Genomic DNA, 228908 nt, shown 5'->3' with positions numbered 1-228908 from the left:
GAGACCAATTCAATCACGCGAACCCGGGGGGCCCTGTCATGCTCGACACCGTCACAAATCTGAAATCCCTGCTCAACGATCCCAGCCTGCTCTGTGAAAAGGCCTATGTCGCGGGGGAGTGGGTGACAGGCGACAACGGCACGTTCGAGGTCACCAATCCGGCCCGCGGCGACGTCATCGCCAACGTGGCCGACCTTTCCCGCGCCCAGGTGGCGGTGGCCATCGACAAGGCCCATGCCGCCCAGAAGGACTGGGCAAAGTGGACCGGCAAGGAGCGCGCCGCGGTGCTGCGGCGCTGGTTCGACCTGATGATGGAAAACCAGGAAGACCTCGCCCGGATCCTGACCGCCGAGATGGGCAAACCCCTGGCCGAGAGCCGCGGCGAGATTGCCTATGGCGCCTCGTTTGTCGAATTCTTCGCTGAAGAGGCCAAGCGGATCTATGGCGACATGATCCCGGGCCACCAGCGCGACAAGCGGATCATGGTGCTGAAACAGCCGATCGGCGTCGCCGCCTCGATCACGCCGTGGAACTTTCCCAACGCGATGATCACCCGCAAGGCCGGCCCGGCGCTGGCCGCCGGCTGCGCCATGGTGGCGCGGCCCGCCAAGGAAACCCCGCTGTCGGCGCTGGTGCTGGGCGAGCTTGCCAAGCGCGCCGGCATCCCCGACGGGGTCTTCTCGGTCGTGACCTCGTCGCGCGCCTCGGACATCGGCAAGGAGTTCTGCGAGAACCCGAAGATCCGCAAGCTGACCTTCACCGGCAGCACAGATGTCGGCCGCATCCTGCTCAAACAGGCAGCCGACCAGGTTCTGAAATGCTCGATGGAGCTGGGCGGCAACGCGCCCTTCATCGTGTTCGACGATGCCGATCTCGATGCCGCCGTCGATGGCGCGATCATGTGCAAGTTCCGCAACAACGGCCAAACCTGCGTCTGCGCCAACCGGATCTATGTGCAGGCCGGCGTGTACGATGAGTTCGCCGCGAAACTGGCGGCAAAACTGGCCGAGATGAAAGTGGGCGACGGTCTTGAAGAGGACACCGCCTTTGGCCCGCTGATCAACGACGGCGCGGTTGAGAAGGTCCGGGAACATATCGACGATGCGGTCTCGAAGGGTGGCGAGGTCGTGTTCGGCGGCTCGCAGCACAATCTCGGCGGCACCTTCTTCCAACCCACCATCGTCAAGAACGTGACCCAACAGATGGCCGTGGCACAGGAAGAGACCTTCGGCCCGATGGCGCCGCTCTTCAAATTCGAGGACGAGGACGAGGTCATCGCCATGGCCAATGACACCATCTTTGGCCTGGCGTCCTATTTCTATGCCAAGGATCTCAGCCGGGTCTACAAGGTGGCCGAGGCGCTGGAATATGGCATCGTCGGCGTCAATACCGGCATCATCTCGACCGAGGTCGCACCGTTTGGCGGGGTCAAGCAATCGGGTCTGGGCCGCGAGGGCAGCCATTACGGCATCGACGAATTCTGCGAGCTGAAATACGTCTGCCTGTCGGTCTGAGCACTGGTTCAGACAGTTGCACGGCAGGGAAATTTCACCTGCCGTGCCTGCGACAGAGTAAAACATTCGCACATTAATATCTGTCTGCTAGTTAAATGTGCATGAATGATACATCTAAACCACGCCACGGACCCGTCGCGCCGCCTTCGCCGCACAAGATCCTGCGCAGCGCGATCGGCGCGTTCATTGGTCTCTCACTGGTCGGTTACATCGCCCAACTCATGCTGAATGACGAAAGCCTGACCTTCGAGATCGGCGCCTTCGGCGCCACCGCGGTCCTGCTCTATGCTGCGCCACTCAGTCCCTATGCCCAGCCCTGGAACGTGTTGGTTGGCCATGTCACCTCGGCCCTGGTCGGGGTGGCTGTGTTCCGGCTTTTCGGCGCCAACTGGTTCTCTGCTGCGCTTGCCGTCACCCTTGCCATTGCAGCGATGCAATTGACCAGTTCCATCCATCCTCCCGGCGGCGCCAGCGCCCTGATCGCCGTTCTCGGCGCGCCCGACCTGCATCAGCTCGGGTTCAGCTATGCATTCTTCCCGGTCGGTCTGGGCGCGCTGGTGATGATCGCCGTCGCCTTGGTGAGCAACAATATCGCCAATCCCCGGCGCTGGCCTGAATACTGGCTGGCCACCACCCCCATTGCCCGGTTGCATCCACAGCGCATACCGACAACCCCGCCGAATCGAGATCCCCTGCCCTGAGCACGGCGGCCCCTGCGACGAAGCTGTCCCTTTTCCCCGACCCGCGCCTTGCGCTTAGTTAAATTCCATGATCCGCATATTGACCTCACTGCTGTTCCTGCTCTCTGCCCTTCCGTCGCATGCGACCGGCCCCAGCTTTCCGCTGCATGGCAACTGGTGCGGGATCGGTCACAGCGGCGGGCCCTATTCGGCGGCTCCCATCGACCCGCTCGATGCCGCCTGCATGCGCCACGACATCTGTGCGGCGCAGCGCGGCGAGTTGAATTGCGGCTGCGACATCAGCTTCATGCGCGAGTTGCGCTATCAACGCTGGCCCAACCCGGTGATCGCCGACAAGGCCCGCGCGATCCACGATGCGATTGCCATGATGCCTTGCGCGAACCCCATGGGCATGGCCTACAAAGCCGCTCGTCTGGCTTCGGACATGACATCCGATACGGTCATCGGCCGGGAATTGCCGACAGATATCCTGCGGCGATGGGCCAAAGTGGTCTCTAGCGGCTTGTCCCGCTCCTACTGGTCACGCTGACAGCCAGATCCGCGCCGCCCGAAATTTTCTGTCGCAAGGGCGATCGCCCGAAAGTCTTTCAGGGATGGAGTTGGGGAAATCATATCTTTTATTGGCTCGGAGTGGACATGCACGCCCCCGCACGAAGGGCGGCGAAGCCGCCGCGCATCACCTCGATCTTGCTCGGATCTGGCGAGATGAAGTGCTCTGCAAATCCGGTAGATTTCCGGGCTGCGACCGGGTGATGCGTGGCTCAGTGCTCGATATCGCCTCCAGGCCAAATGCCGCCATTTTGTCCAGGCAACCTTGGAATGCCCTAGCCCTCTGTACCACCGTCCGCGTTTTTTGCGTCGGAGCCAGCACTGAGACAGGGTTGTCGCCCGGCCGCGGCCGCTGTCAAACGGCCGATGCTTTCTGTCAAAAGAACTTTTTCGAAGTCTCCGATCTGGTCGCCAAGAACATCGACAAAGGCCTGCCGCAGCAACACTCCGGACCTGATGAAAAGCTCGGGTTCGATATCCAGCCCCTCGTGCTGCTCTCGGATCTGGTTGCCCATCTCGGCCGCGCCCTGCCCGGTCGCCGTAGCGCGGGCCAGCATGGCGATCATCATCGAGAACATCTCTTTCTGCTTGTGAAAATCGCCCGTGAACATGTCTTTCACATCGGGGCGTTCCTCAAACAAGAGTTCATAGAACCGATCCACGATCTCGTGCCGACAGGCATAAACCTTGCCCAGGCAATTGTTCAGCCGCCCGTTGAAATGCATACTCACGTCGAAACCCCTTAAGCCTGCTCCACCACCCGGCGAGGCTAGGGCGCGCAACTTAAGATCGGGTAAAGAATTCTGCGCCGGCCAAGGATTGACGCTCGGGGGGCGTCATACAATCGTGATGCGCATGGACACGAGCAGCGAAAACCTGGCCCTTGCGGCCTCGGACGGCGATGCTGCCGCCTTCTCGGCCCTGCTCGAACGCCATTACGACGCGCTGTTCCGATTCTGTTTCCGCCTCACCGGTGCGCGCGACCAGGCCGAGGACCTGACCCAGGACATTTGCGCGGCCTTGCCGGCCAAGCTCGCAAGCTTCCGCGGTGAGGCGCGCTTCACGACATGGCTCTGGCGGGTGGCAGTCAACGCCGCCCACGACCGCCGCCGCCGCGCCACCACACGCGTCCGGCATGCTGACGGCTGGGGCGATTGGGAGAAAAACCGCCGCGCGGTCATTAGCGAAACAGCCGAGGCCATCGACTGGCTGACCCAGGCGATGCGCGCTTTGCCGGAAGACCTGCGCGACACGCTGGCGCTGGTGCTCGATGACACCACCCACGCCGAGGCCGCGCAAATCCTGAACATCTCCGAGGGTACCGTCAGCTGGCGCATCTCGGAGGCAAAGAAACACCTGCGCGCCTTGCGCGCCTCAGAGGACTGGCCATGAGCGACGAACTCGACGATCTCAAGCGCCTGATGGAACAGGCCACGCCCGCCCCGGACCCGGACGTCAAGGCCGCGCATCTGGCATTGGCGCAAGAAAACTACAATGCGCTCCAAGAAAACCGCGCCGGAACGCGTCCAACCTCTGACCGCCCCGCATCGGGGCTTTTCAGAGGAGTGAAAACCATGGTCTCGCATCTCACCAGCCGCGGCGCACTTGCCGCCACCACCGCAATCGTCGCGGTGGGTATCGTCATTGCCTTGCCGCAACTGACCGAAAACTCCCTGTCGGACCTGCTGGACAAACCTCAGACCCGCACGCCAATGCCGGGCGACGAAACCCAGCCCGTTCCACCTGTTGCCGAAACAGTTGAGCAGGTCGCAACTGGAGCGGACGAGACAGCCGTCGCCGAGAAACCGCGGCAAATGGATGAATCCGCCGAGGTGGGCGTCCTGTCCCGACTTAACGCCGATGCAGAACCGGGCGTCGGTCAGCCGACAACGAGCGACACCGGTTCCGAAACCATTCCTCCGGCTGCGCCACAAGGGCTCGATCAGGCCGCAACCGGAAGACATACGGGCCAGCTCATGCCCGCTGCGCCCCCGGAGGAGGAAAAACAAGCCACAACCCAAACACCCAAACCCAAAGCTTCCCCCGCGCGCGATCGCCGCGCGTTTTCAGATGGGGTAATCAGCGGCTTCAACGGCGGGCTCACGCGACAGTCCGCACCGGAAGCGACGATCATGCCATCACCCGACTACGACGTTTCACCACTGCCCAAACCTAATACCGAGGCCTTCCCCGAGTCCGAGCAGAACCCGCTCAAGATCACCGCTGAAGAGCCGGTCTCGACCTTTTCGATCGATGTCGATACCGCCTCCTATGCCGTGGTCCGGTCCTCGATCACGCGCGGTCAGTTGCCCCCGCAAGAGGCCGTCCGCATCGAGGAAATGATCAACTATTTCCCCTATAACTATCCTGCGCCCGAGGCCGGCGAAGCCCCGTTCAAACCCACCGTCACGGTCACGCCGACACCGTGGAACGACGGCACCGAGCTCGTGCATATCGCCATCCAGGGCCGCGCACCGGTCACCGAGGATCGCCCGCCGCTTAACCTCGTTTTCTTGATCGACACTTCCGGCTCGATGAACCAGCCCGACAAATTGCCACTTCTGAAGCAAAGCCTGATGCTGATGCTGCCCAAGCTCAGCGAAGAGGACCAGATCGCCATCGTTACCTATGCCGGCAGCGCGGGACAGGTTCTGGCTCCGACCCCCGCCACTAATCGGCTGACCATCCTCGGCGCATTGAACAACCTGCGCGCCGGCGGCTCAACCGCCGGGCAGGCCGGGTTGCAACAAGCCTATGCCGTGGCCGAGGGCATGGCTTCAGAGGGCGAAGTGACCCGCGTGATCCTCGCTACCGATGGCGATTTCAACGTCGGGCTGTCCAATCCCGAGGCGCTTAAGGATTTCATCGCCGACAAGCGCGAGAGCGGCACCTATCTGTCGGTCATGGGCTTCGGCCGCGGCAATCTCGACGACGCGACGATGCAGGCGCTGGCCCAGAATGGTAACGGCCAGGCCAGCTATATCGACACGCTCTCCGAGGCGCAGAAAGTGCTGGTTGACCAGTTCTCGGGCGCACTGTTCCCGATTGCCAACGACATCAAGATCCAGGTCGAGTTCAACCCCGCCACCGTCGCCGAATACCGCCTGATCGGCTATGAAACCCGCGCCCTGAAACGCGAGGACTTCAACAACGACAAGGTCGATGCCGGCGATATCGGCGCCGGCCATTCGGTGACCGCGATCTACGAGATTACCCCTGCCGGCTCACCCGCCCGCCTGTCCGATCCGCTGCGCTATGGCACGACGGAACCCGCCGCCGACATCACCGCCGAACTGGGCTACCTCAAGCTGCGCTACAAGGAACCGGGCCAGGCACAAAGCCGGCTGATCGAGGTTGTGATCCTGCCCGAGATGGGCGAGGCCAACGGCGACACCCGCTTCGCCACCGCGATCGCGGGTTTCGGCGAACTGCTGACACGTTCGCAATTCACCAGCGACTGGCAGTTCTCCGACGCTATCGCGCTGGCCAGTGAATCGCAGGGCGACGACCCCTTCGGCTATCGCGCCGAGGCGGTCCGCCTGATGCGCCTGGCCGAGAGCCTGTCGCGGTAGGGTGGGCTTTCACCCCACCTGCTCGTCACGAAAAAAAGGCCCGGGAGAAACCTCCCGGGCCTTTTGCATGGCTGCCGCCGAAGGATCAGTTGACGGTTTCGGCATCCACAATGTCCTTTTCGACCGCTTCGCCCTTGGCGATCTCGATCCGGCGCGGTTTCAGCGCTTCGGGGATCTCTTTCACCAGGTCGATATGCAGCATGCCGTCGGTATGGGTCGCGCCCGTGACGCGCACGTGATCAGCCAGCTGGAAGCGGCGCTCAAACGCGCGGGTAGCAATGCCGCGATGCAGGAACACACGATCGCCATCCTCGTCAGCCTTGCGGGCGGCGACGATCAGCGCGCCTTCCTTGACCTCGACGCTCAGGTCGCTGTCGGAAAAACCGGCAACGGCGATCGAGATGCGATAGGCGCCGTCGGCAGTTTTCTCGATGTTGTAGGGCGGGTAGGTTGGATGCGCCACGTCGCCGGACAGAACCCGGTCGAACATGTCGGCAATCTGATCGAAGCCGACGGTGGCACGGTAAAGCGGTGCAAGATCAAAGTTTCGCATAGGTCATCCTCCATTGAGCGATAACTGGAATTTGCCTTCCGTTTTCGGACAGGCACGACAGTTCCGAGGCCCAAATTGGCACCCCGACAACAGAAACTTGGTAATGCGATTTCCGGATTTCAAGACATCGGTATTATCGTCACCTGCCGAAAAACACGCGGGCTGGAAACCGAACGAGCAACGCCGGCAAGACCTCAGTTCTTGATGAACTTCGCACCGCTCGAAGAATTGCGCGTGCCGACGGTGATACGGTTTTCCCTCGGTGCCGGCGCGGCGCTGAACGCGCCCTGTCCCTGCGCCAAAGCGGCTTTCAAAACAGCCAGAGGCCCTTCGAGCTGTGTGCCCAGCGACACCTTGTGCCCCGCCACCTCGGCCTTGGCCGAAACCACCGAGACAATCCGCGGCACGCCGTCCTGGAAGCTGAAGACCGGTGCGCCGGACGAACCGAAATCAGCCTCGCAGCTCATTATAAGCATCCCCGACTGCCGTGCCATCACCCGGCAGGCCTCCTGCATCGATGGCGCCTCCGAACGCTCTCGCGCATAGGAGACCACCCCGATGCGGTCACCCTTTTTCGGGCGTTGGTCGGTCGCGAACGGGACCACGGTGGTATTCCGAATCGGGTGGTGTAGTTCAAGCAGCGCCACGTCGTTGCGCACCCGGTCGGCCGACACCTTGCCGTTATAGACATATTCGGGATGCACCACGGCTCGCCTGACCCAGCGATAGGCCGACGCCCGGCCATTCCGCCAACCCGCCAGGAATTCGATTTCCTCATGGTTGATCTGCGCACCGCTGAGGCTGTCATACAGGCAATGCGCCGCCGTCAGCACGAGATCCGGCGCAATCAATGCACCGGTGCAGAACCCTTTGCCGCCGATGTCGAGCCGTCCCACGGCCTCCCAGCCGCGGCTGTCGTCGCCGGTATCGAGCCGTTTCAGCCGCGTATCCTCTGCCGTCGCCACCCCGGCGACACAGGCAAAGAAAATCATAACAACCGTGCGAAACATGACTGCTCCCGAAACCTTCCCCTCCCCGCGCCTAGCGCAGAGTTTTGGCAACATTAGGGCAAGCCGTTATGCAAAACCATTAAGTTTTCGCGGTTTCGGGCCGCCCGTGGCCCAGTCGAGCAGTTCCACCGTGTGCACCACCGGCACGTCTGTACCTGAGCCGATCTGCACCATGCAGCCGATATTGCCCGCCGCAATTACGTCCGGCGCCTTGGCCTCCAGTGTTTTCACCTTGCGCGCTTTCAGTTCGGTCGAAATCTCGGGTTGCATCAGGTTGTAGGTCCCGGCCGAACCACAACAGAGATGGCTGTCGGCAGGTTCAACCACCTCGAAACCTGCGCGTTTCAGCAGGGTCTTGGGATGGGTCTTGATCTGCTGGCCATGCTGCAGTGAACAGGCCGCGTGGTAGGCCACGCGCATCCGCTTCACCGCCCCCTCGGGCAGATCAAGCTGCATTAGAAGCTCGCTGACATCCATCGCGATCTCGGCCACCTGTGCCGCCTTCGCTGCCAGCGGTTCGTTGCGGAACATATGGCCATAGTCCTTCACCGTGGTGCCGCAGCCAGAGGTATTGATCACGACGGCGTCGAGGCCCGGGCCCGCCATTTCTGCCGCCCACGCCTCAATGTTTTTCGCCGCTGTCTTATGCGACTCGCGCTCCTTGCCCATGTGATGGGTCAGGGCCCCGCAGCAACCCGCACCCTTTGCAATCACCACCTCGCAGCCCAACCGCGTCAGAAGCCGAATCGTGGCATCGTTGATATCGGTATCGAGCGCCTTCTGAGCACAACCCGTCATCAGCGCCACCCGTTTCTTCCGCTCGCCCGCCGCGCAGAATGTCTGCGGATCGTCGTTGCGGCTGACCGGCGGAATGCTTTTCGGCGCCATGTCCAGCATGGCGCGCAATCGCTTGTCCGGCATCGCCCAGGCAAAAGGCCGACCGATCTTGGCCCCCAGAAGCGCCAACCTGAACCGGGTCGGATAAGGAAGGATGCGGGCCAGAACCCAGCGCAACGTGCGGTCCATGAAGGGCCGGTGATAGCGTTTCTCGATATAGGCCCGAGCGTGATCGACCAGATGCATGTAATGCACGCCCGAGGGGCAGGTCGTCATGCAGGCCAGACAGCTCAGGCAGCGGTCGACATGTTTCACCGTCTTGGGGTCCGGCACCCTCTCGTTTTCCAGCATGTCCTTGATCTGGTAGATCCGGCCCCGCGGACTATCGAGCTCGTCACCCAGCACCTGGTAGGTGGGGCAAGTCGCCGTGCAGAACCCGCAATGCACGCAGGACCGCAAGATGTCATTGGCCCGCTGGATGCCGGGATCCTTGAGCTGCTCTTCTGTGAAATTCGTCTGCATTTAACCTGCCGTCATCGTCAGCGACAATCCGAACCACGGCAATGTCACCGCCGCCGCGCCCATCGCCGCGCTCCACTTCCTCTGCCGCCCGAACCCGCGCACCAGCGCCCAGGCCTGCACTGCCGTCGCGATAGTAGTGATCCAGCCCAGCCACAAGCAGGCCAACCAGACCACTGCCACCGCCGCGCCGTCCGGGCCCCAAACCCGCATCGCGTACGCCGCCACCAGCAGCCCCGTCGCCGAGGCGACACCCATCGCGAAACGGCTCCGCGTCGGCGCGGGCCGGATCAGCCCCAGAAAAATCACCGGCCCGACCAGAATGAAAACGATATACGCGATCAAGAGTTCCATTGGTTTGTCATCCCATCAAGCCGGGGTTCAGAATACCCTTGGGATCGAACCTATCGCGCAAACCTTGCGAAATCTTTTGGATCGCCAGCGGCTCCGGGTGGAAAACCGGCAACCTTGCCCGCGTCTCTTCGCTCGCGCGCACCAGCGTGGCGTGGCCCCGCAATCCCGCCGGCCGCATGTCCGCTCCCTGTGGCGTCAACGCCCAGACCAGCCCGCCACCCCAGTCATAAAGCACCGCGACCGCGCCCATCTCTCTCAAGGCCTCGCCCAGCGCCGGCCCGTCCGACGGTTTCACCGAATAGCGCCAGACGTCGCCTGCCCTTTCATGAAAGGCCTCCACATCCCGAACCCAGCGCCAGCCCGCCGCGGTGCGCTCCGGGTCGGTTTCGACCGTAATCGCACCGAATTCCGACAACAGGTCCCTCAGACGGCCAACGCGATACTCCACACTGTCGGTGAACCCCTCGATCCGGATCATGGTCACCGGATCGCCGTCCATGCCAACTGGCATATGCGCCGCACCCGTCACCTCGAAAGGAGAACCCAGCGCCCGGGTCATCGCCGCGACGGCCCGAGTGTCGTCCAACCCTTCGATCAGCAGCACTGCCCGGCTGGGCGGCGTTGGCAACACCTTGAAACTGACCTCGGTCAGAACCCCCAGCGTGCCGCGGCTGCCCGCCATCAGCTTCACCAGGTCATAGCCGGTGACGTTCTTCATCACCCTGCCGCCATTCTTCAACACCCGGCCCATCCCATCGACGAACCGCACCCCAAGCAGGAAGTCGCGGCACGCCCCCGCCTGAACCCGGCGCGGCCCGCTGACATTGGCAGCCACCACCCCGCCGATGGTCGGCTCGCCCGACGTCCCCAACAGCCCGCGATGGTCCATCGGCTCGAACGGCAGCCGCTGCCCCTCGGCTGCCAGCCGGCGCTTGATCTCAGAAACCGGCGTGCCGGCCTGCGCTACCAGTGTCAGCGCGCCCGGCTCATAATCGACCACGCCCGACATCTGCGCCGTACTCAATACGTCGCCATCGACGACCCGACCCACAGGTCGCGTGTCCCCTCCGACAACCCTGAACGGCCCCTCGGCCGCTACAATCATCTCGCTCAGTTCGCTTTCAGAAACCGGTTTCATTCTTCATCTTGCCAAAAATATTCCGGGGGTCCGGGGGCAGCGCCCCCGGGGTTCTCTCATGCAGCCCGCCGTTCGGCAGAAGCCTCCAACGGAAACACCTTGGCGGGGTTCAACAGCCAGGCCGGGTCGAACACGTCCTTCACCGCCATCTGGATCTCCAGATCATCCGGAGCGAACTGATCCACCATCAGATCGCGCTTCTCGATGCCGACGCCATGTTCGCCGGTCAGGCAACCGCCCACCTCGACGCAGAGCCGCAGAATGTCGGCACCGAACGCCTCACACAGCTCCAGGTCTCCCGGCTTGTTGGCATCGAACAGAATGAGCGGGTGCATGTTGCCGTCGCCGGCATGGAACACGTTGCCGACGTCCAACCCGTATTCCTTGCTCATCTCGCCGATCCGCCGCAGCACGTAAGGCAGCTGGCTGACCGGGATCGTGCCGTCGAGACACATGTAATCGTTGATCTGCCCCATCGCCCCGAAGGCGGATTTCCGGCCCAGCCAGATTTTCGCACTTTCCTCGGCACTGCCGCTTTCGCGCAGTTCCACCGGGTTGTGCTTGCGCGCGATCTGCAGGATCACGCCCAACTGTTCATCGATCTCGGCGTCCGAGCCCTCAACCTCGACGATCAGCAACGCCTCGCAGTCCGGGTACCCGGCCCCGGCAAAAGCCTCGGTTGCTCGGATGCAGGGACGGTCCATGAACTCGATCGCCACCGGCAGCACACCGGCCTTGATGATATCGCTAACGACCTGACCCGCGACCTCATTGCTGTCATAACCCATCAACACCGGCCGTGCGCCCTCGGGTTTTCTGAGAATGCGCAGGGTCGCCTCTGTCACCACGCCCAGCTGGCCCTCGGAGCCGCAGATCAGCCCGAGCAGGTCATAGCCCGCTGCGTCGAGATGCGCGCCGCCGATCTCGATCACGTCGCCCTGCATTGTGACCATGGTGACCCCCAGCAAGTTGTTGGTGGTTACTCCGTATTTCAGGCAGTGCGCACCGCCGGAATTCATCGCGATATTGCCGGCAATCGCACAGGCCAACTGCGAGGACGGGTCGGGAGCATAGAAGAACTCCTCTTCCTCGACCGCGCCGGAAACGCTCAGGTTGGTCCGCCCGGTCTGCACACGAATGGAGCGGTTATCGTAGTCGACGTCCAGCACTTCGTTCATCCGCGCCACGCCCAGGATCAGGCTGTCGGCGGTCGGCAGCGAGCCCCCGGCCAGCGAGGTGCCGGCGCCGCGCGGCACCACTGGCACGCCCATCTCGTGGCAGATTCGCAGCACCGCGGCGACTTCCTCGGTGTTCGACGGCAGCACCGCCGCCAGCGGTGGACAGCGATAGGCGGTCAGCGCATCGCATTCATAGGCCCGTGTCTCGGCCTCTTCGAAGATCACCGCATCGTCCGGTAAAACCTCGCGCAGTCGTGTCACAAGTTCCGGCTTCCTCGCCATCAACTGTGCATCGGGCTCGGGCATCTGCATCGATCATTCCTCCGCGGTGCGTAAAATTGGTAAAAAAATATAACCAATTCTATGGAAACGCAAGCCGTGATCTCGGCTGATGCGAATATACCTCACCTCACGGCCGGGCACGAAGAGTTGAGTCCTCATTTCGCGGTGTACGCTGTTATATCCGACACATGATCCGCAGCTTTTCGATATCCGCCCTCCTGATGGCCGCGCTCGCCCTGCCTGCCCAGGCGGAAAGCCCGGAAATCGTGGCCGCAACGGCACAACGAGTCGGCATGGGCTGGCGCATTGACGTGACCCTCAGACATGGTGATACCGGTTGGGAGCACTACGCCGACGGCTGGGAAGTTCTCGACGCCGGCGGCAACCGGCTGGGCTATCGCGAACTGATGCACCCGCATGTTGACGAACAGCCCTTTACCCGCGGACTCGTCAACGTGATGCTGCCGGACGGTATTCGCGAAATCCATATTCGCGCCCGGTGTTCGGAAAACGGCTGGGCCAGAAAAACCGTCCCAGTCGCGTTGAGACACTGACCCGACGCGAAAAGCCCGGCACGCAACGAACCCGAACGCGCATTTGCCCCAGCGGAGGCGGGCACCTGCCTGCGATCGCGTCTGACCTCTTTTCCAGACGCCGGTTTTGCGCCATACGATCTCCTATGAGCAGCAAAGACACCCAGCCTCGCGGCCTGAAGGACCGTGTGCAATTCGTCCTGATCCGCGGTGCGCTATGGCTGATGCATCGCCTTCCCTACCGATGGCGCGTGCCTTTTGCCGGCTGGATCCTGTCCCGGATTGTCGCCCCGCTGGTGGGCTGGCGCAAGCGCATCGAGTCAAACCTGCGACTCGTCATCCCCGAGATCACGCAAGCCGAGATCACTCGCATCCAGCGCGCCGTGCCTGACAACTTTGGCCGCACCTTGGCCGAGCTGTTTTCAGCCGATGAGTTTCTGCCGATCGCCCGGGCCACTCCGCTCGAGGGCCCTGGCATCGCAGCGCTGGATCAGGCCCGCGCCGAAGGCCGCCCGTCGATCCTGGTCTCGGGCCATTTCGGCAATTATGACGTGGTCCGCGCTGGGGTGATTGCCCGCGGGTTCGAGGTGGGCGGCATCTATCGCCCGATGAACATCCCCCAGTTCAACGACATCTACGTCACCAATATTTCAAAGATTGGCCAGCCATTGTTTTCCCGCGGACGCCGCGGCATGGCCCAGATGATGCGCTTTCTCAAAGGCGGCGGCACGTTGGCCGTGCTGATCGACCAGCGGCTGAACAATGGCGTGGCGCTGAAATTCTTCGGTCACAAAGCCTATACAGCGCTGTCTTTTGCCGAGCTCGCTTTGAAATACAATGCTACGCTGGTGCCGTGTTACGGCATTCGCCAGCCAGACGGCCTTTCCTTCCGGGCCGTTCTTGAGGCCCCGATCCCCCATAGCACGCCGGAAGAGATGACCCAGGCTTTGAACGACAGCCTCGAGGCCATGGTTCGTCGTCACACCGGCCAATGGTTTTGGATTCACAACCGCTGGAAGGAAATTCCCACCGCTCAGACCGCACAGGAGACCGCGTCATGAAGATCGCCCACCGCGAGATCGGCCCAACCCACCCGCCCCTGGTGATCGCCGAGATCGGCATTAATCACGGTGGCGATCTCGCCGTCGCCAAGGAGATGGTCCGGCTGGCTGCCGGCGCCGGTTGCGAGATGATCAAGCACCAGACGCATATCGTCGAAGACGAGATGACCGACGAGGCAAAGCAGATTTTCCCGCCCAATGCCGATGTCTCGATCTGGGACGTGATGGCGCAATGCGCACTCTCTCGCGACGACGAGGTCGAGCTCAAGCGCTATACCGAAGAGCTGGGGATGATCTGGATCTCCACGCCCTTTTCCCGCGCCGCCGCCGACTTCCTCGAAGAACTCGAAGTGCCCGCCTACAAGATTGGAAGCGGCGAAGCCGACAACCTACCGCTGATCCGACACATTGCCCGCAAGGGTAAACCGGTTATCCTGTCCACCGGGATGCAGACCATCGAGACGATGCGCGCTTCGGTGCAGGTCTTGGAAGACGCCGGCGTCGACTACGCCCTGCTCGAATGTACCAACCTCTACCCGTCGCCCGCAGAAATCGTGTCGCTCAAGGGCGTGACAGAACTCAAGAGGGCCTTCCCCAATGCCGTTGTCGGCTTCTCGGACCATTCCATCGGCCCGGAAATGGCGCTGGCAAGCGTGGCGCTCGGAGCCTGCATTCTCGAACGCCACTACACAGACACACGTTATCGCAAGGGGCCCGACATTTCGTGCTCGATGGACCCGGCCGAACTGCGCTTCCTGATCGACCGGAGCCGTGAAATCTGGATCGCCGCCAACAACGACAAGAAACGCACCGGCCCGGAGGAAGACGTCTATCGCTTCGCCCGCGCTTCGGTCGTCGCCGATGCCGACCTGCCGTCCGGCCACGTGATCCGCGAACAGGACATCTGGGCCCGCCGCCCCGGATCAGGTGAAATCCCGGGCTACGAGTTCGACAAGGTTGTAGGCCGAACGCTGAAGGTGGCCGTCAAGCACAACCAGCAGCTCAAGTGGAGCAACCTCTCCGATGCGTAAACTCGACGGCGCCCGACGTCACGACATCCTCCGGCTTCTCGGAGACCGTACCGGTCTTGTCGGTGTCGAGCTTGGCGTCGCCGGTGGCGGGTTTTCCAAGCGCATGGTCGACTCGGGGAAGTTCGAGACCTTCTTCGGCGTCGACATGTATGCCGACACCCATGACGTGGACCAGTACAAGGACGCGCTGCGCCATGTCGGCCTGTTTGCGCCTTACAAGCTTTTGCGGATGAGCTTCGCAGAGGCCTACGACTTGTTTGACGACGAAAGTCTCGACTTCATCTATATCGACGGCTACGCTCATACCGGACAGGAAGGCGGCGAGACCATCTGGCACTGGGCGCGCAAGGTGAAACCGGGCGGGCTGATCGCCGGCGACGACTATCACGAGGACTGGCCGCTGGTGAAGGAAGCGGTCGACCTGTTTGCCGAAGTCACCAGGTTCGAACTCTGGGTGACGACCGAGGTCGAACCCGACGTCAACTATGCCGCCCACCCCACCTGGGGCATGATCAAGACCGGTCCCGTTTCGGGCGACCCACCGAGCGAACTGGTCTCGCGCGGCAAGGCGGCGTCGACCCGAGTCGCGCGCAAACGCGCTGCCGCGAAACGGTTTGACGGCTGGTTGCAACGAATTGTCGGTGAAAAGCGCTATCAAGAACTGCGACAGTGGAACCGCGCCCGCAAGGCCCGGCGCAAATCACGCAAGACAGGCCGCTAGGCGTCACGGCCGGCTGGTTTCTGCGGAAGCCGGCGGTTCAACGCTGCACAACACCATCAGGTAGTTGCGCGGCTCCAACCGTTCGATTTCTGCCAACCGGCCCGCCTTATCGATCCGTCGCAGTGTCAAAAGCGCAGCAAGGCCGCGGGCCAGTCTGCGCAGGCTTTTCGGCAACCGCCCGATGAAACCAGCCTCGACCGGTTCATGGAAATGGCGATACCCAAGCGCCCGCAGCGCCTCGAGAGACGCCGCGGTCCCTCCGGAAATCTCGTCCTTCAGCACTTCCAGCATGACAACGGGGTGATGCCGGACGATCGTCTCGCGCGCACCTTCGATCGCCTCGGCCTCGTGGCCCTCGATGTCGAGCTTAATGAACGACACCGCCTCGCAAGCTTGAACTTCGGGCACATTGTCGATCCGCACCAGGTCAAACGGTACGCGATTGCCATCGCGGCCTTCCGAGCGCTCGATGGACGAGGCCGCGAGGTTAGTGCGATCCTCGACGATCTCGATCGTCCCGGCCTTTGACGACGCCCCTAGATTGAGTGGCACAATTCTGTCCGACAATCCCGCATTCACCTGGAGCAGCGCGAAATTTCGGGGGTGGGGCTCGAAGGAAATCACCTTGGAAAAATGCTGGGCGAAAAACACGCTGTGGTTTCCGATATTTGCCCCGACATCAAGGCACGCCGACCCATCGGAAAGGCCTGGAAACACGTCCCGTGCCAGCAGTACAAGCTGGTCGCGCTCGTATTGGCCCTCGAGATGGATGAAAGTGGTGATCAGGTCAAAGGAATAGCAGGCCAGCTGTGGATAGCGCGCCAGATGCTCGCGGTTCGCCTTGTTGAGGAACCGGCGGACGAAAAAGTAGGAAATCGCGTTCATGCCGTTTCGTCCTTCCAGTCGGGCAGATCGACCACCCGCCATAGGCCCAGCATCTTGTTCGGCATTTGCCCCTTCACATGCTCCTGCCCCTCTTCCAGAAGCCTGACTGGCGCCGGCAGGTCAAACGGCGGGGCCTGAAGGTCGATCGAGCGCCATTGGCCCGTGGAAATCTCATCATTGGACCCGGTTCCAGGATAGGTCGTGGTCAACAGCCACTCGGACCCGGACACCTTTATGTTTCGAAGCGCCGCCTTCACGTGGACGCTGGACAGGTGCACGAGGCAGTCGCGCACCAAAACAAGGTCGTGTCTCGGCACGGGCCCCTTGATCAGGTCGATCACCTCGAAAACCACGCCGTCGCAGGCATATGCCGCGCGGTTTGCCTCGATCAATTCTGGCACGATGTCACCGCCGGTATAGCGGGCTACGCCCAGATCGATTTTAGCCATCCAAAAATAATCACCGCAAGGCAGATCGAGAAAACTCTCGACCTTCAATTCATTCACCAGCGCCGGTAGCTTTTCGCGAAGCTCCTTGGTGGCCTCAAGGTTCGACCCCTTGCCCGAGCGCGACTCTGCATCGCCCCATTTGTTGTGCCGGTAGTAGGCCGAAAACACTTCGGCTGGCGACTTGCGGGCCAGTTTCCATTTCCGGATGGCTTCCTTGATACGCCCCATGTGCCCTGTCCGTTGCTCGATTAGCGGGAACCGCCCGCCGTTCTTTACCCGTTCATCCGGTTCCCGGACCATACATCTATGGCCGAATGTGAAACTTGTTCCGACGCTCTGCCTTTCGCGGCAACGCCCTACTAGGTCACGCGCCGCCGTAACACAGAATGACCCGGCGCCTATGTTTCCGGTTGTTCGACGCAACCCATCACAGAACTAGCTTCGGACGATGGTCAGCCGGCCCTCAGCCTCCCATTTCTGGATGAGCCGACCCTCCGCAGCGAAATCGTGCGGGGTTTGGTATCCCGCAGGATTGTAATACGTCTCGGTGGCGCCGAAATCGAACCCGTAAAGAGTGATGCGCCCTTCGAAGCCCAGCCGCAACAGCCAGCTGATCATCATGAAGCCCGACGAGGGCCGCCGACCGATCAGGCGACGGTCCCGTGTCCAGGCGCTGAAGGGATAGAACAGAACCCGGCGCAGCTGATCGCGGCGGGTCAGGTGCAGGTGCCGCAGCTTGGGCGTCAGCAGGCAGATCAGGTCTGGGGCGAACTGGCTGTCGATCTCCTCTGCCGTCACTTCGGGTGAAAGCGACACGATATCGGTGCGCCTGCCCTGCGCCGCCGGCGCCCGGACGAAACCCTTGTTGAGCCGCACCACCACGCCCTCGGCATCGATCCGCGCTCCGAATTCGGTATCGAGCAGGCTACGCGCGTTGCCCACCACGGCGACTGACCGCTCGCCGATATACCTCGCCAGGCGGCGGTCGGAATTGCGCGCGAGCTTCAGGAACAGAGCGCGCGGCGCCTGATAGAGATACTTCCGCGGCCATGCCTTGACGCGGTCCCGGTCCATCAGTCCCGCTCCGGATCACCGCCACAGGCACGCCAATATTCGACAGCCCAGGGCACCCGGCCCCGGCCCCAGTGGGGCCCGATCCCCCAGAGTCCGGGGCGAACCAGGTCGATCGGCCGCGGATCACCATGAAAGGCGACCACGCGTGTATCGGGCGGCGGCAGCTTCGGCCGCTGGAGAAGCCCCAGCAGTGCAGGACGGCGCAGGTGATACTTGAAGCTCAGCACCCATTCCGCCGGCCAGAACGTTATGGCACCCTCGGGCAATTCGCCCTGCAAAAAAATCTGTTCAATCCGGTATTTCGAAACCGCCGCGTCATGGTCGACCATGAAACGGTCGCAGATCTCGGGAAATTGCCCGGCGGTGAAGGCGAATACCCCCGTCCCGGCCATCGGAGCAGCGTCGCCGCCCAGACGGCTCCAGTTCGAGCTGGTATCGATGCAAACGACGTCACCGGGATAAGCAAAGAGGTCATCCAGCGGTCCCGTGATCACGCTGTCGAGATCCAGAAAAAGGCACCGTCCCTGGATGTCATAGAGTTTCTCCATGAACACCGACAGCTTGGGCCAGCCACCCTTTTTCCAGTTTAGATCTGACAGGCCCATATCGGGGATCGGGTAAGCTTCAATCTCCGGCAACAGACCTTCGGCAACGTCGGTCAGACAGACGAAACGGAAGTCACCGCTCAGATGCCGCCGTACCGCGCGATAGAGCACGTTGACATAAGCCGCTGAATAGAGCGTGCCCCATTTCATGCAGATGACGGTCTTGTCGCTATCCATGATCGGCCTGTTACAGAACGGTTTTCCGTTTCCCGCCCGTCATACGCAGCACGGTCTTTGACCGCCACCTTTTTCTACCGGGCATCCGCGCCAGGATCATAGCTGTCCCGGACCCAGTCGAGAAAACCGATCCCGGCCTCATGGGCGGGTTGGTAGAGTGCGAAGAACTCGGACAAGACCGCTTTCTTCGAAAATTTGTTGTGAGCGTGTCGCCATGTCAGTTGCCTGGCGGCGTCTTTCGGCGACGTTCCCTTGAAGTGCATGAGATAGATCCCGGCGACGAAGCCGGTTCTGTCGGCCCCGGACTTGCAATGGATCATCAGAGGGCGCGGAGCCCGTTCCAGAACCTCGACCAAATCAAGCACGATTTTCTTGCTCGGCAGAGCCGAGGACGCCATCGGAAAACTGATAACTTCCAGACCCAGCTTTTCGCACGTCTCAATCTCCAGCACATTCTGAGCCATTTGCATCGCCCCCCGCAGGCTCAGAACCGCGGCGCCCCCGGATTTCTTGAATTTCTCCAGCCTTCTCCGGGTCGGGTGGTTGGACCGGATCACGCCGTTGTCGATTTCCTTTTCGTTCGTCCAAAGGTGGCGCAGCAAGCCATGGTCGACCAGTTCGGTATACAGGACGGAGGCCAGCCTGGCCCGGGGCGTGTCGGCCCGATGCGAGATCATGTCGCGAAATTTACGCATTCGAAAACATCCCTGCTCGCATGCTGGCGCCTCAGTTTCGAGCCAAAACGCCGGCAACCATATCCTGATCCGGTACAGCAACAGGGAACGGTGTACGAATTGCCATGTCGCTATTTTTATGTGACACCGTCGAAAGCTTTCAAACGCTCTCGGCTCATATCTAGACGAAAGTAAAAATGGTGCAATCCCTCCTCTTCGTCACTGGCACCCGTGCCGATTTCGGCAAGATCGAACCACTGGCGCTGGCCGCTCGCGATGCGGGTCACAAGGTGAGCTTCTTCGTCACCGGCATGCATATGCTCGATCGCTACGGGCTGACCAAGATCGAGGTCCACCGCGTCCAAGGCGTCACCGTGTACGAATTCCTCAACCAACGGATCGGCGACCCGCAGGATCTGGTTCTCGCCAAGACCGTACTGGGCTTTTCCGATTTCGTCGCCGAACACCGTCCCGATCTGGTGGTTGTGCACGGCGATCGGGTCGAGGCGCTGGCCTGCGCTCTGGTCTGCGCGACCAATTACGTGCGCTGCGCCCATATCGAAGGCGGAGAGGTATCGGGCACGATCGACGAGCTCTTCCGCCACTGCAACACCAAGCTCGCCTACTGCCATTTCGTCAGTTCCGAGGCGGCGGCCCGCCGCGTCATGGCGCTGGGCGAGCCCAGTGAGTCGGTTCATACCATTGGCTCGCCGGAACTCGATTTTCATTCGCGGGACTCCGGCGTCAGCATCGCGGACGTGCGGGCGCACTACGACATCCCGTTCGAAGAGTTCGGCATCTGCACCTTTCACCCAGTGACCTCCGAAGCCGAAACTATGGGCAGCCAGGCGGCGGCATTTTTCGCCGCGTTAGAGACGTCTGGTCGCAGTTTCGTGGTCATCCTGCCCAACAATGACCCGGGCTCGGAAGACATCCTCGCCGCGATCGACCGGTTGCCGAAATCACGCTTCCGCGCCATCCCTTCAATGCGATTTGCGCATTTCTCCGAGGCGATGAAACACGCCACCTGCATCGTCGGAAACTCCTCGGCCGGGGTCCGCGAGGCACCGTTCCTCGGCATTCCTTCGCTCGATATCGGCACCCGTCAGAACAATCGTTCAGACGGCGCTTCGATTACGTCCTGCGAAGCCCACGATGCCGACACGATTGCGGCATTCCTGCGCGACGAGTGGGGCAAACGCCACCCCCGCGATGCTGCCTTCGGCGAGGGCAATGCCGCCGAGCGGTTTGTCGAGGTTCTGGCTGATTCGACTTTCTGGTCGCGATCATTGCAAAAGGAATTTCACGACCATGCCTGAAGCGCCGCACCCGGCGTTGAGCCGTCGGTGCGCTGGCGCGCACAGACCCGATTGCGTTCGGGCCACGCAGGCCTTGGGGGCTCTGCCCCCAAACCCCCGGGATATTTCGGGTCAGATGAAGGGCGAAAGAGTCTGCGATGGCTGGTAACCGGCGCCGCCCCAGCCTCGCCTTGCGCCTCTGGCTCGCGCTGGGCAGGGCAATACAGCCGCTTTTGCCTTGGCACCTGAAACGCCGAATTTCGCGAGGCAAGGAGGACCCCGAGCGCTGGCGGGAGAAGCTGGGCTACGCCTCGGCCACACGCCCGGCCGGTCGGTTGATCTGGCTGCACGCCGTGGGTCTGGGCGAGGTACTGGCCCTGCGTGGATTGATCGCACGTTTGGCAATGTTAGAGCCTGAAACGAGCTTTCTCGTCACCTCGGGGACCCGCGCCTCGGCCGAGGTCTTCGCCCGCAACCTGCCGCCCCGCACACTGCATCAGTTTGCGCCGCTTGACGCGCCCGGCCCGACCCGACGGTTCCTTGCGCATTGGCGGCCGGACCTGTCGATCTGGGCCGAGCAGGAGATCTGGCCTGGCCTTGTGTTTCACGCTGATCGGGCCGGCATCCCGCTGGCCCTCGTCAATGCTCGCATGAACGTGGCTGCCTTCCGGCGGCGCCAGCGTGGAGCGGCACTTTATCGTGATATCCTGCCGCGTTTCGCCGTGATCTCGGCTCAGGACAACAAGACAGCAGAACACCTCGCTGCGCTCGGAGCGCCGCTGGTCTCAACCGATGGGTCCCTGAAACGGATCGCACCGCCGCTGACAGACGCGCCGGGCAAGCGCGCGGACATGGCGCGCCAGATCGGCACCCGCCCGTTCTGGCTGGCGGCATCGACCCACGCCTCGGATGAAGCAATGGCGCTGGAAGCCCATGCGCAGTTGCTCGCGATGCAACCCGACGCGCTGCTGGTGATCGTCCCCCGCTTTCCGGAGCGGGCACCTGAAATCCATGCCGCGATCCGCTCCCTTGGTTTTTCCTGCACCTGGCGCAGCCGATCAGAGCCTGTCAATGCCGAAACCCAGGTTTATCTCGCCGACACGTTTGGCGAATTGGGCCTGTTCTATCGTCTGGCCCCCGCCGCTTTCATCGGCGGCACCACAAGCGAAATTGAAGGGCACAATCCCTGGGAAGCAGCGCAACTGGGCTGCGCGATCCTGCATGGGCCACGCACCGCCAACTTCGCCGACGATTATGCTGCCCTGATCGCGGCCGGGGCCGCGCGTCAGGTGGATCGTCCCGAGGACCTGGCCGACGCGCTCTCCGACCCCGCCCTGCCGGAGATGACCGATCGCGCCATGAGCGCGGCCCGAGACAATATGGACCGGCTCAACCATTTGTGCCAAAAGCTCATCGATCTTCTCTGAGCAGGCGACCCCTTGGCCGATATCCCTCCCTGGCACCCTCCTTTCAGGCTGCGCGTCTTTCTCGGCGTCTGGCGGCTGGCGTGGAGTCTGTTGATGCCGGTGATGCTGGTCTATCTCTGGCACCGTGGCCGCCGCGATCCGCTGTACCGCCGGCGCCTCGGCGAGCGTTTCGGCATTGGTCCCCGGCGCGACACATCGCATGTCTGGGTGCATGCGGTCTCGATCGGCGAGTTGCGCTCGGCCGTGCCGCTCATCCGCGCCTTTCTCGCCCGCGGCGAACCGGTGGTGACCACCCATTTCACCCCCGCCGGCCTGCGTGAGGCGGAAAAGACCTTCGCCGCCGAAATTGCGGCCGGCACCCTGTCGGCGGTTTTCGTTCCCTTCGATTACGGCTTGGCGTTCCGGCGCTTCTTCCGCGCCTTCCGGCCGCGTTTCGGGCTGGTGATGGAGGTTGAGTTCTGGCCCGGCATGATCACCGCGGCCCGCCGCGCCGGTGTTCCGCTCTTCCTTTGCAACGGCCAGTATCCGGTGAAAAGCTTCGACCGCGACACCGCCCGCGCCCTTTCCCCCGCGCTACTGGTTCCGGGCTTTGCCGGCGTAATGGTGAAATCCGAACGCCAGGCCGAGCGGTTTCGTGCGCTTGGACAGACCCGTATTGCTGTCACCGGCGAGTTGCGCTTCGAACAGCCGATCGCCGAACCCCAGCTTGCAGCCGCCGGAAAGGCCCGCACTGTTCTCGCCGGCGACCGCTCGGTGATAACTTTCGCTTCTGTGGTGGAATGGGAAGAGGATCTGTTCGTCAGAGTCATTGCCGAAGTGCTGAAAACAGTCTCTGACAAACCGTTTTTTGTCTTCGTGCCCCGGGCCCCGGAACGGTTCGACAACGTTTCGAAAAAGCTCCTCGACGCAGGCCTGGAAGTCGCACACCGGTCGGATATCCTCGATGACGCCCTGACCCTGTCGACCGATCCCAGCATCGATGTATTGCTGGGCGATTCTTTGGGAGAAATGCATTTCTACCTCTCGCTCTGCGATGTCGCGGTGGCAGGCGGCGGGTTCAACCCGCGCGGCAGCCACAACATCATCGAACCGCTTGCCCTGGGCAAACCGGTGATCGTCGGCCCCGAAATCTGGACCATCGAATACCCCGCCGCCGAGGCCATCGCCGCAGGTGTGGCGCGTCAGGTGACGGCAGAAGACCTGCCGGACGCGCTGCTTTGGCAGGATCGACCGACACAGGAACAAATCGACGCCTTCCTCGCCGATCATGCCGGCGCGGTGCGCAAAACTCTCATGGTACTCGACCAATGGCTTTAGGGCGCGGGCGCGTCCTCGCCTTTCTCACCAAGCCGAAAAGCCGCCGTCGACATTGACCAACTGCCCGGTCATGTAACCTGACTGCGGGCTCGCCAGGAACAGCATCACGTCGGCGATCTCGTCGGGCTGCGCCATGCGGCCGGCCATGATCAACTCGCCCACCCGGCGCTGGAACTCTTCCGAGTGATTGTTGAACACCGCACCCGGGGCGATCGTGTTCACGGTAGCCTGCCGCGGTGCCCAGTATCCCGCGAGCCACACGGTCAGCCCGTGTATGCCGGCTTTGGTCACCCCGTAGGCGGAAAAATTCTTGAACGGCATGCCATCATATATCGGGTGATGCGCCCCGTTCAGTGCATACATCGAGGCCACGTTGACCAGAGTCGCGGGGTAGTTTCCAACGATGTCGCGGTCCATTTGCCGGGCCACCATGAAAGCACCGGTCAGGTTGGTGTGCAGAGTTTTCTCGAAGTCCTCAACCGTAGTGTCGGCGAAATCGGGAAACCCCTTGCCTTTGCCCATCAACAGCTCACCCGTGATCGCGGCGTTGTTCAGCACCACGTTCGGCTCCCAGCCATCCCCCAGGACGCGCTTGAAAATACCCTCGACCTGGGCCTCGTCACCAACGTCGAGCTCGTAGAAGCGGAAGCGCTTGTGCTTGCCAAAGGCGTCCTGCAAAGCATCGGCCCGATGGCCAGGCAGATCGGTCGCCACCACCCGGGCCCCCTCTGCCAACATGCGGCGGACATAGGTCGAGCCCAGTACACCTCCCGAGCCGGTGATGAACACCGTCCGGCCTTTCAGTTGGTCAGCCATTCTCGCGCTCCTCCATCAGGCATTCGACGATCTTGAAATCCAGCTCCGAGTCGATGTCGAGGCATCGTTCGGGCGGCATCAGATAAGGCAGAACACGGCCCTCGAACAGCCCCTTCGACCGCTTCAGGTAAGACGGATCGACAACATAGGTCGAGGCCGCATGTTCCCACACGGTCGGCGCCTGCTGGCGGGCCACCACCCCGCCAGGCAGCGGTTTCGATATCCGCAGGGCGCCCGCTTCGTCGGGTTCGACCAGATTGAAATAGGGGTTCTTGCGCGCCTCGGTGCAAGACATGATCATGTCCGGCTTCGCATCGAAAAAGGCATCCAGCGCCCTGTCGATATCCTCCATGTCCCGCAGGGGCGAGGTGCAATCGAGGTCGAGAAACGCCGTCACCTCGCCGACCAGGTCCTCGGCACGGCTCAGGCTGTGCTGCCACACGCCCCATTTGCCCGCCATGTCAGTGGCCAGTTCGGCAGGTCGCAGCCCCATCTCCAGACATCCCTTGGTGAGACTGTGTTCATAGATCCGTTCGTCATCGGTGCTGACCATCACCACATCCACGCGCGGATGCGCCAATAGCTGCTCCAGCGACCAATCAATCAGCGGTTTGCCCATCAGGTCACGGAAATTTTTGCCCGGCACGCCCTTCGAGCCTTTGCGTACCCCGATATGGCCGACGATCATGCGAACCCTCCTGTCAACGCCCCGTGAAATACGCGTCTTTCCCACGCCTGCGCAATCAAAGCGCAGCTGTCCTGAACCAGGTCGAACCGCGGCATCAGCGGGTTGCCGGACGGTGCCCGCCCTTCGACCAGAGCCATGAAATCGTCCATGATTCCAAGGAACATGTCGTTTCGTTCAAAAGTCCACTCGCGCACATGCGCTGCGCTCCCGTCGCCGCGCTCCCAACGCGGTGCCAGAAGATCGAGTTCCAGCACCTCGTCCCGACCTCGAAAACTCATCCGCCGCAAGCTTTTCGGCGAGAGATAGTCCATCGCCACCGTCCCCACCGGCCCACCGTTCTCGGCCAGTGTCGCCCGCGTGGCGAAATCGACGCCCGGGAAATCGGCATGTCCAATGCAATCGACGGCCTGCAGTTTTGCTCCGGGAAATAGGACGTGCGCCATGTCGAGCTCGTGACAGAGATCGAGCAGCACGCCACCGCCCTCGGCCCGCGCCGCGTAGCTGTCGCCGAACTGCCAATTCTGGCGCCACTGCCGTACATCGTGGCCAATTTCGATATGGAACCCGTAGGCCGATATCGGCTCGTTGACCAGCGCCCGAACGGCAGGGTGATAGCGCATCATGAACCCGACCATCGAGCGGTTCGCCACCGGCGCGGCCGCGGTCTGGATCCGCGCCAGCGTGTCCATCCGGAAGGCCAGCGGCTTTTCGACGTAAAACGGCACGCCCAGCCGGCCGCAGAGCTCGATCAGCTCCAGCCGCACCTGCGTGGCCGTGGCGATTACCACCGCGGCGCTTGCGGCACCGCCGACCATGGCCTCCAGCGTGGCCAGGTCCAGCCCGCGCCAGCCGAAAAGGTGCACCTCCGCGCCGAGGCCCTTCAGATTGTCATGATGCCGCCGTCCGATCGACCCCGATCCCATGACGAAATACTGCACGCCCATACTTCTGCTTCTCTCCTGATACTTGCGGCTACCACCCAAGCGAGGCCGCCCGCAAGGCAATGTTCTGTCGAGCGATTGCTTTTTGCTCTCTGCCGAAAAGGAGCGGACGATTGGCGCCTACGGCGCTCCGGGCGCGGTTTCGGCCATGAACGGGCACCCGGCCCGGCGTCCGGCCCAATCCATCAGCCCTGGCGCGATCTCGCTCCAGCCCTCTGCCATGCCCCGGCTGCGGCCGATGTCGACGGCGCAGGCCAGGGCCAGCGCGGTGAAATCCCAGCGCCCTTCGCCGCGGAACCGTGGCTCCAACCAGCCCAACACGTTGCGCGTCCGGTGCTCTTCGTATGCCATCACCGGCCCGGATTTCTGCCCCTTGGGCCGGACGTTTTCCCGCAACCAGACCGCCACTCCGTCGAGAAACCCGAACGCGATATTGCGCAGCAGCCGCGCCGCGTCATCCTCGGGCGGCAGCCACCGCGCCCGGCCTTCCAACGCATCGAAATGGGCGCAGATATCGCGGGTGTCGGCAATGACTGCACCGCCGTCTTCCACAACCGGCACCCGCGCCAGCGGCGTCACCGCGAAATAGTTGCTCTCCGGGTCGCGGGTCGAAACCTCGATCTCCTCTATCCGCGGACGCAGCCCGCTTTCCCGCGCGGCCACCCGGACCATGCGGGCATAGGGCGAGTTCGGCGTGTAATAGAGCCTCATTTCCCCGCAGCGCGCTTGAAGGCATCACGGCCGCGCATCGCCTTGGCATAGGCCAGCAGGTTCTCCTGCTCATACGTGAATTTCGCAGAATAGGCCCAGTTCAGGCAATGGGTCAGGATGATGTCCGGCACGGTCATCGTCTCGCCCATCAGAAATGGTCCCTCCAGCCGGTCGGCAATCCGCGCCACATGTTGGTCAAACTCCCAGCGCAGTGAGTCCTTGACCTCCGGAACGCGCTTTTCCTCGGGCAGGATGAAACTGTGCCGCGCCGCCACCCAAAGGACCGAGTCGATCTCATCCAGGATCTGGTGGGTCAGCCCGTCCTGCCGCGCCCGCTCGATCGTGCCGCAGGCATGGGTCAGTTGCCCATGCTTGTCGGCCAGATAGGTTATGATCGCGGTCGAGTCAGTCAGCACCGCGTCGCCATCCTTGAAGACCGGGACCTTGCCCGAGGGGTTCAGCGACGACACAAGTTCCGAGCGCGGCTTTTCCGGCGTGTGCTTGTACTCCTGCCCCAGCTCTTCCAGCATCCACAGCACCCGGAATGCCCGGCTCTGTGCGCTTCCGATCACTTCATACATCGGTGGCCCTTCCTATTTTGTCCGATAGCGCACGCCGGCCAGCGCTGGCATGTCTTTGGCACGAGGTTTGCCCATGTGCCCAAGGAATGCCAGTACGATCTCGATAACGTTGCGTTGCAGACGTGGCCGTCCGCGCCCGCCTATGTCCATATGCGTACCGCCGTCCAGAACCGCCAGCCACTTGTCGCCCGGCGGCAGCCCGTCGAAGGCGCCCAACCGGTGCCGCCAATCGCCTTCGAGCCCCGCATCCCGCGTGCCCGTCACCATCAGAACCGGCCTGCCGATGCCCGCCCAGGCGCCGCGCGGAAAACGCCGGCCAACGCCCTGCGGCGACAGCGCGACATAGGCGTCAAACCGATCCTTGCCGCGCACACCGATGGCGTTTTCTGCCCCGGCTTCGATCATCGTCAATTGTGCGCCCATCGAATGCCCGGCCAGAGCGGCGAAACCAGGTCGGCAATCCCGTGTAGCGTGGGACCAGACCGCATCCAGATCGCGCAGCCGTGCCGCATTTGCGGCCCGGTCTTCAACCGCCGCGGCCAGCGCCGCCCGCCGGTCCGCACTGCGCAGCACCGTGCGCAATTGCGACCTGCCGCTTTCGCGATGCCCCATCGTGATGGTGTGAAACCCGGCATTCACCGCCGCATGGGCCAGCCAGGTCAATCCCTGTTCCGATCCGCCGAACCCATGCGACAATACCAGAAGCGGCGGACAATCGGTGGCGTCCGGGATGAACTCCATGATCGGCACACGCACCCCGTCAGCACGTGTCAAGCTCAACCTCTCCCGTGCGTCACCGACCGTTCCAGCAATAACAAGCGCCAGAGCGGTCAGCCGGACCCTCACCGCGCCCGCTCCAGCATCGCCAGCCGCACCAGGGTTCGCTCGACCAACGCCATGGCGGGTGCCCTTTGCCCAGCCGACCGCAACTGCAGATCGGTGTCGGTCAGCATTTCAAGGGCCTTTTCCAGTTTGCGGGCGCCCCAGCCCTGCGCCTGCCGCAGCATCCGGTCGCGACGGGGGCCGAAGATCGGCGGACGCATTCGTGCGATCCCCTGCGCCGCGCCGCCTGGGTCGCTGGCCGCGGTGTATAGCGCCCGGAAATGCCGCATCGCGCCGATGCACAGGCTGACCGGCTGCACGCCCTGCGATTCCAGCCGTCGCATCACCGGCCGGATCTCACCCGATCTACCCTCGGCCACGATATTCAGCACATCGTCCAGCGCCGCCTCGGTCGAGGTCGGCGCCACCGCAACGACATCTTCGGAACTCACCGGGTTTGCATCCCCCAGCTTGTACAGCCCCAGCTTCTCGATCACCTGCCGCAGATCGCCTGGCCCAAGCTCGCGGCTGAGGCCAACCAGATCAGTCATGGCTTCGGATGAAACAGTCTCTAATCCAGCCTTTTTCAGCTCATCCTCGATCTCGGCGCGGGTCGGCGGGTCGTCATAGATCCCCACAGCATAGGCGTTCCGATGCCCCTCGAACAATTTGCGCAGCTTCGAACCGGCCTTGAGCTGGCCGGCCGTCACGATCACCTGCGCATCGCCTGGCGCCCAGTCCTCAAGCGCTGCGGTGATCGTGCCGGCCAGCGCGTCGCTCGCATCTTCGACAAAAGCCACCCGGGGCCCCGGGAAAAAGCTCTGCGCCTTGACCGCATCCAAGAGCATTGCCGGATCCTTGCGCAACTCGCCCGCCGGGATCCGCGCCAAACGCATTTCTTCATCGCCCTTTGGGCCGATCAAGGCCGCGATGACCTCCTGACGCCTTAGCGCCACCCGCATCGTGTCCGAACCATAGATCAGAAGTCCTGAACGCTCGGGATCGGGCTTTCTGAAATAGCCCGCGGCATCACGGGTCGATAGTTTCATGACGGCAGCGCATCGGCCTGCGCCGTCAGCCGCGAGACAATCTGGTCGGCCAGAATCGTCATCAGCCGGGCATAGGCATCGCGTTCGGCTGCCTGGGTTGCCACGGTCGAGCCGGTGGCAGAATAGCCGGTGAAACTGTCGGCTGTGCCGCTCATCAGCACCTTGCCGTCCTCCAGATCGCGCAGGGCGTAGGTCGCCCGGCCGATCACGTTGAACCGGGTGGTGATGTTGTCGGCGGAGATCGCCATGCGCTCCTCTTTGACGTCGATCGCCAGGGACAGGCCATAGGCCGGCGCGTCGCTCCGGCCCAGTCTCTCTTCCATACGTCGCACCAGCAGGTAGCCGTTACGGTCCACCGGCGCATCGACGACAATCCGCCCCTGCAGGCGGCTGGCCGCTTCCCCCGGCGCATGGAGCGGCGTGAAGCCACAGCCCACCAGCCCGAAGACAGCCATCAGACCGCCCAGGAAAGCCCGTCTGTCAGACAACCACATTCACGATCCGCCCCGGCACAACGATCACTTTCTTCGGGGTACCGCCATTCAGTGCCCTCTGAACAGCATCCGTCGCCAGCGCGGCTTTTTCAACCTCGGCCTTGTCCATGTCCTTGGGCACGCTGATTTCCGCCTTGCGCTTGCCGTTGATCTGAATCGGCAGAGTCACGGTGTCATCGACTAGCATGGAGGCGTCCGCTTTGGGCCACGGCGCCGTGGCAACAAGGCCGTCGCCGCCCAGCATCTCCCAGACGGCTTCCGAAAGGTGCGGCGTCATCGGGCTCATCAGCTGGGCCAGCGCCTTGACCGACCGCCGCTTGGCCTCCGCCCCGGCCTCAGCCTTCTGTACGGTATTGGTAAAGGCATAAAGCTTGGCGATGGCAGCGTTGAAACCGAAAGATTCGACCCCCATGGTGACGTCATGGATGCATTTGTGCATCTCGCGCAGCAACGCCTCGTCGCCTGGCTGAACTGGCGTCTCGGAATCAGCCAGCTCGGCCGCGATCCGGTACACCCGGCTCAGGTGTTTATACGCGGCTTCAGCCCCGGCGGCGGTCCACTCCACGTCGCGCTCGGGCGGTGAGTCGCTCAGCACGAACCAGCGGGCAGTATCGGCGCCGAAACTCGAGATGATGTTGAGTGGGTCAACCACGTTGTTCTTCGATTTCGACATCTTGGCCGACGGCACGATCTCGACCTCGGTGCCGTCCTTCAAAAAGCCCCTACCATCCCGCAGGTCCACCTCTTCGGGGTAGTGATAGACAGGCCGGCCGTCGGCGCCGGACGTTTTGTAGATCGCATGCGTCACCATCCCTTGGGTGAACAGCGCATCGAAGGGTTCCTTCGATTTCTCCGGCAGGTGGCCGCAGATATGCATCGCTCGCGCGAAAAACCGCGAATAGAGCAAGTGAAGGATCGCGTGTTCGATACCGCCGATATACTGATCGACGTTCATCCAGTAGGCGGCGTCCTCCAAATTGGTCGGTGTCTCCGCCCGGGGTGCGGTGAACCGCGCGAAATACCACGACGAATCGACAAAGGTGTCCATCGTGTCCGTTTCACGCCGGGCCGGCTTGCCGCATGACGGGCAGTCACAAGCCCGCCAGGTGGGATGGCGGTCCAGCGGGTTGCCCGGGACATCGAAACTGACGTCGTCGGGCAACTGAACCGGCAGGTTTTCTTTTTTCTCCGGCACCACACCACAGGCGTCGCAATGTACCACCGGGATCGGACACCCCCAGTAGCGCTGGCGTGACAGGCCCCAGTCGCGCAGGCGATACTTGGTCACGCCGGAGCCCCAGCCATGTTTCTCGGCATAGTCGATAGTGGCGTCGATCGCCTCTTGCCCCGTGGCCACGTCGATCCCGGCAAAATGATCGACCCATTTCACCTTTTCCGTCTTCGATGGCACAAAGGCCTCGTTCTCCACCGCCTTCGGATCGTCGAGGGCAAAGAACGTGTCGATTACCGGCAGGTCGTACTTGCGACAGAAATCCAGGTCACGCTGGTCGTGAGCCGGGCAGCCGAAGATTGCTCCGGTGCCATAATCCATGAGGATGAAGTTAGCGATCCAGACCGGCAACTCCCAAGTCGGATCCAGCGGATGCTTTACAGTGAGCCCAGTGTCGTAGCCCAGCTTCTCGGCCTTTTCGATGGCCTCTTCCGTGGTGCCGCCCCTGCGCATGTCGGCGACAGCATTTGCTACGCCGGCGTCTTTCGCCTCCAGCTCTTTCGCCAGCGGGTGATCCGGCGAAATACCGATGAACGAGGCGCCCAAAAGCGTGTCGGGCCGGGTCGTATATACCTCGATTTCGCCACCGTCCGTGCGGTCAAAGGAAAACTGCAGACCACGGCTCTTGCCGATCCAGTTCTCCTGCATCAGCCGCACCTTGGCCGGCCAGTTCTCCAGCGTGTCCAGCGCGTCCAGCAGTTCCTCGCTGAAATCGCTGATCTTGAAGAACCACTGTGTCAACTCGCGCCGTTGGACCTCGGCACCAGAGCGCCAGCCCTTGCCGTCGATCACCTGTTCGTTGGCCAGCACGGTCATGTCGACCGGATCCCAGTTGACCACCGCGTTCTTGCGATAGACCAGGCCCTTTTCGAGGAAATCCAGGAACAACGCCTGCTGCTGGCCGTAGTATTCCGGGTCGCAGGTGGCGAACTCGCGGCTCCAGTCGATGCTGAGGCCCAGCGGCTTCATCTGGCCGCGCATGTCGGCGATGTTGCCATAGGTCCAGTCCTTGGGGTGGCCGCCGCTCGCCATCGCCGCGTTCTCTGCCGGCATCCCGAAAGCATCCCAGCCCATCGGATGCAGAACGTTGTAGCCGTTGGCGAGCTTGTAGCGCGCAATCACGTCGCCCATCGTGTAGTTGCGCACGTGCCCCATGTGGATGCGCCCCGATGGATAGGGAAACATTTCGAGTACATAGTATTTCGGCTTGTCGCCCTCGCGGGTTGCGCGGAAAATCCCGGCCTTGTCCCAGGCTTCCTGCCATTTGGCTTCGATCTCGGCAGCGGAATAGCGGCTCATCTTTTCAACCTGTCTCGCAAATCGGATGTTGCAGGGGGTGATAGGCCGCGCACGGCCGATGGTCCAGTGCTCAATGCGGCGACTGGGCCCTGTGCAAGCGCAAATCTCGCGTTATAACGGGCACGGGGGCGATTTCAGGCACGAGTGATATATGAAGATCTTGTTCATCCATCAGAATTTCCCCGGCCAGTTCAAACATCTCGCGCCCGCGCTCGCCGCCCAGGGCCACCAGGCCGTGGCACTGACCTTGCGGGTCGAAAAACCGGTGACTTGGAACGGCGTGCGCGTCGTACCCTACAAGATCGCGCGCTCGTCCGGTCAGGCGGTGCATCCCTGGCTGGTCGATCTCGACACCAAGGTCACCCGTGCCGAATCCTGCTTCCACGCCGCCTGCCAGTTGCGCGAGTCAGGCTTCACCCCGGACGTAATTCTCGCCCATCCCGGTTGGGGCGAGTCACTCTTTCTCAAGGACGTCTGGCCCGAGGCCCGGATCGGGCTCTATTGCGAACTCTACCATCAGACGGGGTTCCCCCATACCGGCTTCGATCCCGAGTTCCAGCCCGATATCGCCGAGACCGAACCGCTGCGGCTCAGGATGAAGAACATCAACAACCATCTCAGCTTCGCCATGGGCGACGCCGGCATATCGCCGACCCGGTTCCAGGCCGACACCTTCCCCGACAGCTTCCGCGACCGCATCACCGTCTGTTTCGACGGCATCAACACCGATCACCTGGTGGCGAAGCCGGATGTCAGTTTCGCCCTCGAAAACGGCCCCGTGCTCAGCCGCGACGACGAAATCATCACCTTCGTCAATCGCAACCTCGAGCCCTATCGCGGTTACCACATCTTCATGCGGGCGTTGCCACGGCTCTTGAAAGAACGGCCCAAGACCCGGGTGCTGATCGTCGGCGGCGACGAGACATCATACGGCGCCCGCGCGCCGAAGGGGCGGACCTGGAAGCAGATTTTCATCGACGAGGTCCGCGGCCAGATCCCGACGCCGAACTGGGAGCGCGTGCATTTCCTCGGTCGCATCCCTTATGAGCGTTTCGTATCCCTGCTGCAGGTCAGCCGGGTGCATGTCTACCTGACCTATCCGTTCGTGCTCAGCTGGTCGCTGTTCGAAACGATGAGCGTCGAAGGCGCGATCGTCGCCTCGGACACCGCGCCCGTCAAAGAACTCATCACCCATGGCGAAACCGGCCGCCTGGTGGATTTCTTCGACCGCGAGGCTCTGGTCGACGAGGTCTGCTTGCTGCTCGACGATGCCGAAGCACGCAACCGGCTCGGCCGCAATGCCCGCGCCCATGTGGTAAGTCTTTACGATCTCGCGAACATTTGTTTGCCGCGTCAGCTGAAATGGGTCAGCGACCTGGCGGCCATGCCGCCCCGTGAGATGGGTTCGCCCTGCATTTGACAGGCGTTTCAGGAACCGCCTGCAATTCGCCGCGGATCGGAACGTAGGCCAGGCGTCCGCCCGGCATACGCCACGTCAGTATTTCTTGTCCTGGATGCGCAGCTCGCGCGCCCGGGCCAGGATCGCATCCTCTACCGCGCGCTGGGTGCCAGCCGCCACCGGACCGCCGCGCGTGGCCAGCGCCACGTTAAGCGACCGGGCATCCAGCGCCGGATCCTTGATATAGACCGTGGCGCGATACGCCCGACCGCCGCCCGGCGGCGTGCCATAGCCCATCACGATCACGCCGGTGAACGGGTCGACCGACTGGATCGGCAGAAAGTTCAGCACGTCAAGCGAGGCATTCCACAGATAGCGGTTCACCTTGACGGTGGTGCCGGTGTCCTTGCGCTTGAAAAGATCCCAGATCGAGGTCTGACCGATCTGGCTCATGCCGTCGCGACCTTCGATTATCGGTTCGACCTCTTCGTCTTCCGAATCCACCGCATCGCGTGCGCCGCCGAAACCGACATTACCCAACGATCCGGTCCCGCCGCATGCGGCGAGGGAAAACGCAACCAGCATGGCCGCCAAAAGTTTAAACACGTTCATGGCTCGCATGTGACCCACCCGATCCTGCTCTTTCCCTACCCTCCTAACCAAGGCCCGCCCGCTGGGCAAGGTTTTCTCTCGCAAACGATTCCCGAGACCTCACGTTCCCGGCATTTACAGCGAGAAAAACGGCCCAATGACCGCTCTGATTTGGCAACTTAACGCGTACCCCTGTGGCGCCCCGGCGAAACTGTGACATTGCTGCACCAATCCCGGGCGCCAATAACCACGGCCGGGCACCTGCGCTTGCAATGCAACCCCGTTTGGAGCGAGAGAGTGCCATATACCCATGGCGGATTCCCTGCCTTGGGCGCATGACTGGAAAACCGAGGGAAACAAAATGAAAAAGATTCTCTTCGCAACGACCGCTCTCGTCGCCTCAGCAGGCGTCGCAGCAGCAGACGTGTCGTTCAGCGGCTACGGCCGTTTTGGTGCGATCGACATCGACGCGGGCCTGAACCCGGCCTTTGACGCATCCGGCATCTACACCCGGATTCGTCTGCAAATCGACATGACCATGGAAGCCGACAACGGCCTCGAGTTTGGTGCGCGCCTGCGTCACCAGGCCACGTCGGTGAACGGCGCTGGCTACGGCGGCGGCTTCAACGGCGCCCGCTTCTTCGCTCGTGCCGGTGGCTTCGAGCTGGGTGTCGGCAACATCATCGGCGCCATCGAAAACATGCCGGGCCTCTACATGGGCACCCAATCGGCCGGCATCGGCCTGTCGGGCCACACCTTCTCCAACCTGGTGACCAACACCACCTCGAAAGGCAACTTCAACTGGGATGCCTACTCGTCCGGTGGCGCTGGTGCTGACGGCGTCGAAGTGATGTACTCGGCTGGTGACTTCTCGGCACACATCTCGTACTCGGATTCGCCGAGTGGCCTCGTTCCGGCACCGTTCAACGTGCAGCAGCGTGTCGCGGCCCACGTCGCGTACACCTTCAACGACTGGACCGTTGCCCTGGGCTACCAGGACTCGGACGCTCTCGTTTGTGCGCTGAACAACACGTACACTGGCGCTTTCGCCCCGCTCACCGGCCCGGGCTGTGAAGACAAAGCCCTCATCACCGTTGGCGGCACAGTCGGCCCGGCAGATCTGAGCCTGGCCTATGCTGACAACGACGGCATCGGCAAATGGGGTCTCTACGCCAACGTCGAAGTCGGCGCCGCAACCCGCGTCGACGCCTTCGTGACGTCGGAAGAAGGCGTCTTCGGCGGTGAAACCTACGGCATCGGCGTGTCGCACAACCTCGGCGGCGGTGCATCGCTCGAAGCCGGTTTCGCAAAAGACGATACCGTCCTCGACATCACCACGATGGACCTCGGCATCCGCTTCAACTTCTGATCTCAGAAGTCGAACGATCCAAAGGAAGGGCAGGTCTTCGGACCTGCCCTTTTCTTTTTGCCCGACATGATGTTCTCTCTGGCCCCGAACACCATGCGCGAGAGGTTCCATGTCGCTCTCTGAAATCAAAGACCGCATTGCCAAGGCCGAAGCCGCCGCTGGCCGCACCCCCGGCTCGGTTCAACTGATCGCCGTCTCCAAGGTGCAGCCCGACGACCGGGTGCGCGCCGTGCTTGACCAGGGCCACCGCCTGTTCGGTGAAAACCGGGTGCAGGAAGCCGCCGGCAAATGGCCTTCTTTCCGCGAACAGTATCCGGACGTTCAGGTCCACCTCATCGGTCCGCTGCAGACCAACAAGACCCGCCAGGCCTTCGGTCTGTTCGAGGCGATCCACTCGGTCGACCGTCCCAAGCTGGCCAAAACGATTGCCCGCATCGCCCAGGAAGAGGGCCGCTGCCCGGACCTGTTCATCCAGGTCAACACCGGCGAAGAGCCGCAGAAGGCCGGCATTCTGCCAGCCGAGGCCGACGCCTTCATCGCCGACTGCAACGCGATGGATCTGCGCCTCGAGGGACTGATGTGCATTCCTCCGGTCGAGGAAGAACCCAGCCTGCATTTCGCCCTTCTGGCCAAGATCGCGGAGCGCAACGGGCTCTCCGGCCTGTCGATGGGCATGAGCAGCGATTTCGAACGCGCCATCGCGTTGGGTGCGACCCATGTGCGGGTCGGATCGGCGATTTTCGGCGAACGGGTCAGTTCGGGCGGATAAGCCGCAGCCGCCACCCCTTGCCTGACGTTAAAAACACCCCAACATTTGACTTACATGCATTCAAAAAGGGGGAGATTTCCGATGAAAACGTTTGCCATTGGCCTCGCAGCCGCAGCGATGGCCGCCACCTCGGCGGCGGCCGAGATGACGCTCAGCTTCAAGTGGGGCAACATTCCGCTCTGTACGTCCGGCCGTCCGAACACCGTTGCGAATCCGGAATTCGTGCTACGCGGGGTGCCGGCGGGAACCAACCGCATCACCTTCAAGCTCAAGGATCTCAACGTGCCGACCTACAACCACGGCGGCGGCACGGTGAAGGTGCAGATGTCCGGCTCCGGCAAGATTCCGGCAGGCGTCTTCAAATACAAAAGCCCCTGCCCGCCGTCGGGCGTACACACCTATGAATGGACGGCAACCGCAAAAGCCGGCAGCAAGACGCTGGCCACTGCCAGGGCCCGTCGGAACTACCCTGAATAAGTCGTATGGCGGGGCTCACCCCGCCATGCTTTCCGGCACGATCAACCGCGCGCCGGGCTGCAGCCGTTCGGCGATCCATCGCAGATCATCGCGGGAAAACGCCACGCAACCCTGGGTCGGAAAACCGGGCCGTCGCCATTGATGCAGGAAAATGGCCGAGCCCTTCCCCGGTGTCGCCACCGGCCAGTTCCAGTCGGTCACCAGCACGATGTCGTAAAGCGGATCGGGCCGACGCATTTTTTCGTGGCTATGCGGATATGGCACCCGCACGAGATGGTTATAACCAGCCCGCCCGCTCGCATCCGACCACAAATCACCAGGCCGGATCGGCCTCGCCCAGACAGTCGGCGGTGGAAGCCTCTCGGGACGGTAAAGCATTGCGACGATTCGATGCACGCCCACCGGCGTCGCTCCGTCACCTTCCTGCTTGTCCCGTCGAACGCCGCCCCTGCCCACGGTGCAGGCGAACCAGCGCCCTGCAAACCGCACGCCACGGCGGCTCAGCACCAGGTCCTTCGGCGTGGCTGGCACCGTGTCAGACACCTTCGACGATGATCAGGTCGGTCGACGAGCAGGTGTCGCGCAACCTGCGCGCCTCGGTGTATTCCGGCGACTCGTAAAATGCCCGCGCGGTCTCGACGTCATCGAACTCGACCACGACCGCCACGCCACGGGATTCGCCTTCGCGCTGTTCCGACACCGGGTTACGCACCAGAACGCGGCCGTTGTATTTCTCAATCGCCTTGGCGGACAGCGGCCCGAACCCCTTGAACGTCTCCGCGTCGGTCACGCGAATATTGGCAACGATATATCCTTTGGGCATTCGATCCCTCCCTGTTTGGTGCTTCCAGCCTAACTTGGATCACCGTCACAATAAATGCCCCGATTTTTCGGCCTTAGTCGCCAGATAACCGCGATTGTGCTCGGTCTCGCCCACCTTCAGAGGCACCCGCTCGACCACCTTTACCCCGTGCTCTTCCATCATCGCGATCTTGCGCGGATTGTTGGTTAAAAGCCGCACTTCCGAGAACCCCATGCTTTTCAGGATCTGCGCCCCGATGCGGAAATCCCGCTCGTCATCCTCGAAACCCAACCGATGGTTGGCCTCGACCGTGTCAAACCCCTGATCCTGCAGAGAATAGGCCCGCATCTTGTTGGCCAACCCGATGCCGCGTCCCTCCTGGTTGAGATAGAGCAGCACCCCAGCGCCCGCCTCGCCCATCTGAGCCAGCGCTCCGTGCAGCTGTGGGCCGCAATCACATTTCAGCGAGCCCAGCACATCACCAGTAAAACAGGCCGAATGCAACCGCGCCAGCACCGGCTTGTCCCGCGACGGCCGGCCGATCTCGATGGCATAGTGTTCCTCGCCGCCATCCTCGGGCCGGAAGATATGCAGTCGCCCGGCTTCGGCCGCCTCCATTGGCAAACGCGCAGCCACCACCGGGTGAAGATTGCTCGTTGCCTCCAGCACCGGTCCGGCCAGCGCGGCGGGGACCAGCGTCAGGTTGTGCGCGGCGGCAAAGTCCTTGCCCCCGGCCATCTCCAGCACCAGCGCTGCCGGTAACAGCCGCGCCGTCTTGGCCAACCGGATCGCCAACCGGTGCAGTCCCGCATCCCCGGTCCGCGCGGTAGCCAGCGGCCCCTTCATCGGTGTCTTCAGGTCATCGGCCGGGTCGGCAATCCCTAACACCCAGGCAAGTGTCGCATCCCCCGGCAGGGCCACCCGCGCCAGATCATCGTCATAGGCCCGCGCCTTCAGCGTCTCGGCCCGCCGTGCGGTAATCGCCAGCACCGGTGCCCCACCCAAGGCTCGCAGGTCGGCCAGTCGCTGTGCATCACAGGTCTCGGCCGCCAGCATCAGCACCGCATGGTCTCCCTCTCCCGCCAGCACGACGGGCACACCCATGCGAAGATCGGCGCGGGCTCGGGCAAGCACTTCCGTTATGTCCGGGGTGAAACTCATGGACCTCATCTAGGCAAAAGCGCACCAAGTTGAAACAATTCCCTCTCCCTTTACACGACGGCGTGAGACAATTGCAGCAAATCTTGCCGGAACGCGTGATCGCGCTCATCTCAAGTCAAACGCAACGAGGAGGGCCCGATGATGCCGCAACTCAAGAAAATTCTTCTGGTCGATGACGACGAAGACCTGCGCGAAGCGCTTTCAGAACAGCTGATTATGACCGAGGATTTTGACGTGTTCGAAGCCGGTAACGGTGCCGAGGCGATGAGCCGGGCCAAGGAAGCGATCTACGATCTTGTTATCCTTGACGTGGGACTGCCCGATACCGACGGGCGCGAGCTTTGCCGGATCATGCGCAAGCAAGGCGTCAAGTCGCCGATCCTCATGCTCACCGGCCACGACAGTGATGCCGACACCATCCTCGGGCTGGATGCCGGGGCCAATGACTATGTCACCAAGCCGTTCAAGTTCCCCGTGCTGCTGGCCCGCATCCGGGCTCAACTCCGTCAGCACGAACAATCCGAAGACGCCGTGTTCCAGCTTGGACCGTACACATTCAAGCCTGCAATGAAGATGCTAATCACCGAAGACGACAGAAAGATCCGGCTGACGGAAAAGGAAACCAACATCCTGAAGTTTCTTTACCGCTCGTCAGAAGGCGTGGTGCCGCGGGACGTGCTGTTGCACGAAGTTTGGGGCTACAACGCCGGCGTTACCACTCACACACTCGAAACCCACATCTACCGCCTGCGCCAGAAGATCGAACCCGAGCCGTCGAATGCCCGCCTTCTGGTAACCGAATCCGGCGGCTACCGGTTGATGGCTTGAACAACGCTTCTGCGGCTTCAAACCGGTTTGGGCTCATCCCCGGGTGTTCGCTTGTACCGCGTGGCGTCTTGCGCTGCAAAACATCCGAGACAGTCAACGAACCCTTACGTTCACCTGACCCTGACGAAAGAGGCACCACCGGCAAGAGCCATTCAGCATTTGGCTTCGTGACAACCGGGAACCCACGGCATGGCTTATTTGCCACAGTTGCATAGGCAGTAAGGAATACCTGCCTTATTTGCGCCAGATCAAAGTTGTATCCTTAACTTGTGAATACGGTTTGACCATCCCGTTGCATGTGCGGGTTATCGCATGCACCTCCCTGTTGGACTTGGCCTGGGCTTATCGCCCAGGTCTTTTTTTGCCGACGTGGTCGTTCAGCCAATCTCCCACTGCACCACGCCGATTGCGCGCCACGGGGATCTCCGTGCCATCGCGCAAAACCAGGAACTGGCCGCCCTCCGCCCGGTTGAGGCCGACAATGGCGTCACGCTGCACCCAATAGGAACGGTGGGACCGGATTCCTGCACCCGGCGGGCAACCATTGGCCAACTCACGCAGGCTGGCCCGGATCATTTCGGTGCCTTCTTGCGAAACCAATTCGACGTAATGCTCCACAGAGCGCATGTAGAGCAGTCTTCGAAGATCGATCACGCGCCCATTGTGAGAAATTTCCCTTCCGGCCGAGCCACCGCCGGCCTCACCGGTTTCCGACCGTGATTGGCCGGCCATCGCCGTGTCACCTATGGGTCCAGACGCGTCGGTGTCATCACTTTCCGCCCGCCCAAGAACCCGCGGCACGAGAAACGTCGCCGACATGGTCTCAAACACCAGGGCAATCAGAGTATAGCGCAGGATTTCCCAGACAATCGGCCGCCCAAGAAGGTCAATCCGATTGAACAGAAAAATGCCACCTGCATAATTGATAAACATCAGCACCGTCACGGTGGCCAGGATCAAAATGGCCGATGGCACCACCACATCGCGTTTCAGCCAGCACCCGAAGCGAAGCGTCAACGCGAAAAAACTCAGCCAGATCGCAGCCGCCAGCAGCGCGTTGGAATTCCAATACGCCAGCCGCCAAGGCAAAGCGACCTTTTGATCGAATAGGAACTGGTCATTCAGCGCAATCAGACTGGCGAAAAGAAAAAGCGAGGCGATGAAAGCACGCGATCCATAGAGTTGTGTAATATCCGCAACCTTAAGGCGAAAAACCCGTCCGTTCGTGCCAAGCACGTTCAATTCATGGCATTCCAGGTTGTAATCCGCCTTGTCCATTCGGGAAAATCGGCCCGCCGAGCAGTGTAATGAGTTTGAGTTTAGTGAGTTGAGTGACGCTATACAACGTCTGCTCATCGTTTCTACGTTTGTGGATTTTCAAACGTTTTCGGCGAGGCCTGGGGCTCAATAACGGGGCCCCAGGCCGACTTTGTGTCTGGCATCCACCAGGCACCCGCGATAAAGCGGACCGCGAAACATCCAGACACGTCGACCGGCAAGCGTAATGCCTTCCACACGCCAGGTCGGCGGCCGCCCGCCAAACCTGTCCCGGACCCCGAGACCCCGTCCGCACCTGCGGCGTGCCACAGCAGGAGAGACCCATGGCTTTCACCCTCGCCACATGGAACATCAACTCGGTCCGACTTCGCGAGCCCATCGTTTGCAAGCTCCTCGAAGAAGAAGGCCCCGACATCCTGTGCCTTCAGGAATGCAAGAGCCCGGTCGAGAAGATACCGGTGGAGCAGTTCCGTGCGCTCGGGTATGGCCACATGGTCGCCCGGGGGCAAAAAGGTTATAACGGCGTCGCGATCCTTTCGCGCCTGCCGATCGAAGATGTCGGAGACATGGACTTCGCCGGGCTTGGCCATGCCCGCCATGTTGCCGGGCGGCTGGAAAACGGCGTGGTGATTCACAATTTCTATGTCCCCGCCGGCGGCGACAAACCCGACCGTGAAGTGAACGAAAAATTCGGCCAGAAGCTGGATTACCTGACCGAGATGCGCGACTGGTTCCATGCCGAGCGGCCGGAAAAGTCTATCCTGGTGGGCGATCTCAACATCGCCCCGCGCGAGGATGACGTGTGGAGCCACAAGCAGCTTTTGAAAGTGGTATCGCACACACCGACCGAGGTGGAGCACCTGGGCGAAACCCAGGATGCGGGCAAATGGGTCGATATCACGCGCCAGGATATTCCCGAGGGCCAGCTTTATTCCTGGTGGTCCTACCGCGCCCGCGACTGGGACGCTGCCGATAAGGGCCGCCGGCTGGATCACATCTGGGCCACGCCCGACATTTCAAATGCAGGGCACGGTTCACGCATTCTGCGCGGCGCGCGCGGCTGGGAAAAGCCCTCCGACCACGCACCTGTGTTTGCGACGTTTGATCTTTGACTGCATGGCGGCCCATGTCAGAGTGAAGTCCTGCGCACAGGAAAACCAGGCATGACACAGGCGAACGTTTCCGAAACCACACCCGAAGACATCCTGTCTTTCTGGTTCCCCGACAGCCTGATCCGGCTCGATGGCGACGATCACGTCGCCTTCTGGACCAGCCGCATGCAGGGCGGTATGGACGCGGCGATCCTCGATCTCCATGCCGATCTGACACGCGCCGGGGCACAGGGGTTGCTTGACGCATGGGCCGAAACGCCGCGCGGCCGGCTGGCGCTTATCCTGGTGCTTGACCAGTTTCCACGCTCGCTCTGGCGCGACACGCCGGGCGCCTTTGCCCAGGATATCAAGGCCACCCGGCTGGCGCTCGAAGGGTTGGAGAACGGACACTACGATGCGCTCGATCACCCATGGGAGAAGAACTTCTACCTCATCGCGATGAGCCATTGCGAAGGCCCCGAGCATCTCGAGCGAATGGACCGCGTCGTGGCCCTGGCCGAGCGCGAAGTCGCATCTATGACCGGGCCGGTGGCCGAGCGCTATGACGAGATGGGTAACCAACCCCGGCGGGTGCGCGAGATCATCCGCCGCTTTGGACGGCACCCGCACCGCAACGCTATCTACGGTCGCGTCTCCACGCCCGACGAAGAGGTCTATATCGCCGAAGGCGTCTTTCCCCACGAACGCAAGATTGGTGCGCAGGACTAGCACGCCGGGCCATGGCGCATCGGGCAGGTTGTCGCGCGTTGATGACCTTTTATTTCCGCGCCTATGACATCATATAGGGGCAAACCGATTCAAAGGACGCTTGCTATGCTCGAACTCGGACAAAACGCTAACGCCGCCCCTGCGGGCGATCTGATCAAGGACGTCTCCGAGGCCGATTTCATGGCCGAGGTGATCGACGCTTCGCAAGAGGTGCCCGTTATCGTCGACTTCTGGGCCCCTTGGTGCGGGCCGTGCAAAACCCTTGGCCCAGCGCTTGAAGCCGCCGTCGAGAAAGCCGGCGGCAAGGTCCGCATGGCCAAAGTCAATGTCGATGAAAACCAGATGATCGCCGGCCAGATGCGGGTCCAATCGATCCCCACGGTTTATGCCTTCCACCAGGGCCAGCCGGTCGATGGTTTCCAGGGCGCTCTGCCGGCCTCGGAAGTCAATCGTTTCGTTGAGAAAATTGCCGCGCTGGCCGGGGATGGCGGGCTTGGCGAAGCCGTCGCTGCCGCCGAAGAAATGCTCGAACAGGGCGCCGCAGCAGACGCCGCCCAGACCTTCGCTGCGATCCTTCAGGAAGACCCGGAAAACGCCGCCGCCTATGGCGGGCTGGCCCGTGCGCACATGGCGCTGGGCGAGTTGGACCAGGCCGAGGCGATCCTCAACGGCGCGCCTGCCGCCATCGCCTCCAAACCCGAGATCGAGGCCGCCCACGCCCAGCTCGACCTCGCCCGCGCCGCCGCTAATGCCGGCCCCGTGGACGAGTTGGCGGCCCAGGTCGAGGCGAACCCGGACAACCACCAGGCCCGCTTCGACCTCGCCCAGGCGCTGCATGCCAATGGTGATGTCCAGGGTGCAGTCGATCAGCTGCTTGACCTGTTCCGGCGCGATCGCGAGTGGAACGACGGCGCGGCCAAGGCTCAGCTGCTGACGATTTTCGAGGCACTGCCACCGCAGGATCCCGTAGCGTTGGCTGGCCGCCGCAAGCTCGCCTCGATGATCTTGGTGTAGACGCGTCTTTCACGCTATCATCATACCATGACCATGACCCAGGACCTCCCCGAGGTCATCCCGGTGTTTCCCCTGACAGGCGCGCTGCTGCTGCCGCGCTCGCGTTTGCCGCTACACATCTTCGAGCCGCGCTATCTCTCCATGCTCGACGATGCGCTGAAAACGCCAGAGCGTCTGATTGGAATGGTCCAGCCCTACGACCGCCCCAGCGGCGATGGCGATGGGTTGATGACGATTGGCTGCGCCGGCCGCATTACCCAGTTTTCCGAGACCGAGGACGGCCGTTACATGATAACCTTGACCGGTATCTCGCGTTTTCGGGTACTCGACGAGGTCGACGGCTTCACCCCCTATCGCCGGGCCCGGGTCAGCTGGGACGGGTTCGAGCGGGACCGCGGCCCGGTCGATCACGATCCTAGCTTCGACCGCAGCCGCTTCATGGCGCTGCTGTCGCGCTTCTTCTCGGCCAAGGGCCTCAACACCGATTGGGACACGCTGAAAGAGGCCGAGGACGAGCTTTTAATCAACTCGCTTTCGATACTGCTGGAGTTCGAACCCGAGGACAAACAGGCGCTTCTCGAGGCGCCGTCGCTCAGCACCCGCCGCGAAACTCTGGTGACACTCATCGAATTCACCTTGCACGGCGGCGATGGAGAGGACCTGATCCAATGACCGACAAACCGACCTTCGACCGCCACATGCTCGAAGCCTTGATTTGCCCGCAGTCACACGGGGCACTGGAATACGACGCCGACCGGCAGGAACTGATCAGCAAGTCTGCCGGTCTCGCCTATCCGATCCGCGATGGTATCCCGGTGATGCTGGTGGATGAGGCGCGCCGCCTGGATCCCTAGAGTGCGCGCTCCGCCTATCGTGTCTAGCGCATAAGTTCCGGCAATTCACCCGTCAGTCCTGCCGCCTCGCGGATGAAGCCGCGGCGCAGACCCGGCACGGCATTCACGACCCCCATACCGAAATCCCGCGCCAACCGCAGCAGGGGATTATCGTTTGAAAACATCTTATTGGTCAGGTCCGTCGCCATCGCCAGCGTCTGCGTGTCGAACCGGCGCCATTCCTGGTAGCGCGCCAAAACCGAGGCGCTGGCAAAATCCTCTCCCCGCCTCACGGCGTGGTCCAGAACATCCACCAGCGCGCCGACATCGCGCAGCCCGGCATTCAGCCCCTGGCCGGCGATGGGATGCATCCCGTGGGCGGCATCGCCAATCAGCGCCAGACGATCGGCCACGAACGCATGCGCGATGGTCAGGTTCAGCGGATAGGTAAACCGCTTGCCCTTCAGACGGATCTCGCCCAGAAAATCGCCGAAGCGCGGCCGCAGCACTTCGAGGTAGTCGGCATCGCTGAGCGCGTTGATCTCGGCCGCGACGTCATGTGTCTCCGACCAGACGATCGAGCTGACGTTCCCCGGCAAGGGCAGAATCGCCAGCGGCCCGTGCGGCATGAAGAATTGATGCGCAATGCCGTGATGCGGCCGCTCGTGTTCAATGGCGCAGACCAGCGCGGTCTGACCGTAATCCCAGCCTGTCCGCTTGATCCCGGCCCGTGATGCGGTGCCGGACTGCCGCCCGTCGCACCCCACAAGAAGCCGCCCGCGCAGGGTTTTCCCCGACGCCAGCGTCAGCGTCACCCCGCTCGCATCCACCTCCTGCGCCTCGACCCGGTCCTCCACCTGGGCAATCCGGGGCTCGCCCGCCATCGCCTCCAGGAAGGCCCGCCGCAGGAACCTGTCCTCGAGCATGAAGCCCATCGGCCCTTCCTCGATCTCGGCGGCATCGAAATGGAGAAAGAACGGCGCCGGCCCTTGGCCCGCGCGCCCGTCGCTGGCCTTGATCTCCAGCATCGGCTGGCTGTGCTCTGCAACCCGCGCCCAGATGCCGATCCGCTCGAGCAGGCGTTTCGAGGCCAGCGCCAACGCATAAGCCCGGCCGTCGAAAGCCGCGTTCTTCCGTACCGTCTCGGACAGCGCGTCGATTACCGTGACACTGAACCCCTTCTGCGCCAGCGGCAGAGCCAGCGCCGGGCCATTCAGCCCCCCGCCGACGATCAGGATATCGCTGTCGAATGTCATGAGCCTCATAAAGGCGATCGTGACGGGATTGTCCATGCCGCACATCGCCGCTAGCGTGGGCGCAAGCGGCCGGGGTGGGAGCCTCCGGCGGGAGTATTTGCGGCAAGATGAAAGGGCGGGCGCCATGAAGGACTGGCTGTGGATGAACATGGGCGATCTGGGCCGCGGTATCGGCGCGGGAGAGATCGACCCGCTCGAGCTGACCGAAACCTATCTCGACGCCATCAATGCGCATGCGCTCAAGGACCGAATCTATGTCCGCCTGACCGAGGACCGCGCGCTGACCGAAGCCGAAGCCGCCTCGAAACGGGCCCGTTCCGGCTACAGGCGCGGGCTTCTCGACGGCGTGCCGGTCAGCTGGAAAGACCTGTTCGACACCGCCGGCATCGCCACCGAAGCGGGCTCGGCCCTGCTCGAAGGCCGAGTCCCGGAGGACGACGCGCCGGTGCTGAAGAACGCCACCCTTGCCGGTACCGTCTGCCTCGGCAAGACCCATATGTCGGAACTGGCGTTTTCCGGGCTGGGCTACAACCCGGTGACCGAAACACCACCCTGCGTCAACGATGCGGACGCCGTGCCTGGCGGGTCGTCCTCCGGCGCCGCGGCCTCGGTCGCCTTCGGGCTCGCGCCCTGCGGCATCGGTTCGGATACCGGTGGCTCGGTACGCATTCCCAGCGCTTGGAACGATCTCGTCGGCCTCAAGACCACCACCGGCCGGCTTTCGCTCAAGGGCGTTGTGCCACTCTGTGCCCGGTTCGACACGGTGGGCCCACTCTGCCGCACGGTCGAGGATGCGGCACTGATGCTCGCCGCGCTGGAGGGTTCGCGTGCCGTCGATCTCAATGGCGTGCAGGCCAAGGGCCTGCGCATCGGCGTTTTGCAAACGGTCGCGCCCGGCGACCTGCGCGATGCCCCCGAAGCCGCCTATAGGGACGCCCTCGCGCGCCTCGCCGACGTAGGCGTCACGCTGGAACCCTTCGACGCCCCCGAGGTCGCCACGGCGCTGGCGCAATCCCCGGTGGCCTTCACGTCCGAGGCCTACGGTACCTGGCAAGAGGTGATCGAGGCCGCCCCCGACAAGATGTTCCACGAAATCCTCGAACGGTTCCGCGCCGGGGCCCAGCATTCCGGCCCGGATTTCGTGCGCGCCTGGCACCGGCTCGATGCCTGCCGCGAGAGCTGGACCGCCCGCGTCGCCGGTTACGATGCCGTCGTCATCCCCTCGGCCCCGAACCTGCCGCCCAGGCTCGACCGACTGATCAGCGACCACGACTATTATGTCTCGGAAAACCTGCTTACCCTGCGCAACACCCGCATCGGTAACGTGCTGGGCCTTTCAGCCATCACCTTGCCGGTTGCGGGGCATCCCTCCTGCGGCGTCATCCTGATGGGAAAACCCTTCGGTGAAGAGGCGCTCCTGCGCGTCGCCGCGGCCTGCGAGCCGGCACTCGCAACCACCTGACACCCGCGCGTCCAAATTGCCACAACCCTCGCGAATCGCGTCTCTTTTTCTGGACGAAGCACTGGGGCTTGGGTAGTTTTGCCTCAAACGGGGCGTCAACGACCCCGATCTTGAGGCAGTATGAGCATGTTCCCCGAGCGGTTTTCGAACCTACCGGAATACGCATTCCCGCGCCTGCGCGCGCTTCTCGACCATCACCAGCCGGGCGGCGAGGTGGTGCATATGACCATTGGCGAGCCCAAACACGCCTTCCCGGCCTGGGTGACGCAAGTGATCTCCGAAAACGCCGCCGGATTCGGCAAATACCCTCCAAACGAAGGATCCGAAGGCCTGCGCACGGCGATTGCCGACTGGGTGCAGATGCGGTTTGGCGTACCGCTCGACCCGGACAGGCAGGTCATGGCCCTCAACGGGACACGCGAGGGGCTTTACAACGCCTGCATGGCGCTGGTGCCGGAGACGGTTTGCGGCGAGCAGCCGCTGGTGCTGATCCCGAACCCGTTCTACCAGGTCTACATGGTCGGCGCGATCTCGGTCGGCGCCCGGCCGGTGATGGTGCCCGCCACCCGCGCCACCGGTTACCTGCCGGATTATTCCGGCCTTCCCACCGACCTGCTGAACCGCACTGCGGCGGCCTATGTCTGTTCACCGTCGAACCCGCAGGGCGCCGTCGCCTCGCGCGATTATCTGCGCGACCTGATCGGCCTGGCCGAACAGTTCGACTTCAAGATCTTCTCGGACGAATGTTATTCGGAGATCTACCGCAACGACCCGCCCGCTGGTGCGCTGGATGTCGCCCGCGAAATGGGTGCCGACCCAGAACGTGTCGTGGTCTTCCATTCGCTGTCGAAACGCTCGAATCTCCCCGGCCTGCGCTCGGGCTTCGTGGCCGGCGGTCCCGACAGCATTGCTCGCATCAAGCAGCTGCGCACCTATGCCGGTGCACCGCTGCCGCTGCCCTTGCAGGTGGCGGCGGAAAAGGTGTGGCGCGACGAAGATCATGTCATCGAAAACCGCCGCCTCTATCAGGAGAAATATGCCGCAGCCGATGCGGTATTCGGCTCTGTTCAGGCCTATCAGGGCCCCGAAGCCGGCTTCTTTCTCTGGCTTCCGGTCGAGGACGGAGAGACGGCGGCGCTGAAGTCCTGGAAGGATACTGGGGTCCGGGTCCTGCCAGGCGCCTACCTCGCCCGCGAGGTGAACGGGCAGAACCCCGGGCAAGGATATATCAGGGTGGCAATGGTCGCCCCCAAAGAAGAAATGCAGCAAGGGCTGATCCGGCTCCGCGACTGCATCTATGCGTAAGGACGAGGGAAAAATGGCATATCAGGCACGCGGCCGCGATCCGCTTTTTGACAGTAACATGGCGGAAGCCATCGAGAAACGCGGCAAGGAACTGATCGGCATCGCGCTCATTCTCACCGGGCTCGCCGCGGCCGTAATGATCTGGTCCTATTCGCCCGCCGATCCCTGGTGGATGTCAGCGACCGACGCGCCGGTGCAGAACTGGCTGGGCCGGTTCGGTGCCTCGATCGCCGCGCCGCTGTTCATGATCGTCGGCTGGGGCAGCTGGGGCATTGCCATCGTTGCCCTTGGCTGGGGCCTGCGTTTTGCCCTTCACCGCGGCAATGACCGTGCCGTGTCCCGCCTGATCTTCGCCCCGATCTGGCTTGCACTTCTGTCGACCTATGCCGCCACCCTCTTGCCCGGCCCGGAATGGACTCATTCCTTCGGTCTTGGCGGGCTGTTCGGTAAGACCGCGCTCGGCTCGATACTGAACATCCTGCCGATCACCGCCACGACTGGCCTCAAGATCCTGTCGATCCTCCTTGGCCTCGGTGTGGTCGCCTTCGGCGCCTTCGTTCTTGGCTTCACCTGGCGCGAACTCAAGCAGTTCGTCCGCTTCCTCACTGTCGGCGTGATCCTTCTTTATGCCACGCTGATGCAGCTGCTCGGGCGCACCGCCAAGGGGGCCATCGCCACGGCCCAGAAACTTCAGGTAAAGAACGCCGAACGGCGCGAACGGCGCGCGCAAGAGGTCGCCGAAGCGGCCGAATGGGCCGCCATGCAGGAGGCCCATTCGGCCGCTGAACTCCCGGCTGCGCCGGTGAATGACAATGATACCGCCCCGGATATGGCCGATACGCCCGCCCGGTCCGGCCTTCTATCCCGAGCGACCAGCCTGATCCGCCGTTCCGAGACGCCAATGGTCGCGCCCGAGCCCGAACTGATCGAAACGGCCCCGTATTACGACACCGAGCCCGAAGCGCCGACCGATGAGCGTATCCGTGCCCGCATCGCCGACGTGATCAAGTCGCGGGTACGGCAAAACCCCGCCGTGCAGGTCGAATCCGTGGCGCCGCTGACCAAGGGTCGCGGCCGCGGTCCGGATCCCCTGATCCTCAATCCTCACGCCGGCTATGATCTGCCGCCCGAACCGCCGCTTACCGCCGGCGCGCAGCCGCAGGCATTTATGCCGCAGCCTCAGACCCCGGAGACCGCCGCCCCCGAGACGGCTCCGCTGCCGCTCGAACCTGCGGCGAATCAGGTACAAGCAGCGATCCCCACGGCCCAGCCAAAAAAGGTGGTGCAGCCGCAGGCGCGCAAACCGATCCAGCCGTCGACCCGCGCACGGGCCGAAGCACAACCGTCGCTGCAATTCGACGACACCAGACCGGCCTATGAACTGCCGCGGTTGTCGCTCCTGACCAATCCAGTCAATATCGAGCGCCACCACCTCTCTGACGAGGCGCTGGAAGAAAACGCCCGGATGCTGGAAGCCGTGCTTGACGACTACGGCGTCAAGGGCGAGATCGTCTCGGTCCGCCCCGGCCCCGTCGTCACCATGTACGAGCTCGAACCCGCGCCCGGCCTCAAGGCATCCCGTGTGATTGGCCTGGCCGACGATATCGCACGGTCCATGTCGGCCCTCTCGGCCCGTGTCTCGACCGTGCCGGGGCGCAGCGTGATCGGGATCGAACTCCCCAACGACAACCGCGAGATGGTGAGCTTCCGCGAAATCCTGGGCTCGCGTGACTACGGCGACGGTAACCACAAGCTGCCGCTGGCGCTGGGCAAAGACATAGGCGGTGACCCGATCGTCGCCAACCTTGCCAAGATGCCCCACCTGCTCATCGCCGGGACTACCGGCTCGGGCAAATCGGTGGCAATCAACACCATGATCCTCAGCCTGCTTTACAAGCTCACGCCCGAAGAATGCCGGCTGATCATGATCGATCCCAAGATGCTGGAACTTTCCGTCTACGACGGCATCCCTCATCTGCTCTCGCCGGTCGTAACAGACCCTAAAAAGGCGGTTGTGGCCCTGAAATGGGTCGTCGGCGAGATGGAGGAACGCTATCGCAAGATGTCGAAAATGGGCGTCCGAAACATCGACGGCTACAACTCCCGCGTCGCCGATGCGCTGGCAAAGAACGAGACCTTTTCACGTACCGTCCAAACCGGTTTCGACGACGAAACCGGCGAACCCGTTTTCGAGACCGAGGAAATCGTCCCCGAGAAAATGCCCTATATCGTCGTCATCGTCGACGAGATGGCCGACCTAATGATGGTGGCGGGCAAGGAAATCGAGGCCTGCATCCAGCGCCTCGCCCAGATGGCCCGTGCCTCGGGCATCCACCTGATCATGGCCACCCAGCGCCCCTCCGTGGACGTGATCACCGGCACGATCAAGGCCAACTTCCCGACCCGGATTTCCTTCCAGGTGACCTCGAAGATCGACAGCCGCACGATCCTTGGCGAAATGGGCGCCGAACAGCTCCTCGGCATGGGCGACATGCTCTACATGGCCGGCGGCGCCAAGATCACCCGCTGCCACGGGCCCTTCGTGTCGGATGAAGAGGTTGAGGAAATCGTCAACCACCTCAAGGCCTATGGTCCGCCAGAGTATATCGGTGGCGTGGTCGAAGGGCCGGACGACGAAAAGGCCGACAATATCGATGCGGTGCTCGGCCTCAACACCGGCGGCAACACGAATGGCGAAGACGCGCTCTACGATCAGGCTGTCGCCATCGTGATCAAGGACCGCAAATGCTCGACCTCCTACATCCAGCGCAAGCTCGGCATCGGCTACAACAAGGCCGCCCGGCTGGTCGAGCAGATGGAGGATGAACAGCTTGTCAGCCCCGCCAACCACGTCGGCAAACGCGAGATCCTGATCCCGGAGCAGTAAGATCCAGATGGACGTCCAAACGCTTCGTCGCAATCTTGAGGCCTGCCATGTGGCCTCCTCGCGCGAACGTCGAAAGCTCGGGAGAAGCCTCGGCCATCTGGCGATGACCCTCGAAAAGGCTGACGCCCTGTCCACGCCCGAAGACATAACCCTTGCCATCGAGGCCCTTGCCATCGGCGCCGATGTCCACACCTATCCCCAGCGGTACCATATGTCCCGCGCACGGCTCATGAACCGCCGTCGCGAAGTCTTGGGCCTGTCCGAACCCGAGATCTCGGTCGAAAAATCCATACGTATTGATGTCGAAGCAGGCGCCCTTATCATTGCCGACCCGTCCCTGTCCCGCGACATGCTCTTCGAGGCCAACCGTGCCCATGCGACAATGAACGAACACGGTTTCTTCGTTGTCGCCCTCGGCGGCGACGGGGCGGTTCGGGTGCGCTTGCGTGTCCACAGATCCGGCCCTTGCGAACCACAGGCCTCCGAATTCCGCCGCCTGCGCGAAGCCACCCCCGAAGGGGTTTTGAAACTCGGCAACAACGGCGTACTGGTCGAAGGTGGCGGTTCCAAGAGGCTGACTTTGCCGATACCGCCCGGAGACTACCGCATTTGCGCATATGGTCTGGGGCTAGGTCGCGCACCCGAGTGCCTAATCCTGATATCCCCACTAACCGGCACTCCCCCAACCCCGCTGCACGAAACGCCTGAACTCATTCTTTGATCTACGGGACACCACGACATCGCAAGACCCACACGTAAGGGCGGGAACAGCGGCCACCAAAAAACACCGGCTTGTTATCGCCTATCAATTGGGTTTGCGGCAGGCTGCACTTATGTAATCGGCTAGACCGACAAAAAACCGCACGAGGTCCGAGTTTATGAAACTGCCCCGCCTGATCCTGGCCACGGCCACAACCCTTGCGCTGGCCATGCCCGCCATGGCCGACAAGCTGTCGCTGAATGCGATCTCGACATATCTCAACGGGATGCAAACGGCCAAGGGCGCCTTCACCCAGATCAATGATGACGGCACCATCTCGACCGGCACGATCTATATCGCCCGCCCCGGCAAGATCCGCTTCGAATATAATCCACCGGAACAGACCCTCGTGCTGGCCTCCGCGGGGGCGGTGGCGATCTTCGACCCGAAAACCAACCAGGGTCCGGAAACCTATCCCCTCAACAAGACCCCGCTCAAGATCATCCTGGCCAAGAACGTCGATTTGGGCCGCACCAACATGGTGGTGGGCCACTCCTATGACGGAACCGCCACCACCGTGACGGCGCAGGATCCCGAGCACCCCGAATACGGCAACATCCAGCTCAAGTTCACCGCCAACCCGGTCGAGCTGCGCCAGTGGATCATCAACGACGATTCCGGATCCTCGACCACCGTGGTTCTGGGCGAGCTGAAAAAGGGCGGCAGCTTTCCCTACACCCTGTTCAGCATCGACGCCAACACCAAGCGTTTCGAGCGGTGATACCGGCTCGCAACGCAGCTACCGGCACGTCCTGAGCTGCGCCTCATAGGTCTTGGACCGCGCCCCGACTTCGCCCGCAATCCGCATCAGCCAGGCCTTGCTGCGATAGCTGCCGCGGGCATAGCCCGTGTGCCCCTCATGATAGGCGAGATACTGGTTGCGGGCGTCATCCAGCGCTATACCGTTGCGCTCGCGCGTGGTGTTCATGTACCAGCCCATGAAATCGGCAGCATCACGGATATCGTCGCGCTTCGCGCCGGGACTGCCGGTGGCACGCTGGTATTCCTTCCAGGTCGCGTCCAGCGCCTGGGCATAGCCAAAAGCACTCGATTGCCGGCCCATCGGGATCACCCCGATCACCCAGCGAAACGGGGTGCGGGCGTCGGCTTTGAACTTGCTCTCCTGATAAATCGTCGCCATCTGCACGTGCACCGGTACGTTCCACTTGCGCTCCGTGGCGCGGAAAGCTCGGGCGTAATGCCTGCGGTCTTTCAGGATGCTGCAGGCGTTGTCGAACTCCCGCGGCGGCGTATAGTCGCGCGACCCGCAGCCCGCGAGAACCAGCAGTGTCAAAATCATCAGGGCGCGAAGGGGTCTGCTCATTCCTGCCTCTCGCTTTTTTGTTTAGACACATTTTACCTGTTTTCGGCTTCAGGCTAAAGCAGAATTCCCAGAATCACCGGCAGCGCCAGTACTGAAATCAGCGTCGAGACCACAACCAGCCCCGCCACGGCACCTGCATCCGCACCACCATCCCGGCCATACTTCTCGGCCAGCAGGTAGGTCGTCACCGGCACCGGCGTGCTCATCTGCAGCACCAGCACGGCAAACACCGCGCCGGTCAACCCGAAGCCCAGCCCCACGCCCCAACCCACGGCAAAACCCAGCCCCAGCTTGACCAGCGCCAACTGAACCGCCCGTCTGACGTTCCGCGCGCTCAACCGCGCCAGCGCCACGCCGAGCGTGATCAGCATCATCGGAATCGCCATCTGGCCCACCAGTTCCAGCGTGTTAGTGACGAAAACCGGTGTCTCCCAGCCATTCCACAGGAACGCCGCACCCAACACCGTCGCCCAGACGATCGGCTCGCGCAGCACTTTGCCCCAACCGCCCTGACCCGCGACCAAGGCCAAACCCAACGTAAAGACGAATATTGCTGACACCGCGAAAAACACGATCCCCAGGCTCAGCCCCTCGGCCCCGAAGGCAAACAACGCCAGCGGCAGACCCAGATTACCGGTATTGCCAAAGACGAATGGCCCCAGGAAGGTCCGCATTTCCAACCCTGCCAACTTCAGTAACAGCCAGGCAATCGCCAGCATCACCAGATGCGCCGTGACCGATGCCAACGTCATCGCCGTCAGCGCTTCTGGGGCCACTTCGGCCTGCATCAGCGCGGTGAAAATCAGGCAGGGCGTCGCCAGCGTCATCGCCAACTGGGTGACAAACTGAACCCGGTATTCGATCCCCGCGCGCTCCCACGCAAAACCGATGGCGGCCAGCGCGAAAACTGGCGCCACGATCTCGAGCACTGTCAAAACTAGGTTCACAGACTGTTTCCCGATTTCCGGCCCTGGGGAAATGGACATTCCCCCCTCAAAGGCTTTAAAGTGCTGTTTCAGGGGCTGTTACACGATGCTGAAGACGCACGCAAAATATCATCTGGGCCAAGTGGTCCGGCACCGCAAACATCCGTTTCGCGGCGTGATTTTTGATGTCGATCCCGAATTCAGCAACACCGAGGAGTGGTATGACGCGATTCCCGAAGAGTCGCGCCCGGCCAAGAAACAACCCTTCTACCATCTGCTCGCCGAGAACGATCAAAGCTACTATGTCGCCTACGTAAGCGAGCAGAACCTCGTCGTCGACTATTCCGGCGAGCCGGTGGATCATCCGGATATCTCCGACCTCTTCGGCCCGTTCGAAGACGGCCAATATCCGCTGCATTTCCAACTGAACTGACCGAAGGCGCGTTTAGCGACGCATCCTGCGCCATCGGCTGACTGGTCACAACTCGACCGGCCGTTCTTCCTTTTTCCAGGCCGAGAACCCGCCTTCCATCTCGGCGATGTTCTCCACCCCCATTTCCTGCAGCGCCTTCACCGACAGCGCCGACCGCCAGGCGCTGGCGCAAAACAGCACTAGCGTCTTGTCAGTCGCCAAAGCCTGCTTGTGATAGGGGCTCATCGGGTCAATCCAGAATTCCAGCATCCCGCGCGGCGCATGAAACGCTCCGGGGATCCGGCCGTCGCGCGACAGCTCGCGCGGATCACGGATATCGACCAGCAGGACCTCCCCAGACTCAGCCCGCGCCTGCGCCTCGTCGGTCGCGATCGAAGTGATCTGCTCCTTGGCCCTTGCGACCAGCTGTTTCACAGGTGTTATGCCCATCTCTCAATACCCCAATGCAATGCCGTCCTTACGCGGATCGGATCCGCCTTCCAGAATCCCATCCTCGCGGATCACGATCGCCTGCCCGCCGCCGAGCGGCCCGTCGGGCACCACGACGTCATGCCCCATCTCGGCCAGTTCGGCACGGACGGTGTCGGAGTAGCCGCGTTCGACGTTCATCTTACCCGCGTCCGAGAAGCTCCGCGGTGCGTCCAGTGCATCCTGCACGTCGAGCCCATAGTCGATCATGTTGGTGACCAGCCGCGCGTGGCCGTTGGGCTGATAGGCCCCGCCCATCACCCCGAAGGGCATCAGCACCTTGCCGGCACGCTTCAGCATGCCGGGAATGATCGTGTGCATCGGCCGCTTTCCCCCGCCCATCTCGTTCGGGTGGCCGTCTTCCAGGCTGAACCCGGCGCCGCGGTTCTGGAACAGGATGCCGAACTTCTCACTGGCAATACCGCTGCCAAACCCGTGGTAGATCGAATAGATCAGGCTCACCGCCATCCGGTCCTTGTCGACGACGGTGATATAGATCGTGTCCTTGTGCACCGCCTCGCTCACCGGCTTGGCCGCCGCCATCGCCCGTTTCGGGTCGATCAACGCCGCCAGCCGTTTCGCCGTCTCCAGGCTCAGCATATGCTCAAGCCGCACCGTGTGATCCGGGTCGGCAATAAAGCGGTTGCGCGCATCATAGGCCAGCTTCGCCGCCTCGGCCTCGATATGGGCACGCTCCGCCCCTAAAGGTTCCATCCCGGCCAGATCGAACTGGCGCAGAATGTTCAGCATCAGGATCGCGGTTGTCCCTTGGCCGTTAGGCGGATGCTCGACCAGCTCCGTGCCCTTGTAGTCACCGCTGACCGGCTCGCTATAGAAACTCTCGGCGCTCGCGAAATCGTCGAGCGTATGCACCCCGCCACGCGCCCGCAGCTCGGCCACCATGTCCTCGGCCACTTCACCGGTGTAAAAGCCATCGCGACCCTGTGCGGCGATCCGGCGCAGCACTTCGGCCTGACCCGGCGCTCGGAAGGTCTGGCCGACGCGACCCGGCGCACCTTCGATCATGTAGTGTTTCCGCCCGTGTCCAGACAACGCCTCACCGGCCTTCGGCCAGTCGAAAGCCACCCGCGGCGCCACAGGTACTCCTGCCTCGGCATAGTGGATTGTCGGCGCCAGCACCTGGTCCAGCCCCAGCTTGCCCCAATCTGCGTTCAGCCGGCAGAATGCATCCACTGCGGTCGGGATCGTCACCGCTTCGGGGCCATAAAGCGGCACGGTCTCGTGCCCCTTGTCGCGCAGTGCTGCCGCGCTCGCCGCCGCCGGCGCCCGGCCCGAGCCATTCAAGGCCTTGATCTCCTCGCTCCCGGCCGGCTTGAACAGCACGAAGCAATCTCCGCCGATCCCGGTCATCTGTGGCTCACAGATCCCCAGCAGCACCGCCCCGGCGATCGCCGCATCCATCGCATTGCCGCCCGCCTGCAGGACGTCGACCGCCGCTTTCGCCGCCAGCGGATGCGACGTGGCGCACATGCCATCGGCTGCCAGAACGGACGACCGCCCGGGAAAATGAAAATCGCGCATCTGGTGCTCCCCTGATCGTTTCGAGGCGGACACTATGCCCCGGACGCAGGAAAGCCAATCCGGCCGTTGCGTTCCGGTTGGTTGATTTCGATTTTCGGGAAGAGAAACCTCGGCGCCACGCACTGGGTGGGGGCTGTTAACACGCGGCGCCGAGGGAAGCCATATGCAGCTACCCTTTTGTTATGCGGTTGGATTCGGGCGCCAATGGGAAGGCAATGTGGCGATTCAAAGATTGTTTGCAGCGCTTTCGCGGCATGGTGCAAGACATAGTCAACCCAGGACCGTGCCACTCGCACCACCGGCGCGGGCCGGCCCAAGCGGAATCGAAAACCGGAGCACGTTGCAGCCACCCCGCCTGGTATAGCGGAGTTCTGTGGTCAGCGACTTCACCAGGAACCAGCCAAACCCGCCTTCGGGCAGGTTCTCGCGCGCCACGTCGGTGTCCGGCGGTGCCCCCGGTGGCAGACATCGACCGGGCAGCGCTTGCCCGCCGTCGAACACGCAAAAGGACAGGCCGCGGTCCGTCCGTCGACAACTGAGTCGAATATCGCCGGTGGCCGTAGACCCATAGGCATGTTCCACCACGTTGTTCAGAACCTCGCCGAGCACCAGTTCGACCGTCCCCGTCTCCTCCTCGCTCAGCCGCATCGGCGCAAGCGCCTGCGTCAATCGAAAGAGCGCTGCGCGGACGTCCCGCTCGCCACCGGTGAAAGCATCGCGGATCTTCTGGTCTACGGCCTCTTCTGCGACTGTGGACGGCATGATCGGTTCCCCGTCTCGGTCAGTCGGCCGCTCAGCCCGAGTAAACGGCTTGCGCGTCGGCCAGGCTGTCATAAATGGTGAACACCGAATCCATGCGAGTCAGGCGAAACACCCGGTCGACCGCCGGTGTCAGCCCGGCAAGATCCAGCCGTCGCGTCGGACCAAGCTGCTTCATCGCCGCCACGATGGCACCCAGCCCGCTCGAATCGATAAATCCCACCTCGCTCAGATCCAGCACCACATGCGGCGCGCCAGCCGCCGCCAATTCGCGCATACGATCCTTGAAGCGGATGGCAACAGCCGCATCAATTCGCGGCTCATGCACCGCAATCACCTGAAAATCACCGTCATCCCTGCTGTTCAGGTTCATCGCCTCTCCTAGCGTGCCGTAAAAGTACGAATGTCGCGCGCTCAGGCTAGACCTCAAACCTTACCATTCGGTATGCATGCACCAGCAAGCCACAGGCTCATCAATGGAGGATTGGCCATGAAAGAGGTAGTAATCGCCGGGGCATCCCGCACACCGATGGGCGGGTTCCAAGGTGTCTTCGATGGCGTGCCCGCGGCCGATCTCGGCGGCGCCGCCATTCGGACCGCCCTGGCCGATGCCGGCGTCACCACGGTCGAGGAAGTTCTGATGGGCTGCGTGCTGCCCGCCGGCCAGGGCCAGGCCCCGGCGCGCCAGGCCGCCTTCAAGGGTGGCCTGGGCGATGAGGTGCCGGCCACCACCCTGAACAAGATGTGCGGCTCGGGCATGCGCACCGCGATGATGGGCTTCGACCAGATCGCTTTGGGCCACAACGCCACAATGCTCGCCGGTGGCATGGAATCGATGTCAAACGCGCCCTACCTTCTGCCCAAGATGCGCAGTGGCGCCCGCATCGGCCACCAGACCGTGCAGGACCACATGTTCCTCGACGGGCTGGAAGACGCCTATGACAAGGGCCGCCTGATGGGCACCTTCGCCGAGGACTGCGCCGAGGCTTTCCAGTTCACCCGCGAAGAGCAGGATCAGTACGCCATCGCCTCGCTGGAAAACGCGCTCGACGCCGAACGTACCGGCGCATTCGAAGACGAAATCACCCCCTTCACCATTCATGCCCGCCATGGCGAAGAGGTGATCACAACCGACGAACAGCCCGGCAAAGCCCGGCCCGAGAAGATCCCGATGCTGAAACCCGCCTTCCGCAAGGACGGCACCGTAACGGCTGCCAACAGCTCGTCGATTTCCGATGGCGCGGCCGCGCTGGTCCTGTCGTCACGCGACCATGCCGAGGCAGAGGGCCTCAACATCCGCGCCCGAATCCTCGGCCACGCCTCCCACGCCCAGACGCCGTCGCAATTCCCCACCGCGCCGATCCCGGCGGCGCGGAAACTGCTCGACAAGCTCGGCTGGGACAAGAACGACGTCGACCTCTGGGAAGTCAACGAAGCTTTCGCCGTGGTGCCGATGGCCTTCATGCGCGAATTGGGCCTGCCGCGCGACATCGTCAACGTCAACGGCGGGGCCTGCGCCCTGGGCCATCCGATCGGGGCCTCCGGCGCCCGTATCATGGTGACGCTGCTGAACGCGCTGGAGAAACGCGACCTGAAGCGTGGCGTCGCCGCCATCTGCATCGGCGGCGGCGAAGGCACCGCCATCGCCATCGAACGTGTCTGACCGGCTCACCGGTCCCGACCCTTCATCTTGCTCGAAATACTCCACGGGGGTGTGGGGGTGTGAAACCCCCACGTCCGCCCGTGCGCACGCGCAACGGCCAGGGCGGACGCATGACCGAAACCAAGCGTGAAAAACTGCTTTGAAATTTCACCCGACTCAGTCATCGTGAAATTGAGCCGCATTTTTTCACGGGCCAGCCCATGCACCACGCTCCACCCAGCCCGACCACCCTCGGCGCCGATCTGCGGGCCTTGCGCAAGTCGCGTGGCCAGACCCTGACCGATCTCGCCGCGACGCTGGGCCGCTCGGTGGGCTGGCTCAGCCAGGTCGAGCGTGATCTCTCCGACCCATCGATCTCCGATCTCCGCCAGATTGCCGCGGCACTGGGCGTACCGATGTCGATGCTCTTCGCCCATGCAGCCGCGCCGGCGCATGAACAGGGCTATGTCGTCCGCGCCGACGCCCGCCGCCCAATGGGCTCCTCCGAAGAGGGCCTGATCGAGGAACTGCTGTCCCCGGATCTAACCGACGATTTCGAGATGGTCCATTCCACTTTCCAGCCCAACTCGGCCATGCAGACGCCGACACAGCGCCCTACTCAGGAAGTCGGCTATATCATTTCCGGCAAGCTCGACCTGACGATCGCCGCTCGAACCTTCACCCTCCACCCCGGCGACAGCTTTCGCTTCCGCGGCGAGCCCTACCGCTGGGCCAACCCCTATGCCGAACCGGCCGTGGCGATTTGGGTCATCGCCCCACCGGTCTATTGAAGGAGCATCGCATGCACAAAGGGTCCTGCCTCTGCGGCGCCGTCCAGATCACAATTGCAGGCGAATTGGCCCCGCCGAACGCCTGCCACTGTTCGCAATGCCGGAAACAATCCGGGCATTTCTGGGCATCAACCGATCTGCCGATGGACCGCGTCACGATCCGCGGCGAAGCCAACGTGACATGGTTCAATGCCTCGGAAATCGCCACTCGTGGGTTCTGCCGAAGTTGCGGTTCTTTCCTGTTCTGGAAACGCCACGGCCGCGGCGAAATCGCCGTCGCCATGGGCGCAATCGACAGCCCCACCGGAACACAGCTGTCCGGCCATATTTTCTCCGCCGACAAGGGCGACTACTACGACATTGCCGACGGTCTGCCGAAATCCGAAACGTGACGAATACGCAGTGTTAGAGACTGAAATCTGCACATCGCCGCCACCTAAAGGAGTAATCTCATGCCCGACATCCCCACCACCGCCCGCGTCGTCATCATCGGCGGCGGCGTGGTCGGCACCTCGTCGCTCTACCACCTTGCCAAGGCCGGTTGGAGCGACTGCGTGCTGCTGGAGAAAAACGAACTCACCGCCGGCTCGACCTGGCACGCCGCCGGCAACGTGCCTACCTTCTCGACCTCCTGGTCGATCATGAACATGCAGCGTTACTCGACCGAGCTTTACGCCCGCCTCGGTGACGAGGTCGATTACCCGATGAACTACCACGTCACCGGCTCGATCCGCCTGGCGCATTCCAGGGAACGGATGCAGGAATTCCAGCGCGCCAAGGGCATGGGGCTCTATCAGGGCATGGATCTTGAAATCCTCACCCCCGACGCGGCCAGGACCCGCTATCCCTTCCTTGAAACTCACGACCTCGCCGGCGCGCTTTACGACCCCAACGATGGCGATATCGACCCCGCCCAGTTGACTCAGGCGCTGGCCAAAGGCGCCCGTGACATGGGCGCCCAGATCCTCCGCTTCACCCCGGCCACGGGCGTCTCCCGCGAAAACGGTGAGTGGATCATTCACACCGAAAAAGGCGATATCCGCGCCGAATACGTGGTCAACGCCGCCGGTTACTATGCCCAGCGCGTTGGTGAATGGTTCAAGCCCTTCGGCGGCCGCACCGTGCCGATGATGGTGATGAGCCACCAATACCTGCTGACGGAACAGATCCCCGAGCTTGAAGCCTGGACCAAAGAGGTTGGCCACAAGCTGCCGCTGCTGCGGGACGTCGATGTGTCCTACTACCTCCGGCAGGAGAAAAACGGCATTAATATCGGCCCGTACGAGCCTAATTGCCGCGCCCATTGGGCCACGCCCGACGATCCCCTGCCGGACGATTTCTCGTTCCAGCTCTACCCCGATGACCTCGACCGGATCGCCGATATCGTCGCCGATGCCATGGAGCGCGTGCCCGCCGCCGGCACGGCCGGCATTTCCCGCATCATCAACGGCCCGATCCCCTATGCCCCCGATGGCAACCCGCTGCTCGGTCCCATGCCCGGCGTCCCCAACGCCTTCGAGGCCTGCGTCTTCACCTTCGGCATCGCCCAGGGCGGCGGCGCCGGAAAGGTGCTGGCCGAATGGATCACCGAAGGCTGCACCGAGTGGGACATGTGGTCCTGCGACCCGCGCCGTTTTACCGACTACACCGATCACGACTATTGCGTCGCCAAGGGCATGGAGATCTACGGCCACGAATACGGCATGCATTTCCCATGGAAACGCTGGCCCGCGGGCGCCGACCGGAAACTGTCGCCCCTGCACGATCGCATCAAGGATCTCGGCGGCCAGATGGGCGCCTATAACGGCTGGGAACGCGCCAATTGGTTTGCACAGCCGGGTGACGACACCTCTGAAGAGGCAACCCGCACCTGGGACCGCGCTGGCCCATGGGAGGCCCGCATCCGCGAGGAATGCGAAGCCGTCCGCGACGGCGTCGGTGTCCTCGACCTGCCCGGGTTCTCGCGCTTCACCCTGCGCAACGATGGCGCCGCCGAATGGCTGCGCGGCCTCATCGCAGGTGCGCTTCCGAAAGTGGGCCGCATGAACCTGGCCTATTTCCCCGATAAACGCGGCCGCATCCTCACCGAGATGTCGATCATCCGCCACGACGAGGAACTCTTCACCCTCATCACCGCCGGCACCGCGCAATGGCACGATTTCGAATATCTCGTCTCTAACCTACCCGAAAACAGCGGTCTCGAATTGACCGACGATACGCTCGGCACCGGCACATTGATCGTGACCGGCCCCAAGTCGCGCGAACTTCTCGCGACCCTTTCCGAGGCTGATCTCAACGCGCCCTGGCTGTCTCGCCAGACTGCCAGGGTGGCAGGAAAACACGTCCTTTTGCTGCGCGTCTCCTTCGCCGGCGAGCTCGGTTGGGAAATTCATGCCGACAATGACGATCTGCCCGCGATCTACGATGCCGTTCTCGAAGCCGGCGCCAAACCCTTCGGCATGTGGGCGCTGAACGCCCTGCGGCTCGAAAAAGGCTACCGCGCGTGGAAAGGCGATTTATCCACCGATTACTCCCTGCTCGAAGGCGGGCTCGACCGGTTCATCCGATTCGACAAGCCGCAGGACTTCCCCGGCAAGGCCGCTCTCCTGGCCGAGAAACAGCAGGGCGTGAAAAAACGCTTCGTTACCCTGGTGGTCGACGCAGGCGACGCGGATGCGCCCTACATGTCGACCCTGTGGCATGATGGAGAGATCGTCGGCGAAACGACCTCGGGCGGCTGGGGCTACCGGGTGAACAAATCCGTGGCTTTGGGCATGCTCCGCACCGACCTCGCCAAGCCCGGAACCGAAATCGAAGTCGAAATCTACGGCGAGCGCCACAAGGCCATGGTCCAGCCCGACGAGCCGCTGTGGGATCCGCAAAACGAAAGGCTCCGCGCATGACCGAAATCACTCTCCTAGACGGCTCCATCGGCCAGGAACTGGTACACCGCGCCGGCGACCGGCCGACGCCGCTCTGGTCGACCTCGGTGATGATTGAAAAGCCCGGCTTGGTGCGCACCGTCCATGGCGACTATTTCGCGGCCGGCGCCACCATCGCCACCGCCAACACCTATGCCATCCTTCGCGACCGCCTGGTCAAAACCGGGCTCGAAGACCGTTTCGAACAGCTCATCGACCTCGCCTTGACCGAGGCCGAATCCGCCGTCGCCGCCCACGGGTCGGGGCGAATCGCCGGCGCCCTTGGTCCGCTCGGCGCTTCCTACCGCCCAGATATCTGCCCGCCGCCGGTTCAGGCCGCGCCGCTCTATGCCGAACTGGTTGGCCTGATGCGCGACCGTGTCGATCTGTTCCTGATCGAGACCGCGGCCTCGGTTGACCAGGCCCACGGCGCGCTTCTGGGTTGCACCGAGGCGGACAAACCGGTTTGGCTCTCGGTCACGGTAATGGACGATGACGGCAGCCGCCTGCGCTCCGGTGAATCCGTCTCTGACCTTGCTCAAATCGTCTCTGACTTCGCGCCCGACGCCGTCCTTGTCAACTGCTCACGCCCCGAAGCCATCGCCGCCGCTCTCAAGCTCATCGCTCCCTTCGGCCGCCCGTTCGGTGCCTATGCCAACGGCTTCACCCGCATCACCGAAGCCTTCCTCGAAGACAGTCCCACGGTCGAGGCCCTCACCGCCCGGCGCGATCTCGGCCCCGCCGAATATGCCAGCTTCGCCCTGTCTTGGGTCGACCAGGGCGCCACCATCGTTGGCGGCTGCTGCGAGGTCGGCCCCGCCCATATTGCCGAACTCGACACCCAACTCCGCGCCGCCGGCCACAGCATCACATGACCTTTTCTTCCTCTTTCTGAAAATATCCCGGGGGTCCGGGGGCAGCGCCCCCGGGCTCGCCACATACGCCAAGGAACCACGTCATGCCCAACCTTCCCACCCAGGCCCGCGTCGTCATCATCGGCGGCGGCGTCGTTGGCTGCTCCGTCGCCTATCACCTGACCAAACTCGGCTGGACCGACGTCGTCCTGCTCGAACGCAAACAGCTTACCTCGGGCACGACATGGCACGCCGCGGGTCTCATCGGTCAGCTCCGCGCCACCGCCAACATGACCAAGCTCGCCCGCTATTCGGCCGAGCTTTATACCGGGCTCGAGCTTGAAACCGGCGTCGCCACCGGCTTCCGTCAGGTCGGCTCCGTCTCCGTCGCCCTGACCGAGGAGCGCCTTGAAGAGCTCTACCGCAACGCCGCCATGGCCCGCGCCTTCGGCGTTCCGGTCGAAGAGCTGAGTCCGAAGGACGTCAAGGACCGCTACGAACATCTCAACATCGACGGCGTCAGCGGCGGTGTCTGGCTGCCGACTGACGGACAGGCGGATCCCGCCAATATCGCGCTGGCGCTGGCCAAGGGCGCGCGGCAGCGCGGCGCCGTGGTGCAAGAGCGGGTTTCCGTCTCTAACATTGCAAGGAACGGCTCTCGCGTGACCGCCATCGACTGGCAGAGCGAGGATGGCACTCAGGGCCACATCACCTGCGAGGCAGTCGTCAACTGTGCCGGCATGTGGGGCCATCAGGTCGGCCGCATGGCCGGGGTGAACGTGCCACTGCATGCCTGCGAACACTTCTACATCGTGTCCGAACCGATCCCCGGTCTGACCCAGCTTCCCGTCCTGCGTGTGCCGGACGAATGCGCTTATTATAAGGAGGATGCCGGCAAGATCATGCTCGGTGCCTTCGAGCCGGTCTCTAAGCCCTGGGGCATGAACGGCATCCCGAAAGACTTCGAATTCGACCAGCTCCCAGAAGATTTCGACCATTTCGAGCCAATCCTCGAAATGGCCGTCAATCGCATGCCGATGCTGGCCGAGGCCGGCATCCACACCTTTTTCAACGGCCCGGAGTCGTTCACGCCCGACGATGCCTATCACCTCGGCCTTGCGCCGGGCACGGACAATGTCTGGGTTGCCACCGGCTTCAATTCGATCGGTATCCAGTCCGCCGGCGGCGCCGGCCACGCCCTCAGCCTCTGGATGGACAGCGGCGAAAAACCCTTCGACCTCGGCGATGTCGACATCGCCCGGATGCAACCCTTCCAGGGCAATAAGACCTATCTTTTCGAACGCTCGAAAGAAACGCTCGGCCTTCTTTACGCCGATCACTTTCCCTATCGTCAGAAAGCCACCGCCCGCGGTATCCGCCGCACACCGTTTCACGAACACCTCAAGGCACAGGGCGCCGTGTTCGGTGAACTCGCTGGCTGGGAGCGCGCCAACTGGTTCGCCGATGACGGGCAGGAACGGGACTACCGCTACTCTTGGAAGCGCCAGAACTGGTTCGAAAACGCCGCCCGCGAACACAAGGCGGTGCGCGAAAATGTCGGGATGTACGACATGTCGAGCTTCGGCAAGCTCCGTATCGAAGGGGCCGATGCGGAACACTTCCTCAACCGTCTGTCCGGCGCCAACATGAGCGTGCCCACCGGCAAGATCGTCTATACCCAGATGCTGAACACGGGCGGTGGGATCGAGGCCGACATCACCGTCACCCGCCTCTCCGAGACCGCCTATCTCGTGGTCACCCCGGCGGCGACGCAGCTGGCAGACGAAACCCGCCTCCGGCGTCATCTGGGCACTGATAGGGTCACAATCACCGACATGACCGCCGCCGAAGGCGTCCTCGCCGTCATGGGTCCCAACGCCCGCAGTTTGCTGCAAAAGGTCTCGCCCAACGATTTCTCGAACCGGGCGAACCCTTTCGGGACCGCCCAGGACATCGAGCTCGGCATGGGCCTGGCCCGCGCCCACCGCGTCTCCTACGTCGGCGAGCTTGGCTGGGAGATCTACGTCGGCACCGACATGGCCGCCCATGCGTTCGAAACCCTCTGGGAGGCGGGACAGGACCTCGGCCTCAAACTCTGCGGCATGCACATGATGGACAGTTGCCGCATCGAAAAGGCTTTCCGCCATTTCGGCCACGACATCACACCCGAGGATAACGTGATCGATGCCGGCCTCGGCTTCGCCGTCGACCTCACCAAGCCTGATTTCATCGGCAAGGCCGCCGTCGCCGCCCGCAAGGACACCGGCCCCAAGACCCGGATGGTCCAGTTCCTGCTCAACGATCCCGAACCGCTGCTCTATCACAACGAACCGCTCCTGCGGGACGGCGAGATCGTGGGCTACCTGTCGTCGGGCGCCTACGGTCATCACCTCGGTGCGGCGGTCGGCATGGGCTACGTTCCCTGCCAAGGCGAAACCGCCGCGCAACTCCTCGCGTCATCCTACGAGATCGACGTGATGGGCACCCGTGTGCCTGCGCAGGCTTCGCTCAAGCCGCTCTACGATCCCAAGGCCGAACGCACCAGGGCCTGATCGCCACGACTGGAACATCCGCCCGTCCCACGATATGCGGAGGCGGAGGAGACACGGCGCCATGCAGGACAACCGCGACACGCCCCAAGGGCTCGCCTTCGCGCTCGGCGCCTACGGGTTCTGGGGCTTCCTGCCGCTCTATCTCAAGGCATTGTCGCATATCCCCGCGGCCGAGGTCGTCGCCCACCGCATCCTGTGGTCGCTGCCGATTGCCGGCGGCGTCCTGATCCTGATGGGTCGCACCGCCGACATCCGCACCGCGCTCAGCACCCCGCGGATGCTCGCCATGGGCTGCGTCACCGCCGCCCTCGTCTCGGTCAACTGGGGGATCTATGTCTGGTCCATCGCCGAAGACCGCGCGCTCGACGCCGCCCTCGGCTATTACATCAATCCACTGTTTTCGATCTTCCTGGGCGCTGTGCTGCTCGGCGAACGTCTCCTGCCGCTGCAGAAACTCGCCATCGTGCTTGCCGCCTTGGCGGTGCTGGTGCTCACTTTCGAATCCGGCACCCTTCCCTGGGCCGCACTCGGACTCACGCTCAGTTGGGGCTTTTATGCTTTTTTCAAACGCACTCTGCCCATCGGACCCAATCAGGGGTTCCTGCTGGAAATCCTCATCCTGACCCCGCTGGCGCTCGGCTACATTCTCTGGCTCGCTGTCACGGGGCAGGGACATTTCTTCGCCACCGGGGGGTACAACACCGCGTTGCTCCTCGCCGGCGGCGTCGCCACCGCGGTGCCGCTTCTGCTCTATGCCAACGGGGCCAAGCGGCTGCGGCTCTCGACCATCGGTATCCTGCAATACATTGCGCCAACCATGATCATGCTCATCGGCGTCTTCGTCTTCGGCGAACCCTTCGGCACCGCCCGCATGATCGCTTTCCCGATGATCTGGGCCGCGCTCGTGCTCTACACCGTCGCCATGCTGCGCCAACTCCGCCGCGCAGGGTGACCCCCCTCTTCATCTTGCCAGAAATACTCTAGCAACCGCTCCGCCAGGTCCGGACCCATCGGTTTCAGTCCAAGCCCCCTCCGGAGAGCGGGGTGGGTGGGCGGGCGCTCTCCGGAGGGGGCGGCCCGTCACCCTTGAAAACCGCTCCGGCACAGCGCAGTTAGTGCTGCATGACAAAGACGCTCTTCACCTTCGGCCATGGCTTCTCCGCGGCTGCTCTCGCCCGCCTCCTCGGCCCGCGGGGCTGGCGCCTTATCGGCACCACCCGCAATCCCGCGAAATTTGCTGCCCTGCAGGCCGCGGGCGTCACTCCCGTGCTCTGGCCCGGGTCCGACCCACGGCCTGCGCTGCGCGAGGCCACTCACCTGCTGCTCTCCGCCGCGCCGGACGAAAATGGCGACCCGGTGATCGCGGAACTAGGCTCTAACATGGCTGAACTTTTGCCTAACCTCGAATGGGTCGGCTATCTCTCCACCACCGGAGTTTATGGCGACCACCAGGGCAACTGGGTCGATGAGAGCACACCGCTCACACCCGCCACCAAACGCGGCCACCACCGCGTCAAGGCCGAGGCGCAATGGCAGGAGCAAGGCCTGCCGCTGCATATCTTCCGCCTCGCCGGCATTTATGGCCCCGGCCGAGGCCCCTTTGCCAAGGTCCGCCGCGGCACCGCCCGGCGCATTATCAAGGAAAACCAGGTCTTCTCACGCATCCATGTCGACGATATTGCGCAGGTGCTATTGGCCTCGATCGAACGCCCCAACCCGGGCGCCATCTACAATGTCTGCGACAACGATCCCGCCCCGCCGCAGGACGTTCTGTCCTATGCCGCGGAACTCCTCGGCGTCGATCTACCGCCAGAGGAGGACTACGCCACCGCCGAGATGACCCCGATGGCCCGCAGCTTCTATGCCGAGTCGAAACGCGTCCGAAACGACCGGATCACCGACGAGCTCGGTGTAAAGCTCCTCTATCCCAGCTATCGTGACGGCCTGCGCGCCCTCCTCGCCGAAGAGCAGGGCTGACCGATGCGCGCGACCGTGGAAGCACTTGTCTCTCATCCCCGTTTCACCAATTTCATCACCGCGGTGATCGCGTTCAACGCGGTCATCCTCGGGCTCGAGACCTCGAAGGCAGTGATGCAGGCGGTCGGGCCGCTGATTCTCGCCCTCGACGTCGCGTGTCTCACGATCTTCGTCATCGAACTGGCGTTGAAGCTGATCGCGCTCGGTCCCCGGTTCTTCCGCAGCGGCTGGAACCTGTTCGACTTCGTGATCGTCGGTATCGCGCTGGTTCCCGCAGGCCAGGGCTTCTCCGCGCTCCGGGCCCTGCGCATCCTGCGGGTGCTGCGGATGATCTCGGTCGCCCCCACGCTACGCCGTGTGGTCGAAGGCTTCGTGCGGGCCGTGCCCGGCATGGGTTCGGTTTTCCTGCTGATGGGGCTGATCTTCTACATCGGAGCGGTCATTGCCACCAAGCTCTTCGCCAACAGCTTCCCGGAATGGTTCGGCACGCTCGGCGCCTCGGCCTATTCGCTCTTTCAGATCATGACACTGGAAAGCTGGTCGATGGGTATCGTGCGACCGGTGATGGAGGTTTACCCGCATGCCTGGGCCTTTTTCGTCCCCTTCATCCTCGCCACCACCTTCATCGTGCTGAATCTCGTCGTCGGCCTCATCGTCAACTCGATGCAAGAGGCGCATCATGAGGAAGACGTCGCCAACACCGACGCCTATCGCGACGAGGTGCTGGCACGGCTCAACGCGCTTGATGCCAAACTGTCCACGCTGGAGAAAGCAGTCTCTAAACAGGCGAAATAGGGCTCACGCCCGCTTGCCCGAGATCTGCGCCACGCCCAGCACATCGAGCACCTTTTTCTCGATGTCCGCGGCGTTCAGACCGGCTTCGTCATACATTTCAGCCGGGCTGGCCTGGTCGATGAACGCATCCGGCAGCACCATCGAACGAAATTTCAAACCGCTGTCGAACACGCCCTCATCGGCCAGAAGCTGCCCCACATGGCTGCCAAATCCGCCGACGACGCCTTCCTCGATGGTGATCAGTGCCGCGTGGTCCGCCGCCAGGCTCAGGATCAGGTCGCGGTCCAGTGGCTTGGCAAAGCGGGCATCCGCCACGCTGGGCGAAATGCCTTTTGCCTCCAGCGCCTCGACCGCCTTCATGACCTCCGACAGCCGTGTGCCGAAGCTCAGGATCGCCACGCCCTTGCCAGCGCGCACCATCCGGCCCTTGCCGATCTCAAGCGCTTCGGCCGTCTCCGGCATCTCGACTCCCACGCCCTCGCCCCGTGGATAGCGGAAGGCAATCGGGCCACTGTCATGGGCGGCCGCCGTCGCCACCATATGCTTCAGTTCGGCCTCGTCACTTGCCGCCATCACCACCATGTTCGGCAGGTTGGCCAGATAGGCGATGTCGAACGCCCCGGCATGCGTCGCCCCGTCGGCGCCGACCAGCCCAGCCCGGTCAATCGCGAACCGCACCGGCAGGTTCTGCAGCGCCACATCATGCACCACCTGGTCATAGCCGCGCTGCAAAAACGTCGAATACATCGCGCAAAACGGTTTCATCCCCGCCGCCGCCAGTCCAGCACAAAACGTCACGCCGTGCTGCTCGGCAATACTCACGTCGAAACAGCGGCTGGGGTAGCGTTCAGCCATCAACGAAAGCCCGGTCCCGTCCGGCATCGCCGCCGTCACCGCGCAGATCTTGTCGTCCTGCGCCGCCAACTCGACAAGCGTCCGGCCGAACACCGACGTATAGCTCGGCGCGTTCGACGGCGCCGTCTTCTGCTCGCCGGTGACCACGTCGAATTTCGCCGTGGCGTGGCCCTTGTCGTCGGCCCGTTCGGCCGGGGCAAAACCCTTGCCCTTCTTGGTCAGAACATGAATCAGGATCGGTCCTGCCGCCCGCTGCTTGACCGTGCGAAGCACCGGAAGAAGCTGATCGAAATCATGCCCGTCGATCGGCCCGACATAAGAAAACCCCAGCTCCTCGAACAACGTGCCGCCAACCGTCATGCCCTTCAGCATCTCTTTGGCCCGCTTGGCTCCTTCCCGGAACGGCTCCGGCAAAAGCGAAACCGCGCCTTTCGCCGCGGCTTTCAATTCCTGGAATGGAGCCTCGGCATAAAGCCGGCTGAGATAACTCGACAACGCCCCGACCGGCGGCGCGATGCTCATGTCGTTGTCGTTGAGGATGACGATCAGCCGCTTGCCCAGGTGCCCGGCATTGTTCAGCGCCTCAAAAGCCATGCCGGCGCTCATCGCCCCGTCACCGATCACGGCAATCGCATCGCCCAGCCCCTCGGGGCAGGCTCCGCCCAGGTCGCGCGCCACGGCAAATCCCAGCGCAGCGGAAATCGACGTGGACGAATGCGCCGTCCCGAACGGGTCATACGGGCTTTCCGACCGCTTGGTGAAGCCGCTCAAACCGCCTTTCTGTCGCAGCGTCCTTATCCGGTCGCGTCGCCCGGTCAGGATCTTGTGCGGATAAGACTGGTGACTGACGTCCCAGATGATCTTGTCCTTGGGCGCGTCGAACACCGCGTGCAAGGCGACGGTCAGTTCCACCACCCCCAGACCGGCGCCCAGATGCCCACCGGTCTCACTCACCGCCGAGATCGTCTCGGCCCGCAGCTCCCCGGCCAGTTGATGCAGTTGCGCATCGCTCAGCCGTTTAAGATCGGCCGGCACGGTCACGGTGTCGAGCAACGGAGTATTCGGGCGGTCTGCCATAGGTGGCCTTTCAGGGCACGGTCACTTCCGGCGCGAGATAACGAAGCGGGCGGCCTCCCGCAAGGTCTCGGCCTCGTTACCGTAAACAGATAGGGCGTCGCAGGCCGCCTCTACAAGCTCCGCCGCGCGGCGTTTCGCCCCATCAAGACCCAGGTGCGAAACAAAAGTGGCCTTTCCGGCGGCATCGTCCTTGCCGACGGCCTTGCCCACGGTCTCGGCATCGCCTTCCACGTCCAGCACATCATCCCAGATCTGGAAGGCCAGACCAAGCTCCTCTCCATAGCGACCCAGAGGGGAATGATTTTCGCCCGCCATGACCGCTCCTGCCTCAGCCGACCAGCGTATCAGCGCCCCGGTCTTTCCGGCCTGCAGGCAGGTTATCTCGTCGAGTGTCAGCGGTTGCGCCGCGCGCTCGGCTGCGATGTCCATTTCCTGGCCGCCAACCATCCCGCGAATACCGGCCGCTGCGGCGAACCGCCCGATCAGGGTTAGCTTCGCCCCGGCCGGGCAGTCGCACAGCACCAGAAACTGAAAGGCCAACGACTGCAGAGCGTCACCGGCCAGAACGGCAGTTGCCTCGTCCCATCTGCGATGCACGGTGGGTTGCCCGCGACGCATGTCATCATCGTCCATACAGGGCAGATCGTCATGCACAAGACTATAGGCATGCAACGCCTCGATTGCAGCCGCCGCGAACCCCGCCCGCGAGCTCCCGATCCCGTGAAGCCGGGCACTCTCCAGCACCAGAAAGGCCCGCAATCCCTTACCCCCGTTGCTCGCATAGCGCATCGCCTGACTGACCGGGCTGTCCAAATCGACCAGATGCCGTGCGATCAGGTTTTGCGCGATTTCCCGCGCCTGTGCGTTCGCCTCCGGAAAAGGCTTGCGGTCCAGATCCACGATTTCCTTGATGATGAACTTGTCGGCCAAGTCAAAGCCCTTCGACCGGCTTCAGCCCCGCCGGGTTGCCCTCACCATCAAGCGTGATCGCCGCGACCTTTTCCTCGGCTTCCTTCAGCTTGGCCTCGCAGCGTTTCTTCAACTCGGCGCCGCGCTCGTAAAGCTTGATCGATTCGTCCAGCGCCACGTCGCCCCGCTCCAGCTGGCCTACGACCTGCTCCAGCTCGGCCATGGCCTCCTCGAAACTCATTTCGGAAACTGGGCGGTCACTCATGTCATCCTCCGATCATTCGCCGCGCCACCTTACCCGCGCCGAACCGCGGGTTCAATTCGGATGAAGTCCCGAAGCGCCCAGCCCAAGCGGCTTTCACGAGCATCATCGACACGGGCATGGCCCGGACGCTGGCCCACATGGCACGCCGCGCGTGCTGCCTTGGGCAAGGCGCGAGTTCGCTGTCGCTGCCGGTGCGATCGGCGCTTTCTTCCAAAACTTCACCCTGACCGATGACGAGGTCCGGGCCTTTCCGACCTACCCCGTCGCGTTCGAGACCCTGACCAAGTTCAAGAACCGCAGATAAGCGACAACCGCATCGCCCACGCGCTCGACATGTCCAAAGCCCTCTTTCAGAACCTACGACAGATCACGTAGGCCGCGTGCCTGCCCGCGCTGCACGGGTTACCCCGCCATCAATCCTGCCACATGTGTCGCCACGCTCTCGCTCAGTGCATCGAGATCATAACCGCCTTCCAGCACCGATACGATCCGGCCGCCACAATGTTTGTCAGCCAGCGCGCAGATCTCTTCGGTCAGCCAGGTGAAATCCTCGGTTTCCCAGTTGAGGTTGGCCAGCGGGTCCTCGGCATGGGCATCGAACCCGGCAGAAATCAGGATCATCTCCGGTTCGAACGAGTCGACCCGGGGAAAGACCTGCCGCTGATACGCGTCCCGCATCTCGGCCCCGCCCGTCCCGGGCGCAAGCGGCACGTTCAGCACATTGTCATGCGCACCGCGCTCGCTCGGGTCACCCGTGCCGGGCCAGAGCGGCATCTGCTGCGACGTCGCGAAAAACGCCCGCGCCTCGTTCCACAACAGATCCTGCGTCCCGTTGCCGTGATGCACGTCGAAATCGATCACAGCCACGCGGCTCATCCCGTGCCCATCCAGCGCGTGTTTGGCTGCAATAGAGACATTTCCGAACAGACAGAACCCCATCGGCTTCGCCGTCTCGGCATGGTGCCCCGGAGGACGGGTCGCCACAAACGCGTTCCTGACCTCGCCCGCCACCACCGCGTCCACCGCGGCCACTGCGCCGCCGACGGCCCGCCGCGCCGCCTGATACGATCCCTCGCTCATCCAGGTATCGGCATCGAGCTGCCCGGCGCCGTTAGTGGCAATCGCGTCGAGATAGGCCCTGGGATGGCAACGCAATATATCTGCCTCGTCGCAAAGCGGCGCTTCGCGCCTGTCCAACCCCTCGATTCGCGCCAGTGCCGCCTCTATGTATTTCAGCCGCGCCACCTGCTCGGGATGGCCCGGCGGAGTGACGTGGTTCAGACAGTCGGGATGTGTGATCAAAAGCGTCGTCATGGCCTCAACAAACGCCATTCGCGTGCAGGAGACAAGGCGCAATTGGCGGCATCCGCCGGTCTGATCTCCATCCCGCTTTCCCTATTTCCGGAACATTTCCCTGAATTCTGGGCCGGGCTGGATTCAGCCCGGTTCCCCTTTCAGCGCATCTTTCAGCTCATACAGCGCCCGCAGTGCCTCGCGGGGGGTCATCTCGTCGGGATGAATCGTCTCTAACATGGCCTCAATCGCGCTTTCTTTCTCGGCCGCCGGGGTTGAAGCCTGCACTGCCGTGGCCGAAAACAGCGGCAGATCGTCGATCAGCACCTTCGGGTTCGCCGCCCCCTCGCGCTCCCCTTTTTCCAGCGCCTCCAGTACCACCTTGGCCCGCGCCACCACCGCCGGCGGGAGCCCGGCCAGTTTCGCCACCTGCACGCCGTACGACCGGTCCGCGGCGCCTTGTCTGACTTCGTGCAGGAAGATCACTTCGCCCTCCCACTCCTTCACCGTCACGGTGGCGTTCTCCACCCGCTCCAGTTTCACCGACAGCGAGGTCATCTCGTGGTAATGCGTCGCGAACAAGGCCCGGCAGCGGTTCACATCGTGCAGATGCTCCAGCGTCGCCCAGGCAATCGACAGCCCGTCCCACGTCGCCGTGCCCCGCCCGATTTCGTCCAGGATCACCAGCGCATGATCGTCCGCCTGGTTGAGAATCGCCGCTGTCTCGACCATTTCCACCATGAACGTCGACCGTCCCCGCGCCAGGTCATCGCTCGCACCGACGCGGGAAAACAGCTGGCTGACCATCCCGATCTCGGCCCGTGTCGCGGGCACATAGGATCCCATCTGCGCCAGCACCGCGATCAGCGCGTTCTGTCTCAGGAAGGTCGATTTACCGGCCATGTTCGGCCCGGTCAGCAGCCAGATATCCTCGCCGTCCCCCAGCGCGCAGTCATTAGCGACAAACGGCTCGCCGCTGGCTTTCAGCGCCTGTTCCACCACCGGATGCCGCCCGCCCTCGATAATCAGCTTGCGGCTTTCGTCCACCTTCGGCCGACACCAGTTCTCGCCCCGCGCCAGATCGGCGAGGCCGGCGGCCAGATCGAGCTCGGCCAGCCCCCGCGCCGCCGCGTAAAGCTTGTCCGAAACGTCCAGGATCGAGCTGCTCAAGCCGGAATAGAGCCGCTTTTCGATCTCGATCGCCCGCCCCCCGGCGTTCAGGATCCTGGTCTCCATCTCGCTCAGCGGAACGGTTGTAAACCGCACCTGATTGGCCGTCGTCTGGCGATGCTTGAACGTGTCCGAAAGCGGCTCCGACAGCATCTTGTCGGCATGGGTCGCCGTCACTTCGACGAAATAGCCCAGCACGTTGTTGTGCTTGATCTTCAAGCTCTGGATCCCGGTCTGCGCTTGGTATTCGGCCTGCATGCCCGCAATCACCCCGCGGCCTTCGTCGCGCAGCCGACGGCATTCATCCAGTTCCAAGTCGAACCCTTCGGCAATGAACCCGCCATCCCGCGCCAGCAAGGGCGGTTCGGCCACCAGCGCCTGGTCCAGCAGGTTCAGCAGCTCGCCATGCCCACGCAGGCTTTGCACGGCTTCGGCCAAGAGCGCCGGAAGGCCCATTTCGCCCAGTGCGCTGGCAATCGCATCCGCCTGTGTCAACGCATTGCGCACCGCTGTCAGATCCCGTGGCCCGCCGCGTTCCAACCCCAACCGCGACAGGGCGCGGTCAAGATCGGGAACGCGTCGCAGGTCTTCACGCAAATCCGCCGAAATTCGACCCTGTTCCAGCGCAAAGGCCACCGCATCCAGTCGATCCTGCACCACCTCCGACACGCGTGACGGGCTCGACAACCGACGCTCCAACAGCCGCGCCCCACCCGCCGTGACCGTCCTGTCAATCGTCGCCAGCAACGATCCCTGCCGCTTGCCCGACAAGGATCGAGTCAGCTCCAGGTTTGCCCGCGTCGCGGCGTCGATCTGCATGACACGCGCCTCCGCCTCGCGCATCGGCGCCCGCAGGATCGGCAGCTTGCCCTTCTGGGTGATCTCCAACCATTCGACGATCGCCCCCATCGCCGACAACTCGGCCCGTGAAAACTGTCCGAACGCTTCCAGCGCCTCGACCCCGAACAGCGCTTTCAGCCGCGTTTCGGCCGAAGCGGAATCGAACGCCGACCGCGCCAGCGTCGTCATCGACGCCCCCGATTCTGTCACTGTTTCTGCCAGATCCGCCTCTTTCGATTCGGAAACCACCACTTCCGAGGGCCCGAGCCGTGCCAGTTCCGGCCCCAGTCGGACCGGCGACAAGGGCAGCACATGAAACGCCCCGGTCGAGATATCGACCCAGGCCAGCGCCGCCGCATCCCTCACCTCGGCATAGGCACACAGAAAATTGTGCCGCCGCGCCTCCAGAAGCGATTCCTCGGTCAGCGTGCCCGGCGTCACCAGCCGCACCACGTCGCGCTTCACCACCGCCTTTGAACCGCGCTTCTTGGCCTCGGCCGGATCTTCCAACTGTTCGCACACCGCCACGCGGAACCCCTTGCGGATCAGCGTCAGCAGATACCCTTCCGCCGAATGCACCGGCACGCCGCACATCGGAATGTCCTCGCCCAGGTGTTTGCCGCGCTTGGTCAGCGCGATATCCAACGCTTCGCTCGCCGCCACCGCATCGTCGAAGAACAGCTCATAGAAATCGCCCATCCGGTAGAACAGCAAGGCCCCCGGATAGCCGGCCTTGATCTCCAGGAATTGCGCCATCATCGGCGTCACGGCAGATTTGCCAGATGTCACGAAAGCCCCCCGGTTTTCATATCCCCGCGACCTTACAAACCCCGCCCGCGGCGCGAAAGACCTTCTTTCGGTTGAGCGGAGAGCGCGCCCCATGTATGACGCCCTGACTCCACGCAAGGTAGACCGATGTCCAAGACCAAGTTCACCCGCGAAGACGCGCTGCAGTTCCATCTCGAACCGACCCCTGGCAAGTGGGAAGTTCAGGCCACCGTGCCGATGAACACCCAGCGCGACCTCAGCCTCGCCTATTCCCCCGGCGTCGCGGTGCCTTGTGAGGAAATCGCGGCCAATCCCGACCTGGTCTACGACTACACCAACAAGGGCAACCTGGTGGCCGTGATCTCCAACGGTACTGCCGTTCTCGGCCTCGGCAATCTCGGTGCCATGGGCTCCAAGCCGGTGATGGAAGGCAAATCGGTGCTGTTCAAACGCTTCGCCGACGTCAACTCGATCGATATCGAGCTCGATACCGAAGACCCCGACGCCTTCATCCAGGCCGTCCGCCTGATGGCCCCCACCTTCGGCGGCATCAACCTCGAGGACATCAAGGCGCCCGAATGCTTCATCATCGAGCAGACGCTGAAAGAGCAGCTCGATATTCCCGTCTTCCACGATGACCAGCACGGCACCGCCGTGATCTGCGCCGCCGGACTGATCAACGCCCTGCACCTTTCCGGCAAAAAGATCGAGGATTGCAAAATAGTCCTCAACGGCGCCGGCGCCGCCGGGATCGCCTGTATCGAACTCCTGAAACGCATGGGCGCGCGGCATGAAAACTGCATCGTCTGTGACACCAAGGGCGTGATTTTCCAGGGCCGCGAATCCGGCATGAACCAGTGGAAATCGGCCCATGCGGTAAAGACCGACCTGCGCACTCTGGAAGACGCCATGACCGGCGCCGACGTGTTCCTTGGCGTTTCGGCAAAGGGGGCGGTGACTCCCGAAATGGTCGCGTCGATGAACGACAACCCGGTCATCTTCGCCATGGCCAATCCCGACCCCGAGATTACGCCGGAAGAGGCGCACGAGGTGCGCGAAGACGCCATCGTCGCGACCGGGCGCTCGGACTACCCCAACCAGGTCAATAACGTTCTGGGTTTCCCCTATCTCTTCCGCGGCGCTCTGGACATCCATGCCCGCGCCATCAATGACGAGATGAAGATCGCCTGCGCCGAAGCCCTGGCCGCCCTGGCGCGCGAAGACGTGCCCGACGAAGTCGGCATGGCTTATGGAAAGAAACTGTCTTTCGGTCGCGACTACATCATCCCGACCCCGTTCGACCCGCGCCTCATCTACACGATTCCGCCCGCCGTCGCGCAGGCCGGCATGGACACTGGCGCCGCCCGCCGCCCGATTATCGACATGGAGGCCTACCAGCTCAATCTCAAGAGCCGGATGGACCCGACGGCCAGCATCCTGCGCAGCCTCAACACCCGCGCCCGCGCGGCACAGGCGACGATGATCTTTGCCGAGGGTGACGACCCGCGCGTGCTGCGCGCTGCCGTCCAATACCAGCGCGCCGGCATGGGCAAGGCGCTTGTCGTCGGCCGCGAAACGGATGTCAAAGCCAAGCTCTCGGCCGAGGGGCTTGCCGACGCGGTGCCCGAGCTTGAGGTCGTGAACGCCGCCAACACGACGTATCTGACCGCATACAAGGAATTCCTCTACAGCCGGCTGCAGCGCAAAGGCTTCGACCGGCACGACATTCATCGCCTGGCCGCGCGCGATCGGCACGTGTTTTCGGCTCTGATGCTGGCCCACGGCCACGGCGACGCTCTGGTCACCGGGGCAACCCGGAAATCGGCGCATGTGATGGATTTGATCAACCACGTCTTCGACGCCGATGCCGAGCACGGCGCCGTCGGCGTCACCGCCGTGCTGCACAAAGGCCGGATCGTGCTGATCGCCGACACGCTGGTGCATGAATGGCCCGACGAGGAAGATCTCGCCAATATCGCCGAACGTTCGGCCGACGTGGCCCGCCACCTCGGGCTCGAACCGCGAGTTGCTTTCGTCAGCTTCTCGACTTTCGGATATCCCAGGTCGGAACGGGCCGAGAAAATGCATCTCGCGCCCAACGTGCTCGACCAACGCAGGGTCGATTTCGAATATGATGGCGAAATGACAGTCGATGTGGCGTTGAACGCCACGGCTCAGGCCAACTATCCCTTTTCCCGGCTGTCGGGTCCGGCCAACATTCTCGTCGTCCCCGCGCGGCACTCGGCGTCGATCTCTGTCAAGCTGATGCAAGAGATGGCCGGCGCCACGGTGATCGGGCCGATTCTCGCCGGTGTGGACAAGTCGATCCAGATTTGCTCGTCTAACTCAACCGTGAACGATATCCTCAACATGGCGGTGCTGGCCGCATGTAAAGTCGGGTAGAGTGGGCAATCCGCCCAATCTCGCTCCGAAGCAAGAAAAGGGCGGCCAATGACCATCTTCAATCTCGGTTCGATCAACGTCGACCATTTCTATTCTGTGCCGCACCTGCCCACACCCGGCGAAACCCTGCCTGCCACCACCTATTCCACCGGACTTGGCGGCAAGGGCGCCAACCAGTCGGTGGCTGCCGCACTGGCCGGGGCGCCCGTGATCCATATCGGTTCCGTCGGTCCCGACGGTGCGCCGATGGTGGCCCGGATGCGCGCCTTCGGCGTCGACTGCGCCCATGTCAGCCAGGTCGACACACCCACGGCACACGCCATCATCAACGTCGATCCGGCGGGCGAAAACGCCATCGTCATTTTTTCGGGTGCAAATCAGGAACAGTCTCTAACTCACCTTGAATCTGCCATTTCCGCCGCCAGCCAGGGCGATATGCTGATGCTGCAGAACGAAACCGATCTTCAGCTCGAAGCGGCCAGGCTGGCGCGTGCTGCGGGATTGTTCGTGATCTACTCCGCCGCCCCTTTTTCGGCCGCTGCGGTCGAGGCCGTTATGCCGCATGTCGACCTTCTGGTGATGAACGCCGTCGAGGCCGGTCAACTCACCAAGGCGCTGCGCTGCGGGCTGACCGACCTGCCGGTGCCGCATCTGCTGATCACCAAGGGGGCAGACGGCTCCACCTGGCACGATCTGCAACGCGGCCGCGATCTCGATGTCGCCGCCTTCCGGGTCACGCCGGTCGACACCACCGGCGCGGGCGACTGTTTCATCGGCTATGTGGCCGCCGGCCTGAACGAAGGCCTGAGTCCCGAAAAAGCCATGCGCCTTGGCGCCGCCGCCTCGGCGATCCAGGTCACCCGTCCCGGCACCGCCGACGCCATCCCGGCCCGCCACGAGGTCGATGCCTTTCTGAACGCACAAGGCTGACCCGTCTATTCATCTTTCCGAAATACTCTGAGGGTGTAGGGGCACAGCCTCAACGGTCCGGTCACCCGGCAAACGCCGCCGCGTTCCCCCACAACTGGCGCACCCGCGCATCGCGACCGCAGGACCTGCGATAGAACTTGTAGGCTGACGACTGTTTCTTCGACCCGGCCCGTGTCAGGACGATCTTGGATCCCTTGTAGTAGTCCTGGTGGTAATCCTCGGCCAAATAGAACGGCTTGGCTGCCAGCACCGGCGTCACGACTTTCTGCTCCAGCGCTGCCTGTGCCTCTGCTTTCACCTTCTCGGCCAGTGCCTTTTCCGCCGCGTTAGAGACGAATATCGCCGTGCGATAGCTCTTCCCGCGGTCACAGAACTGGCCGCTAGGGTCGGTCGGATCCACCGAGCGGAAGAACAGTTGCAACAGACGTTCCCGGCTCACCCGCCCGGCATCGAAGGTGATCTTAACCGCCTCGTAATGCCCGGTACCGCCGCGCGTCACCTGCTTGTAGGTCGGGTTCTTGACATGTCCGCCGGTATAGCCTGACACCGCCGAAATCACCCCCGGCACTTTCTCGAAATTCTCCTCGACGCACCAGAAACAGCCTCCCGCCACGACCAGCGTCTCTCGCGGTCCGGCCATCGCCCGGCTGCATTGCATCAGCAGCGCCACCACGATCAGCACGCTCAGCGCCAACGGTTTGAAGTCTTTTGTCGTCACCATGGCAATGTCCTCTTGACATCAGCATGCGTGCCGGGCCGTGCCGGGCCAATCCCATAAAACCAGATTTCACGGACAGGTGAGGGTGTGTGACCCCTTGGCATCGTTCCAAAACTCGCTAGCGTGCAGAACATAGGAGGGGCTCATGCAAGATCATGTCACCACACACCAGGCCGAGGAAGACGTCCGCAACGAGGAAATCCTGATCTGGCTGAACGGCCGGCTCGTCCCCAAGGTGCAGGCTATGGTGTCGGTCTATGACAGCGGCTTTATGCTCGGAGACGGCGTGTGGGAGGGATTGCGGCTCTATGACGGCAGCTGGGCCTTTCTGGACGAGCACATGGACCGCCTGTTCGAGGCCGCCAAGGCCATCGATCTCGACATCGGCATGAGCCGCGACCAGGTGATTTCTGCTTTATTAGAGACGCAAGAAACCAATGGCATGCAGACCGACGCCCATGCCCGGCTGATGGTGACACGGGGCGTGAAAACCCGCCCCTTCCAGCACCCTGCACTCAGCCGGCAGGGCCCCACCGTCACCATCATCATGGAACATTCCCGCCCCACGATCCCGCGCCCGATCCGTCTCGCCACCGTTCCGCATATTCGTGGCATGCCGATGAGCCAGGATCCAAAGCTCAACTCGCATTCCAAGCTCAACTGCATCCTCGCCTGCATCGCCGCCGAAAAGGCCGGCGCCGACGAGGCGCTGATGCTCGACGTGCATGGCTTCGTGAACACCACCAACGCCTGCAACTTCTTCATCGTCCGCAAGGGCGAGGTCTGGACCAGCACGGGCGACTATTGCATGAACGGCATCACCCGCCAGAAGGTCATCGACCTGTGCCGCGAAAACGGCATCCCGGTTTACCAGCGCAACTATTCTCTGGTCGACACCTACGGCGCCGACGAGGCTTTTCTCACCGGCACGTTCGGCGCCCAGACCCCGGTGGGAGAGATTGACGGGCGACAAATCGGAACAGGTGAAATCGGCCCGATGACCGAACGCCTCCGTGGGCTCTACAAGGCCCTGATCCAGCGCGATCCTGCCGGACCGACCCCGTAGGGTGCGCTTTCGACGCTCCATCCCCAAAGAAAGGTCCCACGATATGCGCATCGCCATGTGGTCTGGCCCCCGCAACCTGTCGACCGCGATGATGTACTCCTTTGGGGCGCGGCCCGATTTTGCCGTGGTCGATGAACCCTTCTACGCCGCCTATCTGAAATTGACCGGTCTCAACCACCCGATGCGCGACGAGATCCTGGCCTCGCAACCCACCGACCCCGATCTGGTGGCCAAGGCTATAGTAGGCCCTATTTCCGCCCAAAAGCCGCATTTCTATCAGAAGCACATGACCCAGCACATGATCCCCGGCATCCCCCGCGACTGGATGACCGAAGTCGTGAATGTTTTCCTGATCCGTCACCCGGCTCGGGTGGTCGCCAGTTTCGGGGCCAAGTACGACAACCCGACGCTCACCGACATCGGCTTTCTGCAACAGGCCGAACTTTACGACGAGGTGACCGTTGCCGGCGGCAACCCCGTGGTGATCGACAGCTCCGACATCCGCCGTAATCCCGAGGTCATGCTTCGCCGTCTTTGCCATGCCATCGGTCTCGGCTTTGATACGGCAATGCTGGCCTGGCCTGTGGGAGGCCATGCGCAAGACGGCGTTTGGGCCGCGCATTGGTACGGCGCGGTTCACGCCTCGACCGGCTTTGCCCCGGCCGAAGGCCCGCTGCCCACGCTCACGCCGGATCGCGCCGAATTGGCCGCCCAGGCGATGCCATCCTACGAAAAACTCGCCGCGGTGAAGCTTTAACCCGGTATTAACCGCGGGCGCATCGTTAAGCCGGTGAATCAGGCGTTTGGCGCCATACAGGTTGCCAGCCAGCGTGCCAGCCAGGCTGCCATACACCGGATTCCACCTTCTGATTCGCCGTTAACCAACGGCGGAAACCTGCCGGTTACTTGCCCTTCATCCGCCGGTCACGCATCGCCAGCAGCCGCAGCCGCAGCGCGTTGAGCTTGATGAAACCGGCCGCGTCCTTCTGGTCATAGGCGCCTGCATCGTCCTCGAAGGTCACGTGCTCTTCCGAATAAAGCGAATGCTCCGACCAGCGGCCGACCGTCCGGGCCAAGCCCTTGAAAAGTTTCAGCCGTACTGTGCCGGTAACATGCTCCTGGCTCTTGTCGATCAATGCCTGCAGCATTTCGCGCTCGGGCGAATACCAAAAACCATTATAGATCAGCTCGGCATATTGCGGCATGATCTGATCCTTCAGATGCATCGCCCCACGATCCATGGTGATGCTTTCGATGCCGCGATGCGCCTCCAGCAGGATGGTCCCGCCCGGCGTTTCATAGATGCCGCGCGATTTCATCCCCACGAAGCGTCCCTCGACCAGATCAAGCCGCCCGACGCCATGTTTTCGGCCATATTCGTTGAGTGATGTCAGAAGGTTAGCCGGGCTCAATGCCTCGCCGTTGATGCTGACGGCATCGCCTTTCTCGAAGCCGACCTCAATGAATTCCGCCTCATTTGGCGCATCCTCGGGATGCACCGTGCGCTGGTAGACATAGTCCGGCGCATCGACCGCCGGATCCTCCAAAACCTTGCCCTCGGACGAGGTGTGCAGCAGGTTGGCATCGACCGAGAACGGCGCCTCACCGCGCTTGTCCTTGGCAATGGGAATCTGGTTTTTCTCGGCGAAATCGATCAGCTTGGTGCGGCTCGTCAGATCCCACTCCCGCCAGGGCGCGATGACCTTGATGTCGGGGTTGAGCGCATAGGCCGCCAGTTCGAACCGCACCTGGTCATTACCCTTGCCGGTGGCGCCATGCGCCACGGCATCGGCGCCGGTTTCTTCGGCGATCTCGATCAGGCGCTTGGAAATCAAGGGCCGCGCAATCGACGTGCCGAGAAGATAGAGCCCCTCGTACTGGGCATTGGCCCGGAACATCGGGAACACGAAGTCGCGTACGAACTCTTCGCGAATGTCCTCGATGTAGATATTTTCCGGTTTGATCCCAAGCAGTTCCGCCTTCTTGCGCGCCGGGTCCAGCTCTTCGCCCTGGCCTAGGTCGGCGGTGAAGGTCACCACCTCGCAGCCATATTCCGTCTGCAGCCATTTCAGGATGATCGACGTATCAAGGCCCCCGGAATAGGCCAGCACAACTTTCTTCGGCGCGGACATCGCTGTTCCCCTCGGTTTTGTCAGGGGCGCGATATAAGGTTTTGTGTCGCAGGGCAAGGTGCGGGGCTTGCGCGGGCAGGCCGCTTTGTTGCACTCAGTCAGGTCATGAGCTTCGTGCAAGATTTCCATACCCGTGCCCGCGCCGCCGAACGCGCCATGCGTCAGGTGTTCCCCGACACGCCGCTGCAACGCAACGTTCACCTTTCCGAAAGGTTTGGCTGCGATATCTGGCTCAAGCGCGAGGATTTGACACCTGTGCGGTCTTACAAGCTGCGCGGCGCCTTCAACGCGATGCGCAAGGTGCTGGATCAGGCCCCGGCGTCGAAACTGTTCGTCTGCGCCTCGGCCGGCAATCACGCGCAGGGCGTGGCCTATATGTGCCAGTATTTTGGCGTTCACGGCGTGATCTTCATGCCGGTGACCACGCCGCAGCAGAAGGTGCAGAAGACCCGGATCTTCGGCGGTGATGCGGTCGAGATCCGGCTGGTCGGCGACTATTTCGACGATACCCTGTCCGAAGCGCAGCGCTTCTGTGCTGCCGAGGGCGGGCATTTTCTTGCACCGTTCGATGACGACGACGTGATCGAAGGCCAGGCCTCGGTCGCGGTCGAGATCGCCGACCAGATGAGCGGCGCGCCTGACCATATCATCCTGCCGGTGGGCGGCGGCGGATTATCGGCCGGCGTGGTGCAGTATTTCGGCGATGCGGTCGACTACAGCTTCGTCGAGCCCCTTGGCGGCACCAGCCTCGCCGCCGCGGTCGCCGCGGGCGAACCTGTAACGCTGGGCAAGGTCGACAGTTTCGTCGATGGCGCGGCGGTGGCGCGGATCGGGGCACATCCGTTCGAGGCTCTGAAAAACATCGATTCCGCAAAGATTTACGCGGCGCCCGAGGATCGCATCTGCGTCACCATGCTGGAAATGCTGAATGTCGAGGGTATCGTTCTCGAACCCGCCGGCGCCCTGGCGGTCGACGCGCTGGTCGACGTCGCCGACAGGATCAAGGGCAAACAGGTGGTCTGTATCACCTCGGGCGGCAACTTCGATTTCGAACGCCTGCCAGAGGTCAAGGAACGGGCTCAGCGCTTCTCGGGCGTGAAAAAGTATTTTATCCTGCGCCTGCCGCAGCGTCCCGGTGCGCTCAAGGAGTTCCTCAGCATACTCGGGCCGGATGATGACATTGCGCGCTTCGAATACCTCAAGAAATCGGCCCGAAACTTCGGCTCGGTCCTGATCGGGATCGAAACCTCGGCACCATCGAATTTTCAGGAACTGTTCCAGCGGCTTGACGCCGCCGGGTTCGTTTACCGCGACATAACCAGTGACGAGACTCTGGCTGAGTTCCTGATCTGACCCCATGGCTCATGCGGCCAGCCTGTCCTTCAGGTCTGCCAGGAACGTCGCTTTCGACTGGTCGTAAGTTGTGATCACTTCGGCAAGGTCGATCTCGTCATGATCACCCGACGCCGCGGCGACCTCGCCGGAGGCGCACAGTGTGGAGAACGCCTCGAACCCGAGATTGAGGGCGCTGCCTTTCAGAAAGTGCAGACAGCATTCCCATTTTTCCTGCGGCAACCCGGCCCGCAGTTGTGTCATCGCCTCATCAACCTCTTCCAGAAACAGATCTACCACTTCCGCGAAATCCTCTTCACCGATCTCTTCGCGAAGCTCGATCACCTTGTCCCAATCAATCATGTCGCCACGCCTCCGTCCTGACCAAGCCCGGCCAGGGTAGTGGCCGCGTGTTAACACGGCCTTTCGCAAGTCCGTATTCTGTGAGTTTTCAGGCTGAATTTTAACTTTCATGGCTTCTTAAACCGCCTCGGATAATGGCTGAACCCTGCGCGCGGCCAACCCGAGGAAACGACCACACCCAATGAAACACGCCCCTCAGACACCACGGCAAAACGACCTCAGCAATCTCGCCAGACATGTGGCGGAACGGGTGGTGCTCTTGGTTGATGACAGTCGCCTGCAACGCAAGATCCTGCAAGCGTCCCTGACACGATGGGGCTATCGCGTGCTTGAAGCCTCATCGGGGCAAGAGGCGTTGCGTATCTGCGAGCAGGCTCACCCCGATATGGTGATCAGCGACTGGATGATGCCCGGAATGGACGGGTTGACCTTCTGCAAAGCCTTCCGCGCAATGAAACGCGACCGATACGGCTATTTCATCCTGTTGACCTCAAAAAGCGAGAAGGACGAGGTTGCCAAGGGTCTCGATAACGGGGCCGACGATTTCCTGACCAAACCGGTGAACCCAGCCGAGCTGCGTGCGCGTTTAACCGCTGGGGAGCGTATCCTCAGCATGGAACGCGAGTTGACCGAGAAAAACCGCTTGATCAAGACCACGCTGGAGAAACTTCAATCTCTATACGAGTCGATCGACAGTGATCTGATCGAGGCCAAGAAGCTGCAGCAGTCCCTGCTGCGTGAACGGCACCGCGATTTCGGCACGGCCGAGGTTTCTCTCATGCTGCAGTCCAGTGGCCATGTCGGCGGGGATCTGGTCGGGTTCTTCCCCGTGGGCGACAGCCGAGTTGGTCTGTTCGCCATCGATGTTTCCGGTCACGGGATCAGTTCTGCCCTGATGACAGCGCGGCTGGCGGGGTATCTGTCCTCGACCTCGCCGGAACAGAACATCGCCATCGAAGAGGCGCCGGGCGGCGGCCACCGCCTGCTGGCACCGGCCCGGGTCATCGAGCACCTGAACCAGTTGGTGCTCGACGAGATGGAGACCGAACATTACTTCACCCTGCTTTTGGCCGATGTGGACCTGACCACGGGCCGGGTCCGCATGGCACAGGCCGGGCACCCTCACCCGCTGGTCCAGCGGCGCGACGGCACAATCACTCAGACCGGCCCGGGTGGACTGCCGGTCGGCTTGATTGGCGGCGCACAATACGAGGCGTTCGAAACCTTTCTGGCGCCCGGCGACCGTTTGATGATCTTCTCCGACGGGATCATCGAATGCCCCTCCGTTGACGGCGACTTGCTTGGAGAGGACGGGCTCGAGACGATCATGCGAGAACTGGCGGATGTGTCAGGCCCCGTGCTTCTAGAGACACTGATCTGGAGGCTGTCCCACTATGCCGAAGACGGCGATTTTCCCGATGATGTCTCCGCCATCCTGCTGGAGTTTCACGCTCCCTTGGCATAGCGCATTGCGAAAGCCCGGTCGCCGGCATTGGCCAGAAAATGGGCCGCCGCACGCGCCTCGGTCCAGATCGCCTGATGGTCCGGTTCGACTGGCGGTCCAAGCTGCAGCACCGGCCGGGCAATGTAAATTTCGCATAGCTTCTCGGCCCAAAGGTCGTATTCAGGCATGTAGGTAAAACGCCGGAAGGCCCCCAGGCGCCGTGGCGTGGCGATCTTCCAGCCGGTTTCCTCGTAGACCTCGCGATGCAATGCCTGAACCGGCGATTCGCCCGGATCTATCCCGCCGCCCGGCAGTTGGAACTCCTCGAACGGCGCCGCCTGGAAGGTCAGCAGAACGTCTCCGTCACGTGGCAAAACAGCATAAACCCCGCGCCGGAGCACATGGCGCTGTCCTTCTTTCGGCGGTGTCCCGTATCTCTTGATCATAACCCCTCGTGGCCCCAACCCTTGCGCCGGCCCTTGCCGTGCCTATGTCATCGCGGTATGCCGAAACCCCGGCGCAGATAGGGTATCCCATGACACTCGGACAGAAAATCGCTTGGGACGACACCGTCCTACCGTTTCAGCTCGACAAGTCGGACATGCGTGGCCGCGTGGCCCGGCTCGACGGTGTGCTCGGTGGCATCCTGCGCCAGCACGACTATCCCGCGCCGGTTGAGGCGCTGGTGGCCGAGATGGTGCTGCTGACCGCGCTGATCGGCCAGACGGTCAAGCTGCGGTGGAAGCTTTCGCTTCAGGTTCAGTCCAAGGGCCCGGTGCGGATGATCGCCACCGATTATTTCGCCCCCGACGAGGAAGGCCGCTCGGCCCGCATCCGCGCCTATGCCAGCTTCGATCCCGACCGGATCACCGACGGCCCCCCCTTTGAACAGGTGGGCGAAGGCTATTTTGCGATCCTGATCGACCAGGGGAAGGGCATGCAGCCCTATCAGGGAATCACGCCGCTGGCCGGCGGCTCGCTCGCTGCGTGCGCCGAAGCCTATTTTGCCCAGTCCGAACAGCTGCCTACCCGGTTCTCGCTGGGGTTCGGCAAGTCGTCACAACCCGGCGTCGCCGAACACTGGCGCGCTGGCGGCATCATGCTTCAGCACATGCCCAAGGCCTCGCTCCACGCCAAGTCCGGCGAAGGGTCCGGTGACGGTGGGCTGCTGCAGGCGGACGATCTGCTCGATGGCGACGAAGGTGAAAACTGGAACCGGGTAAACATCCTGCTCGACACGGTCGAGCACATGGAGCTGATCGGCCCGGTCGTGCCGCCAACCGACCTGCTGGTGCGGCTCTTCCATGAAGAGGGACCGCGCGTGTTCGACGCCCAGCCGGTGCGCTTCGGCTGCACCTGCTCGGAAGAGCGCGTGCGCCAGAGCCTGTCGATCTACTCGGCCCGCGACATCGAAAAGATGACCACCGAGGGCGGCCGTGTCACCGCCGATTGCCAATTCTGCGGCGCGCACTACGATCTCGATCCCAAAACCGTCGGCTTCGAGGCGGAAGAAAGCGGGAACAGTGGCGACTGACCCTTTTGAGCCCCTGCGCGCAGCCCTGTCGAGATCCGGCGGCGCGTCCTCCGATTTCGACCTCAACCCCGATACGGTGCTGCCTCCGGGTCGGAAACTGCGCCCGGCGGGGGTTTTGGTGCCGTTCATCGAGAGGAACGGCGCGCTTGAGGTGATCCTGACCAAGCGAGCCTCGGGCCTGAAACACCATCCGGGCCAGATCGCCTTTCCGGGCGGCAAACAGGACGAAGGCGACAGTGATGTCACCGCTGCCGCCCTGCGCGAGGCGCGGGAAGAGATCGGCCTACCGCCGGAGAACGTCGACCTGCTTGGCACGCTGCCCAGCCACGAAACCGTCACCGGCTTTACCGTCACGCCAGTCCTGGGTCGTGTCCTTGCAGCTTTCGATCCGATCCCGGAGCCGGGTGAGGTTGACGAGGTGTTCCGCGTACCCTTGGCCCATGTCACCGATCCGGCGCGGTTCCGAGTCGAGTCGCGGCGTTGGCTGGGGCAGCGGCGGTACTACTACACGGTGCCCTTCGGCCCCTATTACATCTGGGGTGCGACCGCGCGGATCCTGCGCGGTCTGGCGGAACGGATGAGGGGCTAAGCGTCATGAAGATCACCGGCGATTGGTTCAGCAATTCGAAAACCCAGGCCGTTTGCCGGGCGCTGACCGACGCCGGGCATCAGGCTTTATTCGTCGGCGGTTGTGTGCGCAACGCGCTGCTGGGGGTTGAGGTCAGCGATATCGACATCGCCACCGATGCCGAACCAGCAGAAGTGATGGCGCTGGAAGAGGCCGCCGGGTTCAAGGTGGTACCCACCGGAATCGACCACGGCACCGTCACCGTTGTCGCCGGCGGTCTCCCGCACGAGATCACCACCTTCCGCCACGACGTCGAAACCGACGGCCGACGCGCCGTGATCGCCTTTTCGAAGGAAATCGCCGACGATGCGCGGCGACGTGATTTCACTATGAACGCGCTGTACGCCGATGCGTCCGGCCAGGTGATCGACCCGCTGGGCGGTCTCAGGGATCTGAAAGCTCGCCACGTACGTTTCATCGAGGATCCGGTGGAGCGCATCCGCGAAGACTATCTGCGAATCCTGCGCTTTTTCCGCTTCCATGCCTGGTATGGCGATCCGGAAGACGGGCTCGATCCCGACGGGCTGGCGGCAATCGGCACCCATCTCGACGGGCTTGACCGATTGTCGCGAGAACGTGTCGGTGCCGAAATGAAAAAGTTGTTGCGGGCCCCCGACCCGGCTCCTTCGGTGGCGGCGATGCGCGCAACTGGCGTCCTGGCCCATATCCTGCCAGGCGCCGACGACACCGCACTGGCGCCGCTGATCCACCTCGAGAGCAGTCATGGAATTCCGCCGGACGCGATCCGCCGTTTGGCGGCGCTTGGCGGCGACGCGCCGGCGCATCGCTTCCGGCTGTCCAACAAAGAAGCCGCGCGACTCAAGGCCTTGCGGGAAGAGCTTTCCGACATGGGATCGGCTGGCCATCTGGGCTATCGCTATGGCTACGAGAACGCCCGCGACATCCTGTTGCTGCATGCGGCGATGATGGGAACGCCGCTGATCCACGATCATTTCGACACCGCACGCCAGGGAGCAGAGGCAACGTTCCCGATCAAGGCACGCGATCTGATGCCAAGTCTTCAGGGCCCTGCGCTTGGACGGATGATGAAAGTGCTTGAAGAGGCGTGGATCGATTCGGGCTTCCGGCTGAGCCGTGACGAGCTGATCGCCCAAGCTTCGGAGTAAGCTTCGTGGAAACCTTTGTCATCGAACGACTCGGCCATCATGGAGACGGTGTTGCCAACGGCCCTGTCTTCGCCCCGCGCTGCCTTCCGGGAGAGACGGTAAGCGGTCAGCGCGATGGCAACACGCTGACCGATATCAGAATCCTCGAGCCGTCCGCCGACCGTGTGTCACCGCCCTGCCGGCACTACAAATCCTGCGGCGGCTGCCATTTGCAGCACGCCTCGGACGGCTTCGTGTCACGCTGGAAGACCGAAGTGATCGCCCGCGCATTGGCCGCCAACGGGCTTGACACCGAAATCCGCCCGATCATCACTTCCGAACCCCGTTCGCGCCGCCGCGCCACGCTGTCGGCCCGACGCACGAAGAAGGGGGCGCTGGCCGGGTTCCACACCCGCGCCTCGGACGTCATCACGGCGATTCCTGACTGCCTTCTGCTGCACCCGGATGTCATGCGAGCCCTTCCAATCGCCGAATCTCTGGCACTTGCCGGGGCCAGCCGTCGCGGAGAGCTGAGTCTGTCGGTCACACGCTCGGACAATGGACTCGATATCGCGGTCGAGGGCGGTCTGCCGTCCGATGGACCGCTCCTGCTGACGCTTGCGCAGGAGGCCGAGCGTCATGACCTGGCACGGCTGTCCTGGAACGGCGAGATTATCGCCACCCGTCGCCCGCCGCAGCATCGCTTCGGCAAGGCTTTTGTGACACCCCCGCCCGGCGCCTTTCTTCAGGCAACGCAAAGCGGTGAGGAGGCTCTTCTCAAAGCAGTCTGTGAGATCGTGCAGGACGCGGCCCGCATTATCGATCTTTTCGCCGGGTGCGGCACTTTCTCTCTGCCGCTCGCCGAAATCGCCGAAATTCATGCCGTCGAGGGCGACAAGGCGATGACTGCGGCACTCGACCACGGCTGGCGCCATGCCCAGGGGCTGCGCAAGGTGACGACCGAAGCGCGCGATCTGTTCCGCCGCCCTCTGATGGCCGACGAGATCGACCGCTTCGACGCCTGCGTCATAGACCCGCCGCGCGCCGGAGCCGAGGCGCAGGTGACCGAGTTAGGGCGGTCCGGGACCCGACGGATCGCCTATGTCTCATGCAATCCGGTTACCTTCGCGCGCGACGCCAGACACCTCGTCGCCGCGGGATATGCGCTCGATTGGGTGCAACCTGTCGACCAGTTCCGCTGGTCGACCCATATCGAACTTGTGGCACGATTCACGCTCACATCGAAGTGACCCTCGAAAAATCGCTACATTGACCGAGGAAAACCGGGTAATACGACGACCATCAGCGAAAGACGGACAGTGACATGCGGTTCTTCAGGTTTGTCGTGATTGCGCTTCTGCTCGCCACGGTGGCGGGCTGTTCGAAATTCAAGACCTACAACGGGCCCGAGGTGACACAGGTCATCGTCTTCAAGGGGGGTCGGGTCATGCATCTGATGCATCATGATCAGGTGCTGAAATCCTATCCGATCGGCCTCGGCTTTACGCCACAGGGCCACAAGAGCTTTGAAGGCGACGGCCGCACACCCGAAGGCGACTATGTCATCGACCGACGCAACCCCAACAGCGAGTTCCACCTGTCCGTCGGGATTTCCTATCCGAACAATGATGATCGCGCCTATGCCAGTTCGAAAGGCCAGAAACCCGGCGGCGACATTTTTATCCACGGCCGACCATGGAAGTATCGTAAGGGCGGGCGCGACTGGACGGCCGGCTGCATCGCCGTAAACAACCGGGAAATCGAAGAGATCTACGCGATGGTGCGCAACGGCACCCCGATCACGATTCGCCCGTAAACGGAACGCAGGATTACGATCCCATGATCAGCGTCCACCAGATCTTGCCATTGCGTTCCTGAAACCAGGCAAAGCCCAGGTTCGCCGCCCGCTTGTCGAGAATCACGTTACGGGTGTCCGGCTGCTCCATCCAGGCAGCGAGGGTCTCGAGCTCAGTCTCGTAGGTTTCCGAGATGTTCTCGCCCAGCATAGCGCCGGAATAGCCGACGCGTCGTACGCGGTCCATTGGCGAAGACCCGTCGGAGCCGAAGTGCCACGGGCGGTTCTGAACTGACATGTCGCGCGAATGCGTTGCGGCGGCGGCATTGAGCTGGGCATTGAGCTGCACCGGCTGTGCACCCGCGGCGTCGCGCAATGCATTCACCGAGTCAAGCATCCTGTATTGCAGCTTGGCCGTCGCACCCGGTGCAATCCGGTAGAGCCGCGGTAATGGTTTGCCGTCCGCGCCCATTTGCGGCGTGGTCGTGGTCGCGCAGCCCTGAAGAACCAACAGTGCCGAAAAAAGGAAACCCAGAAGTCGAGACATGTGATCCCACCCAGTTCGTGTTTCGCATGGCATAGCGCGACGTGCGTTGCCGTTCAAACCCACATCGGCGTGAGTCGGCCAATTGACGGATGTTTGAATTGCGACTGCGTCTTTCGCGCAATATTATGCCCAAAATCGGCAATTTCAGGCCAAGAGGGTATCATGACACGCAGATTTGCAGGCAAACTCGACCGTCGCGGTTTCCTCGCTGGCAGCGCTGCGCTGCTGGCTGCACCGGCGGCGGCACAAAGTATCAACAGCAACGCCACAACCGAGGTCGAACGCGACCTGAGCGAAGTGGTGCGGCGCAACATCTCAAGCTTCCGCTCACTTGATTGGCGGCCCTATTTCGACAACCTCGCCAATGGCGCGGTTCTTGTCGATATCACCTCGCGGGCGCTTCACTTCTGGTCAGAGGACCAAACGGTTTACAGACTTTATCCCACTTCGGTGCCGTTGACCGAGGACCTGACGCGCCGCGGTCGCACCAAAGTCGTGCGCAAGGTGGTGGGCCCCAGTTGGCGCCCAACCCCGGCGATGCGAGAGCGCAATCCGGAATGGCCGGAATTCGTCGGCCCCGGCCCCGATAACCCGCTTGGCACGCATGCGATGTATCTCAGCTGGACCTATTATCGTATCCACGGCACGCATGACACGCGCAAGATCGGACGGCGATCATCGAACGGTTGTATCGGGCTTTACAATGAGCATATCTCGGAACTGTTCGCTCTTTGCAGAGTCGGCACGCAAGTGTTGCTAATTTGACGACATTTTAACGATCTCTGCATCTCCGGACCCAAGTTGCGTTTGCAATCCCCAGATTTTGCTGGTTAGAGAAAACTACGAGGTAAGACTTGGGAGCTTGCCGTCGCCACTATGGCATGTGACGGTAAGCGAATATCTGGAGGATAACATGAAGAAACTCGTTCTCGCTGCTGCCCTGACTGCTGCTGCTTCGACCGCTTATGCCGGTTCGATGGCTGATCCCGTGATCGAAGCACCGGTCGTGGTGGAAGAAACCGCCGCAAGCTCGTCGAATGCCGGCATCATCATTCCGCTGCTGATCCTGGCCGCGATTGTTGCCGTCGTAGTCGACTGATAGGTCGGACGACAGATAAAAGGAAAAGGCGGTGGTGTTCCACCGCCTTTTTCTTTTGCCCGATCGGTTTTCTCAGGCGATCCAGCCCTTGAGGTTGTCCTCGATGATCTGAGACAGAACGGCAATATGCGCCGACTGGTCGTTGAGGCAGGGGATGTAGAGGAAATCCTCCCCGCCCGCCTCTTCGAAGCTTTCACGGATCTCCTCGTTGATCTCTTCCAGCGTCTCGATGCAGTCGGAAGAAAACGCCGGTGCGATCACGGCGATGTTCTTGCGCCCTTCTTCGCGGGCCAACCGCGCCACTTCTTCCACGGTATAGGGGCGGAGCCACTCCTCACGGCCGAATACCGACTGGAAGGTCGTGGTGATCTGCGTGTCACCCCAGCCCAGCCGTTCCTTGAGAAGCCGCGTGGTTTTCTGGCACTGACAGTGATAAGGGTCGCCCTCCATCAGATAGCGCTGCGGCATACCGTGATAGGACACGACCAGAAGCTCGGGCTTTTTTTCTGCCTTGGCATAGGCCGTCTCAACCGACTGGGCCAGCGCGTCGATATAAGCGGGATTGTCGAAATAGGCCGGCACTGTGCGCGCTGCGGGCTGCCATTTTTCCTTCATGAGGGCCCGGAAGAACTCGTCGTTTGCCGTGGCGGTCGTGGCGCCGGCATACTGTGGATAGAGCGGGAAGAAGACCAGCTTGGTACAGCCCGCCGCGACCATCTCGCGCACCTTCGATTCGGTCGATGGGTTGCCATAACGCATGCAGAAATCGACCAGCACGCCGTCGCCGAACCGCTCTTTCATGCTGGCGGCGATGGCGGCCGTCTGGTCTTTGGTGATCGTCATCAGCGGGCTTTCGCCCTGGTCCTCGTTCCAGATCGACTTGTAGGCCGCACCCGAGCTGAAAGGGCGTTTCGTCAGAATGATGAGCTGGAGAAGCGGCTGCCATTTCCAGGACGGAATATCGATCACCCGCTTGTCCGAAAGGAACTCGTTCAAGTAGCGCCGCATTGACCAGTAATCGTAGTTGTCCGGTGTGCCGAGGTTGGCGATCAGCACCCCGATCTTGGCCCGGGGGACGGCGGGGTGATCGGCGGGGGCATGGGCGGCCTCGAAGCCGGATTGAGATTGGTCGGTCATGGACTTGTCCCTGTTCGCTGGTTGCGATGTCACATAATGGCCTGCGCGCAGGGGTCAATCCTTGAGTGGCAATTCGACCGTGCCCAGCGCCTCGGCCAGCCTCGATTGGGCCGACCCCGGCCGAAGCGGTTGCGGCTGGTTTGGGTCGGGCGCCCAACCCATCAGGAAAATCAACTCAAACGTGGCGCGCACTCGCCCGTCCGGCTCGGCATAGGCGGAAGCATAGAGTTCGCTCGCGCGTCTAATAACCGACAAACGGGTAAAGTGTTTCAGCCGATTGACCAATGCGTTCTGTTCTCCCATCGCGCGCAATTCGCGCATCAGATGCAGCGGCGTCTCGTAACTGGCGGTCAGCGGCAGGCTGTCGGCAACCGGCAGAGCAAATCCCGCCCGCTGCAGCAGCCCGCCGAGATCGCGGATTTCCCCCATTGGCACGACGCGCGGCGAGAGACCGCCGGTGATCTCGACCTCGGCCTGGCCGAGCGCAGCGCGCAGTTCGTGCAGAGTCTGCCCGCCGAACAGGATTGCCAGAAACACCCCGTCGGGTTTCAAAGCTCGCAGGCATTGAATCATCTGGCCCACCGGGTCGCCTGCCCAGTGCAGCGCCATGGCATGGATCAGCAGATCATGCGCCACCGGCTTCAGATCCAGAACCTCGTCATCCGCCACGATCCGCGCGCCCGGCACCACATCGGCCCAGAAACCTGGATGCCCGGTCACGATCGCGGGCGCGTTAAACGATTTGTTAACCATGGCCAGTCGATCTTTGACCTCGTCCGCGGCCAGCGCGTGCAGGAAGTCTTCAGGCGCATCCGCGGCACGGGTGCGGTTGCGGGCCAGGGCGGCTCGATCGGTGAGCTTCGGCGGGGGTGACATGAGCGCGACAATAGGGGCAGAGAGATGAAGTTTCAAACGGCCTTGCACCTGCTTTATCCGCCGCGCTGCGTCGGTTGCGGCGAAATGGTTGACAGCGATTTTGGCCTGTGCGGCCCGTGTTGGCGTGACACGCCGTTCATCGAAGGGCTGGCCTGCAATCTCTGCGGCACGCCACTGCCCGGAACGTCGGACCAGACCGAGATCTGCGATGAGTGCCGCGTCATCGCCCGACCCTGGTCGAAGGGCCGCGCGGCGTTTCTCTATCACGACAACGGGCGGAAGCTCGTGCTGGCGCTGAAACATGGCGACCGGCATGACATCGTGCGCCCGGCAGCGAAATGGTTGAGTCGCGCCGCGAACCCGCTGGTCGACGAGGACACATTGATCGCCCCCATCCCGCTGCACTGGACGCGGCTTCTGAAGCGGCGGTTCAACCAGTCGGCGTTGTTGGCCAAGGCCCTGGCAAAGGAACTGTCGCTGCCTTGGTGCCCGGATCTCCTGATCCGCCGGGCCCGCACGGAAAGCCTTGACGGGAAAACGCTGGACCAGCGCTTCGCCACCGTGTCGCAAGCGATCGTGCCACACCCGAAACGCCGTCACCGTATCGCCGGGCGGGCAGTGCTGCTGGTCGATGATGTGATGACTTCGGGCGCCACGATGGCGGCAGCGGCCGAGGCCTGCTTGCAGAGCGGCGCGCGCGACGTATCGGCGCTGGCACTGGCGCGCGTTGCAAAGGAGGGTTAAATCCGGGACAAAGAGCGAAAGTGCCAGGGAAACGCCAATGAAACCGGTTGAAATATACACCTCTCCGCTGTGTGGCTTCTGCCACGCGGCCAAGCGGCTGCTCGATCAGAAAGGGGTCCAATATTCCGAGATCGATGTCTGGGCCGACCCGTCGCGCAAACCCGAGATGATGCAGCGCGCCAACGGCCGTCACACGGTGCCGCAGATTTTTGTCGGCGACACCCATGTCGGGGGCTGCGATGACCTCTACGCGCTCGAACGTGCCGGCAAGCTCGACGCCCTGCTGGCGTCCTGATCGCGATGGTCCGCGCGGCGCTTATCCAGATGACCTCGGTCGAAGACCCGGGTGAAAACCTGGCCGATCTCAAGGCGCATCTGCACACGGCCCATGCCGGCGGCGCACAATTCGCGCTTTCCCCCGAAGTCACGAACTGTATCTCAGGCAGCCGCACCCATCAGCGCGCCGTGCTGCACCACCAGGAGGATGACCCGACACTTGCCGCCGTGCGCCAGGAAGCCGAAGCGCTGGGTCTGTGGGTACTGATCGGGTCGCTGGGGCTGCTGACCCACGACAGGGACGGACGCTTTGCCAACCGGTCCTTGCTGATTTCTCCGCAGGGTGAAATTGCGGCGCAATACGACAAGATCCACATGTTCGACGTGAATGTCAGCGAAACCGAGACCTATCGCGAATCCGCGCACTACCGGCCCGGAGCACGGGCGATTGTGGCACAGACCGATTTCGCCGCCATAGGCATGACAATCTGCTATGATATTCGTTTTCCCTATCTGCATCGCAGGCTGGCTCATGCCGGGGCCGAGATCATCACCGTGCCAGCGGCCTTTTCGGCCGTAACCGGTGCGGCGCATTGGGAAACCCTGTTACGCGCCCGGGCAATCGAGACGGGATGTTTCGTGCTTGCCCCAGCTCAAACCGGGGTGCACTACGTGCGGGATGGCAAGGAACGGCGGACCTATGGCCATTCGCTGGCCATAGCGCCGTGGGGAGAGGTTTTGGCAGATGCGGGAACAGGCTGCGGCGTCACGTTTGTTGATCTCGACATGGGCGAAGTGGCAAAAGCGAGGCAGCGCGTGCCGTCGCTGAACCATGACCGGGATTACGAAGGACCCTGATGAATGATCCGAGCAACGCCCTCGCCGTCGCGCTGTTAAGCGAGATTCTGACGGCGGATCAGCTGGTGCGGAACCGGCTGACCAAGGTGTTGCCCAAGGGTATGGAAATCTCGCATTTCTCGGTGTTGAACCATCTGGCGCATTCCGGTGAGGAGCGTAGCCCAGCGCAGCTTGCCAAGAGTTTCCACGTCACCCGCGGAGCGATGACCAATACGCTCGGCAAGCTGGAATGGGCGGGGTATATCCATATCCGGCCCGACTGGGACGATGCCCGACGCAAGATGGTGGCGATCAGCCCTGCCGGTCGGCAGGCACGCGACGCAGCGTTGGCAGCAATCGGCCCGGTTCTGACCGAGCTGACAGGAGACCTGGGCGAGGACAAGGTCCGCGCAGCCCTTCCGATTCTGCGCGAGTTGCGATTGAAGCTGGAAGGCGACTAGGCCGGATTCACGCTGGCGGTGACGTAGTTCACCGACAGGTCGCGGTCGGAAACGGACCAGCGCCAACTGATCGGGTTGAAAACGAATCCCTTGCGATCGACCGGGCGAAGCCCTGCCTGTTCCAGAAGGCTGAATAGCTCATCCGGCGTAATGAACTTGTTCCATTCATGGGTGCCTTTGGGCAGCCATCGCATCACATACTCGGCGCCTACGATGGCCATCGCAAAGCTCTTGGGGTTACGGTTGATGGTCGAACAGATATGAAGGCCGCCGGGTTTCAGAAGTTGGCGGCAGGCGGTGAGATACGCCAGCGGGTCGGCCACGTGCTCGACCACCTCCATATTCAGCACGACGTCAAACTTCTCTCCGGCCGCGGCCAGCGCTTCGGCAGTGACGTTGCGATAATCGATCTCAAGCCCCGATTGCTCGGCATGGACCTGCGCCACCGGAATGTTGCGCGGCGCCGCATCCGCGCCCACCACCGTCGCGCCCAGCCGGGCCATGGGTTCGCTGAGCAGCCCTCCGCCACAGCCGATATCGAGCAGGCGCAGGCCCTCGAACGGTCCGGGAGCATCAAGCTCCCGGCCGAATTCCCCGGCGATTTGATTGGTGATATAGTCAAGTCGACAGGGGTTCAGCATGTGCAGCGGCTTGAACTTGCCGTCGGGATCCCACCATTCGGCGGCCATGGCTTCGAACTTGGCCACTTCGGCAGGATCGACGGTGCTCTCAGCGGGTTGCATTCTGCTCTCCATATGCTCAACTTGGGTGCGCCTCACCATATAGGCACGATCGGACAGGCTCGCCATGGACAAATATTCTGGCCCACGGAACGCGGCGGATTACCTTTATCCGTCCCTTGAGCCGTTTGACCGTCGGATGATCGACACCGGCGACGGCCACCAGATCTACATGGAGCAATCCGGCAATCCCGACGGCCAGCCGGTGATCGTGTTCCACGGTGGCCCGGGCGGCGGCTGCAGCCCGGCGATGCGGCGCTATTTCGAGCCCAATCACTATCGCATCATCCTATTCGACCAGCGCGGCTGTGGCCGGTCACGGCCGCATGCCAGCGTGGAGAACAACACGACCTGGCACCTGATCGACGATATCGAGCGTATTCGCGATCTGTTAAACATCGATAAATGGATCGTTTTCGGGGGCAGCTGGGGGGCGACACTTGCACTGATCTATGCCGAGACGCACCCCCGGGCGGTGCAGCAGCTTATCCTGCGAGGGGTCTTCCTGGCCACCAAGGCCGAGCTTCGGTGGTTCTATGGCGGCGGTGTGGGGCGATTCTGGCCGGAATTGTGGGAGCGATTCCAAGGGATTATCCCCGAGCGGGAACACGGGGACCTGATTGCGGCCTACAACAAGCGCTTGTTTTCCGGCGACCAGGCAGAGGAAATGGCCTTTGCCAAGGCTTGGGCGCGGTGGGAAAATGCGCTGGCCTCGGTGCGCTCGAACGGCGAAAGCGGCGTGACCGACGGCACCTATGCGCGCGCCTTCGCCCGACTGGAAAACCACTATTTCATCAACAATATCTTCCTGGAACGGGACGGGCAAATCCTTGAAGATATAGACAAAATTTCCCACATCCCGGGCGTGATCGTGCAAGGGCGTTATGACATGATCTGCCCGCCGCGGGCGTCCTATGGGCTGGCGCGGAAATGGAAGAAGGCGGATTTGCGGATGGTGCCGGTGGCTGGGCATGCTTTGTCAGAACCCGGAATCAGCCGCGAGTTGGTCCGCGCCATGGACCAGATCGCGGGGCTGCGCACGACACGTTAACCGTTGCGCCGGGCGGTGGAAACCGGCGTATGGTACCCCGGCTGGCATCCTGGCTGGCATCCCGTCTGGCGCGCGGTGGGCGATGCGGCGTTAACCCTTCACGGCGATCTCTTGCGGAACCGTTAATGCCGACGGCGCAGCCTGATCTTCTCCAGCCCGCGCAGCAAAGCGATATCGGCCTGTCCCTTGGTCAGCCAACTGATCCCGAAGGCCCAGATGCCGAGCGCCTCGAACCAAAAGATGATGCCCGAGGACTCGATGGTGTCGCTCCAACCCAGCGATGTCCAGGCGCGCAGGATCGAGAACAGGGTCGCCGCGCCGCCGAACAACAGAATCGCCCAGCCGCAGAGCCGGTAGATCCGGCGCCGGGCCGGTTTGCCGCTACGGGCGAACTTGACAAGCGACAGATAGGCCATGGCGCCGAGAAACAGCACCGCGGCGACAAAGTGGCCCCACTTGGCGTATTCGCCGAGAAAGAACTCGAAGATGTTCTTGGTACCCGGGACGACCTGATTGGGAAAGACGGCAAGCCCGAAAGCGCCGACCCCGGCCAGCGTGGCGGCGAGATTGTCGGACAGACGTTCGCCATTTTCGCGAACATGACCCTTGTAGCTGACAAGGAAGATGCCGATGGCGAACAGCGTGCCGACGTAAATGTCGCGCAGGGTGGTATGATAGTAGTCGGAGATCGAGGGCTGAACCCGGGCGTTTTCCAGCCAGCCGCCAAGCAGCAGCAGCACCGGAAAGACGAGACCGAGAAGCCCCAGCGCCTGGCGGACGCGGTAGAAGGAGAGAACGTAATCCTGGCGGGTGCGATCGGGCATGGGTCGAAAAAGCCTGGGTCAAACAGATCAAGACTAGCGGCGTGAATGCTCTGTGTCACTGCTGCGGGGCTCTGGCCTCCAAACCCGCGGAGCATCCGGCGCAAGATCAAGCAGGGAACTGATATGTAAAGCAGGGCTTGCAGACTCACACCTTCAGGCGTATATCCCCCTCAACAGCGGCGCGCTGGGGTCCAAACCCGGTGCCCACCGGAGAAATCTGACGGGCCGCGGGCCCGTTTTTTTGTGTCTGGAGCCTCATGGCAGACCTGATCGCCAAAACCGCGATGGATCGCAAGATCGCCGAGATCATCACCCCTGTCATCGAAGACATGGGGTTCGAACTGGTGCGGGTGCGGCTGATGGGCGGTGATCACAAGACGCTTCAGGTGATGGCCGAGCGGTCAGGCGGCGGGATCGACGTGGACGAATGTGCCCAGATTTCCAACGCGCTGAGCGCGGTGCTCGATGTCGAGGACCCGATCACGGATGCCTATTCGCTGGAGGTCTCTTCTCCGGGCATCGACCGGCCACTCACCCGGCTGAAGGATTTCGACGACTACCAAGGCTATGAGGCCAAGGTGGAAACCGCCGAACTGATTGACGGGCGCAAACGCTGGCGTGGGGTTCTGGCGGGCGTCGAGGATGACGAGGTGCTGATCAATATCAGCCAGGATGGCGAAGACGTGACCGTGGGTCTGAAATACGACTGGCTGGCCGACGCCAAGCTTGTGCTGACCGACGAACTGATCAAGGCGATGCTGAAGGCCAGGAAAGAGGCCGGCGCGCTGGATGAGACGCAATTTGACGAGATAGAAACCGAGACCGGTTCCGAGGAGGACTAAGAGAGATGGCAATTACCTCTGCAAACCAGCTGGAGCTGCTGCAAACCGCTGAGGCCGTGGCGCGGGAAAAGATGATCGACCCAGGCCTCGTGGTGGAAGCGATGGAAGAGAGCCTCGCTCGGGCCGCCAAGAGCCGCTACGGCGCAGAGATGGACATTCGCGTGTCGATTGACCGTAAAACCGGCCGCGCGACCTTCACCCGGGTGCGCACCGTGGTCGAGGACGAGGAGCTGGAGAACTACCAGGCCGAACTGACGGTCCAGCAGGCCAAGGCCTATTTCGAACCGTCGAAGGACGGTCGCTCGGTCTGGGTTCGGGACGGGATGCCGATCGAAGAGCTTGCCGGCGGTCCGCAGGTCGGCGACGTATTCCGGGAAGAAGTGCCGCCGGTCGAGATGGGCCGGATCGCGGCGCAAAGCGCCAAGCAGGTGATCCTGCAGAAGGTGCGCGAGGCCGAGCGCGACCGGCAGTACGAGGAATTCAAGGACCGCGCCGGCACCATCATCAATGGTGTCGTCAAACGCGAGGAATATGGCAACGTCATCGTCGACGTCGGCCGCGGCGAGGCAATCCTGCGCCGGAACGACAAGATTGGCCGCGAGAGCTATCGCCCGAACGACCGCATCCGGGCCTATATCAAGGATGTGCGCCGCGAAGCGCGGGGACCGCAGATCTTCCTGAGCCGCACCGCGCCGGAATTCATGGCCGAGCTGTTCAAGATGGAAGTGCCCGAGATCTACGATGGCATCATCGAGATCAAGGCGGTGGCCCGCGATCCAGGCAGCCGCGCCAAGATCGCCGTCATCTCCTATGACGGCGGAATCGACCCGGTTGGCGCCTGCGTCGGGATGCGCGGCAGCCGCGTGCAGGCCGTCGTGAACGAACTCCAGGGCGAAAAAATCGACATCATTCCATGGAACGAGGATGTGCCGACCTTCCTGGTGAACGCGCTGCAGCCGGCCGAGGTGTCGAAGGTGGTTCTCGACGAGGATGCCGAGCGTATCGAGGTGGTGGTGCCGGACGAGCAATTGTCGCTGGCGATCGGGCGTCGCGGTCAGAACGTGCGGCTGGCGTCACAACTGACCGGTCTCGACATCGATATCATGACCGAGGAAGAAGAATCGGCACGCCGTCAAAAGGAGTTCGAAGAGCGCACCAAGCTGTTCATGGAAACGCTGGACCTCGACGAGTTCTTCGCCCAGCTTCTGGTGGCCGAAGGCTTCACCAACCTCGAAGAGGTGGGTTATGTCGAGCTGGACGAACTGCTGGTGATCGACGGGGTTGACGAGGACACGGCCAACGAGCTGCAGGCCCGTGCCCGGGACTTTCTGGAAGAGCAGGCGCGCAAGGCGCTTGAGCGCGCGCGCGAGATGGGGGTCGAGGACAGCTTGGTGAACTTCGAAGGCCTGACCCCGCAGATGATCGAGGCGCTGGCCGAGGATGGCGTCAAGACGCTGGAGGATTTCGCCACCTGCGCCGACTGGGAACTGGCCGGCGGCTGGACCACGGTCGATGGCGAGCGGGTCAAGGACGATGGCCTTCTGGAGCCCTTCGACGTCAGCCTCGAAGAGGCCCAGGACCTGATCATGACCGCCCGGGTCATGCTCGGGTGGGTCGACCCGGATGATCTTGCTGCGGCTGAAGCCGAGGCCGAAGAGGCCGAGGCCGTAACCGAGGAGGCCGGGGCCTGATCGCAGGCCTCGGGAGATCCTGACATGGGGCGCGGCGGAGCAGCCAGGGCGCGGGACGACGGGACGGTGCGGAAGTGCATCGCCACAGGAGAGCTGTTGCCGAAAGGCCGGCTTATCCGCTTCGTCGTGGGTCCGCAGGCGCGGATCGTGCCCGACATCACGGGCAAACTGCCGGGACGCGGCATCTGGGTCAGCGCTGCGCGGCAGGCACTGGAAAAGGCGGTGGCGAAGAAGCTGTTCGCCCGGGCGGCCAAGCAGGCGGTGCAGGTGCCCGATGATCTGGTTGAGCAGGTCGAGGCACTGTTGACGAAGCGTCTGATCGAGCTCATCGCGCTGGCCCGTAAGTCGGGGCAGGCGGTGGCCGGGTTCGAGAAGGTCAAGGACTGGCTCGGGCGCGAGGACGTGAAGGTGCTCCTGCAGTCGAGCGACGGGTCCGAACGCGGCAAGGGTAAGCTGTGGACGCCGCAGGGCGCGAGATATGTGGGCTGGCTCACTTCCGATGAGCTAGGCCAGGCCTTTGGACGAGAAACCGTAGTCCATGCGGCCATAGGCGCTGGAGGTTTGGCGCCACGTGTTGTAGAGGAGGCGGCGAGATTGAAAGCCTTGCGCGACTCCGATGGCGGGACCACCCGCCGGAAAGGATGAAGAGAGCCAGATGAGCGATAGTGACGGCAAAAAGACTTTGGGCCTTCGCGGCGGCGCCCGTTCGGGGAATGTGAAGCAGAGCTTCAGCCACGGACGGACCAAGAATGTCGTGGTGGAGACCAAGCGCAAGCGCGTCGTCGTGCCCAAACCCGGTGCGTCGAAACCGGCTGCCGGAGCGACGGCCAAGCCGGCCGAGGGCGATCCGAAGAAACGGCCCGCGGGCATTTCCGATGCCGAGATGGAGCGCCGGATGAAGGCACTGGCCGCTGCCAAGGCACGCGAAGCCGACGAGGAAGCGCAGCGCGAAGCCGAGGAGAAGGCCCGCGAGGAAGAACGTCAGCGCCGCCGTGAAGAAGCCGAGGCCAAGGAACGCGAGGAGCGCGAACGCGAAGCCGCGCTGAAGGCTAAGGCGGAAGAGGAAGAACGCCAGAAGCGCGAGGCCGAGGAAGCCGCCAAGCGCGCCGCCGCCGCCGCGGCAGCCCCGGCCGAAGAGCCAGCGGCGGCAGCCCGCCCCGCCCCGAAACCGACCGCCAAGCCGGGTGAGCGCAAGGCCGACCGCGAGCGTGAGGACCGCGGACGAACGGCCCGCGGACGCGACGACGGCGGCCGCCGCTCGGGCAAGCTGACGCTGAACCAGGCGCTTTCCGGCGGCGAAGGCGGGCGGCAACGCTCGATGGCCGCGATGAAACGCAAGCAGGAGCGTGCCCGCCAGAAGGCCATGGGCGGCCCGATTGAACGCGAAAAGGTCGTGCGCGACGTGCAGTTGCCGGAAGCCATCGTGGTGCAGGAGCTGGCCAATCGGATGGCCGAGCGGGTTGCGGACGTGGTCAAGTCGCTGATGCAGATGGGCATGATGGTGACCCAGAACCAGACCATCGACGCCGACACTGCCGAACTGATCATCGAGGAGTTCGGCCACAACGCGGTCCGGGTTTCGGACGCGGATGTCGAGGACGTGATCCAGACCGAAGAGGACAAGGACGAAGATATGCAGCCGCGTCCGCCGGTGATCACTGTGATGGGCCATGTCGACCACGGCAAGACCTCGATCCTGGATGCAATCCGCAATGCCAAGGTGGTTTCCGGCGAGGCCGGGGGGATCACCCAGCATATTGGCGCCTATCAGGTCAAGACCGACAGCGGGACGGTGCTGACCTTCCTCGACACGCCGGGCCACGCCGCCTTTACCAGTATGCGGGCCCGTGGTGCGCAGGTGACGGATATCGTCGTTCTTGTGGTTGCCGCGGACGACGCGGTGATGCCGCAGACCGTCGAGGCGATCAATCACGCCAAGGCGGCCGGGGTGCCGATGATCGTGGCGATCAACAAATGCGACCTGCCCGCGGCCGACCCCAACAAAGTGCGCACCGATCTTCTGCAGCACGAAGTGGTCGTAGAACAGATGTCGGGCGAGGTGCAGGACGTCGAGGTTTCGGCCCATACCGGCCAGGGGCTCGACGAGCTCTTGGAAGCCATCGCGCTGCAGGCCGAGATCCTGGAGCTCACGGCCAACCCGAACCGTTCCGCCGAAGGTGCGGTGATCGAAGCCCAGCTCGACGTCGGCCGCGGACCAGTGGCCACGGTGCTGGTGCAGCGCGGCACGCTGCACCAAGGCGACATTTTCGTCGTTGGCGAGCAATATGGCCGTGTCCGCGCCTTGATCAACGACAAGGGCGAACGTGTGGACGAGGCCGGCCCGTCGGTACCGGTCGAGGTCTTGGGCCTCAATGGCACGCCGGAAGCCGGCGACGTTCTGAACGTGGTGGACACCGAGGCGCAGGCGCGCGAGATCGCGGAGTACCGCGAGAAGGCCGCCAAGGAAAAACGTGCCGCCGCCGGAGCCGCAACGACGCTGGAACAGCTGATGGCCAAGGCCAAGGAAGACGAGAACGTCGCCGAGCTGCCCATCCTGGTGAAGGCCGACGTTCAAGGGTCTGCCGAAGCCATCGTCCAGGCGATGGAGAAGATTGGCAACGAAGAGGTGCGCGTGCGCGTGCTGCATTCCGGCGTGGGCGCCATCACCGAGAGCGATATCGGCCTCGCCGAGGCCTCGGGCGCGCCTGTCTTCGGGTTCAATGTGCGGGCCAACGCACCGGCGCGGAACGCCGCCAACCAGAAGGGTGTGGAAATCCGCTACTACAGCGTGATCTATGACCTTGTGGACGACGTGAAGGCGGCGGCCTCGGGCCTGCTCAGCGCCGAGATCCGCGAGAACTTCATCGGGTACGCCGAGATCAAGGAGGTCTTCAAGGTCACCGGTGTCGGCAAGGTGGCTGGCTGCCTCGTGACCGAAGGCGTGGCACGGCGTTCGGCCGGCGTGCGTCTGCTGCGCGACGACGTGGTGATCCACGAAGGCACGCTGAAGACACTCAAGCGCTTCAAGGACGAGGTTGCCGAGGTGCAATCGGGCCAGGAATGCGGCATGGCGTTTGAAAACTATGACGACATCCGCCCTGGCGACGTGATCGAGATCTTCGAGCGCGAGGAGGTCGAGCGCCAGCTCACCTGAGACCGTCCGTGAGGCACGTTAAAAAAGGGGAACTGCCGCGGCGGTTCCCCTTGGTTCTGCCAGGTCAAAAGCCCGGCACCGATGAGTGGTGACTGGTTAGGCGGCTTGTTTCACGGGCCTTCCGGTGAAAATCTGCTTGCCGACACGGACCTGAACGCGTCCGTCGGGCAGGGTTTTTTCGAAAAACCCCTGAACGAAAACATACGACCCCATCATAATGGTGTGCAGCATGTCAAATCCTCCCCATTGGTTTGACACAGTCACGATAGTCACAAAATTGTTAAGAATACATCAATAAAAGCTCTCTCAGCGACAAATTGTTTCGCAGGGACGCGCAAAATATAGATGTTAAGGCGTTGCGAGCCCCAATATCTACACTTTATCCTTGTCAGCTGCGACGAATTACAACCAGTCGCGGAGAATCGGTATGAGGGGGATGTCGGCCGGCGGCATCGGGTAGTCGCGCAGATTTTGCGGCGCCACCCATTTCAGAACCTGTCCCTCGCGTGCCTGCGGGATACCCTCCCATTTGCGACAGGCAAAGACCGGCATCAGCAGGTGGAAATCATCGTAGCTGTGCGAGGCGAAGGTCAGAGGCGCCAGACAGGAGGCCCAGGTGTCAATACCGAGCTCTTCGTGCAGTTCGCGGATGAGGGCGTGCTCGGGGGTTTCGCCGGCCTCGACCTTGCCGCCGGGAAACTCCCACAAACCGGCCATCGACTTGCCTTTCGGGCGCTGGGCCAGCAGCACGCGCCCGTCGCGGTCGATCAGCGCGACGGCTGAGACGAGAACGGTTTTCATGAGCGATAGTCGGCGTTGATCTCGATGTAACCGTGGGTCAGATCGCAGGTCCAGACGGTGGCCGTGCCCGCGCCGAGGCCGAGATCGACCGAGATGAAGATTTCGGGTTCCTTCATCAGCGCGGCTGCGTCCTCCTCGCGGTAGCTTGGGGCGACCCAGCCGTTTTCGGCAACCAGAACATCGCCGAACCGGATCGTCAGGCGGTCGCGGTCGGCAGCGGCGCCGGACTTGCCGACGGCCATGACGATGCGGCCCCAGTTCGGGTCTTCTCCGGCGATGGCAGTCTTGACCAACGGCGAATTGGCGATGGCCATGGCGTGGGTGCGGGCGTCGGCGTCATTGGCGGCCCCGGTGACGCGGATTTCGACGAACTTGGTGGCGCCTTCGCCGTCGCGCACTACCTGGTGCGCGAGATCGAGCATGACCGAATGCAGCGCGGCGCGGAATTCCGCGTCGCCGGCCGGGATGGTCACACCGCTGACACCGGTGGCGGCCATCAGCAAAGTGTCGGAAGTCGAGGTATCGCTATCGACAGTGATCGAGTTGAAGGTCGGCCCGGTAAGTTCGGACAACATGGCCTGCAGGTCGGGCTGGACGATTTTCGCGTCGGTGAAAACATAGACCAGCATCGTCGCCATGTCGGGGGCGATCATGCCGGAGCCCTTGGCAATACCCGCAATAGAGACGGTTTTACCATCACGGGAGAAACTGGCCGCGGCGCCCTTGGGGAAGGTGTCGGTCGTCATGATGGCGTGCGCGGCGGCTTCGATCGCGTCCTCGGACAGACCGGCCTCCAACTCTTCGAGCTTGGCAATGATGCGGTCATGCGGCAGGCGTTCGCCGATCACGCCGGTCGAACTGGTAAAGACGCGGGTTTCGGGCACGCCGGTGGTCCGGGCCACGGCGGCACAGATGGCGGCAACCGACTCGTCCCCGGCGCGGCCGGTAAAAGCATTGGAATTGCCGGAGTTGACGACGATGGCCGCACCAGCCTCGGCTGGAGTGCCGATCTTGGCCTGGCAGTCGAGCACGTTGGCCGAGCGAGTGGCCGAGCGGGTGAAGACACCCGCCATCGCCGTCCCCGGCGCCAGCAGCGCGAGCATCACGTCGGTGCGCCCGCCATAGCGCACGCCGGCCTGGGCGGCGGCAAAGGACACGCCGGCAATCATCGGCAGCTTGGGAAATTCGTCAGGCGCCAGCGGCGAGCGTTTGGTGATCTTGGCCAAGGATCAGTTCTCCAGCAGGGTCAGATCTTTCAGGATGGCCGGATCAAAGCGGCTTTCGTCCGCCTGGTCAATCTTGGCCTCGCCGCGCAGTCCTTCGATATGACCTTCGACCATTTCGGTCTGAAGCTCTTCCTCGATCGCCGCCCTGACCGACTCGAGCGGCGGCGCCTCGGCAATGCGGGTTTCGTTGAGGAGGATCACGTGCCAGCCGAACTGGGTGTTTACCGGGTCGGACACCTGCCCGACCTCGAGCGCTGTGACGGCGGTCTCGAACTCGGGGACCATGCGGCCTTCACCGAACCAGCCCAGGTCGCCGCCGGAAGGGCCGGAGGGGCCGGTGGATTTCTCTTTCGCGAGCGCGGCAAAATCGGCACCACCCTCAAGCTCTTCGATCAGCGCCTTTGCCTCATCCTCGGTTTCGACCAGAATGTGCGAGGCGCGGTATTCCTTGCCCGGATCGCCGGCATATTTTTCGCTATAGGCCATCTGAACCTGGTCTTCGGTCAGCACCTCGGCGAGCATCTCCTCGATCGCCTCGCCGGCCAGAAGCGCGCGGCGCTCGTTCTCGACTGCGAGGCGGACCGCCTTGGGCTCGTAGCCGTCCAACGACTGCTGCAGCAGAGTCTGCGAGATGATCTGCTCGAGAATGCCGTTGAACAGCACGTCATCGGGCAACTGCTTGTATTGCTCGGGCAGGTTATCGCGGACGAGAATCATGTGACCCAGCGTGATCTCGGTATCGTTGACTGTGGCCACGACGCTGTCGGCGGTGGGCGCATCCTCGGCCGCGATCGGTGCCGTGGAAAGGCCCAGCGCCAAGATAGGGCCGGCCAGGAAAAAGAGCTGTTTCGACATCGGTTCGATCCTTCGCTGCTGTCGCTGGGGCACGCGGCGTTGACACTGCCAGAGCCGCCCCTTACATCGCCTTAAGACTAAGGCATTTCTGCCCCTGAGCGCTCGTTTTATGGCTGTGCGTTGACCGGGGCAAGAGATTGTCGAGCACGAAAACGTCAATAGCCGGATCGGATGGGATATGCTTGGACTTGGAACGCTGGCCAAAAAGGTGTTTGGCACGCCGAATGATCGCAAGATCAAAGCGACCCGTCCGCTTGTCGACAAGATCAACGCGCTGGAGCCCGAGTTCGAGGTGCTAAGCGACGAGGGACTGAAGGACAAGACCGAGGAGCTGGCCAAGCGGGCGATGGGGGGCGAGAGCCTGGACGACCTGCTGCCCGAAGCCTTCGCCAACTGCCGCGAGGCGGCCAAGCGGGCGCTGGGCCTGCGCGCTTTCGACGTGCAGTTGATGGGCGGCGTCTTCCTGCACCAGGGCAACATCGCCGAGATGAAGACCGGCGAAGGCAAGACCCTGGTCGCGACTTTCCCGGCCTATCTGCACGCGCTGACCGGCAAGGGCGTGCAGATCGTGACGGTGAACGACTACCTCGCCAAGCGGGACGCGGAATGGATGGGCAAGGTGTTTGCCGCACTTGGGCTGACCACCGGCGTTGTCTATCCGCAGCAGCCTGACGACGAGAAACGTGCCGCCTATGCCTGTGACGTGACCTATGCGACCAACAACGAGCTGGGTTTCGATTACCTGCGCGACAACATGGAGCCCGAACTGAACCGGATGCGCCAGCGCGGGCACAACTTCGCCATCGTCGACGAGGTCGACTCAATTCTGATCGACGAGGCGCGGACACCGCTGATCATTTCGGGTCCGGCGCAGGACCGCAGCGAGCTTTACGTTGCCATCGACAAACTGATCCCGGGCATCCAGGACGAGCATTTCAAGCTGGACGAAAAAACCCGCGTCGCCACATTCACCGACGAGGGTAACGAGTGGCTGGAAGAGCAGCTGCACGCGCATGGCCTGCTGCCCGAGGGCCAGAGCCTGTACGATCCGGAAAGCACCACCATCGTGCACCACGTGAACCAGGCGCTGCGGGCCCACAAGCTGTTCACCAAGGACAAGGACTACATCGTCCGCAACGGCGACGTGGTGCTGGTCGATGAGTTTACCGGACGGATGATGCCAGGGCGGCGCCTGAGCGAAGGCCTGCACCAGGCGATCGAGGCCAAGGAGGGCTGCACCATCCAGCCCGAGAACGTGACCATGGCGCAGGTGACGTTCCAGAACTATTTCCGGCTGTACGACGTCTTGTCAGGCATGACCGGCACCGCGGCCACCGAAGCCGACGAGTTCATGGAAATCTATGGCCTCGGCGTCGTGGAAGTGCCGACCAATCTGCCGATTGCCCGGGTCGACGACGATGACGCCGTCTATCGTACGGCCAAGGAAAAATTCGAGGCCATCGTCGAGACCATCAAGGAAGCCCACGACAAGGGCCAGCCGATGCTGGTGGGGACCACCAGCATCGAGAAGTCGGAATTCCTGTCGGACTTGCTGACCAAGGCCGGGGTCAAACACAACGTGCTGAACGCCCGTCATCACGAGCAGGAAGCCCAGATCGTTGCCGATGCCGGCAAGCTGGGCGCGGTGACGATTGCCACCAACATGGCTGGCCGCGGTACCGACATCAAGCTGGGCGGCAATGTCGAGTTCAAGATCATGGAGGCCATCGAGGCCAATCCCGATGAGCATCCCGACGAGATCCGCGCCCGGATCGAGGGCGAACACGAGGCCTGGGAACAGAAGGTCAAGGACGCCGGCGGTCTGTTCGTGCTGGCGACAGAACGGCACGAAAGCCGCCGGATCGACAACCAGCTGCGCGGCCGCTCGGGCCGCCAGGGGGACCCGGGGCGGTCGGCCTTTTTCCTGAGCCTCGAGGACGACCTGATGCGGATCTTCGGCTCGGAACGGCTGGAGAAGGTGCTGTCGACGCTGGGCATGAAAGAAGGCGAGGCGATCATTCACCCATGGGTCAACAAATCGCTGGAGCGCGCCCAGGCCAAGGTGGAAGGCCGCAACTTCGACATCCGCAAGCAGCTACTGAAATTCGACGACGTGATGAACGAGCAGCGCAAGGTGATCTTCAAACAACGGCTCGACATCATGAAGGCCGAAGACCTGTCGGAGATCATCAAGGAAATGCGAAATCAGGTGATCGACGATCTGGTCGATCAATACATTCCGCCGAAATCCTATGCCGATCAATGGGATGGCGAAGGGCTCTATGCGGCGGCGCTGGAACACCTCGGCGTCGACGTGCCGGTGATTGACTGGGTCGCCGAGGAGGGTGTGGACGACGAGGACATCATCGAACGGCTAGAGAAGGCCGCCGACGAGATGATGGCCAAGAAGGCGGTCGACTTCGGACCCGAGAACCTGCGTTCGATCGAGAAACAGGTGCTGCTCCAAACCATCGACGGCAAGTGGCGCGAGCACCTGCTGACATTGGAGCATCTGCGATCGGTGGTCGGCTTCCGCGGCTATGCCCAGCGCGATCCGCTGAACGAATACAAGAATGAGGCTTTCCAACTGTTCGAAAGCATGCTCGACAGCCTGCGCCAGGACGTGACCAAGACACTGGCCCAGATTCGGCCACTGACCGAAGAGGAACAGGCCGAGATCCTGGCGCAGCAGGGATTGATGCGGGCCCCTCCGGCTCCGGCCGAGGCAGAGGCCGCGCCGCAGCCGGACCCGGAACAGGCGCGCGAAGGCTTCGACGAGAACGACCCGGCGACCTGGGGCAACCCGGGCCGAAACGAACCCTGCCCCTGCGGTTCGGGCAAGAAGTTCAAGCACTGCCACGGGCGGATGGTCTGAAACGTTCCACAGCGGGGCCTGACAGAGGGAGTGACTCTGCCTCAAATCGGTCGCAATGACTCCCATCGGGTGCCACACCCACGCCCCTTTTAACGGCCATGTTTCCGGAGATCGAAAGGTCTCCCGGAGGCAGACATGGCAGACAAAAAACGCATCATCATGGCCGGCGCCACGCTGGTCTGCATAGGGGCAATCGGCTTTTTCATGCAGAACGGTCAGAAAGGTCAGGGCGTTCGCGCGCCGCAGGCCCCTGTCTCTGCTGCTGGCTTGAACGCAGGACCGACCCCGGGTCTCAACGGCATGCCCGAGCCGGTCAAGGTATCCGAAATTTCGCTCACCGCGGCGGACAACGAAATCCTGGAGAAACCCAGCGCGCCGCTCGCCGCGAAGCCGGCCCTGCCGCAAGTCGCGGAACCGGCAGTCAACGAACCCGCGACCGTCAAACAACCCGTTTCGGCGGAACAACCCGTTGCGAGCGAAGAACCCGAAACGGCGGAAACCCCGGTTGTGCTCAAGATCGCCACCGAAGACGCCGCCGATGACATGGTGAACCAGCCGGTCGAGACACCTGAGACGGTGAGCCTTCTGGACGACGCTGCCATCACCCCGCCGGTTGTCGCCGATACCCGCAACGAGCCCGACTTGGCCGCACAATGCGACATCACAATGACCGGAACGGAAGTGGCCGGTGCGCTGGTAAAGCTGAGCCTGTCGGCTGCCTGCCTGCCCAACGAACGCGTCACCATTCTGCACAGCAACATGATGTTCACCGAGTCGACCGACGACAAGGGCAAGCTCGACATCGCCGTGCCGGCGCTTACCGAGAATGCGGTTTTCATTGCCTCCTTCGCCAACAGCGACGGAGCGGTGGCCAACGTGAACGTGACCACACTGGACCTTTATGACCGTGCGGTGGTGCAATCTGAGTTTTTCAGCAGCATCGGCTTGCACGCACTGGAGTTCGGGGCCGGCTACGAGGACGGCGGCCATATCTGGGCCAATTCCCCGGGCGACATCGCCGCGGCAGCGACAGGCAAAGGCGGGTTCCTGACTCTCCTTGGCAATCCTGCCATCAGCGAGGGCACGATGGCGCAGGTCTACACCTTCCCCACCGGCCTAGCCGAGCAAGCGGGTGATATCGAAATCAGCACCGAGATCGAAGTCACCAACATGAACTGCGGACATGAAATCGAAGCCCAGGCCCTGCAGGTCCAGTCCGAGGGACGGCCGAAAGTACAGACCCTCAACCTGACGATGCCCGATTGCGACGCGGTGGGTGATTTTCTGGTGTTGAAAAACCTGCTCAATGACCTGAAAGTGGCGGCCAACACCCAGTAGGGCCACACGGGGAAAGACACGGTTTGAAACCGATACAGCGTGCGGCGATCCTTTTCGCCGCACTTTCCTTTTTCAGCGCCGGATTCGCCGCGCACGCGCAGGATGTGACTCTGACTTCGCGGGATGGCGCGGTCGAGCTCAGCGGCACGTTGCTCGGCTTCGACGGGGAGTTCTATCGGGTTGAGACGATTTACGGCGAGCTGACGGTGGACGGCTCGGGCGTGTCCTGCGAGGGGCCCGGTTGCCCATCGCTGACCGACTTCGTGGCAGGACTGGACCTGTCGGGGGCGGCGACGATGGGTGAACTTCTGATGCCGGCGCTGATCGAAGGATTTGCCCTGCGCAACGGGCTGAAAGTCAAGCGCGAGACGCTGGAAGACGGCGTTCTCTTTCGTCTGCTCGACCGGGAGAGCGGGCGCGAGACGGGACAATTCCGGTTCCGGCTGACCACCACAGACGAGGGGTTTGCCGATCTGCTAGCCGACGAGGCCGACGTGGCGATGGCGCTGCGCGAGATCAGCCGCGAGGAATTGCGCCATGGCCATGAGGCGGGCCTCGGCGATCTTACCGCCCGCGGGCGGACGCGGGTTCTGGCGCTCGATGCGCTGGTGGCCGTGGTTGCACCCGACAACCCGGTGCGGCGGATCTCGATCACAGATCTGGCGCGCGTCTTTTCCGGGAAGATCGACAACTGGCAGGCGCTGGGGGGACCGGATGCGCCGATTTCCCTGCATCTTCGCGATGCCAGATCCGGTTTGGGTCAGGCGGCAGAGATCAAGCTTTTGCGCCCGGCAGGAATGGAGCTGGCCGGCGCGGCCCGGCGGTATGACAACGACGCGGCGCTGGCCGAGGCGGTGGCGGGCGATCCGTTCGGGATCGGGATTGGCAGCTATGCCGCCCGGGGCAATACCCACGCGCTGGTGCTGACCGGGGATTGCGGCTTTTCGCTGTCACCGGCGCGGCGCACGGTCAAAACCGAGGACTATCCGCTGACTGCCCCGATGTTCCTCTATCTACCGGCGCGCCGGTTGCCTAAGCTGGCGCGTGAATTCCTTGCCTATACCCGCTCGACCGCGGCGCAGTTGGTGATCCGCCGGGCCGGGTTTATCGATCAGCAGCCAGAAGAAGTTTCACTGGAACTGCAGGGCGACCGCCTGGCCAATGCAATAACCGGGGCGGGCACAGAGATCACGCTTGATGACATCCAGGCCATGATTGCGCGGCTGTGGGAGATGAAGCGGTTGACCACCTCGTTCCGGTTCGAAACGGGCTCGGTGAAGCTCGATGCGCAGTCGCGTTCGAATGTGGAGCAGCTGGCCCATGCGCTCGAAGCCGGGCGCTATGATGGGCGGGTCCTGTTGTTCGCCGGGTTCAGCGATAGCGACGGGCCGGCGTCGGGGAACAAGGAGATTTCCGAACGCCGGGCGCGGGCGGTGAAGGACGCGGTTGTGGCGGCGGCCGAGACCGCCAACCTGGGCCAGGTCACGCTGCAGACCGCGGGGTTCGGTGAAGCACTGCCGATGGCCTGCGACGACAGCGCCTGGGGCCGGCAGGTGAACCGGCGGGTCGAGGTCTGGGTGAAGTAGTGGGGCACTCGTCGGTCCAAAGCGGACCGCCTCGCGAGACTGCCCGTAACGCCGGTGAGCAGCTCAGAGCAGGCCTTCGGAGCGGAAGCTGAGTTCGGTCGATTTGCCGATGATCAGGTGGTCATGCAAGGAGATGTTCAGCGCCTTCGCCGCCGCCTCGATCTGTGCGGTCATGGCGATATCCTCGGAACTGGGGGCCGGGTCACCCGAGGGGTGATTATGCACTAGAATCAAGGCACTGGCATTCAGTTCCAGCGCCCGTTTGACGACCTCGCGGGGGTAGACCGGGACGTGATCCACGGTGCCAGAGGCCTGTTCCTCGTCGGTGATCAGCACGTTCTTTCGGTCGAGGTAGAGCACACGGAACTGCTCGGTGTCGCGGTGCGCCATGGTGGTGTGGCAATAATCCAGAAGCGCATCCCAGCTGGAGACCACATGGTGCCGCATGATGCGGGCGCGGGCCAGCCGTTGGGCCGCGGCCTCGACGATTTTCAGTTCGCAGATCACCGCCTCGCCGACGCCCCTGACCTCGGACAATCGCGCGGGCGGGGCGGCGATCACCCGGTTGAAATCTCCGAATTTTTCCAAAAGCTTATGCGCCAACGGTTTGACATCCTGGCGCGGGATCGCGCGGAACAGAAGCAGTTCCAGAATCTCGTAATCCGGCAGCGCCTGCGCACCGCCCGAGAGAAAGCGGGCGCGCAGGCGCTTGCGGTGGTCGGTGATGTAAGAGGGACGCTTGCCGTGCGGCAAGGCGGGGACGATCTGCACCTCGTCATCGTCGAACAGCGGCAGCGGGGCCTCGGAGAACTGGGAGCTCTGCGACATGAGGGAAAGGTGTCCCAAACATGGTGAAAAAAGGGTTAATCCCCCCGATGGTTAATGATTCTTTTTCGGGGAAACGGGTGATGGCAGCCTGGCTGGCAGGTTGGCTGGCACCCTGGCTGGCAGGCACGCGGGTTCGCCGCTTGTCGCCGGGCGTTAACGATGCGAGCGGTGATTGTTAGGGAAATCGAAGGGTCAGTGTGGGTGCTTTAGGTGCGAATCGAAAAGGCCGGGCTGAAGCCCGGCCCACAAGAGTTATGGCAGTAGGGCGGGCTTCAGCCCGTCTCAGCCTTTCATGCTGTCCCAGAAGTTTTTCACCGAGGAGAAGAACGACGAGCTTTGCGGGTTGTTCTCTTCCGAGAGTTCCTCGAACTCGCGCAAGAGTTCCTTTTGCCGCGAGGTGAGGTTGACCGGCGTTTCCACTGCAAGCTCGATGAACATGTCGCCCGCGGGGCCGCCGCGTAGCGCCGGCATGCCCTTGCCGCGCAGGCGCATCTGGCGGCCGGATTGCGACCCCGAGGGGATTTTGACGCGCGAGCGGCCGCCGTCGATCGTCGGCACCTCGATATCGCCCCCAAGCGCAGCGGTCGCCATCGAGACCGGCACACGGCAGAAGAGGTTGGTGCCTTCCCTTTCGAAGATCTTGTGCGGACCGACCTCGATGAAGATGTAGAGGTCACCTGCCGGACCGCCGCGCATCCCGGCCTCGCCTTCGCCGGCGAGACGGATGCGGGTACCGGTTTCCACCCCGGCCGGGATGTTCACCGAAAGCGCGCGGTCCTTGTGGACCCGGCCCTGGCCGCCGCAGGATTTGCACGGGTTCTGAATGATCTGGCCCAGCCCGGAACAGGTCGGACAGGTGCGTTCGACCGTGAAGAAGCCCTGCTGCGCGCGGACCTTGCCCATGCCCGAACAGGTCGGGCAGGTGGTGGGCTCGGCCCCGCCTTCGGCGCCGGAGCCGTCGCAGGCCTCGCAGGCCACCGAGGTCGGAACGTTGATGGTTTTTTGCAGGCCCGAGAACGCCTCTTCCAAGGTGACCCGCAGGTTGAAACGCAGATCGGCGCCGCGCGCGGCGCGCTGCCGTCCGCCACCCGGCCCGCCACGACCCCCCATGAAATCGCCGAACAGGTCGTCGAACACGTCCGAGAAGGCGCTGGCAAAATCGCCCTGGCCTTGGAAACCGCCACCTGGACGTCCGCCGCCACCGCCCATGCCGCCCTCGAAGGCGGCGTGGCCGAAGCGGTCATAGGCCGCTTTCTTGTCGGCATCCTTGAGCACCTCGTAGGCTTCGTTCGCTTCCTTGAACTGGGCCTCGGCATCGGGATTATCAGAGTTGCGGTCGGGGTGAAGTTCCTTGGCCTTCTTGCGATAGGCCTTCTTGATCTCGTCGGCGGAAGCGCCCTTCGAGACCCCGAGCACATCGTAATAGTCGCGTTTCGACATGGTTTACGCTCCTTTCAGGAACGTATCGGGGCCGGGCCGGATCAGCGGCAACCGGCCCCGATGGTTCCTCACGCGCGATTACGAGCGCTTGTCGTCGTCGAGGTCTTCGAAATCGGCATCGACGATATCTTCGTCGTCACCGCCCATTTCATCGGCAGCGGCCGGTTCTTCCTCGGACTCTTCCTGGCTGGCCTTGTAGATCGCCTCGCCCAGCTTCATGGCGGCCTCGGTCACGTTCTGGATGCCCGCCTTGATCTTGTCGGCGGTGGCATCCTCTTTCTCGAGATCGTCTTTCAGCGCGGCAATTGCCAGCTCGATGGCTTCGATCGTGGACGGGTCGACCTTGTCGCCGTGCTCTTCCATCGACTTCTCGGTCGAGTGGACGAGGCTTTCGGCCTGGTTCTTGGCTTCGACCAGCTCCTTGCGGGCCTTGTCCTCTTCGGCATGCTCTTCGGCGTCGCGCACCATCTTTTCGATGTCGTCGTCGCTGAGACCGCCCGAGGCCTGAATGGTGATCTTGTGCTCTTTGCCAGTGCCCTTGTCCTTGGCGCCGACATGCACGATGCCGTTGGCGTCGATGTCGAAAGTCACCTCGATCTGCGGCATGCCGCGCGGTGCGGGCGGGATGTCTTCGAGGTTGAACTGGCCGAGGATCTTGTTGTCGGCCGCCATTTCACGCTCGCCCTGGAAGACGCGGATCGTCACGGCCGACTGGTTGTCTTCGGCGGTCGAGAAGATCTGGGACTTCTTGGTGGGGATCGTGGTGTTGCGGTCGATCAGGCGGGTGAAGACACCGCCCAGGGTTTCGATGCCGAGCGACAGCGGGGTCACGTCGAGCAGCACCACGTCCTTGACGTCGCCCTGCAGAACGCCGGCCTGAATGGCCGCGCCCATGGCCACCACCTCGTCGGGGTTCACGCCCTTGTGCGGCTCCTTGCCGAAGAACTTGGTGACCTCTTCGATCACCTTCGGCATCCGGGTCTGGCCGCCGACCAGAACGACCTCGTCGATGTCATCCTTGCTGAGACCTGCGTCTTTCAGCGCGGCCTGGCACGGCTTGAGCGAGGCCTTGATCAGGTCACTGACCAGCGATTCCAGCTTGGCGCGGGTGAGTTTCATCACCATGTGCAGAGGCGAGCCGTCCGAACCCATCGAGATGAAGGGCTGGTTGATCTCGGTCTGGCTGGAGCTCGACAGTTCGATCTTGGCTTTCTCGGCGGCTTCCTTGAGGCGCTGCAGCGCCATCTTGTCTTTCGTCAGGTCGACGCCGTGTTCCTTTTTGAACTCTTCGGCAAGGTAGTTGACGATGCGCATGTCGAAATCTTCACCGCCGAGGAACGTGTCACCGTTGGTCGATTTCACCTCGAACAGGCCGTCGTCGATTTCCAGGATGGTGACGTCGAAGGTGCCGCCGCCGAGGTCATAGACTGCGATGGTGTGGGTTTCCTGCTTGTCGAGACCATAGGCCAGCGCGGCAGCGGTCGGTTCGTTGATGATCCGCAGCACTTCGAGACCGGCGATCTTGCCGGCGTCCTTGGTGGCCTGACGCTGGGCGTCATTGAAATAGGCGGGAACGGTGATGACGGCTTGCGTCACTTCTTCGCCGAGATAGCTTTCGGCGGTTTCCTTCATCTTGCCGAGGATGAAGGCGGAGATTTGAGACGGCGAATATTTGTCGCCGCGTGCTTCGACCCAGGCGTCGCCATTGCCGCCGTCGATGACGTTGAACGGCATGTGCTTGCGGTCCTTGGCCAGGTTCTCGTCGTCGAACCGGCGGCCGATCAGGCGCTTGACGCCGAAGACAGTGTTTTCCGGGTTGGTGACGGCCTGGCGTTTGGCCGACTGGCCGACGAGGCGTTCGTCTTCTGCAAACGCGACGATCGAGGGCGTGGTGCGTGCGCCTTCAGAGTTTTCGATGACGCGGGGTTGCGAACCATCCATGATGGCGACGCAGGAGTTGGTGGTTCCGAGGTCAATCCCGATGACTTTTCCCATGATTTCGATCCCTTCTTACTTAAGGCGATGTTGCGAGGTCCGGACCCGTTATGGCGTCCGCCCCCGGATTCGTTTGCTGCCCAGCGGCAACCCGCTGCACAACGCTTCCGGGCGTATATAAGGAGGGGGGTTTGACCCTGCAAGCGGTGGACATACCGTGAAAATGCAAATTTGCCGGGTTTTTTTGACACTGGTGCAAGGGAGAACGGTTTGGAACGGGTCGGTCTGCGGGGTGTGACGGTTTTTCGCAGGGCGCTGGATGCGGCGGAGCAGGCGGCGCTGCTCGGCGAAGTTCGCGACATTGCCCGGGCGGCGCCGATGTTTCATCCCGTGACGCGCTGGGGCAAAGAGATGAGCGTCAAGATGACCAGTGCCGGCGAGTTCGGCTGGGTCAGCGACCGGCGCGGTTATCGCTATGAGCGGCGGCATCCCTCTGGCGTGGCCTGGCCGCCGATTCCGCCGACAATCCTGCAACTGTGGGACCGGTTCGCTCCGGGGATGCGGGCGCCGGAATGCTGCCTGGTGAATTTTTATGGCGAGGGCGCACGGATGGGGCTGCACCAGGACCGCGACGAGGCCGATTTCTCGCAACCGGTGGTGTCGGTTTCTCTGGGCGACGAGGCGCTGTTCCGGGTGGGCAATATCGAGCGCGGCGGCAAGACCGAGTCGTTGTGGTTAAAATCGGGAGATGTGGTGGTGATCGGCGGCGCGGCGCGGCTGGTGCACCATGGGGTCGATCGGATCCGGTTCCGGTCTTCGACGCTGTTGCCGGAAGGCGGGCGGATCAACCTGACCCTGAGGGTGGTGACGTGACGGATGGTGCATTGAAAAACGCGCGCTACGAGGCACGGTTCAGTTGCCGGTCAAGGAACAGCAACCGGAATAGAGCGCCGCGCCGGTTTCGACATCGGGCAGCAGATCGATGGCGAGACCATAGTTGCGGTCCGACATGCCATCATTGCAGGACGTCCGCGAGATGACCGCAACCAGTCGCCCGCCCAGCAGGACAAATCGGTCGGTCCGGTTGACCGAACGCTGCAGCAGGCCCACCGTGTAATGTGCGACGCCCTGGTTCGGGGCGGAAAAGCGGGCAAGATCGCCCTGCGTGATCTCGAGGTTCCAGAACGGTTCGGTGCCGAAGCACGTCAGCAACCGCGACAGGGCGTAGTCGCCGCCCTGTTGCGCTGCAAGAAACCGCATCGAAACCCAGCCTGAGCGTTCGCCGCTGTTGACGAGCCCCCAGCCGCCGGCGCGGCGGATCACCTCGACGTCGGTGGCATCGAAGGCCAGCGCACCGATCTTTTCGGCCGAGGCGTTCGGTTCGGCGCGCACGTTCAGCACATCGTTCGAGGCCACGCCGGTCACGTCGAACAGTGCCGGAAACTCCTGCGCCCGAGCGAGGCCCGGCAGCAGTAAAAGGAGAAGGGCCAGCGTCCGCATCATCGCCGCGCGTACCAGCTGGCCGAGACGTGGCGGCGGGTATAGAACTCGCCCATCAGCCCGATCATCAGGAAAGCAATGCCCATATAGAGCGGATACTCCCAATTCGAATACCGGGGGTTGTAGTTGAGAAAGGCGAAACCACGCGACTGGTCGATGATATGGAACAGCGGGTTCCAGTCGAACAGCGCGCGCTTGTCGGCGGGCAGCATGTTGGCGACGAACATCTTGCCCGAAGCGATCATGTTGGCGCGCTGATAGACCGTGGTGGTGACCGACACCAAGGACGGTGCCCAGGGTTTGATTGCCAGCATCACCACTCCCAGCGCCGCGCCGGTAAACCAGGCCAGAAGCAGCATGCCGAAAGTGGCAGCGGGAAACTCGACTTCGAACGGGGTGACGGCGACGTGATAGCCGAACAGGATCACCGCCAGCGACAGCACCTGGATATAAAGCGTGCTGAACGCATTGGCGAGAATCTGGATCATCGTGTTCATCGGCGCGTGCTTCATCATCGCGCCCGACGGGCCTTCGGACCCGGCGACGGCACCAAGGGTCTTCACATGGGTCATGTAGAGGAAGATGCCAGAGAGGATGTAGAGCAGGAAATCACCGCGAATGGCGGCCCCGCGCAGCCCGAGGAGCGAGAACATGACGTAGAAGGCCAGCACCATGATCCCCACCTGAGCCAGGTTCAGGGCGATCGACATGAGCGCGTTGCCATGGGTGTTGCGGATCGAGCGGACGGCGGAATGATAAATCAGCTCGACCATGGTGATGGCGGAGATGAATGTCGACCGTGGCCGCCTGGTTTCGAACATCGAAAACGTCTCTTTTCCTGCCCGGGGTTCTAGAACGGATTCCTTGCCGTTCGGTTAGCCGGGTATCATAAGGGGCAAACAGGTTTTTTTCAATCTCGGTCCACGGCAGGCGGGATTGGCGGCGGGCAGGAAAAAGGGAAAGACGACAATGGATTACGAGCGGCTAACACGGGTCATGCGCGATCTGGCGCTGAAGGGCGGCGCGAAGATCATGGAGATCTACGAGGGCGACGGTTTCGACGTGAAGGTGAAATCGGATGAAAGCCCTGTGACCGAGGCCGACGAAGCGGCCGACGCCATCATCAGCGCCGGTCTGCGCGCGGCGTTTCCCGATGTGGCCCTGGTGACCGAGGAGCAGGCGGCCTCGCATTCCAAGAAGGCCAGCACCTTCCTGATCGTCGATCCGCTCGACGGGACCAAGGAATTCATCCACCGGCGCGGCGATTTCACGGTGAACATCGCCTATGTGATCGATGGCGTGCCTGTGCGCGGGGTGGTCTATGCCCCGGCCAAGGGGCGGATGTTCCTGACGCTGGCCGATGGCAGCGCGGTGGAAGAGGACGGCCCGTTCGGACCAGAGATGGGCAAGGTGAACCCGATCCGGGTGTCCGATCCGGACAACGCGGCGCTGATGGTGGTGGCGTCGAAGTCGCACCTGACGGACGAGACCAAGGACTATGTCGCCAAGTACCAGGTTAAGGATTTCAAGAGTGCGGGGAGCAGCCTGAAGTTCTGCCTGGTGGCGACCGGCGAGGCCGATCTTTACCCGCGTGTCGGCCGCACAATGGAATGGGACACCGCCGCCGGCCATGCCGTGCTGGCCGGTGCCGGCGGCCGGGTGGTGCGGTTCGACGATCACACGCCGCTGACCTATGGCAAGGACGGCTATGCCAACCCCTATTTCATTGCCCATGCGCCCGGCGTGGAGCTGAAGCCGGCCTGATGTCGGCGCTGTCCGTCAGCACCGTCATTGTCAGCCGGGAGCGGCCCGAAAGCCTGACCAGGTGCCTGACGGGGGTGGACGGACTGGACCATACACAATTCGAGGTGGTGGTGGTGGCCTGCCCGGCCGGGTGTGCCGCCCTGCGCGCGGCCGGGTTTGCCGAGCGGGTCAAGCTGATCGAATTCGACGAGGCCAATATCTCGGCCGCGCGCAACCTGGGGGTCGCGCAGGCGGCGGGTGCGGTGGTGACCTTCATCGACGACGACGCGGTGCCCGAGCCGACCTGGCTGACCCGCCTGACGGCCCCGTTCGGCGCGGCTGACGTGGCGGCGGCGGGGGGATATGTGCGCGGGCGCAACGGTATCTCGTTCCAGTGGACGGCGCGTCAGGTGGATCGCTGCGGCCGGCAGCGGCCCTTTCCGGTCGAAGGCATGGCCTCGGTGGTGGCGACGCCGGATCCCGGTCACGCCATCAGGACCGAGGGCACCAACATGGCCGTGCGCCGCGACGTGCTGGCCGCGCTGGGCGGGTTTGACCCGGGGTTCCGGTTCTATCTGGACGAGACCGACGTGAACCTGCGGCTGGTCAAGGCGGGCTGCAAGACTGTCATCGTGCCTCTGGCGCAGGTGTATCACGCCTATGCCGCGAGCGCCCGGCGAAAGCAGAACCGGGCGGTCACCGACCTGAGCGAGATCGGGGCGAGCATGGCCTATTTTCTGCGCAAGCATTGCCCGGCGGACGGTCGGGCGGAGCGGCTGAACGAGATGATGCGCAACCAGCAGATGCGGGTGTTTGACCAACTGAGGGCGCGTTTGCTGACCAAATCCGATGTCGGGCCGTTGATCGCCGGACTGAAACGAGGTGTCGAGGCGGGCATGAACCGCCCCATCGCCGGGCTGGCGCCACTGGACGCGCCGGCCCGTGGATTTCTGCCGTTTCTGCCACGCCGCAGCGGTGGCACGGTGCTGGCTGGGCGCATCTGGCAAGCGCCGCGGCTGCGGCGCGAGGCAGCCAAGCGGGCGGCGGCGGGTGAAAATGTCTCGTTGTTTCTGTTCGAGCCGAGCCCACGCTATCACCGGCTGCGGTTTACGGACGATGGATACTGGGAACAGGTTGGCGGGCTGTACGGGCGCAGCGCGCGTGACGGTGCCCTGTTTCAGCCCGTCGGGTTTGCCCGCCGGTTGGCCCGGGAAGTGGACAGGATCGCATCGGTCAGGGGGCTATCGGGCCAAGAGGAGTCAAAAACGACACAGTAGGCAAGAATGCATTGCATTCTCGAAGTTTCCCCCTTTTTTTTGGTTTCTCCGCAACATTCTGCCATTATACCGACCATAAGGTCGGGCAGGGAGAACCCGGCTCAGCGAATACTCGAGGTTCAGGACATGAAGAAACGGATCACCAAGGCGATTTTTCCGGTTGCCGGTTTGGGCACGCGATTCCTTCCGGCGACGAAATCGGTTCCCAAGGAGATCATGACGCTGGTCGACCGGCCGCTCATCCAGTACGCCATCGACGAGGCCCGGGCGGCGGGCATCAAGGAATTCATCTTTGTCACCTCGCGCGGCAAGGGCGCGCTTGAAGACTATTTCGACAACGCCCCGATCCTTGAGGCCGAGCTGCGTAAGAAGGGCAAGACCGACCTTCTGGAGGTTCTCAAGAACACCAACATGGAATCCGGTGCCATCGCCTATATCCGCCAGCACAAGGCGCTTGGCCTGGGTCACGCGGTCTGGTGTGCCCGCCGCCTGATCTCGAACGAACCTTTCGCCGTGATCCTGCCCGATGACGTGATCGCGGCGGAAAAACCCTGTTTGCAACAGATGGTGGAAGCCTTCGAGGAAAACCCTGGCTGCATGGTGGCGGCAATGGAAGTACCGCGGGAAAAGACCAGCGCCTATGGTATTCTGGATGTGAAGGAAGACATGGGCGCGTTGGTGGCGGCCAAGGGACTGGTGGAAAAGCCCGAAGCCGACAAGGCGCCGTCGAACCTGGCGGTGATCGGGCGCTACCTGCTGACCCCGGACGTGCTGCGCAACCTCAACAGGATCAAGGCGGGCGCCGGGGGCGAGATCCAGCTGACCGACGCCATCGCCGCCGAGATCGAAGCCGATCGCCCGGTTTATGGCTATCGCTTCCGCGGACAGCGCTTCGATTGCGGCTCGAAAGCCGGTTTCCTGCAGGCCGCGGTGTCGTTCGGCCTGGCCCGCGACGATCTGCGCGACAGCCTGATGGAATTCCTCCAGGACGTGGTGCACGCCGACAAGGCCGCGCAGTAAACCCCCGGAGGCTCGGGTTTGACGAAAGTTCTGGTGACGGGCGGGGCAGGCTACATCGGCAGCCATGCCTGCAAGGCACTGAAAGCCGCCGGGTTCACGCCAGTCACCTATGACAATCTATCGACCGGCTGGGAAGCGGCGGTGAAGTTCGGCCCGTTCGAGAAGGGCGACCTGCTGGACCGGGCCCGGCTGGACGAGGTCTTCGCCCGGCACGACCCCATCGCCGTCGTACATTTCGCGGCGCTGAGCCAAGTGGGCGAGAGCATGGCCCTGCCCGGAAAATACTGGCGCAACAACGTCGCCGGGTCGCAGACCCTGTTCGAGGCGATGCTGGACGCGGGTTGCCGCCAGATCGTGTTTTCCTCGACCTGCGCTACCTATGGCGAGCAGGACAACGTGGTTCTGCACGAGCAGAGTCCGCAGATGCCGATCAATGCTTATGGCCGCTCGAAACGCGCGATCGAGGACATGTTGATGGATTTCGGCGCCTCGGACGGGCTGCAATCGGTGATCTTTCGCTATTTCAATGTCGCCGGAGCCGATCCCGAGGCCGAGGTGGGCGAGTTCCACCGGCCCGAGACGCATCTCGTCCCGCTGATCCTGGAGGCGATCGACGGCCAGCGGAACGCGCTGACCGTGTTCGGCAGCGACTATGACACACCGGACGGCACCTGCATTCGTGATTATGTGCACGTGATGGACCTGGTCGAGGCGCATATCCTGGGCCTGACCTGGCTGGCGGAGGGCAAGGGCAGCGCCGTGTTCAACCTGGGCACCGGCAGCGGCTTTTCGGTGCGCGAGGTGATGCAGGCGGCCGAGCAAGTCACCGGTCGGACGGTGCCTTTTGTCGATGGGCCGCGGCGGGCAGGCGATTGCACCAAGCTGGTCTCGGGATCGGAACGGGCGACGCGCGACCTGCATTGGCGTCCTGAACGATCAACGCTGGCGCAGATGATCGCCGATGCCTGGCGCTGGCACCAGACAGGCGGTTACGGCGACAACCCGGATGATGGATAACCCGATCCCCGGCCGTCTTCTCGACCTGTCCCGCCTGGTCAGTCGGGCCGGGCGCGTGCTGACCGGTATCGACCGGGTGGAGCTGGCCTATCTCAAGGCGGCGGTTGCGGACAAGGTTCCGGCCTGGGGCCTGGTACGGACGCCAATCGGGTTCCTGTTGCTCGATGCGCGCGGCATGCAGGGGCTGGCCGACCGCAGCGAGGGGCGGGAGCCATGGGGTGCAGCCAGCCGGCTGGCCCGGGTGTTCGGCAAGCTGGACGGAATGCAGCAGCGCGCACTGTCGGACATGCGGCGGTTGGCGACGGCGCGCACGCACAAGGGCGGGCTTGCGCGGCTGCTGCGCCGGCATCTGCCGACAGGTTTTGCCTATCTCAATGTCGGACAGTCCAACCTGACCGACCGGGTGCTGCATTCGGTCAGACATGGCGCCGAGGGGCGGATCGCGGTGATGATCCACGACACCATTCCGCTGGACCATCCACTGTATCAGACGCCAGCCGCAGTCGAGCGGTTCCGCCAGATGCTGAAACGGGTGCGGGCCTATGCCGATCTGGTGATCTACAACTCGCGCGCCACCCGCGGCGACGCCGAGCGCCATATGGAAGGCTGGGGGGCGGTGCCCCACGGCGTGGTAGCGCATCTGGGCGTCGACCTGGCCGCGCCGGCACCGGAAGACCTGCCCGCCGGTCTGCCGCCTGACGGCGCCTATTTCGTCACTGTCGGCACGATCGAGCCGCGCAAGAACCACGCCCTGCTGATCGAGATCTGGGAGCGGCTGGCCAAGCAGACCACGCCGCAGGAGATGCCTCGTCTTGTGATCTGCGGTGCGCGTGGCTGGATGAACGAAGAAGTGTTCTTTCGCATGGATCGCTCGCCGCTGATGGGTAAGCACCTGCACGAAGCCGCCGGTCTGAGCGACGGTGCCGTGGCAGCGCTTCTGGAGGGAGCGGCCGGTGGGCTCTATCCGAGTTTTGCCGAGGGGTATGGTCTGCCTGCCATCGAGGCCGCCGCGCGCGGTGTGCCGGTGATCTGCGCTGACCTGCCAGCGACGCGGGAAATTCTCGGGGACATTCCCGTTTACGCAAGCCCGAAGGACAGTTATCTTTGGCAGCGAAGAATAATGGCACTGGCAAAGGGCAGGCAGGCAGGGCGGCAAGCGGACGCCGAGGCGTTTGAACCGCCACGTTGGACGCAGCACTTCAACAAAGTGTTCAGCTTGACGTGATAGCTGCTGACCCGGGCGGGACGCAAAGGAAGAAGCTTGGGCGCGTTGCAGTCATACCGGTTGAGGCTTCAGCGCAGGCGGTGGCGCATCCGTGCCTTCCGCAAGCGGCGCGAGCTTCGCGCGATTTCCGACCGGACCAGCGAGATCAAGCGCGACGACATTCTGCTGTTCTCGACCCAGCGCAACGAGAAGATCCGCCTGCCGTTCTTCCTGAAATACTATCGCGAAATGGGGGTGAACCACTTCCTGATCGTCGACAATAACAGCGACGACGGCAGCCTGGAATACCTGATGAAACAGCCGGACGTGTCGGTCTGGTACACCCGGAAGAGCTACAAGCGGGCGCGCTTCGGGGTTGACTGGCTGAACTGGCTGCAATGGCAGCACGGGCACGGCCATTGGTGCGTGGTGGTCGATCCCGATGAGTTTCTGATCTACCCGTTCTGCGATTCCCGGCCGATCCGGGCGCTGACCGACTGGCTGGACGCGTCATCGATCAAGAGCTTCAGTGCTATGCTCCTCGACATGTACCCGAAGGGCCGGATCGACGCCCAGCCCTATCGCGAAGGTCAGAACCCGATGGAGATCACCAGCTGGTTCGACAGCGGCAACTACATGATCGAGAAGAACCGCAAGTTCGGCAACCTTTGGATCCAGGGCGGCCCGCGGGCGCGGATGTTCTTTCGCGAAAAGCCCGAGGCGGCGCCAGCGTTGAACAAGATCCCGCTGGTGAAATGGGACCGGCGCTATGCTTATGTGAGTTCCACCCACATGCTGCTGCCGCGCGGGCTGAACCTCGTCTACGACGAGTGGGGCGGCGAGAAGGCGAGCGGTGTTCTGCTGCACACCAAGTTCCTCGACACCTTCACGGCCAAGGCCACCGAAGAGCTGGAGCGCAAGCAGCACTATGCGGCCAGCCAGGAATACAAGGCCTATGCCGAGATCCTGGCGCGGAACCCCGACCTGTGGTGCAAGTGGAGCGAAAAATACATCAACTGGCGGCAGCTCGAGATCCTGGGCCTGATGTCGAAGGGTAACTGGGCATGAACGGTCCGGAACACCAAAGGCACTGGGGCACGGTTGGCATCGTGATGCTGGTGCACACGGCGCTGGACCGGGCCGAGCAGGTGGCGCGGCACTGGCATGCGGCGGGCTGCCCGGTGGTGATCCACTGCGACCGCACGACGCCGACGGCGGATTACCGCGCCTTCCGCAAAGCCCTGTCGGACCTGCCGGACATCCAGTTCGCCACGCGGCACCGCTGCGAATGGGGCACCTGGGGCATCGTTGCGGCCACCCAGGAGGCCAGCGAGCTGATGCTGGCGCAATTCCCGAACGTGCGGCATGTCTACCTCGCCTCCGGCTCGTGCCTGCCGTTGCGGCCGGTGCAGGAACTGATCGACTACCTGGCCGACCGCCCGCGCACCGACTTTATCGAAAGCGCCACGACCTCGGACGTTCCCTGGACGGTGGGCGGGCTGGACGAGGAGCGCTTCACGCTGCGGTTTCCGTTTTCGTGGCGCAAGAACCGCAAACTGTTCGACCGCTATGTCGCGATCCAGCGGGCCGTGAGGTTCCGCCGCCGCGTTCCCAACGGCATCGTGCCGCATATGGGCAGCCAGTGGTGGTGCCTGACCCGTCAGACACTGAGCGCCATCCTGCAAGACCCCGAACGGGCGACATACGACCGCTATTTCCGCCGGGTTTGGATCCCCGATGAAAGCTATTTCCAGACGCTGGCGCGGCAGTATTCCACGAAGATCGAAAGCCGGTCGCTGACCCTGTCCAAGTTCGATTTCCAGGGCAAGCCGCACATCTTCTATGACGATCACCTGCAGTTGCTGCGCCGGTCGGACTGTTTCGTCGCGCGCAAGATCTGGGCGCATGCCGAACTGCTTTACGAGAGTTTTCTCGAGGGCAAGCACGGCGCGCTGAAACGGACCGAGCCGAACCCTGGCAAGATCGACCGCATCTTCGCCAAGGCGGTCGAGCGGCGGACCCGCGGGCGGCCGGGGCTTTACATGCATTCGCGCTTCCCCAACGAGGGCTGGGAGAACGGCACGACCAGCAGCAAGTATTCGGTGTTCCAGGGCTTCTCGGACCTGTTCGAGGATTTCGAGGACTGGCTGGCCAAGGCCACCGGGGCGCAGGTGCACGGCCACTTGTTCGCACCAGAACGGGTGGAATTTGCAGGTGGGCAAAGTGTGATCAACGGCGCGCTTTGCGACAGCGCCGAAATCCGCGACTATAACCCCAAGGCGTTTCTGACCTCGCTGACCTGGAACACCCGCGGCGAATGGCAGTGTTTCCAGTTCGGGCCGAAGGACAACCAGGAGCTCAACTGGATCGTGGCCGGCGACCCGAACGCCCAGATCAGCGTGATCTCGGGCGCCTGGGCGGTGCCGCTGTTCAAGTCGAACCGGAATTTCGCGGAAATCCGGAAAGACGCGGCCGAGTTGCAGAAGATCGAGAACGAGCACCTTAACGTGCTGCGCGCGCCCCAGTCGAAGGCGCGCATCCGCATCTGGACGATGGCGGATTTCATCGAAAGCCCGATGGAGCCGTTGCAGACCATCATCGACGAGATCGGCCACAAGACGCTGCGGCGGCTGACCGAGGCACCGAAGATGACCGATCTGACCGGTTTTGGCCAGTTCCTTCAGAACCTCAAGAATCAGGGGATGCACCCGCATCTGATGGGCGATTTCCCCGTCGTGCACGACCCTGTCGGCATCCAACCGAAACCGCGAAAACCGTATCTGGTGCAGTAGATGGACAGACCCTTCGACTATTTCGTGGTGTTCGGCGAGATGCGGACCGGTTCGAATTTCCTCGAGTCGAACCTCAATGCCTTGCCGACGGTTTCCTGTGTAGGCGAGGCGTTCAATCCGCATTTCGTCGGCTATCCGGACCGCGAGGATTGCCTGGGCGTTACCGAAGAGGCCCGCAACCGCGACCCGATGGCGCTGATCCAAGCGGTCAAACATGCCCAGGGGCTGGCCGGGTTCCGCTTCTTTCATGATCATGACCCGCGGGTGCTGGAGGAAATTCTCACCAATCCGCGATGTGGCAAGATCATCCTGACGCGCAACCCGGTCGACAGCTATGTCAGCTGGAAAATCGCACAGGAGACCGGCCAGTGGAAATTGACCAATGTCGCCAAGCGCAAGGAAGCCAAGGCCCGCTTCGACGCGCGCGAGTTCAAAGCGCATCTCGAAGCGCTGCAGGAGTTCCAGATCACCCTGATGCACACGCTGCAGACCAGCGGGCAAACGGCGTTCTATGTCGCTTACGAGGACTTGCAGGACGTCGAGGTGATGAACGGCATCGCGGCCTGGCTGGGGGTGCCGGACAGGCTGGAAGCGCTCGACAACAATCTCAAGCGGCAGAACCCGGAGCCGCTGTCTGAAAAGGTCGAGAATTTCGACGAGATGCAGACGGCGCTGGCGGCACTCGACCGATTCAACCTGAGCCGGACGCCGAATTTCGAGCCGCGCCGCGGGGCGGCGGTGCCGACCTATGTGGCCTGCACGAAAGCACCGCTGCTCTATCTGCCGGTGCGCTCGGGGCCCGAGGCCGAGGTGCGCGCCTGGATGGCAGCGCTGGATGGCGGCGGGACCGAGGCGTTGCTGACCGATTTCAGCCAGAAGAGCCTGCGCCGCTGGATGCGCGAAACTCCGGGGCATCGCACCTTCACGGTGCTGCGGCACCCGGTGGCCCGGGCACATCATGCATTTTGTTCCAAGATCCTGACCACCGAGCCCGGCAGTTATGGCAGCATCCGCCGGACATTGCGCCGGGTGCACAATTTGCCGATCCCCGAGGATGAGCCCGACGCGGCCTGGAGCCCCGGCGACCACCGCGCGGCATTCCTGAGTTTTCTCGACTTCGTGCGCGCCAACCTGTCGGGGCAGAGCGCGGTACGACAGGATGCGCACTGGGCGAGTCAGGCCGCGGTGCTGCAGGGGGTGGCGAATTTTGCCCTGCCTGATCTGGTGCTGCGCGAGGAGGAGGTGGCCGGTGCGCTGCCGGCGCTCGCGCGGCGGCTGGGCCGTGACCCGGTGCCGTCCGTCGCGCAGGCGGAGCCGGACACACCCTATGCGCTGTCCGAGATCTACGACGACGAGATCGAGGATGCAGCGCAGAAGGCCTATGCCCGCGACTACCTGGTGTTCGGGTTCGGGAACTGGCGCCGGTAGGACGGGGAGACCCCGCCCCGGGGCCGTTACGCCGCCTGGACCGACTGGTCTTCGGTCAGGATGGTATAAAGCGTGGCGGCGTCGCCGTTGGCGCGCAGTTTCTGGCAGATGTTTTCGTCGCGAAGCGTGCGCGACACGCGGGCCAGTGCCTTGAGGTGTTCGACCCCGTCTTCCTTGGGCGCGAACAGCGCGAAGGCCAGATCGACCGGCTGACGATCGACGGATTCGAAATCGACGGGCTGTTCGAGCATCACGAAGATGCCGAGCACCTTGTCGATCCCCTCGACCCGGGCATGCGGCAGGGCGACGCCGCGGCCGACACCGGTCGGCCCGAGGCTCTCGCGCTCGAGCAAGGCATCAATGGCCTTGGCAGCATCGAGGCCATAGACCGACTGGGCGATTTCGCCCATCTCGTTCAGAAGGCGTTTTTTGCTGAAGGCAGCCGAAATGACTTTGACCGCCTCGGGCTTGAGGATGCTGGAAATTTCCATGTGTTCGCTTCACCGCTCTGGCAGGTCGGACCCGCCTGATTTCAGTTTTGCGGGTCGATCCAGCCGATATTGCCGTCATCGCGGCGATACACGACGTTCAACCCACCTTTTCCCTCATTGCGAAAGACGAGAACCGGCGAGCCTGCGAGTTCCATCTGCATGACCGCTTCTCCGACGGAGAGGGACTGGATCTTGGTTTCCATCTCGGCCACGATCATGGGCTGGAGCGTGTCGGGCTCCGAATCCTCGTCTTCGTGATCTGACGCGAGGATATACGAGGAGGCTCCGAAAAGTTCAACCGGTTCGACACGATCCTTGTGGTGGTCTTTCAGCCGGCGCTTGTAGCGGCGCAGCTGGGTTTCCATCTTGTTGCAGCAACCGTCGAAGGCGGCATAGATTTCGTGGGCATGGGCCTTGGCTGACGCCGTCAGCCCGGTGGAAAGATGCACGGTGGTTTCACATACGAATTCCGCGCCGTTCTTGGAAAAAATCACGTTAGCGTCGGTCGGGCGTTCGGCATATTTGCCGACCACGCCGTTCAGTTCTTCCTGAACGTGGGTCTGAAGGGCATTGCCGATGTCTATGTGTTTGCCACTGATTTGATAGCGCATCTTGTCTCCTTTGCGTGACAATTCGGGCTTATCCCGGGCGCGAGCGCCACGGTGTGTTGTTGTTCCCGGAATGCTTGAAAAAGGCCGTTCCCGAGTTTGCCAGTGCCCGCTACCTGCAATGCAGGAAGAAAGCAAGGGCTTACCCGACTCGAATACGGTCATGATGCCAGTGTCACTGGATGGGGCGGCCGGAGTCAATGCGATGGATCAAGTTCGCGCATGTCCGGTGCCAAGCGTCGGATCAAGAGATCCGAAAATTGTCGCCAAGGTAGACCCGGCGGACGTTTTCGTTCTGTACCACCTCGCCCGGGGTGCCGGACATCAGCACCTTGCCGTCGTGCAGGATATAGGCGCGGTCGACGATCTCGAGGGTTTCGCGGACGTTGTGATCGGTGATCAGCACGCCGATGCCGCGTTTCTTGAGGTCGGCCACGAGGTGGCGGATATCGCCCACCGAGATCGGATCGACCCCGGCGAAGGGTTCGTCGAGCAACAGGTATTTGGGCTCGGCCGCGAGGCAACGGGCAATCTCGACCCGGCGGCGTTCACCGCCGGAAAGCGCCAGCGCCGGGGCGCGGCGCAGGTGTTCGATCGAAAACTCCGACAGCAGCTCCTCCAGCCGTTCGCGGCGCTTGTGGCGGTCCTTGACCGAGATTTCCAGCACCGCGGCGATGTTGTCCTCGACGCTCAAGCCACGGAAGATCGACATTTCCTGCGGCAGGTAGCCGATGCCGAGCTTGGCGCGGCGATACATCGGCAGGCCGGTCACGTCACGGCCATCGAGAATGACATGGCCGCCCTCAGGAAAGACAATGCCGCAGATCGCGTAGAACGTCGTGGTCTTGCCACTGCCGTTGGGACCAAGCAGCGCCACCACCTCGCCGCGGTTGAGTTCCATGCTGACATCGCGGATCACGACGCGTTTCTTGTAGCTCTTGCGCAGGTTCTGGATGCGCAAACCCGAGGTGCCGTCGGTGATGGTGAGATCGGGCCTGAGCGTGTCGCTTGCTCCGGTGTCACTCATTGCCTGGCAGCACGGTTTTCACTCGGCCCTCCATCCGGGCAGTGCCGGACTTGATGTCGATGTTCATGCGTTCGGCGGTCAACGCCGATTTTTTCTGCACCAGAAGGACGTTTCCGCGCATGAGGATCAGACCGGCGTCGATGTTGTATTCGGCCTCGGCCGCCTCGGCCGCATCGTCGCCCGACACCAGCGTCACGCCACCCGAGGCCTTCATCTTCTCGATGCGGTCGCCGTCCTCGTTGTAGTAGATCCGCACCTTGGGTGCGGAGAGGCGCATCTCTCCCTGGCCGATCAGCACGTTGCCGGTGAAGATCGCGGTTCCATCGTTCTGATTGACATCAAGATTGTCGGCGGTGACTTCGACCGGCTGCGAGGTGTCCTGCTGGACGTTGCCGAAGGCGATTTTCGCCCCCTGCGCCAAAGCCGCAACCGGTAGTAGGGTGAGCGCCGAGGCGACAATGAGCGAACGGAGAAACGGCACGGGTCTATTCCTTGGTTTCCTTGGGATCATATAGCAGCTTCACGCCATCGGTGAAGAGCAAATGGAAGTCGCTTTCGCCACTGTTCGGGGTGCTGCGATCCTCTAACAGCATACGGCCGGCGGTAAAACGCCCAAGCGGCCCGTGACCCTGGATCTGTTCCGGGGCTTCGGCGCGCAATTCGCGGATGGCGAAGATCAGGCGTTCCGTTCTTACAACATAGTCAAGCGTGTTCTCGATGACGACGTCGCCAATCAATTCTGCGTTGGTGCCCGACTGATCGACACTACCGCGAGATGCCCGGAAAGACACTGTCGTGCCGGAACTGAAGTCGATCCGCGCATTCGGATCGTCCAACAGCGCCCGCGACGCGCTTTCAGGATCCGGTCGCGCTTCTGCTGCGCGGAAGGAAATGAGATCGCCCTTGTTGCTGGCACCCAGCAGTTCAGGTTCGGTGAGCTGTTCCTTGCGCGCCCGGTCGCGCAGATCGATTGAGGAGAACGGGACCGTTGTGATGGGATCGATCGATTTCGAAAAAAGAAACAGCGACGCCAGGACAAAAAGCGCGGCCACCGGCAGCAGGATTTTCAGCCATGCCACGATCCGGGAGTAGAGGTTATCGTGAGAAAACATCCCTGTGGCTCCTGCTCGCTTACAAAGACCCGGGCGCGCCGGCAATCGCGCCGTGCCGCTTGTCAGATTTGGCTATGACAAACTGTTCCGACAAGGTTTGCTGACCGTCCCGGAACGTATGATTAACCGCCACATCCATTTTTTCCCCGCCCTTTCGCCTTGTCAGAGCCCACAACCACTGCAGGCTTGTCTTGTCGATTGCCATGCCCGGAAGATCAGGAGTCGATACCGAACGTGACGGGTATGTCGCCCTTCAACAACCCCAGCGAAGTCTTCCCGACCTGTGCCGCATTCTTGTCGTGGTCCAGATCGGGGGTCATGGGAAAGAAAAGCTGTTCGATCAGACCTTCATGGGTGCGCGCGTAGAGCGCGCCGGCAGCCTGCTCAAGCGCGTCATGATCGATCTCCATCGCAGCGATCTCCTCGAAATCGAGGCCGTCGCGGTAATGCACCACGCCGGGAAAGGACCCGTACCACGCGGCCCCGAAAACCATCGCCGGACGACCGACGCGGATCGCTTCCCAGCCGACGGTGCCGGTGACCGATGCAACGAAACGGGCATTCGCTGCCAGCGCGTGCGTGGAGGCGTTTGACGGCAGGATACGCACCGAGGGGATGCGTTCGAGGCGGTGAAAGAACATCGGGCCGCGGGCATAGGCCCCCTGGCGCGGGTTCTCTTTGACGAAAATCTGCCATCCCTCCGGCAGGTTCCTTGCCAGGGTTTCGATCACCAGCGCCTGATCGCGATATTTGCCGCCAAGAGCGGAGGTCGACATCTCGGGCTGGTTGTGAAGCGGGACGTAGATGTAGTTACCCGAGAGGTCGACGTCCTGGTTTTCGTAGCGGGACAGATACTCGAAATACGCCAGCTCGTTGGTGTGGAAGAACTTCGCGAACGGGTCGCGCCAATCCGGCAGGGTTCCATAGATCGACTGCATACGCCGCAGCGTCCGGGTGACATAGGCCGGATTGGCGAGTTTCAGGGGATCGCGCAGCGCAAGAAACTTGACCATCCGCGCCACGGCTTTCCAGGATAGCTTTCCGGTTTCGCCGGGCTGCTGCCACTTGTCATCCATGTAGAACAGCTCCGGCGCGGTACCGCGCTCGATCTCGTAGGGCGGGGCCTGCGTCTCTGCCGGATCGAAGCGGCCGAGATCCTGAACCCGGTTCATCGAGAAAAACCGGCCGGGAAACTGGCTCCAGCTCAGAACCGTGGTCTTGACCCCCAGCGCGCGGGCCACCTCGTAGAGCAGGGTGTCGTAGAACAGGTGCGGAACGTTGAAGAACAACGCGTGGGTGATGTCTTCGGCCAGGATCTGCTGGGCCATCGCGTCGGTCAGGATGTGGAAATAGTCGAGATAGTCCTGAACGTGGCGGATGTTGTGTGCCCGGTAGGCGAAGTGCGGCGATGTGCGATGAAGCTGCTCGACCGCGGTTTCCAGAATCTGGCCGTATTCTTCCGAGGCGATCAGCGACATGTTCGCGCCGGTCTGCCGGGTGTTCTGCATCAACGTTCCGCGCTTGCCGGGAGTCGGGTTCATCCATTGCAGCGCCGGGCCGTGATAATCGGCGTCCTTGTAGCCGAAATGCAGGCCGAGCTTGATGTCGCCGCCGCCCTGCGCAAGCAGCTGGTCGAGGAAATTTCTGCGGTAGTCTCCGCGTGCATCACACAACAATCTGATCATCGAAGCTGTCCTATCTCCGTTCCGGGATCCGACCACCCGCGGATCCGGACCGTTGTGTCCCGCCGGTCAGGAATGGGCAAAGATATCAGTTTCCGGCCAGCCTTCCAGATCGAGCTGGGCGCGGGTCGGCAAGAAGCGGAAACAAGCCTGCGCCAGTTCGGTACGGCCTTCGCGGGACAGTCGGGCTTCGAGACTGTCACGCAGGGCATGCAGGTAAAGTACGTCCGAGGCGGCGTAGTCGAGCTGCGCCTCGGTCAGTTTCTCGGCGCCCCAGTCGGACATCTGCTGCTGTTTCGAAATGTCGGTGCCGAGCATTTCCTGAAGCAGGAATTTCAGACCGTGGCGGTCCGTGTAGGTACGTATGAGGCGCGAGGCGATCTTGGTGCAGTAGACCGGCGCGGTCAGGACACCGAAGGCGTGCAACAGCACGGCGATGTCGAAGCGGCCGAAATGGAACAGCTTGAGCACGTTCTCGTCGGCCAGCATGCGGCAGAGATTAGGTGCCTCCGTCTGACCCTTGGCGACCTGCACCAGGTGGGCGTTGCCGTCGCCGCCGGACATCTGCACCACGCAAAGCCGGTCGCGATGCGGGTTTAGCCCCATGGTTTCGCAGTCGATGGCTACGATCGGCCCGAGATCGAGCCCGTCAGGCAGGTCGCCCTGATAGAGATGGTTCGCCACGTCACGCCCCTTTCCGTGCTGTTTCTGCCGGGATAGGGCCTTTGGCGCGGCAACTCAACCGGTGTTGGACGCCAGTACCGGATCGGACGCGGGGTCCGGCAAGCGGCACCGGCTGGATGGAATACCCGCGGTGCGCCTGTCGGCGATTTCCGCTTTTGGTCTGGAGGGGTCATTGGTTTCGAATTGGCTTGGCCACTCCGACCGACTGGGGGGCCAGCCCCCCAGGGCCCCCCGGGATATTTGGAGAAAGAGGAAGACAAGCGTGTTTTCCTTCATCTGACCTGAAATATCCCGGAGGGGGTGCGGGGGAGGCTGCGCCTCCCCCGCCTCGGTCGGATCGCGGCGCGATCCGAGCAGGCAACGTCCTCTCCAGGCCATAACCGACGGCATGTCACTGACAAGATCAACGGTAGCGTTGCGATATCACGCCGGGCGATCATCGCGGTTTTCTTCGCGGATCGGACTCAGGTCATGCAGGATGGCAAACACTGCCGGCGTGACAAACAGCGCCAGCAGCGTCGCCGCGGTGAGACCGAATGCGAGGCTGGCGACGATGGGTCGCAGGAACTGGGCCTGGGTACTTTGTTCGAAGAGCAGCGGGCCAAGACCGACGATGGTGGTCAGTGACGTCAGGAAGATGGCGCGGAACCGGTCGCGCACCGCCTCGCGGCCGGCCACCAGAATGTCAGCGCCGGCGGCAAGGCGGTCTTTCATGAAACTGGCCAGGAGGATCGAGTCGTTCACCACGACGCCCGCCAGGGTCGCGAGGCCGACGAGCGACGGCAGCGAGATCTGCAGACCTAATGCCATGTGGCCCCAGACCACGCCGATCAGACTGAGAGGAATGGCGGCAACCACAACGACCGGCTGGAGGAAGCTGCGGAACTGGAACGACAGGATCAGGTAGACGCCGATGAGTCCGATCACCATGTTGCGTATGAGCGAGGCGCCGGTGGTGGCGGTGTCCCTGGCCTCGCCGAGGATGGTGACGGTGACGCCGGGGCGTTTCTCGGCCAAGCCGGGCAGAAACTCGGATTTCAGAGCCGCCATCAGTTCGCGTGCGTTGGCAATGTCAGGGTTGATGGCGCCCTGCACCGCAACGGTGCGCTGGCCATTCACCCGGTTGATCGTGGCGAAGCCGCGCCCTTCTGCTATGTCGGCGACCGCGGTCAGCGGGATCAGCGCGTCCTCGGCACCGGGGATGCGGAGGTCAAGGATGTCCTGCATCGACATGCGGCTGCCGGGGGTCAAACGGGCGACGATATCGAGCGGACCGAGACCATCGCGCACCTCGAGCGGTGTGTCGCCCTGGAATCCGGCGCGGAGCTGGGTGGCGACATCCTGTGCCGTGACCCCCAATGAAGCGGCGGCGGCGCGGCGCAGGGTGACGATGTATTCGGTCTTTCCCGGCTGGAGATCGAAATTGACGTCGCGCACTCCTTCGAAGCCGCGGAAGAACCGGCGCATCTCCTTGGCGGTATCGCGCAGCGCCGCGAGGTCATCGCCCTGGAGACGGATGTCAATTGGTTTGCCGCCGGCACCGCGTTCCTTGTCGGTGAAGCGCAGGGCAGCCATGTCGGGCATCGGGCCAGTGAGTTTCTTCCAGCGGTCGATGATATCGCCCACCTCCGAACTGCGCACGCCCGCGGGCAGAAGCTTGGCGCTGATCGTTGCCATGTGCGGGCCGGTTTCCGGGGTGTCGGCGTTGGCCGAGTAGGTGACTGTGTAGCTTTGCACCAATGTCTGGCCTTCGGGTTCGGCGGGGGAAAGCTCTTCGTTGAGCTGTTCCAGTGCCTTGACCGCCTTGGCGACGCGCTGTTCGGTGCGGGAAAGTGGCGTTCCCTGAACCAGAAGAAGCCGCGCCTCGACCGTGTCGCTCTCAAGGCTGGGAAAGCTCTGGAACTTGATGAAACCGCCGGTATAAGGCGCGGCCGAGAACAGCACGAGGAATCCCGCAAAACCCAGAGTCAGGTAACGGTGGCGCAGGCTGAAGCCGGCAAGCGGCACGACCACGCGGTCACGCAGCCAGGTGAAGCCGCTATTGACGGCTCGACTGATGCGGCCCGGGGCCAGGTCACGGTTCAACGAATGGTGCAGGTGGCTGGGCAGGACCAGGAAGGCTTCGACCAGGCTGACGACCAGGGTCATCACCAGCACGATGGGGATATATTTCAGCACCGCGCCGATCTGGCCGGTCATGAAACCCAGTGGCCCGACGATCATCACCGTGGTCAGGAACGACGCCACAACGCCCGGCCCGACCTGGATCGCACCGTTGACGGCGGCCTGCGCCGCGGTTTCGCCCTGTTGCCTGCGGCGCACGATGTTTTCGGAAATCACGATGGCATCGTCCATCAACAGTCCGATGGCGACCAGAAGGGCCACCATGGTCATCATGTTGATGGTGAGGCCGAAGAGCTGCATCACGAAGATCGTGCCGAGGAATGAAACCGGCAGGCCCATCGCCACCCAGAAGGAAAAGCGGAAGCCGAAGAAGAGCCACATCACGGCCAGCACCAGGATCAGGCCCTGCACGCCGTTATCGGCAATGATCCGCAGGCGGTCGCGGATGTTCATCGTGCTGTCCTGCGAGATCGCCAGCGCGATATTGCCCGGCGCCTCGGCCTGCGCCTGTTCCATCACCCTGTCGAGTGCGGCCTTGACGCGCAACGCGTCCTGGGTGGCGGTCTTGTTGACCTGCACGATGGCCGCGCGCTTGCCGTCGTAGAAGGCGGCCTGGGCCGGATCGGAGAATTGCAGCGAAATCCGCGCCACCTCGCCCAGCGTAACGCCCGCGCCACTGGCCGAGGCGGTGAGCGGGATGGCGGCGAACTGGGCCATGCTGCGGCTTTCGCCAAGGAAGCGGATCGCAGCGTCTCCTTGCCGCCCTTGCAGCGTGCCGGCGGGCAGGTCGAGGCTGTGGCGGGTGAGGATGGCAGAGATATCGGCCATGGTCAGCCCGTGGCGGGACAGCGTGGCGGCGTCGAACTCGATCGCGATCTCGCGGTCGGAGAAGCCCGTGACAGCAACCTGAGAGATGCCGGGATCGGCCTTGAGGCGCTCGGACAGCGCATCGGCATAGGCCAGCAGCAGATGCGGATCCTCTGGACCGGTAATGGCGATCGAGGCGACCGAAGCGACGCGTTCCACAACCCGCGTCACCGGATCGTTGGCACGGTCGGGGAAGGTCGAGATGCCCTCGATGGCAGATTTGAGATCGTTCTCGAACCGCGTCATGTCAGCGCCTTCGACGATCTCGGCGGTGATCACCGCCATGTTGTCACGCGCCAGGCAGGCCAGTTCGGCCAGGTTGTCGACGCTGCGCAACGGGTCCTCGGCCACCTGGCAGATACCGGTTTCGACCTCGGCCGGCGATGCGCCGGGATAGGCGATGCGGATTTCGACATCCGAAGGCGGAATGAGCGGAAAGGTGTCGCGCTGAAGCGTGGGCATGGCGGCGATGCCCAGCACCATGAGGGCCAGCATCAGGATGTTAGCCGCGGTGGGATGAGTGGCAAAAAGACGGATCATCAGTCGGCGTCCTTGCCCTGGCCGCCACCACCTCCGCCACCGCCACTGCCTCCACCGGGCTGGCCCGCGGCCCCCGAGGCCGCGGCGGCGATCTGACCCGCCAGCTGCTTGTCTTCGACAGCCTTGACCGCCATGCCCGGCACCGCGATGGCCGGGTCGGTTACGACGAGCGCGTCGCCTTCCGTCAGGCCGTCGGTGACAAGGACGACATCGCCCAGTGTCAGGCCAAGGGTCACGGCGCGACGTTCCAGCGTGCCCTCGGCCGAGACGACCAGGGCCTTGCCGCCGCGCACCGCGTCGAGCGGCGCAACCAACGCCTGACGTTTCGGTGCCATCAGGATGACCTCGACAAAGGTGTTGCGGCGCAACGGCGGACGCTTGCCGGCTTCGGCCTGGGCATAGGGATTGTCGATGCGGACGACGATCGAGGTGCTCTGGGTCCGGGGATCGAGCGCCTCGCCTACCCGGTCGACGGTGGCGTTCCAGACAACGGAATGGCCCGGCGCGGTCAGCCGGACGCGGGCCTTGAGCGCGGTCACGTTGGCGCCTTCGCCGAGGCTGCGCACCAGTGGTCCGAGCCGGCCGAGCGAGAACTGCGCCGCAACCTCGGCGGCGTCGATGCCTTCAGCGGCCACCAGGGTCTGGCCGCGGCTGACCACCTGTCCCTGCTCAGCCGAAACCTCGGCAATACGGATATCATAAGGCGCGGCGATCTCGGTGAAGTCCAGGGCGCGGGCGACGGTGGCGCGCTGAGCCGCCAGCACCTTGCGCTCGGCGGCGTTCAAGGCGAACTGGTTTTCCAGTTCCACCACCTTGGCGCGGGCGGCGAGTTCGACCCGTCGGGCTGTATCGAGCCGAGTCTGCGTGGCAACGCCCTGATCGGCAAGGGTTTCCTGACGGTCCAGTTCGGCACGGCTGAGCGCGAGATCGGACTTTGCAATCTCGAGGCTGGCGGACAGCGTCTGATCCTTAACATCGAGCGCCGACAGCTGGGTGTCGACCTGCGCCAGCGACAGGCGAAGATCGGTATCATCGATCCGCAGCAGCACTGTGCCCGCGGACAGAACCGCGCCGTTGGCGAGACCGGGAGCGGTCTCGGTCACCTCGCCATCGACCCGTGCCACGGCCCGCCATTCCCGCGCAGGGGTAACGGTGCCATAGCCGCTGACACGTGGCAGCACCTCGACCGGGGCCATGGTGACGACCCGGACGGCGGTAGGCGGGCGTTTCTTTTCGACCGCGGCGGGCGATTGTTTGAGGTTTTCGGAATAGGCCACCGACAGGGCGCCGAGCCCGATGGGAACCGCCACGGCCAGAACCCGCGAGATGAACGTGATTGCGTTTGCCATGTGTGTTTCCCTGACCGCCGCTCGCCTCTTGAGGTCGACTCAAACAGTTTTCCGCGTGATTTCAGTCAGATCACACTTTACCAGCGCGAAAAAGGTCGAAACCGTCGCAGGATCGAGGCCCTGAAGACGAGACTAAAACCTCGGCAAACCGGCGCCACGGACCATGGTCTGGCTGTCCGTTTCAGTCGACTAAAGCTCTGGAAAAGAAGTGGTGCCGCTGAAGGGACTCGAACCCCCGACCCCATCATTACGAATGACGTGCTCTACCAGCTGAGCTACAGCGGCCCGGGACGTTTGCCCGTGTGAAGCGGGGCTATAGCATCGCGCCCGGAGTTGGGGAAGACCTATTTTTTCACAGGTTCGGGCGCGGGTTCCATCAATACTTCCTCGGCATCAACGATTTCCGACTCGGCGGTTTCCACGGGTGTTTCGCTGGTGACCTCATCCTCGAGTGCGTCGTGCATCTCTTCGTCGGTTTCGGTCGCGGACTTCTCCTCAAGCGCCCCGACGATGAGCGGCAGCATCTCGGTCCCGGCCGGCATGGCGATCTCGGCCTGGGGCGGAGATGTCCAGCTGAGCGTGTCAAGCGCGCCGCAGTTTTCGCAGACCGCCACCCACTGGGCATGGATGTGATGGCAACTGTCGCAGACCCATTGCGGCCCGCGCGGCGCCGACAGCGCCCGCGCCAGCCAGCCCTTGACCACCGCGTCCGAAGCACCTTCGCCGCGTTCGATGGCGGCCATGATGGTGAGTACGCGCGCATCCGCATCGGTCTCGACCAGATCGCCAAGCTCGCGGCGGGCCTGGGGGAAATCCTCGGCGGCGATGTTGAGTTCGGCCAGCAGCAGCTTGGACTCGCGGTTGTCCGGGTGCAGCTTGGTCAGCTGGCGGAACCGCTTGAGCCGCGCGGCGGGGGTTTCATCGGGGACAATGGCGGCAAAGGCGGCGGCAAGGTCGGGATGCGGCCGGGCCTCCCAGGCTTTCTTGAGCACTCGCGTGGCATAGCGCGGCTTGCCATCCTCGATATAGCCGCGCGCCGCCAGCACGGCAGCGGGAATAAGGTCGGGCGACAGGCGATTGGCCTCGATCGCCGCTTCACGCGATTCGACCGAGGCGCCCTCTTCGAGGATTCCCTTTGCTTCGCTGAGCGCCAGCACCGCCTCACGACGCTTGTGAACGTCGCGCGGCAGGCTTCCGTGTCTCAGCTTGGCATCGAGCGTTTGCCGCGCGCCTTTCCAATCGGCATTGCCAGCCTGAAGCTTGAGCAGGACATCCTGGGTTTCGACATGGCTGGGCTTCAGCGCGAAAGCCGATTTCGCCAATTTCAGCGCCTTGTCGGTATCGCCGGCTTCGAGCTGCTGTTTCATCAGCCCGCGGACGCCGATGAATCTGGTGGTGTCATGAGACAGCAACCGGCGATAGACCTCTTCCGCCTTGCGCCTGTCGCCGGCAAGCTCGGCCGCCTGGGCGGTGAGCAGCGAGGTCAGTTCGGGTTTTTGCAGGAATTTCTCGGCCTTGGCCGCCTTGGCCATCGCCAGCCGGCCTTCGCCCGCGGCCAGCGCGACCATGCCCTCGGACAATGCATGAAAGCCCTTTTTCTCGCGATTGCGGTTGAAATAGCGAGAAATCGCCGTCTCGTCGCCGTTAAGAAAGCGGTAGACTGCAATGGCGAGATTGGCGAGCTTGAAGAACAGCCAGACCGCAACCACGAAGGCGATCAGCACGATCACCGTCATCAGCGGCGAAAGGTTGAATTCGAGCCCGGCGAAGGCGATGCGCACGCCGCCCTCCATTTCCAGAAGATACCCGGCGCCCAGCGTCGCGGCCGCGACGAGGACAACGAAGAGCACAATCTTGACAAGCGACCAAAGCATTCAGGGTATCCTCGGGTTCAGTTCAACTGGGCGGCAAGCGTTTCCGCGGCGGCAAGCGCATCGAGACGGTTTCGGGCGCGCGACAGCCAATCGGCCATTTCAGCGCGGGCAGGTTCAGGCAGGGCATCGAGTTCAGCCAGGGCATCGGTGATGCGGCCATCGCGCACTGCCGCCTCGGCCCGGCTGAGCACGGCGTCGGCATCGTCGCCTTCGCGCGGTTCGAGCGACCGCGCGCCGAGCTGGTTGGCCAGGAACCGACCCAGGCCGCCCCCGCTTTCCTGCTGGCGCGCCACCGAGAGCGCGGCCCGCGCCGCCGCGGGGAACCGATCGGCCAGTTCGGCCCGGGTGAAAACGCCGGCATCGGCCGTCTGCACCAGCACATCCGGCAAGGCAACATTGGCTGCCCGCAGCGTATCGACAGCATCGGCGAAACCAGTGCCGGCGTCGAGCGCCGTCTGAATGCGGTTGAGCGCGGCGCGCAGCATCGCCTCCTGCGCCGTCACTTCGGCATTGGCTTCTTTCTGCGCCGCCTCGGCCGCGAGTTTCTCGATCTCGGCACGCTGGGCGGCAACCGCCTGCTGCAACGCCTTGAGTTCATTTTCATAGGCCTGAACGGCGGCCGGCGAAACCGCCTCGGTCATCGGGCGTTTTTCCAGCTCGGTCAGCTGCGCCTCGAGCGTATCGAGCCGGGCACTCGCACTTTGAACCGCCGTCAGCGCATCCTGCAGTGCTTGTTCGAACTCGGCGATCCGGGTTTCGAGCGGGGAAAGATCCGGGAGCACCGGGATGGCGGCCCTGACCTCGGCCACCGCGGTGTCCTGGGCGTCGAGCCGGGCGGCGACCGCCTGTTCGAAGGCGTCGTCCCTGGCACCGGGCCACGGCCAACCTTCGGGCAGAACATAGCGGGCGGCCCCGAAGCCGATGAGGGCGGCGGCAGCCCCGCCGAGCAGCATCGGCAAGAATCCCCCTTTGCGGATCACCACCTGCTCGGGCTGGGGCACCGGTGCCGGGGCATCCGCCCGGTCGGTCGTGTCCGGTCCAGATCGGGCCTCGGAGTCGGGCGCCGCATCCGGTGTTTCCTCGGCAACGCCCTCGGCCGTGTCATCCTCGGCGACCTCGGGTGCCTTTTTTTCTTCTTCGGGTGGCTCGACCGTCGGTGCCTCTTCGGACGGTTCGGGTTCGGGCGGCGCGATCTCTTCGATGATCTCGGCGTCTTCGACCTCGGTGCCCGGGGTGTCTGTCACCGGCGTCTCGGTGGCCGTATCGCTGCCGTTGGTCTCGACCGATTCGGCCGGGTTTTCCGCTTCGGGTTTCGACGTTTCGGCTTTCTTTGTCTTGCGCGCCACCTGTGCCACCTTTCCCGAATCCTGACCGCCGCGCCGATGCGCGACAGCTTTGATCTTACTTTGCGTCCCGCGCGCCCTCAAGCTGAAGGGCTGCGTCGAACAGTCCTTCCACCGCATCCGTCATGGCGTTGATATCAGGGCGACGGGCGACAACGACGCGCACCGTCGGCAGGACGCCAAGCGCATCGCGCACCGCATCGCTCATAGCCGCCACGAAAAGCGGCGCCATACCGTGGTGGCTGTCGGCAAACTGCGCCGCGGTTCGGGGCGAAAAAAGGGGAACAATCACCGGATTTTCACTCTCGAGCAATTGGCGCGCCTCGACGTTCAAATCCTGTGCGATCTGGTCGTACACCACGGCCTCCTGCACGGCTCGGCCGGCGTCGCGCAGGCGCGCGGCCACATCGCCACGGGTGTGGGCACCGCGGACATGCAGGAACGGGCCAGGGTCACCGCTTGCCAGAATCGCTGCGACCAGGGCCGCGGCATCCCCCTGGGCCGAGCGCGGGGTGAAGCCGGACCTGGCTGCCGCAGATGCGGTGGCCTCACCGACGCACCAACAGGCGCCAGCCGCGCGGCCGCCGGCGCGCAGGAAGCCTTCGACACCATGTCGCGAGGTGAAGACCGGCACACCATCGACGACTGGCGCCGGGGTCCATGCGATGTCCAGCAGCGGCGAGACGACGATAACGACGTCGCCCAGGCGCGCCCGCAGCGTCGCGGCGAATTGCGCCGCGGCCGGCGCGGGACGGGTGAGGAGAATGGCGGGCATCGGGCCAAGCGGAGTTGTGAACAGGCTCCCCGAGGTGTTACCTGCGGGGCAGGGTCCTTGCAATGGAAAGACCATGGATGACGCGTTGACCATTCTGGCGCTGGAAAGCAGCTGCGACGACACCGCCGCCGCGGTCGTGCGGGGTCGGCCCGGGGCGGCGCAAGTGCTGGCCTCGGTGGTGCAGGGACAAGACGACCTGCACCAAGCCTTCGGCGGGGTGGTGCCCGAGATTGCCGCGCGGGCCCATGCCGAAAGGCTGGATATTTGCGTAAAACAGGCTCTAACACAGGCGAATTTAACGTTTTCCGATATTGACGCAGTTGCTGTCACGGCCGGTCCGGGGCTGATTGGCGGCGTGCTGTCAGGCGTGATGTGCGCCAAGGGGATCGCAGCGGGCACAGGCCTGCCGCTTGTCGGGGTCAACCATCTGGCAGGGCATGCATTGACGCCGAGGCTAACCGACGGGATCGGCTTTCCCTATCTCATGCTGCTCGTCTCGGGCGGGCATTGCCAGTTCCTGCTGGTGCGCGGGCCCGAGGATTTCTCGCGGCTGGGCGGCACGATCGACGATGCCCCGGGCGAGGCGTTCGACAAGACGGCGCGACTCCTCGGTCTGCCGCAACCGGGCGGACCGTCGGTGCAGGCAGAGGCCGAAAACGGCGATCCAACCCGGTTCGCCTTTCCGCGGCCGCTGCTCGACCGGCCAGGCTGCGATCTCTCGTTCTCGGGACTGAAAACGGCCCTGCTGCGGGCCCGCGACGCTTTGATTGCCGACAAGGGCGGGTTGACGGAACAGGACCGCGCCGACCTCTGTGCCTCGTTTCAGGCGGCAGTTGTCGATGTTCTGGCCGAGAAAACCCGGCGGGCACTAGAGGTCTACCTGACCGACAAGCCGCCCGAACCGGTGCTGGCCGTCGCCGGCGGGGTGGCGGCAAATACCGCAATTCGGGCAAGTTTAGAGACGGTTTCGGCAGACGTCGGTGCGCGTTTCATCGCCCCACCGCTGGCACTCTGCACTGACAATGCCGCGATGATCGCTTATACTGGGTTGGAGCGGTTCGCCACAGGTAAAACCGATGACTTGACGCTTGCCGCGCGGCCGCGCTGGCCGCTCGACACGGCTAGTCCGGCGCTCGTGGGCGGAGGCAAGAAAGGGGCGAAGGCATGATCTCGGTACTTGGCGCTGGCGCGTTCGGCACAGCGGTGGCCGTGTCGCTGGCGCGGAACGGCGGTTCGGTTCAACTCTGGGCGCATGATCCGGCGCATGTCGAGGCCTTGCGCCAGGCTCGCGAAAACGTCCTTCGTCTGCCCGGCGTGCCCCTACCGGATAACGTCGAGCCGATCGAGCGGCTTGACGATGTGCCGCCAGAGGCCGTGATATTGCTGGCGGTGCCGATGCAGACGCTGCGGCATCTGCTGCAGGACAACGCCGAACATTTCCTGGCGCGTACTCTGGTGGCATGCTGCAAAGGAATGGACCTGAAGACTCACGTTGGTCCGGTACAAACCATATCCGACTGCGTGCCCACGGCGATGCCGGCGATCCTGACCGGCCCCAGCTTTGCGGCGGATATCGCCCACGGTTTGCCGACGGCGCTAACGCTGGCCTGTCGCGATGAACGAGTCGGAAAAGCCCTTCAACAGTCTCTAACGACTCCGAATTTGCGGATATACCGCACCACCGATACCATCGGCGCCGAGCTGGGCGGTGCATTGAAGAACGTGATCGCGATTGCCTGCGGGGTGGTGATCGGCGCCCGCCTGGGCGACAGCGCGCGGGCGGCGCTGATGACCCGCGGCTATGCCGAGATGCAGCGAATGGCTCTGCGGCTGGGCGCCAAGCCCGAAACGCTGGCGGGGCTGTCGGGCTTCGGCGACCTGGCGCTGACCTGCACCTCGGAAGGATCCCGGAATTTCCGCTTTGGGCTCAGCCTGGGCCAAGGCGAACCGTTCGATACGGATGTCACGGTGGAAGGCGCGGCGACGGCGCGGGCCGCGCTGGCCCGGGCACGCGAGCTGGGGATCGAAATGCCGATCACCGGCGCCGTGACCGCGCTTCTTGACGGACAGGTGGATGTGCGGCAAGCCATGGACATGCTGCTGTCACGCCCTCTGAAGGATGAATAGATGCTGGTTGCCCTGATTGCCCGCGACAAGCCGGGCGCCCTGCAAACCCGGATGGATAACCGCCCGGCGCATGTCGACTATCTGAGAAGCTCGGGGACGACCGTGTTCCAGGCCGGACCGCTGATCGAAAACGGTGACATGGCCGGATCTCTGGTGATCCTCGATGTCACCGACCTGCAAGAGGCCGAAACTTGGGCGGCAGGGGATCCCTATGCCAAGGCCGGACTGTTCGCCTCGGTCGAACTGGTCGAATGGAAAAAGGTGCTGGGCTGATGCGCTATTGGCTGTTCAAGTCGGAACCGAACACCTGGGGCTGGGAAGACCAGGTGAAGAAGGGCGAGGACGGCGAAGAGTGGGATGGCGTGCGCAATTACCAGGCCCGCAACTTCATGCGCGAGATGAAGCTGGGCGACCGCGGGTTCTTCTATCACTCGGTGAACGAGAAGCGCATTGTCGGCATCGTCGAGGTGATCGCCGAGGCGCACCCGGACTCCACCACCGATGATCCGCGCTGGGACTGCGTCGACATCAAGGCAGTGATGCCGGTCGAGACGGCGGTGACGCTGGACCAGATCAAGGCGGATCCGCGGCTGGCCGATATGGTACTGGTCAGGAATTCGCGCCTGTCGGTGCAGCCGGTGAGGGAAGAGGAATGGCAGATCATATGCGGCATGGCCGGGGTGTCGGCCTGAACGGCGCCTTTTAGTCTCTGTTCCGGCGGAAAACGATGCGAGGGAGGGCACGACATGGAGCTTGTCAATGTGCTGGCCGCAGCAATGGCCAGCTATATCTTTGGGGCGCTTTGGTACATGAGCCTGGCCCGGCCGTGGATGGCGGCAGCGGGAATTGAAGCCGACGAAAACGGCCGGCCGGTGGAAAATGCCAGTTTGATGCCCTACGTCATCGCGCTGGTCTGCGCGCTGGCTGTGGCCGGGATGATGCGGCATGTCTTTGCGCTGGGGGGCGTGGAGGGCGTGCAGAAAGGGCTGGTCTCCGGGCTGGGTATCGGCGCTTTTCTTGCGGCGCCGTGGATTGCGACGAACTATGCCTTCGCTGGCCGGCCGGCAAAATTGTCTCTGATCGACGGTGGCTATGCCACCTTCGGCTGCGGGATCATCGGGCTGGTTCTGGAGTTGTTCTGAAAAGGCCCGCAAGAAACCGGCCGCGAAAGAACAAACGGAGGGCCGGTCAACAGGCCGGAACCCTCCGTTTTCCCCACGTGCTCCCAACGCACCACACGTGATTTCAAACTGGGCCCGGCCATCCTGGCGCGGTATCTCGACAATAGGCGCAAACACCGGCGGCGACAAATCCTTAGTTTCTAAAATTCCAATCAAATCCCCTTTGGAACTACTCGTTTTGACGGATCGCCAATGCGGAGTAGAGTCAGCCAACGACAATAAAGGGGCGTTGCTATGGAATTGTTCTCACCGGAAAACCCGGTCTTCGCCACGTACCTGATTGCCGCGTCGGTCATGGTTCTCAAGATCATGGGTCAGGGCTGGATGACAGTGTACCGCATGATGAAATCCGAAGCCGGTTTTGCCAGCCCCGAAGATCTGCGCGAAGGTTTGCTGAACAAATCGCCCTCGCCGGAACAGCTCGATATCAATGACTATGTCGACCGCTCCCGGCGGATGCACCGCAACGATCTGGAAAATATCCCGGCGTTTCTTTGTGCCGGTCTCCTGCTCGTCGCGGTCTCTCCACCCCTGCTGCTGGCGCAAGTATTGCTGTATGGATTTGTCATCGCCCGCCTGCTTCACGCCTATGCTTACGCGACGGCCAAGAGCCACGAGGTGCGCGCGACATTTTACACAATCGGTTCGCTGATCGTGATCGCCATGGCGCTTTATGTGCTGGCAAACGTGATTGTCTGAAGCTCCCAAACAAAAAACGCCCGCGGCGATCCGGCCACGGGCGCATTCGCAGATATGCAGTCTAAGATCAGCCGTAGACCGCTTCCTTGCCGAAATGCTTGACCAGCATGTAATAGACCACGGCGCGGTACTTGTTGCGCTCTGAGCGGCCGTAGGTGTCGAGCACCGAGTTGATCGCGTCCATCAACGCCGGGCCGTCGGCAAGGCCGAGCTTCTTAACGAGGAAGTTGTTTTTCACGGTCTCGAGTTCGCTTTCCTGCGTGGCCGCGACGGTCGAGGCATCGTCGTTATAAATTGCGGGACCGCATCCGATGGTAACTTTGGTCAACAGATCCATGTCCGGCGTCATGCCACACTTGTTCTTCAGATCGTCCGCATATTTTGCGATCAATTCGTCGCGCTTACCCATGTGTGTTCTCCTACCTGTCTGGCGTTTCCGCCCGTTAACAAAAAGCCCCATCCGGCGCTTGGCAAAGACTAGCGCCTGATTCTGCAGGCACAAAGGGAAAACTTGCCGCGGTTTCCCCTTCTGATCGTGCCACTTTCGGCGCGCGTCAAAACGCCTCGTGTCATGTCCGCTCATGCGCCTATACGCATAAGCGGAAAGGAGACATCCCTTGGTGCTTTCCATTCTCGCCGCCCTGGCCGAACCGACTCGCCTTGGAGCCGTGCGGCTTCTGGCGGATGGCGGTGAACATTGTGTCTGTGAATTGATGGCACATCTGAACGCGACGCAATCACGCATGTCCCGGCATATGGCGGTGCTGCGCAATGCCGGGCTGGTGCGCGACAGGCGCGATGCGCAATGGGTTCGCTATCGCCTCGATCCCGATCTGTCACCGGAAATCCGCGCAGTGCTCGATGCCGTGCTGGCGGTAGACTCCGAAGATATGGGCAAGGCTGCATGAGCACTCAAACCGAACTCCCTCCGGTTCGCCGGTCCGGTATGGTCCAGACACTGGGATTGGCGGCGGCGTTGGTTGTCTGGTGGCTGGTATACCGTCAATTGATCCCGATCTCGGAATGGCTGGTCGCTCTGCTGCCGGTCGACCGTCAAAGCCACGCCGGCGAAGCACTGGCGTTCTTCTTCTATGACGTGCCGAAAGTCATGATGTTGCTGACCCTCATCGTGTTCGCGATGGGCCTGGTGCGCAGCTTTTTCTCTCCTGAGCGGACCCGGGCGCTTCTGTCTGGCCGGGTCGAGGGGGCGGGCAACGTGATGGCCGCGGGGCTCGGCGTGGTGACGCCGTTCTGTTCCTGCTCGGCGGTGCCGCTGTTCATCGGGTTTGTTTCCGCCGGCGTGCCATTGGGCGTGACCTTCTCTTTCCTGATCGCGGCGCCGATGGTCAACGAGGTGGCGCTGGGGCTGTTGTTTGGTCTGCTCGGATGGAAGGTGGCGCTGACCTATCTTGGATTCGGTCTTGCTCTGGCGATAGTTGCCGGCTGGGTGATTGGCCGGTTTCGGCTGGAAGGCTGGTTGCAGGATTGGGTCAGGGATATTCAGTCCGGCACAGTGACGGAGCTACCGGAACAGTCTCTAACCTGGCCTGATCGCTATGAAATGGCCACGGAAGCGGTGCGCGACATTGTCGCGAAAGTCTGGATCTGGGTGATGCTGGGCATCGGCATAGGTGCCTTGATCCACGGCTATGTTCCCGCCGACCTGATGGCACGGATCATGGGAACGGACGCGTGGTGGTCGGTGCCGGCGGCCGTGGTGCTGGGAATTCCGATGTACACCAACGCGGCGGGGGTCATTCCGATCGTCGAAGCACTGCTGGGCAAAGGTGCCGCGCTGGGCACGACGCTGGCCTTCATGATGTCGGTGATCGCGTTATCGCTGCCCGAGATGATCATCCTGCGCAAGGTGCTGACCTTCCGCCTGATCGCCGTTTTCATCGGCGTGGTCGGTTCGGGCATTCTGTGCGTCGGGTTCCTGTTCAACCTGCTTTTCTGAAAGGACGCTCCATGACCATCGATGTGAAAGTCTACGGCCCCGGATGCAAACGCTGCGATACCACCGCGCAGATGGTCGCCGACGCTGCGGCAAAGCTGGGCGCCGAGGTGTCGGTAGAGAAGGTGACTGATTATGCCGCCATCGCCATGGCCGGCGTGGTTTCTACGCCGGGCATTTCGATCAATGGCAAGCTCGTGCACGCTGGCGGACTGCCGGATGACGCTGCGCTTGAGGGCTGGCTAAGCGACGCGAGATAAAGAAAACCGCCGCCCTGAATTTCAGGACGGCGGCGAAATTCCCGGAGCGCGATCGCGGAAGTCAGTACCGGTAATGCTCGGGCTTGAACGGCCCGTCTTGCTTCACGCCGATGTAGTCCGCCTGCTCTTGGCTCAGCTGGCTCAGCTTGACGCCGATGCGGTCGAGGTGCAGCTTGGCGACCTTTTCATCAAGGTGTTTGGGCAGCACGTAGACCTCGTTCTGGTAGTCCTCACCCTTCTGCCACAGCTCGATCTGGGCCAGCACCTGGTTGGTGAACGAGGCCGACATGACGAAGCTGGGGTGACCGGTGGCGTTGCCGAGGTTCAGCAAACGGCCTTCGCTGAGCAGGATGATCCGGCTGCCCGACGGCATTTCGATCATGTCCACCTGGTCCTTGATGTTGGTCCATTTGTGGTTCTTCAGCGCCGCCACCTGAATTTCGTTGTCGAAATGGCCGATGTTGCCGACGATCGCCATGTCCTTCATCTCACGCATGTGTTCGATGCGGATCACGTCGCGGTTGCCGGTGGTGGTGATGAAGATGTCCGCCGTCGAGACCACGTCTTCCAGCGTGACAACTTCGAAGCCGTCCATCGCCGCCTGCAGGGCGCAAATCGGGTCGATCTCGGTCACTTTCACCCGGGCGCCGGCACCCCGCAGCGAAGCGGCCGAACCTTTGCCGACATCGCCATAGCCGCAGACCACGGCGACCTTGCCGGCCATCATCGTGTCGGTGGCGCGGCGGATGCCGTCGACCAGGCTTTCCTTGCAGCCGTATTTGTTGTCGAATTTCGATTTGGTGACACTGTCGTTCACGTTGATCGCCGGGAACGGCAGGTGGCCTTTTTCCATCATCTTGTAGAGACGATGCACGCCGGTGGTGGTTTCCTCGGAGACGCCTTTGATCATGTGGCGCTGTTTGACAAACCAGCCCGGGCTTTCTTTCATCCGCTTCTTGATCTGGGCGAAGAGAGCCACCTCTTCTTCGGACTGCGGGGTCTCGATCAGATCGGTTTCCCCTTCCTCGACCCGCGCGCCCATCAGAATGTAAAGCGTCGCATCGCCGCCATCGTCGAGGATCATGTTACAGCCACCTTCCTCGAACTGGAAGATGCGGTCGGCATAGTCCCAGTATTCCTCGAGCGTTTCGCCCTTGATGGCGAAGACCGGCGTACCGCCGGTAGCAATGGCGGCAGCGGCATGGTCCTGGGTCGAGAAGATGTTGCACGAAGCCCAGCGCACGTCGGCCCCCAGCGCCACCAGCGTGTCGATCAGAACAGCGGTCTGAATGGTCATGTGGAGAGATCCGGCGATCCGCGCCCCTTTGAGCGGTTGCGCATCGCCGTATTCTTCCCGCAGCGCCATCAGGCCGGGCATTTCCGTTTCGGCAATGGCGATTTCCTTTCGGCCGAACTCGGCCAGGTTGATGTCTTTGACGATATAGTCCTGGGTCACCTCGGGTGCCTCCGTGAAAGTCCTGTTGCCCGCGGGTTATCATTCCGGAACAGATCAGGCAATGTCGCTCACTGCCAGATCCGAGCGTCCGTTGCGTCGCGCCTTGTGACACAAACCAATGAGTGCTGTTGTCCTTGAAGTTCATCCATTCGGACCGGTCTGCGTCACGGAAGAGCGGAAGGGTTCAGTGCAGACGCTTCAACGGTTTTCAGCCCTGTGCATCGCCATGGCCATGGCGCGGTTCGGATTCGATGGGTCTGCGGAGGCATCCGACTGCGATGGCCTGATCCAGTCGATGCGCGACCGGCTGGCCAAGGGGCGGGCCTTTCTCGTCCAGATCCCCAAGGCCGGAGAGCGCGGCGGATTTACGAACTATCTCGCGACGCGGCAAAAGGCCGAACCTGCCTAAAGGATCATCCTGCTTCTGGCGGAATGGCGCAGGCTCGAGGCGGACATTTCCGATCTGCAAAACATGGCCGCACAGTCGCAGGGATCGGCAGACGGCTCCGCATCGTCCGGCGCGACTTCCGGATCCGATACCGCAGGTCTTTCGACCCAACCGGTCACACAAACAGCCTTCGATCCGGATCGCTGCATGCAGTTTGCCGGCGTCGATCGGCTGTATGTTCTGGGCGAGAAAGCCAAAATCTCCTAAGGTGCCGGTGCACACAGCGTCACCCCTAGCGGCGACTTTTACGGTCATCAGACCAGCTACACCATTGCCTGGACCGCTCCGCCGGAAATTATTTGATCAGGTCAGAAAATCGATATCGGACTGAACGTCCAGGGCACACCGATTCCAGATGCTGGCCGGGATGCATTGGCCGCGATCAGCCTAAGCGGGCTGCGGTTCGGCGAGACCGCGTGCGCCGAGCGGATGAATATTGGCTTTTCCTAGCACGGCTCGACCCTTGCACCGGATCAGTCGTCGCACTCGAATTCGTGCTCCTACACGCTGCCGGATATCTCCTCGGGATCGCAGAAACTACCAATGTTCGAAGCGAACATGAGCACCTCTCCCGGTTTCGGCAAAGTCATCTGCTTCTACGAATGAGCCGCCTGCCGCGAGTGGTCAGCCCTCGATGCCTGGGCGCATCGCGTCCGGTCCACGTTCGATCCAGTCCGTGCCGGTCGCCAGGATGCAGCTCATCCCGTCGGCCCTGGTGGTGATCACGGTGAAGGTTCCGGTTTCGGGAGAGGCCCAGACCTCGATCATGGTGGCGGTGTCGTGAAGCCCGCCGGCGGTCAATTGTTCGGCGTAGTCATGTTGCAGGCGCGACACGACATGCGCGCGGGCGGCGCAGTCCTCGGCGTGGGCCGGGAATGAGGTAACCAGCGCACCAAGGCCAAGCCCAACAGCGATCAGACGCTTGAACATCGTTTTCCCCTTTGCTGCTCGGTTTGTCAGGGGCGCGCCGGCTGGAGGGATGGACCGGCGCGCCCGACTGTTTCTTGTTGTTGGGATCTTGGTGCTGTGCATATGGCTTCATTATGTTTTTGCACGTCACCACCGGCAGCTGGCGATCCGATCATGTTGAACCTGCGCCTGGAATGTGGTCTTCCCATGCCGGAATTGTGGCAAAACTGAGGCAAGCTTAACGGATGGCGGAAAATGGCCGGTAGATCTTCCCCACCCCGTGCGTGGCAACGAATGTTGTCGGGACGGCGGCTTGACCTGCTCGATCCCACGCCGATGGATATCGAAATCGAGGACATCGCCCACGGCCTCGCCTTCGTGGCGCGCTGGAACGGGCAAACCTATGGCGACTGGCCATATTCGGTGGCTGAGCATTCACTGCTTGTTGAGGCGATTTTTGCAAGGTTAGAGCCGAGATCGGCGGCGAAATGGCGGTTGGCGGCACTGCTGCACGACGCCCCGGAATACGTGATCGGCGACATGATTTCGCCGGTGAAAGCAGCAGTGGGACCAGGCTATGGCGCGCTCGACGAACGGTTGAGTGCGGCGATCCATATCCGCTTCGGTCTGCCGGCGGCGGTACCGGTGGCGGTGAAGAAGAAGATCAAGGCGGCCGACCGGGTCTCGGCCTGGATGGAGGCAACACAGATCGCAGGATTCACCAGGGCCGAGGCCGACAAGTTCTTCGGCAAGCCCGATCCGCGGCTGACCGAAGGACTCGACATCCATCTGCGTCCGCCGGTCGAAGTGCGGCGCGATTTCACCACCCGACACGAGGCGCTTCTGGCCGAAATGGGACCGGCACGATGATCCATGTCCGCCGTGCGGCCCCTGCCGACACGCGGGCTATGGCCGAGCTACTGAACGCGATTATCGAAAAAGGCGGCACCACGGCTCTATCAGAGACTGTTTCGGCCGAACTCCTGTCAGACTGGATGGCCGGTGACGGTGTGCGCGGAGCCTGGCACGTGGCCGAGGACGAAGGTGGCGCGCTTTTGGGGTTCCAATGGATCGGCCCGCGTGACGACCTGCCGACGGATGCATGCGACATCGCCACCTTCGTCAAGCCGGGACAAACCCAGCTGGGGATCGGCTCGCAACTGTTCGAGGCAACGAAATCCGCCGCCCGGGCCCTGGGCTATGAATGGATCAACGCCGCAATCCGTGCGGACAACGCCGGAGGTCTCGCCTATTACCAGTCACGCGGGTTTGAGGACTGGAAGCGGCCCGGGAATGTGTCTCTGATCAACGGCAAAACGGCGAACCAGGTCTTCAAGCGCTACGACCTGGGGTAGCGGCTTTCTCGTCGCGCTCAATGATAGCGCGGCAGGGTCGTGACCGACCGGGTGCATCCTCTGCCGGATCCCGCGCCGGTCGCGGGATGGTACCCGGCCGCTAACGCGGGCTGCGTTTGGCCAAGATCCGTTGCAGTGTCCGGCGATGCATGTTGAGCCGCCGCGCTGTCTCGGACACGTTGCGGTCGCACAGCTCGTAAACCCGCTGGATATGCTCCCAGCGCACACGATCGGCGCTCATTGGGTTTTCCGGCGGCGGTGGCAACTCGTTTTCACCTGCCAACAGGGCATTCGTGATGTCCTTGGCATCGGCGGGTTTCGAAAGATAGTCGGTCGCCCCAATTTTCACCGCCGCGACAGCGGTGGCGATGGCGCCATAGCCTGTCAGCACGACGACCCGGCAGTCAGGGCGCTTCTCGCGCAGCACTTCGACCACGTCGAGCCCGTTGCCATCCTCAAGCCGCAGGTCGCAAACCGCGTAAGCCGGGGGCCGGGCAGTCGCGATGGCCTTGCCGGCAGCAACCGAGCTTGCGGTTTCCACTTCGAACCCGCGTTTTTCCATGGCTTTTGCCAAGCGACGCAGGAAAGGCTCGTCATCATCGACGATGAGAAGCGAATTATCCTCACCGATTTCCATGAGCTCTTCGGACAAACCGGACTCCTCTCCGTTCGCGCAATCCTTTCCAGCGGTTTTATCCCGCGTCTGGGCTTGCGTCAAACAAAGCGCACACTCAGCGCGCGTCGAGGAAACATCCGATCCGGTCGGCCGTCTGTTCCGGTGTCTCGTCACGCCTGAAAAGACCGACCAACCCTTCACCGGGAAAGACAAGATAGCTCCACGTGGAATGGTCGATCAGGTAATATTCCTCGTCGCCCTCTTCAGGCTCCTGCTTCTTGTAGTAGGTACGATAGGCCTGGCTGGCCGCGGCCACCTGTTCGTGGCTGCCGGTCAGGCCAAGATAGCGCGGCGTTTCCAGGTTGCCTGAGACGGAATCCACGCCATCGATGATCGAATCCAGGGTTTCCGTGAAACTGCGCAGCATCTCGGGCGTATCGCGGTCCGGATCGACCGAGATGAAGATCGGTTTGATCGTCTTGCCGCGTTGATCGAGAATCCCGACCGCCTCGGCGTTGCGCGAATTGTCGAGCGGACAGACATCCGGGCAGAAGGTGTAGCCGAAATAAAGCAGCGACGGCTGGTCGATCACCTCTTCGCTGGACACGGTCTTGCCGTTGAAATCGACAAGGGTGAACGGCCCACCGATCGATCCGACGCCGCCGGCGGCCTGGGTCGTGCGGCATTGGGCATATTTGTCATCCGGACCCCAGCCGCCCATGGTGAGCGTCACCATCGCCACGATTAGCAGGACAACGGCAACGACGGCGCCCCAGGCATAGTATTTCGTCACTGCATTCTCCTTTCGCGGGCTGAACCTGCCATTGATCGGGCCTCGCGTCACATCTATCAATCGTGGGACGGGATGCAATTGGACGAAGGCGCGCAGATGGCAGACGCGGCAATGAGCCTCATCGGAGAGCGGCAGCGCGGTAACTGGATCAGGCTGCGCACCGTGATCTGGCTGCGCTGGGCGGCGATTATCGGCCAGTTCGCGGCGCTGATGGTGGCGCAGCACTACTACCGCCTGCATCTCGAGGTCGGTCTGTTTTATCTTGTGATCGGGCTAGCGGCGATCGCCAACCTGGTGGCGATGTTCATCTTTCCCGAAAACAAGCGGCTCTCGGAGCGCGAAAACCTGCTGATGGTTCTGTTCGACCTGCTGCAGCTTTCGGCGCTGCTCTACCTGTCCGGGGGCCTCAACAACCCGTTCGCGCTTCTGATCGTTGGGCCGGTCACCGTCTCGGCCGCGGCTCTGTCGACTCGCAGCACCGTATTCCTGGGGGCAACGGCGATCCTGATCGTGTCGCTTCTGTCCACCTTCCATCTACCGCTAAGGACTGCCGAAGGCTTCATCCTGCAGATCGGCGAACTGTTCGTCTTCGGCAACTGGGCGGCCATCGTGATCGCGGTGGTGTTCCTGGCGGTCTATGCCCGGTGGATTTCGTCGGAAATCTATTCGATGTCCGAAGCGCTGCAGGCGACTCAAATGGCCCTGGCCCGCGAACAGAAATTGTCGGACCTGAGCGGGGTGGTGGCGGCCGCGGCGCATGAGCTCGGGACCCCGCTGGCGACCATCAAGCTGACCTCGTCGGAACTGATGGAAGACCTGGCCGATCAGCCGGATCTTCTGGAAGATGCGGCTCTGATCAACCAGGAAACCGATCGTTGCCGCGATATCCTGCGCTCGATGGGCCAGGCCGGAAAAGACGACCTTTACATGCACAAGGCACCGCTGATCACGGTAGTGGAAGAGGCCGCCGCACCGCATATGGACCGCGGCAAGACAATCCATTTCGAAACCATGTCGCATCTGGGCACCGAGCTGCCCCAGCCGATGATCGCGCGACGGCCGGAGATCGTGCACGGGCTGCGCAACCTGATCCAGAACGCGGTGGACTTCGCCGACGCAAATGTCTGGGTCGGCACCGACTGGTCCAAAGGCAAGATCACCGTGCGCATCCAGGACGACGGCCCTGGCTATCCGACACAACTGATCGGACGTATCGGCGATCCGTTCATGCGCCGCAGCAAGCGGGACCGGGCGGCACGGCCGGCATACGAGGGCATGGGTCTCGGGTTGTTCATCGCCAAGACCCTGCTGGAACGCACGGGCGCCGATCTGACCTTCGCCAATGGCGCCGATATGCAGAATGCCGATGCCCTGTGCACCGAGCGGTGCGGCGCCTTGGTCGTGGTTAGCTGGCCGATTGCTAAAATCGACGCGCGTTTCGGCGAAGGCGCCATGCCGCTGGGCCAGAACAAGCCGTTCGAAACCTGACCTTCAGGCCGGTGTCCACCGACATCGAGGGATCCAGCCCGTGTCGGACCACGACGCCTGGACGTTCAAAGAAAACTCCGGAAAAACCTGGGCACCCCGGACCGTTTACCGGTTGTTAACCCTTTCCCGACACCTTCAACACGGGTCCGACGCGCGTGTTGGGGACAAAAGAGGATGGGGATGGGATTGATGAGCTTCGCCGCAATGGCGGCGCTGTGTCTGACAACGGCACTTTTGGCGTTGATGCTGTTTTCGCGACTCGGCGGTCGCGGCACCCACCGCGACACCCGTCCGGAAAGTGCCCTGTGCTTTCTGCTCGACGGTGATGACATCGCCCATGCCACTGCTGCGGGCAATCAGGTACTCAGCGAAACCAGCACAAGGAAGGCGCGTGACTGGTATTCGATCTGGCGCGGGTTTGCCCAGCGGTTTCCCGATCTTCCGAACACCGCAGAAGAAGCCTTTAAACTGGCCCCGGCGAGGCTGCAGGCAAGAGATTCCGAAGATCCGGCGCATCTGTTGCTGGAACCGGTAAGGGGCAAATTGCGGGTCGAGCTGTTCGATCCGGTACATCCGACCTCGGCCGACCGGCATCTGCGTATCCATCATCTCGAACGGCTCACCCACGTCGAAATGATGGCCAACATGTTCCCAATTCCGGTCTGGTCACAATCGGACAAGGGACGGATCGACTGGGGCAACAAAGCTTATTTCGACCTGGCGGAGCGGGCCGGTTGCCCGGCGAAAGACGCGGTCCTTCCTGATTTCGATTTGCTTATCGACGCGGAAGAAGGCAGCAAAAACGAACGCCGGATGTTACAGGACCGCAGCAGCGGACGATCGCATTGGTTCAGCATCACCAGGTCGTGGACCGGCAACGGTCATACCCTTGGGTTCGCCATCGATATCGACGCCCTGATCGAAGCCGAGGTCGCCCAGCGCAAGTTCGTACAGACCCTGACCAAGACCTTTGCCCAGCTTTCCACCGGACTCGCGATTTTCGACCGCGAGCGCCAACTCGCTTTGTTCAACCCGGCGTTGGTCGACCTGCTGGCGCTGCCCGCCGACTTTCTGTCGGCCCGTCCGACACTGCTGACCTTTTTCGATACCCTGCGCAACAACCGGATGATGCCCGAACCCAAAGATTATGCCAACTGGCGGCATCAGATCACCGATCTGGTGATTGCCTCGGTCGACGGGCGCTATCACGAGACCTGGACCCTGCCTTCGGGCCTGACCTACCGCGTCACCGGGCGGCCTCATCCTGATGGTGCCATCGCACTTCTGTTCGAGGACATCTCGGCAGAAGTGTCGCTCACCCGGCGGTTCCGCTCGCAACTGAATCTGGGGCAGTCGGTGATCGACACGCTGGACGAGGCGATCGCAGTTTTTTCCGACACCGGCGTTTTGACCATGTCGAACGAGGCGTTTCGCGCCCTCTGGTACGTCGACCCGGATACGAGTTTTGCCGAGTTCACAATCCGCGATGCCCTGCGGCAATGGCAGACCCTTGCCGCAGGAGGGCCTTTCTGGGAAAGGTTGCGTGACTATTTCGGCAACCCGAATGACCGGTCGGAATGGTTCTCTGACGTCACAATGAATTCGGGCGACAGCCTGGAATGTCGCGTGGCCCCGATTTCAGGCGGTGCGACGCTGGTCGGGTTCCGTCTGCGGCCGGTTCTCGAGCCGGCCAAGACCACGGCCGGTGACGACAGCACCTGAGGCTGCGCGCCGGGCGATCGGGCTTGCAGCGCGGGGCAGGGCGGGTAATCTCGCGCCATGCCGGTTGCCCCGTTTCACCTGACCCTGCCCTCGCCCGAACTGACCGCACGGCTGGCCGTGCGGATCGGGTCGCTGTTGCGGCCGGGTGATGTGATCTTGCTGTCTGGCGGAATCGGCGCCGGAAAGACGCATTTCGCGCGCGCGCTGATCCAGTCATTGCAGACGGTACCCGAAGATGTGCCTTCGCCGACCTTCACGCTGGTGCAGGTCTATGACACAGAGAAAGGCGAGCTTTGGCACAGCGATCTCTACCGGCTGAGCCACCCTGACGAAGTGATCGAACTGGGCCTGGTCGAGGCTTTCGAATCCGCAATCTGCCTGATCGAATGGCCCGACCGGCTGGGCGATCTGGCGCCGCACAGCGCGTTATCACTGAGCTTTTCCCTGACAGAGGCCGAAGACAGTCGCGAGCTGGATGTCAGCTGGACCGATCCGGATTGGGCCGCACGGCTGGAGGGGCTTGCCGATGTCGCCGCGTGACGGGTTGGCCCGAATGTTTCTCGAGGCGAACGGCTGGGCCGCGGCCGCCCGCGCACCGCTGGCCGGCGATGCCTCGAACCGCCGCTACGAGCGGCTGTCGCATCCGAGGCTTGGATCGGCTGTTCTGATGGACGCGCCGCCGGACAAAGGCGAAGACGTCCGGCCTTTCGTGCGTATTGCCACGCACCTGACGTCGTTGGGTCTGTCTGCCCCCCGTATTCTGGCGCAGGACGAGGCGCAGGGGTTCCTGCTGCTGGAAGACCTCGGCGACGGTCTTTTTGCGCGGGTGATCCGAGATGACCCGACACTGGAGCGGCCGCTTTACGAGGCGGCGGTGGATGTTCTCCTGTCGCTGCATCGCGCGCCATTGCCGCAAGACCTGACGGCCTACGCACCGCCGCTCATGACCGATATGGCCGCCCTTGCGTTCGACTGGTACGGCACCCATGGCGACAGGCCGAACGCGACAGCGCGCGCAGCATTCACTGCCGCCTTCCTGCCGCTTCTGGAAAAGAGCGCCGGCGAGCAATCGGTTCTGATCCAGCGTGACTATCACGCCGAGAACCTGATTTGGCTGCCCGACCGCAAAGGCCCGGCGCGGGTCGGGTTGCTGGATTTCCAGGACGCGATGACCGGGCATCCGGCCTATGATCTGGTATCGCTTCTCCAGGACGCCCGCCGTGACGTACCGCGAGAGATCGAAGCCGGGATGATCGCTCGGTATCTCGCCATATCAGGCCTTAACAGAGACGTTTTCGACGCTGCCTACCATCTTCTGGGCGCGCAACGGAACCTCCGGATCATCGGGGTGTTCGCCCGGCTTTGTCTGCGCGACGGCAAGGCACATTACGTTGATCTGATCCCGCGGGTCTGGGGTCTGCTTATGCGTGATCTCGACCATCCGGCACTGACCGCGGTGGCGCCGCTGCTGCAAAACTCCCTACCCGCCCCGAACCCTGACCTTCTCAGATGGCTGAAGAAAAGATGCGGAACCATCCAGACGCTCTGATGCTGTTTGCGGCCGGGTTCGGCACGCGGATGGGGTCGCTCACCGCTGAGCGGCCGAAGCCAATGATCGAAATTGCGGGGCGACCACTGATCGATCACGCTCTCGAACTGGTGGAGCCGTTGCAGTTGTCCCGCATCGTGGCCAATCTCCATTATTTACCCGAGCCGCTGATCGCCCATCTCGAACCGCGCGGCGTCGCCCTCTCGCTGGAAGAGCCGGAAATACTCGAAACCGGCGGCGGGCTGCGGCGCGCGTTGCCGTTGTTGGGCGAGGGACCGGTTTTCACCATGAACACCGATGCGATCTGGCGCGGGCCAAATCCACTGGAATTGCTGCGCGGGGCGTGGAACCCGGATATCATGGATGCGCTTCTGATGTGCGTCCCACAAGGCAACGCCTTCGGTCATGCCGGCGCGGGCGATTTCCTGCTGGACAAGGCCGGCCGCCTGAGCCGCGGGCCGGGCCACGTCTATGGCGGCGTTCAGATCATCAAGACCGACGCGCTGCACGAGATTGGGAAAAGCGCTTTTTCCCTGAACCTGCTCTGGAACCTGATGCACGATGCCGGGCGACTCTTCGGGCTGGAATATCCGGGGCGCTGGTGTGATGTCGGTCGGCCAGACGGCATTGCGCTGGCCGAGCGCCTATTGGAGCGGGGCGATGTTTGAGCCGCAGGACAAAGCCCGGGTTTTCGCCCTGGCGCCGGGGGTCGATTTTCCGCACGCATTGGTGGACGGGCTGACGACACGAACCAGCGACAACGGGCCGCTCGCTCTGGCGCGAGTCGAATTGATCGTTAACACCCGCCGCATGGCACGCCGTATCCGCGCGCTGTTCGATGCGGGACCGGCAACGCTTTTGCCGCGCATTCGACTCGTCACTGATCTCGGCGAAGATGTCGCACTGGATCGGATTCCACCTGCTGTGTCGCCGCTGCAGCGACGGCTGGAACTGGTACAGCTGGTGGCCCGATTTCTTGATGCCGCGCCCGATTTCGCGCCACGTTCGGCGCTCTACGATCTGGCCGACAGCCTTGCGGCGCTGCTGGCCGAGATGCAGGGCGAGAGTGTCCCGCCTGACCGGATCGCAGAGCTTGAAACCGAGGATCAGTCGGGTCACTGGGCACGGACAACCGCCTTCCTGTCGATTGTTCAGCAATATTGCGACGCCAGCCATGCGGCGCCCGATCCCGAGGCGCGGCAGCGACGGATCGTCGAACACCTGGCGCAGAAATGGAAAACATTCCCGCCCACGCATCCGGTGATCGTGGCCGGATCGACCGGATCGCGCGGCACGACGCAGCTTCTGATGCAGGCCGTTGCGAAATTACCGCAAGGGGCGCTGGTGCTGCCAGGGTTCGACTTCGACATGCCCGAGGCGCTTTGGGCCGAACTCGACGACGCCGCGCTTGCCGAAGACCACCCACAATACCGCTTCCGGACCCTGATGCGTGGCCTGGATCTCGCGCCTGTCGACATCCGGCCCTGGAGCGCGGCGCCACCACCCTGCCCGGCCCGCAACCGTCTGATCTCGCTGGCGCTGCGGCCGGCCCCGGTGACCGACCAGTGGCTGCGCGACGGCCCGATGCTGAAAGGTCTCGACACCGCCACGCGCGGCGTCACGCTGGTAGAGGCGCCCGGCGCCCGGGAAGAGGCGCTGGCGATCGCGCTGCGGCTACGCCAGGCGGCCGAGGATGGGCAGAAAGCGGCTCTGATCACGCCCGATCGCATGCTGACGCGTCGGGTCACCGCGGCGCTCGACCGCTGGAGTATCAAGCCCGATGACAGCGCCGGGGAACCGCTGCAACTGTCGCCCATCGGTCGGCTGATGCGCCATGTGGCGGTTCTGTTCGAGGAGCGGCTGACGGCCGAGAGCCTGCTCACCATCCTGAAGCATCCGCTGACCCATTCCGCCGCCGGGCGAGGCGATCATCTCCGGTTGACGCGCGAATTCGAACTGCATCTGCGGCGTAAGGGACCACCCTATCCGGACGCGAGGGCTGTGCGCGCCTGGGGCGCGGCGCAGGGTGCGGAGGACTGGGCCAGCTGGGTGGCGGATACCTTCACCGGCCGCGAGCTTCCGGGCGATCTGGCTTTCACCACCCGGCTCGAGGCGCATCTCAACCTCACCATGCTGGCTGTCCAAGGCAGTGACAGCTCGGTCGAGGCTCACCTCTGGGCCCAAGCCGACGGCCAGGCGGCGAAACATCTGATCGACGCTCTACTCGAGGCCGCTCCGGCCGGTGGGGCGCTGTCGGCTTATGACTATGCCGACCTGTTCGGCGCAGTGCTGTCCGGCGGCGAAGTGCGCGAGGTCGAGACACCACATCCCGACATCCTGATCTGGGGCACGCTCGAGGCGCGGGTGCAGGGCGCCGACCTGCTGATCCTTGCCGGTCTGAATGACGGTAACTGGCCCGAAGCGCCCAGCCCCGATCCCTGGCTGAACCGCAAAATGCGTCTCGAGGCGGGTCTGCTCCTGCCCGAGCGCCGAATCGGGCTGTCAGCCCACGATTTCCAGCAGGCCGTGGCTGCGCAAGAAGTGTGGCTGACACGCGCAACCAGATCCGACGAGGCGGAAACCGTGGCCTCACGCTGGCTGAACCGACTGACAAACCTTCTCGCCGGACTGCCCAAACAAGGCGGTGCAGCGGCGCTTGAGGCGATGCGAGACCGCGGGCGGCACTGGCTGGCGCTGGCCGCGGCAACGGAAGACACCGCCGAGGCACGCGCCGTGCCGCGCCCGGCGCCGCGCCCACCGGTGGCGGCCCGGCCAAGGAAGCTGTCCGTCACCGAAATCCAACGCCTGATTCGTGATCCCTATGCGATCTATGCCCGTCATGTCCTGAAGCTGCGCCCGCTCGAGCCGCTGATGCGCACACCGGATGCATTGGTGCGGGGGATCGTCACCCATGACGTGATGGAACGGTTCATCAAGGACAGCGTCGCCGGCGCGCCGCTTTCCCGCGATCGGTTGATCGACACCGCGCGCGCGGTGCTCGAGGCCAAGGTTCCCTGGCCGGCGGCCCGGCTGATGTGGCTGGCACGGCTCGAGCGCGTGGCGGACGCCTTCCTGAGCGACGAACGTCGCAGACGCGAAACCGGTGATCCGGTCGCGTTCGAACGAGACGGCGCACTCCCTATGACGGCGCCAGAATTCGCCCTGACCTGCCAGGCGGACCGGATCGATCGCGGTGCCACCGGCGGCTTGCGGATCTACGACTACAAGACCGGCGCGCCGCCGTCGAAAGACCGCCAGACACATTTCGACAAGCAGCTCTTGTTAGAGACTGTTATTGCCGAAAACGGTGGTTTCTCGGGCCTTGAACCGGCGCCGGTCGAAACTGCCTGCTATATTGGGCTGGGCACCCGACCCGGCGAGGTGCCCGCGCCGATCGGCGAGGAGCCGCCCGAGAAGGTCTGGGCTGAATTCCGCGCCCTGATCGCCAGCTACCTGTCTCCCGATCAGGGCTTTCTGTCACGCCGCGCGATGTTCGAAGCGAGGGAAAGCGGCGACTATGATCAGTTGGCCCGGTTCGGGGAGTGGGACATCACGCAGGAACCGGTGGCGGAGGATTTGACATGACCTCAGCGAACGCAATTCCTTACGATGACGCCACCCGCGCCCAGATCTATGCCGCCCGGCCGGACCGCTCGACCTGGCTGTCGGCCAATGCCGGGTCCGGCAAGACGCGGGTGCTGACCGACCGCGTCGCCCGACTGCTGCTGGACAAGGTAAATCCGCAGCACATTCTCTGCTTGACCTATACCAAGGCCGCCGCGTCGGAAATGCAGAACCGGCTGTTTGCACGGCTTGGGGAATGGGCGATGCTGCCGGATAAGGGCCTGCAGAAGCAATTGCGTGATCTCGGTGTCACCGAGACGGTTTCGCCGGAAAAACTCGCCGATGCCAGGCGGCTGTTCGCCCGCGCCATCGAGACGCCGGGCGGGCTGAAAATCCAGACGATTCACGCCTTCTGTTCATCGGTCCTGCGACGCTTCCCGCTCGAGGCGCAGGTTTCACCGCGTTTCACCGAAATGGACGATCGCGCCGCCGCCCTGTTGCGGCAGGATATTCTCGAGACCATGGCGGAAGGCGAGGACCGCCCGCTGGTCGCAGGTATCGCCGCCTATCTCGGCGGGGATGACGGGCTCGACCAGCTCACCGCCGAAATCTGCGGCCGTGCCGAGGCATTTGCCGAGGATGTCAGCTTCGATACGCTGCTGGTGTCTGTCGGGCTGGCCCCGGATTTCGACGAGGCGGCGCTGCAGGCAGAGGTTTTCACCGGTGACGAGCCAGAGATCCTGGCTGCGCTGATGCCGGTGCTGCGGGCCGGCTCGACGAACGATGTGAAAGCCGCCGAAAAGCTCGATCAGATCGGCTCGTTCAATCTTGAAGCTCTACCGATCCTTGAGTCCGTTTTCCTGACGGGCGCCAAGGCAAAAATCCCGTTTTCAGCCAAGACAGGCTCTTTCCCGACCAAGAACAGCCGCGACAGTCTCGGCCCGGCGGTAGACCAACTGAATGCCCTGATGCAGCGGGTCGAAACTGCGCGCGGCAAGCGGATCGCCCTGGCCGCGGCGCGACAGAGCCTGGCGCTGCACCGCTTTGCCCGGGTTTTTCTGCGCCGTTTTGCGGCGCGGAAGCAGGCACGCGGCTGGCTCGATTTCGATGATCTGATCCAGCGCACACGGTTGCTCCTGAACGACCCGCGCGTCGCTGCCTGGGTGCTTTACCGGCTGGATGGCGGGATCGACCATATCCTGGTCGACGAGGCGCAGGACACTTCGCCGGCGCAGTGGAACGTGATCGAGCGGCTGGCCCAGGAGTTTACCGCCGGGATCGGTGCCCGGGCGGAGGTGCTGCGCACCATTTTCGTGGTCGGGGACAAGAAGCAATCGATTTATTCCTTCCAGGGCGCCGACCCGCGCGAGTTTGACCGGATGCAGGCGGAGTTCACCGCGCGGCTTCGGGAAACCGGTCGGCCGTTGAAAACCGCGGTTCTGAAATACTCTTTCCGCTCGGCCGCCGCGATCCTGATGCTGGTCGACAAAACCTTCGAAGACCGAACCAACGCGGGTTTTGCCGCCGATCAGACCCACAAGGCCTTTTTCGATGCCATGCCGGGACGGGTCGATCTCTGGCCGGTGGTCGAGAAAACCGAGAAGCCCGAGAAAAAGGACTGGCATGATCCGGTCGACATGCTGGGCCCGGATGAGCCGGTGTCGATCCTCGCCCGGCAGATCGCGTCAGAGATCGCCGCGATGATCAGACAGGACCGGATTCCGGTGAAACAGGGTCGAAATGGCGCGTTTGCGCTGCGCCCGGTGCATGCCGGAGATTTCCTGATCCTGGTGCAACGCCGCTCCGAGCTGTTTCACGCGATCATTCGCGAATGCAAGGCGCGCGGCCTGCCGATAGCCGGGGCCGACCGGTTGCGGATTGGTGGGGAATTGGCCGTGCGCGACATCGCTGCGCTGCTGCAGTTCCTGTCGACGCCCGAAGACGACCTGTCGCTGGCCACGGTGTTGAAGTCGCCGCTTTTCGGCTGGACCGAGCAGCAATTGTTCACCCTGGCGCACGGGCGCAAGGGATACCTCTGGGAATCCCTACGCGCCGCCGCCGGCCAGCATCCCGCCACCCTGGCGGTACTCGACGATCTGCGTTCCGCAACCGACTTCCTACGACCCTTTGACCTGATCGAGCGTATCCTCACCCGGCACGACGGCCGGCGGAAGCTGCTGGAACGGTTGGGACGCGAAGCCGAGGACGGCATCGATGCGCTGCTGGCGCAGGCGCTGGCCTACGAGCACGCCTCGGTGCCCTCGCTGACTGGGTTCCTGGTCTGGCTGGAAACCGACGAAGTCGAGATCAAGCGACAGATGGAAAGCGCCGGCCGCCAGATCCGGGTGATGACGGTGCACGGCGCCAAGGGGCTGGAGGCTCCGATCGTGATCCTGCCCGACACCGCGAAGCGTGACATTCGCATCCGCGACGCGCTGCTGCAGGGCGACCATGTCTTCTGGCGGCCACCCGGTGACGACACCCCGCCCGAGCTTGCCCGGCTGATCGAAGCGCGCAAGGCACGCGAAGCCGAGGAGCGCGAGCGGCTGCTTTACGTAGCGATGACGCGGGCCGAAACATGGTTGATCGTGGCCGCGGCGGGTGATGTCGGCGACGACGGTGAGAGCTGGTATCAGAAAATCGCCGCCGCAATGGTGGCTCAAAGCGCCGAGCCACGTGACTTTGCCCAAGGCCCAGGTTTGCGGCTGGATCACGGCAATTGGGCTGGGTTAGAGCCGGTTTCCAGCGAGGAGCCGGTCCCCGTCAGCGTCGCGTTACCGGACTGGGTCACGCGACCGGCCCCGTCTGTCGAACTGCGGCCGAAGACCCTGTCACCGTCGGATCTGGGCGGCGCCAAAGCCCTGCCCGGAGAGGCCGGGCTCGATGAAGAGGCGGCGCTGCGATACGGGCGGCAGCTGCATCTCATGCTCGAAATCCTGCCTGCGCATCCGCCGCAAGACTGGGCCGATCTGGCGGCCCGGCTTCTTGCAGAAGGGCCGGATGCGGCCCACGGCGACGACTTGCTGGCGCTTCTCGAAGAAGTGCAAACCGTGTTGCGCCAACCCGGGCTTTCGTCGCTCTTCGCCCCAGATGCTTTGGCAGAGGTTCCGGTGAGTGCCGCCCTGCCCGATCTCGGCGGCCGCCGCATTCACGGCGTCATCGACCGGCTTGTGATCCGGGGTGACGAAGTTCTGGCGGTGGATTTCAAGACCAACGCCGTCGTGCCGGAAACGCCGGAGGCCTGCCCTGACGGACTGCTGCGGCAAATGGGCGCTTACGCCGGGGCACTGTCGCAGGTGTTCCCCGGAAAAACCATCCGGGTTGCGCTGCTTTGGACCCGAACCGCGAGCCTCATGCATCTGCCACACGATCTGGTGATGCAGGCCTTGCGCTCCACCCAGATGCTTGACGCTCTGGCAACGGAGACCTAGGTTCGCCCCCAATGCTCGAAACCCCTTTCTCAGGAGAATGACATGGCAACCGTTGCTGTCACAGACGCCACCTTCGACGCCGAAGTGAAGAATTCCGATATCCCCGTCGTGGTGGATTTCTGGGCCGAATGGTGCGGCCCCTGCAAGATGATCGGCCCGGCTCTGGAAGAGCTGGCGGTCGAGATGGGCGGCAAGATCAAAATCGCCAAGGTAAATGTCGATGAAAACCCGATGTCGCCGGCGCAACTGGGCGTGCGCGGCATCCCGGCGCTGTTCATCTTCAAAAATGGTGAAGTGGTGGCCAACACTGCCGGCGCTCGGCCCAAGGCACAACTGCAAAGCTGGATCGAAAGCGCGATCTGAGCCTGTTCGCACAAGGTTGACGGAAAGCCCTGCCCCGGCGGCAGGGCTTTGTCGTTATACCGGCCAGCCAAAGCCGCGCAGCCGGGCGGCAATCTTCTCTTCCGCCTCGGGACGGCCCGCATTGATCGCCATCTTTTGCAGAAACCACCAGACATAGGCATCGAAATCCGGGTGGTGGAGGGGAGCGGCCCGTATCGCCTTGGCGGGGCTGCTGTCATAGGGCTTGAGGGCGATGTGATGAAAATCGATCCGGCCAAACAGCACCAGGGGTTTAGCGAAGACATACCCGGCCAGTCCCACGGACGAGTTTTGCGTCACGACATAATCGCAGCCCGGCAATAGTGTCGCCATCCCGCCCATCTGCACGGCAAAGCGCGGGTTTCGGTGTTCTAGCTTGTCGAGCGCCGCAATATCCTCGGCGCTGTAACGCTCGCCGGGATGAAGGCAGGCGAAGACCGGTCGGTCGCGATCATGGGCGAGCACGGCGCGGATCATCTCGATCGGCGTGCAGGATTGGAACGAACGCCGCTCGAGCAGCCGTCCCTGCAAAGGAATGTAGACGTGGCCGGTTGGGCCAGGCGCCCAGCCTTCGAACCACTTCCTGCGCCAGCGATTGACAAAGCTCGCGGCGTCGCGGGCGGGCACATCGGCAGGGTCGAAAACCGCTTTGGCAACATCGAAGTCCCAACGCTTCGCCGTGCGCTCGATCGACCAGAACGGATAGTAATAAGCGCGCCGCACGGTGACCGCGTTCTGATGCGGCGGCGGATCCATGTGCAAGACCGCGTATTCCTCGGAAGGATCCGAGACCGCAGCCTCTTTGGCATCCCGAAATTTTAGCGTTATGCCCGCGGCGCGGCCGACGGCAGCGACCTTGTTCAGGAAATTGTGCTCTCCCGCTTCGGCGCTCTGTTTCAGGCCGGGCTCGAGATAGAAGCTCATCACACGGGGGCGTTGCATGGTCCACACGCTAGGCCGCAGCCACCCGACGAACAAGCCCACCCTTGCCCCTCCGCCCCCGCGCCGCCATATAGGCCGGGACTACGAAGGAGGCCTCATATGGCAGAGAGCGATTTTCCCGGCTGGCACGGCACCACGATCATCGGCGTCAAGAAAGCCGGCGAGGTGGTGATCGCCGGCGATGGACAGGTCAGCCTGGGCCAGACCGTGATCAAGGGAACCGCGCGCAAGGTGCGGCGGCTGAGCCCCGGCGGCTATGACGTCGTGGCCGGTTTTGCCGGCTCGACGGCGGATGCCTTCACCCTGCTGGAACGGCTGGAGGCCAAACTCGAGGCGACCCCAGGGCAGCTGGCGCGGGCGTCGGTGGAACTGGCGAAAGACTGGCGCACCGATAAATACCTGCAAAAACTCGAAGCGATGCTGATCGTGAGTGACGGCGCTGAGATGTTGGTGATCACCGGTGCAGGGGACGTGCTAGAACCGGAACATGACGTGACCGCCATCGGTTCGGGCGGCAACTACGCGCTGGCCGCGGCGCGCGGCATGATGGACGGCGACATGTCCGCAGAAGAGGTCGCCCGAAAGGCGATGGCAATCGCCGCTGACATTTGCGTTTACACCAACGGCAACCTGACGGTGGAGAAAATCTGTAAATGACCGACCTGACCCCCCGCGAAATCGTCAGCGAGCTGGACCGCTTCATCATTGGCCAGAAGGACGCCAAGCGCGCCGTGGCCGTGGCACTCAGGAACCGTTGGCGGCGCAAGCAGTTGGGCGACGACCTGCGCGACGAGGTCTATCCCAAGAACATCCTGATGATCGGCCCCACCGGCGTCGGCAAGACCGAGATTTCCCGCCGACTGGCGAAGCTGGCGCGGGCGCCGTTCATCAAGGTCGAGGCCACCAAGTTCACCGAAGTGGGCTATGTCGGCCGGGACGTCGAACAGATCGTCCGTGACCTTGTTGATGCCGCGATTTCCATGACCCGCGAGCATATGCGCGAGGACGTCAAGGCCAGAGCCCACCGCGCCGCCGAGGATCGGGTGCTGCGGGCGATTGCAGGGGAAGACGCCCGCGAGGGCACGCTCGAGATGTTCCGCAAGAAGCTGAAGTCGGGCGAGCTCGATGACACGGTGATCGAGCTTGACGTCGCTGACAATTCCAACCCGATGGGTGGAATGTTCGACATTCCCGGCCAACCCGGCAGCCAGATGGGGATGATGAATCTGGGCGATATCTTCGGCAAAGCCTTTGGGGGGCGAACGACACGGCGCAAGATGTCAGTGTCCGAAAGCTATGACCTGCTGATATCGGAAGAAGCCGACAAGCTGCTGGACGACGAAACCGTGAACAAGGCGGCGCTGGAGGCGGTCGAACAGAACGGCATCGTCTTTCTCGACGAGATCGACAAGGTCGCGGCGCGGCAGGAAGCCCGCGGCGGCGACGTCAGCCGCGAAGGCGTCCAGCGCGATCTTCTGCCGCTGATCGAAGGCACAACTGTCTCGACGAAATACGGCCCCGTGAAGACTGACCATATTCTGTTCATTGCCTCGGGCGCGTTCCACATTGCAAAGCCGTCAGACCTGCTACCGGAATTGCAGGGCCGGCTGCCGATCCGGGTCGAGCTGCGGGCGCTGACCGAAGAAGATTTCGTCCGTATCCTGACCGAGACAGATAACGCCCTCACCCGGCAATACACGGCGCTGATGGCCACGGAGTCGGTCAACGTCGACTTCACGGATGATGGCATCGCGGCATTGGCCAAGATCGCGGCCGAGGTGAACCAGAGCATCGAGAACATCGGTGCGCGGCGGCTCTACACCGTGATGGAACGGGTCTTCGAAGAACTTAGCTTCACCGCGCCCGATCGGTCTGGCGAGCAGATTATCGTCGACGGGGCCTTCGTCGACAAGAACCTGGGCGAACTGATGAAATCCACCGATCTCAGTCGTTACGTGCTATGAACATGCGCGATGAAGCGTGTTCTGAGAATCTCGTCGTGGCCCGGCATCCTGGTGTTTGCGCTGGCCGGTGTGTCGATCGTCATCGTCGGGTTTTTCACCTATAACCTTCTGCAAATGAGCATGGCCAACCTGCGGTTTCTGCGCGAACATGGCTGGCTGGCCATCGAGGTGGGCGGGCTTTTGCAGTTTCTGCAATTGCTGATCTACGGTGTGGTCGCGCTGTTCTTCTTCATCCTGTTCAAGATTTGCGAATCCGAGCTCGTGATCCGCTATCGCCGCTGGCAGGATCGCTGATTTCCGCTTTCCTTCGCGGTTGAAAACCGGAACAGAGGACGCATGGGAACCCTGCGCTTCATCCGAGACAACGCCCCGTGGCTGGCGGCCGGGATGTTGCTGACCTTCCTGTCCAGCTTTGGCCAGACGTTTTTCATCTCGATTTTCGCCGGCGAAATTCGGACCGAGTTTGGTCTGACCCACGGGCAATGGGGTGGAATCTATACGCTGGGCACCGGCGCCTCGGCTTTTGTCATGGTCTGGGCCGGCGGGCTGACCGATCATTTCCGGGTGCGGGTGCTGGGCGCCGGAGTCCTGATCCTGCTGGCCGGCGCCTGCCTGTTCATGACTTTCAACACCGCCGCCTGGGCCCTGCCGCTGGTGATCTTCGCGCTGCGTTTCACCGGCCAGGGCATGACCAGCCACATTGCGGTGGTCGCGATGTCGCGCTGGTTCATCGCGACACGTGGACGGGCGCTTTCGGTGGCTACGCTCGGCTTTTCGGCGGGCGAAGCCTTGATGCCGGTTCTGTTCGTGTCGCTCCTGGCGCTCTACGACTGGCGCGTGCTTTGGATCGCCGCGGCTTGTGTCGCGGTTTTGGGGATTCCGGTTCTGCTGGGCTTACTCCGACACGAACGCACCCCGCAAAGTTTCGCCAGATCCGAGGCGACACTGGGCATGCAGGGCCGCCATTGGACCCGGAACCAGGCGCTGAAACACTATCTTTTCTGGTTCATGGTGCCCGCGCTTCTCGGTCCGGCGGCGTTCAACACTGCGTTCTTCTTCCACCAGGTTCATTTCGCCGAGGTGAAAGGCATCGATCATATTGCCCTGGTCGCGTTGTTCCCGTTCTACACGGCCATGTCCATCGGCGTGATGATCCTGGCCGGGCTGGCGCTCGATCAGTTTGGCTCGGCGCGGCTGATGCCGTTCATCCAGCTGCCGATGGTGGCCGGGTTTCTGTCCTTTGCCGTGGTCGGTTCGGTTCCGGGTATCCTGCTGGGGCTGTGTTTCATGGCGGCTTCGACCGGAGCGTTGATGACTTTCCCCAATGCCTTCTGGGCCGAATTCTATGGCACGAAGCACATCGGATCGGTCAAGGCGATGGCGGCAGCGGTGATGGTGCTCGGCTCGGCCATCGGGCCGGGGATCACCGGTGCCGGAATCGATCTCGGGATCGGGATCGAAGTGCAATACGTGATCGTGGCGGGCTATTTCCTGTTCACCACGGCGATGATGTGGATCGGAATCGGCCGGGCGCGCGCCAGCCTACCGGTTGCGGCGTAGATAAACGTAATACGCCCCACCGCCGCCGTGGCTCTGATGCGCCTCAGCCACCTGCAGCACCGCCTGGGCCAGCGGCGGAACGCTCAGCCAATGCGGAACCTGGTGGCGCAGCACGCCGTAGCGCACCGGAATTGGACCGCCTTCATCACGGTGCTTGCCCTTGCCGGTGATCACCAGAACCAATCGCTTGCCATCGGCCTGAGCTTTCAGAACGAACGCCACGAGGCGCAGATGCGCCCGATCCATGGTCATACCGTGCAGGTCGAGCTTGCCCTCGGGCACGATCTTGCCGCGCTTCATGCGGGCGTGAGTCTTACGGTCCATCCGCAACGGCGCCCGCGCCAGACGTTCCGACGGCGTCGGGCTCAGATCGTGCGCAGGCGGTGACGCCGGCTTCTGGCCCATATCAAACGGGTGCAACTCGATGGCGGGGCGTTTCTTTGGTGCCGGTTTGGGCAACGGCGCCTCGTGCGGCTTACCGTCGTGATGCAGCCGGTCAGCAGTTCTGGTCACCTTCCGCCAAAGCTCAACCTCGTCCGGGGACAGCCGTCGCCGTGTCATAGCCCGTCCCTCTCAATACGCGTCGACCGGCAACATCGCATAGGCACGCTGGATCGGCATCAGGACCAGTATCCGACCGGGATCACGCAAACGGCCGGCGGCACGCCCGGCCGCATCGCCGGTGCCGAAGTAGATATCGGCGCGCTGCGCGCCCTTGATCGCCGAGCCGGTGTCCTGCGCGATCATCAGCCGGCGCATCGGCGCCGCACCGCCTTTTTCGATCCAGACCGGTGCGCCCAACGGCACGAAACGCTTGTCCACGGCGATCGAGCGCAGCGCGGTGATCGAGCGGTTCATCGCGCCGCGTGGGCCGTCTTCCGGCGAGACGTTGGTGACTTTGCGGAAAAAGACATAGGACGGATTGTGGTGTAAAAGCTCTGACCCTTCAAAAGGATTCCGGCGCACCCAGTTCTTGATCACCTGCGCCGAAACCTGGTGCGCCTTGTAGATCCCGCGCCGCACCAGTTCGACCCCGATCGAGCGGTACTCGTGTCCATTCGCCCCGGCATAGCCCACCCGGATGTGCCGGCCGTCGGGCAAGCGAATCCGTCCGGAGCCCTGGATCTGAAGGAAGAACAGCTCGACCGGGTCGTCGACCCACGCAATCTCGAGTCCGCGACCCTGCATCACTTCTCCGGTTTCGATCTCGCGCCGGGTGAGCCATTGCCGCGCCGCCCGCGCTTCGGGCGGCATACGGTAGAGGGGATAACGGAAACGGGTCGAAGGATAGAGATCACCGTCAAGCTCGGGTTCAAAATAGCCGGTGAACAGCGCATCATCGCCGTCCTCGATCAGAACCGGCCGGAAGAACAGCTCGAAAAATGCCTTGGCATCCGTCTGGTCGCCGGCCAGCGCGCAAAGCGCACGCCAATCGGCATCGTCCATGTCCTGGCAGGTATTCAGGAAAACGCCGAGCGCTGCGGCGTGGTCATCCTGCTCCCAGCCGTTCAGATCACTGAATTCAAGAATGCTGTATTCAACTTCGGACGCGGCGGCTTTGCTGGTCATGATAAGCCCCGCAATGGCCAGCGCCCGAAGGATCCGCGTCATTCGCCCGTAGCGACAAGTAGCCAGTTCGGATCATCCGAGCCCATCACACGCTCGAACGTCCAGATGTCTTTCTGGCGCTTGATCTTGCCTGCCTCGCCTTCGACGATCTCACCGGCCTTGTTGCGCACAACCGAGGTCAGTTCGCCCACGAAGCGTACCGACACTTCGGCCGTTTTTGTAGCGTCATCAAACTGGGCATCCGCCAGAGAGGTTTCGCGCACACCTACGAAATCAGCCTCGATCTGAAGGCCTTCCTTCTCGCGCGCTTCGACGACCGACGCGAAGGCCTCGTAAACCTCTTCGGCCAGGAACGGCTTGATCGCGGCGAGATCGCCGCGTTCGAACCCCATCAGGATCATCTCATAGGCACCACGGGCCCCCTGCAGGAATTGGGCCACGTTGAAGCTGGATTCGGCCCGCTTCATCTTCGCCAGCGCTTCAGCCGCCGGGCTGCCCTCGTCGACGTGATCGGTAATGTCGTGGTCGGGACCGCCCTCGATAACCTCGAAGTCACGGCTCGGGCCGCTACGTTCGACCGGACGTGGTGCGGGCGGTGTTTCGAAACCGTCGCGGGTGCCAAGAACACTCCTGAGGCGCAGAATCAGGAACACGGCAATTCCGGCCAGAACCAGAAGTTGGATGATGGGCGAGTTCATGTTTTCCTCTTCGCGGCGTGCGCGTCGTTTGCGGCGCATGGAAACGGGCTTGACCTGCACTTATGTATAGAGCGGCGGTGGTCAAGTCCATTGCGCCTTCGAGTTGAGGAGAATGATCATATGTGGCTGCTTTTCGCATTCATCGGCGTACCGCTGATCGAGATCGCGCTGTTTATCAAGCTGGGAGGTGCGATCGGGCTCGGCTATACGCTACTGATCGTGGTGCTGACGGCGGTTCTGGGAACCTGGCTGGTGCGCAGTCAGGGAATCGCCGCGCTGAGCGATGTCCAACGATCATTCAACGAGTTGTCCGATCCCACCGAACCGCTGGCCCACGGCGCTATGATTCTGTTTTCCGGTGCGCTGCTGCTGACGCCTGGGTTCTTCACCGACGCATTGGGATTCGCCCTTTTGGTGCCCGGCGTGCGCCGCGCGGTGTTTCATTGGCTGCGCAAGCGGGTGACGGTGACGCATTTCTCGATGGGGTCGAACATCCCCCCCGATCCGCGTAAGCCCCGCGATCCCGGCCCCGACGACGTGATCGAAGGTGAGTTCACAGAGGTAGATCCGTCAAAACGCCCCACCCACCGGCCTTCGGGGTGGACAAAGCACTAAACTTGGCTCAGTCAGGGGCCGGCTTAACAGATTCCGGGAGAACACCATGGCCGAGACCGGCAATGGGGCCGCAGCCCAGGCCCCGCAGATCCAGCTCAACGTAATCAACCAGTTCGTCCGCGACCTCAGCTTCGAGAATATCCTGGCGCAGAAAGGCGGCCAGGGCGAGGTCCAGCCCGACATTCAGGTGCAGGTCAACCTCGACGCCAAGAAACGCGAGGCTGAAAACCAGTACGAGGTGTCAATCAAGCTCAACATCGAGAACCGCGACAAGACCAATACCGACAAAAAGATCTTCCTGATGGAAATCGACTATGCCGGGTTGTTCTTCATCGCCGGAGTACCGGAAGAGCAGATGCATCCGTTCCTTCTGATCGAATGCCCGCGGCTGTTGTTCCCGTTCCTGCGCCGGATCGTCTCGGATATTTCACGCGACGGCGGCTTCCCGCCGCTAAATCTCGACAATATCGATTTCATGGCACTCTACCGTCAAGAACTTGAACGCCGACAGGCTGCTTCGGGGCAAGCCCCGGCCAACTGACCGGTCAAAATTTCTTCCAAAGCGCGCCGTCGCCCAAGGCCTCGACAAAGGCCGCGTGGGCGGCGGCTTCGTTTTCCGTCAGCCGCGGCGGTAGCGGCACGGGCCGCGGCTGCGGCCGCCAATCACTCCCGGCCGGACCGCCTGCGACGACATGCACCGAAGCTTCGCTCAACCCGAAATCCGGCTGCCGTCCGCCGATCAGCTCCAGATAAACCTCGGCGAGGATTTCACTGTCGAGCAGTGCCCCGTGCAGCGTGCGCGCCGAATTATCGATGTTGAACCGCCGGCACAGCGCATCAAGCGACGCCGGTGACCCGGGATATTTCTTGCGCGCGATCATCAGAGTGTCGATCGCCTGGTCCATTGGCAGCAACGGCAGCCCGACCCAGCCGAGTTCGGCGTTGAGGAATTTCATGTCGAAACTGGCGTTGTGGATCACCAGTTTCGCCTCGCCGACAAACTCGAGAAACTCCTTGGAAATCTGCGCGAAAACCGGTTTGTCGCGCAGGAAATCCTCGCTCAGCCCGTGAACCTCGAACGCGTCTTGCGGCATGTCGCGTTCGGGATTGATATATTGATGATAGGTGTTGCCGGTGGGGACGTGATTCAAAAGCTCGACGCCGCCGATCTCGACGATGCGGTCACCGGTTTCCGGGTCGAAGCCTGTGGTTTCGGTGTCGAGAACGATTTCACGCATGCGTCTTGCCTCGGATGTCGTCGATGATCGCCTCAACCTGTTCGCGCGCATGGTCGAGCGTATCGGTAATGATCACGTAATCGGCCAGAGCGCGTTTCTTCGCATCGGGCACCTGTTTATTCAGAATAGCCTCGAACTGCGCCTCTGTCATGGTGCCGCGCTCGAGCACGCGGCGACGCTGGGTCTCGGCGTCGATCGAAACCACGGCCACCGCGTCCATGCGGGCGTTACCGCCGGTTTCGAACAGAAGCGGAATGTCGAAAACAAGGATATCAGACTCGGCCCGGGTGGCGAAATCAGCCCGGTCTTCCGCCACCAGCGGATGCACGATGGCCTCGATCCGTTTCAAAATGGTGGGGTCGTCTGCAATGATCCGCTTCAACACGTCGCGAGACACGGCGCCGTCTACCACGGCGTCAGGAAAGGCCGTCTGCATCGGGGCAACCGCGGCGCCGCCTGGCGCATAGAGCCGGTGCACCGCCGCGTCGGCATCCCATACGTCGCACCCCGCCTCGGCAAAAAGCTTCGCTGTGGTCGATTTGCCCATGCCAATCGAGCCTGTCAGCCCCAGTCGGAACGTCATCGCAATGCGGCCGCCCGTGTTGCCGCGTCAACCTCGGGCCGTGTCCCGAACCAGCGCTCGAAGGCTGGCACCGCCTGGTGCAACAGCATCCCCAGGCCATCGACTGTCGTGCAGCCGATCTCGCCGGCCACCCGCAACAGCCGGGTTTGCAACGGGTTGTAGACCAGGTCAGTTACCACTGCGGTTTTCCGGATCCCGTCCAGCGGCACGCGCAGTTCGGGTTTACCGACCATGCCCAGCGACGTTGTGTTGACGACCAGCGCGGCGTCTTCAAGCATGTTACCTGCCTTGACCCATTCGACAACCCGCACGCGTTTGCCGAAATCATCGGCCAGTTTGTCGGCTCGCACCCGGGTGCGGTTCGAAATCAGAATCTCCGGCACCCCTACATCCACAAGCGAGGCCACCACGGCCCGCGCCGCGCCGCCCGCTCCCAGCACCGCTGCCGGACCCGCCTTCGGATCCCAATCCGGTGCGCCCTGGCGTAAGTTCTGAATGAAGCCGTACCCGTCGGTATTGTCGGCGTGGATTTTCCCGTCTTTACGGAAGATCAGCGTGTTCGCCGCCCCGATCAGGGTCGCGCGATCAGTGACAAGGTCCGACAATTCCAATGCCCGTTCCTTGTGCGGCACGGTAATGTTGACCCCGACAAAGCCCATCCTGGGCAGCGTCTTAAGCACGTCCGGCAGATCGTCGGCGCTGACATCCATCGGAATGTAATGGCCTTTCAGCCCATAGGTGCGCAGCCAGTGATGGTGAAGCTGAGGCGATTTCGAATGCGCAACCGGGGATCCGATTACGCCGGCCAAGGGAATACGTTCGAGGGTCATCCGTCTAAATCTCCGCTTGCCGTGAGATAAGCGAGAATTTCCATCAGGGGCAATCCAAGGACATTGAAATAGTCGCCCTCGATGCGCGAAAACAGGCGCACGCCTTCTTCTTCCAGCTTGTAACCGCCGACGCTCCAGCGAATGCTGTCCCAGTTTCGCTTCAGGTAGGCGTCGAGATAGTTGTCGGAGAAATCTCGCATGGTCAACCGCACTTGCCCAACATGACGCCAGACCGGGCGCCCCTGATGGCAGAGAACCGCAGCCGAGAGCAGGCTGTGACGCTGGCCGCGTAGAGAATCAAGTTGGCCACAGGCGCCTTCGACATCTTTCGGTTTCGACAAAAGCCGTCCCTCGAAGTCCAGCACTTGATCCGCTCCGATCACCAGCGCATCGGGCTGTTTCGCGCTGATCTTCATCGCCTTGCCTTCAGCCAGCGCATCGGCAATGTCCCTTGGCTTGGCACCGTCGGCCTGCAGCGCGGCCTTGATCGCGTCTTCATCGAGTCGTGGAATCATTACATCGAACGGCACGGCTGCATTGCGAAGCAGCGTCTGCCGGATCTCCGATCCGGAGGCGAGGATGATCGGACGTGGCATGTGGAAAACCTCGTGGGCTTGTTCATTGTTTCTTAACGAAAGTTTGGGGACAAGGCCAAGACGTTCCCGATTTCCGGGGAAAACGGCCGGGTTCGGCGGAAATGTCTGGATTCACTCCACGGTGGACAGGGAAAAACGACGATTGTGAAGGCCGTGATAGTGTTCCAGGTTCGTCCCCGGTTTAGTCCACAGCGAACGCAACGTCAGGGTCAAACTAAGTTATTGGTTTATAACGATAACTATTGGATTCTGTACTACTTCACGCGCTTATCTCAAAATTTTTGCACAGGGGTCAATCCCATGGGGACATATCCGGGATATCACGATAATCCACAGAAAAATCTGTCCCTACAAAATCAACATCCTTTTTCTTTTATTTCTTTTTATTTTATTGGATTGCTTGGGGTGTGTGGAAACGGATGTCTTGCCAAAGAAGTCGTAAACCCTTTCGGTTGACTCGGCATCCCGTCATGCTTATCTAGCCGACAACCCCGCCCGTCCGGGCACCAGGGTATTCCAATGCCAACAAAGATCGCAAGTCGGGGGCTCCCGGCCGATCGAGGATATCGTCATGACAACCGAACAAATTTCCCTTGCCGACTTGAAGGCGAGAAGCCCCAAGGAACTGGTCGATCTCGCTGAAGAGCTCGAGATCGAAAACGCCTCAACCATGCGCAAGGGCGAGATCATGTTCTCGATCCTCAAAGAACGGGCCGAGGAAGGGTGGGAAATTTTCGGCGACGGTGTGCTCGAGGTGCTGCAAGATGGCTTTGGCTTCCTACGCTCGCCCGAGGCCAACTATCTGCCGGGCCCTGATGACATCTACGTCTCGCCCGACATGATCCGCAAATTCTCGCTGCGCACCGGCGATACCATTGATGGCAAGCTGGTTCAGCCGCTTGAGAGCGAGCGCTATTTTGCCCTTACCGACGTCAGCCAGATCAACTTCGAAGAGCCCGAGAAGGCCCGGCACAAGATCGCGTTTGACAACCTCACGCCGTTGTATCCCGACGAGCGGTTGAAGATGGAGATCGAGGATCCCACCATCAAGGACCGCTCAGCCCGCATCATCGACCTTGTTGCGCCAATCGGCAAAGGCCAACGATCGTTGATCGTGGCCCCGCCGCGGACCGGTAAGACCGTGCTGCTGCAAAACATCGCCCACAGCATCGAGGCCAATCACCCCGAGTGCTATCTGATCGTTCTGCTGATCGACGAACGCCCGGAAGAGGTCACCGATATGCAGCGTTCGGTGAAGGGTGAAGTGATCTCCTCGACCTTCGACGAGCCCGCCACGCGCCACGTCGCCGTTTCGGAAATGGTGATCGAAAAGGCCAAGCGCCTGGTCGAACACAAACGCGACGTCGTGATTCTCTTGGATTCGATCACCCGACTTGGCCGCGCTTTCAACACCACCGTACCGAGCTCGGGCAAGGTTCTGACCGGCGGTGTCGACGCCAACGCCCTGCAGCGGCCCAAGCGCTTCTTCGGCGCGGCCCGGAATATCGAGGAAGGCGGTTCGCTCACCATCATCGCGACGGCGCTGATCGACACCGGCAGCCGGATGGACGAAGTAATCTTCGAAGAATTCAAAGGCACCGGTAACTCCGAGATCGTGCTCGACCGCAAGGTCGCCGACAAGCGCGTCTTCCCGGCGATGGATATTCTCAAGTCCGGCACCCGGAAGGAAGACCTGTTGGTCAATCCCAAGGACCTGCAGAAAACCTTCGTTCTGCGCCGTATCCTCAACCCGATGGGCACCACCGATGCCATCGAGTTCCTGATCGGCAAGCTCAAGCAGACCAAGACCAACTCCGAATTCTTTGATTCGATGAATGGCTGAGGCCCGCCGCACCGGCGGGTAAAGGACCATGGACACCATCTTTGCCCTGGCCAGCGCCCACGGAAAAGCGGGCGTGGCCGTGATCCGTATTTCCGGGCCCCAAGCCTGGGAAGCAGCCGGGTCGCTCTGTGGCGCGCTACCGTCGCCGCGAACGGCCGGGCTGCGTGTACTGAAAGATGCTGAGGGAACGCGTCTCGACGAAGCGCTGGTTCTGGCATTCGAAGAAAAAGCGAGCTTCACCGGCGATCGGGTCGTCGAGTTTCAACTACATGGCTCGATTGCTGTGGTTTCTGCCGTGCTGGCGGGGCTGGGTCATATCGACGGTCTGCGCCACGCTGAGCCCGGCGAGTTCACCCGGCGTGCGCTCGAGAACGGGCGGCTCGACCTGACGCAAGTCGAAGGTCTGGCCGATCTGATCGATGCTGAAACCGAGGCGCAGCGGCGACAGGCGCTCAGGGTTCTCTCAGGAGATCTGGGAAATCGGGCCGAGGTCTGGCGGCGCGATCTGATCCGGGCGGCGGCGCTGTTGGAGGCGACGATTGATTTCGCCGATGAAGAGGTTCCGGTCGACGTAACACCTGAAGTGCGGGAGTTACTGGAAAGGACGCGCAACAGTCTTGAACGTGAAATCCGCGGCGTGGCGGTGGCCGAGCGGGTCCGCACAGGCTTCGAGGTTGCAATCCTTGGTGCGCCGAATGTCGGGAAGTCGACCCTGCTCAATGCGCTGGCCGGGCGCGAAGCCGCAATCACGTCGGAATATGCAGGCACGACCCGCGATGTGATCGAGGTGCGCATGGATCTGAGCGGTGTACCGGTGACTCTTCTGGACACGGCCGGTCTGCGTGAAACCGAGGACCATGTCGAGCGTATCGGCATCGCCCGGGCGCGTGAGCGAGCCGAGCAAGCCGATCTCAGGGTGTTCCTGGTCGAAGGCAACACCGCGCCAGAGATGGAGCCGGGCCCGGGCGATATCATCCTGAGGGCCAAAGCCGATCTTTTGGAAGACAGGACAGGGGCCGTTTCTGGTTTGACCGGTCAAGGTGTCTCGGATCTGATCGAAAAGATAACGCAAAGATTGGCGGCTGAAGTGGCAGATATTGGGGTTGCTACCCGTGTTCGCCACAAGATATCGATGGAGCACGCCGTCGCAACCCTGCACCAGGCTGATGCCCTGCTTGATCTTGGGGCCGAGCATACCGATCTTGCAGCAGAAGAGTTGCGCAGCGCCGTCCGCGCGCTTGACGCGTTGGTGGGGCGTGTGGATGTTGAGAACATCCTAGACGAAATTTTCGCCAGCTTCTGCATTGGCAAATGAGGCCGGGACGGGAGATGTTTCACGTGAAACATGATTTCGATGTCATCGTTGTCGGCGGCGGTCACGCAGGGACAGAAGCCGCCCATGCCGCCGCCCGCATGGGTGCGCGTGTGGCATTGGTGACGCTTCGTCGCCAAGATATCGGGGTAATGTCCTGCAACCCGGCCATTGGCGGTTTGGGCAAAGGCCATCTCGTGCGCGAGATCGACGCGATGAATGGCGTCATGGGCCGCGTCGCTGACCTTGCCGGCATCCAGTTCCGCCTGTTGAACCGCCGCAAGGGCCCCGCTGTGCAGGGCCCGCGTGCGCAGGCAGACCGCGCGATCTATCGCCGTGAGATGCTGCGCGAAACCGAGGCGCGCGAAGGTTTGGAAATCATCCACGGTGAGACCACGGATTTCCTGATGGATGGCGACCGCGTGGCCGGTGTCGTGCTTGGAGACGGATCCGAATTCCGGGCGCACTCTGTGATCCTGACCACGGGAACGTTTCTGCGCGGGGTGATCCACATCGGCGATGTGTCGCGCCCTGGCGGGCGGATGGGCGACAAGCCATCGGAGAGACTAGCCGAACGGCTTGACAGCTTCGCCCTGCCCTTGGGCCGCCTTAAAACCGGTACGCCGCCGCGGCTCGACGGACGGACGATCAACTGGGACATTCTGGAAGAGCAGCCGGGCGACGAAGAACCGACGATGTTTTCGTTCTTGTCGGACGGCCCGACTGCGCCACAGATCTCCTGTGGAATAACCCACACCAACCCGAAAACTCACGAGATCATCGAAAAGAACCTGGCGCGCTCGGCCATGTACGGAGGTCATATCGATGGCGTCGGTCCGCGATATTGCCCGTCGATCGAGGACAAGATCGTGCGGTTTGCTGACAAAACCTCGCACCAGATCTTTCTTGAGCCCGAGGGGGTGAACGATCATACCGTCTATCCCAACGGGATTTCCACCTCCCTGCCCGAAGACGTGCAGAACGACTACGTGCATTCGATTCGTGGGCTGGAAGAAGCAGTGATTCTGCAACCTGGCTATGCAATCGAATACGATTATGTTGATCCGCGCGCGCTGGCGGCGACGCTGGCCATTAAAGGGGTCGAGGGCCTTTACCTTGCGGGTCAGATCAATGGAACAACGGGTTACGAGGAAGCCGCGGCGCAAGGGCTGGTGGCGGGCCTGAACGCCGCGCTGGCGGCGCAAGGGCGCGATCCGGTACTGTTCAGCCGGGCCGACAGCTATATCGGTGTGATGGTCGATGACCTGATCACCCGCGGCGTGTCCGAGCCCTATCGCATGTTTACCTCACGCGCCGAGTTTCGCCTGTCGTTGCGGGCGGACAACGCCGACCAACGGCTGACGCCGTTGGCCATCGCGTTGGGGTGCGCCGGCGAGGAACGCAAAAAGGCGTTTGAGGCCAAGGCCGAGGCGCTGACGCAAGGCCGTGCACTGCTCGAGGAACAAAGTTGGACCCCGACCGAGCTGAATGCCAAAGGCTTCGCGATGAGTCATGACGGCGCCAGACGCAACGGCATGCAGCTTCTTGCTTTCCCGGATGTCGGGTTCGACATGCTGATTGGGCTGGATGGAGCGTTGGCCGCGGTGGACCCTGACATCCGCGCGCAGCTGGAGAAAGACGCTCTCTATGCCAACTATATCGAACGGCAGAAGCGAGACGTCGAAGCCTTGAAGCGCGACGAAGGTCACGTGATCCCGGTCGATTTTAAGTATGATGGCATCGATGGGCTGTCGAACGAGCTCAAATCCAAGTTGTCCCACGCCCGGCCAGCCAATCTCGCGCAGGCCGGCCGTGTCGACGGGATGACTCCGGCGGCGTTGGCGCTGTTGCTGGCCAAGTTGCGGCAGGCACAAAGGGGGAAATCCGCGTGACGCTGTCGGCCGGCATGCTTGGTGTTTCACGTGAAACATTCGAGCGTCTCGAGACCTATGCCGCGCTGCTGGAAAAGTGGAACCGGCGGATCAACCTCGTGGCCAGGTCCACGCTCGCGGACCTTTGGGAGCGACATATCCGCGATTCCCTCCAGGTTTTCCGGTTGCTCGACCACCCTGCCCGTCGATGGGCCGATCTCGGCAGCGGTGGCGGATTCCCCGGCCTAGTCGTGGCCATTCTGGCAGCCGAAACCGGAAACCCGGCGGGTACCGTTCTCGTCGAAAGCGATCAACGCAAAGCGACATTCCTGCGCACCGTCCTGCGCGAAACAGGTGTAAGCGCGCAGGTGATCGCTGAGCGTATCGAGGAAACCTCACCGCTGAGCGCAGATGTCGTCTCCGCCCGGGCGCTCGCCGATCTTGCGACCCTGTTGGGGTTTGCCGGCCGCCATTTGTCACCGGGTGGCCTCTGCCTGTTCCCGAAGGGCAGAAACTGGAAATCGGAGCTTCAATTGGCGCGCGAAGCATGGCATTTCTCTTACGAAGCCATCCCGAGCCAGACCGAATCCCAGGCTGTTGTCTTGAAAATTGAAGGACTTTCCCGTGTCTGATCCCACGCGGCCGCCGGGCCCGAAAATCATAGCAGTGGCCAACCAGAAAGGTGGGGTCGGCAAAACAACGACCACGATCAACCTCGGTGCAGCGCTGACCGAACAGGGCTGCCGCGTACTTGTGGTCGATCTTGATCCACAGGGCAACGCCTCGACCGGGCTCGGGATCGAGGCCGGCGACCGCGAATTCAACACCTATGACCTGATCCTGGGCGAGGCCGACCTGGCGGATGTGATCCACAACACCGATACCGCCAACCTTCTGATCATACCGGCAACGGTGGATCTGAGCTCAGCCGATATCGAGCTGATTTCCAATGAAAAACGCAGTTTCATGCTGCATGATGCCCTGCGCCAGCATGCGATTGACGATTTCGCGTTCGACTACATACTGATCGACTGCCCGCCATCTCTGAACCTTCTGACGGTCAACGCGATGGTTGCGGCCCATTCCGTACTTGTGCCGCTGCAGAGCGAGTTCTTTGCCCTCGAGGGTCTGTCGCAGCTGATGCTGACGGTGCGCGAGGTGCGCCAGACGGCCAATCCCGGGCTCAGAATTGAAGGCATCGTGCTCACCATGTATGACGGACGCAACCGGCTCAGCCAGCAGGTCGAGACCGATGCACGCGACAATCTCGGCGATCTGGTATTCAAGACCATCATTCCGCGCAACGTGCGGGTCAGCGAAGCCCCGTCTTTCGCCATGCCTGTACTGAGTTACGAGCCTGATTCAAAGGGCGCCCAAGCCTACCGCGAGCTGGCGAGCGAGATGCTGGGCAATCACAGGCGAGTCGCCGCATAAAGGGAGGGGTGAGCATGGCAGAGAAGAAACGGGGTCTGGGGCGTGGTCTTTCGGCGCTGATGGCCGATGTGAACCGGGATGATAGGCCAGCAGACGATGAGGCGCCGCGCCGCGCCGAACAACACATCCCGATCGAGAAGGTTGCACCGAACCCGGATCAGCCGCGGCACAGCTTCGACCGTGACAAGCTTGACGATCTCGCCGGGTCGATCCGGGAAAAAGGCATCATCCAGCCACTGATCGTAAGGCCAGATCCCAAGAAAAACGGCCAATATCAGATTGTTGCCGGTGAACGGCGCTGGCGGGCGGCACAGATGGCGCAGTTGCACGAGGTACCGGTTCTGGTACGCGACTTCGACGATACCGAGATGCTGGAAGTCGCCATCATTGAGAACATTCAGCGCGCCGATCTCAACCCGGTGGAAGAGGCCGCCGGTTATCGGCAGCTGATCGACAAGTTTGGTCACACCCAGGAGCAATTGGCGCAGGCTCTGGGCAAGAGTCGCTCGCATATTGCCAACCAGATGAGGCTGCTGACCCTGCCGCGCGATGTTCTGGATCTGCTGGAAACCGAGAAGCTCTCGGCGGGTCACGCCCGAGCCCTGATCACGTCGGATAATCCCTCGGAACTGGCAAAGATCATTGTCCAGAAAGGCTTGTCGGTCCGTGAAGCCGAGAAGCTGGCCAAGAAGGGGCTGGCGACAAAGACCGCGGCCAAGGATAAGACGCCGAGCGAAAAAGACGCCGACACGGTTGCGCTCGAAGGGGATCTGTCGGCCAATCTCGGTATGAAGGTGCAGGTGAATCACCAGTCGGGAAAGGAATCCGGTCAGGTGATTATCAGCTACAAGACCTTGGAAGATCTGGACGATCTGTGCCGGATGCTGACTAGAAGTTAGGCCGGGTCCAGATGAAGGTCAGGACAGCGGAAAGAATCGCAGCCTGAAGAGCCAGAAGCCAGAGCTTCAGCCCGAGCGCCAGGGAAATTCCGAATACCGCTGCAATCGAGAGAGTGGCAACGCGTTTGACGCGGGGATTGATTGCGCCGCGCATCTGCCAGTCGACAATCGGCGGACCGAAGGTCGGATGGCTGAGCAGCCAGTTGTGCAGACGTTCCGACGAGCGGGCAAACAAGAATGCGGCCAACAACATGAAAGGCACGGTGGGCAGAATCGGCAGCACGATGCCAATCAGCCCGAGACCGACGCAGACCAAACCCAGCGCTGCCCAGATGAATTGCATGTCAGCCCGCGAAAAACTCCTTGATGACAGCATTCAACACCATGCGGCCACCGGGTGTCACGTGTAGAGAGTCACCTGCGTGCTCGACCATGCCGATCTCCGAAAGATATGCGATCTTGGCGGTGTCGAGGTGGTCGCCTGACAGACTATAATATCTTTTTAAATCAATACCTTGCAACAGTCTCAGCCCCATCATAAGGTATTCTTCCGCCTGCTCCGTCCCGCTCAGCGCGCGGCGCAGGTTTTCACCTTGCCCGGCTTCCGCAGCCTGTAACCAGGCCAGCGGGGCCAGCCGGGTTTCGGTGGCGTATCTTTGGCCGTGCACGGTGATCCGCCCGTGGGCGCCGGGGCCTATCCCGGCGTAATCCCCGTAACGCCAATAGATCAGGTTATGCCGTGACTCAGAGCCCGATTTGGCATGGTTAGAGACTTCATATGCCTCAAAACCGGCCGCAGCGCAGATGTCCTGCGTTGCCTCATACATTTCGGCGGACAGGTCGTCTTCCGGCAGACCGCGCAGTTTGCCGGCGTCGTACCGGTCGCCGAACGCGGTGCCTGGCTCGATCGTAAGCTGATAGAGCGACAGGTGATCGACGGTCATCGCCAAAGCCCGGCGCAGTTCGCTCCGCCAGTCCGACAGAGTCTGGTTCTGGCGCGCGTAGATCAGATCGAAACTGACGCGGTCAAAGTTGTTTCGCGCTATGTCGAAAGCGGCGAGCGCGTCGTCCACCGAATGCAACCGGCCCAACGCACGCAAATCGGGATCGTTGAGTGCCTGGATGCCCATGGACAACCGATTGACCCCGGCTTGCGCGTATCCGCGGAACCGTCCAGCCTCGACCGACCCGGGATTGGCCTCAAGTGTCACTTCGAGATCATTCGCGACCGGCCATCGCATGTGAATGCGTTCCAGCACTGCATTCACCGTCTCAGGCGCCATCAGACTGGGCGTGCCGCCTCCGAAAAACACCGAGTTGACCACCCGTGCCGGCAGTGCCGCGGCATAGCGGTCGATTTCCCGTGTATAGGCTCTAACCCAGCGAGACTCGTCGATTTCAGCGGCGACGTGGCTGTTGAAATCGCAATATGGGCATTTCGAGGCACAAAACGGCCAATGGATGTAGATGCCGAAGCCGCCATGGGTCCAATCCTCAGCCAAAGCAGCCCTTCACGAATTTGGCGAAGGCGTCGGCGCGGTGGCTCATGGAATGTTTCTTTTCCGGGTCCATTTCGCCGAAGGTTTCCGACTCGCCGTCCGGCAGGAAGACCGGATCAAAACCGAAGCCGTTTTTACCGCGCATCGGCCACACCACCTGTCCCTGAACCGTTCCTTCAAAAATCTCGTCGTGCCCGTCCGGCCAAGCCAGGCAGAGCGTACAGTTGAACGCCGCCTTGCGCGGCAGGGGCGCATTCTTTTCCTCCAGAAGCCGCCAGACCTTTTCCATTGCCATCGGAAAATCGCGGCCTTCGGGCGTTTCGGCCCAGTCAGCCGTGTGGACCCCGGGGGCGCCGTCCAGCGCCTCGACCGTGATGCCGCTGTCATCGCTGAGCGCCGGCAATCCGGTCGCTTTCGCGGCGAAATGCGCCTTGATCCGGGCATTGCCGGCGAACGTGTTTTCCGTCTCTTCGGGCTCTTCCAGCCCGTGATCCCCAGCGGAGCTGACCTTGACGCCGAATGGCTCAAGCAATTCGGCGATTTCGCGCAGCTTGCCCTTGTTGTGACTGGCGATCACCAACTCTCGACCGTCGAACTTACGCACTGGTTGCGGCCCTCTGCATCGCGGCCAGTTCCCCCACGCCCTTGGCCGCGAGTTCCATCAATTCATCCAGTTGTTCGCGGGAAAAGGTAGAGCCTTCGGCGCTCATCTGCACCTCGATCAGGCGACCGCCGCCCAGCATGACGAAATTGCCGTCGACCCCCGCCTCGCTGTCCTCGGGATAGTCAAGATCGAGCACCGGCTGGCCGGCATAGATGCCACAGGACACGGCTGCGACCGGGTCGAGAAGAGGATCGGAAATCACATCGCCTGCCTTGATCAGCTTGTTGACCGCCAGGCGCAGCGCCACCCAGCCACCGGTGATCGAGGCGCAACGGGTGCCGCCATCGGCCTGAATCACGTCGCAGTCGACGGTGATCTGGCGCTCACCCAGCGCCACGCGATCGACGCCGGCGCGCAAGCTTCGACCGATCAGCCGCTGGATTTCCACGGTGCGGCCGCCCTGCTTGCCGGCGGCTGCCTCGCGCCGCATCCGGCTGGTGGTCGAGCGCGGCAACATCCCGTATTCCGCCGTGACCCAGCCCAGTCCCGATCCCTTGATGAACGGCGGCACGCGATCTTCGAGCGTGGCCGTGCACAGCACGTGCGTATCGCCCATCCGGATCATGCACGACCCTTCGGCATGCTTGGTCACGCCCGTTTCGATTGAAACCGGCCGCATTTCGCTTAAATCTCTTCCCGAAGGTCGCATCTTGTGTCCTTTCGCGTCTCACCTTCCGGATACAGGCGGCGCGCTGGCACATGCAACCCCGATTGACCTTTGATCCAACCGCTTCTTTAATGCCCGATGGCTTGAGACTGTAGCAGATGACCGACACAGGCAAAATCCTGACCGAGATGAATGACCGTTCGCGCGAAGTGTTTCGTCGAGTGGTCGAGGCCTATCTCGACACCGGCGATCCCGTTGGCTCGCGCTCGTTGACACGGTCGATGAGCGAAAAGGTGTCCGCCGCGACGATCCGTAATGTCATGCAGGATCTCGAATTCCTCGGTCTTCTCGATTCGCCGCATGTCTCGGCCGGACGGGTGCCGACCCAGGCCGGGCTGCGCATGTTCGTCGACGGTCTTCTCGAGGTCAGTGACCTCAAGCAGGACGATCGCCAGAAAATCGACGAAACGCTGGGCTCGAACACCGCTGATGTCGGCACCATGCTCGACCGGATCGGCTCCGCCCTTTCCGGGGTGACGCAGGGCGCATCGCTGGTTCTCTCGCCGAAACACGAAGCGCCGATCAAGCATATCGAGTTCGTTCATCTCGGACAGGACCGGGCGCTGGTGGTGCTGGTCTTTGCTGACGGTCATGTCGAGAACCGGATTTTCTCGCCGCCGCCTGGTCAGACGCCCAGTTCGATGCGTGAAGCTGCAAATTTCCTCAACGCGCTGGCCGAGGGACGCAGCCTGTCCGAGCTGACCACCGTGATCCGCGAGCAGATCGACGCGCGGCGCCAAGAGATCGATTCGCTGGCACATCAACTGGTGGAAAGCGGGCTCGCCGTCTGGGAGGGACAGGGCGGTCTGCATGAACGGTTGATCGTGCGCGGGCGGGCGAATCTCTTGCAGGGAAGCGATGCCGAAGAGGAACTTGAACGCATCCGAACGCTGTTCGACGACCTCGAACGCAAGCGTGACATCGCCGAGTTCCTCGAACTCGCCGAAGAGGGTGAAGGCGTGCGCATTTTTATCGGCTCGGAGAACAAACTTTTCTCACTTTCGGGTTCCTCTTTGGTGGTGTCTCCATATATGAACGCTGATCGAAAGATCATCGGTGCGGTCGGGGTCATCGGGCCGACGCGGCTCAACTATGGGCGGATCGTACCGATCGTCGACTACACGGCCCAGCTTGTCGGGCGGATGATTTCCGACCGGGGCTGACCGGGCAGGAGTTAGAGGTGGAAAATGGCAGAACCCAGGGAAGAAGATTTTCTCGATGACATTACGGCGGCGGAAGCCGAAGAACTGGCCGAAGAGATCGCCGAGATCGATTCGGTCGAGGCCGAGCTGGATGCTCTGCGTGCCGAACGGGACGACCTGAAAGACAAGTTCATGCGTGCCTTGGCCGATGCCGAGAACGCCCGCAAGCGCGGCGACAAGATGCGCCGCGATGCCGAGCAATACGGCGGTTCGAAACTCGCTCGCGACATGCTGCCGGTCTACGACAACATGAAGCGCGCGCTGGAAGCCGCCGGTGATGAACAGCGCGAAGTGGCCGCCGCCCTGATCGAAGGTGTGGAGCTTACCATGCGCGAGCTACTCAACGTTTTCGCCAAACACGGCATTCAGATTGTCTCGCCGCAGGTGGGTGACAAGTTCGATCCGCAGATGCACGAGGCAATGTTCGAAGCCCCGCTGCCCGGCACCCAGGCCGGCGACATCATCCAGGTTTCGGCCGAGGGCTTCATGTTGCATGATCGCCTGCTGCGTCCGGCGCAGGTCGGCGTGTCGTCGACACCAAAATCCTGACTTAAGACGGGGCGGCGGCAATCCGCGGCCGGCCCGACGCCTCTGCCGTGATCGAGGCCTCGATGAACACATCGCGGCCCTCGACCGGCGAATGGCGGATGTCCCGCCGGCAGTTGACGTGAAGATCGATCGCACCGGCGGCTCGCGCGGCCTGCCTTGCCTCGTGACACAGAACCTCTTCCAACGCCGTCATCGCGGCCTCTGCATCGGAAAAATCCCGTGGCCCGTCTTCGGTATGCACCCGGAACAGCCCTTCCGACGGGCTGGTCACCACACCGCTTCGTCGCATCGTGACCCGGCCGACCACGGCGCCCACCGCATTGGCGACGTCGGCATGTTCCGGCAGGATCATGTCGCAATCCAGTGCCCGTCCCACCGCCGGGTAATAGGTTGCGGCGGACGCGCCCAAACCGACCACCGGGATATTCAGGCCGGCGTCCAACCGCAGCAACCCGCGATGCCGGAACAGAGCCCGTTGCATCAGTTCGTGCCGGGCCAGGGTGTCCGGCGGCCCGGCAAACCCGGGGGTTTCCTCTGAAAGCGCGGTCTCCAGCAAGGCAAAACTCGTCTGCCGAGTTAGCTGATCCACGATCAATTTTGCCAACGTCCCGGCATCGACGGCCAGTCGTTGGCCGGAACCAGTACGCCGGCGCGCCATCAGTTGCAGCGCCATATCAGCGGCTTCGCGGTTCCAGGACTCGAGATGGCCCAGAACATGAGCGGCGTCCGAGGGCGTAATACCGCCGATCTGCACGAGGCCGCGATCCTGCAGGCGCCGCAGCGATTGCCCTTCCAGCCTCGTGCGCAGCACGTCACCGATTGGGTGCACCCCGGTTACACGATCAAGCACGATCCGGTCGCGCTCTGCCAGCCCGCCTGCATCCTGCCCGGCGACTCGGCGGACAAAACGGGCGTCCTGTTCGTTTGGCATCGCCCGCCGCAATTGGTCGTCAAGAACCGGCAGCACCGCCGCAGGTGACTCGTGAGCCATCAGGCTGACCGGCAGCAACCGTTTCGGCCCCAGGGTCACGCCGCCCTCAAGCCCCTCGGTCTTGACATGCACTTCACTGTCTCCGCCCAGTCCGGTGGTGCGCATGGCCACAGCTTCGACCATCGTCCGATAGGCGCCAACCCGGGCGCCATCGGGGTCGATCGATGGCCTGCCGTCGCGCAGCAGCGCTATATCCGTGGTCGTGCCGCCGATATCCGATACCAGCGCCTCGCGGGCGCCGGTCAGCCAGCTGGCGCCAACGATCGACGCTGCCGGTCCGCTCAGGATCGTCTCGATGGGACGGTCCCTTGCCATCCCGGCGCCGATCAGCGCGCCATCGCCGCGCACGACCATCAGCGGCGCGGCAATTCCCAGATCTTGCAGTTTCTCTTGTGCCCGGCGGATCAACCGGTCGATCATGCCGATCAGGCGGGCATTCAACAGCGCGGTCAGCGCCCGCCTTGGGCCGTTCAGTTTTGCCGAGAGATGATGCGAGCATGACACCGGCCGCCCGGTTGCCGCCGCGATTGCGTCAGCCACGGCGTTCTCGTGACTCGGATTCCGGGTGGCGAACCTGGCCGCAACGGCGAAGGCGGACGCCCCGGAAACAGTCTCTAACCATGCCGAAAGCCCCGCATGATCGAGCGGCTGCGCTTCCTGACCGGCGTGATCGTGCCCACCGTTCAGAACCAGGACGGGATCGCCCTGCAAGGCTTCCATCAGCCCGTGGCGGTCAAGGTCGTTTTCGCTGAAACCAATGAATACCAGCGCCACCCGCCCGCCTTGGCCTTCGACCAGCGCATTGGTGGCCAGGGTCGTCGACAGTGCCGCCAGGCCGATTTCCTCAGGGGTTGAGCCGGATTGCGCAATCACTGCGGCGACGGCGTTGCCGATCCCTTCGGCCAGGTCATGCCGTGTGGTCAACGCCTTGGCGCTGGCGACCACTTCCTGCTGATCGCGGACCAGCACCGCATCGGTATAGGTGCCGCCGGTATCCACCCCCAGGGCCAGGCTCATGTCGCCAGTCTCCCGACCGCCCAGCGGGCGGCGTCGGCAACCACCGCATCTTCGTCGTCGTAAAGACCCTGCGCTACCTCCAGAAGAGATGGATCTTTGGAATTGCCGATGGCATACAGCACGTTGCGCACGAACCGGCCCCGGCCGATCCGTTTGATCGGCGAGCCGCTGAACCGCGCCCGGAAGGCGGTATCGTCGAGCCGGGCCAGGTCACGCAGCGGCGGCGCCACAAGGTCGGCTCGCGCATGGTATTTCACCTCGCGGGCGACGCCGGCAAACTTGTTCCAAGGGCAGGCCGCAAGGCAATCGTCGCAGCCATAGATACGATTGCCCAACTTCGATCGCAGCGCTTCGTCCACCGGACCCTTGTGCTCGATGGTGAGGTAGGAAATGCAGCGCCGCGCGTCGATCTGGTAGGGCGCCGGAAAGGCCTCGGTCGGACAGGCGTCGAGACAGGCCCGGCAATTGCCGCAGTGATCGGTTTCCGGTGCGTCCACCGGCAGCTCAAGCGTGGTGAACACCGAGCCGATGAAGAACCAACTGCCCAGGTCGCGGCTGACCAGGTTGGTGTGTTTGCCCTGCCAGCCCAACCCGGCTGCCTGGCCCAGCGGTTTTTCCGGGACCGGCGCTGTGTCAACAAAGACCTTCACCTCGCCGCCCGCTTCGCCGATCAGCCACCGCGCCAGCCGTTTCAGCCGTTTCTTGACCACATCGTGGTAGTCGCGGTTCCGGGCATATACCGAGACCAATCCAGCCGAACTCGGGGTTTCCTGCAAATCATCCGGACCATAGTTTTCTGCCAGCACAATGACCGAACGTGCGTCGGGCCAGAGCGCCGCCGGGTTGCCGCGCCAGTGAGCTCGGTCCGCCAGCCAACCCATGGAGCCGTGATAGCCCTTGGCCAGAAACCCGGCGAGGTCATCGGCGACATGGCCCACATCCCCGGGCCGGCAAACGCGGCAGGCTGAAAACCCTTCGGCCAAAGCTCGCTCGATCAGTCGGGACTTAAGCTCAGGGTCCATATTTCATCTTGCCGAAAAAAATCCCGGGGGACCGGGAGGCTGGCCGCCCGGGTCTCTCGGGTTCAAAAATCCAGGTCGGCATAATGCGACGGTGGCGGAAAGCCCGGAACCTGATCCGCCAGGATGCCCCGGAAAGCAGGCCGTGACTTGATCTTGGCATACCAGTCCTTGACCACTTCGGACCGGTTCCAGTCCACGTCCGAGATATAGTCGAGCGACGAAAGATGCGCCGCGGCGGCGAAATCGGCGAGTGTCATCACGTCGCCGGCCAGCCAGCGCCGCTGATCCAGCAGCCAGGCCATGTAGTCGAGATGATACTTGATCTTTTGGGCCCCGGTCTTGACGTTCTTCGAGTCCGGATAGCCCTGGCCCATGATCTTCTTGTTCACCCGCTCGTAAACCAGGTTTGACGTGACCTCGTTGTGGAACTTGTCGTCGAACCACGCCACCAGCCGGCGCACCTCATAGCGCCCGACCGGGTCCTCGGGCAACAGGGCGACGTCGGGACGGGTCTCTTCCAGGTATTCACAGATCGCGCTGCTTTCCGACAATGTCATGCCGTCGATTTTCAGCACCGGAATCTTTCCCGCCGGGTTTCGGCGCAGGAAATCCGGATCCTGCTCCCAATAGCGCTCCTCCATCAGCTCGCATTCAATCTTCTTCTCGGCAAGGCTGAGGCGCACCTTGCGGCAAAACGGTGAAAGCGGAACGTGATAGAGTGTGGCCATGGGGTCATAGGCTCGCGATATACCTGCCTCTCAATGCCGTGTTATGCGCGGGTTTTCAATCCTCGAAACAAGATGCCCGTCCATCGCGGCGGATTGTCTCCGCTCCATCCATGATCGCGATCGCGCGGCGCGACAGCGCCTTGCCCGGACGCGAGGCCGAACGGTCCTTGGGATTGGGCAGCACCATGGCCAGTCGGGCGGCCTGGATCGGCGACAGCTTGTCGGGCGTGACACCGAAATAGTGCTGCGCCGCAGCCTCGACACCAAAGATACCCTCGTCGAACTCGGCGATGTTGAGATAGACTTCGATGATCCGGCGTTTCGACCACACCGCTTCGACCACCGGCGTAATCACCGCTTCCAGCGCCTTGCGTGCCCAGCTGCGGCCATGCCAGAGATAGACGTTTTTCACCACCTGCTGGCTGATGGTCGAGGCGCCGCGCCCTTCGCCTTCTTCCAGTGCGGCGCGGATCGCTTCGACGTCGAACCCCCAATGCAGGCAGTAGTTGGCGTCTTCCGCCGCGACGACCGACCGCGCCATCACCGGCGCAATTTCGCGCAGCGGCACCCAGACATAGTCGATACTGCCCAGCCGCCGTTCCTCCTGCCACATGTAGAGCGTCTTGGACGGGTTGAAGACCGTATGCGCCGAAACTGTGACCAGCACGGCGGTGACAAAGATCAGCACCAGCCGAATGGACCAGCGCCGGATCCAGCGAAAAGGGCGAAAGGCGCGCCCTTTCGGTTCGGCCTTTTTCGCCGGTTTTTTGGAAGTCTTCTTTGCCCGCGCCATGGCCCTTTCAGACCACGCGCACGGCTTGGCGGTCAAGCGCCGCATTGCGCTCGGTCAAGGCGGACCCGCGTATGATCGTGTACCGAGGCAACGGAGGAGAGGATGTCATGGAGACCAACAAACTTCCGCATTACGACATGTCCGACAACCCGACGGGGTGCTGCCCGCGGTTCCATCCCGAAGCTTGGAGCGGGGTCGAGTTGCATTTCAGGGACAAGCCCTTCGTCCGCGCGGAAACCCGCTCGGCGATGCATATCCCGCTCAACATGGGCAAGGTCTTCAGCCGCGTGATGCAGCACATCGAAGAGGCCGGCGGCTTCGACGAAGACAATGTCATCGTGCTGAGCGAAGATGTCTCGGCATGGAAAGGGGTGCATCACTTCGCGTCCGACAAGCCGGTCGAAGGCGAAGAGATGGAGACGCTGTCTGGTGATTTCGCAACCCGGGTGTTCGAGGGCGGCTATCGCGAGGCCAAAGACTGGTACGAGGAACTGAAATCCGTCTCGGCCGACCACGGCAAGCCCGACGGCCGGGTGTATTTCTGGTATACGACCTGCCCGAAATGCGCCAAGGCATATGGCAGGAACTATGTCGTAGGGCTGGCGGAAATCTGATGCGGGTGGCGGCCCCGGTCGGGCCGCCATCGTTTCGTCAAAGCGGCCTTATTCCGCCGGAATCGCGCCTTTCTCTTGGGTCAGCGGGTGCACGAGGTGGACCAGCATCTCCTTCGGGCAGACCTGGAGGAAATTGGTCCGTTCGATATCCCAGTGCTGCAGGATGTCGGCCGCCTTGACGCTGCCGGTCTCGGCGGCGTGGCGTTCGATCAGCCCCTTCAGCTCGTCTTCCCAATGGGCCACGGTCACCGGGCAGGTGACCAGCGTTTCCATATTCATCATATCCTGCGCCTTGCCGTCCGGGTCATGGAGATAGGCCATGCCGCCGGTCATCCCGGCCCCGAAATTGGTGCCGATATCGCCGAGGATGACAGCGACACCGCCGGTCATGTATTCGCACCCGTTCGACCCGCAACCCTCGACCACGACCTTGGCGCCCGAATTGCGCACGGCGAACCGCTCGCCCGCCCGACCGGCAGCGAAGAGATAGCCGTCGGTGGCGCCATAAAGCACGGTGTTGCCGATGATCGTGTTCTCATGTGCGATAAGTGGCGAGTGCATCGGCGGCCGGACCACGATGGTGGCTCCCGAAAGTCCCTTGCCGACATAGTCGTTGGCGTCGCCGCTGACTTCGATCTTGAGGCCAGGTGCGCCGAATGCGCCCAGAGATTGCCCGGCCGAGCCGGTCAGCTTCACCGTCAGGTGGTCGGGCTGCAGCGCATTACGCATGCCGAAGTTTTGCACGATGTGGCTGGAAATCCGCGTGCCCACGGTTCGATGCGTGTTCTGCACGGCGTAGGAAAGCTGCATCTTCTCGCCATCCTCTAGGAAGCGATGCGCATCGCGTACGATTTCCGCGTCCAGTGTCTTGGGCACCTTGTTGCGCTTCTTGTAGCGGTCATAGACAATGTCCTTCGCGCCATCGACGGTGATCAGAAGCGGGTTGAGATCGAGATCGTCCAGATGCTCGGCGCCGCGGCTGACCTGGCTCAACAAGTCGGCGCGACCGATCACTTCGTCCAGGCTGCGCGCGCCGATCGAGGCGAGGATCTCGCGCACTTCGGTGGCATAGAACGTGATCAGGTTCACCACCTTTTCCGCCGTGCCGGTGTACTTGGCACGCAGTTTCGGATCCTGGGTGCAGACGCCGACCGGGCAGGTATTGCTCTGGCACTGACGCACCATGATACAGCCCATCGCAATCAGCGCGGCGGTGCCGATGCCATATTCCTCGGCCCCCATCATCGCCGCCATGACGATGTCGCGGCCGGTGCGCAGGCCGCCATCGGTGCGCAGGGTGATCCGGTCGCGCAGCTTGTTCATCGCCAGAACCTGATGCGCCTCGGTCAGGCCCATTTCCCATGGCAGACCGGCATACTTGATCGAGGTCGCGGGGCTCGCGCCGGTGCCGCCGTTGTGGCCCGAGATCAGGATAACGTCGGCCTTGGCCTTGGCAACTCCGGCGGCAATCGTGCCGACGCCGCTGGAAGCGACCAGCTTGACGCAGACCTTGGCGCGCGGGTTGATCTGCTTGAGGTCATAGATCAGCTGCGCCAGGTCTTCGATCGAATAAATGTCATGGTGCGGAGGCGGCGAAATCAGCGTCACACCCGGCGTCGAATGCCGCAGACGCGCGATGAGTTCCGTAACTTTCAGGCCCGGAAGCTGACCGCCCTCGCCGGGTTTGGCGCCTTGGGCCACCTTGATCTCCAGTTCCTCGCACTGGTTGAGGTATTCGGCTGTTACCCCGAACCGGCCCGAGGCGACCTGCTTGATCTTGGCCGACGGGTTGTCGCCGTTGGGTTCGGGGACGAAATGCGCCGGGTCTTCCCCGCCTTCGCCGGAATCCGACTTGGCGCCGATCCGGTTCATTGCCACGTTCAGCGTTTTGTGTGCCTCGGGGCTGAGAGCCCCCAGCGACATGCCCGGCGTGACAAAGCGTTTGCGGATCGCGGTGATCGATTCCACCTCTTCGATGGGGATCGGCTTGGCAAGCGGTTTGATCGCCAGGAGGTCGCGCAAGTGGATTGGCGGATTGCTCTGCATCGCCTTGGAATACTGTTTCCACAGCTCATAGCTTGCGCGGTCGCAGGCTGCCTGCATCAGATGCATGGACTGCGCGCCCCAGGCATGGGTCTCGCCCGAGGCCCGCGCCTTGTAGAATCCGCCCACTGGCAGAACATCGGTGCCCGAGCGCCAGCCCTTGGCGTGGATCTCCTCGATCTTTTTCTGGATGCCACTCACCCCAATACCCGAGATGCGGCTGATCATGCCGGGGAAATACTCGGCGCACATGGCGCGGCTCAGACCCACGGCCTCGAAGTTCAGCCCGCCGCGATAGGACGAGATCACCGAGATCCCCATCTTCGACATGATCTTGAGAAGACCCTGATCGATTGCTTCACGATAGCGCGCGACGTTCTCGGTCAGCGTGCCGTCCAGAAGGCCTCGCTGGATCCGGTCGGCCAGCGAATCCTCGGCCAGATAGGGGTTCACCACGGTCGCACCGCAGCCCACCAGAACGGCGAAGTAATGCGGGTCGATGCACTCGGCTGAACGCACGGCGAGCGAACAGAAGGTCCTCAGCCCTTTTTCGGTCAGGCCCGAATGCACAGCCGACGTCGCCAGGATCATCGGCATCGGCACAATGTCTTCGCCTTGCAGGTGATCGCTCAGCACCAGGTGCCCGGCGCCCGAGCGTACGGCGTCCTCGGCTTCGGCGCGGATTCGCTCCAAAGCATCGCGCAATGCGTTCGGACCGCCATTGGCCGGGAAAGTGCAGTCAATTTCCACAAGTTCCGACTTGAAGACGTTGGTAAGCTCGTCCCACTCGGCGTTGCCGACAAACGGGCTTTCCAGCACCAGGATCTCGGTCTGGGCGCTCGATTCATCGAGCACGTTCTTGAGGTTGCCGAACCGCGTTTTCAGGCTCATCACCCGGTATTCGCGCAGGCTGTCGATCGGCGGGTTGGTCACTTGGCTGAAGTTCTGGCGGAAGAAATGGCTCAGCGGGCGATATTTGTTGGACAGCACCGCGCTGGGCGTGTCGTCGCCCATCGACGCGATCGCTTCTTTGCCGTCCTCGGCCATAGGAGACAGGATCTGTTCCAGCTCTTCCAGCGTGTAGCCGGCCGCGATTTGCCGCTTGCGCAGATCCTCGCCGGCAAAAAGCGGCTTCTCCTCGATACCCTGAAGCACCTCTTCCAGCTCGGTGATCTTGCCGACCCAGTCGCCGAAGGGCTGGCTGGCAGCCAGCTTGTCCTTGATCTCGGTGTCGTGGAACAGTCTGCCTTCAGCGGTGTCCACGGCCAGCAGTTGCCCCGGCCCCAGCGCGCCCTTTTCCTTCACGCTGCGTTCGTCCACCGGCACCATGCCGGCCTCGGATCCGGCGATCAGCATCCCATCGCCGGTCACGACATAGCGCATCGGCCGCAGCCCGTTGCGGTCGAGCCCGGCACAGACCCAGCGGCCGTCGGTCATGGCCAAGGCGGCCGGTCCGTCCCACGGTTCCATCACCGAGTTGCAGTAGGAGTACATGTCGCGCCAGGCCTGCGGCAGGTCCACCGCCTGTTTCGACCAGCTTTCCGGCACCAGCATGGTTTTGGCCATCGGCGCATTGCGGCCGGCCCGGACCAGCACCTCGAACACCGCATCCAGCGCGGCCGAGTCGGACGACCCGCTCTGGATGATCGGCTTGATGTCCTCGGCCAGCTCACCAAAGGCCGACGACGCCATGCGGATCTCGTGGCTCTTCATCCAGTTGACGTTGCCCTTCAGGGTGTTGATTTCGCCGTTATGCGCCAGCATGCGGAACGGCTGGGCCAGCCACCACTGCGGGAAGGTGTTGGTGGAATAGCGCTGGTGATAGAGCGCATAGGCGCTCTCGAAGCGTTCGTCCAAGAGATCGGGATAAAACTCGGATACCTGTTCGGCCAACATCATGCCCTTGTAGATGATGCTGCGGCAGCTCAGCGAACAGATATAAAGCCCCTGGATCCCGGCCTTGAATGCGGCCTTCTCGATCCGGCGCCGGATCACGTAAAGCTCGCGCTCGAATGTGTCTTCATCCACACCTTTCGAATTCGAAATCAGGATCTGCTCGATCTCGGGCCGGGTGGCGTTGGCTTTCTCGCCCAGGCACTCCACATCGACCGGCACGTGGCGCCAGCCATAGATGTAATACCCCATGCGCAGCGCTTCGGTTTCGACGATGGTCCGGCAGCGTTCCTGCGCGCCGAAATCCGTGCGTGGCAAAAACACCTGCCCCACCGCGATCAGCTCGTCCATCCGCGGCTCGTGCCCGGTACGGCGGACCTGGTCATAGAAAAACGGGACCGGGATCGCCAGGTGAATGCCTGCGCCGTCGCCGGTCTTGCCATCGGCATCCACCGCACCCCGGTGCCAGACCGCTTTCAACGCGGTGATTCCGGCCTCGACAACGGCGCGCGACGGTTTGCCATCGATATTGACCACCAGGCCCACGCCGCAGGACGAGTGCTCGTGCTCTTTGCGATAGAGCCCATGCTCCTGCATGTGGGCGCGCAGGGCTTCCTCTTTGGCGATGTAGTTGTCCAGATCTTTCATCATATCACCTTTCGTCTCGGCGTTACCGCCGCGTGGTCATTCCTTGGGCGCAAAAGCCTCGATCACTTCAGCTTCGGTCATCTGTCGCCGGGCGTCACCGCCTTCCAGCGCATATCCTGCCGGCTTCTTGTCGATGTAGACTTCCAGCCGGGGCGCCATGCCTCCGGCATTGTCGAACAGCCCGGCCGCGATCTGATATTGCCCGTGCATCAGCCCCGGCGCGGTGATCCGGTACCACAGCGCCGAGCCGCAGGTTGCGCAGAAGGCACGTTCGGCCCATTCGGACGATGTGAACACTTTAACCGGCCCCGCCACCTCGACGCTGCCGGCGTCCGCCTCGAACGCCATGAACATCGACGACGACCAGGCGCGACACATGTCGCAATGGCACACCGAAAGCGACTCGCCTGCCGGTGTGGCTTTGATCTCCACCGCACCGCAAAGACATTTCCCGAACAATGATTGCGCCATGTTGCTTAAGCTTTCTTCCTACTTTTGAGTCAGTAACCCTGCCGTATTAACTCCAAGTGGGCCACCGTGCGCCAGACAGGGAGCCAGCCAGCGTGCCAGCCGGGCTGCCATACCGGGCGGTTTTCACTCGGCCGCCACTTTCTTAACGCTGTTGAGGCGCGTTAACACCGCGTCGGCGCAGTCGCGCCCGTCGGCAATCGCCCAAACCACAAGGCTCGCCCCGCGGACGATATCGCCCACCGCGTAGACCCCGTCGAGATTGGTTTCGCCGCTGCCATACTTGGCCTTCACCGTGCCCCAGCCTGTCAGCGCCAGCGCGGGTTGGTCCCAGAGCGTGTGAAGGTCTTCGGGTTCGAAACCCAGCGCCTTGATCACCAGATCGGCCGACTCGGTATAGTCCGCACCCTCGATGACTTCCGGGGTTTGCCGGCCACTGGCATCCGGCGGGCCAAGCCGCATCTTCTGCACCATGACGCCGGTCACCGGATCGCCGGTAAAACCCTTGGGGGCGGCCAACCATTCGAATATGACGCCTTCTTCCTCGGCATTCTGCACTTCGCGCTGCGAGCCCGGCATGTTCGCGCGATCGCGGCGGTAGAGGCATTTGACCGATTCCGCTCCCTGGCGGATCGCGGTGCGTACGCAGTCCATCGCCGTATCACCGCCGCCGATCACGATCACCTTCTTGTCCCTGGCGTCGAGCGTGCCGTCTTCGAACTCGGCCACCGTGTCGCCGAAGCTCAGCTTGTTCGACGCGGTGAGGTAGTCGATCGCCCGAACGATTCCCCTGGCGCCTGACCCCGGGCCTTGCAGGTCGCGGGTTTTATAGACACCGGTGGCGATGATCACGGCGTCATGCGCGTTGCGGATATTGTTGAAGCTCTTGTCCTTGCCGACCTCGCAATTGAGCTCGAATCTCACGCCGCTTTTCTCCAGTTGCTCGATTCGGCGCATCACCACGTCTTTCTCCAGCTTGAAGCCCGGAATGCCATAGGTCAGCAGCCCGCCAGCGCGGTCGTAGCGGTCATAGATCACGACTTGCACACCGGCTCGGCGCAGCCGGTCGGCAGCGGCCAGGCCGCCGGGGCCCGCACCGATGATGCCCACGCTTTCGCTCCGTTCGGCTACCGGCGTGATCGGCTTTACCCAGCCGTTTTCCCAGGCGGTGTCGGTGATGTATTTCTCGACCGAGCCGATGGTCACGGTGCCGTGCCCGGACTGTTCGATCACGCAGTTGCCTTCGCACAGCCTGTCCTGCGGACAGATGCGGCCGCAAATCTCGGGAAAGGTGTTGGTCGACTGGCTCAGGGCATAGGCCTCTTCCAGCCGGCCCGTTGCCGTCATTCGCAGCCAGTCAGGGATGTTGTTATGCAGCGGGCAGTGCGACTGGCAATACGGTACGCCGCATTGGCTGCAGCGGCTCGCCTGCTCGCGCGCCTTTGCGTCTGCGAACTCGGCGTAAATCTCGTTGAAATCCTTGTTACGCAGGTTTGCACTGCGCTTCTCGGGCATGTCCCGTTCGACGTCGACGAATTTCAGCATCGGTTGCTTGGCCACGGTCTTCGTCCCCGCATGAATTCAAAAGAGAATTGCCTCTTAAACCACTGCTTTGTGAATTAAAAGTCAGCAATAGTGACCTATATTGACGCAGAAGACGGCAAATCGGGCGATTTTTTCGAATTCAGACAAAATTTTGCGTCCGATTCGGACCTAACACCTGGCTTCCCCTTTCGGAGACCCGGGTTTAAGACTGTTTTTCAAAGCCAAGAGGCCGGGCACATGCCATTGTATCACCTGATTCTCGTCGCCCTGATTCAGGGCATTACCGAGTTCCTGCCGGTCTCGTCGTCGGGTCACCTCATCCTTTTTCCGTCTTTGTCCGGGCTTCAGGACCAGGGCCAGGTGATCGACGTGGCGGTTCATGTCGGCACCCTGTTCGCGGTCGTGGTCTACTTCTGGTCTGATGTACGGGTCGGCTTGGCGGGCGTTCCCCGCATGCTCACCGGCCGCACCGACACACCGGGATCGCGCCTTGCCTTCCTGCTGATGATCGCGACCATCCCGGCCATCCTGCTCGGCCTCGTTCTCAAGCTCACCGGTTTGTCCGACGCGATGCGGTCGATGACGGTAATCGGTTGGACGATGCTGTTGTTCGGTCTCTTACTCTACGTGGCCGATCAGAAGGGCGCGACCAGCAAAAGCGATGCCGATTGGTGCTTGCGAGACGCCATGAAGATGGGGCTCTGGCAGGCCGTTGCCCTCATTCCGGGCACATCGCGATCGGGGATCTGCATCACCGCGGGGCGGATGCTGGGCTATGCCCGTCACGATTCCGCCAAGATCGCCATGCTGATGTCGATCCCGACGATTTTCGCATCCGGTGTCCTCCTCGGCGCCGAAGTCGTCGCAACGGCGAATACTGAGGCCGCCCGCGATGGGGCCATTGCCGCCCTGTTCGCGTTCGTTTCGGCACTGGCCGCGCTTAGCCTGATGATGCGCTTACTGCGCTCGACCAGCTTCACGCCCTACGTGATCTACCGGGCGGTACTGGGGATCGGATTGCTGCTTCTGGCCTACGGTGGTCAGTGAGTCCTCAGGTTCTTGGCGGAATCGCGAATCGCGTCGAATTGTCCGTTGGGTCGGAAGCGCCAGAGATAGCTGTCGATCACCACTTCCACCGCCACCGGTTCGATCCCGAGATCGGTAAAGCCACGGGCGTCTTCCGACACCACGTTGTCATGCTGCAGCTGTTTCAGCTGATCCCGGGTCAACAGTCGGTTCTTGATGAGCCCGAGCGTGAGGATCTCGACCATGTCCAGCCCGAAGGCCATGATCCGCCCGATCCAGAATGGCAGGTTCGGCACCAGCCGCCAGCGACGAACCGACGTCAGCATCACATCAATCCAGCCCCGTAGCGATTTGACCTCAGGTCCGCCAAGCTCATAAATCCCTTTGGCTTTGCCTTCTGCCCCCATCACCGCAGCTTCAGCCACATCTTCGACATAGACCGGCTGGAACCGGGTTCGGCCGCCAAAGATCGGAAGAACCGGCCCCAGCCGGCTCATCGACGCGAAGCGATTGAAGAACCCATCTTCCGGCCCGAACACGACACTCGGTCGCAGGATAGTCGCGCTTGGGAACGCTGCCAAAATGGCCTCTTCGCCTTTGCGCTTGCTCTCGGCGTAAAGACTGTCCTGGTCGCGGTCGACGCCCAGCGCCGACACGTGCACAAGAGTTTGGACCCCTTCGGCGGCAGCGGCTCGCGCGATACGCTCGGCACCCTGGGCCTGAACAGCGGTAAAACTGTTCCGCCCGCGCGCGTCGAAAGTCCCGACGCAATTCACGACCGCATCCGCGCCCTTCATCACCGCTGTTACGCTGGCATCGTCCCGGATATTGCACAGCACCGGTTCCACTTGCCCCGGCACGCCATAAGGTTTGACGAACAATGCCTCGTTCGGACGCCGCACCGCCACGCGAACGCGCCAGCCCTTTGCCGCGAGCTTCTGAGCGACGTAGCGCCCGACGAATCCCGATCCGCCATAGATGGTAACGAGCTTGGCCATTAAGGTTCTCCGACGGTAGCAAGCACTGCCTTTTCCTAGCTTCCGCGGGCTGTCAGGACAAGGTGATAACGTAGGAAACCGGATTTCGGTGAAAACCCCGTTGACAGTGCCCGGGCGCGCGCGTAAACGCCTGCTTCACGACACCTGCCCAGGTGGCGGAATTGGTAGACGCGCTAGCTTCAGGTGCTAGTGTCCGTATGGACGTGGAGGTTCGAGTCCTCTCCTGGGCACCACTCTTCCAAAATGACAATCAGCAAGACAGCATCGTCACTGTGCGAGCCGGTTTCTGCCTTTCAGCTCATCTTGGGAGCGGCGCGCGCCAATTTTTGTTCAGACTAGAAAGTTAGTGCTGACGCAGTCTTGTCTTCGCGAGGTTCGCGAGCTTTCTGAAAGCCGTGGTTCGACCTGGTGGAAGATGAAATCGGCCTATCGCCGATAGCAGCGCGACTTGCGGTTAAAGCCCGCAGGCGAGCAGATCCAGCTGCCACGACCGAGCGACACGCGCTGAACGACACGGCTGTTCTTGGTGCTGCCCACGGCGCTGCGTTTGGCCAGCCAATCGTGGCGCGCGGTCCCGCTTCCCGCGACGGATTTGACCAGTCCGGCAGTCGGTTGCTTGGACATGATCGCCATCTCGGCCCGCGCGACCGGAGCGACACCGATCAGACCGGCAGCAATCAGAGGAAAGGTGATCTTTCGGAAAGGATTTGCTTTCGACATGTCTTTCTGCCTCTCGATTTCCCGCAGAGTTATGCTTGCGCGCGTTATCCCAGTTCACGGAAACAGGGTTTTTCGCAGTCATTCCAGAAACACATCATACCGGTCAATGTCGTTCTCACGGCGGCATCTGTCTGACGAGATTGTGGCGGTCCCTGCAGCGCAGGATTCATCACGACCTTTTTGTGGTTTTTCAGATGCTTAAGATCTCCATCCCGGGCGACCGGCGAATTTTCGCCGCCCGGGACAGGCCTTTCGTTCTCAGTCGAGAATCTGGTTCTTGACCCGCCAGTCCGGCGCGCCGAACCCTTCCGGCCAGGGGTAGACCTCGGGGTAGTTGAAATAGACGACACCGACGAGTTGCGGGTAAGCCTCTTTCACTTGACGGACCGAGTTTTCCCACATCTTCACATACGCTTCCTTGCCGACGTAACCGAGCTCGGCCACAACGACAGGCTTGCCGAACGCGGCGGCCCGCTCGTAGCGCGGTGCGAAGATTTCGTCGAAGGTGCGGTCATGTCCGTGCTTGGCCTGGTCCCAAGCTTGGAGCCCGAACACGGTCAGGCCGATCAGGTCGGCATACTCGTCGCCAGGATAGTATTTCGCCATGTCTTCGTCGCCCAGCGGCGACCACATGACGGTGATGTCCGGCGCCGAAACGCGGCAGACGTCGATCATCCGCTTGTAGGCCGAAATATAGGTCTCGGGCTGCCAGTCGGACCAGATGAACTGACCACTCTTGTCATCCATCTCGTGGGCGAAGCGCAGCGTCACCGGGCTTTTCAGGGTGCCCAGGATGTCGCATATGGCTTTCATGTTGGCATCGTAACTGCCGTTTTCGATGCCGCGGCGCAGGTATTGCGCGGTATTGCGCTCACTACGCGACCAGGTCCAGGGCTCGATTGTCACCAGCAGCGCACGATTGCGTTCCAGCGCGTATTCGTCCGCATCATAGAGCGACTGCAGATAAACGTCTTCCCACGGCAGGAAGAGATGTTCGATTACAACCTCCTGATCCGAGGTGAAATCGCCATCCGGGTCATAGACACCAAATGGCAGATCGCCCGGCGGCGCCGCCTGCACGGGAGCGATGCTGATAATGGACGCCGCAATGACCGCAGAGATCGCGGCAACGGCTTTCCGGGTTGGAAGTTTCATTATGGTGTTCTCCTTGGTTTCAGAAGTTCAAAAGTCTCTCGATCCACGTAGGCCGGAATGTCACCCGCACGTCACCCGGCCCCCCGATGCCGGCACCGGACACGACATATTCAACCCGAGCCAGTTGCATCGGCTCCAAACCCACAGCCAAAGCATGCAGGCTTTGTTCACCACGAATTGTAACGGACACCGCGAAAAGCGCTATGATCGAACTCAATACCGTGGCGTCCCGCAGCATGAGCGTCTTGCGCGCCGCCGGGTTCTTTCCGGCACGCTTGAGTTGGGCGACAAGCGCGACTGCCAGCAGACTGCCATAGAGGAAGGTATTGACCAGCGACAATAGATAGAACCCGCGTGCTTCGGACACCTCGGACATGGTGAGCACCGGCAAGGCCGCGCCCAAAGCCAGAACCGCGTAGACCGCAATAATCTTGCCGGGCAGCAGATGCTCGGCTTGATCTCCTTTGGGCGTGATGCGGAAATCGACGAACTTGCCGGTGATCCGGTCGCGGATCGCCATCAGGCAGCCCCAGAACACCCAGGGCCATTGCAGCATAACGAAGAGTGCCTTTTCCCAGGCCAACACCCTGGCTGTCTTCGGCCGGAAGAACCCGTCGCGCTTCATCACATAGGAGAAGAGGACCATCATGAAGACCGCAGGCAGGGAATGACCCAGGAAGGCCGGATAGGTGACATCGGCGAAGCGAATGTCGAACATCACCGCGATGATCGGTACCAGATACATCATCGCCATCGACACCGCGAAGAACACGTACCAGGTCTGGCACAGCAGGAAGAGCAGTCTGAGGCGCCACGGCAGTGTCTTCAGATATCGGGGAGTATAGCGCAGCAGCAGCGACAGGAGCGAGCGCGACCACTGGAATTCCTGCGTGACAAGATCGGCAAGCGTATCGGGGCCCTGGCCGATGGCAATCGCCTCAGGCGCATGCACGCCCCGCCAGCCCGCGGACGAGACCAGCATCGTGGTCGAATGATCCTCGGCCAGCTCGGGCCCGAGCCCGCCCGCCTGTTTCAACGCCTTCGTGCGCACCGTGTAATGCGAGCCGATGCACATCGGAGTCAGAACGGCGGAATAGCCAGCCTGGAACACCCCGTGGAACGCGGCTTCGGAAAAAAGTCGCGTCCGGGCCGCCCAGCTTGTTTTGGCATTCGACGCGCAGATCGACGGAGCCGAGACATAGCCCACCGAGTCGTCGGCGAAGGGCCGCAGCATTTCGCGCAGATACCCTGGCTGTGGCACATGGTCGGCATCGAGTTGTGAAACGATATCGTAATCGCGATACCCCCAATGGTCATAAAAATAGGCGAGGTTGCCTTCCTTGCAGCGGGTACGGCGCGGCCACTCTGACCGGTGATAATCTTCAACGCCCTTGCGGGTCGACAGTTTCACGCCATGCGCAATGCACCAGTCCTTGGTTTGGTCGCTGGGGTCTTCGTCGGCCAGCCAGGTGTCGTGGGGATAGTCCTGTGCCAGCATCGCTTCGAGGGTTTCGCGCACCACCTCGAACGGTTCAGCCGGGGTTTTGGTGGTGACCATGGCCACCCGCCACTGTCCGGGCTTGGGGTCCGGAGCCGCCGGTCGCCGTGCCTGAAGGAACACCAGCATGAAATAAAGCTGCATGCCCCAGATCCACAGCATGCCGCCGGTGACGATCCAGTATCGCAGCGGTTCGATGACGTTGGAGGGTTGCAGCCACCAGGCCCAGAACCAGCCCGCGGCGATGAACCATAAACCGGCCAGAAGGAAGTACTTCAGGGCCCGCCATCCGGTCAGCATCGGCGCGAGATAGGGGCGCGGCTTCAGGGCGGGATGGTCGCGTGGGCTCATCGGCGCTGCGGATGCCCGAACCAGGGTGCGGCATCGGCTACGATGTCATCCAGTGCGGAGATCTCGGCGCGAAAGCCGAGACGCTCGGCCGCGCGCGATGGATCGGCTGTCAGCATGGCGGGATCACCGGCCCGACGCGACGCCGGCAGGACCGGCACGTCGCGGCCGGTGACGCGGGCAGCGGCCGCGATCACCTCGCGTACCGAATGGCCCTGTCCGGTTCCGAGGTTGACCTCGAGGCTCTCGCCGCCGCGGCCCAAGTGCTCCAGCGCCAACACGTGAGCGCGGGCCAGGTCCGAGACATGGATATAGTCGCGGATGCAGGTGCCGTCGGGGGTGGGGTAATCCTCGCCCATGACCTGCAGGCTGCCATGTCCGGCCGCGGCCAGAAGCGCCAGCGGGATCAGGTGGGTTTCGGGGTCATGGCGCTCGCCGATCTCGCCCTCCGGATCGGCGCCGGCGGCATTGAAATAGCGCAGCGCGGCGAAGCGCAGATTCCAGGCCGCGGCGCCATCCTTCAACATCCATTCGCAGATCAGCTTGGTTCGGCCGTAAGGGTTGATCGGGGCCTGCGGCGCGTCCTCGGTGATCGGTTGAACCTCGGGAATGCCATAGGTCGCGCAGCTCGACGAAAACACGATCTGGCCGACACCTTCTGCCTGCATCGCCTGCAACAGCGAGATCATGCTCCCGAGGTTGTTGTCGTAATACATGGCCGGTTGCGCCATGCTTTCGCCGACATAGGCATAGGCAGCAAAATGGATGACCGCTCCAATATTATGGTCGCGCAAGGCTGACCGAACCAGATCGGTATCCCGAAGATCGCCTTTGATCAGCGGCCCCCATTTGACCGCATCCGCGTGGCCGCGCGAGAGATTGTCGAGCACTACCGGCGTAAAACCTGCCTGTGCCAGGGCCTTGCAGGCGTGACTGCCGATATAACCGGCGCCGCCGGTGACAAGGATATGTTCAGCCTCGCGGCGCGTCACGCAACGTTGCCTTTCAGTTTTTCCTGCCGTTCGATCTCGCCCCGGAAATAGGCGATGGTCGGCACCAGCCCGTCGCGCAGGGACACCTTGGGCGCCCAGTTCAGCATTTGGAGCGCGCGGGTTATGTCGGGGCGGCGTTGGCGCGGATCGTCGACCGGCAGGTCCCTGTGGGTTGTGCCCGAGCGAGAGCCGGTCATGTCGAGCACCAGCGTCGCCAGTTCCGACACGGAAAACTCGCCCGGATTGCCCAGGTTGACCGGGCAACCGACAGTGCCGCCGTCGTCCGGAGCCTCCATCAGGGCCGTCAGGCCATCGAGCATGTCGTCGATGTAACAGAATGACCGCGTCTGACTGCCATCGCCATAGATGGTCAGATCCTCGGCGGAGCAGGCCTGCATGACGAAATTGGAAATCACCCGCCCGTCTTCGGGGTCCATGCCCGGACCATAGGTGTTGAAGATACGAGCGATGCGGATGTCGACCCCTTGTTGCTCCTGCATGATGTGAAACAGCGTCTCGCTGGCGCGTTTGCCCTCATCATAGCAGGCTCGCGGCCCGACGGTGTTGACTAGGCCGCGATAGTCCTCGGACTGTGGCGTCACCTCGGGATCGCCATAGACCTCCGATGTCGAACTTTGCAGGATTCGCGCGGATTTCCGTTTCGCTAGCTCCAGCAGGTTCATGCCGCCGTAAACCGAGGTCTTGAAGGTGTGGAGCGGATCGAGCTGGTATTTCGGAGGCGATCCCGGGCAGGCCAGGTTGTAGATGCGGCCCACCGGTCCATCGATGTCGAACGGGTCGACGATGTCATGCCGAAAAAACGCGAAGCGGGGGTTGTGAACCAGGTCGGCGACATTCTCGGGTCGTCCGGTTTCGAGATTGTCGATACAGATCACGCGATCGCCGGCATCGATCAGACGGCGGCACAGGTTCGCGCCGATGAATCCTGCCCCGCCGGTCACAAGGATCGTGCGGCCGGTTTCGTCTGGAACGGCAGCTGGGAATTGCAGTTTGAAAACGGGTTTGTCTGTCATCATTCACTTCATTCGTTACGAGTTGCACCAGTCGACTTACCCGATCGGCCGCCGGGGTAAGGCCCCTGGTTCCGATTTGGTCGCCAATTCGTCACGTACTGCTTCACTTTCGTTTCTGATTTCTCGCGAAACCAGGGTAGAATCCACGCTATTTTCCCTCTTTCCGCGTTGCGGGACGGGGCCAATGGCGATTTTTGCGGTCTTATGAGAGATGGATATATGCATGGACTGACCCGTGTCATTTCGCCGCCAGATCTGCGCTCAGACAGGCCTGATCGAGATCGAGATCGATTCGAATGCCGCCCTTGCGCCAGAAACGGAAATTGCCTTCGGTATGGCCGCCGACCCCTTTGTCGATCAATGCAAACCGCGTGAAGTAGTAGGTCGTTCCCGCGAATTTGACCGAGCGGACGTAAAGGTCGGTATCTCCAGTTTTGCCATCACCGGCCCATTCGTCGTTGAGGAAAAAAATCTCGATCTTACGCGGGCATTCCCCAACCTCGACCGGCAGGCGGAAGGGAGTCAGGGCAGCGTTTATTTCGTCCAGGGTGACGTCGCGTTCGGCGTTCGATGGCGCGGCGGTAACTTCGAACCCGCCGACATGTTCGCCGTCTATCATGACCCAGCCTTTCGGGGCGGTCTTGAATTTCGTCCCCGAGGCGACAATCTCGATTTCCGTTCCCGCGGCTTGTTCCAGCGGCGCGGCGTTGCGTCGTTCCAGAAGCCAGGCGATATAGTTCTGGTGCGCCGCGACGGCCGCTCCCAGCTTGGCCCGCGCGGCCTTGGCGGCCTGCGGATCGTCTTCCACGAGGTTGTCGGTTTCGCCAGGATCTGCGGCCAGGTCGAACAATGCCGCCTCGCCGGAATTGCCGTTGTAGATGTATTTTTCATTCCCCTCGCGGTAGCCCACGAGAAACCCGTTCCAGGGCGAAAAGAACAGTACGCCGTTTCGACGGCCCTTGGCGAACACCGACCGTCCCTGCCACGACGAAGGTGTCGGAATCCCCAACAGGTCGGTAATCGTGGCGGCGACATCGGCGATACCCACGATGAGATCGCTGCGCGTGCCGCTGAAAATCTGCGGATTGATCAGCGCCATCGGGATATGGACGTTCTCTTCATAAATCCCGGCGGCATGGACATACGTTCCGTGTTGACCGAAAGCCTCGCCGTGGTCACCCAGGACAACGACAAGCGTCTCGTCGGCCAGGCCGCTTTCGTCGAGCCACGCCATCAGCTTGCCGAAGGCCTGATCACCCACCCGGAGTGCGTTGAGATAGTCGTTTTGGGTCTCGTCCTCGACGAACCGCTGCGGATCCTCGCCCGGGAAATAGGGATAGTGGGTCATGCCGGTGCGGAACGCGACGAAGAAGGGTTCTTCCGGGCGCTCCTCGACCCACTCTATGATCTCGTTGACGGTACAGAGATCGCTTGAGGTGTTGAGGTATTTGTCGGTGACGCTGGAAAACTCGTAGACCCCGGTTTCGCATTCCCAGTCGCGATAGTCGCCGATCTGCTCGAATCCGGCCGCGCGGACGAGTCCCTCGGTGTCTTGAAAGCGATTGTCGGACGAATTGAAGAAAGCCGTGCGCAGCCCGTTGGCGCGCATCACCTCGGGCAGGAAGATCGCATCGAGATTGGGCCGGCTGGCCATCATCGAAATCGACGACAACTCGGGAATGATGCCAGCGAACACCGACACGAGGTAATAGTTCGAAGCCGGCACATGGGCGTAGGCGCGATCGAAGGCCAGCGCCTTGTCCAGGGCCGCTGCCAGATTTGGGGTGACGGGATGAATGCCGCCCCAGCCTTGGGCCTGGTTGGCTGGCGTCGACTCATACGCGAATAGGATCGCGTTGCGGATCGGTTTGACCGGGCTCTTCGGTCGCGCCAGCGGCTCGACCGTAGTAAAAGGCATATCGGTGCCCTTGCGGGTTTCGGCCAGGCCATCGATTCCGTCGATCCCGGTCTCGCCCCCGATCGAGGCGATGAAGGCGACGATCGGGTTCTCAAGCCTCGCCGTGGCGACTCCGGTGGGAACGTTGCGCGCCGCCAGCGCGGACACGACCGCAAGGGCCATGACGCCAAGCGACAGAACGGCTGGCCCGGAACTGTACCGCCAGCGATTAAGAGCCCTTGCGCTACCGAGGAAAACCACCACGCTGATCAGCGCCACAGCGATGACCTTCCCGGAAATCACCCGCCGCATATAATCCAGCGCGACGTCTGTATGCGTCAGGTCAGAATAGACGACCCATTCCATCGTCAGCGGCGCTCCGAGCATGCGTAGCGCCACCAGGTTCGCCAGACCGGCAAGCAAAAGCAGCGTCGCCAGCACCGTGAACACTGCAACAAAAATCTTGCGCAGCCGGTGTGCATCCGTGGAGCGCACCAGCGCGGCAAAAACCAAGGTCAGGACCAGCACCATCAGCCAGTCCTGCATGACCCCCTGTACCACCAACGATAATGCTTCGCCAAAGCCCCGGCCATCGAGATGGCCTCTCAGGGCGGCGACGCGCACAACTGCCAGCAACAGGCCCAGCACGGCGCCGGCCCAGAGAATGAATCGTCCAGGCCCGCCGCCGTTTGCGGTGCCTATCTCGGTGTTTGCCTGCTCGGTCATGTGTCCTGTCGTCAGTCCCGGGCCAGAAGCGCCCCGATCACATCGCGCCGCATCACGCTGTCGTTACACACCTGGGGTTTCTCCAATGTTCTGCAAGCTTTGTAGACGGCTCGTAGTGTCGCACGCGTTGCATATCCATTCAGTGGGCCGCGATACAATCCCTCGGCTTTCAGCCGTTTTTGCAGGATGTAGAAGGCCACGTTGGGATTGGCCTTCATGATTTCCATCCCGAACCATTTCGAATGCAGTTCCGGTTGGGCATCAAAGCTTTCAGCCACCGGCGCATAGGCCGCCGGGGTCCTGGCCTTTGCCGCCGCCAGCGTCAGGGCGTATTGCGCGCGTTCCTTGTCGGACAGTAGCTTGGTATAGGACTCAAGCGCGGCCTGTGCCTCGATCGGCCGGCGGCGGAGATTGAGATCGTTGCCGTCGCGCAGGAGTTCGATCAGGAACTTGGCTGCCTCGGCATTGCCCCGGTCGGCGGCCAGCGTCAGGCCTTCGATGGTCCGTGGTCCGCTGGCGCGCATATTGATGCCCCACATGCTGCGGTTGGCCTCGAGCACGGCGACCTGCTGCTCTCCGGCGGCGCGGGCTTTTTCGACGTAGCCGGCATATTTGGCTCGCGATTTTCGGCCCCCGCCGAGATAGCCGTACATCGCCCCGTGGGCGAGTGCGGACCAGGCTTCGCCGGCACCCAGCTCACCAGCCCGGACCAGCATGGCCTCGGCGCGTGTGGCATCGGCCTCGCGCCACATCAGGTCCTCGCCATAGATCGCCAGCCCGGCACCGTTGCCGGCCACGGCCGCAGCCTCGAACAGTTCGAGCGCGCGCGCCCGGTCTCGTCTGACGCCCTGGCCGTAAAGCAGCAGCTTGCCCAGCGCCACGTTGGCTTTGTCGTTCCCGGCTTCGATCGCGGCTTGGAGCAGGGCTTGACCGCGGTCGATATCACGCCCAAGGCGCCAGCCCCCGACCAGTTGCTCGCCGAGCATCCGCATCGCCTCGGGATCCTTCTGCGCCGCGGCCTGTTCCAGCAGATCACGTCCCCGGGCGACGTCGGTTTCGGTCCAGGTGCCCCAGAGATAGGACTGCCCAAGTTCGGCCTGGGCCTCGCCGTCACCGCCAGCGGCCGCCTGTTTCAGCAGGACCAGGCCCTTGTCCACGTTCTTTTCGAGTACCCATCCATAGAGAAGATGCTGCGCTAAAATGCGCTGGGCCGCGCTGTCGCCGTCAGCCGCCGCCTTTTCGAGAACCGCTTGCGCCTCGCCCAGCATCGCCGGCCCGGGCTTGGCCCAGATTGCGGCGTCGGCCGCTGCGATCGCCTCGGGTTCGACCATCGTCTGTTGCGCCATGACCGGTGCCGCGGAAAGGCCGATCACGAGCACGGCGATCGCGGGCGCCAGTCTCATCACACCCGGTTTGGAAAAGCTGGTGGATCTTGCTTTCATTGCCTCGCATCCTCCTTCCCCGATGCACTCCATTGCAGTCACTTAGACGCAAACACGAGATCATCATCCTGTATATAATGGGTGACGATGTCCTTGATGTGGCTCAAAACGTACTTCTGTGGGTCGGGCGAGGCTGCCCTGTGCCGGGTCGGCACAATTGCTGTGCCGTTCGGGCCTAAAGCTCGGCGAAGCCCTGATAAAACCGGTTCCAGGTCGGCGAAATCAGCACTTCGTTGATGCAGGCGCGCGGCGGCATCTCCGCGACGAAGCGCACCGTTGCGGCCAGATCCTCGGCTTGCAGCATCCGGTCCTGTTCGGCCTGGCTCGGAGGGTTGGGTCGCGACTTCAGGATTGGTGTAGCCACCTCGCCCGGCATGATCACGGTCGACCGGATGCCGTTCGCGCCCTCCTCGTCGTTGATCGACTCGCTGAGGGCGATCACCGCCCGCTTGGTGGCGTTATAAGCGGCGCCGGTCAGTCGGGTGGCATAGCGCCCTGCCCAGGAAGAAATCAGGATGAGCTGCCCATCCCCCTTGGCGCGCATCCCTGGAAGCACCGCGCGTGCCGGATAGAACACGCCATTGAGGTTGACGTTAACCACGAGGTCCCAGTCATCGTCGCTGACCGCCGCCATCGCCCGCGTCGGCACGTTCAGTCCCGCCGACGCCAGCAGGATGTCGACCTCGCCGATCCGGTCAGCGACCGCCCGCACATCTGCTGCGCGTGCCACGTCCAGAACCTCGACTCGCGCCGTGCCACCCGCCGCGGCAATCTCCTTGGCAATCTTTCGCAGGGGCTCTTCCCGCCGGCCCGAGACCACGACCTCGGCGCCGGCATCAGCCAACGCAACCGCCGACGCTGCGCCGATGCCGGTACCGCCGCCGGTGATCCAGGCTGTCTTGCCGCTGAGTGTTGCCATGATCCGGCCCTCCCTTTTGCAGAAAGGCTAGCAACCGCCTTGTGGCCGGGCAATGGCGACGCGCCGTCAGAGTTTCTGCAGGGTGATGCCGGCCTCGGTCAGAAGGCGGCGCAGCTCGCGCGCCATTTTCACCGCTTCTGGGGTATCGGAATGCAGGCAGATCGTATCGATCTTCGCCGGAATGCGTTTGCCGGACTCGGCGATGATGGCATCCTCGCGCAGCATGTTCAGGATGCGCGGGGCGGCCGTTTCGGCGTCGTGCAACACGGCCCCCGGAAGCGACCGGTCAACCAGCGTGGCGTCGTCGTTATAGGCGCGGTCGGCGAAAATTTCGCCCGCCCAGGTGCCGCCCAGTTCCTCCATCGCCTGCTGCTGTGCGGTGGCCGCCAGCACCATCACCACGATGTCCGGATCCACCGCCAGCACGGCGCCGTAGCACGCTTTGGCCATGTTCAGGTCTTCCGAGCACATGTTGGCCAGCGCGCCATGAAGCTTCAGGTGCCGCACCCGTCCGCCAACGGCGCGGGCCATCGCCTGCGCCGCGCCGAGTTGATAGGCCACGAGGTTGGTCAGTTCCTCGTGCGTGCGCGGCAAGCGGCGGCGGCCGAAACCGCGCAGGTCGTCGAAGCCAGGATGTGCGCCGATGCCAACGCCCTTGCTCTGGGCCATGCGCATGGTTCTGGCCATGACATCCGGATCGCCGGCGTGGAAGCCGCAGGCAATGTTGGCCGATGTGATCACATCAAGCAGCGCGGCGTCATCGCCCATCGTCCAGGGGCCGAAGCCTTCACCCATGTCGGAATTGAGATCGACCGTCGTCACCATGTCTCAGGGCCTTTCCAGATCGTCACCGGCGGTGGCGCCGCTGATCAGTTGATACCCCAGAAGGTCGGCAATGTCATGCGGGTTGCGCCGCAACGGTTCGGCACGTTTGTGCAGCTCGCGAAGCAGATGCGCTTCGCCGATCAGCAACCGGTCAGACTCCTCGAAGCTCAGCAGTTGGAAACGCAATGGCGCCCCGGGGGCGGCCTGTGCCACCTTGGGCAGGTCGGCCGGAATTACCGCGCCGATCCTCGGGTATCCGCCGATGGTCTGGCACTCGGGCAACAGCACGAAGGGGATGCCGTCGCCGGTCATCTGGATATCCCCCGGCACGATCACGTCCGAGACAATTCCCAGCTGTCCTTCGGCCTGGAACGGATCACCGTCGAAGTCCAGCCGCACGCCCTGGCGGTTGCCGTGGGTCGAGCGACGAAACTCGGTTGCGGCGAATCTTTCACACATTGCAGTGGAATAGAGACTGGTTTGTGGTCCCGGAACGATCCGGACCGTGCCGCCGGAAAACCGGTCATCGGGTTCGATTCGCATCGCGGGCGCGTCGGGGTCGGGATCGGTGGCGAAGGGCAGGACATCACCGGATTCCAGAAGCCGCCCCAGCCCGGCATTGAGATGCGCCGACCGGCTGCCGAGGATCTCGGGTGTCGCCAGCCCGCCGGCGAGGCTGAGATAGCCATAGACGCCCGTGGTGGCCGGGCCGATCTCCAGCATCGCCCCCGGTGACAGCAGATATGTCGCGTTCCAGATCAGCGGGGCGCCATCAAGCATGGCCCGCATCGGCGCGCCGGTCAGCGCGATCCGTGTCGGCGCGTCTACCGAAAACCGCCCGCCCATCCCCGGCATTTCAACCGCGGCCTGCACCTCGCGGTGCCCCAGCAGCGCCGCCGCCTCGCGCAACGCCAGCCGGTCGGCGGCACCGCCGCGCGACAGACCGAGACGCAGCGTACCGGTGCGTCCCAGATCCTGCACCGACATGGCGGGCCCGGCGCGGTGGATGGTGAGCCGGCTCATTCCGCCACCTCCAGCCGTGCGCCACCGGCGCCAATCAGGTCGGATTTCAGAATTCGGTCAAATTCTTCGTCCGAAACCGGATCGAATTGCAGCACGTCACCGGGCAACAGCGGAAATGGATCTGAAGCCTCTGGCCGGTAGGGACGGAATCCTGTCTGGCCGATATGCCGCCAGCCGGTCGGGGTCGATGCGGTGAAAACGATCAATTGCCGCACCGCCACGACCAGCGCACTTGCCGGAATCTGTGGCGTGATAGATTGCAGCCGCGGGATGTCCCAGCGGTCCGGCAGCATGCCGAGATAAGGCTGCCCCGGCGCAAAACCGATAGCCAGAACCCGCACCGGGTGCGCCACCAAATCGGCCACCGCTTCGTCTTCACGCATCGCCAGCAATTCGGCTGTCTCGCGCAGTTGTGGGCCGTGGTCGCCGCCGAAGGCCGTGGGGATGTGCCAGCGCCGCTTCGGCACGGCCTCGGGCAGGCTGGTCCAGTCCTGTCCCTCTAGCCGCTGCCTCAACGCCCCGGCCAGCCGGGCGCGGCTGGTGTCCTCGGGATCAAAACGCAGATAGACCGAGGCCAGCGCGGTCGACATCTCGGCCACGCCCTCTGGCATGTCGGCTTCGAGGATCTCGGCGAGCGCCAGCACCGCGCGGTTGGCCATGTCGTCGAGCCGCGTGGAAAATCGTACCAAGAGCCCATCGGCCCCGAGCGGCAGAATCTCCGGTTGCCCGTCTGTAACGGCTGTCGTCATGTCCGGCTCCTGCTGTTGCGCCTGTTCCGATCTTTCCGCATCCCCCCGGCAAAGAAAACCCCGGCCGGAAACCAAAGGCTTGAATAAAAGCGTCGGCAAACTCCGCCGTGCCGCCACAATCCGGTAAAACCCAGCACCCGATCACCGGTCAACTTCGCCTGCATCGGATAGTTAACTTTGGGGGTGTGCGATGCCGATGATTGAACTGCGCGCGGTCGGACAGATCGCCGGCGCGCCGACCGAGGCTCTGGCAGGGATCACCGATCTCGAAATCTTCGAAACCGCGGATGGGACCGTGCTGATCAGCGTCACACGTGGGGGTGGAAGCTTGGTCAGCTATGATCTGGGCTCCGCCCCTGGCGGCGCGCATGTGGTGCAGAGCTGGTCGATCGATTCGAGCCTAACACAGCTTGAAAGCACTGATCTTGCCGTTCTGAACGTCGATGTGCCGACCCTTCTGATGGCCGGTCTTGCCACTGCCAGCCTGCTCGGCCGCGTGCTGAACGACGACACCGCGACCGAAGCACTGGGCGGGCAGACGAGCATCCAGATCAGTGGTGCGGATGCGCGCAATTTCACCGATATCGCGGTTTTCCCCGGTACAAGCTACGGGCTTGTCGCGGTACGTGGCAGCGGGGTGATGAGTTTCGAGATCTCCGGCAGCTCCCTCTCGGTTGCACCGCTGAACCCGGGGCCGGGCCTCGCTGGTGCTCCGGTCAGCGATCTCGTCACAGCCGACCTTGGCGGGCGCAGCGTCGCGCTCGCGACCTATTGGGGCGAGAACGCCATCGCGCTGTTCGAGCTTGGGAGCGATGGGGCAGTACGCGCACTTTCCATGGTTCAGGCCGCGCCGGAGTCGGCCTGGTTCTCGATGCCAACCGCCGCCGCCCTCGCCGAGGTTGCGGGCCGGGCCTATGCCATCGTCGCCGCCGCCGGGTCAGACAGCCTGACGGTGCTGGAAATCGATCCGGCCGGTGGGATGTCCCCGACCGACCACGTGCTCGATACCCGCGACACCCGCTTCGCCGATGTCACGGTATTCGAGGCGATCGAGGTCAACGGTCTCGACATCATCGTTGCTGCGGGATCGGATGACGGGCTTTCGGCCTTCGTCCTGCTTCCCGGTGGGCGGTTGCATCATCTCGGCAGCATTGCGGGCAGTGCCGATCTGCCGCTCTCCGGAATCACCGAGATCGCGCTTCAGGCGCAAGGCAACACCGTCCGCATCTTCGTGGCAACCGAATCGGCGCCCTTCCTGGCCGAGGTCGTCCTCACCCTGCCGTCCCCGGGCGATCTGCGGCTGGCCGGCAATGGTGGAGGCACGCTGGCCGGCACCGGCGACGACGACGTGCTGGCCGGCGGCCACGGTGCCGACCGGATTGAGGCCGGCGCCGGTGACGACATTCTGCTCGACGGTGCCGGTAGCGATACGCTGACCGGAGGGGCCGGGGCAGACGATTTCCTGTTCTCTGCCGATGGAGTTGCCGATGTGATCTTGGATTTCGAACCCGGCGTCGACCGCATCGACCTGACGGCACTTGGGATGCAATGGGATTTCTCGGACGTGGTAATGATCAACCGTAGCTGGGGTGTCGAGCTGCGGTTCGGCGACGAGGTGATCGAACTACGCCGTTCCGGGCTGACCTCTGCACAGCTGTCAGAGGCCGATTTCATATCCTTTGCTCATGTTACCTACACCGGGGTCGAACTCGACCTTCCACCCAGTCTCCAGATGGGCTCTGTGGGGGACGACAACATGTATGGCGACGACGGTGCCAACAGGATATCCGGCCGCTCTGGCCGAGACCGAATCGAGGCCAGTGGCGGCAACGATACGCTCTGGGGCGACGACGGCGAGGATGTTCTGCTCGGCGGCGGCGGCAACGACAGTCTGCTCGGTGGCACGCAGAACGATGTCCTGTGGGGGAACAAGGGAGCCGATACCATGCTCGGCAATGCCGGCAATGATAGCCTTTTCGGCGGATTCGGTTTCGACATGCTCAGCGGCGGCAACGGCAGGGATATGCTCGACGGCAGCGCCGGCGCTGACCGTCTCTTCGGTGGCATGGGTTATGACCTTTTACGCGGCGGAATGGGACAGGACGAGCTGTTCGGCGGGCTGGGCTTTGACACGCTGCAAGGTGGGCTTGGCGACGATGAGATGCAGGGTGGCGGCGGCAACGACTTGCTCAATGGCGGTCTTGGTGATGACCGGCTATCCGGTGGCGCCCAGCACGACACGATATTTGGCGATGCCGGCGACGACACGCTGCACGGCGAGCTGGGCCACGACACTTTACGCGGTCGGGGCGACGACGACATCGCTTTCGGCGGCGCTGGCGATGATCTGGTGGCCGGCGGCACCGGCCAGGACACGCTGAACGGGAACCAAGGTGACGATACGATCCAGGGCGGCCGCGGGTTTGATCGGGTCTTCGGCGGTGCCGGAAACGACAGGCTGATCGGTGGCCGGGGATTGGACAGGCTGGATGGCGGTCTCGGAGATGACCGGCTGACGGGCGGCCGCCATGCCGACAGGTTCGTCTTTGCCGACGGTCACGGCCAAGACACGATCACCGATTTTGACGCTTTGGACGATGGCGAAAAGATCGACCTCTCGGCGGTCACTGCGCTGGCGGACATCGACGATGTGCTCGGGTCCGCCACCCAGGAAGGCGCGGACGTGGTGATCGCCACCGGCGGGGCGACCTCGATCCTGCTTCTGGGGGTGAACCTGTCTGAACTCGATGCCAGTGACTTCGTTTTCTGATACTCCCGGCACAGATCCGGCCATTCCTTGCCGCCCGGCTGGTTGCCCCGCCACGGCGGGCGCCGGTCGTCCCGGCGCGAGCAGCGGAACTGCGCCACTGGCCCTTGGCTTTCGGGATACCGCTGATGTATGCCGGTACAAGACCGAACTGGCAACCGCAGGGTTGCTCTGACAGAGACGGACCAGGTCCGGTGGCGATTTGAACAAACAATCCAGTCCCACGCGCATCGCGGCGCCGTTGTCCTGCGAGGACGACCCGCATGTCCTGATCCTGATGGCTGTGCGCAATGGGGCGGACCACCTGGCCGAACAGCTGCACAGCATTGCCACCCAGTTCCACGGCAACTGGTCGATCCGCGCCAGCGATGACGGCTCGGTCGACGGCAGCTTCGACATTCTCATGGGTTTCGCAGAACAGGGACATCCGCTGACGGCGGTGCGGGGGCCGTGCAAAGGCGGCGCCGAAAACTTCCTTTCGCTTGTCCGAGCGGTACCGGAAGGCGAACAGGACGGCTTTCTGGCATTCTGTGATCAGGACGACGTTTGGATGCCCCAGCGCTTGAGCCACGGCATCAACGCGCTCGAACGGGTGCCGGCCGACCGCCCTGCGCTGTTCTGCAGCGGCACACTGATCACGGACAACGATCTTGGCAATCCGCGGCCGTCGCGGCCCCGGCCGAAACCACCCGGGTTCCGCAACGCTCTGGTGCAGAACATCGCGTCGGGCAATACCATCCTGTTGAACCCGGCGGCGACGCGGTTGGTCTGCCAGGCCTCACATGAGGTGCGCGAACTGGTGGTGCATGACTGGTGGCTCTATCAGATCGTCTCCGGGGCAGGCGGCGAGACGATCCATGATGACACGCCGTTGATCTATTATCGCCAGCACGCCGAAAACCAGATCGGCGCCAACGATACGCCGCGGGCTCAGCTCAAACGCATCATGATGCTGCTCAACGGGCTTTTTCGCGACTGGAACGAGATCAATATCGCTGCGCTCGAGGCCTCGCGACATCGGCTGTCACCGGAAAACCGGCAGGTGCTCGACGACTTCATTCAGCTGCGTCAGGGCGCGCTGCCGACACGCATCTCGCGGTTTCTCAAGCTCGGTCTTTACCGACAAAGTCTGCCTGGAACTTTGGCGCTTTGGCTTTCGGTGCTGCTGCACAGGCTCTAAGCCGTCCCGTCGGGTGCGGTTTTGAAGTTTTCTGTTTTACCGACCCGGTGTTTGTGACAGACAAGCGCCGGACCCTGCCCATACCCTTGCCAGCCTCGGGAAGACTCCATGCTCGGAAAACTGTTGCGACCAGCACTGATCAAGCGGTTTTTCGCGTCCATCCGAGAAGAGGGCCTCGGCCAGGCGCTGCGCAAGGTTCGGATTTATCTCGGCATGGTGCTGCGCGGCGGCGGCCGCAGCGCTCTGGGCCGGCGGGGCGGGGAAGTCAGCCGCGACCATCTCTATCTCAACAAGATCTGGCAGCAGCTTGCACGGCAAAACGCCTTTCATGTCGCTGAGGCGCCCGCCCTCCTCAGCAAACGGCGCAAGATCGCGTTGATCGCCGACATGAACCTGCCGCAATGCCGCAAGTATCGTGTCGAACAGTTGGCCGAGTTCTGGCGCAAGCGCGATGTCGAGGTCGAGTATTCGCATTATCTCGACGTGCCGCGGTCGGCCCATGCCATGCAGGACGCGACACATCTGTTCGAGTACCGGCTTCAAACCATGCCGGTGACCGAGATGTACCGCTACGAGGCGCGGCGGTTGAAATTGCCGGTGCTCTACGATCTCGACGACCCGCTGTTCTCAATCTCGGCCTACGAGACTTACGAGAACATGAAGGCGATCGAACCCGAGCTGAAAGCGCATTTCATCTCCGAGGCACCGAGATATCTCGCCATGATGAATGGCGCCGACATGATCACCGTCTCCACCCCCGGCATGGTCGAACATACGCGCGAATACACGCCGCGCCCGGTCTTCTTGCGCCGAAATTTCGCCGATGCGGCCACTCTTTCCGATGGGCTGAAGGCGATGCAGTCCGGTGGCGCGGCCAGAACCGAAGATAAACTGTTCCGCGTAGCCTTCGCCAGCGGATCGCGCGGACACGAGGTGGATTTCGCCTTGATCGAGGACCAGCTCGCCGGGTTTCTCGACGGCGGTCCGAACCGCCGCCTGATGATCATCGGCCATTTCGACGAAAAGCACCTGCCCGAGGTGTTTGAGGACCGGATCGAGTCGCACCCCTTCACCACCTATGACGACTACCTCGCCACCCTGGCCGGGGCGGATTGCGCGGTGATGCCGTTGACCGATGACATCTTCAATCGCTGCAAGAGTGCCGTGCGGGTGATCGACGCGGCCTCGGTCGGCGTGCCCAGCATTGTCGGCACGGTCAGCGACATGGCCAATGTCGTCCGGCATGAGGAAACCGGATTCGTCGCGCAGACCCCGGCCGACTGGGGGGCCGCGCTCGAGGCATTGGCCGGCGACGCAGCCGCGGCCCTGGCCATGGGCCGTCGCGCCCGCGAAGATCTCGAGACCAACTGGTCGGGGCACGACGCGTCTCACATCATTTCGCCCGAGGTGCTCGCGTGGGTACGGGCATGAGCGACATTCATATCCTTGTCGCCAATGTCTTCTTCGCGCCGTACTCCTACGGCGGCGCCACCGTTGTGGCCGAACAGGTGGCCCGGGAACTGGTGCGCCAGACCAGCGCGCGTGTCAGCGTGGTGTCGATGGTGCAGGATGACAGCCTCGTGCCCTACAAGCCGATCAAGTCGCAGACCGGCGGCATCGTCAACTACATCATCAACGTGCCCCGCCACCGCTCCTATGCCGAGCTCTACGACAATCCGCAGGTGACTCAGATTGTCGCCCGGTTGATGGATTTTCTTGACCCCGACCTGCTGCATGCCCATTGCATCCAGGACATGGGCGCCGGCATCTTCTCGGCGGCCAAGGCGCGGGACATTCCGGTCATTCTTTCGGTGCACGATTTCTGGTGGCTCTGCGATCGCCAGTTCATGATCAAACCCGATCAAAGCTACTGCGGCCAGGACCCGATCAGGATCGAGGCCTGCCGCGGCTGCGTCGATGATTTCAGCGCCGCCCGCACGCGGCGCGATTACCTTCTGGCGCAGGCCGCGCATATCGATCTCGTCACCTATCCCAGCCGGTTTGCGCTTGAGCTGTCCGAAAACTCGGGCTTCGCTCCGGGCAAGGGCGTGGTCTGGGAGAACGGCGTTCGTCTGCCCGGCCCCGGCTTCTTCGAGGCGCAGGCCGCCCGCCGGGCCCGTGACGGTACGCTCAGCTTCGGTTTTCTCGGCGGGCCCTCGCAGATCAAAGGTTGGCCGCTTCTGCGCCGGGCCTTTTCGCAGCTCGACCGCCAAGACTATCGTCTGTTGTTGGTCGATGGCAGCCTCGACGGCACCTGGTGGGAAGACGTCGACCTAAAGACCCTGAAGGGCGATGTCGAAATCTACCCGCGCTTTTCGCAGGACGAGATGGACGCCTTCTACGCCGAGATAGACGTGCTCCTGTTCCTGTCGCAATGGAAGGAAACCTTCGGCCTTGCCATTCGCGAGGCCGTGTCCCGCGGTATTCCCGTGATCCAGACTGACAGCGGAGGCACCGTGGAACATGCCTTCGCCGATCCGTCCCGCCTGATTCCCATCGGTGCCGGGGCCGACGCGTTGGTCAGCCAGCTGAATGCGGCCTTCAAGCAGGATCATGCCGGCATCAGCCCCGGCACCGTGAGCAGCTTTACCGAACAGGCGCTGCGATTTGCCGAGCTGGCGACCCCGCTGATCCGGAAAACAAAGGCGGATGCGCCAGAGCAGTGATGGCAGAAAACCGCCCGACCGGGCATTATGTCGCGCGCGCCACCGACCCTTCTTGCCTTCGGACCCGCTTTGCCATCTAGTTTGATGTCAGAAGAGGCTCGACGAAGAGGAGTTGCCAGATGACCGTGAAAGAGATTGAGCAAACCACCCGCGCGATCAATCCGGAGATCATGGCGTTTTCTTCGCCCGGCGATGATTACGACGACACCACCGCGACAACTGGTTCGGTGAACGTCGGCGGCTGGACGACCGGTTCGCTGGAAGTGTCGGAAGATACCGATTGGTTCGAGGTCACGCTGGTCGCGGGTCAGACCTATGGGATCTCCATGTTCGGCAATACCCTGACCGACCCCTATGTCGAAATCCGTGACTCCTCGGGAACTTTGCTTGCCGAAAACGATGACGGTCCGTGGCTGACTTACGACTCCTATCTCGAGTTCACGGCCCCCTACACCGGCACCTACTACATCGCGGCAGACAATTTCTTCGACGAGATCGGCACCTACACGATCACCGTCGATCCGATTAACTCGATCCCATCGCCGACGACCAACCCGCTGCTGATGGATATCGACTGGGGCACGCAGCTGCCGTCGAATACCGTGAACGTCTATTTCGCCCCGGCGGGCTATTTCGCCGACGGGTATACGGCGGAAGGCTTCAATTCCTATGAACGCGGCCAGTTCCAACTGGCGTTCGACCTGATTGAAAGCCTGACCAACCTCACCTTCAACGTGGTGACCAACCCGGCCAATGCCGATCTCGTTTTGCTGCTCGATACCAACGAGGTCGGCGGATCCTTCCTCGGCTATTTCAACCCTCCCGGCTCGGCCAATGACGGCGTCGCGGTGTTCGACGGCACCCAGTGGGACCGTTTCGCCGGCGGCGATCTCGAACAGGGCGGTTTCGGGTTCGTCACCATCGTGCATGAGCTTCTGCACGGGCTCGGCCTGGCCCACCCGCATGACGACGGCGGCACGTCGACGATCATGACCGGCGTCACGGCCGAGTTCGACGATTATGGCACCTACAACCTGAACCAGGGTGTCTACACCATCATGACCTACAACTCGGGCTGGCCGCTCGGCCCGCTCGGCAGCCGGACAAGCGGCACGTACGGTTTCGAAGGCGGCCCGATGGCGATCGACATCGCGGCGCTGCAAGAGAACTATGGTGTCAACACCACCTACAACAGCGGCAACAACACCTATACCCTGCCCACGGTCAACGCGACCGGCACCTACTACATGGCGATCTGGGATACGGGTGGCACCGACACGATTGCCCATTCCGGTACGCTGGCGGCGACGATTGACCTGCGCGCGGCGACGATCAACGAAGAGGTCGGCGGCGGCGGCTGGGTCTCCTATGCTTCGGGCATCGGCGGTGGGTTCACCATCGCCCACGGCGTGGTGATCGAAAACGCCGTTGGCGGCAATGGTAATGACGCAATCACCGGCAACGACACCGCCAACCACCTGTCCGGCAATGGTGGCCGCGACACCATCGTCGGCGACACCGGCCGGGACACGCTGGTCGGCAATAGCGGTTATGACCGTCTCGAAGGCGGTCTCGGTTACGACACCCTGCGCGGCGGGTTGGGCAACGATACCCTGCTCGGAGGCATTGGCCGCGACCGTCTCGAAGGCGGCGGCGGCAACGACCTGCTGCAGGGCGGATCCGACAATGATACGTTGCTGGGCGATAGCGGCAACGATACGCTGCGCGGCTATTCCGAAAACGACCTGGCCTATGGCGGCGGCGGAAATGACGAGATCGTCGGCGGCATCGGCCGCGACACGCTCGGCGGCAACCTGGGCGATGACCGGCTCTTGGGCAACGGTGGATACGACACGATCTATGGCGGCGGCGGCAACGACACGCTGATCGGTGGCCTTGGCTTCGACCGGCTCGACGGCGGTCCTGGCGATGATGTGCTGATCGGCGGGCTCAATGCCGACCGGTTCGTCTTTGCCGATGGTCACGGCAATGACACGATCAACGATTTCAACGCCCTGAATGACAGCGAAAAGATCATTCTCTCCGGCGTCTCCGCGATCTCGTCGCTGGCGGATCTCGATCTGAGCGACCCGAACAACGGCGCCGCCACCCAGGTGGGGGTAAACGTGGTGATCGACACCGGTGGCGGCAACTCGATCGTGCTCGAGAACGTCAACCTCGCCGATCTCGACGCCAACGACTTCGTCTTCTGAGGGAACGCTCCCGCTTCCTGCACGTTCCGGTTTCCCCTGTCTTTCGGAAAAACACTGTTTTCCGGAAAAGACGTCTTGATTCAAATGTTGTTTTGAGAAGAATCTTTTGAAGGTGCGAATTGATCGCACCAATCAGGCCAAAAACTTCATTTGCCAAAATAGGGGAGGCAAAATTGGATATCACTTACTTGGGGCCGAGCTCCGCAGATGTGTTCGACCAGGCGTTCTATGACTCCGTCGATGACGAATTTGAACTGGTCATCACGACAAATACGCCGACACAGGTGGTTGGGTACAACCCTGCAACCAACTGGGAGGTCACCTTCACCGGTACCGGTCTGAACGCGGATCCTCTGGCGGGCACGGTAACAGGGATGACGATCCGCGACGACGACGGAAACACGATTATCACCTTCACCAATTTCGCCTGGGCAACGACAGACCTGATCCCGGCCTTGATCGATCTGATCGAACTCGACGACTCCACGGCGCTCGATGCACTGCTCGACTCGGGCGAAGTGAACTTCGACGGCAGCGGTGCGGTCGACGGATTCGATCTCGTTCTGGACACGCTCACTACCCATATCGACGCCATCGGCACTCCGTTCAATGACACGCTCGAAGGCGGATCAGGCAACGATGACCTGGCGGGCGGCGACGGCAATGACAGCATCCTGGGCAATGGCGGCCGTGACACGCTGCGCGGTAACGCGGGCGACGACTTTATCAACGGCGGCGGCGGCAACGACAGCATCATTGGCGGCCTCGGCAATGACCGTCTTGAAGGCGGTGGCGGCGACGACACCATCGTTTCCGGCAGCAACGACGGAAACGAGGTCGTTGTGCCCGGCTCCGGTAACGATTCGGTGCTGTTCTCGGGCATCACGCAGGGCTCGTTTGACTACGTGACCCTCGGGCACTGGGACCTGAGCGCCGGTGTGACCGTCACGATCGATGGCAACGCCAACACCGCGACGGTGGACAAGGGCGTCAATGGCACCACCACGATCACCGATATCCGAAACCCGATGCTGGCCGACGGCCTGGGCGTCTGGGGCAGCGGGTTCGACGACACCTTCAACATCACCGTGGTCGATGGCGGCTGGATGCAGGTCAACGGCAGTGCCGGCACGGACAGCTATCAGATCAACGCCAGCAATGGATCC

At 62.7% G+C, this 228908-nt stretch carries 217 protein-coding genes and 2 tRNA genes; 114 read left to right on the top strand and 105 right to left on the bottom strand.

The genetic code is table 11. The annotated features are described in order from the left end of the window. Positions 1-38: 38 nt before the first annotated feature. From NO357_RS11245 to NO357_RS11235, 3 genes are all read left to right on the top strand, one after another. Positions 39-1514: an NAD-dependent succinate-semialdehyde dehydrogenase gene (locus NO357_RS11245; RefSeq protein WP_306735767.1), complete on the top strand. Its 1476-nt coding sequence runs from the start codon at positions 39-41 to the stop codon at positions 1512-1514. 101 nt (positions 1515-1615) lie between these two features. Then, positions 1616-2215 carry an HPP family protein gene (locus NO357_RS11240; protein ID WP_306735766.1) on the top strand — a complete coding sequence of 200 codons (600 nt, stop codon included), beginning with the start codon at positions 1616-1618 and terminating at the stop codon, positions 2213-2215. 67 nt (positions 2216-2282) lie between these two features. Continuing rightward, the gene (locus tag NO357_RS11235; protein ID WP_306735765.1) at positions 2283-2744 is read left to right on the top strand and encodes a phospholipase A2 family protein; all 462 of its coding nucleotides are present in this window, start codon (positions 2283-2285) and stop codon (positions 2742-2744) included. Between the two features lie 295 nt (positions 2745-3039). On the opposite strand, the gene NO357_RS11230 is transcribed toward NO357_RS11235, so the two are convergent. After that, positions 3040-3489, bottom strand: coding sequence for a hypothetical protein (locus tag NO357_RS11230; RefSeq protein ID WP_376744379.1), 450 nt, complete (start codon positions 3487-3489; stop codon positions 3040-3042). A gap of 130 nt (positions 3490-3619) precedes the next feature. On the opposite strand from NO357_RS11230, the gene NO357_RS11225 reads away from it, so the two are divergent. Together NO357_RS11225 and NO357_RS11220 are read left to right on the top strand one after the other, a co-directional pair. Continuing rightward, entirely contained in the window at positions 3620-4156 is a 537-nt protein-coding gene (locus NO357_RS11225; protein ID WP_306735763.1) for an RNA polymerase sigma factor, read from the top strand. Then, positions 4153-6336, top strand: coding sequence for a YfbK domain-containing protein (locus NO357_RS11220; protein WP_306735762.1), 2184 nt, complete (start codon positions 4153-4155; stop codon positions 6334-6336). Before NO357_RS11225 ends, NO357_RS11220 begins: the two co-directional genes overlap by 4 nt. A gap of 85 nt (positions 6337-6421) precedes the next feature. Here the strand turns inward: NO357_RS11220 and NO357_RS11215 are convergent, their stop codons facing one another. From NO357_RS11215 to NO357_RS11190, 6 genes are all read right to left on the bottom strand, one after another. After that, positions 6422-6889, bottom strand: a complete 468-nt coding sequence (locus tag NO357_RS11215; protein ID WP_306735761.1) for an Hsp20 family protein — start codon at positions 6887-6889, stop codon at positions 6422-6424. Between the two features lie 194 nt (positions 6890-7083). After that, a complete protein-coding gene (locus tag NO357_RS11210; RefSeq protein WP_306735760.1) occupies positions 7084-7899 on the bottom strand; it encodes a trypsin-like serine peptidase in 816 nt (271 codons plus the stop codon). Positions 7900-7965: 66 nt separating this feature from the next. Continuing rightward, positions 7966-9258: a glycolate oxidase subunit GlcF gene (glcF, locus tag NO357_RS11205; protein ID WP_306735759.1), complete on the bottom strand. Its 1293-nt coding sequence runs from the start codon at positions 9256-9258 to the stop codon at positions 7966-7968. Continuing rightward, positions 9259-9609 carry a hypothetical protein gene (locus NO357_RS11200; RefSeq protein WP_306735758.1) on the bottom strand — a complete coding sequence of 117 codons (351 nt, stop codon included), beginning with the start codon at positions 9607-9609 and terminating at the stop codon, positions 9259-9261. It lies immediately after the preceding gene. Between the two features lie 7 nt (positions 9610-9616). Beyond that, positions 9617-10747 carry an FAD-binding protein gene (locus tag NO357_RS11195; RefSeq protein ID WP_306735757.1) on the bottom strand — a complete coding sequence of 377 codons (1131 nt, stop codon included), beginning with the start codon at positions 10745-10747 and terminating at the stop codon, positions 9617-9619. A 56-nt stretch (positions 10748-10803) separates the two neighbouring features. Further along, positions 10804-12237, bottom strand: coding sequence for an FAD-linked oxidase C-terminal domain-containing protein (locus tag NO357_RS11190; protein WP_306735756.1), 1434 nt, complete (start codon positions 12235-12237; stop codon positions 10804-10806). A gap of 158 nt (positions 12238-12395) precedes the next feature. Between NO357_RS11190 and NO357_RS11185 the strand changes: the two genes are divergently transcribed. The 4 genes from NO357_RS11185 to NO357_RS11170 all read left to right on the top strand — a co-directional run bounded on the left by NO357_RS11185 (position 12396) and on the right by NO357_RS11170 (position 15553). Next, a complete protein-coding gene (locus tag NO357_RS11185) occupies positions 12396-12761 on the top strand; it encodes a hypothetical protein (protein ID WP_306735755.1) in 366 nt (121 codons plus the stop codon). A gap of 125 nt (positions 12762-12886) precedes the next feature. Further along, a complete protein-coding gene (locus NO357_RS11180; RefSeq protein ID WP_306735754.1) occupies positions 12887-13801 on the top strand; it encodes a lysophospholipid acyltransferase family protein in 915 nt (304 codons plus the stop codon). Next, positions 13798-14832 (top strand): N-acetylneuraminate synthase family protein, encoded by a 1035-nt coding sequence (locus tag NO357_RS11175; protein WP_306735753.1) that lies wholly within the window; start codon positions 13798-13800, stop codon positions 14830-14832. Before NO357_RS11180 ends, NO357_RS11175 begins: the two co-directional genes overlap by 4 nt. After that, positions 14825-15553: a class I SAM-dependent methyltransferase gene (locus NO357_RS11170; protein ID WP_306735752.1), complete on the top strand. Its 729-nt coding sequence runs from the start codon at positions 14825-14827 to the stop codon at positions 15551-15553. Before NO357_RS11175 ends, NO357_RS11170 begins: the two co-directional genes overlap by 8 nt. Before the next feature lie 3 nt (positions 15554-15556). Here the strand turns inward: NO357_RS11170 and NO357_RS11165 are convergent, their stop codons facing one another. The 5 genes from NO357_RS11165 to NO357_RS11145 form a co-directional block, all read right to left on the bottom strand. After that, positions 15557-16438 (bottom strand): FkbM family methyltransferase, encoded by an 882-nt coding sequence (locus NO357_RS11165; RefSeq protein WP_306735751.1) that lies wholly within the window; start codon positions 16436-16438, stop codon positions 15557-15559. Further along, positions 16435-17115 carry a class I SAM-dependent methyltransferase gene (locus NO357_RS11160; RefSeq protein WP_306735750.1) on the bottom strand — a complete coding sequence of 227 codons (681 nt, stop codon included), beginning with the start codon at positions 17113-17115 and terminating at the stop codon, positions 16435-16437. The genes NO357_RS11165 and NO357_RS11160 overlap by 4 nt, the downstream gene beginning before the upstream one ends. A gap of 207 nt (positions 17116-17322) precedes the next feature. Next, positions 17323-17961 carry a glycosyltransferase family 29 protein gene (locus tag NO357_RS11155; protein WP_306735749.1) on the bottom strand — a complete coding sequence of 213 codons (639 nt, stop codon included), beginning with the start codon at positions 17959-17961 and terminating at the stop codon, positions 17323-17325. Next, entirely contained in the window at positions 17961-18743 is a 783-nt protein-coding gene (locus NO357_RS11150) for a hypothetical protein (protein WP_306735748.1), read from the bottom strand. Before NO357_RS11150 ends, NO357_RS11155 begins: the two co-directional genes overlap by 1 nt. Before the next feature lie 74 nt (positions 18744-18817). Next, complete coding sequence (locus NO357_RS11145) at positions 18818-19438, bottom strand: fused DSP-PTPase phosphatase/NAD kinase-like protein (RefSeq protein WP_306735747.1); 621 nt, start codon at positions 19436-19438, stop codon at positions 18818-18820. Between the two features lie 176 nt (positions 19439-19614). On the opposite strand from NO357_RS11145, the gene neuC reads away from it, so the two are divergent. From neuC to NO357_RS11130, 3 genes are all read left to right on the top strand, one after another. Continuing rightward, on the top strand, positions 19615-20736 hold the full coding sequence (neuC, locus tag NO357_RS11140; protein ID WP_306735746.1) for a UDP-N-acetylglucosamine 2-epimerase: 1122 nt from the start codon (positions 19615-19617) through the stop codon (positions 20734-20736). A gap of 137 nt (positions 20737-20873) precedes the next feature. Beyond that, entirely contained in the window at positions 20874-22142 is a 1269-nt protein-coding gene (locus tag NO357_RS11135) for a 3-deoxy-D-manno-octulosonic acid transferase (RefSeq protein WP_306735745.1), read from the top strand. A 12-nt stretch (positions 22143-22154) separates the two neighbouring features. Beyond that, positions 22155-23459, top strand: a complete 1305-nt coding sequence (locus tag NO357_RS11130) for a 3-deoxy-D-manno-octulosonic acid transferase (protein ID WP_306735744.1) — start codon at positions 22155-22157, stop codon at positions 23457-23459. Between the two features lie 24 nt (positions 23460-23483). Here NO357_RS11130 and NO357_RS11125 read toward each other — a convergent pair whose 3' ends face one another. The 9 genes from NO357_RS11125 to leuS all read right to left on the bottom strand — a co-directional run bounded on the left by NO357_RS11125 (position 23484) and on the right by leuS (position 32091). Next, on the bottom strand, positions 23484-24275 hold the full coding sequence (locus NO357_RS11125) for an SDR family NAD(P)-dependent oxidoreductase (protein WP_306735743.1): 792 nt from the start codon (positions 24273-24275) through the stop codon (positions 23484-23486). Further along, positions 24268-24963, bottom strand: a complete 696-nt coding sequence (locus tag NO357_RS11120; RefSeq protein WP_306735742.1) for an acylneuraminate cytidylyltransferase family protein — start codon at positions 24961-24963, stop codon at positions 24268-24270. Before NO357_RS11120 ends, NO357_RS11125 begins: the two co-directional genes overlap by 8 nt. After that, positions 24960-25907, bottom strand: a complete 948-nt coding sequence (locus NO357_RS11115; protein ID WP_306735741.1) for a Gfo/Idh/MocA family protein — start codon at positions 25905-25907, stop codon at positions 24960-24962. The genes NO357_RS11120 and NO357_RS11115 overlap by 4 nt, the downstream gene beginning before the upstream one ends. Positions 25908-26024: 117 nt before the next feature. Continuing rightward, positions 26025-26615 carry a glutathione S-transferase family protein gene (locus NO357_RS11110; RefSeq protein WP_306735740.1) on the bottom strand — a complete coding sequence of 197 codons (591 nt, stop codon included), beginning with the start codon at positions 26613-26615 and terminating at the stop codon, positions 26025-26027. After that, positions 26612-27196: a glutathione S-transferase family protein gene (locus NO357_RS11105; RefSeq protein WP_306735739.1), complete on the bottom strand. Its 585-nt coding sequence runs from the start codon at positions 27194-27196 to the stop codon at positions 26612-26614. Before NO357_RS11105 ends, NO357_RS11110 begins: the two co-directional genes overlap by 4 nt. A gap of 12 nt (positions 27197-27208) precedes the next feature. After that, on the bottom strand, positions 27209-27970 hold the full coding sequence (locus tag NO357_RS11100) for an alpha/beta hydrolase family protein (protein ID WP_306735738.1): 762 nt from the start codon (positions 27968-27970) through the stop codon (positions 27209-27211). A gap of 68 nt (positions 27971-28038) precedes the next feature. Further along, positions 28039-29067, bottom strand: a complete 1029-nt coding sequence (gene holA, locus NO357_RS11095; protein WP_306735737.1) for a DNA polymerase III subunit delta — start codon at positions 29065-29067, stop codon at positions 28039-28041. Beyond that, a complete protein-coding gene (gene lptE / locus NO357_RS11090) occupies positions 29064-29561 on the bottom strand; it encodes an LPS assembly lipoprotein LptE (protein ID WP_306735736.1) in 498 nt (165 codons plus the stop codon). The genes holA and lptE overlap by 4 nt, the downstream gene beginning before the upstream one ends. Beyond that, entirely contained in the window at positions 29548-32091 is a 2544-nt protein-coding gene (gene leuS, locus NO357_RS11085) for a leucine--tRNA ligase (RefSeq protein ID WP_306735735.1), read from the bottom strand. Before leuS ends, lptE begins: the two co-directional genes overlap by 14 nt. A gap of 151 nt (positions 32092-32242) precedes the next feature. Here leuS and NO357_RS11080 point away from each other — a divergent pair, with 151 nt between their 5' ends. Next, positions 32243-33511 (top strand): glycosyltransferase, encoded by a 1269-nt coding sequence (locus NO357_RS11080; protein ID WP_306735734.1) that lies wholly within the window; start codon positions 32243-32245, stop codon positions 33509-33511. 75 nt (positions 33512-33586) lie between these two features. Here NO357_RS11080 and NO357_RS11075 read toward each other — a convergent pair whose 3' ends face one another. Further along, on the bottom strand, positions 33587-34111 hold the full coding sequence (locus tag NO357_RS11075; protein WP_306735733.1) for a DUF3576 domain-containing protein: 525 nt from the start codon (positions 34109-34111) through the stop codon (positions 33587-33589). Positions 34112-34442: 331 nt separating this feature from the next. On the opposite strand from NO357_RS11075, the gene NO357_RS11070 reads away from it, so the two are divergent. The 3 genes from NO357_RS11070 (at position 34443) to NO357_RS11060 (ending at position 36696) form a co-directional block, all read left to right on the top strand. Further along, complete coding sequence (locus NO357_RS11070) at positions 34443-35450, top strand: porin (protein WP_306735732.1); 1008 nt, start codon at positions 34443-34445, stop codon at positions 35448-35450. Positions 35451-35559: 109 nt separating this feature from the next. After that, positions 35560-36219, top strand: coding sequence for a YggS family pyridoxal phosphate-dependent enzyme (locus NO357_RS11065; protein WP_306735731.1), 660 nt, complete (start codon positions 35560-35562; stop codon positions 36217-36219). Between the two features lie 81 nt (positions 36220-36300). After that, positions 36301-36696, top strand: coding sequence for a hypothetical protein (locus NO357_RS11060; RefSeq protein ID WP_306735730.1), 396 nt, complete (start codon positions 36301-36303; stop codon positions 36694-36696). A 15-nt stretch (positions 36697-36711) separates the two neighbouring features. Here NO357_RS11060 and NO357_RS11055 read toward each other — a convergent pair whose 3' ends face one another. The 3 genes from NO357_RS11055 to ribA are packed head-to-tail and all read right to left on the bottom strand — an operon-like array spanning position 36712 to position 38659. Further along, the gene (locus NO357_RS11055; protein ID WP_306735729.1) at positions 36712-37227 is read right to left on the bottom strand and encodes a L,D-transpeptidase family protein; all 516 of its coding nucleotides are present in this window, start codon (positions 37225-37227) and stop codon (positions 36712-36714) included. A gap of 4 nt (positions 37228-37231) precedes the next feature. Beyond that, on the bottom strand, positions 37232-37519 hold the full coding sequence (locus NO357_RS11050) for a DUF1330 domain-containing protein (protein WP_306735728.1): 288 nt from the start codon (positions 37517-37519) through the stop codon (positions 37232-37234). Between the two features lie 45 nt (positions 37520-37564). Further along, the gene (gene ribA / locus NO357_RS11045) at positions 37565-38659 is read right to left on the bottom strand and encodes a GTP cyclohydrolase II (RefSeq protein WP_306735727.1); all 1095 of its coding nucleotides are present in this window, start codon (positions 38657-38659) and stop codon (positions 37565-37567) included. Between the two features lie 141 nt (positions 38660-38800). Here ribA and NO357_RS11040 point away from each other — a divergent pair, with 141 nt between their 5' ends. Then, a complete protein-coding gene (locus NO357_RS11040) occupies positions 38801-39487 on the top strand; it encodes a response regulator transcription factor (protein ID WP_306736181.1) in 687 nt (228 codons plus the stop codon). 342 nt (positions 39488-39829) lie between these two features. On the opposite strand, the gene NO357_RS11035 is transcribed toward NO357_RS11040, so the two are convergent. Beyond that, complete coding sequence (locus tag NO357_RS11035) at positions 39830-40765, bottom strand: LytTR family DNA-binding domain-containing protein (protein ID WP_306735726.1); 936 nt, start codon at positions 40763-40765, stop codon at positions 39830-39832. A gap of 323 nt (positions 40766-41088) precedes the next feature. Here NO357_RS11035 and NO357_RS11030 point away from each other — a divergent pair, with 323 nt between their 5' ends. From NO357_RS11030 to NO357_RS11010, 5 genes are all read left to right on the top strand, one after another. Beyond that, positions 41089-41877, top strand: coding sequence for an exodeoxyribonuclease III (locus tag NO357_RS11030; RefSeq protein WP_306735725.1), 789 nt, complete (start codon positions 41089-41091; stop codon positions 41875-41877). Between the two features lie 51 nt (positions 41878-41928). Next, a complete protein-coding gene (locus NO357_RS11025; RefSeq protein ID WP_306735724.1) occupies positions 41929-42585 on the top strand; it encodes a DUF924 family protein in 657 nt (218 codons plus the stop codon). A 105-nt stretch (positions 42586-42690) separates the two neighbouring features. Continuing rightward, positions 42691-43599 (top strand): thioredoxin, encoded by a 909-nt coding sequence (gene trxA / locus NO357_RS11020; protein WP_306735723.1) that lies wholly within the window; start codon positions 42691-42693, stop codon positions 43597-43599. A gap of 27 nt (positions 43600-43626) precedes the next feature. After that, positions 43627-44271: an LON peptidase substrate-binding domain-containing protein gene (locus NO357_RS11015; protein ID WP_306735722.1), complete on the top strand. Its 645-nt coding sequence runs from the start codon at positions 43627-43629 to the stop codon at positions 44269-44271. After that, on the top strand, positions 44268-44453 hold the full coding sequence (locus NO357_RS11010) for a Trm112 family protein (RefSeq protein WP_306735721.1): 186 nt from the start codon (positions 44268-44270) through the stop codon (positions 44451-44453). Before NO357_RS11015 ends, NO357_RS11010 begins: the two co-directional genes overlap by 4 nt. A gap of 23 nt (positions 44454-44476) precedes the next feature. Here NO357_RS11010 and NO357_RS11005 read toward each other — a convergent pair whose 3' ends face one another. Next, positions 44477-45724, bottom strand: a complete 1248-nt coding sequence (locus tag NO357_RS11005; protein ID WP_376744371.1) for a UbiH/UbiF/VisC/COQ6 family ubiquinone biosynthesis hydroxylase — start codon at positions 45722-45724, stop codon at positions 44477-44479. A gap of 88 nt (positions 45725-45812) precedes the next feature. On the opposite strand from NO357_RS11005, the gene NO357_RS11000 reads away from it, so the two are divergent. The 5 genes from NO357_RS11000 to NO357_RS10980 all read left to right on the top strand — a co-directional run bounded on the left by NO357_RS11000 (position 45813) and on the right by NO357_RS10980 (position 52823). Then, complete coding sequence (locus NO357_RS11000; RefSeq protein WP_306735720.1) at positions 45813-47150, top strand: amidase; 1338 nt, start codon at positions 45813-45815, stop codon at positions 47148-47150. A gap of 126 nt (positions 47151-47276) precedes the next feature. Next, a complete protein-coding gene (locus NO357_RS10995) occupies positions 47277-48455 on the top strand; it encodes an aminotransferase class I/II-fold pyridoxal phosphate-dependent enzyme (RefSeq protein WP_306736179.1) in 1179 nt (392 codons plus the stop codon). A gap of 13 nt (positions 48456-48468) precedes the next feature. Beyond that, a complete protein-coding gene (locus NO357_RS10990; protein ID WP_306735719.1) occupies positions 48469-51342 on the top strand; it encodes a DNA translocase FtsK in 2874 nt (957 codons plus the stop codon). Between the two features lie 7 nt (positions 51343-51349). Continuing rightward, on the top strand, positions 51350-52063 hold the full coding sequence (locus NO357_RS10985) for a hypothetical protein (protein WP_306735718.1): 714 nt from the start codon (positions 51350-51352) through the stop codon (positions 52061-52063). Positions 52064-52220: 157 nt separating this feature from the next. After that, the gene (locus NO357_RS10980) at positions 52221-52823 is read left to right on the top strand and encodes a LolA family protein (protein ID WP_306735717.1); all 603 of its coding nucleotides are present in this window, start codon (positions 52221-52223) and stop codon (positions 52821-52823) included. 18 nt (positions 52824-52841) lie between these two features. On the opposite strand, the gene NO357_RS10975 is transcribed toward NO357_RS10980, so the two are convergent. Next, a complete protein-coding gene (locus tag NO357_RS10975) occupies positions 52842-53426 on the bottom strand; it encodes a transglycosylase SLT domain-containing protein (RefSeq protein ID WP_306735716.1) in 585 nt (194 codons plus the stop codon). 53 nt (positions 53427-53479) lie between these two features. Continuing rightward, positions 53480-54373: an AEC family transporter gene (locus NO357_RS10970; RefSeq protein ID WP_306735715.1), complete on the bottom strand. Its 894-nt coding sequence runs from the start codon at positions 54371-54373 to the stop codon at positions 53480-53482. An 85-nt stretch (positions 54374-54458) separates the two neighbouring features. Here NO357_RS10970 and hspQ point away from each other — a divergent pair, with 85 nt between their 5' ends. Then, positions 54459-54785, top strand: coding sequence for a heat shock protein HspQ (hspQ, locus tag NO357_RS10965; RefSeq protein WP_306735714.1), 327 nt, complete (start codon positions 54459-54461; stop codon positions 54783-54785). A 45-nt stretch (positions 54786-54830) separates the two neighbouring features. Here the strand turns inward: hspQ and NO357_RS10960 are convergent, their stop codons facing one another. The 4 genes from NO357_RS10960 to NO357_RS10945 form a co-directional block, all read right to left on the bottom strand. Beyond that, a complete protein-coding gene (locus tag NO357_RS10960; RefSeq protein WP_306735713.1) occupies positions 54831-55214 on the bottom strand; it encodes a rhodanese-like domain-containing protein in 384 nt (127 codons plus the stop codon). Positions 55215-55217: 3 nt separating this feature from the next. After that, entirely contained in the window at positions 55218-56795 is a 1578-nt protein-coding gene (locus NO357_RS10955) for a gamma-glutamyltransferase family protein (RefSeq protein ID WP_306735712.1), read from the bottom strand. Between the two features lie 270 nt (positions 56796-57065). Beyond that, positions 57066-57557 (bottom strand): ATP-binding protein, encoded by a 492-nt coding sequence (locus tag NO357_RS10950; RefSeq protein ID WP_306735711.1) that lies wholly within the window; start codon positions 57555-57557, stop codon positions 57066-57068. Positions 57558-57588: 31 nt separating this feature from the next. Beyond that, positions 57589-57927, bottom strand: a complete 339-nt coding sequence (locus NO357_RS10945) for an STAS domain-containing protein (RefSeq protein WP_306735710.1) — start codon at positions 57925-57927, stop codon at positions 57589-57591. 117 nt (positions 57928-58044) lie between these two features. On the opposite strand from NO357_RS10945, the gene NO357_RS10940 reads away from it, so the two are divergent. From NO357_RS10940 to NO357_RS10900, 9 genes are all read left to right on the top strand, one after another. After that, positions 58045-59217: a thiolase family protein gene (locus tag NO357_RS10940; protein WP_306735709.1), complete on the top strand. Its 1173-nt coding sequence runs from the start codon at positions 58045-58047 to the stop codon at positions 59215-59217. Between the two features lie 200 nt (positions 59218-59417). Continuing rightward, positions 59418-59987 (top strand): helix-turn-helix domain-containing protein, encoded by a 570-nt coding sequence (locus tag NO357_RS10935; RefSeq protein ID WP_306735708.1) that lies wholly within the window; start codon positions 59418-59420, stop codon positions 59985-59987. 11 nt (positions 59988-59998) lie between these two features. Beyond that, entirely contained in the window at positions 59999-60379 is a 381-nt protein-coding gene (locus tag NO357_RS10930; RefSeq protein WP_306735707.1) for a GFA family protein, read from the top strand. 60 nt (positions 60380-60439) lie between these two features. Beyond that, a complete protein-coding gene (locus tag NO357_RS10925) occupies positions 60440-62890 on the top strand; it encodes a GcvT family protein (protein ID WP_306735706.1) in 2451 nt (816 codons plus the stop codon). Next, positions 62887-63783: a homocysteine S-methyltransferase family protein gene (locus NO357_RS10920; protein ID WP_306735705.1), complete on the top strand. Its 897-nt coding sequence runs from the start codon at positions 62887-62889 to the stop codon at positions 63781-63783. Before NO357_RS10925 ends, NO357_RS10920 begins: the two co-directional genes overlap by 4 nt. Before the next feature lie 83 nt (positions 63784-63866). Further along, positions 63867-66314 (top strand): GcvT family protein, encoded by a 2448-nt coding sequence (locus NO357_RS10915; RefSeq protein WP_306735704.1) that lies wholly within the window; start codon positions 63867-63869, stop codon positions 66312-66314. Between the two features lie 61 nt (positions 66315-66375). After that, positions 66376-67266, top strand: a complete 891-nt coding sequence (gene rarD / locus NO357_RS10910) for an EamA family transporter RarD (RefSeq protein WP_306735703.1) — start codon at positions 66376-66378, stop codon at positions 67264-67266. Between the two features lie 170 nt (positions 67267-67436). Next, positions 67437-68291: an SDR family oxidoreductase gene (locus tag NO357_RS10905; RefSeq protein WP_306735702.1), complete on the top strand. Its 855-nt coding sequence runs from the start codon at positions 67437-67439 to the stop codon at positions 68289-68291. A 3-nt stretch (positions 68292-68294) separates the two neighbouring features. Further along, on the top strand, positions 68295-69086 hold the full coding sequence (locus NO357_RS10900) for an ion transporter (RefSeq protein ID WP_306735701.1): 792 nt from the start codon (positions 68295-68297) through the stop codon (positions 69084-69086). 3 nt (positions 69087-69089) lie between these two features. Here NO357_RS10900 and dxs read toward each other — a convergent pair whose 3' ends face one another. From dxs to mutS, 5 genes are all read right to left on the bottom strand, one after another. Beyond that, complete coding sequence (dxs, locus tag NO357_RS10895; protein ID WP_306735700.1) at positions 69090-71018, bottom strand: 1-deoxy-D-xylulose-5-phosphate synthase; 1929 nt, start codon at positions 71016-71018, stop codon at positions 69090-69092. A gap of 21 nt (positions 71019-71039) precedes the next feature. Further along, positions 71040-71948 carry a polyprenyl synthetase family protein gene (locus NO357_RS10890; protein WP_376744370.1) on the bottom strand — a complete coding sequence of 303 codons (909 nt, stop codon included), beginning with the start codon at positions 71946-71948 and terminating at the stop codon, positions 71040-71042. Between the two features lies 1 nt (position 71949). Then, a complete protein-coding gene (locus NO357_RS10885; RefSeq protein WP_306735699.1) occupies positions 71950-72192 on the bottom strand; it encodes an exodeoxyribonuclease VII small subunit in 243 nt (80 codons plus the stop codon). A gap of 402 nt (positions 72193-72594) precedes the next feature. Next, a complete protein-coding gene (locus tag NO357_RS10880) occupies positions 72595-73506 on the bottom strand; it encodes a histone deacetylase family protein (RefSeq protein ID WP_306735698.1) in 912 nt (303 codons plus the stop codon). 123 nt (positions 73507-73629) lie between these two features. After that, complete coding sequence (gene mutS / locus NO357_RS10875) at positions 73630-76254, bottom strand: DNA mismatch repair protein MutS (protein ID WP_306736177.1); 2625 nt, start codon at positions 76252-76254, stop codon at positions 73630-73632. Positions 76255-76410: 156 nt separating this feature from the next. On the opposite strand from mutS, the gene NO357_RS10870 reads away from it, so the two are divergent. Then, positions 76411-78666, top strand: coding sequence for an NADP-dependent malic enzyme (locus NO357_RS10870; protein ID WP_306735697.1), 2256 nt, complete (start codon positions 76411-76413; stop codon positions 78664-78666). A gap of 48 nt (positions 78667-78714) precedes the next feature. Continuing rightward, a complete protein-coding gene (locus NO357_RS10865; protein ID WP_306735696.1) occupies positions 78715-79596 on the top strand; it encodes a ribokinase in 882 nt (293 codons plus the stop codon). Positions 79597-79657: 61 nt separating this feature from the next. Here the strand turns inward: NO357_RS10865 and msrA are convergent, their stop codons facing one another. Beyond that, positions 79658-80317 (bottom strand): peptide-methionine (S)-S-oxide reductase MsrA, encoded by a 660-nt coding sequence (gene msrA / locus NO357_RS10860; protein ID WP_306735695.1) that lies wholly within the window; start codon positions 80315-80317, stop codon positions 79658-79660. Positions 80318-80459: 142 nt separating this feature from the next. On the opposite strand from msrA, the gene NO357_RS10855 reads away from it, so the two are divergent. Together NO357_RS10855 and NO357_RS10850 are read left to right on the top strand one after the other, a co-directional pair. Continuing rightward, entirely contained in the window at positions 80460-81380 is a 921-nt protein-coding gene (locus tag NO357_RS10855) for a D-amino acid aminotransferase (RefSeq protein WP_306735694.1), read from the top strand. Between the two features lie 43 nt (positions 81381-81423). Next, positions 81424-82137: a sulfotransferase-like domain-containing protein gene (locus tag NO357_RS10850; protein WP_306735693.1), complete on the top strand. Its 714-nt coding sequence runs from the start codon at positions 81424-81426 to the stop codon at positions 82135-82137. Positions 82138-82282: 145 nt separating this feature from the next. Here NO357_RS10850 and NO357_RS10845 read toward each other — a convergent pair whose 3' ends face one another. Then, entirely contained in the window at positions 82283-83512 is a 1230-nt protein-coding gene (locus tag NO357_RS10845) for an argininosuccinate synthase (RefSeq protein ID WP_306735692.1), read from the bottom strand. A gap of 114 nt (positions 83513-83626) precedes the next feature. On the opposite strand from NO357_RS10845, the gene ilvA reads away from it, so the two are divergent. Then, positions 83627-84865 (top strand): threonine ammonia-lyase IlvA, encoded by a 1239-nt coding sequence (gene ilvA, locus NO357_RS10840; RefSeq protein ID WP_306736176.1) that lies wholly within the window; start codon positions 83627-83629, stop codon positions 84863-84865. A 9-nt stretch (positions 84866-84874) separates the two neighbouring features. Here ilvA and NO357_RS10835 read toward each other — a convergent pair whose 3' ends face one another. Further along, positions 84875-85207, bottom strand: coding sequence for an Hpt domain-containing protein (locus NO357_RS10835; RefSeq protein WP_306735691.1), 333 nt, complete (start codon positions 85205-85207; stop codon positions 84875-84877). 181 nt (positions 85208-85388) lie between these two features. On the opposite strand from NO357_RS10835, the gene NO357_RS10830 reads away from it, so the two are divergent. Beyond that, a complete protein-coding gene (locus NO357_RS10830; RefSeq protein ID WP_306735690.1) occupies positions 85389-86672 on the top strand; it encodes a PP2C family protein-serine/threonine phosphatase in 1284 nt (427 codons plus the stop codon). On the opposite strand, the gene NO357_RS10825 is transcribed toward NO357_RS10830, so the two are convergent. Further along, a complete protein-coding gene (locus NO357_RS10825; protein ID WP_306735689.1) occupies positions 86654-87097 on the bottom strand; it encodes an NUDIX domain-containing protein in 444 nt (147 codons plus the stop codon). The two genes, NO357_RS10830 and NO357_RS10825, sit on opposite strands and share 19 nt — an antisense overlap. A gap of 89 nt (positions 87098-87186) precedes the next feature. On the opposite strand from NO357_RS10825, the gene hslO reads away from it, so the two are divergent. From hslO to NO357_RS10800, 5 genes are all read left to right on the top strand, one after another. Next, positions 87187-88185, top strand: a complete 999-nt coding sequence (gene hslO, locus NO357_RS10820; RefSeq protein ID WP_306735688.1) for an Hsp33 family molecular chaperone HslO — start codon at positions 87187-87189, stop codon at positions 88183-88185. Continuing rightward, positions 88175-88774 carry a CoA pyrophosphatase gene (locus NO357_RS10815; RefSeq protein WP_306735687.1) on the top strand — a complete coding sequence of 200 codons (600 nt, stop codon included), beginning with the start codon at positions 88175-88177 and terminating at the stop codon, positions 88772-88774. Before hslO ends, NO357_RS10815 begins: the two co-directional genes overlap by 11 nt. A gap of 5 nt (positions 88775-88779) precedes the next feature. Further along, a complete protein-coding gene (locus NO357_RS10810) occupies positions 88780-89940 on the top strand; it encodes a CCA tRNA nucleotidyltransferase (RefSeq protein ID WP_306735686.1) in 1161 nt (386 codons plus the stop codon). 5 nt (positions 89941-89945) lie between these two features. Beyond that, positions 89946-91169, top strand: coding sequence for a class I SAM-dependent RNA methyltransferase (locus tag NO357_RS10805; RefSeq protein WP_306735685.1), 1224 nt, complete (start codon positions 89946-89948; stop codon positions 91167-91169). Positions 91170-91243: 74 nt separating this feature from the next. Continuing rightward, complete coding sequence (locus tag NO357_RS10800) at positions 91244-91735, top strand: L,D-transpeptidase family protein (protein WP_306735684.1); 492 nt, start codon at positions 91244-91246, stop codon at positions 91733-91735. 13 nt (positions 91736-91748) lie between these two features. On the opposite strand, the gene dalA is transcribed toward NO357_RS10800, so the two are convergent. Then, entirely contained in the window at positions 91749-92261 is a 513-nt protein-coding gene (gene dalA, locus NO357_RS10795; protein WP_306735683.1) for a divisome-associated lipoprotein DalA, read from the bottom strand. Between the two features lie 162 nt (positions 92262-92423). Between dalA and NO357_RS10790 the strand changes: the two genes are divergently transcribed. Next, complete coding sequence (locus NO357_RS10790; RefSeq protein ID WP_306735682.1) at positions 92424-93026, top strand: L,D-transpeptidase; 603 nt, start codon at positions 92424-92426, stop codon at positions 93024-93026. Between the two features lie 148 nt (positions 93027-93174). Continuing rightward, positions 93175-93360, top strand: a complete 186-nt coding sequence (locus tag NO357_RS10785) for a hypothetical protein (protein ID WP_306735681.1) — start codon at positions 93175-93177, stop codon at positions 93358-93360. A 72-nt stretch (positions 93361-93432) separates the two neighbouring features. Here the strand turns inward: NO357_RS10785 and hemH are convergent, their stop codons facing one another. Together hemH and NO357_RS10775 are read right to left on the bottom strand one after the other, a co-directional pair. After that, positions 93433-94497 carry a ferrochelatase gene (hemH, locus tag NO357_RS10780; protein WP_306735680.1) on the bottom strand — a complete coding sequence of 355 codons (1065 nt, stop codon included), beginning with the start codon at positions 94495-94497 and terminating at the stop codon, positions 93433-93435. 54 nt (positions 94498-94551) lie between these two features. Further along, positions 94552-95373 (bottom strand): methyltransferase domain-containing protein, encoded by an 822-nt coding sequence (locus NO357_RS10775; RefSeq protein ID WP_306735679.1) that lies wholly within the window; start codon positions 95371-95373, stop codon positions 94552-94554. A 24-nt stretch (positions 95374-95397) separates the two neighbouring features. Between NO357_RS10775 and NO357_RS10770 the strand changes: the two genes are divergently transcribed. The 4 genes from NO357_RS10770 to NO357_RS10755 are packed head-to-tail and all read left to right on the top strand — an operon-like array spanning position 95398 to position 97691. Then, complete coding sequence (locus tag NO357_RS10770) at positions 95398-96117, top strand: ComF family protein (protein WP_306735678.1); 720 nt, start codon at positions 95398-95400, stop codon at positions 96115-96117. A gap of 37 nt (positions 96118-96154) precedes the next feature. Then, a complete protein-coding gene (grxC, locus tag NO357_RS10765) occupies positions 96155-96412 on the top strand; it encodes a glutaredoxin 3 (RefSeq protein WP_306735677.1) in 258 nt (85 codons plus the stop codon). Positions 96413-96417: 5 nt separating this feature from the next. Then, the gene (locus NO357_RS10760; protein WP_306735676.1) at positions 96418-97251 is read left to right on the top strand and encodes a carbon-nitrogen hydrolase family protein; all 834 of its coding nucleotides are present in this window, start codon (positions 96418-96420) and stop codon (positions 97249-97251) included. Continuing rightward, positions 97251-97691 carry a MarR family winged helix-turn-helix transcriptional regulator gene (locus NO357_RS10755; RefSeq protein ID WP_306735675.1) on the top strand — a complete coding sequence of 147 codons (441 nt, stop codon included), beginning with the start codon at positions 97251-97253 and terminating at the stop codon, positions 97689-97691. Before NO357_RS10760 ends, NO357_RS10755 begins: the two co-directional genes overlap by 1 nt. Here NO357_RS10755 and ubiG read toward each other — a convergent pair. Beyond that, the gene (ubiG, locus tag NO357_RS10750; protein ID WP_306735674.1) at positions 97688-98434 is read right to left on the bottom strand and encodes a bifunctional 2-polyprenyl-6-hydroxyphenol methylase/3-demethylubiquinol 3-O-methyltransferase UbiG; all 747 of its coding nucleotides are present in this window, start codon (positions 98432-98434) and stop codon (positions 97688-97690) included. The genes NO357_RS10755 and ubiG overlap by 4 nt on opposite strands. Positions 98435-98498: 64 nt before the next feature. On the opposite strand from ubiG, the gene pip reads away from it, so the two are divergent. Beyond that, the gene (gene pip, locus NO357_RS10745; RefSeq protein ID WP_306735673.1) at positions 98499-99482 is read left to right on the top strand and encodes a prolyl aminopeptidase; all 984 of its coding nucleotides are present in this window, start codon (positions 98499-98501) and stop codon (positions 99480-99482) included. Between the two features lie 122 nt (positions 99483-99604). Here the strand turns inward: pip and NO357_RS10740 are convergent, their stop codons facing one another. Next, entirely contained in the window at positions 99605-100306 is a 702-nt protein-coding gene (locus NO357_RS10740; RefSeq protein ID WP_306735672.1) for a hypothetical protein, read from the bottom strand. Between the two features lie 257 nt (positions 100307-100563). Between NO357_RS10740 and rimP the strand changes: the two genes are divergently transcribed. The 4 genes from rimP to infB are packed head-to-tail and all read left to right on the top strand — an operon-like array spanning position 100564 to position 105993. Further along, positions 100564-101148: a ribosome maturation factor RimP gene (rimP, locus tag NO357_RS10735; RefSeq protein ID WP_306735671.1), complete on the top strand. Its 585-nt coding sequence runs from the start codon at positions 100564-100566 to the stop codon at positions 101146-101148. 5 nt (positions 101149-101153) lie between these two features. Continuing rightward, a complete protein-coding gene (gene nusA / locus NO357_RS10730) occupies positions 101154-102839 on the top strand; it encodes a transcription termination factor NusA (protein ID WP_306735670.1) in 1686 nt (561 codons plus the stop codon). A gap of 24 nt (positions 102840-102863) precedes the next feature. Then, positions 102864-103484: an RNA-binding protein gene (locus NO357_RS10725; RefSeq protein WP_306735669.1), complete on the top strand. Its 621-nt coding sequence runs from the start codon at positions 102864-102866 to the stop codon at positions 103482-103484. Positions 103485-103494: 10 nt separating this feature from the next. After that, entirely contained in the window at positions 103495-105993 is a 2499-nt protein-coding gene (gene infB / locus NO357_RS10720; RefSeq protein WP_306735668.1) for a translation initiation factor IF-2, read from the top strand. Positions 105994-106089: 96 nt separating this feature from the next. Here the strand turns inward: infB and NO357_RS10715 are convergent, their stop codons facing one another. From NO357_RS10715 to NO357_RS10700, 4 genes are all read right to left on the bottom strand, one after another. Beyond that, the gene (locus NO357_RS10715; protein ID WP_306735667.1) at positions 106090-106224 is read right to left on the bottom strand and encodes a hypothetical protein; all 135 of its coding nucleotides are present in this window, start codon (positions 106222-106224) and stop codon (positions 106090-106092) included. A gap of 171 nt (positions 106225-106395) precedes the next feature. Continuing rightward, entirely contained in the window at positions 106396-106794 is a 399-nt protein-coding gene (gene mutT / locus NO357_RS10710; protein WP_306735666.1) for an 8-oxo-dGTP diphosphatase MutT, read from the bottom strand. Further along, entirely contained in the window at positions 106791-108020 is a 1230-nt protein-coding gene (gene argJ, locus NO357_RS10705; protein ID WP_306735665.1) for a bifunctional glutamate N-acetyltransferase/amino-acid acetyltransferase ArgJ, read from the bottom strand. The genes mutT and argJ overlap by 4 nt, the downstream gene beginning before the upstream one ends. A gap of 3 nt (positions 108021-108023) precedes the next feature. Next, entirely contained in the window at positions 108024-108875 is an 852-nt protein-coding gene (locus NO357_RS10700) for a peptidylprolyl isomerase (RefSeq protein WP_306735664.1), read from the bottom strand. 178 nt (positions 108876-109053) lie between these two features. Here NO357_RS10700 and secA point away from each other — a divergent pair, with 178 nt between their 5' ends. The 3 genes from secA to NO357_RS10685 all read left to right on the top strand — a co-directional run bounded on the left by secA (position 109054) and on the right by NO357_RS10685 (position 114674). Further along, complete coding sequence (secA, locus tag NO357_RS10695) at positions 109054-111750, top strand: preprotein translocase subunit SecA (RefSeq protein WP_306735663.1); 2697 nt, start codon at positions 109054-109056, stop codon at positions 111748-111750. A gap of 135 nt (positions 111751-111885) precedes the next feature. After that, entirely contained in the window at positions 111886-113088 is a 1203-nt protein-coding gene (locus NO357_RS10690) for a translocase (RefSeq protein WP_306735662.1), read from the top strand. A 23-nt stretch (positions 113089-113111) separates the two neighbouring features. Next, a complete protein-coding gene (locus tag NO357_RS10685) occupies positions 113112-114674 on the top strand; it encodes a phosphate ABC transporter substrate-binding/OmpA family protein (RefSeq protein WP_306735661.1) in 1563 nt (520 codons plus the stop codon). Positions 114675-114737: 63 nt separating this feature from the next. Here NO357_RS10685 and radC read toward each other — a convergent pair whose 3' ends face one another. The 3 genes from radC to dnaK form a co-directional block, all read right to left on the bottom strand. Beyond that, entirely contained in the window at positions 114738-115502 is a 765-nt protein-coding gene (gene radC / locus NO357_RS10680; protein ID WP_306735660.1) for a RadC family protein, read from the bottom strand. 282 nt (positions 115503-115784) lie between these two features. Beyond that, on the bottom strand, positions 115785-116942 hold the full coding sequence (gene dnaJ / locus NO357_RS10675; RefSeq protein WP_306735659.1) for a molecular chaperone DnaJ: 1158 nt from the start codon (positions 116940-116942) through the stop codon (positions 115785-115787). 78 nt (positions 116943-117020) lie between these two features. Then, positions 117021-118937 carry a molecular chaperone DnaK gene (dnaK, locus tag NO357_RS10670; RefSeq protein WP_306735658.1) on the bottom strand — a complete coding sequence of 639 codons (1917 nt, stop codon included), beginning with the start codon at positions 118935-118937 and terminating at the stop codon, positions 117021-117023. Between the two features lie 210 nt (positions 118938-119147). On the opposite strand from dnaK, the gene NO357_RS10665 reads away from it, so the two are divergent. Next, a complete protein-coding gene (locus tag NO357_RS10665) occupies positions 119148-119750 on the top strand; it encodes an alpha-ketoglutarate-dependent dioxygenase AlkB family protein (RefSeq protein ID WP_306735657.1) in 603 nt (200 codons plus the stop codon). Between the two features lie 39 nt (positions 119751-119789). Here the strand turns inward: NO357_RS10665 and NO357_RS10660 are convergent, their stop codons facing one another. Together NO357_RS10660 and NO357_RS10655 are read right to left on the bottom strand one after the other, a co-directional pair. Then, entirely contained in the window at positions 119790-120380 is a 591-nt protein-coding gene (locus NO357_RS10660; protein WP_306735656.1) for an SH3 domain-containing protein, read from the bottom strand. After that, positions 120377-121198 (bottom strand): ABC transporter permease, encoded by an 822-nt coding sequence (locus tag NO357_RS10655; RefSeq protein WP_306735655.1) that lies wholly within the window; start codon positions 121196-121198, stop codon positions 120377-120379. The genes NO357_RS10660 and NO357_RS10655 overlap by 4 nt, the downstream gene beginning before the upstream one ends. Positions 121199-121346: 148 nt before the next feature. Here NO357_RS10655 and cysQ point away from each other — a divergent pair, with 148 nt between their 5' ends. The 8 genes from cysQ to NO357_RS10615 all read left to right on the top strand — a co-directional run bounded on the left by cysQ (position 121347) and on the right by NO357_RS10615 (position 130858). Then, positions 121347-122141 carry a 3'(2'),5'-bisphosphate nucleotidase CysQ gene (cysQ, locus tag NO357_RS10650; protein ID WP_306735654.1) on the top strand — a complete coding sequence of 265 codons (795 nt, stop codon included), beginning with the start codon at positions 121347-121349 and terminating at the stop codon, positions 122139-122141. After that, on the top strand, positions 122141-123397 hold the full coding sequence (locus NO357_RS10645) for a glycosyltransferase family 2 protein (RefSeq protein ID WP_306735653.1): 1257 nt from the start codon (positions 122141-122143) through the stop codon (positions 123395-123397). The genes cysQ and NO357_RS10645 overlap by 1 nt, the downstream gene beginning before the upstream one ends. Positions 123398-123523: 126 nt before the next feature. Beyond that, on the top strand, positions 123524-124417 hold the full coding sequence (gene galU / locus NO357_RS10640; RefSeq protein ID WP_306735652.1) for a UTP--glucose-1-phosphate uridylyltransferase GalU: 894 nt from the start codon (positions 123524-123526) through the stop codon (positions 124415-124417). 18 nt (positions 124418-124435) lie between these two features. Beyond that, a complete protein-coding gene (gene galE / locus NO357_RS10635) occupies positions 124436-125434 on the top strand; it encodes a UDP-glucose 4-epimerase GalE (protein ID WP_306735651.1) in 999 nt (332 codons plus the stop codon). Next, complete coding sequence (locus NO357_RS10630) at positions 125424-126659, top strand: glycosyltransferase family 4 protein (RefSeq protein ID WP_306735650.1); 1236 nt, start codon at positions 125424-125426, stop codon at positions 126657-126659. Before galE (NO357_RS10635) ends, NO357_RS10630 begins: the two co-directional genes overlap by 11 nt. 60 nt (positions 126660-126719) lie before the next feature. Further along, on the top strand, positions 126720-127706 hold the full coding sequence (locus tag NO357_RS10625; protein WP_376744378.1) for a glycosyltransferase family 2 protein: 987 nt from the start codon (positions 126720-126722) through the stop codon (positions 127704-127706). Then, on the top strand, positions 127703-129430 hold the full coding sequence (locus tag NO357_RS10620; RefSeq protein WP_306735648.1) for a DUF5927 domain-containing protein: 1728 nt from the start codon (positions 127703-127705) through the stop codon (positions 129428-129430). Before NO357_RS10625 ends, NO357_RS10620 begins: the two co-directional genes overlap by 4 nt. Next, the gene (locus tag NO357_RS10615; RefSeq protein WP_306735647.1) at positions 129431-130858 is read left to right on the top strand and encodes a sulfotransferase family 2 domain-containing protein; all 1428 of its coding nucleotides are present in this window, start codon (positions 129431-129433) and stop codon (positions 130856-130858) included. It abuts the gene before it with no gap. 26 nt (positions 130859-130884) lie between these two features. Here NO357_RS10615 and NO357_RS10610 read toward each other — a convergent pair whose 3' ends face one another. The 13 genes from NO357_RS10610 to NO357_RS10550 form a co-directional block, all read right to left on the bottom strand. Continuing rightward, positions 130885-131349, bottom strand: coding sequence for a PTS sugar transporter subunit IIA (locus NO357_RS10610; protein WP_306735646.1), 465 nt, complete (start codon positions 131347-131349; stop codon positions 130885-130887). 41 nt (positions 131350-131390) lie between these two features. Continuing rightward, positions 131391-131960: a ribosome hibernation-promoting factor, HPF/YfiA family gene (gene hpf, locus NO357_RS10605; protein WP_306736175.1), complete on the bottom strand. Its 570-nt coding sequence runs from the start codon at positions 131958-131960 to the stop codon at positions 131391-131393. A 241-nt stretch (positions 131961-132201) separates the two neighbouring features. Next, on the bottom strand, positions 132202-132984 hold the full coding sequence (gene lptB / locus NO357_RS10600; protein ID WP_306735645.1) for an LPS export ABC transporter ATP-binding protein: 783 nt from the start codon (positions 132982-132984) through the stop codon (positions 132202-132204). Beyond that, positions 132977-133465 carry a lipopolysaccharide transport periplasmic protein LptA gene (lptA, locus tag NO357_RS10595; RefSeq protein ID WP_306735644.1) on the bottom strand — a complete coding sequence of 163 codons (489 nt, stop codon included), beginning with the start codon at positions 133463-133465 and terminating at the stop codon, positions 132977-132979. Before lptA ends, lptB begins: the two co-directional genes overlap by 8 nt. Before the next feature lie 4 nt (positions 133466-133469). Further along, on the bottom strand, positions 133470-134096 hold the full coding sequence (locus tag NO357_RS10590; protein ID WP_306735643.1) for an LPS export ABC transporter periplasmic protein LptC: 627 nt from the start codon (positions 134094-134096) through the stop codon (positions 133470-133472). 215 nt (positions 134097-134311) lie between these two features. Further along, positions 134312-135781: a capsular polysaccharide export protein, LipB/KpsS family gene (locus NO357_RS10585; protein WP_306735642.1), complete on the bottom strand. Its 1470-nt coding sequence runs from the start codon at positions 135779-135781 to the stop codon at positions 134312-134314. A 66-nt stretch (positions 135782-135847) separates the two neighbouring features. Continuing rightward, entirely contained in the window at positions 135848-136462 is a 615-nt protein-coding gene (locus NO357_RS10580) for a ribonuclease D (RefSeq protein ID WP_306735641.1), read from the bottom strand. 423 nt (positions 136463-136885) lie between these two features. Continuing rightward, positions 136886-139993: an efflux RND transporter permease subunit gene (locus NO357_RS10575; RefSeq protein ID WP_306735640.1), complete on the bottom strand. Its 3108-nt coding sequence runs from the start codon at positions 139991-139993 to the stop codon at positions 136886-136888. Continuing rightward, on the bottom strand, positions 139993-141342 hold the full coding sequence (locus NO357_RS10570) for an efflux RND transporter periplasmic adaptor subunit (RefSeq protein WP_306735639.1): 1350 nt from the start codon (positions 141340-141342) through the stop codon (positions 139993-139995). The genes NO357_RS10575 and NO357_RS10570 overlap by 1 nt, the downstream gene beginning before the upstream one ends. Positions 141343-141551: 209 nt before the next feature. Then, positions 141552-141627: transfer RNA gene (locus tag NO357_RS10565), tRNA-Thr, on the bottom strand. 59 nt (positions 141628-141686) lie between these two features. Beyond that, a complete protein-coding gene (locus NO357_RS10560) occupies positions 141687-143216 on the bottom strand; it encodes a heme biosynthesis protein HemY (RefSeq protein WP_306735638.1) in 1530 nt (509 codons plus the stop codon). 17 nt (positions 143217-143233) lie between these two features. Further along, positions 143234-144562, bottom strand: coding sequence for a COG4223 family protein (locus NO357_RS10555; protein WP_306735637.1), 1329 nt, complete (start codon positions 144560-144562; stop codon positions 143234-143236). 55 nt (positions 144563-144617) lie between these two features. After that, on the bottom strand, positions 144618-145334 hold the full coding sequence (locus NO357_RS10550; RefSeq protein WP_306735636.1) for a uroporphyrinogen-III synthase: 717 nt from the start codon (positions 145332-145334) through the stop codon (positions 144618-144620). A 73-nt stretch (positions 145335-145407) separates the two neighbouring features. Between NO357_RS10550 and tsaD the strand changes: the two genes are divergently transcribed. From tsaD to NO357_RS10520, 6 genes are all read left to right on the top strand, one after another. Beyond that, positions 145408-146502: a tRNA (adenosine(37)-N6)-threonylcarbamoyltransferase complex transferase subunit TsaD gene (tsaD, locus tag NO357_RS10545; RefSeq protein WP_306735635.1), complete on the top strand. Its 1095-nt coding sequence runs from the start codon at positions 145408-145410 to the stop codon at positions 146500-146502. Further along, positions 146499-147461, top strand: coding sequence for an NAD(P)H-dependent glycerol-3-phosphate dehydrogenase (locus NO357_RS10540; protein WP_306735634.1), 963 nt, complete (start codon positions 146499-146501; stop codon positions 147459-147461). Before tsaD ends, NO357_RS10540 begins: the two co-directional genes overlap by 4 nt. Next, entirely contained in the window at positions 147462-147734 is a 273-nt protein-coding gene (locus NO357_RS10535) for a YciI family protein (protein WP_306735633.1), read from the top strand. Then, positions 147734-148153 (top strand): EVE domain-containing protein, encoded by a 420-nt coding sequence (locus NO357_RS10530; protein ID WP_306735632.1) that lies wholly within the window; start codon positions 147734-147736, stop codon positions 148151-148153. Before NO357_RS10535 ends, NO357_RS10530 begins: the two co-directional genes overlap by 1 nt. A gap of 54 nt (positions 148154-148207) precedes the next feature. Then, complete coding sequence (locus NO357_RS10525) at positions 148208-148603, top strand: DUF1761 domain-containing protein (protein WP_306735631.1); 396 nt, start codon at positions 148208-148210, stop codon at positions 148601-148603. Positions 148604-148876: 273 nt separating this feature from the next. Next, positions 148877-149341, top strand: coding sequence for an MAPEG family protein (locus NO357_RS10520; RefSeq protein ID WP_306735630.1), 465 nt, complete (start codon positions 148877-148879; stop codon positions 149339-149341). Positions 149342-149408: 67 nt separating this feature from the next. Here the strand turns inward: NO357_RS10520 and NO357_RS10515 are convergent, their stop codons facing one another. After that, positions 149409-149750 carry a DUF2853 family protein gene (locus NO357_RS10515; RefSeq protein WP_306735629.1) on the bottom strand — a complete coding sequence of 114 codons (342 nt, stop codon included), beginning with the start codon at positions 149748-149750 and terminating at the stop codon, positions 149409-149411. 208 nt (positions 149751-149958) lie between these two features. Here NO357_RS10515 and NO357_RS10510 point away from each other — a divergent pair, with 208 nt between their 5' ends. From NO357_RS10510 to NO357_RS10500, 3 genes are read left to right on the top strand one after another with little or no spacing between them, the layout of a single operon-like run. Continuing rightward, the gene (locus tag NO357_RS10510; RefSeq protein WP_306735628.1) at positions 149959-150249 is read left to right on the top strand and encodes an ArsR/SmtB family transcription factor; all 291 of its coding nucleotides are present in this window, start codon (positions 149959-149961) and stop codon (positions 150247-150249) included. Beyond that, the gene (locus NO357_RS10505; RefSeq protein ID WP_306735627.1) at positions 150246-151298 is read left to right on the top strand and encodes a permease; all 1053 of its coding nucleotides are present in this window, start codon (positions 150246-150248) and stop codon (positions 151296-151298) included. Before NO357_RS10510 ends, NO357_RS10505 begins: the two co-directional genes overlap by 4 nt. Positions 151299-151309: 11 nt before the next feature. Then, positions 151310-151555, top strand: a complete 246-nt coding sequence (locus NO357_RS10500; RefSeq protein ID WP_306735626.1) for a thioredoxin family protein — start codon at positions 151310-151312, stop codon at positions 151553-151555. A gap of 61 nt (positions 151556-151616) precedes the next feature. On the opposite strand, the gene ahcY is transcribed toward NO357_RS10500, so the two are convergent. Continuing rightward, positions 151617-153011 (bottom strand): adenosylhomocysteinase, encoded by a 1395-nt coding sequence (gene ahcY, locus NO357_RS10495; RefSeq protein ID WP_306735625.1) that lies wholly within the window; start codon positions 153009-153011, stop codon positions 151617-151619. 187 nt (positions 153012-153198) lie between these two features. On the opposite strand from ahcY, the gene NO357_RS10490 reads away from it, so the two are divergent. Continuing rightward, positions 153199-153420 (top strand): hypothetical protein, encoded by a 222-nt coding sequence (locus NO357_RS10490; RefSeq protein ID WP_306735624.1) that lies wholly within the window; start codon positions 153199-153201, stop codon positions 153418-153420. A gap of 663 nt (positions 153421-154083) precedes the next feature. On the opposite strand, the gene NO357_RS10485 is transcribed toward NO357_RS10490, so the two are convergent. After that, complete coding sequence (locus NO357_RS10485; RefSeq protein ID WP_306735623.1) at positions 154084-154389, bottom strand: hypothetical protein; 306 nt, start codon at positions 154387-154389, stop codon at positions 154084-154086. 234 nt (positions 154390-154623) lie between these two features. On the opposite strand from NO357_RS10485, the gene NO357_RS10480 reads away from it, so the two are divergent. Then, complete coding sequence (locus tag NO357_RS10480; protein ID WP_306735622.1) at positions 154624-155238, top strand: HD domain-containing protein; 615 nt, start codon at positions 154624-154626, stop codon at positions 155236-155238. After that, positions 155235-155723 carry a GNAT family N-acetyltransferase gene (locus NO357_RS10475; protein WP_306735621.1) on the top strand — a complete coding sequence of 163 codons (489 nt, stop codon included), beginning with the start codon at positions 155235-155237 and terminating at the stop codon, positions 155721-155723. The genes NO357_RS10480 and NO357_RS10475 overlap by 4 nt, the downstream gene beginning before the upstream one ends. A gap of 100 nt (positions 155724-155823) precedes the next feature. Here NO357_RS10475 and NO357_RS10470 read toward each other — a convergent pair whose 3' ends face one another. Continuing rightward, positions 155824-156360, bottom strand: coding sequence for an ActR/PrrA/RegA family redox response regulator transcription factor (locus NO357_RS10470; protein WP_376744377.1), 537 nt, complete (start codon positions 156358-156360; stop codon positions 155824-155826). Positions 156361-156454: 94 nt separating this feature from the next. Beyond that, positions 156455-157132 (bottom strand): SCO family protein, encoded by a 678-nt coding sequence (locus NO357_RS10465; protein WP_376744369.1) that lies wholly within the window; start codon positions 157130-157132, stop codon positions 156455-156457. A 96-nt stretch (positions 157133-157228) separates the two neighbouring features. Here NO357_RS10465 and regB point away from each other — a divergent pair, with 96 nt between their 5' ends. From regB to trxA (NO357_RS10425), 8 genes are all read left to right on the top strand, one after another. Then, on the top strand, positions 157229-158620 hold the full coding sequence (regB, locus tag NO357_RS10460) for a sensor histidine kinase RegB (RefSeq protein WP_306735619.1): 1392 nt from the start codon (positions 157229-157231) through the stop codon (positions 158618-158620). 189 nt (positions 158621-158809) lie between these two features. Then, positions 158810-160342 carry a PAS-domain containing protein gene (locus tag NO357_RS10455; protein WP_306735618.1) on the top strand — a complete coding sequence of 511 codons (1533 nt, stop codon included), beginning with the start codon at positions 158810-158812 and terminating at the stop codon, positions 160340-160342. A 57-nt stretch (positions 160343-160399) separates the two neighbouring features. After that, positions 160400-160882: a tRNA (adenosine(37)-N6)-threonylcarbamoyltransferase complex ATPase subunit type 1 TsaE gene (gene tsaE / locus NO357_RS10450; protein WP_306735617.1), complete on the top strand. Its 483-nt coding sequence runs from the start codon at positions 160400-160402 to the stop codon at positions 160880-160882. Beyond that, positions 160869-161891, top strand: a complete 1023-nt coding sequence (locus tag NO357_RS10445) for an aminoglycoside phosphotransferase family protein (protein ID WP_306735616.1) — start codon at positions 160869-160871, stop codon at positions 161889-161891. The genes tsaE and NO357_RS10445 overlap by 14 nt, the downstream gene beginning before the upstream one ends. Further along, entirely contained in the window at positions 161867-162559 is a 693-nt protein-coding gene (locus NO357_RS10440; RefSeq protein ID WP_306735615.1) for a nucleotidyltransferase family protein, read from the top strand. The genes NO357_RS10445 and NO357_RS10440 overlap by 25 nt, the downstream gene beginning before the upstream one ends. Beyond that, positions 162552-165476: a double-strand break repair protein AddB gene (gene addB / locus NO357_RS10435; protein WP_306735614.1), complete on the top strand. Its 2925-nt coding sequence runs from the start codon at positions 162552-162554 to the stop codon at positions 165474-165476. Before NO357_RS10440 ends, addB begins: the two co-directional genes overlap by 8 nt. After that, entirely contained in the window at positions 165473-168886 is a 3414-nt protein-coding gene (gene addA / locus NO357_RS10430) for a double-strand break repair helicase AddA (protein ID WP_306735613.1), read from the top strand. Before addB ends, addA begins: the two co-directional genes overlap by 4 nt. A 42-nt stretch (positions 168887-168928) precedes the next feature. Continuing rightward, on the top strand, positions 168929-169249 hold the full coding sequence (gene trxA, locus NO357_RS10425) for a thioredoxin (RefSeq protein ID WP_306735612.1): 321 nt from the start codon (positions 168929-168931) through the stop codon (positions 169247-169249). 54 nt (positions 169250-169303) lie between these two features. Here trxA (NO357_RS10425) and NO357_RS10420 read toward each other — a convergent pair whose 3' ends face one another. Next, positions 169304-170209 carry a hypothetical protein gene (locus tag NO357_RS10420; protein ID WP_306735611.1) on the bottom strand — a complete coding sequence of 302 codons (906 nt, stop codon included), beginning with the start codon at positions 170207-170209 and terminating at the stop codon, positions 169304-169306. Between the two features lie 99 nt (positions 170210-170308). On the opposite strand from NO357_RS10420, the gene hslV reads away from it, so the two are divergent. Genes hslV through NO357_RS10400 form a run of 4 tightly spaced genes read left to right on the top strand, consistent with a single transcriptional unit; the run spans position 170309 to position 173733 of the window. After that, positions 170309-170866, top strand: a complete 558-nt coding sequence (hslV, locus tag NO357_RS10415) for an ATP-dependent protease subunit HslV (protein ID WP_306735610.1) — start codon at positions 170309-170311, stop codon at positions 170864-170866. Further along, entirely contained in the window at positions 170863-172173 is a 1311-nt protein-coding gene (gene hslU / locus NO357_RS10410; protein ID WP_306735609.1) for an ATP-dependent protease ATPase subunit HslU, read from the top strand. The genes hslV and hslU overlap by 4 nt, the downstream gene beginning before the upstream one ends. Before the next feature lie 9 nt (positions 172174-172182). Further along, entirely contained in the window at positions 172183-172467 is a 285-nt protein-coding gene (locus NO357_RS10405) for a hypothetical protein (protein ID WP_306735608.1), read from the top strand. A 42-nt stretch (positions 172468-172509) separates the two neighbouring features. Further along, entirely contained in the window at positions 172510-173733 is a 1224-nt protein-coding gene (locus NO357_RS10400; protein WP_306735607.1) for an MFS transporter, read from the top strand. Here the strand turns inward: NO357_RS10400 and NO357_RS10395 are convergent. From NO357_RS10395 to NO357_RS10385, 3 genes are read right to left on the bottom strand one after another with little or no spacing between them, the layout of a single operon-like run. Continuing rightward, positions 173716-174294, bottom strand: coding sequence for a Smr/MutS family protein (locus tag NO357_RS10395; RefSeq protein WP_306735606.1), 579 nt, complete (start codon positions 174292-174294; stop codon positions 173716-173718). The two genes, NO357_RS10400 and NO357_RS10395, sit on opposite strands and share 18 nt — an antisense overlap. 12 nt (positions 174295-174306) lie before the next feature. After that, positions 174307-175344 (bottom strand): murein transglycosylase A, encoded by a 1038-nt coding sequence (gene mltA, locus NO357_RS10390; RefSeq protein ID WP_376744368.1) that lies wholly within the window; start codon positions 175342-175344, stop codon positions 174307-174309. Beyond that, positions 175341-176000 (bottom strand): Tim44/TimA family putative adaptor protein, encoded by a 660-nt coding sequence (locus NO357_RS10385; RefSeq protein WP_306735604.1) that lies wholly within the window; start codon positions 175998-176000, stop codon positions 175341-175343. Before NO357_RS10385 ends, mltA begins: the two co-directional genes overlap by 4 nt. A gap of 120 nt (positions 176001-176120) precedes the next feature. On the opposite strand from NO357_RS10385, the gene NO357_RS10380 reads away from it, so the two are divergent. Together NO357_RS10380 and secB are read left to right on the top strand one after the other, a co-directional pair. Beyond that, complete coding sequence (locus tag NO357_RS10380; RefSeq protein WP_306735603.1) at positions 176121-176615, top strand: FxsA family protein; 495 nt, start codon at positions 176121-176123, stop codon at positions 176613-176615. Positions 176616-176661: 46 nt separating this feature from the next. Next, positions 176662-177156, top strand: coding sequence for a protein-export chaperone SecB (gene secB, locus NO357_RS10375; protein WP_306735602.1), 495 nt, complete (start codon positions 176662-176664; stop codon positions 177154-177156). A gap of 4 nt (positions 177157-177160) precedes the next feature. On the opposite strand, the gene dnaQ is transcribed toward secB, so the two are convergent. From dnaQ to NO357_RS10355, 4 genes are read right to left on the bottom strand one after another with little or no spacing between them, the layout of a single operon-like run. Continuing rightward, entirely contained in the window at positions 177161-177853 is a 693-nt protein-coding gene (gene dnaQ / locus NO357_RS10370) for a DNA polymerase III subunit epsilon (RefSeq protein ID WP_306735601.1), read from the bottom strand. Next, positions 177846-178436, bottom strand: a complete 591-nt coding sequence (coaE, locus tag NO357_RS10365; RefSeq protein WP_306735600.1) for a dephospho-CoA kinase — start codon at positions 178434-178436, stop codon at positions 177846-177848. Before coaE ends, dnaQ begins: the two co-directional genes overlap by 8 nt. Next, positions 178433-179266: a shikimate dehydrogenase gene (locus NO357_RS10360; RefSeq protein WP_306735599.1), complete on the bottom strand. Its 834-nt coding sequence runs from the start codon at positions 179264-179266 to the stop codon at positions 178433-178435. Before NO357_RS10360 ends, coaE begins: the two co-directional genes overlap by 4 nt. Next, positions 179263-179862 (bottom strand): Maf family protein, encoded by a 600-nt coding sequence (locus NO357_RS10355; RefSeq protein WP_306735598.1) that lies wholly within the window; start codon positions 179860-179862, stop codon positions 179263-179265. Before NO357_RS10355 ends, NO357_RS10360 begins: the two co-directional genes overlap by 4 nt. Positions 179863-180433: 571 nt before the next feature. On the opposite strand from NO357_RS10355, the gene rho reads away from it, so the two are divergent. The 6 genes from rho to NO357_RS10325 are packed head-to-tail and all read left to right on the top strand — an operon-like array spanning position 180434 to position 187221. Further along, positions 180434-181705, top strand: a complete 1272-nt coding sequence (rho, locus tag NO357_RS10350) for a transcription termination factor Rho (protein WP_306735597.1) — start codon at positions 180434-180436, stop codon at positions 181703-181705. A gap of 28 nt (positions 181706-181733) precedes the next feature. Beyond that, a complete protein-coding gene (gene mnmE, locus NO357_RS10345) occupies positions 181734-183020 on the top strand; it encodes a tRNA uridine-5-carboxymethylaminomethyl(34) synthesis GTPase MnmE (RefSeq protein ID WP_306735596.1) in 1287 nt (428 codons plus the stop codon). A gap of 14 nt (positions 183021-183034) precedes the next feature. Then, positions 183035-184909: a tRNA uridine-5-carboxymethylaminomethyl(34) synthesis enzyme MnmG gene (mnmG, locus tag NO357_RS10340; protein WP_306735595.1), complete on the top strand. Its 1875-nt coding sequence runs from the start codon at positions 183035-183037 to the stop codon at positions 184907-184909. Between the two features lie 14 nt (positions 184910-184923). Then, entirely contained in the window at positions 184924-185520 is a 597-nt protein-coding gene (gene rsmG, locus NO357_RS10335; protein ID WP_306736173.1) for a 16S rRNA (guanine(527)-N(7))-methyltransferase RsmG, read from the top strand. Beyond that, the gene (locus NO357_RS10330) at positions 185513-186322 is read left to right on the top strand and encodes a ParA family protein (protein WP_306735594.1); all 810 of its coding nucleotides are present in this window, start codon (positions 185513-185515) and stop codon (positions 186320-186322) included. The genes rsmG and NO357_RS10330 overlap by 8 nt, the downstream gene beginning before the upstream one ends. 14 nt (positions 186323-186336) lie before the next feature. Then, complete coding sequence (locus tag NO357_RS10325) at positions 186337-187221, top strand: ParB/RepB/Spo0J family partition protein (protein WP_306735593.1); 885 nt, start codon at positions 186337-186339, stop codon at positions 187219-187221. On the opposite strand, the gene NO357_RS10320 is transcribed toward NO357_RS10325, so the two are convergent. From NO357_RS10320 to rph, 4 genes are read right to left on the bottom strand one after another with little or no spacing between them, the layout of a single operon-like run. After that, the gene (locus tag NO357_RS10320; RefSeq protein ID WP_306735592.1) at positions 187211-187564 is read right to left on the bottom strand and encodes a YbaN family protein; all 354 of its coding nucleotides are present in this window, start codon (positions 187562-187564) and stop codon (positions 187211-187213) included. The genes NO357_RS10325 and NO357_RS10320 overlap by 11 nt on opposite strands. A gap of 1 nt (position 187565) precedes the next feature. Beyond that, positions 187566-188723: a radical SAM family heme chaperone HemW gene (gene hemW / locus NO357_RS10315; RefSeq protein ID WP_306735591.1), complete on the bottom strand. Its 1158-nt coding sequence runs from the start codon at positions 188721-188723 to the stop codon at positions 187566-187568. Next, positions 188716-189324, bottom strand: coding sequence for an RdgB/HAM1 family non-canonical purine NTP pyrophosphatase (gene rdgB / locus NO357_RS10310; protein WP_306735590.1), 609 nt, complete (start codon positions 189322-189324; stop codon positions 188716-188718). The genes hemW and rdgB overlap by 8 nt, the downstream gene beginning before the upstream one ends. Then, positions 189317-190033 carry a ribonuclease PH gene (rph, locus tag NO357_RS10305; RefSeq protein WP_306735589.1) on the bottom strand — a complete coding sequence of 239 codons (717 nt, stop codon included), beginning with the start codon at positions 190031-190033 and terminating at the stop codon, positions 189317-189319. Before rph ends, rdgB begins: the two co-directional genes overlap by 8 nt. Before the next feature lie 116 nt (positions 190034-190149). On the opposite strand from rph, the gene hrcA reads away from it, so the two are divergent. Next, a complete protein-coding gene (gene hrcA, locus NO357_RS10300) occupies positions 190150-191214 on the top strand; it encodes a heat-inducible transcriptional repressor HrcA (RefSeq protein ID WP_306735588.1) in 1065 nt (354 codons plus the stop codon). Between the two features lie 24 nt (positions 191215-191238). Continuing rightward, on the top strand, positions 191239-191802 hold the full coding sequence (locus NO357_RS10295; RefSeq protein WP_306735587.1) for a nucleotide exchange factor GrpE: 564 nt from the start codon (positions 191239-191241) through the stop codon (positions 191800-191802). Between the two features lies 1 nt (position 191803). Here the strand turns inward: NO357_RS10295 and NO357_RS10290 are convergent, their stop codons facing one another. The 4 genes from NO357_RS10290 to mtgA all read right to left on the bottom strand — a co-directional run bounded on the left by NO357_RS10290 (position 191804) and on the right by mtgA (position 196353). Beyond that, positions 191804-193810, bottom strand: coding sequence for a hydantoinase/oxoprolinase N-terminal domain-containing protein (locus tag NO357_RS10290; RefSeq protein WP_306735586.1), 2007 nt, complete (start codon positions 193808-193810; stop codon positions 191804-191806). Further along, complete coding sequence (queG, locus tag NO357_RS10285; protein WP_306735585.1) at positions 193807-194832, bottom strand: tRNA epoxyqueuosine(34) reductase QueG; 1026 nt, start codon at positions 194830-194832, stop codon at positions 193807-193809. The genes NO357_RS10290 and queG overlap by 4 nt, the downstream gene beginning before the upstream one ends. 62 nt (positions 194833-194894) lie before the next feature. After that, positions 194895-195560 (bottom strand): FtsZ-binding protein FzlA, encoded by a 666-nt coding sequence (gene fzlA, locus NO357_RS10280; RefSeq protein ID WP_306735584.1) that lies wholly within the window; start codon positions 195558-195560, stop codon positions 194895-194897. 55 nt (positions 195561-195615) lie between these two features. Then, positions 195616-196353, bottom strand: coding sequence for a monofunctional biosynthetic peptidoglycan transglycosylase (mtgA, locus tag NO357_RS10275; protein ID WP_306735583.1), 738 nt, complete (start codon positions 196351-196353; stop codon positions 195616-195618). A gap of 107 nt (positions 196354-196460) precedes the next feature. Here mtgA and NO357_RS10270 point away from each other — a divergent pair, with 107 nt between their 5' ends. Next, positions 196461-196967 carry a hydrolase gene (locus NO357_RS10270; protein WP_306735582.1) on the top strand — a complete coding sequence of 169 codons (507 nt, stop codon included), beginning with the start codon at positions 196461-196463 and terminating at the stop codon, positions 196965-196967. A gap of 48 nt (positions 196968-197015) precedes the next feature. Here the strand turns inward: NO357_RS10270 and gltB are convergent, their stop codons facing one another. From gltB to NO357_RS10255, 3 genes are all read right to left on the bottom strand, one after another. Beyond that, positions 197016-201551, bottom strand: coding sequence for a glutamate synthase large subunit (gene gltB, locus NO357_RS10265; RefSeq protein ID WP_446669935.1), 4536 nt, complete (start codon positions 201549-201551; stop codon positions 197016-197018). A 36-nt stretch (positions 201552-201587) separates the two neighbouring features. Beyond that, complete coding sequence (locus tag NO357_RS10260) at positions 201588-202022, bottom strand: GFA family protein (protein WP_306735580.1); 435 nt, start codon at positions 202020-202022, stop codon at positions 201588-201590. Positions 202023-202145: 123 nt separating this feature from the next. Continuing rightward, entirely contained in the window at positions 202146-203579 is a 1434-nt protein-coding gene (locus NO357_RS10255; RefSeq protein ID WP_306735579.1) for an NAD(P)-dependent oxidoreductase, read from the bottom strand. Between the two features lie 222 nt (positions 203580-203801). On the opposite strand from NO357_RS10255, the gene NO357_RS10250 reads away from it, so the two are divergent. Next, complete coding sequence (locus NO357_RS10250) at positions 203802-204611, top strand: undecaprenyl-diphosphate phosphatase (protein WP_306735578.1); 810 nt, start codon at positions 203802-203804, stop codon at positions 204609-204611. Here the strand turns inward: NO357_RS10250 and NO357_RS10245 are convergent. After that, a complete protein-coding gene (locus tag NO357_RS10245; RefSeq protein WP_306735577.1) occupies positions 204605-205588 on the bottom strand; it encodes a complex I NDUFA9 subunit family protein in 984 nt (327 codons plus the stop codon). The genes NO357_RS10250 and NO357_RS10245 overlap by 7 nt on opposite strands. Positions 205589-205734: 146 nt before the next feature. Between NO357_RS10245 and NO357_RS10240 the strand changes: the two genes are divergently transcribed. Continuing rightward, positions 205735-205821 (top strand) — tRNA-Leu (locus NO357_RS10240). Positions 205822-206014: 193 nt separating this feature from the next. Here NO357_RS10240 and NO357_RS10235 read toward each other — a convergent pair. The 11 genes from NO357_RS10235 to NO357_RS10185 all read right to left on the bottom strand — a co-directional run bounded on the left by NO357_RS10235 (position 206015) and on the right by NO357_RS10185 (position 218916). After that, complete coding sequence (locus NO357_RS10235; protein ID WP_306735576.1) at positions 206015-206308, bottom strand: hypothetical protein; 294 nt, start codon at positions 206306-206308, stop codon at positions 206015-206017. 258 nt (positions 206309-206566) lie between these two features. Continuing rightward, positions 206567-207463 (bottom strand): glycoside hydrolase family 26 protein, encoded by an 897-nt coding sequence (locus NO357_RS10230; RefSeq protein WP_306735575.1) that lies wholly within the window; start codon positions 207461-207463, stop codon positions 206567-206569. Between the two features lie 19 nt (positions 207464-207482). Further along, positions 207483-209312 carry a glycosyltransferase family 2 protein gene (locus tag NO357_RS10225; RefSeq protein ID WP_306735574.1) on the bottom strand — a complete coding sequence of 610 codons (1830 nt, stop codon included), beginning with the start codon at positions 209310-209312 and terminating at the stop codon, positions 207483-207485. Continuing rightward, complete coding sequence (galE, locus tag NO357_RS10220) at positions 209309-210301, bottom strand: UDP-glucose 4-epimerase GalE (protein ID WP_306735573.1); 993 nt, start codon at positions 210299-210301, stop codon at positions 209309-209311. The genes NO357_RS10225 and galE (NO357_RS10220) overlap by 4 nt, the downstream gene beginning before the upstream one ends. Next, complete coding sequence (locus NO357_RS10215) at positions 210298-211335, bottom strand: UDP-glucuronic acid decarboxylase family protein (protein ID WP_306735572.1); 1038 nt, start codon at positions 211333-211335, stop codon at positions 210298-210300. The genes galE (NO357_RS10220) and NO357_RS10215 overlap by 4 nt, the downstream gene beginning before the upstream one ends. A 238-nt stretch (positions 211336-211573) precedes the next feature. After that, a complete protein-coding gene (locus NO357_RS10210; protein WP_306735571.1) occupies positions 211574-213958 on the bottom strand; it encodes a sulfatase-like hydrolase/transferase in 2385 nt (794 codons plus the stop codon). An 11-nt stretch (positions 213959-213969) separates the two neighbouring features. Then, entirely contained in the window at positions 213970-215400 is a 1431-nt protein-coding gene (locus tag NO357_RS10205) for a tetratricopeptide repeat protein (protein ID WP_306735570.1), read from the bottom strand. 175 nt (positions 215401-215575) lie between these two features. Further along, positions 215576-216319 carry an SDR family oxidoreductase gene (locus tag NO357_RS10200; RefSeq protein ID WP_306735568.1) on the bottom strand — a complete coding sequence of 248 codons (744 nt, stop codon included), beginning with the start codon at positions 216317-216319 and terminating at the stop codon, positions 215576-215578. A gap of 66 nt (positions 216320-216385) precedes the next feature. After that, positions 216386-217144 carry a LamB/YcsF family protein gene (locus tag NO357_RS10195; RefSeq protein ID WP_306735567.1) on the bottom strand — a complete coding sequence of 253 codons (759 nt, stop codon included), beginning with the start codon at positions 217142-217144 and terminating at the stop codon, positions 216386-216388. 3 nt (positions 217145-217147) lie between these two features. After that, positions 217148-218167: a 5-oxoprolinase subunit C family protein gene (locus NO357_RS10190; protein WP_306735566.1), complete on the bottom strand. Its 1020-nt coding sequence runs from the start codon at positions 218165-218167 to the stop codon at positions 217148-217150. Next, positions 218164-218916: a 5-oxoprolinase subunit B family protein gene (locus tag NO357_RS10185; RefSeq protein ID WP_306735565.1), complete on the bottom strand. Its 753-nt coding sequence runs from the start codon at positions 218914-218916 to the stop codon at positions 218164-218166. Before NO357_RS10185 ends, NO357_RS10190 begins: the two co-directional genes overlap by 4 nt. 190 nt (positions 218917-219106) lie before the next feature. Here NO357_RS10185 and NO357_RS10180 point away from each other — a divergent pair, with 190 nt between their 5' ends. The 6 genes from NO357_RS10180 to NO357_RS10155 form a co-directional block, all read left to right on the top strand. Beyond that, positions 219107-221686: a calcium-binding protein gene (locus tag NO357_RS10180; RefSeq protein ID WP_306735564.1), complete on the top strand. Its 2580-nt coding sequence runs from the start codon at positions 219107-219109 to the stop codon at positions 221684-221686. Positions 221687-221885: 199 nt separating this feature from the next. Further along, the gene (locus NO357_RS10175) at positions 221886-222863 is read left to right on the top strand and encodes a glycosyltransferase (RefSeq protein WP_306735562.1); all 978 of its coding nucleotides are present in this window, start codon (positions 221886-221888) and stop codon (positions 222861-222863) included. A 108-nt stretch (positions 222864-222971) separates the two neighbouring features. Next, positions 222972-224294 carry a glycosyltransferase gene (locus tag NO357_RS10170; RefSeq protein WP_306735561.1) on the top strand — a complete coding sequence of 441 codons (1323 nt, stop codon included), beginning with the start codon at positions 222972-222974 and terminating at the stop codon, positions 224292-224294. Continuing rightward, entirely contained in the window at positions 224291-225529 is a 1239-nt protein-coding gene (locus NO357_RS10165; protein WP_306735560.1) for a glycosyltransferase, read from the top strand. The genes NO357_RS10170 and NO357_RS10165 overlap by 4 nt, the downstream gene beginning before the upstream one ends. Positions 225530-225648: 119 nt before the next feature. Further along, on the top strand, positions 225649-227742 hold the full coding sequence (locus NO357_RS10160; protein WP_306735559.1) for a pre-peptidase C-terminal domain-containing protein: 2094 nt from the start codon (positions 225649-225651) through the stop codon (positions 227740-227742). Positions 227743-227915: 173 nt separating this feature from the next. Then, positions 227916-228908 (top strand): calcium-binding protein (locus tag NO357_RS10155; protein WP_306735558.1); only part of this gene is annotated, 993 nt, incomplete at its 3' end.

It is taken from the genome of Marimonas arenosa, from assembly GCF_030848945.1.
In the GTDB taxonomy this organism is placed as follows: domain Bacteria; phylum Pseudomonadota; class Alphaproteobacteria; order Rhodobacterales; family Rhodobacteraceae; genus Marimonas; species Marimonas arenosa.
The sequence above is the reverse complement of the archived record's forward strand: the minus strand, read 5'-3'. Positions and strand labels throughout refer to the sequence as shown.

Bases quoted from the DNA above. Each gene is read 5' to 3' on its own strand.
- fzlA (WP_306735584.1), bottom strand. From the start codon at position 195,560: ATGGCCACACTCTATCACGTTCCGCTTTCACCGTTTTGCCGCAAGGTG.
- NO357_RS11015 (WP_306735722.1), top strand. From the start codon at position 43,627: ATGACCATGACCCAGGACCTCCCCGAGGTCATCCCGGTGTTTCCCCTG.
- NO357_RS11065 (WP_306735731.1), top strand. From the start codon at position 35,560: ATGTCGCTCTCTGAAATCAAAGACCGCATTGCCAAGGCCGAAGCCGCC.
- NO357_RS10470 (WP_376744377.1), bottom strand. From the start codon at position 156,360: ATGGAAATCGGTGAGGATAATTCGCTTCTCATCGTCGATGATGACGAG.
- NO357_RS10900 (WP_306735701.1), top strand. From the start codon at position 68,295: ATGCGCGCGACCGTGGAAGCACTTGTCTCTCATCCCCGTTTCACCAAT.
- NO357_RS10660 (WP_306735656.1), bottom strand. From the start codon at position 120,380: ATGATGCGGACGCTGGCCCTTCTCCTTTTACTGCTGCCGGGCCTCGCT.
- NO357_RS10690 (WP_306735662.1), top strand. From the start codon at position 111,886: ATGGCAGACAAAAAACGCATCATCATGGCCGGCGCCACGCTGGTCTGC.
- NO357_RS10520 (WP_306735630.1), top strand. From the start codon at position 148,877: ATGGAATTGTTCTCACCGGAAAACCCGGTCTTCGCCACGTACCTGATT.
- NO357_RS11120 (WP_306735742.1), bottom strand. From the start codon at position 24,963: ATGATCGTCGGCCATATCGGGGTACGCAAAGGCTCGAAGGGCGTGCCG.
- hpf (WP_306736175.1), bottom strand. From the start codon at position 131,960: ATGCGCTATCAAATCAGTGGCAAACACATAGACATCGGCAATGCCCTT.
- NO357_RS11240 (WP_306735766.1), top strand. From the start codon at position 1,616: ATGAATGATACATCTAAACCACGCCACGGACCCGTCGCGCCGCCTTCG.
- mutS (WP_306736177.1), bottom strand. From the start codon at position 76,254: ATGATGGCGCAATTCCTGGAGATCAAGGCCGGCTATCCGGGGGCCTTG.
- NO357_RS10355 (WP_306735598.1), bottom strand. From the start codon at position 179,862: ATGCCACGTCCGATCATCCTCGCCTCCGGATCGGAGATCCGGCAGACG.
- NO357_RS11160 (WP_306735750.1), bottom strand. From the start codon at position 17,115: ATGGGGCGTATCAAGGAAGCCATCCGGAAATGGAAACTGGCCCGCAAG.
- NO357_RS10785 (WP_306735681.1), top strand. From the start codon at position 93,175: ATGAAGAAACTCGTTCTCGCTGCTGCCCTGACTGCTGCTGCTTCGACC.
- grxC (WP_306735677.1), top strand. From the start codon at position 96,155: ATGAAACCGGTTGAAATATACACCTCTCCGCTGTGTGGCTTCTGCCAC.
- rimP (WP_306735671.1), top strand. From the start codon at position 100,564: ATGGCAGACCTGATCGCCAAAACCGCGATGGATCGCAAGATCGCCGAG.
- NO357_RS10835 (WP_306735691.1), bottom strand. From the start codon at position 85,207: ATGATTGATTGGGACAAGGTGATCGAGCTTCGCGAAGAGATCGGTGAA.
- holA (WP_306735737.1), bottom strand. From the start codon at position 29,067: ATGAAACTATCGACCCGTGATGCCGCGGGCTATTTCAGAAAGCCCGAT.
- coaE (WP_306735600.1), bottom strand. From the start codon at position 178,436: ATGACGTTCCGACTGGGGCTGACAGGCTCGATTGGCATGGGCAAATCG.
- NO357_RS10715 (WP_306735667.1), bottom strand. From the start codon at position 106,224: ATGCTGCACACCATTATGATGGGGTCGTATGTTTTCGTTCAGGGGTTT.
- mnmG (WP_306735595.1), top strand. From the start codon at position 183,035: ATGTTTCACGTGAAACATGATTTCGATGTCATCGTTGTCGGCGGCGGT.
- nusA (WP_306735670.1), top strand. From the start codon at position 101,154: ATGGCAATTACCTCTGCAAACCAGCTGGAGCTGCTGCAAACCGCTGAG.
- NO357_RS10950 (WP_306735711.1), bottom strand. From the start codon at position 57,557: ATGCCGTCCACAGTCGCAGAAGAGGCCGTAGACCAGAAGATCCGCGAT.
- secA (WP_306735663.1), top strand. From the start codon at position 109,054: ATGCTTGGACTTGGAACGCTGGCCAAAAAGGTGTTTGGCACGCCGAAT.
- NO357_RS11040 (WP_306736181.1), top strand. From the start codon at position 38,801: ATGCCGCAACTCAAGAAAATTCTTCTGGTCGATGACGACGAAGACCTG.
- NO357_RS11190 (WP_306735756.1), bottom strand. From the start codon at position 12,237: ATGCAGATGCCCGAGCCCGATGCACAGTTGATGGCGAGGAAGCCGGAA.
- NO357_RS10505 (WP_306735627.1), top strand. From the start codon at position 150,246: ATGAGCACTCAAACCGAACTCCCTCCGGTTCGCCGGTCCGGTATGGTC.
- neuC (WP_306735746.1), top strand. From the start codon at position 19,615: ATGGTGCAATCCCTCCTCTTCGTCACTGGCACCCGTGCCGATTTCGGC.
- NO357_RS10380 (WP_306735603.1), top strand. From the start codon at position 176,121: ATGTGGCTGCTTTTCGCATTCATCGGCGTACCGCTGATCGAGATCGCG.
- NO357_RS10200 (WP_306735568.1), bottom strand. From the start codon at position 216,319: ATGGCAACACTCAGCGGCAAGACAGCCTGGATCACCGGCGGCGGTACC.
- NO357_RS11210 (WP_306735760.1), bottom strand. From the start codon at position 7,899: ATGTTTCGCACGGTTGTTATGATTTTCTTTGCCTGTGTCGCCGGGGTG.
- NO357_RS10990 (WP_306735719.1), top strand. From the start codon at position 48,469: ATGGCATATCAGGCACGCGGCCGCGATCCGCTTTTTGACAGTAACATG.
- NO357_RS10405 (WP_306735608.1), top strand. From the start codon at position 172,183: ATGAAGCGTGTTCTGAGAATCTCGTCGTGGCCCGGCATCCTGGTGTTT.
- NO357_RS10800 (WP_306735684.1), top strand. From the start codon at position 91,244: ATGCGGTTCTTCAGGTTTGTCGTGATTGCGCTTCTGCTCGCCACGGTG.
- NO357_RS10655 (WP_306735655.1), bottom strand. From the start codon at position 121,198: ATGTTCGAAACCAGGCGGCCACGGTCGACATTCATCTCCGCCATCACC.
- NO357_RS11180 (WP_306735754.1), top strand. From the start codon at position 12,887: ATGAGCAGCAAAGACACCCAGCCTCGCGGCCTGAAGGACCGTGTGCAA.
- NO357_RS10480 (WP_306735622.1), top strand. From the start codon at position 154,624: ATGGCCGGTAGATCTTCCCCACCCCGTGCGTGGCAACGAATGTTGTCG.
- NO357_RS10550 (WP_306735636.1), bottom strand. From the start codon at position 145,334: ATGCCCGCCATTCTCCTCACCCGTCCCGCGCCGGCCGCGGCGCAATTC.
- NO357_RS10995 (WP_306736179.1), top strand. From the start codon at position 47,277: ATGTTCCCCGAGCGGTTTTCGAACCTACCGGAATACGCATTCCCGCGC.
- NO357_RS10290 (WP_306735586.1), bottom strand. From the start codon at position 193,810: ATGAGCCTGGCCCTGGGGGTGGATACCGGCGGCACCTATACCGATGCG.
- NO357_RS10445 (WP_306735616.1), top strand. From the start codon at position 160,869: ATGTCGCCGCGTGACGGGTTGGCCCGAATGTTTCTCGAGGCGAACGGC.
- NO357_RS10825 (WP_306735689.1), bottom strand. From the start codon at position 87,097: ATGATCAAGAGATACGGGACACCGCCGAAAGAAGGACAGCGCCATGTG.
- NO357_RS11050 (WP_306735728.1), bottom strand. From the start codon at position 37,519: ATGCCCAAAGGATATATCGTTGCCAATATTCGCGTGACCGACGCGGAG.
- NO357_RS11220 (WP_306735762.1), top strand. From the start codon at position 4,153: ATGAGCGACGAACTCGACGATCTCAAGCGCCTGATGGAACAGGCCACG.
- NO357_RS11150 (WP_306735748.1), bottom strand. From the start codon at position 18,743: ATGGATAGCGACAAGACCGTCATCTGCATGAAATGGGGCACGCTCTAT.
- ribA (WP_306735727.1), bottom strand. From the start codon at position 38,659: ATGAGTTTCACCCCGGACATAACGGAAGTGCTTGCCCGAGCCCGCGCC.
- NO357_RS10920 (WP_306735705.1), top strand. From the start codon at position 62,887: ATGACCGAAATCACTCTCCTAGACGGCTCCATCGGCCAGGAACTGGTA.
- NO357_RS11155 (WP_306735749.1), bottom strand. From the start codon at position 17,961: ATGGACCGGGACCGCGTCAAGGCATGGCCGCGGAAGTATCTCTATCAG.
- NO357_RS10870 (WP_306735697.1), top strand. From the start codon at position 76,411: ATGTCCAAGACCAAGTTCACCCGCGAAGACGCGCTGCAGTTCCATCTC.
- trxA (WP_306735612.1), top strand. From the start codon at position 168,929: ATGGCAACCGTTGCTGTCACAGACGCCACCTTCGACGCCGAAGTGAAG.
- NO357_RS10610 (WP_306735646.1), bottom strand. From the start codon at position 131,349: ATGGAAATTTCCAGCATCCTCAAGCCCGAGGCGGTCAAAGTCATTTCG.
- rarD (WP_306735703.1), top strand. From the start codon at position 66,376: ATGCAGGACAACCGCGACACGCCCCAAGGGCTCGCCTTCGCGCTCGGC.
- NO357_RS10170 (WP_306735561.1), top strand. From the start codon at position 222,972: ATGCTCGGAAAACTGTTGCGACCAGCACTGATCAAGCGGTTTTTCGCG.
- NO357_RS10575 (WP_306735640.1), bottom strand. From the start codon at position 139,993: ATGATCCGTCTTTTTGCCACTCATCCCACCGCGGCTAACATCCTGATG.
- mutT (WP_306735666.1), bottom strand. From the start codon at position 106,794: ATGAAAACCGTTCTCGTCTCAGCCGTCGCGCTGATCGACCGCGACGGG.
- NO357_RS10810 (WP_306735686.1), top strand. From the start codon at position 88,780: ATGAAGATCACCGGCGATTGGTTCAGCAATTCGAAAACCCAGGCCGTT.
- NO357_RS10160 (WP_306735559.1), top strand. From the start codon at position 225,649: ATGACCGTGAAAGAGATTGAGCAAACCACCCGCGCGATCAATCCGGAG.
- NO357_RS10880 (WP_306735698.1), bottom strand. From the start codon at position 73,506: ATGACGACGCTTTTGATCACACATCCCGACTGTCTGAACCACGTCACT.
- NO357_RS11235 (WP_306735765.1), top strand. From the start codon at position 2,283: ATGATCCGCATATTGACCTCACTGCTGTTCCTGCTCTCTGCCCTTCCG.
- NO357_RS10845 (WP_306735692.1), bottom strand. From the start codon at position 83,512: ATGTCCGCGCCGAAGAAAGTTGTGCTGGCCTATTCCGGGGGCCTTGAT.
- NO357_RS10185 (WP_306735565.1), bottom strand. From the start codon at position 218,916: ATGACGACAGCCGTTACAGACGGGCAACCGGAGATTCTGCCGCTCGGG.
- NO357_RS10190 (WP_306735566.1), bottom strand. From the start codon at position 218,167: ATGAGCCGGCTCACCATCCACCGCGCCGGGCCCGCCATGTCGGTGCAG.
- NO357_RS10320 (WP_306735592.1), bottom strand. From the start codon at position 187,564: ATGCAATTCATCTGGGCAGCGCTGGGTTTGGTCTGCGTCGGTCTCGGG.
- dnaK (WP_306735658.1), bottom strand. From the start codon at position 118,937: ATGGGAAAAGTCATCGGGATTGACCTCGGAACCACCAACTCCTGCGTC.
- NO357_RS11010 (WP_306735721.1), top strand. From the start codon at position 44,268: ATGACCGACAAACCGACCTTCGACCGCCACATGCTCGAAGCCTTGATT.
- NO357_RS10985 (WP_306735718.1), top strand. From the start codon at position 51,350: ATGGACGTCCAAACGCTTCGTCGCAATCTTGAGGCCTGCCATGTGGCC.
- mltA (WP_376744368.1), bottom strand. From the start codon at position 175,344: ATGACGCGGATCCTTCGGGCGCTGGCCATTGCGGGGCTTATCATGACC.
- NO357_RS10925 (WP_306735706.1), top strand. From the start codon at position 60,440: ATGCCCGACATCCCCACCACCGCCCGCGTCGTCATCATCGGCGGCGGC.
- NO357_RS11225 (WP_306735763.1), top strand. From the start codon at position 3,620: ATGGACACGAGCAGCGAAAACCTGGCCCTTGCGGCCTCGGACGGCGAT.
- lptB (WP_306735645.1), bottom strand. From the start codon at position 132,984: ATGAGTGACACCGGAGCAAGCGACACGCTCAGGCCCGATCTCACCATC.
- dnaQ (WP_306735601.1), bottom strand. From the start codon at position 177,853: ATGCGTGAAATCGTTCTCGACACCGAAACCACAGGCTTCGACCCGGAA.
- NO357_RS10475 (WP_306735621.1), top strand. From the start codon at position 155,235: ATGATCCATGTCCGCCGTGCGGCCCCTGCCGACACGCGGGCTATGGCC.
- NO357_RS10260 (WP_306735580.1), bottom strand. From the start codon at position 202,022: ATGGCGCAATCATTGTTCGGGAAATGTCTTTGCGGTGCGGTGGAGATC.
- secB (WP_306735602.1), top strand. From the start codon at position 176,662: ATGGCCGAGACCGGCAATGGGGCCGCAGCCCAGGCCCCGCAGATCCAG.
- NO357_RS11175 (WP_306735753.1), top strand. From the start codon at position 13,798: ATGAAGATCGCCCACCGCGAGATCGGCCCAACCCACCCGCCCCTGGTG.
- NO357_RS10830 (WP_306735690.1), top strand. From the start codon at position 85,389: ATGAAACACGCCCCTCAGACACCACGGCAAAACGACCTCAGCAATCTC.
- NO357_RS11025 (WP_306735724.1), top strand. From the start codon at position 41,929: ATGACACAGGCGAACGTTTCCGAAACCACACCCGAAGACATCCTGTCT.
- NO357_RS10560 (WP_306735638.1), bottom strand. From the start codon at position 143,216: ATGCTTTGGTCGCTTGTCAAGATTGTGCTCTTCGTTGTCCTCGTCGCG.
- NO357_RS10540 (WP_306735634.1), top strand. From the start codon at position 146,499: ATGATCTCGGTACTTGGCGCTGGCGCGTTCGGCACAGCGGTGGCCGTG.
- NO357_RS11115 (WP_306735741.1), bottom strand. From the start codon at position 25,907: ATGGGCGTGCAGTATTTCGTCATGGGATCGGGGTCGATCGGACGGCGG.
- NO357_RS10570 (WP_306735639.1), bottom strand. From the start codon at position 141,342: ATGGCAAACGCAATCACGTTCATCTCGCGGGTTCTGGCCGTGGCGGTT.
- rsmG (WP_306736173.1), top strand. From the start codon at position 184,924: ATGCTTGGTGTTTCACGTGAAACATTCGAGCGTCTCGAGACCTATGCC.
- NO357_RS11165 (WP_306735751.1), bottom strand. From the start codon at position 16,438: ATGAACGCGATTTCCTACTTTTTCGTCCGCCGGTTCCTCAACAAGGCG.
- NO357_RS11135 (WP_306735745.1), top strand. From the start codon at position 20,874: ATGGCTGGTAACCGGCGCCGCCCCAGCCTCGCCTTGCGCCTCTGGCTC.
- rph (WP_306735589.1), bottom strand. From the start codon at position 190,033: ATGCGACCTTCGGGAAGAGATTTAAGCGAAATGCGGCCGGTTTCAATC.
- NO357_RS10535 (WP_306735633.1), top strand. From the start codon at position 147,462: ATGCTGGTTGCCCTGATTGCCCGCGACAAGCCGGGCGCCCTGCAAACC.
- NO357_RS10980 (WP_306735717.1), top strand. From the start codon at position 52,221: ATGAAACTGCCCCGCCTGATCCTGGCCACGGCCACAACCCTTGCGCTG.
- addB (WP_306735614.1), top strand. From the start codon at position 162,552: ATGTTTGAGCCGCAGGACAAAGCCCGGGTTTTCGCCCTGGCGCCGGGG.
- NO357_RS11000 (WP_306735720.1), top strand. From the start codon at position 45,813: ATGAAGGACTGGCTGTGGATGAACATGGGCGATCTGGGCCGCGGTATC.
- NO357_RS11030 (WP_306735725.1), top strand. From the start codon at position 41,089: ATGGCTTTCACCCTCGCCACATGGAACATCAACTCGGTCCGACTTCGC.
- mnmE (WP_306735596.1), top strand. From the start codon at position 181,734: ATGGACACCATCTTTGCCCTGGCCAGCGCCCACGGAAAAGCGGGCGTG.
- leuS (WP_306735735.1), bottom strand. From the start codon at position 32,091: ATGAGCCGCTATTCCGCTGCCGAGATCGAAGCCAAATGGCAGGAAGCC.
- NO357_RS10960 (WP_306735713.1), bottom strand. From the start codon at position 55,214: ATGGGCATAACACCTGTGAAACAGCTGGTCGCAAGGGCCAAGGAGCAG.
- NO357_RS10740 (WP_306735672.1), bottom strand. From the start codon at position 100,306: ATGCCCGATCGCACCCGCCAGGATTACGTTCTCTCCTTCTACCGCGTC.
- NO357_RS10935 (WP_306735708.1), top strand. From the start codon at position 59,418: ATGCACCACGCTCCACCCAGCCCGACCACCCTCGGCGCCGATCTGCGG.
- NO357_RS10385 (WP_306735604.1), bottom strand. From the start codon at position 176,000: ATGAACTCGCCCATCATCCAACTTCTGGTTCTGGCCGGAATTGCCGTG.
- NO357_RS10230 (WP_306735575.1), bottom strand. From the start codon at position 207,463: ATGAAACTTCCAACCCGGAAAGCCGTTGCCGCGATCTCTGCGGTCATT.
- NO357_RS11075 (WP_306735733.1), bottom strand. From the start codon at position 34,111: ATGCGAGCCATGAACGTGTTTAAACTTTTGGCGGCCATGCTGGTTGCG.
- NO357_RS10205 (WP_306735570.1), bottom strand. From the start codon at position 215,400: ATGAAAGCAAGATCCACCAGCTTTTCCAAACCGGGTGTGATGAGACTG.
- NO357_RS10420 (WP_306735611.1), bottom strand. From the start codon at position 170,209: ATGCAACGCCCCCGTGTGATGAGCTTCTATCTCGAGCCCGGCCTGAAA.
- NO357_RS10905 (WP_306735702.1), top strand. From the start codon at position 67,437: ATGACAAAGACGCTCTTCACCTTCGGCCATGGCTTCTCCGCGGCTGCT.
- NO357_RS11060 (WP_306735730.1), top strand. From the start codon at position 36,301: ATGAAAACGTTTGCCATTGGCCTCGCAGCCGCAGCGATGGCCGCCACC.
- glcF (WP_306735759.1), bottom strand. From the start codon at position 9,258: ATGCAGACGAATTTCACAGAAGAGCAGCTCAAGGATCCCGGCATCCAG.
- NO357_RS10700 (WP_306735664.1), bottom strand. From the start codon at position 108,875: ATGTCGAAACAGCTCTTTTTCCTGGCCGGCCCTATCTTGGCGCTGGGC.
- cysQ (WP_306735654.1), top strand. From the start codon at position 121,347: ATGGATTACGAGCGGCTAACACGGGTCATGCGCGATCTGGCGCTGAAG.
- NO357_RS10885 (WP_306735699.1), bottom strand. From the start codon at position 72,192: ATGAGTGACCGCCCAGTTTCCGAAATGAGTTTCGAGGAGGCCATGGCC.
- NO357_RS11105 (WP_306735739.1), bottom strand. From the start codon at position 27,196: ATGTATGAAGTGATCGGAAGCGCACAGAGCCGGGCATTCCGGGTGCTG.
- NO357_RS10590 (WP_306735643.1), bottom strand. From the start codon at position 134,096: ATGTTTTCTCACGATAACCTCTACTCCCGGATCGTGGCATGGCTGAAA.
- NO357_RS11230 (WP_376744379.1), bottom strand. From the start codon at position 3,489: ATGCATTTCAACGGGCGGCTGAACAATTGCCTGGGCAAGGTTTATGCC.
- NO357_RS10325 (WP_306735593.1), top strand. From the start codon at position 186,337: ATGGCAGAGAAGAAACGGGGTCTGGGGCGTGGTCTTTCGGCGCTGATG.
- dnaJ (WP_306735659.1), bottom strand. From the start codon at position 116,942: ATGTCGAAACGCGACTATTACGATGTGCTCGGGGTCTCGAAGGGCGCT.
- NO357_RS11005 (WP_376744371.1), bottom strand. From the start codon at position 45,724: ATGGACAATCCCGTCACGATCGCCTTTATGAGGCTCATGACATTCGAC.
- NO357_RS10295 (WP_306735587.1), top strand. From the start codon at position 191,239: ATGGCAGAACCCAGGGAAGAAGATTTTCTCGATGACATTACGGCGGCG.
- NO357_RS10645 (WP_306735653.1), top strand. From the start codon at position 122,141: ATGTCGGCGCTGTCCGTCAGCACCGTCATTGTCAGCCGGGAGCGGCCC.
- ubiG (WP_306735674.1), bottom strand. From the start codon at position 98,434: ATGCAACCCGCTGAGAGCACCGTCGATCCTGCCGAAGTGGCCAAGTTC.
- NO357_RS10235 (WP_306735576.1), bottom strand. From the start codon at position 206,308: ATGTCGAAAGCAAATCCTTTCCGAAAGATCACCTTTCCTCTGATTGCT.
- NO357_RS10725 (WP_306735669.1), top strand. From the start codon at position 102,864: ATGGGGCGCGGCGGAGCAGCCAGGGCGCGGGACGACGGGACGGTGCGG.
- NO357_RS11070 (WP_306735732.1), top strand. From the start codon at position 34,443: ATGAAAAAGATTCTCTTCGCAACGACCGCTCTCGTCGCCTCAGCAGGC.
- NO357_RS10945 (WP_306735710.1), bottom strand. From the start codon at position 57,927: ATGAACCTGAACAGCAGGGATGACGGTGATTTTCAGGTGATTGCGGTG.
- NO357_RS10270 (WP_306735582.1), top strand. From the start codon at position 196,461: ATGGAGACCAACAAACTTCCGCATTACGACATGTCCGACAACCCGACG.
- NO357_RS10930 (WP_306735707.1), top strand. From the start codon at position 59,999: ATGCACAAAGGGTCCTGCCTCTGCGGCGCCGTCCAGATCACAATTGCA.
- mtgA (WP_306735583.1), bottom strand. From the start codon at position 196,353: ATGGCGCGGGCAAAGAAGACTTCCAAAAAACCGGCGAAAAAGGCCGAA.
- NO357_RS10850 (WP_306735693.1), top strand. From the start codon at position 81,424: ATGCGCATCGCCATGTGGTCTGGCCCCCGCAACCTGTCGACCGCGATG.
- NO357_RS10360 (WP_306735599.1), bottom strand. From the start codon at position 179,266: ATGACCCTCGAACGTATTCCCTTGGCCGGCGTAATCGGATCCCCGGTT.
- NO357_RS10790 (WP_306735682.1), top strand. From the start codon at position 92,424: ATGACACGCAGATTTGCAGGCAAACTCGACCGTCGCGGTTTCCTCGCT.
- tsaD (WP_306735635.1), top strand. From the start codon at position 145,408: ATGGATGACGCGTTGACCATTCTGGCGCTGGAAAGCAGCTGCGACGAC.
- hemH (WP_306735680.1), bottom strand. From the start codon at position 94,497: ATGACCGACCAATCTCAATCCGGCTTCGAGGCCGCCCATGCCCCCGCC.
- NO357_RS10525 (WP_306735631.1), top strand. From the start codon at position 148,208: ATGGAGCTTGTCAATGTGCTGGCCGCAGCAATGGCCAGCTATATCTTT.
- NO357_RS10530 (WP_306735632.1), top strand. From the start codon at position 147,734: ATGCGCTATTGGCTGTTCAAGTCGGAACCGAACACCTGGGGCTGGGAA.
- pip (WP_306735673.1), top strand. From the start codon at position 98,499: ATGGACAAATATTCTGGCCCACGGAACGCGGCGGATTACCTTTATCCG.
- NO357_RS10455 (WP_306735618.1), top strand. From the start codon at position 158,810: ATGAGCTTCGCCGCAATGGCGGCGCTGTGTCTGACAACGGCACTTTTG.
- NO357_RS10865 (WP_306735696.1), top strand. From the start codon at position 78,715: ATGACCATCTTCAATCTCGGTTCGATCAACGTCGACCATTTCTATTCT.
- NO357_RS10615 (WP_306735647.1), top strand. From the start codon at position 129,431: ATGGACAGACCCTTCGACTATTTCGTGGTGTTCGGCGAGATGCGGACC.
- dxs (WP_306735700.1), bottom strand. From the start codon at position 71,018: ATGGCAGACCGCCCGAATACTCCGTTGCTCGACACCGTGACCGTGCCG.
- NO357_RS11035 (WP_306735726.1), bottom strand. From the start codon at position 40,765: ATGGACAAGGCGGATTACAACCTGGAATGCCATGAATTGAACGTGCTT.
- NO357_RS10755 (WP_306735675.1), top strand. From the start codon at position 97,251: ATGAATGATCCGAGCAACGCCCTCGCCGTCGCGCTGTTAAGCGAGATT.
- lptE (WP_306735736.1), bottom strand. From the start codon at position 29,561: ATGTGGTTGTCTGACAGACGGGCTTTCCTGGGCGGTCTGATGGCTGTC.
- NO357_RS10440 (WP_306735615.1), top strand. From the start codon at position 161,867: ATGCGGAACCATCCAGACGCTCTGATGCTGTTTGCGGCCGGGTTCGGC.
- tsaE (WP_306735617.1), top strand. From the start codon at position 160,400: ATGCCGGTTGCCCCGTTTCACCTGACCCTGCCCTCGCCCGAACTGACC.
- regB (WP_306735619.1), top strand. From the start codon at position 157,229: ATGGCAGACGCGGCAATGAGCCTCATCGGAGAGCGGCAGCGCGGTAAC.
- NO357_RS10915 (WP_306735704.1), top strand. From the start codon at position 63,867: ATGCCCAACCTTCCCACCCAGGCCCGCGTCGTCATCATCGGCGGCGGC.
- galU (WP_306735652.1), top strand. From the start codon at position 123,524: ATGAAGAAACGGATCACCAAGGCGATTTTTCCGGTTGCCGGTTTGGGC.
- NO357_RS11080 (WP_306735734.1), top strand. From the start codon at position 32,243: ATGAAGATCTTGTTCATCCATCAGAATTTCCCCGGCCAGTTCAAACAT.
- NO357_RS10400 (WP_306735607.1), top strand. From the start codon at position 172,510: ATGGGAACCCTGCGCTTCATCCGAGACAACGCCCCGTGGCTGGCGGCC.
- NO357_RS11110 (WP_306735740.1), bottom strand. From the start codon at position 26,615: ATGAGGCTCTATTACACGCCGAACTCGCCCTATGCCCGCATGGTCCGG.
- NO357_RS11195 (WP_306735757.1), bottom strand. From the start codon at position 10,747: ATGAAACCGGTTTCTGAAAGCGAACTGAGCGAGATGATTGTAGCGGCC.
- NO357_RS10180 (WP_306735564.1), top strand. From the start codon at position 219,107: ATGCCGATGATTGAACTGCGCGCGGTCGGACAGATCGCCGGCGCGCCG.
- msrA (WP_306735695.1), bottom strand. From the start codon at position 80,317: ATGGTGACGACAAAAGACTTCAAACCGTTGGCGCTGAGCGTGCTGATC.
- rho (WP_306735597.1), top strand. From the start codon at position 180,434: ATGACAACCGAACAAATTTCCCTTGCCGACTTGAAGGCGAGAAGCCCC.
- NO357_RS10225 (WP_306735574.1), bottom strand. From the start codon at position 209,312: ATGAGCCCACGCGACCATCCCGCCCTGAAGCCGCGCCCCTATCTCGCG.
- NO357_RS10855 (WP_306735694.1), top strand. From the start codon at position 80,460: ATGCAAGATCATGTCACCACACACCAGGCCGAGGAAGACGTCCGCAAC.
- NO357_RS10250 (WP_306735578.1), top strand. From the start codon at position 203,802: ATGCCATTGTATCACCTGATTCTCGTCGCCCTGATTCAGGGCATTACC.
- NO357_RS10165 (WP_306735560.1), top strand. From the start codon at position 224,291: ATGAGCGACATTCATATCCTTGTCGCCAATGTCTTCTTCGCGCCGTAC.
- NO357_RS11200 (WP_306735758.1), bottom strand. From the start codon at position 9,609: ATGGAACTCTTGATCGCGTATATCGTTTTCATTCTGGTCGGGCCGGTG.
- NO357_RS10500 (WP_306735626.1), top strand. From the start codon at position 151,310: ATGACCATCGATGTGAAAGTCTACGGCCCCGGATGCAAACGCTGCGAT.
- NO357_RS10210 (WP_306735571.1), bottom strand. From the start codon at position 213,958: ATGACCGAGCAGGCAAACACCGAGATAGGCACCGCAAACGGCGGCGGG.
- NO357_RS11185 (WP_306735755.1), top strand. From the start codon at position 12,396: ATGATCCGCAGCTTTTCGATATCCGCCCTCCTGATGGCCGCGCTCGCC.
- infB (WP_306735668.1), top strand. From the start codon at position 103,495: ATGAGCGATAGTGACGGCAAAAAGACTTTGGGCCTTCGCGGCGGCGCC.
- NO357_RS10395 (WP_306735606.1), bottom strand. From the start codon at position 174,294: ATGACACGGCGACGGCTGTCCCCGGACGAGGTTGAGCTTTGGCGGAAG.
- NO357_RS10245 (WP_306735577.1), bottom strand. From the start codon at position 205,588: ATGGCCAAGCTCGTTACCATCTATGGCGGATCGGGATTCGTCGGGCGC.
- queG (WP_306735585.1), bottom strand. From the start codon at position 194,832: ATGGACCCTGAGCTTAAGTCCCGACTGATCGAGCGAGCTTTGGCCGAA.
- NO357_RS10515 (WP_306735629.1), bottom strand. From the start codon at position 149,750: ATGGGTAAGCGCGACGAATTGATCGCAAAATATGCGGACGATCTGAAG.
- NO357_RS10760 (WP_306735676.1), top strand. From the start codon at position 96,418: ATGGTCCGCGCGGCGCTTATCCAGATGACCTCGGTCGAAGACCCGGGT.
- hslV (WP_306735610.1), top strand. From the start codon at position 170,309: ATGGCAGAGAGCGATTTTCCCGGCTGGCACGGCACCACGATCATCGGC.
- NO357_RS10195 (WP_306735567.1), bottom strand. From the start codon at position 217,144: ATGGTGACGACGGTCGATCTCAATTCCGACATGGGTGAAGGCTTCGGC.
- radC (WP_306735660.1), bottom strand. From the start codon at position 115,502: ATGTCGCAGAGCTCCCAGTTCTCCGAGGCCCCGCTGCCGCTGTTCGAC.
- trxA (WP_306735723.1), top strand. From the start codon at position 42,691: ATGCTCGAACTCGGACAAAACGCTAACGCCGCCCCTGCGGGCGATCTG.
- dalA (WP_306735683.1), bottom strand. From the start codon at position 92,261: ATGTCTCGACTTCTGGGTTTCCTTTTTTCGGCACTGTTGGTTCTTCAG.
- NO357_RS11170 (WP_306735752.1), top strand. From the start codon at position 14,825: ATGCGTAAACTCGACGGCGCCCGACGTCACGACATCCTCCGGCTTCTC.
- NO357_RS10940 (WP_306735709.1), top strand. From the start codon at position 58,045: ATGAAAGAGGTAGTAATCGCCGGGGCATCCCGCACACCGATGGGCGGG.
- hspQ (WP_306735714.1), top strand. From the start codon at position 54,459: ATGCTGAAGACGCACGCAAAATATCATCTGGGCCAAGTGGTCCGGCAC.
- NO357_RS11145 (WP_306735747.1), bottom strand. From the start codon at position 19,438: ATGCGTAAATTTCGCGACATGATCTCGCATCGGGCCGACACGCCCCGG.
- NO357_RS10620 (WP_306735648.1), top strand. From the start codon at position 127,703: ATGAACGGTCCGGAACACCAAAGGCACTGGGGCACGGTTGGCATCGTG.
- NO357_RS10485 (WP_306735623.1), bottom strand. From the start codon at position 154,389: ATGTTCAAGCGTCTGATCGCTGTTGGGCTTGGCCTTGGTGCGCTGGTT.
- gltB (WP_446669935.1), bottom strand. From the start codon at position 201,551: ATGAAAGATCTGGACAACTACATCGCCAAAGAGGAAGCCCTGCGCGCC.
- NO357_RS11215 (WP_306735761.1), bottom strand. From the start codon at position 6,889: ATGCGAAACTTTGATCTTGCACCGCTTTACCGTGCCACCGTCGGCTTC.
- NO357_RS11245 (WP_306735767.1), top strand. From the start codon at position 39: ATGCTCGACACCGTCACAAATCTGAAATCCCTGCTCAACGATCCCAGC.
- NO357_RS10955 (WP_306735712.1), bottom strand. From the start codon at position 56,795: ATGCGCGATTTTCATTTTCCCGGGCGGTCGTCCGTTCTGGCAGCCGAT.
- hrcA (WP_306735588.1), top strand. From the start codon at position 190,150: ATGACCGACACAGGCAAAATCCTGACCGAGATGAATGACCGTTCGCGC.
- NO357_RS11125 (WP_306735743.1), bottom strand. From the start codon at position 24,275: ATGGCTGACCAACTGAAAGGCCGGACGGTGTTCATCACCGGCTCGGGA.
- NO357_RS10585 (WP_306735642.1), bottom strand. From the start codon at position 135,781: ATGATCAGATTGTTGTGTGATGCACGCGGAGACTACCGCAGAAATTTC.
- NO357_RS10770 (WP_306735678.1), top strand. From the start codon at position 95,398: ATGAAGTTTCAAACGGCCTTGCACCTGCTTTATCCGCCGCGCTGCGTC.
- NO357_RS10215 (WP_306735572.1), bottom strand. From the start codon at position 211,335: ATGACAGACAAACCCGTTTTCAAACTGCAATTCCCAGCTGCCGTTCCA.
- hslU (WP_306735609.1), top strand. From the start codon at position 170,863: ATGACCGACCTGACCCCCCGCGAAATCGTCAGCGAGCTGGACCGCTTC.
- NO357_RS10975 (WP_306735716.1), bottom strand. From the start codon at position 53,426: ATGAGCAGACCCCTTCGCGCCCTGATGATTTTGACACTGCTGGTTCTC.
- NO357_RS10630 (WP_306735650.1), top strand. From the start codon at position 125,424: ATGATGGATAACCCGATCCCCGGCCGTCTTCTCGACCTGTCCCGCCTG.
- NO357_RS10775 (WP_306735679.1), bottom strand. From the start codon at position 95,373: ATGTCACCCCCGCCGAAGCTCACCGATCGAGCCGCCCTGGCCCGCAAC.
- addA (WP_306735613.1), top strand. From the start codon at position 165,473: ATGACCTCAGCGAACGCAATTCCTTACGATGACGCCACCCGCGCCCAG.
- hslO (WP_306735688.1), top strand. From the start codon at position 87,187: ATGACACTCGGACAGAAAATCGCTTGGGACGACACCGTCCTACCGTTT.